This window comes from Sphaerisporangium sp. B11E5 (genome assembly GCF_039871875.1).
In the GTDB taxonomy this organism is placed as follows: domain Bacteria; phylum Actinomycetota; class Actinomycetes; order Streptosporangiales; family Streptosporangiaceae; genus Sphaerisporangium.
On the sequence record NZ_JBDPMD010000007.1, the window covers coordinates 1 to 230,686 of the forward strand.

Sequence of the window (230,686 nt, forward strand, 5' to 3'; positions counted from 1 at the left end):
AGGCCCTCGCCGAGCAGGACGACATAGCCGAGGTGCTGCTCGCGGCGTTCCGTGAACGGCGCGATGTTATCCGCTCGGCCGCCGGCGGCACCCTGGAGATCGTCGGTCAGCCCGACACCGCGGAGACCCTGGAGCTCCGCACCTACGTGACGCAGATGCTCCTGCCGCATTCCTGGCACGACGCGACCTCATCCCCCGGGCGATCCCTCATGGCGGCGGCCGGGCTCACAACGGACGACCTTCCGGCGGCGATCTTCCATCGTTCGGTGCTGCGGCGCGCGACGCCCGGAACGCTCGCGGAGGTCCTCGGCCTCACCTACCGGGCCGACGGACGTCCGGTCGACCTCGTCGTGGTGGGCGCCGGCCCAGCGGGTCTGGCCGCCGCCGTGTACGGGGCGTCCGAGGGCCTCGTCACCGTGCTGCTGGACCGAAGCGGGCTCGGCGGGCAGGCCGCCAGGAGTGCCCGCATCGAGAACTACCTGGGCTTCCCCGATGGGGTCAGCGGCGCGAACCTGACCCGCCTCGCGATGCTCCAGGCGCTCAAGTTCGGCGTACGGATCCACGCGCCCTGTGCGGTGGCCGGCCTCGATCTCTCCGACGGCCGACGGCCGGCCGTCCTGCTGGAGGACGGCGCGCGCATCCAGTGCCGCGCGGTGATCGCCGCTACCGGGGCGCGTTACCGGCGTCTCGACATCCCACGATGGGACACCTTCGAGAAAGCCGGCTGCATCAGGTACGCGGCGACCGAACTGGACGTCAGGGAGTACGGGAACCGGCCGGTGACGGTCGTCGGGGGCGCCAACTCGGCCGGGCAGGCGGCCCTGTCCCTGGCCGCCCGCGGCGCGACGGTCGATTTGATCATCCGCGGTCACGACCTCAGAGCCCGGATGTCGTCCTACCTGGCCGACCGTATCCGCGCGCATTCCCGGATCCGGGTCCTCACCCGCAGCACGGTCCGCGAACTGGCCGGTGGCGACACCCTCACGTCGATCGCCGTCGAGGAGGCAGGCGGACGTCAGGACCGGCTGGCCTGCCAGGCATTGTTCTGCTTCGTCGGCGCCGACCCGGTGTCGGGCTGGCTGACCGGTGTGGGCAAGGCCGACGACGGTTTCATCCTCACGGACAGCCGGCTGCCCGCTGGATCGTTCGGTGCCCCCCTGCCGTTCCAGACGAGCGCACCCCGGGTCTTCGCCGTCGGCGACCTCCGCTCGGGCTCGACGAAACGAGTGGCCACCGCTGTCGGCGATGGCGCGGGGGCGGTCTCGTCCGTCCACGCGGCACTCGCCGGTGACTGATGCGTACGCACGCGGCTTTCACGCGTTCTCGCTCGCCGCCTTTTCGATGAGCGCCACGGCCGGGCCCGGATGTGAGACGTACACCAGGTGCGAGGCGCCCTCGACCACCTGGGTGCTCGCGCCGGAGCGCTGGGCCATGAACTCCTGCGCCGCCGGCGGGATGATCCGGTCGGCGCCGCTGATCAGGTTGTAGCTCGGGATCGTGTGCCAGGCCTGCGGGCCGGCGGCGGGCTCGCCGAGGGCGGCGCCGGTGGCCGGGCGCTGGGTGATGGCGAAGAGCGCGGCTTCCTCGGCGGGCACATCCCCCGCGAAATGGGGATGGAACACCCGCGGGTCGATGTAGAGGTCGACCTGCCCGCCCGGCAGCGGCACGGGTTTGAGGGACTCTCCCACGGTGCTGCCCGGGAACTTCTCGACCAGCCCCTGGACGCTCTCGCCCGTCTCCGGCACGAACGCCGCCAGGTAGACCAGCGCCTTCACCTCGGGGTTCCCGGTGGCGGCGGTGGAGATGACGGCGCCGCCGTACGAGTGGCCGACCAGCACGATCGGTCCCTCGACGCTGTCCAGCAGCGCCTTGACCTGCTCCGCGTCGGAGGAGAGCCCCCGAAGCGGGTTCGGCGCGGCGACCACTGGATAACCGTCGGCGACAAGCTGCTTGACGATCCCGGTGAATCCACTGCTGTCCGCGAAGGCTCCGTGCACCAGCACGATCGTCGGTCTCTTGTGTGCCATTTCTCCACCTCTCACGACGTGACAGCGGAAAACTACGGCGGCGCACTGAACAGGAAATGGACGTGACGAGCGCCGTTCCGCTGGGGGATTCCCAGATCGTTCCGTCCGCGTCAAGTCGGCTCTGCCAACCTGCCCTCGGAGGACGGGCAAGTCAGGGGGCGTGGATGGCCGGGCACGAGGAAGCCGACGTCGCGTCGGCCGCGGTACTACTGGCCGTGATCCGCGCACAGGCCCAGAACGTCGTCGTCACCGCTGCGGGGAAGCTCGGCGAGCAAGGCGTCGGCGCGCGCCGCGAAAAGGTGGGCTCCGCGCTCCCGCGAAAGGGTGAGCGCTCGATGGGCGGCGCGCACGGCGGACCGGACGTCGCCACCGGCTCGGAGTGCCTTCGCGCGGATGAGAAGGACCAAGCCCTCCGCGTACCGTTCGCCGCACGTGTCGATGAACGTCTCGGCCCTGTCCAATGCGGTCGTGGCGGCGGAGACGTCGTCGGCGCGGAGCCGGACCTCGGCAAGAAGCGCGTACCAGGTGGCGAGGTTCGATCGAGGTGGGTCGACCAGTGTGGTCTCGATGATGCGCTCCATCTCCATGGCCGACGTGACCGGGTCACCGCCGGACATGGCCTTCGCCCAGTGCCTCGCGAGCCGCGGATAGCTGCCGGAGAACGTGAAGGTGAAGTCCGGATCGGCGTTGATCGCCGTCTCCGCCGCCTGCAGCACCCACGCGTGGTCACCCGCGGCGGCTGCCGCGGTGACGGCGAACGAGCCCCAGATGCTGATGGCATAGGGGTCGGCGCCGGCGTCGAACTCCACCACGTCGAAAAGCTGGCGCGCGGCGACCAGGTCGCCGTGCAGCGCGGTGTTCAGCGCCAGCATGACCGGCGTCATCATCTGCAGCCGGTGCCGCAGCGGCTCGGCGTCTCGCTCGGCACGGATGAGCGAATCGGACCGGCTCAGGTTCCGATAGGCCTCACCGATGTCGCCTGAACTCCACTGGTGGACTCCCCACGCGTGATGGCCGGAAGCCTGGACGACAGGGTCCGAGGAGCGCTGGCCATGGTGCAGCAGCCGGCGCGCGAGGCGCCCGGCGGCGTCGAGCTGGATGCCCTGGGCGTGAGCCAGGAACCGGGAGAAGAGAAAGCCGGTCGCCTCCCGTTCCCGGCCGAGCGACCGCGCGACCTCCTCGGCGCGGTCCAGATGGTCCAGGGTGGCTCCGACGAAGCCGGCATGGATACCCGCGACGGCGGTCAGCTCGGTGAGCGCGGTCAGCTCAAGGCCGAGGAGTCCGGCGCCGCGTGCGATCCGTGTCGAGGTGCTTCTCCGCGGTCTCGTAGGCGGATCGTCTGGCCGCGATGCGGGCCGCGGCGATGAGTGCTTGCGCCGTCTGCTCCGGCTCGGCGAGGGGGCCCGCCGAGCACAGGTGGTGGGCGAGTGCCTCACCATGACGCTCGGCCGGTTCCTGGGTCTGCGCGAGCGCGGCCGCGATGTGCAGATGGAAGTGGCTCGCGTCTGATCGGGACGTCGAGCGGGCCACTGACTCGCGGACGAGATCGTGGACGAACCGCCAGTCACCCGGGGAACCGGAGGTCACCTCGACCAGGCCGAGCGCTTCGAGAGCCTCCAGGCGAGTGAGGCACTGCGACGCGTCGAGGCCGGATGCGCTCGCCAACAGGCGGGCGTCGATGTCGCGGCCCATCAGGGCGGCGATTTCGATGAGGCGACGGTCCCCGTCGTCGAGCTTGCTCGTGCGGTCGCGGACGATGTCGCGCACCGTGGACGGGACGGCGGCTTGGGCTGCCGCCTGGTCGGACAGGTGGTCCTCTTCGGCCAGGAATCTCGCGAGCTCACGCACGAACAGGGGGTTGCCTTCGGTGCGGGCCTGGATGCTCCGTGCGACGCCGGGACTCGGGGACTGTCCGGTCTCTCGGTGGACCAACTCGGCCACATCAGACGGGCCGAGGGGACCAAGCGCGATGCGCCGGTGGCGGTCCTGGCGCGCGACCGCCGCCAACATGCGCTGTACGTGTTGGTTGGGCGTCGGCGCATGGCCGCGTAGGGTGCCCATCAATACGCTCCTGTCCGGGAGCGACTCGGCCAGGCGCGCGAACAGCTGAAGCGAGCCTGGTCCGCCCAGTGAAGGTCGTCCACGACCGCTGCAGCACCCCGCACGCGATGCCGAAGTCCTGGCGCGGCCGGATGCCGGAGCGCAGTTCCGTCTGTACAGCAACGTCGTCGCACTGGTCAGCGCAGCCGCCGCGCGCCGGCCCTTGGTCGTATCGGCTCCCTCCTCGAACCGGTGAGCGTCCAGTGCGGCGCGGGCGAGGCCGAGGAGCCGCCGGAACTCAGCCAGGTCGAGTGCCACGCGGCTGTCATCGAACTGGTAGCCGCTGCTGCGGCGGCGGAGGTAGGAGCCGGCCGCCCGCGCGGGCAGGTCCGGTTCGAGCAGCCGTCGCAACGCCCCGACATATTTCTGCACGAGGTTCAACGCCGACGTCGGCATGTTGTCGTCCCAGACGAGGTCGATGAGCTCGGAAGAGCTGACCGGTCGACCCGCACGCATCAGCAACAGGGCCAGCAGGTAGGTCTGCTGCCGCGGTCCGGTGTCGACCTCGACGCCGTCACGCCACACCCGTAAGGGACCGAGGACCTGGACGGTCAGCGAAGCCGCGCCGTCTCCCGGACGGGCCACGGGGACGGCGGCGGCGGGTACGACGCCCGCCGGTTCGGTTCCGACGCTTCGTCGGGAGGGGGAGGCGTCGGCCATCGAGCTCTTCCTCGGACTGGGAGGTGTCGAGGAAAGGCTACGCGCCGGCTTCGGCCACTCGACTCCGGCGTGGCGAGCCGTCGGTGCCGCCGGACGCCTCGACGACGCGGGACATGCCGTCGGACGGTCTCAGGAGCGGCCCTCGCGTGGCGCGGCCGTGCTCGCGCGCACGACCAGCGCGGTCGCCAGTTCCGTCCGGTGGTCGGTGGGTGCGGCGCCCGCGGCGGCGGCCATGACCATCTCGGCGGCGACGGCGCCCATTCTGGCCAGCGGCTGCCGCACGGTGGTCATCGGAGGGTCCGCCCACTGGGCCAGAGGCAGGTCGTCGAAACCGACGACGCTGAGGTCGTCGGGGACGCGGAGCCCGCGCCGGTGCGCCGCCTGATAGACGCCCAGCGCCTGGAGATCGTTGGCGGCGAACACGGCGGTGGGCGGGTCCGGCAGAGCGAGCAACGCCTCGGCCTGCGTCCGGCCGCCCTCGACGTAGAGCGGCGCCGTGCGCAGGAGCTCCGGATCGGCCGGGACGCCCGCCGCGTCCAGGGCCGCGCGGTGGCCGTCCATGCGGGCTCGGCAGCACATCAAGGTGTCCGGCCCGTTGACCATGGCGATCCTGCGGTGCCCGAGCTCCAGCAGGTGGCGCGTGGCCGTCAGGCCACCGTTCCAGTTCGTGGCCCCCACCGAGGGCACCCGGTGGTCGGGCTCACCGCGCGGGTCAAGGGCGATCAGCGGGATGGACCTGCTGGCGAGCCGTACCCGCTGGCGCTCGCTGAGGTCGGCGGAAACGGCGATCACGCCTGCCGGGCGCCGGGCGAGCACCTGGTCGATCCAGCCGCTGTGCGGGGAACGCCGTCCCCGCATGTCGATGAGCGCCACGACCATCCCGCGGGCCTGGACCACCTCGTCGATGCCGCGGATGATCTCCAGCGCCCACAGGCTGTCCAGGGACTGGAAGAGGACCTCCACCACCACGCCGGCCCCCGCGGGCTCCGGCCTGCGCCAGCCGTGCTCCCTGACGAGGTCCTCGATACGGCGCCGCGTATCCGTCGAGACCCCGGGGTGACCGTTGATCACCTTGGACACTGTGGGGGGAGACACACCCGCCAGCCTCGCGATGTGCGCGAGCGTCACCGCCTGCCGGGCGGACGGTCCCGGTAAAGGATTCTCGGGGGTACGGGTCACGCGAAGATTCTACGGACCGGTCAGAAACGTTCGTGAAAATTGCAGAATCTTTCTCTGACTTATCGCTTTTGAAGTGCGGAAATACCTTTCGGATCGTATCGGTGCTGGTTCTTTCGTGGTTCCAGGTTCACGATGGCGAGCCATGAAACGGCACCGGAGAAAGGATTCGCCGTGCAGAGATCACACCGGTCGGTACTGCCACGAGCCGCGTTGGCGGTGCTCCTCGGGGCGGTGTCGTTCGTCATGGTCACCGGGACGGGAATGGCGCGGGCCGCACGCCCGCCGCTCGGTCAGAACATCAAGGTCAACCAGGTCGCCTACGCACCTACCGGCGCCAAACAGGCCACCGTGGTCAGCAGCTCCGGCTCCCCTCTCACATGGAACCTCCTGAACGGTGCCGACCAGGTGGTGGCGAGCGGGACCACGACCGTCTTCGGCGCCGACTCACCGTCGGGGGACAACGCCCACAAGATCGATTTCTCCTCCTACGCCGGGTCGGGAAACAACTATGTGCTGACGGTGAACGGCGAGTCCAGCCACCCGTTCGACATCGGCACCGACTCCTGGCGCAGGCTGCCGTACGACGCGCTGGCGTTCTTCTACCACCAGCGCAGCGGCATCGCGATCGAAGCGCAGTACGCGGGCGGCAGTCAGTACGCGCGGGCGGCGGGCCACCTGAACGTCTCCCCCAACCAGGGTGACAACAACGTGCCCTGCCGCAGTAGCTGCGGCTACTCGCTCGACGTGCGCGGCGGCTGGTACGACGCGGGCGACCACGGCAAATACGTGATCAATGGCGGCATGTCGGCCTGGCAGCTCGTCAACATCTACGAGCGGGCCAGGAACATCCCGGGTGCCGACACCTCCGCCTTCGGCGACGGCACCATGTCGATCCCGGAGCGTGGCAACGGCGTGCCCGACATCCTCGACGAGGCCCGCTGGGAACTGGATTTCATGCTGAAGATGCAGGTCCCCGACGGGCGGCCGCTGGCCGGCATGGCCCATCACAAGATGCACGACCAGAACTGGACCGGGCTGCCGCTGTTGCCGTCCCAGGACCCGCAGGCCCGGGTGCTGTCGGCGCCCAGCACCGCCGCGACACTGAACCTCGCCGCCGCGGCCGCGCAGTGCGCGCGGGTGTGGACCGGCATCGACTCGGCTTTCGCCTCGCGCTGCCTGACGGCGGCGGAGAAGGCGTACGCCGCGGCCAAGGCCAACCCGTCGCGGTTCGCCCCCACCTCCGACGACGTCGGCGGCGGTTCCTATGCCGACAGCAAGGTGACCGACGAGTTCTACTGGGCCGCGGCCGAGCTGTACGCCACCACCGGGAAGCAGACCTACCGCACCGACCTGACCTCGTCCTCGCTGTACTACGGCAGGAGCTTCACCACCGAGGGCGCGCAGTGGGGCGAGGTCGGCACCTTGGGCGACATCACGTTGGCGCTGGTCCCGAACGGCCTGACGTCCTCCATCGGGCAGCAACTGCGCACCGCGTTCGTCTCCAACGCCGACGGCTTGCTGAACGTGATGCGCGGGCAGGCGTACCCGGTGCCGTTCCAGCCGCCGGGTGGCGGATACATCTGGGGCTCCAACAACCTGATCCTCAACAACGCCGTCCTGCTCGCGCTCGCCTACGACTTCACTCAGGCCGAGCGGTTCCGCACCGGTGTGTTCGAGACGATGGCGTACGAGCTCGGCCGCAACCCTCTCGGCTACTCCTATGTGACCCAGTACGGTGACAAGCCTTCGCGCAACGTCCACCACCGGTTCTGGGCCAACCAACTGAACTCCTCCCTGCCCATCGCACCTCCCGGCGCGCTGGCCGGCGGCCCCAACAGCGGCCTGCAGGACCCCGTGGCCCAGCAGCGGCTCAGCGGATGCCGTCCCCAGAAGTGCTACCTGGACGACATCGACGCCTGGTCGGTCAACGAGGTGGCCGTCAACTGGAACGCGGTGCTGGCGTGGGTGACCGCCTGGACGAGAGAGAAGGCAGGCGGCACCGGCCCCACACCCACGCCCACTCCTACTCCGACGCCCACCCCCACCCCCACTCCGACGCCGACACCTACTCCGACGCCCACCCCCACCCCCACACCGACACCGACACCGACACCGACACCGACACCAACACCAACACCAACACCAACGGCCGGTAAGTCGTGTTCCGCGACCTACAGCGTCACCAACCAGTGGCCGACCGGGTTCGGGGCCGGTGTCACGGTGCGGAACACCGGCACCACGGCCATCACCGGCTGGACCGTCACCTGGACGTTCCCGTCCGGTCAGAGGATCAGTGAGCTCTGGAGCGGCTCCCACAGCTCCTCCGGCGCCGACGTGACCGTCACCAACGTGTCCTGGAACGGAGCGCTCGCTCCGAACGCCACGACATCGTTCGGCTTCAACGCCTCCTGGTCGGGAACCAACGCCGTTCCCTCCCCGGTGACCTGCACGCCGGCCTGAGCCGGCCGGCCCCCATGCCACGGCCTCACGGTGGCGCGCCCCTGTGAGGCCGTGGGTGCCGGGCGCCTGACGCTGATCCGGCCGGCGCCCGCGGCCGCAGCGCTTGACGAACGGACCACGTCACCGCGAGGACCGACGCGTCTCGCGCAGGTGGAGGACGCCGGCATTCCTCAGGTCAGGTGCCGGCGGTTTCGGTGGAGGAGCCAGACGAAGTACGGGGCTCCGACGAGGGCTGTCATCAGGCCGGCGGGGAGCTGGCCCGGGGCGATCACGGTGCGGCCGAGGGTGTCGGCGGCGCACACCAGGATGCCGCCGAGCAGTGCTGTCACCGGGAGGGCCCGGGCGTGTCTGCGGCCGGTGAGGGCGCGGGCGGCGTGCGGGGCGACCAGGCCGACGAACGCGATCACGCCGACTCCGGCCACGGCCGCGCCGGTCAGCAGCACCGCGCAGGTCAGGAGCAGCAGGCGGGTCCGGGTGACGTCGACGCCGAGGACCCTCGGGGTCTCGTCGTCCAGGGACAGCAGGTCCAGTTCGCCGCGTGCGCGGATGAGGAAGGGGGTCACGATCAGGACGGCCAGGGCCATGGGTACCAGGTGCTCGAAGGATCGCCCGTAGGTCGAGCCGCCGAGCCAGGTGAGGGCCTTGGCCTGGTTCCAGGGGTCGGACAGGGTGATCAGCAGGGTGATCAGTGCCTGCGTGCCCGCTTGGACGCCGAAGCCGATCAGCACGAGACGTTCGCCGGCGAAGCCGCCCCGTGCGGCCATCGCGAACACCAGGGCGGTCGCCAGCGCCGCGCCGGCGCCGGCGGAGCCGGCCTGTGTCCAGAACCCCACCCCGGGGACCAGGGTGATCATGGTGACGGCACCCAGGCCGGCGCCCCCCGTGACGCCGATGATGCCGGGCTCGGCCAGGGGGTTGCGTGCCACCGCCTGGATCACCGTGCCGGCCAGCGCCAGCGACGCGCCCGCCAGGAACGCGGCCACGACGCGGGGTGCGCGGTTGTCCATGACGTTGGTGACGATCGGGCCCGCCTGGCCGGTCAGCCAGTTGAGCACGTCGCCCATCAGCAGCTTGGTGTCGCCGAGCAGCACCGAGCCGGCCAGCGTGCCTGTCGCGGCGACCACCAGCACACCGAGGATCAGGCGGTGACGGCTCGCGCGCGCACCGCCGCGGGTTCCCGCCGCCGGAGGCTCGGGCATCGCCGCCGTGGCTCGGATGCCGCGTGCCAGGACCATCAGGAAGGCCGCGCCGAGGATGGTCGTCACCACACCCGTCGGCACCTCCAGCGCACCCTGCGAGCCGATCAGCGCGCGCAGCAGTACGTCCGCGCCCAGCAGCAGTGCGACGCCTGCGGCGGCGGACACCGGGATGAGCGCCGCGTGCCGGTGCAGCCCGGGGACCGCACCGGCCAGCAGCCGGACCAGCGCCGGCGCGGCCAGCCCGACGAAGCCGATCGGGCCCGCGAGCGTCACCGCCGACGCCGCCAGCAGCACGGCGAGAGTGATCGCGGCGAAGCGGACGCGCGTCACGTGCACACCGAGCCGCTGCGCGTGGTCGTCGCCCAGATACATGAGGTCGAGCCGGCGCGCCATGGTGAGCAGCAGCACCAGCGCACCGGTCACGACCGGCGCGAGCGTCTGGACGCCGCCGAGCCCGTTCTGCCCGAGCGAACCCGCGCCCCACGCGAACAGGCCGCGGGTCTCATGCGCGAACAGCAGGAGCACCATGTGGGTCAGTGCGATCGTCGCCAGCGCGATCGCGGTGCCGGCGAGCACCAGGCGCACCACTCCGGTGCCTCCGGCGCCCGACAGCGCGAGCACCAGCGCCGCCGCGCCGAGCCCGCCGGCGAACGCGACACCCGCCGCGCCGAGCAGCGGCAGCGAGAGCCCGGACGCGGCGACCGCGACGATCGCGAAGTGCGCGCCGGCGTTGACGGCGAGGGTGTCCGGCGAGGCCACGATGTTGCGGGTCACCGACTGCAGCACCGCCCCCGCGACGCCGAGGGCGACGCCGACGACCATCGCGGCGAGCAGCCGGGGGAGTCGTGAGGCGATGACGACGGCCGCGGTGCCGCCGTCCGCGCCGCCGGACACCAGCCGCAGCACGTCCAGCGCGTCCAGGCTGGAGGTGCCCTGGGTGAGGTGGACCGCCGAGCCCAGCGCGATGAGCACGCCGAGGCCGGTGACCAGCAGCGTGAGCCTCCCGGCCCGCCGGGCCGGGGCCGCGGGCGGGGCAGGGCGCCGCGCGACCGCCGGTGTTTCTGTGGCCGTTTCCACTGTCGGTTTACTGCTTCAGCGCGTCGATCGCGGCGTCGACGTACTGCGCCATGGACTTCGGGCCGCCGAACGGCCACAGCGAGTCAGGGAGGCGGTGCACCTTGCCGCTCTTCACGAACGGCAGGTTCTTCCAGATGGCGTTGCCGGCCAGTTCCTTGGTGTAGGGGTCGCCGAACGCGTCGTTGGCCATGTACCAGAACCGCACGTCGGGCAGCTTCGTCAGGCCCTCGACGTCCGCCTGCGCGAGCCCGTACACCGGGTCGCCCGCCATCGGCCAGGCGTTCTGGAGACCGATGCGCCCCAGCACGTCCGACACCAGCGACCCCTTCGCGAACGGCCGGATGCTGACGGAACCGGAGTCCACGTAGGCGTCGGAGAACGCGACCTGTTCCCCCGCCGCGCCGAGCTTCTCCACCTCGGCCCTGCCCTGGGCGATCTTCGCGTCGAAGCCGGACTTCAGCTGTGCCGCCTTGTCCTCGGTGCCGGTCGCCTTGGCGATCATGTCCAGGCTGGTGAACATCGACGCGATGGCGTCCTTGGCGTCGCCCCCCTTGATGACGATCACCGGGATGCGCGACTCGACCTGCTGGAGCGCCCCCTCGACGAGGCTGTCGGTGACGATGACGAGGTCGAGGTCCAGTGACCCGAGGGTGTCGATGCTGGGCTCGCCTCGTGTGCCGATGTCCTTGGGTGTGCCGTCGAGCGGCGCCGCGCTCGTCCACTGCCCGTAGCCCTTGATGTCGGACACCGCGGTCGGCATGACGCCGAGCGACACCAGGAACTCGGCCCCGTTCCACTCGGTGGCGGCGACACGCTTCGCCGGGCCGTCCAGCTTCACCGTCTTGCCGCGCGAGTCGACGACCGTGATCGGGTCGCCCCCGGCGGTGGCCGCCTGACCGCCGCCGGGCTCCTCTGTGGTGCCGCAGCCGGCCAGTACCAGTGCGGCGGCCACGGACAGGCCGATGAACATGGGGGTGGTGCGCATGGTTCTCCTACGTGCTTACTTACTGTGGTGACCGGCGATGCCGGTCAGGCTGAGGGGCGCGGAACGGCGCCGTTGAAGCGGCCCACCGCGCGGGTGCGGACGCGGCCGCCGGCCGGGTCGGCGGCCACCTCGACCCGGATGCCGTACGCGCGGGTGAGGTTCGCGGTGGTCAGCACGTCGGCGGGTGTGCCCTCGGCGGTGACCCGGCCTTCCTCCAGCAGGTACATGTGGTCGGCGACGGCGGCGGCCTGGTCGAGGTCGTGCAGGACCACGCCGACCCCGACGCCGTGCTGGTCGGCGAGGTCCCGGACCAGGTCGAGGATCTCGACCTGGTACCGCAGGTCGAGGTAGGTCGTCGGTTCGTCCAGGAGCAGCAGGGCGGTGTCCTGGGCCAGGCAGCTCGCCAGCCACGCCCGCTGGGCCTGGCCGCCGGACAGCGCCTGCACCGGCCGGTCGGCGATGGCGGTGAGGCCGGTGAGCTCCATCGCCCGTTCGACCGCCGCCGGTCCCTCGGAGTCGTGGCCGCCCCACCGTGAGCGGTGCGGGTGCCGGCCGAACTCGACCAGTTCGCGCACCGACAGGCCGCCGGGGGTCGTCCTGTGCTGGGACAGCAAGGTGATACGGCGTGCGAGGTCCTTGCCCGACAGCGCACGCAGGTCGGCGCCGTCGGCGAACGTGACCTCCCCCGCGACCGGCGGGTGCAGCCGGGCCAGTGCCCGCAGCAACGTGGACTTCCCGCTGCCGTTGGGCCCGATCAGGGCCGTGACGGTGCCGGCGCCGAGACGGATCGACGCGGCACGCACGACGACGTCCCGCCCGTAGGCGACGTCGATCTCCCGCGCGGACACACCGGAGGCGGGGGGCGGGGTGGAGGACATGGCTTGCCTGACTTTCACACTGAGGAGCTTTCGAGGAACACCCGGGCGGGGGCGGTTGCGGGGGAGACGCGGGGAAAGGCAGGAGCTCAGCCCGTTTGGCCCGACTTCCAGGAGCCGCCGAAGTGGTGGGCCGCGGCGTTCCCGCCACCGTCGTCCACCAGGTGCCGCCGTGTGCCGCGGACCAGGTCCCTCTCACCCGCCACCCAGGCGTACGGCGCGCGGGAGGACGCGTACCGGTGCGCAGGCGACGGCTCCCCCTGGCCGGGACGGGGAAGGAGGATCTTGGTGCGCTGGTCGATGATCCCTCCCCCGGTCAACTTAGGTAAAGCTAACCTAACCGCAAGAGGGGTCGGTGCGGCAAGTCCGTGAGGCGAAGGTCACGTCGGCGTCCCGCTCGCGTCGTTCACGAGGGTGTCGCCGGCTGGGGGAGGACAAGCCGATGGTTGCCGGTGGTCAGCGCTCGGTTTGGGCGGCGGCCATGACACCGTGCACGGCCTGGCTGATGCGGTCGGCGGCCTGGCCGGGGTCGGGCCGGCCGGCGTCCAGCCAGGCGATGACGGCCTCCAGGGTGAAGGCGGGGATCAGGTTCGCGGCCCAGTCCAGCCAGGGGCCGGCGGGGATGTGGCGGGCGAGGTTGCGGTGGGCCACTTCCCTGGAGGCGGCGGTGATGGAATCGATCAGTTCGCGGAAGTCGGGCTCGCGGGCGGCGTAGCGGAACAGCAGCCGGAACCCGTCGGGGTCGGCGGCCGCGGCGCGCAGCAGGGCGGGGATGGCGTCGTCGCCGAAGTCGTCGGCGCCGGTGGACTCGTCCAGCCGTGCGCACGCGCGGTCCAGCACGGCCCGGTACAGGTCGGCCTTGGAGTCGAAGTGCCGGTACAGCATGGCGCGGGTGAGGGCGGCCTCGGCGGCGATGTCGTCCAGGCCGGTGGCGGTGTACCCGGCCCGGGCGAAGGCGCGGGTGGCGGCGTCCAGGATCTGCTCGCGGCGTTCGGCCCGGCGCAGCCGGCGCACCGGCGTCCCGTCGGCCGCCTGTGTGCTGGTCGCGTCGCCTTCGCCGGTGGCCGGTTCGCGCGTGGGGGTCCGGGGCATCGTCACCCTCCTCTTGTATACGTGGAAGTATATAAGTAGCTTGGTAGACAGGCGAGTATACAAACATGCGTCTACCTGGAGAGTGAGCGATGAGCACCCCCGTTCGGCTGCCCTTCGACCAGCCCGGACCGTTGCGGCCCGCGCCGCTGCTGCGCCAGATGCAGGCACGCGGCCCGGTCCACCCCATCCGCACCGCGGTCGGCGACCCGGCCTGGCTGGTCACCGGGTATGAGCAGGTGCGTGCGCTGCTGGACGACGATCGGCTCGGCCGGGCGCACCGCGACCCGGACCGCGCCTCGCGTACCGGGAACTCGGTGATGTTCGGCGGCCCGCAGGGCGACTTCGACACCGAGCAGGCCGACCACCGCCGGCTGCGCTCACTGCTGCGACCGCACTTCTCCCCGCGCCGCATGCGCGCGCTGCGCGCCCGCGTCGAGACGCTCACCGTGGGCCTGCTGGACGAGCTGGCCGCCGCCGGACCGCCCGCCGACCTGCACACCGCGCTGGCCCTGCCGCTCCCGATCGCGGTCATCTGCGAGCTGCTGGGCGTACCGTACGAGGACCGGGCGCGGTTTCGCGCCTGGACGCGGGCCGCCGCGGACACCTCCGACCGGGCGCGTTCGGAGCAGGGGCTGGCCGAGCTGTTCGTCTACGGCCGGCAGTTGGTGGCGCGCAAGCGCGCCGAGGGAGACTCCGACGCCGATGTGATCTCCCGCCTGGCCTTCACGGAGGGCGTCAGCGACGACGAGGCCGCCGCGATGGGGACGTTCCTGCTGTTCGCGGGGCACGAGACCACGGTGACCGCGATCGGCAAGGGCGTGTTGTGGCTGCTCACCGCTCCCGGGCAGTGGCAGGCGCTGGCGGCCGACCCTCAACGCGTCGAAGCGGCGGTGGAGGAGATCTTGCGTGCGCCGGGTCTGGGTGGGGACGGTATCCCTCGCTACGCGCGCACCGACCTGGAGATCGCCGGCGTCCAGGTCCGTGCCGGGGAGCTGGTGTTGCTGGACATCGGAGCGGCCAACCACGACGGCACCATGTTCGCCGACCCCGACCGTTTCGACATCGCACGGCCGCCCGTGCCGCATCTGGCCTTCGGCCACGGGGCGCGATACTGCGTCGGCGCGCCGCTGGCCCGCATCGAGCTACAGGCGGTGTTCTCCCAGCTCGCCTCGCGTTTCCCCGGCCTGCGCCTGGCGACGGCGGTGGAGGAACTGCGCTTCACCCACGACACGCTGACCGGCGGACCGGCCGAGGTGCCGGTCACCTGGTGACGGCAGATGACCGGCACGGGCATGAGCCGCCCGTTCCCCGCGGCGCGCACCCCGTGGTCGTTCTCCGTGCCGGGCTCACCCCCAGCGCAGCCGCTCCTCCAGCAGCGCCTGCTGGGCCGGGTTGGCGGTCAGCTCCAGCGCCCTCTCATCGGCCCGGCGCGCCTCGTCGAGGCGGCCCAGATCCCGCAGCAGCTCCGCCCGGGTGGCGTGGAGGAGCGGATAACGTTCCAGCGCCTGGTCCAGGCCCGTCAGCTCGGTGAGCGCTGCCTGCGGGCCCTGGGTGTAGCGCACGGCGACGGCCCGGTGGAGGCGGGTGACGGGTGAGGGCGCCAGGTGCAGCAGCATGTCGTACAGCACCAGGATCTGCGCCCAGTCGGTCCGCTCGAAGCCGGCCGCCTCGGCGTGACAGGCCACGATCGCGGCCTGCACCTGGTACGGCCCCGGCCGCCGGTGCGCCTTGGCCGCCCGCACCAGTACCGCGGAGGCTTCCTTGATGGCCGTGCGGTCCCACAGCGAGCGGTCCTGATCGGCCAGCAGCACCAGCCGGCCGCGGGTGTCGAAACGGGCCGCGCCGCGTGCCCGGTGCAACCGGATCAACGCCAGCAGCCCGGCCACCTCCGGCTCCTTCGGCATCAGCTCCGCAAGCAGGCGGGCCAGCCACTCGGCGTCGGCCACCAGGTCGCGCGCCTGGGCACGCTCCGGCGTGCTGGACAGGTAGCCCTCGTTGAACAGCAGATAGATGACCGCCAGCACCTCGCCCAGCCGCGCCGGCAGGTCCTCCTCCGCCGGGACGCGGTACGGGATGCCGGCCTCGCCGATCTTGCGCTTGGCGCGGGTGATGCGCTGCGCCACCGTGGTCTCGGGCACGACGAACGCCGCGGCGATCTGCGCGGTGGAAAGCCCGCACACCACCCGCAACGTCAGCGCGATCTGCGCCGGCCGCGACAGCGCCGGATGGCAGCAGGTGAAGATCAGCCTCAGCCGGTCGTCCGGCTCGGCCGGTGGTCCGGGCCAGGTGAGCCGGGCGAGCTTGGCACGGTGGTTCGACTCCCGGCGCAGCACGTCCAGCCCGCGCCGCCGTGCCACGGTGAACAACCAGGCGTCGGGCCGCTCGGGCACCCCCTCGGCCGGCCACCGCCTCAGCGCGGTCTCGACCGCGTCCTGCACCAGGTCCTCGGCGGCGGAGAAGTCGCCCAGCAGCGACACCAGGGACGCGGCCAGCCGGCCCGCGTGCTCGCGCACCACGCGGGCCAGCACCTCCTGGCCTGCGTCCCCGGGCACCGGCGCGTTCATGAAACGGGGCGGATCTCCACGATCGGGCAGGCCGGCCACGAGCGGGCCAGCTTCAGCGCCTCGTCCAGATCGGCCACCTCGACCTCGGCGAACCCGCTGACCACTTCCTTGCCCTCCATGAACGGCCCATCGGTGACCACCGGCTCCTCACCACCCAGCCGCACGGTGGTGGCGGTGTGCACCGGCGCCAGATGCGTGTGGTGGGTGATCTTGTCGGCGTGCTCGGCGAACCAGCGCCCCACCGCGGCGTAGGCGGCGTCGCGTTCCAGCTCGCCCATCGCCTCCAACTCCTTGGCGAACCGCTCGGTCTCGACGAACATCAGCACGTATTTCATGTGGCCCTCTTCCAGTCGTCTGGACGCCGGTCCCTGGGTCAGCTTGCCGGGAACGCGGCGTACAGGTCCACGCAGGCATGGGACGAGGCCCGGATCGGGCCTCCACTCCACAGACGATCGGCCGCGTCCCCGATACGACGACGGCGCGGAGAAATCTCCTCCGCGGTCACCGGTCCGCGATCGACCCGCACCGGTCGGAAATGCCATCGAAGTTGGAAATGTAATCGTGTATTGTCCTCGATCCAGTCCGAGGGGGGGCGATGGAGTTCCGTCTGCTCGGGCCGGTCGAGGCATGGCACGAGGGGCGCCGACTCGCACTGGGCGGGCCGAAGCCCCGGGCGCTGCTGGCGGCGCTGCTGCTGGAGCCCCGTCGTGTGGTGGCGGCCGACCGGCTGATCGATCTCCTGTGGAACGACCGGCCGCCGGTGTCGGCGCGCGCGCTCGTGCAGACCTATGTCTTCACGCTGCGTAAAGCGCTCTCGGTGGCGGGTGGTGAAGAGATCATCGAGACACGCCCTCCCGGCTACCTGCTGCGATTACGTGACGAGCAGGTGGACCGGCTGGTGTTCGACCGTTTGGTGGATGAGGGACGGCAGGCGGGTGCCGGCGGCGGGCACGCCGAGGCGGCGCGGGCGTTCGGGTCGGCGCTGGCGCTCTGGCACGGCGAGGCGCTCAGCGGCATCGGGGACGTCCTGCGCGCGGAGGCCACGGCGCTCGGCCAGAAAAGGCTGGACGTCATCGAGGAACGCGCCGCCGCGTACCTGACGCTGGGCCGCTACGGTGAATCGCTGCCGGAGCTGTCCGCGGCGGTGCGCGCGCATCCGCTGCGTGAGCGGTTCCGCGTCCAGCTCATGACGGCGCTGTACGGCCTTGGCCAGCAGAGCGAGGCCCTGGCCCTCTATCACGAGGGCAGGCGGATCCTCTCCGACGAGCTCGGTGTCGCTCCGGGCGCTGAACTGCAGGCCCTCTACGAGACGATTCTCCGCGGAGAGCCGCTCCCCTCACCCTCGCGGCCGGTCCCGGCCGTAAGCCCCCCCGCCGTCCTCTCGCCCGCCGCGTCCCTCCAGAACTCCGCGGACCCATCGGGTCCCGCCGAGTGGCGGCCCGAGGTGGCCCCGGCGCAGCTTCCTCCCTCCGTCCAGGACTTCGCCGGCCGCGCCGCCGTCGTGGACGAAATCGCTGGGCACCTGACCACGGCCGCGCACGGGCCGCCGGTGTCGGTCATCAGGGGGAAGGCGGGTGTGGGCAAGTCGGCGCTGGCGGTGTTCGTCGCCCATGCTGTCGCGGGCGCCTACCCCGACGGCCAGCTCTTCGCCGAACTGCACGGCTGCACCGACTCCCCGGCCGTCCCCGACGAAGTGCTCGCGCGGTTTCTCCGTGGCCTCGGCGTGGCGCCCGCCTCGATCCCGGAGTCGGCCGACGAGCGCCTCGATCTGTACCGCAGCATCCTGTCGCGACGGCACGTGCTCGTCGTGCTCGACGACGCACGCTCGGAACAGCAGGTCAGGCCGCTGCTGCCCGGCGGCAAGGGCTGCGCGGTGCTGGTGAGCACCCGCGGCCGCCTCGCCGGCCTGGACGGTGCCCAGGCCGTGGACCTCGACGTGCTCGAGGAGACCGCTGCCACCGAATTGCTCGCCGCCATCGCGGGGCCGGCGCGCATCGCCGCAGAACCGGAGGCGGCTCGCCAGATCGTGCGGCTGTGTGGCCGGTTGCCGCTCGCCATCCGCACGGCCGGCGGGCGGCTGACCGCGCGCCGGCACTGGCCGCTCACCAAGCTCGTGGAGCGGCTGAGCGACGAGCGCCGCCGCCTGGACGAGCTGTCTGCGGGCGACCTGGAAGTCCGGTCCAGTGTCGCGTTCAGCTACCGCCTGCTGGACGAGCAGGCCAGGACGGCGTTCCGCCGGCTCGGGGTGCTCGGTGTGTCCGGTTTCCCCGCCTGGATAGTGGCGCCGCTGCTCGACCTGCCGGTGCACGAGGCGGAGAACGTCGTGGAACGCCTGGTCGACGCCCAGCTCCTCGACCACGCCGCGGTGGACGCCGCGGGGGAGGCCCGCTACCGGTTGCACGACCTCCTGCGGGTGTACGCCCGCGAGCGCGCCGAGGCCGAGGAGCGGGCGGAGGACTCGCGCGCGGCGGTCAGCCGTGTGCTGGGCGAGTGGCTGTACCTGGTCAGGCACGTAGCCGAGTGCATGCCACCGGGTGAGATCCAGTTGCGCCGCGACTACACCACGATCCGCCCGGTGGACCCCGCGCTGGCCCGGCGCCTGCTGGCCGACCCGGTCACCTGGCTGGAGACCGAGATGCCCGCCCTCATCACGGCGGTCGAACGGGCCGCCGCCCTGGACCTGGACGTCGCCGCGTGCGACGTCGCGGTGGCGTTGTCCTTCTCGGTGTTCTTCGTCGGCAGCCGTCTGGACGAGTGGAGCAGGAGCCAGACCGCGGCGCTCGCCGCCGCGCGCCGCGTGGGGAACTGCCTGGGCGAGGCGACACTGCTCGCCGCCCATGGGCAGATCTGCTATGAGATGGACCGGTTCGAGTCGGCGATCGCCTCCTTCAGCCAGGCTCTGTCCCTGTTCGTCGAAGCCGGGGACGTGCGCGGGCAGGCCGTCGTCCTGGCCGGGCTGGGCGGCGCGTGCCGGGAGCCGGGCCGGCTGCGGGAGGCCGTCGGCCACCTCACCCGCTCGGCCGAGATCTTCCAGGCGCTGGGGGACGACGCCGGGATCGGGCAGACCGCCCGGCTCGCGGCCAGCGTCCACCTTGAGCTGGGGGACTACGAGGCGTTGCCGTCGATGCTGGCGAATGCGCTGGACGCCTACCGGCGGGCGGGCAGCCGACGCGGCGAGGCGCTGACTCTGAGAACGATCGGGCTGGTCCACCGCGCCACCGGTGACTACGCGAGGGCCGAGGAGCTCAGCCACCGTGCCCTGCTGCTGTTCCGCAAGATCGGTGATCCCTTCATGGCGGCGTACGCGACACAGGCCCTGGCCAAGGCCCGCATCCGCCTCGGCACGGGCGATACGACGTCCACGGGCCTGGAGGAGGCCCTGCGCGTCTGCCGTGCCCAGCGTGACCGGTGGGGTGAGGCGCTGGTACGGCGCACCATCGGCGAGCTCCATCTGGCGGGCGGGCGACTCGAACAGGCGCGCGACCACCTGGAGGCGGCACTCGCCGTGTCGTACGCGCTCGACGCCCCTCTGGCAGCGGCCCGGACCCGGCGCGACCTGGCGTCCCTCCGGGAGCTCACCGGTGACGTGGAGGTGGCGCGGCTGCTGCGCGAGCAGGCGATCGAGGTGTTCGCCCGGTGGGAGGCACGTGAGTACCGGGAACTGACCGGTGCCGGCGGGCCGCCACCGCGGCTCGACCTGCCGGAGTGAGCCACCCCGCACGGGGACGACCGGCTCCGGGAACCGGAGCCGGTCGTCAGGTGAGTACGTGTCAGAGGTACATCCCGCCGAGGACGAGGCGGTTGTCGGACCAGGAGAAGTTGGGGTTCTGGCCGTTGTTCCAGAACACGACCACGTCGCCGTTCGGGCGGATCTGCACCAGATCGCTCAGTCCGTCGTTGTTGAGGTCACCGGTCTTGATCCGCGTCTTGTCGGTGATGCCGGTCAGGACCAGGCGGTTGTCGGACCAGGAGAAGTTGGGGTTCTGCCCGTTGTTGTAGAACACCACCACGTCGCCGTTGGGGCGGATCTGCACCAGGTCGGACAGGCCGTCGCCGTCGAAATCACCGGTGTTGATCCGCGTCTTGTCGGTGATGCCGGTCAGGACCAGGCGGTTGTCGGACCAGGAGAAGTTGGGGTTCTGCCCGTTGTTGTAGAACACCACCACGTCGCCGTTGGGGCGGACCTGCACCAGGTCGGACAGGCCGTCGCCGTCGAAATCACCGGTGTTGATCTGCTGCTTGTCGGTGATCCCGGTCAGGACCAGGCGGTTGTTGGACCAGGAGAAGTTGGGGTTCTGGCCGTTGTTGTAGAACACCACCACATCACCGTTCGGCCGGATCTGCACCAGGTCGGACAGGCTGTCGCCGTCGAAGTCACCGACACGGATCTGGGAGGGATCGGTGATCCCGGTCAGCACCAGACGGTTGTTCGACCAGGCGTAGTTGGGGTTCTGGCCGTTGTTCCAGAACACCACCACGTCACCGTTGTCGCGGACCTGCACCAGGTCATCCAGACCGTCACCGTTCAGGTCCCCCATCTGCACCCGATGCCCGTCCGGACCGCCGGGTTGCTCCGACGTGGCGCCGACCGGCTCGGAGTAGCCCGCGATCTGGCCGTCGGACCTGCTGTAGCTGTTGGCCTTGACGCGGTTGGAGCTGTTGCCCTCGATGGTGTGCACGGTGCTCCCGTCGGCCGAGGTCACGATGCCGACGTGGTCGATGCCGCCGTCGCCGTCCCAGTCGAAGACGATGGAGTCCCCCGGTTGCGGCGCGTAGCCGCTGGACCGGGTGTGCCAGGTGCCGTACGTGGTGCCGTAGTCCTTGAACGAGGAGGCCCACCCGGTGAGGATGCCGCCGTTCGTCTCGGCCACGTCGGCGTACGTGACGCCCGCGGTCTTCCACACGTACTTGGAGAAGTCAGCGCACCACTCGCTCTCACGGAACTGGACGCCGTCGCCGCTGCCGCATCCGCTGGACGGCTTCCAGGTGCGGAACACCCCGGTGTAGTAGTTGCAGTTGCTCCCGGCCGGCTTCTCGACGTTGCGCGCCGAGTCGCCGAGCTCGGTCTGAGCGACGGCGACGATCTGTGCTCTGGTCGTCGCGGCGGTGGCGGACGGTGCGATGGTCGCCGCCAGGCCGGTCAAAAGGAAGGCGAGAGCGCCGGCGCCGGAGGCGAGACGCTTGAACAACGTATGCATCAGAGGAATTGCCTTTCGCTGACGAAACAGGGGATGGCGACGCCCCGAAGGAAGGGGCGGCGCTTTATCGCGAAGGTGTCAGAGGTACATTCCACCGAGGACGAGGCGGTTGTCGGACCAGGAGAAGTTGGGGTTCTGGCCGTTGTTCCAGTTGCGTCGCCATGGAGGAATCGGCGGACGTCGTCCGGCAGGGTCGAAGGGCGCGACCGCCCGCACGGCCGCGACGTCCCCGGCCCTTCGGTGTCGGAGAGGTGGGAGACACCCATGGGAAGTCCATATCTCGTGCAGTGGTGATCTGACACGAGACAAACTCCTGGACGGCGCTATAAATGCTCTACAAAGCACATCCAAATCCCGTTCAACAGCTCTCGGATATGGCCGCTGAGGGATGGATGAACCGGCTTGGTGCCGTCTGAGACGAAGCCGCCAGGTCGATGAATCGATCCGGATTTGTTGTGGTGTTCGAGTATGGTGGGTCGCGTTTTTGGAGTGTCATGCCACGGTGGACGCGATTTCGCACCGTATCGCGGTGAGTATGCGCAGGGTGCTGTTCCGTCGTTGCCGGCCTTATCCGATCCACGTGCCCCGCCTCGGCCAGGACCCGGCGGCTCAACGTCGCCGGGCGGTGTGGCTCGGGGCGTTCGGGCAGAGCGGGAACCGCGGCGTGTCCGGCAGGTAGCGATCCCAGTCCAGTTCCACCGGGCCGGCGCAGATGTCGTCGATCACGCGGGGCACGTCGGGGTCCAGCCGCCACAGCGCGCCTTTCTGGACGGTGATGAGGAGCAGTTCGCCGGTCTCGGGAAGGATCCGGGGGTTGATCAGGTCCAGGCCTTCGGTGCGGAGGGACATGACTTCCGCTCCCGAGGCGAGGTCCCACATGCGGATCGAGGCGTCGTCCACCATGGCGGCCGTCCGGCCCTGAGGGTCGAAGGCGACCCTGGCGGGAGACTTCACGCCGCCGGCTTCGACCACCGTGCGCGGGGAGCTCGGGTCGGTGGCCTTCAGCAGGGTCAGGTTCCCCGACTTCGTGCCGAGCACGGCCACCGTGCCGGCGGGGCCGGCGATCGGGTACACCACGTCCGGAGTGCGCATCAGGGTCGCGATCCGCACACCGTCGAGTGTCCACAGCTCGACGGTGTACGCCCCGCTGTCGCGGCGGGTCAGCACCGCCCCCGAACCATCCGGGACCATCGACGCGTTCTCCACGTCACCGGCCGAGAGCCGGCGGACCGATCCGCCGGCGACGTGCCACACCACGGCTCTACGGTCCGTTCCCGTGGCCATCACCAGGCTGCCGTCCCGGGCGATGTCCGTCACCATCGGGAGGCCGGCGGGAACGGCGATTTCGCGTGGATGGTCCGGCTCCGAGACGTCCCACAGGTAAAACCTGGAGGCCACCCAGTTCCACGTGATCACGTGGCTCCCGTCGGCGCTGGAGGTGTAGTAATAGGGACCGCTGGGCAGCACACCGGCGGGCCGCCAGCCGGTGCCGTCCCGACGCCACAGCTGATAGCCGGGGGAGTCCGCGGAGTCCGCGGACTCGGTGCCCCGTGTGGTGACGGCGATCCGGCCCGGCGAGTCGATGTAACCCTCGCCGAGGACGCTCGCCTGCGTCGCGGCATCGGCGAGGATCAGCGCCGCACGGGTCTCGGGCGTCGGGCTGATCCGGTAGGCGGCCAGGGCGAGCGCCGCCGCATCGCGCGGCTTGGTGAGCAGGAGGGTGCGGGCGGCATCCGCGGCGCGCAGGCCCAGGGCCTCGTTCCTCCGGTGGTCGGCTTCGCGTTTCGCCGCCACGGCCAGGCCGACGGCTCCCGCCAGCAGGACGACCAGCGCGGAAAGGGCCGCGATGAGCATCCTCATCCGTCGTCGCCGCCGGCGTCGCTTGGTCGCGCGGAGCACCTGCGCCCTCAGACCGGCGTCGAGGAAGTCCCGTTCGATCGGATTGAGCCGCCCCCGCAGCGAATCGATCATGGTCAGGTGCTCACCACGCCACAGCAGATCGGGGTCGCGTCCATGCGCCTGCCAGGCTGCGGCCGCCTCGGTGGCCCGGTGGTGCACCCGGAGGATGTCCCGGTCCTCGGCGATCCAGGCGGCCAGCCGCGGCCACGCGCGCAGCAGCGCCTCGTGGACCAGCTCGGCGCCGTGGTCGTCGAGGCTGACCAGCCGAGCCGCGGCGAACCGTTCGAGCGGGCCGTGCGGTTCCCCCAGTTCGTCGCGCCGGATCCGCCGTTTGCTGTCCTCGGTGCCGTCGCCGGGAGTGACCAGGCGCAGGAACATCAGCCGGGCGGCGTCCAGCTCCTCGCCCGCGAGCTGCTGGAAGGTCTGCTCGGCGGTGCGTGCCAGGGCGTGCTCGACGCCACCGACGTCCTCGTACCCCGCGAGGGTCAGCGTCATCCCGCGGCGACGCCGCCACGTCTCGGCGAGCACGTGCGACACCAGCGGCAACGCCGACGGATGCCCGCTGACATCGGACATCAGCCGGGCGAGCAGGGCACCCTCCACGGAGGCACCCGCTCGGGCCGCCGGCTCGGTGACGGCGCGGCGCAGGTCGTCGGCCGACATCGGGCCGACCAGCAGCTGGGCGCGGTAGAGGGCGGTGACCAGTTCGGGGTGGCGGCCGCAGTGGCCGTAGAAGTCGGCGCGCACACCCAGCACCACCCTGCTGCGCGGAGAGGCGGCGGCCGTCAGCGCCCGCACCAGCCACAGCCGGTCGTCGTCGGCGCAGAGAGTGAACACCTCCTCGAACTGGTCGACGATGAGGAGCAGCTCGCCCGGCACCTCGGACAGCCGGCCGCGCAGGGCATGCGGGTCGGCGGCGAGTCGTTCGCGCAGAGGCGCCAGCGGCTCGTCGACGAGCCCGGCCACGACCGTCGCCACCTCCGTCACAGGGTCGTGCCCGGGGGTGAGGACCAAGGGGGTGCGCTTGGACCTGGCGGCCAGCCCGGCGCGCAGCAGCGACGACTTACCGGCGCCGGACGCGCCGAAGACGCCCACGAACGGCCGCTCGTCGACCAGGCGCACCAAGGCCTCGGTCAGCGCCTCCCGGCCGAAGAACCGGTCGGCGTCCTCGACTTGGTAGGCCGCCAGCCCGACGTACGGCGACGGCGCCTGCTCGTCCGCCGTGGCGTCCGACGCGGCCAGGTCCCGCCACCGGTCCCGCCACGCGTCGACGTCGCCGTCGCAGGCCGCGACGAAGGCCAGCGTCACCGCGAGGCTCGGCAGCCTCCGCCCGGCCACGGCCTCCGACAGCGCGGCCGCCGAATAGCGGGCCCGCTTACCCAGCTCGCGGTACGACGGCTGCCCGGCCTGCTGCCGTAATCGCCGCAGGTCGCCGGCGAACCGGAGCAACGGCGTGTCCTCGGCGCCCAGCGGGCGTTCCTGACGTGGCATCGCCACCCCTTCCCACCCCGATATCGCTCTCGGGCGTTCTTCAGCGCACCCGACGAGACCTCGAAATCTCACCTTCCGTGCATCACGTGTGCACCAGAGCCGATGTTCATTGTTCGTGGTTTGTTGTTCAGGCGCCGAGGGCGAACCTGAACACCGCGTCCGACCCTAGTGTCGGGCACGCCTCGTTTCCCTCCGAACGGCCATGCCACCGGGGGCCGGGCTCCTCGTTCTGATGACGGGGCCGGCGCACGCCGACTCCGCCGCATCGGCACCGAGCCCGCCTCCCCCTGCGCCGGCGGTTCCGATCATCCACGTGTTGTTTTCGCGCAATGTTATCAACGATAACGGTGTGACCGTAACTTCGAAATTAGCGCCTATAACGTCAAACCGTTAGCGTCTTGCAATATCTGCGCTAATATGATTCTGTTATCGCCGTCAACGCAGGTCTGAGGGGTGCTCGACGTGCCGCCATCGTCACCGGCGGATCCTGCGGCCGCCCCCTCGCCGGGGAGTTGTCTTCGAGCACGAATGGACTTCAGGGATGGTGATCGCATGTATGAGATTCGCTTGTCCGGCCATGAGGTGGAGGTCATCGAGGAGTTGCTGGCGCGGCTGGCCGGGCGGTACCGGACCGCTGAGGACGACGAGTTCCTGCGGAACGTGCATGTGCACGCCCATGAATTACCGGTGACGGTGCGGCGAGGGCTCGCCGAATTCCGGATGAGTGAGCCCGCCGGTGTGTGTCTGGTGACCGGATTTCCGGTCGACGACACGACGATCGGCGCGACACCGCGCGACTGGGCCGGTGCCGAGGAGACAAAGCACGCCTCGGCCCGCGAGGAGTTCTATTTCACGCTGTGCGCGAGCCTGCTCGGCGACGTCTTCGGCTGGGCCAGCCAGCAAGGCGGCAGGCTGATGCACGAGGTCCTTCCCATCCGGGGCCATGAGAGCCGCCAGATCAACTCCAGCAGCGACGCCACGCTGCTGTGGCACACGGAGGACGCCTTCCATCCTTACCGGGCGGACTATGTCGCGCTGATGTGCCTTCGGAACCCGGGAGGTACCGAGACGACATTCGCGTGTCTCGACGACGTCGTCGTCCCTCGCGAAGTGCGGGAAATCCTCGCGCAGCCGAGGTTCGTCCTGCGGCCCGACGAGTCGCACCGGCCGGAGAACGCCGACCCCCGGCTGGTTCACGGCCCCGCCCTGGCGCCGATCGCGCGCCGCAGCTACGCCCGCATCGAGCGGCTCCTGCGGAACCCCGAGAAGACGCCGGTGCTCTTCGGCGACCTTTCGTCGCCCTACGTCCGGCTCGACTCCGACGCCGTGGACTGGGACATCGACGACCCTGAGGCGCTGTCGGCCCTGCGTGTCTTCGTCGAAGCGGTCGACAAGGCCATCGCCGGCCACAGCATGCGCCCCGGCGAGCTGCTCTTCGTCGACAACTACCGGGCCGTGCACGGTCGCAGGCCGTTCGTGGCCGCCTTCGACGGAAAGGATCGCTGGCTCAAACGACTCAACATCACCCGGGACCTGCGGCGATCGCGCGACGCGCGGAGCGCGCCCGATGCCCGGGTCGTCTACTGAGCGCCCCAACGACCATCGGGAGCCCGTCGATGACCATCAATGCGATCGGCCTGGGAACGCCAGGACAAGGACCTCGGGGGACGACACATGACTTCCCTTTGAGCCGACCCGGATCTGACGACCTCCACGCTCTGATCGGCACCGTTCTGCGCGCGCTGTCCGACGGCGCACGCCGGCGCGGCGGCCCGGTGCCCGCAGGCGAGCCGGCCGAGCTTGCCGGGAACGTGCGTGCCGCACTGGGCCCGTTGCTCCTGCGGGAAGGGCGAGGCACCGGCGTTCTGGCGTCCTTGACCGAGATCCTCGCGCGCGGCGCGGTCGACCTGTCCGACCCCGCCTGGTCGGCGCACCTGCTCAGCCCTCCGCTGGCGATCTCGGCGGCCGCGGACGTGGCCGCCGCCATCCTGAACGCCGATCTCACGTCGTGGGACCAGTCGCCGGCCGGAATCGTCATCGAGTCCGAGGTCGTCCGGGCGATGTGCGCGCTCGTGGGGTACGACCCGGACGCAGCCGCGGGTGTCGTCACGTCCGGGGGGACCGAGTCCAACCTCATCGGCCTCTTCCTGGCCCGTGACCGTCCCGGCGGCCCGGGACCCGCGCACGGCCGATCGGTGATCTACGCGTCGCGGTCGGCCCACTTCTCGATCCGCCGCAGCGCACGGCTGCTGGGTTTCCCCGCAGAGAACGTGATCCCGGTGGAGACGAACGCGCGAGACCAGATGGACCCGGACGCGCTGAGGACGGCGATGGAACGCGGTACGCGGGAGGGCCGGTGGCCCGCCTGCGTGGTGGCCACCACCGGGACCACCGATTTCGGCGCCATCGACCCGGTCGAGGACATCATCGCCATCGCCCGGGCCCACAGCGCGGCGGTGCACGTCGATGCCGCCTACGGTGGCGGCGCGCTGTTCTCCGGCAAGCTCGCGTCGCTGCTGACCGGCGTCGACGGGGCCGACAGCATCTCGTTGGACCTGCACAAGTTCGGCTGGCAGCCGATCGGAGCAGGTGTGCTGCTCACACGGCGCGCCGAGGCGTTCGCGCCCATGGCGTTCGAGGCGCCGTACGTGAACGCCGCCGACGACCTGCGGGCGGGCCATCTGAACCACACCGACAGGTCACTGCGCACCACCCGGCGGGCGGACTCCTTCAAGATCGCCGTCACGTTGCAGGCGGTCGGCATGGAACGCCTGGGCGAAATGGTGGATCACTGTCACGCGCTCGCCCGGCACGCCGCGCGTCGGATCGCCGTGACGCCGCATCTGGCGCTCGCGTCCGATCCGGTCCTGTCGACGGTCGTCTTCCGCTACGTCCCCCGGGCGGACGTGCCGGCCGTGTCCGACGCGGTGAACGCGTCCCTCCGCCGCAGGATCCTGGCCGAGGGCAAAGCCGTCGTCGGACGTACCGAGCTCCACGCCGGAAAGCCGTCCGTGTGGCTCAAGCTGACCCTGCTCAACCCCTTCATGACGGAGGACGACGTCGACAGGCTGCTGCACATGATCAGCGCGGCCGGGCGCCTCGAGGACGGCGGCGTCGCGGCTTCAGCTTCGAAGAAGGAGAGCCACCTGTGAAACACCGCTTGCATCACCCGGTCGCGGCTGAGGACGCCGCCCCCGCGGTCACCGACCCGGATTTCGTCGCTCTCGGCATGGGCGGCACGAACATGATGGCGATGCTCTGGACGGTCGCCATGGGACGGCGCGCGGTAGGCGTCGAGATGAGAGGGGATCCCTTCCTCGGCGTTCACTGGAACCTCCGAGTGGATCTCTTCCACCAGCTCGGCCTCATCGATCGCATGATGATGGACCGGTACGGCCAGGCGGGCGTGCCCCGCCACAAGGACGGGACCGTCTTCCGTCTCGCGGAACGGTTCTACAGCGCCGACACGGTCTCCGGCGACGTCACGCCCGACGAGGTCATCGACAAGTACGACAGCGACCTGCACCTGGTCGGCACCATCAAACACGTCGAGTTCATCGACGACCGGTGGAGGGACGGGCGACCGCACCGGGTGCTGACCGTGCTCGACCCACCGCTCGTGCCGCGCGCTCCGGACCCCGAGGCCATCCGGGCCGATCTGCGGGACGTGCTGGACGGCCCCTCCACGTTCCAGGCCGAAGCCGCTTCCATCCTGCGGCTGCTGCGCCGCTATCTCGAAGCCATCGCCGAGATGGACCTCGCCGCGGGGCTCACCCCGCCGCGCGTCACGCTGTTCACCCAGCACCGGGTGGTGGACGCGGAAGGCGAGGGTTTCGTCCGGCAACCGGATGGTCGGTACCGGATTCGCATCATGGAGTTGCAGGAATTCGACTTCAAGGGCCGATTCGTCCGGATGCCGATGCCGGGCCGGGAGCCCATCGACATCGGCGTCCCCGAGTTGTTCGCCATCGCCGAAGGCTTCCACAGCACCGACGCGGTGAGACTGGGTTTCGAGCAGCATGACGTGTCGGTCGACCATCGGGACGGACGAGGCCCGGTCGTCGCGCAGGCGGATTTCGTCGCCGGCCTGCTGGAGATCCTCATCGACGGGCGGCTGCGCCGGAGAATCTCCTCCCAGTTCGACGCCGACGGCCGCGAGTACTGGGTCCGGCAGATCGCGGTCGGGCACGAGAACGATCCCGAGGTCGGGTGGATCCTGGTCCAGGTCCCGGACTTCAAGTCGTTCGACCCGATCGCCGAGGGCCTGGTACCGCCCGGCACGGACCCGCAGTCGGCCGAGTACTTCGGCGCGTACCAGCACATGCTCTACGAGTTCTACATCGAGCAGGCGGCCGAGGTGCTGGACATCGACCAGTCGGCGCTGCGCCGCGTGCAGATGGCCTATGGCCCGAAGCTGTTCAGCCTGATCGAGAGGATGGGGGACGACGCCCTGGTCGCGAGGAACGGCGTCGTGGCGGGCGACTCGTTCGGCAACGGTCACTTCCTGACCAGCGGAGGCGCCATCACCGGCATGGTCGGGCACGGCTTACGGATCTTGCGCTACTGGCAGGCCCGCAACCTCGGCAGGACCCCCGAGGACGCCATCCGGGAACTGGCGGACAGCATACGCCAGGACACGAACGCGTGGCTTGAGGTGAGCGCGTCGGAGTACTCGGACGCGGTTCCCATCAACTTCGGCGCCGAACGCATCGAAGCCATCGTCGCGGCCGGCGGATATCCCGCCGGCGCACACGACACACGCATCGAAGCGGCCAGGAGGCACCGTCACACCCTTCTCCCGCTGGACGCCTCCGACTGGCGACGCCCCGTCTTCCGCAACGGAATCGTCATGACGGACCCGCTCCCTGAGGTGTCGAGGCACCCCCGGCCGGTGCCCGCGCAGACGAACATCAGTTCCTCCGCAGTCGAAAGGTAAGTGCGATGACGCTGCACACCCACCGCGCCGCCGAGACGGACGTCCCGGCCCCCGCTGAGTTCTTCGATGAGGTCGGCCGATCGCTGCAGGAATGCGAAGAAGCGGTGATGGCCTGTGCGTCCGTGGTGTTCACGACACCGCACCCCGCCGCGTCCTTGTTCGAGGTGCGCCGGGACATGGACAGCGCCGAGATCCTCGCGGTGACGAGGAGACTGCTGAAGAGGCAGCTCGGGTTGAACCGTGAACTCGCCATCGCGCAGCTCGACGCCTGTCTCATCGCGGTCGAGGCGAGCCATGAGTTCTGCGTGACCCACGCGGACGAAAGCGACGACGCACGCCGTTGCGCCGACGCCACCCAGGCCGTGATCCCCGTCCTGAAACGGGCCCTGGCCTACCTGCGGTGACCGGCCTCGCACCCGGTTCCGCGGCTCTGGTGTACAGGTCGGCGACCCGGCGGTTCGGCGAGCCCGTGAGGGGGAGCCGGTCCACCCGGTCAGCAACAGCCGCGCGCCTGCGACGCCGGTTCCGGGAAGAATTCTTTATTGCTCCTGGGATTTCGACAGGTCATGGTGGATAGCCTGGCCGGTGTGCAAATAGGGGTAAACGTCCCAAATTTCGGTCCCGGTACCAACCCGGACATGCTGCGGCAGTGGGCGCAGACCGTGGAGGGCCTGGGATTCCATCTGTTGATGCTTTCCGACCACGTCGCGGTGACCCCGGACGTCGCGGAGCAGTACCCGGCTCCGTTCTACGAGCCCTTCACCACCCTGGCGTGGCTGGCCGGGATCACCCACCGCGTCCGGATCGGCACCACGGTGCTCATCGTCCCGTACCGCCACCCTCTGCTGGTCGCCCGCATGGCCGCCAACCTCGACCGGCTCAGCGGCGGGCGGCTCGTACTCGGGACGGGGGTGGGCTGGGCGCGCCAGGAGTTCGCCGCCCTCGGCGTGCCTTTCGAACGGCGCGGCGCGCTGACCGACGAGTACCTGCTCGCGATCCGCGCCGCCTGGGAGGACGAGGGTGACTACGGCGCCGGGCACATCCCCTTCTGGATCGGCGGCTCCAGCGACGCCGCCCTGCGCCGGGCCGTGCGCCTCGGCGACGCGTGGCATCCCCTGGGTGTCACGCTGCCCTGGCTGCGCGAGGCGGTCGGGCGGCTGGGGGAGATCGCACGCGAGCAGGGACGTCCGGTGCCGGCCCTGGCGCCGCGCATCGCGCTGCGCTTCACCGACGAGCCCATATACGGGGACGAGCGGCTCGCCGGCGAGGGCTCGGCGGACCAGATCTTCGATGACCTGCGCGAACTACGGGCGCTCGGCGCCGCCACCGTCCTGCTCGACCCGTTCTCGGGCGATCCCGAGGAGACCCGCCATCCACAGCGAGCCTGGCGCGCGCTGGCGACCGTGGCGGACCGGTGGAACCTGAACGACGACGGCGGCACCTGGACGACCACCACGAAGGAGCGACAGTGACACCCGAGAACGACGCGGCGCCCTCCGAGCACGGGCCATCGGCGGCCCCGTCGGTGCCCGGTGAGGACGTGGCGCTGACGCCTGAGGACGAGGCGTTCCTGCGCCGGGCCATCGGCCTCGCCGCGAAGGCGCGCGCCGGCGGCGACCCGCCGTTCGGCTCGCTGCTGGCCGGCCCCGACGGGAACGTCCTGGCCGAGGACCACAACACCTCCCTCACCGACCGGGACATCACCGCCCACCCGGAACTCAAGCTGGCCCGCTGGGCGGCCCGCGAGCTCGACCCCGCGACCGCGGCCGCCACCACCCTGTACACGAGCTGCCAGCCCTGCGGCATGTGCGCGGGCGCGATCGCACGCTCGGGCCTCGGCCGGGTCGTGTACGCCCTGTCGAACGAGCAACTCGCGGCCCTCAAACCGCCCGGCAGCGGCTTCACCGACGCTCCCGCGCGTGGCCCCGCCCTGCCCGACGAGGCCCGCGTCCCCGTGGAGGGTTATTACCGCTGATTGAGGGATCACCTCACGAAGGCGGGGTGTGCTCACCGTGCCGGTGAGCACACCCCGCCACGACTCGGATCAGGCGGCGGTGGGCACTTGGCGGAAATCGGTACACGCCGATAAGGTCCGATCACATGGGCCGATCGAGGGCCAAGTCCGGGCCGGCTGAGGATCTGCTCATCGAGCTGAAGCGCGACGCCGGGGTGCCGTTGCACCGGCAGATCGAGGCGTCCATCCGCGCGGGCATCCGGGCCGGTCGGCTACGAGCCGGCGCGTCGCTGCCACCCACGCGTACCCTCGCGACGGGCCTCGGGGTTTCCCGCGGGGTGGTCGTGGAGGCCTACCAGCAGCTCGTGGCCGAGGGCTACCTTGCCAGCCGATCGGGCGGTTACACCCAGGTCGCCGCGTCGATGCCGCCGGCCGCCGCCGGTGCGGGCTCCGTGGCTTCCGTGGCGCGGCCGGCCGCGCGCGGAGCCGGCTTCCGGGTCGACTTCGGGTACGGGCGCACCGACGTGTCGCAGTTCCCGCGGGCCGCCTGGCTGCGGTCGGTCCGTACCGTGCTCACCACCACACCCAACGAGCGGTTCGCCTACCTCGACGGGCGGGGTGTGCCGGAACTGCACGAGGCCCTGTGCGACTACCTCAACCGGGTGCGCGGCACGTCGTGCGTCCCGGGCAACATGGTGATCTGCAGCGGTTATGGGCAGGGCATCTCGCTGCTGATCCAGGTGCTGGTGCGGCACGGCGCCAGGCGGATCGCGCTGGAGGACCCCTCGTCCAGCGACGACGCCCGGGTGCTGGCCGGCGCCGCCGGTCTGGACGTGGTCGGCATCCCGGTGGGCCCGGACGGTGTTCAGGTCGATGCGCTTCATCGGGCCGACGCCGACGCGGTCGTGCTCACGCCGTCGCACCAGTGGCCCACCGGGGGAGTGTTGTCGGCCGCGGCGAGGGCCGAGGTGATTCGCTGGGCCAAGCGCCGCGGCGCGCTCGTGGTCGAGGACGATTACGACGCGGAGTACCGCTACGACCGGTCGCCGGTGGGCGCCATGCAGGGCCTGGCGCCTGACCATGTCGTCTACTGCGGTACGGCCAGCAAGACGCTCGCGCCGGGGTTGCGGCTCGGCTGGCTGGTGGTGCCTGCCCGGCTGGTCGCCGACGTCGCCGCGGCGAAGGTGCTCGCCGACCGCGGTTCGCCGGTCATCGACCAGTTGACGTTCGCCGACTTCCTCGCGCGCGGCGAGTTCGACCGCCACCTGCGCCGGATGCGCCCGGTGTACCGCCGCCGCCGCGACGCGCTGCTGGAGGCACTGCGCACCCACCTGCCCGATCTGGAACCGGCCGGGGTCGCCGCCGGGCAGCATGTGGTCGCCTGGCTCCCGCCCGATCTCGACGAGGCGCAGGTGGTGGCCGCCGCCGCCCGGCACGGGCTCGGCATACACGGCGTCGGCCCGTACCGGATCGCCCGCACCGGACCGGGCGGCCTCATCTTCGGGTACGCCGTCCTCGGCGAGACCGCCATCGCCGAGGGGGTCGCGCTGCTGGCGACGGCCATCCGGGAGGTACGGAGACCCTGATCGCGCTCGGTCGCTGCGCCGGCGGCACCTCCAGGACGCGCGCATCAGTGTGCCGGGCGGATGTTCTGGTTCAGGTGGAACACGTTGGCCGGATCGTACGCGGTCTTCACCGCGGTCAGCCGGGCCAGCTTCGCGGCCGAGTACGCCCGCCCCACGCCGCGCTGCCCGTCGGCCAGCTCCTCGGCCGTCAGCGAGTTGACGTACACCCCACTCGCGTACGGCTCGAGCGCCGCACCGGCGGCGCGGGCGGCACCCATCCTGGCGTCGTCCTCGGCCGGGTCGGTCCAGCGAGTGCCGGCACCGAACTCGAACATCGTGCCGCGGTGGCTGAACGCCGCGTCCGCATCCGGGACATCGGCGATCGCCCCGCCGTGCGCCTGCAGGCCGACGCCTGGCAGGTACGGGTTCGCGCTCAGGTCGGTGCCGCCGCGCAGCAGGAACGCCTCGATCGCCGCGGTGGGGAACCGCCGCAGGTAGTGCGCCTTGGAGTAACGGCGGTAGGCGTGGCCGCCGGTGGAGTCGTCGCGTCGCTGAAGTTCGAGGTATGACGGTGCGGTGACGCGCGACGCCACGGGTCGCCCGAGCGCCCGCATGGCGGGGAGCAGCCGGCGGCCCTCGGCCGGGTCGCCGACCCACACGAACCCCACCGTGGCGATCGGACCGGCCGGACCGCTGCCGACACCGGCGGTGAACGTCGCCTGCCGGGGCGCGACCGCGTTCAGGTCGCGCCAGCCCTCGAGGACCGGCACGGCGTCCTCGGCGCGGAAGTCGAACTCGGCGACCAGCGTCCGCGTGCCGGTGCGATGCAACTGGAACTCGAACTCGGTGACGATGCCGAAGTTGCCGCCACCGCCGCGCAGGCCCCAGAACAGGTCGGGGTTCTCGGTGCGGCTCGCGGTCACCACGTCCCCCTCCGCGGTGACCATCGTGCAAGAGACGACGTTGTCGCAGGTCAGGCCGTACTGCCGGGCCAGCCACCCCATGCCGCCGCCGAGCGTGAGCCCGCCGACGCCGGTGTGCGAGACGTTGCCGGCGGTGGTGGCCAGGCCGTACGCCTGCGACGCCCGGTCCAGCGCGCCGAGCAGCGCGCCGCCCTGGACCCGAGCCCGGCGACGGACCGGGTCGATCCGCACACCGCCCATGGGCGTCAGGTCGATCATGAGACCACCGTCAGGCACGGCGAAGCCCGCGACGTTGTGGCCGCCGCAGCGCACGCCGATCTCCAGGTCCAGCTCCCTGGCCATCCGCACCGCGGCCACGACGTCGGCGACGCCCGCCGCGCGGACGATCACGCGTGGATACCGGTCCACCATGGCGTTCCAGACGGTACGGGCCGTGTCGTAGCCGACGTCGCCAGGGGTGAGGAGCCGGCCGTCGAAGCGGGGCGCTGTCGTTGTCATGTCCCTCACACTGGCAGGAATCGGTACACGAAATGAGGTCCGATCGTGCCGGCTTTTCGAGGACCAAATCCGCCGGGCCACGCAGAGGAGGCACCATGGTCGGCATGGAGCAGGGTCAGAGAAGCCTCGCGGAGCGGCTGCGCTGGGCGCGTGAGCGGGCGTTCGTCGGGCGCGACAGTGAGCTGTCGCTGTTCCGCCGGGCACTCGGCGGCGCACCGGGAGCCCCCGCCGTCATCTATGTTCACGGGCCGGGTGGGGTCGGCAAGTCGACGCTGCTGCGCAGGTTCGCCGACGAGAGCCGTGACGCCGGCCGCGTCGTGATCGAGATCAACGGCCGGCTGGCCGAGCCGTCGCCGGCCGGTTTCGAGGCGCAGGTCGCCCCGGCCCGCGACGTCGCCGACCCGGTGCTGATCGTGGACGCGTTCGAGCACTGTCAGGGCCTGGAGGGCTGGTTCTCCGAGCGCTTCCTGCCGAGCATGCCGTCCGGATCGCTGGTCGTGCTGGCCGGTCGTGAAGCGCCCAGCCCGGTGTGGGTCTCGGACGTGGCATGGAGCGAGATGCTGGCGGTGCGCCGGCTGGGTGACCTGACACCTCAGGAGGTCCGTGACCTGCTGCGGCTGCGCGGCCTGCCGCCGGCGGTGTGCGACCGGATCGAGGCGTTCGCGGGTGGGAATCCGCTCGCGCTGAACCTGGCGGCGTCCGTGGCCGCCGCCGTCGGCGGCGACGTGTGGGAACCGACACCGGACGTGCTGGCCGCGCTGCTCGGGCAGTTGGTGGGTGACGTGCCCGGTCCGGTGCACCGCCTCGCCCTCGAGGTCGCCGCGCATGCCATGACCACGACCGAAGGGCTGCTGCGGGCGGTCGTCGGCGCGGACGACGCGGCGGCCATGTTCACGTGGTTGCGCCGCCTGCCGGTCGCGGACTGGGGCCCGCAGGGCCTCTACCTGCACGACCTGGTCAGCGACGCCATCGACGCGGACCTGCGGTGGCGTGACCCGGACGGGTACGCGGAGATGCATCGACGGGTCGGGCACTGGTTGCTGGAGCAGGTGCGGACGGCGCCGGACGCCGAGGCGCTGGTGGCGATCCGGGAGCTGAGCTACCTCAAGCGGTACGGGCCGATGGGTGAGTACTTCCAGATGCGCCGCGAGGGCGACTTCCACGAGGACGTCATGCGGGCGGGCGATCGGGACGCGATCCGGGCGATGATCGCGACCGTGGAAGGGCCGCAGGCGGCCGCGGCGGTGGAACACTGGTTCGGCCGCCACCCTGAGGCGTTCTGGATGTACCGCGACGCGCGCACCGGCGAACCGGCCGCGTTCCTGCTGTCGCTGCGGCTGACCGCGCTGCCGGAGGAGGATGCGAGCGCCGATCCGGTCGCGGCCGCCGCGTGGCGCTGCGCGCAGGAGGTCGCGCCGTTGCGGCAGGGGGAGCACGTCCGGCTGGCCCGGATGCTGATCTACCCGCCGGCGTACGGCGAACTGTCACCGGTGCTGCACCTCATGCACATGCGCATCTGCGCGGAATGGATCCGCACCCCGGGCTTGGCGTGGTCGTTCGCGATCAGTCCCGACCCCGACCGGTTCGAGCCCCTGATGGCGCACCTGGGGCATCGGCGCCGCGTCACGCTGCCGCCGGCCGACGGGCGGACGCAGGCGCTGTTCGCCTGCGACTGGCGTACCACACCGTTGTCGATCTGGTTCGACCGGACGCAGCCCGGCAGCCTCACAGAAGAACGTCCCACCGGGCCGGCTGACGCGGTGCTGACCAGGTCCGCCTTCGACGCGGCGGTCCGCGAGGCGCTGCGCGAGTGGCACCGTCCCGACGCGTTGGCGGCGAACCCGCTCGCGGGCGCCCGGATCGTCCGCGCCGCCGCGGAACCGGCGGCGCGGATCGAGGCGTTGCGGGAGGCGATCACCGACGCCGTCGACGCCCTGCTGGAGGACCCGCGGGACAGCCGCCTGCACGCGGTGCTGGCGATGACGTTCTTCCACCGGCTGCCGAGCCAGGCGGTCGCGGCGGAGCGTCTCGGGCTGCCGTTCAGCACCTACCGCCGCCACCTGGACCGTGCTCAGCAGCGGGTGTGCGAGCTGTTGTGGCGCCAGGAGTCCGAGGTGAGGACGGCGCCGCAGCACAGCTGACCTCGTCCGGCGGCGGATGGGCACCCGGTGAGCATCGGGTGGTCTGTCGGATGAGCAACGGTTGGCCGCAGGGTGGTGACCGCACCGGGACGTCCCGGTCGGGCCGCCGGTAGCCCTCTTTTCCGGCTCCAAGCCGGAGGAGGCGCGATGGGGGCGGCGTCTGCCGTGGACGGTGCGGACACCGGCGAGCCGGCGCCGGGATCCGTGTCACCGGGGGCGGCGTCGGTGGTCCTGGCGGCCGCGCAGCTCCTGGTGGTGCTCGCGACGTCGATCGTCAACGTGGCCCTGCCCGCGATCGGCCGTGATCTGCGGCTGTCGGCGGTCGGGCTGGCCTGGGTGGTCAACGCGTACGTGCTGGCCTTCGGCGCGTTGCTCCTGCTCGGAGGGCGGCTGGGTGACGTCTTCGGCCGCCGCTCGGTCTTCCTCACCGGCACGGTCGTGTTCGCGGCCGGATCCCTCGCGGCCGGGCTGGCGGCCGGCCCTGCCATGCTCGTCGCGGCCCGGGCGGTGCAGGGCGTCGCGGCGGCGATGCTCGCGCCCACCGCCCTCGGCCTGGTTCTGACGATCTTCCCCGCCGGCCCGGCCCGCGGTCGGGCGTTGGGTCTGTGGGGCGCGGTCTCCGGTGCCGGTGGCGCCGCCGGCGTCCTGCTCGGTGGCGTGCTGACCGAGGTGTCCGGCTGGCGTTCGGTGTTCCTGGCTGTGGTGCCGATCGCGGTGGCGGTCCTCGCCGCGGCACGGTGGTGTGTGCCGGCCGACCCGGCGGACGGCGGACGGGTCGATCTCGCCGGCGCGCTCACCGTCACGGGCGGGCTGGTGGCCCTGAGTTCCGGTCTGTCGGGGGTGGCCGGCCGCGGTTGGGCCGCGTGGCCGACGCTGGGGCCGGTGCTGGCCGGGCTGGCGCTGCTGGCGCTGTTCGTCGTGCTGCAGCACCGGTCGCACACGCCTCTGGTGCGACCGGCCGTTCTCAGAACCGGTACCGTCGCCGCGGCGAACCTGCTCATGGCGTTGCTCGGCGCCGCGTGGCTGGCGCTGTTCTTCTTCCTGCCGCTGTACCAGCAGCACGTCCTCGGCTACGACCCGCTCGCCGCCGGCCTCACCCAGCTGCCCCTCGCCGTGACCATCACCGTCAGCTCGATGCTCGCACCCCGCCTGGTCCGGTGGGCGGGTGTCCGGACGGTGCTGGCCGTCGCGCTCACGACCGTGGCCGTGGGCCTGGCCTGGCTCTCCGCGACTCCGGTGCCGGCGACGTTCCTCGTCGCGATCGGTGCCCCGTCGGTGCTCATCGGCGCCGGGCTCGGCGTCTCGTTCGTCCTGCTGACCGGCCTGTCCGCCGCCGGCGTGCCCGGCGCGGACGCCGGCCTCGCCGGTGGCTTGATCAACACGAGCCGGCAGATCGGCGGTGGGGTCGGGCTCGCCGTCCTCACCACGGTCGCCGCCGTGGCCGGGTCCGCCGATCCCCGCGCGTCCGCGAGCGTCCTCGCCGCCGGCTACGGCGCGGCACTGGCCGGGGCGGCGGTCTTCGCCGCCGTCACGGCCGTACTGGCACCACTCCTGCTTCCCGCGACGCCTCGGAGAAAGGAACACCCATGACCGAACCGGCCAAGCCCTACCTCAGTGGCCACTACACGCCCGTGACCGACGAGAGGACCGCGACCCGGCTCGTCGTGCGCGGCGCCCTCCCGCCGGAGTTGGCGGGCCGATACATCCGCAACGGGCACAACCCGAAACCGGGTGTCGTGCCGACGCACTGGTTCCGCGGCAGCGGAATGCTCCACGGCATCCGCCTCAAGGACGGCCGGGCCGACTGGTACCGCAACCGCTGGGTGCACACCACCGCGTTCACCGAGGACGCCCCGCTGTTCCGCGCGGACGGCTCGATGGACCTCGCCGCGAGCGCCGCCGCGACCCACATCATCGAGTTCGGCGGGCGGTTGCTCGCCCTGCAGGAGGTCAACCTGCCCTGGCAGGTCACGCCCGAGCTGGAGACGATCGGCCCGTTCGACTTCAACGGCGGACTCCGCACACCCATGACGGCACACACCAAGGAAGACCCGATCACCGGCGAGCTGCACTTCCTGTGCTACTCGCCGTTCCCACCGCACGTCGTCTACTACACCGCCGCACCGGACGGCACGATCACCCGCGCGGACGTGATCGAGGGTGCCGGCCCGTCTCTGATGCACGACTTCGCCATCACGGCCGATCACGTCGTCCTCTTCGACCTGCCGGTCGTCTTCGACCCGGCCGAGCAGTCGGGCATCCCGTACCGCTGGAGCGACGACTACGCCCCCCGGCTGGGGGTCATGCCGCGTACCGGGCCGGCGAGGGTGCGGTGGTTCGACGTGGCGCCCAGCGCGTTGCTGCACAGCACGAACGCGTACGTCGACGACGCCGGCCGGATCGTCCTGGACGGACCGCGGTACGACCGCGCCTCGTGGGAGTCGACCTGGAAGTGGTGGGTCGGCGCCCCCGGCCACGCCACCGTGCCCGGCACCGGGATGACCGCCTACCGGTGGACCCTCGACCCGGCGACGGGCAAGGCGACCGAGGAGATCACCGACGACCTGGTCACCGAGTTCCCGGCGATCGACAACCGGCGCGTCGGGCTGCCCAACCGGCACTCCTACGCGCTGGCGTTCCCCGGCGGCGGCCGGACCGACTGGGCGGTGGTGAAGTACGACCACCACGCCGGCGGTCGCTCGGTCTTCGAACTCGGCGCCGACCGCCTGCCGGGGGAGCCCTGTTTCGTCCCGGCGGCGGGCAGCACGCAGGACGACCACGGATACCTGCTCACCATCGTCAGCGACCTGGCCTCCGACTCCTCCGAGCTGCTCGTCCTCGACGCCTCCACGCTGGCCCGGCTGGCCGTCGTCGAGCTGCCGCACCGGGTCCCGGCCGGCATCCACGGATCCTGGGTCCCCGACTCGGACCTCGGCTGAAGGCGGCCACCGCCATGACCTATCCGTCCCACATCGATCGGCACGCCGCCGTCGTGGTGCGGTCCGGCATCCGCATCGCCGCCCCGATCCAGCGGGTCTGGCGACTGCACACCGACGTCGGCGGCTGGCCGCAGTGGCAACCCGACATCGACGCGGCCCACCTCGGCGGACCCGTCCGAGCCGGCACGACCTTCCGCTGGGCCACCGCGGGCCTCTCGATCGTCTCGACCATCTACGCCGTCGACCCACCGCGCCGCATCCTCTGGGGAGGCCCGGCGAACGGCATCACAGGCATCCACGACTGGACCTTCGACGCGGACGACGACGCCACCCTCGTGCGCACCGAGGAGTCATGGAACGGCGCACCGGTCCGCAGCGACGCCGCCGATCTGCGCTCCGCGCTCACCGCCTCCCTCACCAGCTGGCTGGAGCACCTGCGACGGGCCGCCGAGCGCTGAGCCTCTGACTCCTCTCCCTGCCCGCTGCACCATCCATGCACATAGGAGGAACACCATGGGATTCGCACTCGACCCGCAGGTCGCCGAGGCGCTCGCCCCGATCGCCGAGGCCATGGCCGGCACCACCCCGCCACCGGTCGGCGACGTCGCCACCCGCCGGGCCGCGCTGGAAGGACTGATCGCGCACACCGACCAGGCCCAGCCGAGACCGGCCGACGTCACCAGTACCGACCACAAGCTCGTCACCGCCGACGGAGCCGCGATCAGGCTTCGCTGGTACGCCAAGCACGGCTCGACCGGCACGCCCGGCCCGGCGGCGGTGTACTTCCACGGCGGCGGCATGATCCTCGGACACATCGACCTGTTCGACGGCTCCCTCGCCCGGTACGTGTCCGCGTCCGGCACCCCGATCCTCTCGGTGGACTACCGGCGAGCACCCGAGCACCCGCACCCGGCCCCGGTGGAGGACGCCTACGCCGGCCTTGTCTGGCTGCACGAGCACGCCGCCGAGCTCGGCGCCGACCCGGCCCGGGTCGCGGTGTTCGGCGACAGCGCCGGCGGCGGGCTCGCCGCGGCCGTGTCGATTCTCGCCCGTGACCGGGGCGGGCCGGCGATCGCCCGGCAGATCCTGCTCATGCCGATGCTCGACGACCGCACCCTGACCCCCGACCCGCAGCTCGCGCCGTTCGTGCTGTGGTCGTGGGACGACAACCGCACCGGCTGGGGCGCCCTGCTCGGCGCCGCCGCCGGTGGCCCCGACGTCCCGGCCTCCGCGGCACCCGCCCGGGTCGCCGACCCGACGGGCCTGCCGCCGGCGTACATCGAGGTCGGGCAACTGGACATCTTCCGCGACGAAGCCCTCACCTACGCCCTGCGACTGTCCCGGTCAGGCGTCCCGGTGGAGTTCCACCTGCACCCCGGCGTGCCGCACGAGTTCGAATCCATCGCCTTCACCTCCGACGTCGCCAACCGCGTCATCACCGACCGCATCCGCGTCCTGGCCGCGCTCTGAGCACCGGCGGACCACCCACGAAGACGTGGGCCGCCCCGATTCCCTGACGACCGCCTGGCCGTGTTCCAGCCGGGTGCGCAGCCTCACCCTGCCATGACTAGTCACCGGTACCTAGTCGGACGGCGGCGTGGTTGCCCCGGAGGCCATCCAGGCCTACCTCGGCTCGGAGGAGTACCAGCCGTGGAAGGCCATCCGGCACTCCGCCTCGGCCGGACGCTCGGTCGCCGTCACCACCGTCTGATCCAGCACTTCCGAAGGACGCGAATATCATGACGACATCCCTGGGCGGCCAAGCCGTCGTGCTCGGCGACGTGGAGATCCGCCGGGTGGTGGAGTGGCAGGGGCCGATCGCGCCGCCCACGGCCATCCTGCCCGACAGCACGCGCCAACTGTGGCAGCGCCACCGCGACTGGCTCCACCCGCACTTCTGGGACGCCGACGAGGACCTCTACCGCGCCGCCATGAACACCTGGGTGCTGCGCAGCGCCGGGCGCACCATCCTCGTCGACACCGGCATCGGCAACGACAAGTACCGGCCGTACTTCCCGCTCATGAGCTACCTGCGGACCGATTTCCTGGACCGGCTCGCCGCGATCGGTGTCCGGCCCGGTGACGTCGACCTGGTGATCAACACGCACGTGCACGCCGACCACGTCGGCTGGAACACCGTGCTGGACAACGGCAACTGGGTGCCGACCTTCCCGAACGCCCGGTACCTCATCAACAAAGCCGACGCGGACTACTGGAATCCGCTCAACGGCACCCCGAAGAAGGCCGTCGTCGCCGGGCTCGCCGCCGGGTTCGGCAACCAGAACATGTACGAGGACAGCGTGACGCCGATCCTGGAGTCCGGCCAGGCCCTGCTGTGGGAGGACTCGTACGTCATCGACGAGGACCTGCGCCTGGACGTCGAACCCGGGCACACACCCGGCTCGGCGGTGCTGACCCTGCGCTCCGGCACCGACCACGCCGTCTTCGTGGGAGACATGCTGCACACGCCCGTACAACTGCTGCACCCGGACCTGCACTCGTGCTTCGACGAGGACCAGCGGATGGCAAGCACCACGCGACGGCGGATCCTGTCCTGGGCCGCCGACCACACCGCGCTGGTCCTGCCGGCCCACTTCCCCGGTGCCGGCGCGGTCGAGATCGCCCGGGACGGCGCCGGTTTCGCCGTCCGCGGCTGGGCCGGCTTCCAGGAGGACTGATGCCCACCGCACCGGCCCCAGAGGCCGAGACCCCGTACGGCCGGGTCCGCGGCGACCGGGACGACGCGATCGCCGTGTTCCGCGCCATCCCGCACACCGCCACCCCACGCGGCGCGGCGCGGTTCGCCGCGCCGGTCCCCCCGGCGCCGTGGCGGCAGGTCCGCGATCCGGTCATCCTCCCCGCCAAGGCGCCCGCGCCACCGCGCGACCGGATCGGCCCGCTGGACATGACCGCCTTCAGCGGCGCGCCCTGGCGTCCGGCGGACACCGGCGATCACCTCACCGCCACCGTGTGGACTCCGGCTGCCGACTCCCGCAGCCGGCTGCCGGTTCTGGTCTTCGTGCACGGCGGTGGCTTCCTCGCCGGCACGGGCGACGCCGCGGCCTACGACGGCGCGGCGCTGGCCCGCCGCGGCATCGTGGTCGTCACCCTCAACTACCGGCTCGGTGCCCCGGGCTGGCTGCACCTCGACGACGCGCCGGACAACCGCGGCCTGCTGGACGTGATCGCCGCCCTGCGGTGGGTACGGTCCGCGATCGGCGCCTTCGGCGGTGACCCTGGTCGCGTGACACTCATGGGGCAGTCGGCGGGCGCCACCGTCGTCGGGGCACTGCTCGCCACGCCGGCGGCCGCCGGGCTGTTCCGGCGGGCGATCGTGCAGAGCGGCAACGGCTTGGGCGCGCTGACTCCCGGCCAGGCCCGCCGGGTCACCGCGGCTTTGGCCGACGCGGCGGCGGTACCGCCGACGGTGGCCGGGCTCGCCGCGGTGAGCGACGCCGACTTGGTCACGTACACCGCGGCCCTGGCCGGCCTGGATCTCGATGTGGACGGCGCCCGTGACCCCCTGCTGGGTCTTGGGCCGTACGGGGTGGTGTCGGCGGTTCAGCCGGCAGCCGCGGTCGCGGCCGGGCACGGCCGGGACGTCGACCTGCTCCTCGGCATCAACGCCGACGAGGCCAATCTCTATCTCGTCCCGACGGCACGACACGACCGGGACGCCCGGCAGATGTCACAGGACCTGTTCGGCCGCGGCACCGAGGCCCTCGCCGTCGCGCACGCCGGAGCCGGGGGCCGCACCTTCCGGTACCGCTTCGACTGGCGCTCCGACGCCTTCGACGGCGCGCTCGGGGCGGCACACTGCATGGAACTGCCCTTCGTCTTCGGCACCACCGGCATCCCGTCGTTGCGTGGCCCGCAAGCCCTGCTCGGGACGGCCCCGGTGGCGCGGGAGCTCACCGACGCGATCCAGGCCGCGTGGGTCCGGTTCGTCACGTCGGGGGACCCGGGCTGGCCGCGGTTCACGGCCGACGACCCGCACATCGAGAAGCTGGGGACGGCACGGGCGGCCACCACCCCCGCCGGCTGGACCGACCACGGGTTTCCCCTGTCCGCCGCCGTGCGCACCGGCAACCTGGTGCACGTGTCCGGCCAGATCGCGGTCGATCCGGTCACCTTCACACCGGTCGGCAGGACGGTGACCGAGCAGGTCGAGCAGGTGTTCCGGAACATAGCGGCCGCGCTGGACGCCGCCGGCGCGACGCTGGACGACATCGTGTCCACGCGCGTGTACCTGCGCGATCCGGCGGCGTTCGCCGAGATGAACGCCGCCTACGCCAGACTGGCGCCACGCCCCTACCCGGCACGCACGACGGTGTACATGCAGCTTCCCGACGACTACCAGGTCGAGATCGAAGCGATCGCCGTCCGCACCGGACAACCATGACCAGCGTGCTCGCCTCACACTCATGCGACCAGCACCGCCGGCCCTGGCGGCGCTGATCAATCATGTGCTCGGCTGCCCCTTCAGCGCGCTTACCCTTCCGTCGCGTCCTCGACCCACTCTCACGGTTGCCCTGGTGGCCGTCGCAGACTCGCCCGAACTGCGCGCATGCGCCATCACGTCGGTGGCTGTGCGAGGAGAGGTGAGGGCGGGGCCGGCTGAGGGTGCGGGTCGGCGAGTTCGTGGGCGGAGCGGGCCAGCCAGATCAGTATCAGGGCGCCCGTGGCCGCTGTGGCGTCGACGTAGACGTTCCCCACGATCGCGAGCAGCGGACCCACCAGCATGAGGACGAACGGCATCACCAGGAACGCGACGCCGTACAGGACGGTGGCCCGCTGCCAGCGGCCGTCCTGCCCCTGCGCTCGCAGGACCAGTACCGTCCAGACCAGGCCCGCCAGGCCGAAGGCAAGGGCCAGTCCGTCGGGGACTCGCCGACCGAAGACATCCAGCACCTCGACGGTGGCGGAACCTCCGTAACCTCCGTACGCCAGCACACCCGCGATCCACGTGTGACCGGCACGACCCAGGTTGCGTCCCAGCACCGGCCGGAACAGCACCATGACCACGCCGATCGCCACAGCGTTGGGCACCGCCGTCCACCAGGGCCAGGACGGCACGAGTAAGGAAAGCAGCCCGGTTGCCGTCGCGGCGTACAGCGCCACCCGCAGCCGCCGCGCGTCCCGGTCGAGCTCGGGTGGCGGCCCTGCCAGCGGCCCACGAAGGGTCTGCCACAGCGCCCAGGCCCACAGCACGCCGGCCGTGACCAGGGCGAGCACGTTCGGCAACGTCACCGCGACGCCTTGCTCCACCTTCGTGAACAGCGTCAGGTACCACAACGCACCGAGGTCGCCGGCGGTCAACGCGATGACGACGGCAAGCGTCAGCGCGGCGACATACACAGCCGTGATGAGAAGGGCGGGAACGGCTGAACGGTAACGACGGGGCACGTGACACTTCCTGGGGGGATCGGGAGTGAACGCACCACCTTAGTGAGCATCCCTACGGCATCACCACCACCATCAGACAGGTCGCCGGCAGGCCGGGGTGGCCCGAGGAGGTCAAGGCGCGCAGGCTGCACCGGCGCTAGCCACCGGGCACCCATGTGCGCCTCAAGTGATCTGCCTCGCGGGAGATGAATCGTGCCCGCACAAGCAGGAGCTTTCCCGTTCCCCGGGGCGGCGCGGTCGTCATGGATCGGAGCTTCAATAATGATCCACAGCGAAATCACGCAGACAGGTATTCGAACGGAAAGATCGGCGCGGAAGTCGCAGTGAACCGCTTCTGACCTTATCGTCGAAACCATTCGACCAGTCTCACCCGCCGTCCGGACCCGTCTGCCGGAGGTGGTCATCCGTCTGGTCCGGCGACCTACGCCCTGATCCGCGGCGCCATTACCAAGTGAAACTTACATCCCGTGGCAGCAGCCCGACCGCGACCGGTTCCCTGGTCACGAACAGCGACGGTCGAATCGATTCGCTGCACACTGCCAGAGATGACCTTCGCTCCTTGACGAGGTCGCACCGCTTCGTATTTGCTCCCCTGCACCCGCTACCTCCGGCGACCCCGAAGAGAGGAGGTACTCGGCATCCTCCGCCAGGTCGGCGCTACACCCGCCCAGCTCGCTGAGCCAAGCGCCGGCGGTCCAGGCTCGACCGGCACAGCGCGACGCCGCCGCATTGACCTGTGTTCACCCGACAAGAAGCCAGTATGCCGGCAGACCAGGCGCCCCTGATGAGGAGAAATGGTTTCCCCTACCAACGTATGCCGATATCTGAAAGGCAGAGAAACCAAGTGATGTCACGGCATAAGTCCTTGTTTGGAGCAGTCGCGGCTGCGTTACTTCTCGTCTCAGCCACGGCCCACACGGCGCTCGGCGGAACCGCCTCGACCACGGGTAGCAGTGCCGCGGCCGCACCGACGGCGGGATGCGGCAAGACCCCGACGCTGAGAAGCGGCTCGCAGACGATTCAGAGCAATGGCAGGAACCGTACCTTCATCCTGAGACTCCCGGATAATTACCACAACACCACCCCGTACCGGTTGTTCTTCGGATTCCACTGGAACGGCGGCACCGCCAACGACGTCGACTCAGGCGGATCCAGTGGTTACCCTTGGTCCTACTACGGGCAGAGGGCGCTGTCGAACAGCGGCGCGATCTTCGTCGCGCCTCAGGGCACCAACAACGGCTGGGCCAACCCCGGGGGTGAGGACGTCACCTTCGTCGACGACATGCTCCGGCGCATCGAGGCGGACCTGTGCGTCGACACCTCCCAGCGTTTCGCCATGGGCTTCAGCTACGGCGGCGGCATGAGCTACGCGCTCGCGTGCGCTCGAGGGACGGTCTTCCGCGCGGTCGCGGTCTACTCCGGCGCGCAGCTCAGCGGGTGCAGCGGCGGGACCGACCCGGTCGCGTACATCGGGCTGCACGGCCTCAGGGACCCGGTGGTCAACATTTCCGCGGGCCGGTCGCTGCGTGACAGGTTCGTCAGGAACAACGGGTGCACCCCCCAGAACCCGCCGGAGCCGGCGAACGGCAGCCTCACGCACATCGTCACCTACTACTCAGGGTGCCGGGCCGGGTATCCGGTCGCGTGGGCCGCGTTCGACGCGGGTCACACCCCTGGCCCCTGGGACGGGTCCGCCGGCGACTACAACCCCCACGAGAGATCCTGGACAGGACCAGTCGTGTGGAACTTCTTCTCGCAGTTCGGGGGCGCCAACCCCACGCCGACGGCGACCCCCACGAGCACGCCCACGGGTAATCCGCCGGCGACGACCGCGTTGCGGGGTGTGGGGTCGAACCGATGCCTGGACGTCAGCGGCGTTTCCCAGGCGAACGGCGCGTTGGTGCACATCTGGGACTGCCACGGCGGCGTCAACCAGCAGTGGACCTCCACCAGCGCCGGCGAGCTACGCGTCTACGGCAACAAGTGCCTGGACGTCAACGGGGCCGGCACGGCCGACGGCACCGCGGTGCTCATCTGGGACTGCAACGGCCAGAACAACCAGAAGTGGCGCTTCAACGCCGACGGCAGCATCACCGCCGTGGGCGCGAACAAGTGCCTGGACGTCTCAGGCGCAGGCACGGCCAACGGAACCAGGGTGCACATCTGGTCCTGCACCGGCGACTCCAACCAGAAGTGGACGCGTGTCTGACCTGAACCGCAGGATGCCCGGATAACACCAGCGCGCACCTTCCGGAACCCTCGCCGAGGCGCCTGACCAGCCTCGGCGAGGGTCCCTCTGCAGTCAGGGCCACCCTCGCATGTACCGGCTATGACAACCCTGCGGGTCGATACAGCTAGGTGAGCCGCTCAGCGATCGGTGGAGGCTGATGTGCGGCGAATTTCGTGGAGTCGCGACACTGGAATCTCATGCCGGGGTCGTGGTCCACCATGAGATCGACCTCGGCACGCGGGTTGCGGCCGATCCAGCGCAGCCGGACCGAACCGACGGCGAGCACGCCGGGGGGCGCGGCGATTGACGAAGGTTCACAGGTAGGTGAGTGCTTCGCGGACGGTGAGTCTGGCGGCGCGGGTGGCGGCGGCTTCGGTGGCCAGGGCCGCGCCGAGGAGGGCCAGGAGGAGCCAGAGGAAAGTGCCGGGCAGGGAGATGCGGTAGGGGAGGGGTGCGGCGAAGAAGAGGTCGCCGAGACCTGCGCCGAGGACGGCGGTCAGGGCCAGGGCGGGGAGGGTCGCGAGGAGGCAGCTGGCGAGGGCGAGCAGGATGCCTTCGGTGACGACGATGCGGCGGACGGTTCTGGGGCCGGCGCCGATCGCGTGCATGACGCCGAATTCCCGGATGCGGTCGAGGACGTTGGCGCTCATGGTGCCGGCGAGGCCGATGACGCCGACCACGCCCAGGGGCAGGGCGACACCGAGCAGGATCAGGATGACCGGGCCCAGGTGACCGGCGGTGACGGCGTCGCCGCGTGTGACGGACGCTGCGGATCTCACGGCGATGCCCGTGCCGGTGAGGCCGGCGCGTACGGCCGCGGCGATCGCGTCACGGGCCGGTTCGTCGTGGCGGGTGGTGGTGACGCGCAGTTGGTTCACCTGGGCGGGCCGGCCGAGGGCTGCGGCGAGGCCGTCCGCTGTGGTGTACAGGCCGCCGCCTTCCCGTTCCTGGGCGAGGCCCACGACACGCCAGGTCGTGGGCTTGCCGTCGAGGAGGAGTTGTACCTGGTCTCCGGCGCGGACACCGGGAAGGGCGTTGCGGCGGATGACCTGGTTGAGGACGATCGCCCCGGTCTCGCCGGGGTTCAGCCAGCGGCCTTCCAGGAGCGGTGGTGTGGTGAACGACGTGGCGCCGGCGGGCAGGGCGATCACCGCGATGCGGCCGTGCCCCTGGTCGGGGTAGGTACGGGTGACGGGGATCTGTCCCACCGCGGCGACACTGGTCGGCATGACGCCGAAGGCGTCGGCCCGCTGGACTCCCGGCACTCGTGCCACCGCGGCGAGCGCCTCGCCGGGGGAGGCCGGCGCGGCCAGGTTGACGTCGACGTCCCAGGTGCGTCGCCGCTTCTGTTCGTCCGCGATGGCCTGGGTGCCGGACGTCAGCGACATCCCGGCGACGAACACCATGCCCGCGGCACCCATCAGCCCGGCCGAGAGCCAGAACCGGGTGGGACGCCGGACGGTGTTGCGCAGGGCGAGCACCAGCCCGCGGTTCAGGCGGCCCCCTGCGGTGAGCCGGGTCAGCAGGCCGGTCGTGCCGGGTGTGGCGGCGGTGCCGTGGTGGTCGATCGCCGCGCGTACCGTCGTGCGGGCGGCTTTGGCCACCGGGAGCAGGGCCATCAGCGGCGGCAGGACGAGCCCGGCGGTGAGCACGATCGGGTAGGTCCACCACGGCGCGGCCAGGCTGAGGGGTTCGATGCCGAGGAAGCCCAGGAAGGTCCTGGTGGTGACGCGGCCGAGCAGCACGGCGAGCGGCAGTGCCACCAGGGTCGCGGCGACCGCGATGAGCAGCGTCATCGCCAGGTAGAAGCGGGCGACGACCCCGGAGCGCGCGCCGACGGCCTTCATGATGCCGATCTGCGGGATCTGCCGGGTGAAGATGGTGTCGAGGATGGTGGCGACCAGGATGCTGCTGAGCAGCAGCGCGGCCGCCCCGCCGGCGAGCAGCGCCAGCAGCAGCGTGTCGGCCTGCCACTGGTGCGGGTGGGCGTAGGGGGTGGGCACCTGGATCTCGCGGATCGTGAGTCCGTGCCGGTCGCGCAGCCACCTGCCCACCTCCCCGGCGACGGCCACGATGGTGTCGCGGTCGCGGCTGGGTACCGCCTGACCTGGTCCGGCGACCTGGATCTTCACCTGGTCCATGCCGATCTGCCGCCCCGGGAGCGCCGCCGTGGACAGGTAGGCGTGGCCGGTCTGCTCCTGCGGGGACGGCGACAGGCTGGGGTCGTCCACGGTGCCGGCCACCCGCAGCCGCACCGGGCCGCCTCCCGGCGCCTCGATGGTCACCACGTCGCCGGTCCTGACGTCCAGCAGGCCGAGCGCGTCGCGTCCGATGAGGATCTCGCCGGGTGCGGGCGGCCAGGTGGTGTCGTTGACCCGGAACGTCGCCATCCGCATCGGGTCGTCCGGTGCCGCCGCGAACACCTGCAGCGGCACCGCCCGGGGGCGGCCGTTGACCTGGACGTCGCTGCTGAACTGGGTGCGGCCGGTCGCCTCCAGCACGCCGGGCCGGGTACGCAGTCCTGCCAGCACGGCGGCCATCCGCGCGGCGTCCACCGGGCGGTCGAGCAGGATGGTCGCCGAGGCCGGCCCGGTGCTCTGGTACGCGCCGCCGGTCTCCCGCCCGCCGGCGGCCCAGGCGAACAGCACCCCGCCGAACGCGGTGAGGCACACCGCGATCGCGATCGTCATCAGGACGAACCGCGACCAGCTCGCCCGCAGGTCACGGATCAGCTTGACGGCCAGCAGCGCGCTCACGACGACAGCTCCGAGACGCCCGCGTCGCTGACCACGCGACCGTCCACCAGGGTGATCTCCCGCCGGACGATCGACCTGATGTCCCGTTCGTGGGTGACCACCACGATGGTGCGTCCTTCGGCGTTGAGGTCGGCGAACAGCGTCAGGACGGCGTCGGCCGTGGCGGAGTCCAGGTTGCCGGTCGGCTCGTCGGCCAGCAGCAACGGCGGGTCGTTGGCCAGCGCCCGCGCGATCGCCGCTCGCTGCTGCTGGCCGCCCGACAGCGTGGCGGGCAGTTTGCCGGCCTGGTCCTGGATGCCGACCCGAGCCAGCAGTTCCAGTGCCCGGTCCCGGCGCCCGGCGGACGGGACCTTCCCGGCGAAGTCCATCGCAAGCATGACGTTCTCCGCCACGGTCAGCGTCGGCAGCAACTGGAAGAACTGGAACACCAGCCCGACGTGCTCCCCACGCCAGGCGGCCAGCCCCGACTCCGAGAGCCCGCCGAGGTCCGCCCCCGCGACGTGCACGGTCCCCGACGTGGCCCGGTCGATCCCGGCGAGCAGGTTCAGCAGCGTCGTCTTCCCGCTGCCCGACCGTCCCACCACCGCCGCGAACTCGCCGCGGGGGATGTCCAGACTGATGTGATCAAGGGCGACGACCTCGCCCGCGGCCAGCGGATACGTCTTGACGACGTCGCCGACCCGTATCGCGAAATCCACGGTTCCACCTCCAGAGCCGGGTTCGACAGGAAGGGGGTCCGACGACCTGGTCATCGGTGCCCGGCCGCGGGCGGCGTGTGCGCTTGCGCGGTGACGGGCGGCGTGGCGCCCATGCCTCCGTGGCGGCTGGGCCCGTGCCCGCCGAGGCCGCCGGTGAGCATCATCGCGACCGCCAGCACGACGGCGACGGCCACGACGACGCCGGTCACCTTCACCCAGCGGGGCACGCGGGCGTCGTCTCCGTACGGCCCTGGCCGGTGGGACGGATCGGTCATGTTCCTGCACTTTCCCGGGGTGGCGATCGGACGCCGCCCAGCGTCGCGGGTCCGTGGACGGCGGCGAAACGCCCCCTGGGGGGAACAACCGCCTCCCCAACGTGTGGAGGAGGATCCTCCGCCAGGGCGACGACCGGCGGGCACCCGCGGACTTACGCTTGCCGTGTCATGTCATCGACGGCCCCAGCCCCCCGGCTTTTCGCCCTCCGGTCCCTGCCGCGTGCGTTGCCGGACCTCGCCGTCGTGGCGGTCGTGCTCGCGGTCTCGTTGTCGCTGCTCACGCACGGTGGCCCGATCCCTTTCCGCCCGGGACTGCGCCCGCCCGACGTCCTCGGCGTGGTCCTCGTGCTGTGCTCCGCCGCCCCCCTGCCGGCCTGGCGGCGCTTCCCGCTCGCGGTGTTCGTGGTGACCGCGGCGGCGATCACCACGCTGGCGGGCCTGGACTACCGGGCCGACCTGATGCCGGGGCCGATGGTGGCGCTGTACCTCCTCGCCACCGGCCGCGACCGCCCCACCGCGTGGACGCGGCCGGGGTCGGCCGTGGTGACGGGCATGCTGGTGGCCTACCTGGGGGCCACCGCCGTGGCGCAGCGGACCTTCCCCGCTTACGAGCTCCTGCACACCGGGCTGCCCTGGGCACTGGCCTGGTCCGCGGGGGAGCGGACCCGCCTGCGCCGTGAGCAGATCGCCGACCTGCGCAGACGCGCACGGCACGCCGAGCGGGAAGCCGAACGTGACCGGCGGCTCGCCGTCGCAGAGGAACGCGCCCGCATCGCCCGCGACCTGCACGACTCGGCCGGTCACGCCGTCAGCCTGATCGCCGTCCGGGCCGGAGCGGCGCGGCTGCGGCGCGACCCGGACCGTGCACTGGCCACGCTGCGCGACATCGAGGAACTGGCCCGGCGCACCGTGCGGGACATCGACCAGATCATCGGCACGCTGCGCGAGCCCGCGGACGAGGACGTGCAGCCCCCGGCCGGGCTGGCCTCACTCGACACTCTGATCGCCCAGCACCGTGCCACCGGGCTGGAGGTCCTGCTCGACGTCACCGGCCCGCGGCGGTCCCTCAGCGGCGCCGCCGACCAGGCCGCCTACAGGATCCTGCAGGAAGCGCTGCGCAACGCGGCCCGCCACGGCACCGGGGGCGCACGGGCCGGGCTCCATTTCACCGGCGCCGCGCTCGAGATCACCGTCGTCAACCCCGTGCACGGGCCCGGCCTCTCGCGCTCAGGCGGAGGCCACGGCCTGATCGGGATGCGCGAACGTGTCACCCTGATCGGGGGCAGCCTCGACGCCGGGCGTGACGGCGCGACGTACCGCGTCCACGCCCGCGTCCCTTACGGAGATGACCGCCCATGCCCCGAGTGCTGATCGCGGACGACGACCACCTGATGCGCGCCGGGCTCATCGAGCTCCTCACCGCCGATCCCGCCATCGAGATCGCCGGGGAGGCCGCGACCGGCCGGGAAGCCGTCGACCGGGCCTGCCGCCTGTCACCCGACCTCGTGCTGATGGACGTGCGGATGCCCGGTCTGGACGGCATCGGCGCCACCAGGGAGCTCTCCCGCACCGCCCCGGAGGTCCGCGTCCTGGTGCTCACCACGTTCGAGCAGGACGACTACATCTTCGGCGCGCTGCGTGCCGGCGCCTCCGGTTTCCTGCTCAAGCGCACCCGCCCCGAGGAACTCATCGCCGCGGTGCACCTGGTCGCCGCCGGCGACGCCCTGCTGTCCCCCTCGGTCACCCGCCGCGTGATCGACCGCATGGCACGACAGCCCGCCCCCGACCTGACCGGCCAGACCGGACTGGACACCCTGACCCCACGAGAACGCGAGACCCTCGCCCTGGTCGCCCGCGGCCTGTCCAACCGCGAGATCGCCGCAGCACTGGTCGTCGAGGAGTCCACCGTCAGGACCCACGTCAAACACGTCCTGATGAAACTCGGCCTCCGCGACCGCATCCAGGCCGTGATCTTCGCCTACGAGAACGGCATCAACGAGAAGGGTCTTCCCCCGACCACTGTACGGTAGGGGGGTAGGGTGTAGACATCGAACGACAGCGGTGTCGAAAGTACGTGTGCGTTCGAACGGGGATGAGGTGAACCAGGTGCCGCTCGTGCCGGGGTGGTGGAGGCGATGAAGGTCGAGGGGTTCGTCGCGGACGGGTACGACGGGGTGCGTCAAGTCTTCCAGAAGCTGGTCGACGAGGGGCGTGAAACGGGAGCGGGGGTCTCGGTCTGGCGGGCGGGCCGCGAGGTTGTGCGGCTGAGTGGCGGGTGGGCCGATGCCGGGCGGAGTCGCCCGTGGCGTGCCGACACTCTCGTGCAGCCCTACTCGTTGTCGAAGACGTTCGTGACGATCGCCGCCTTGGTGGCGGTGCGGGATGGTGCGCTGACGCTCGACGAGCCGGTCGCCCGGTACTGGCCGGCGTACGGGGTGCAGGGCAAGGAGCGGACCACGTTGCGGCAGGTGCTCACTCACCGCGCGGGGCAGCCGCGTTTCCCTGCCGAGGCCGCGAGGCTGGACCTGCTGGACGACGCCGGGTTGCGGGAGAGCCTGGCGGGGGCGGCGCCGGAGTACATTCCCGGGACCTCGCTGGGGGAGCATGCGCTGACCTGTGGGCACCTGGTCGACGGCGTTCTGCGTGCGGCGGCCGGCACCACGCTGGGGGAGATGTACGACCAGGTGGTGCGGCCCGCGCTGGAATCGGACGCCTGGTTCGGGGTACCCGATCACGCGTTGGACCGTGTCGCCGATCTGGAGTACGCCGCCCCCGACTGGCCGAACAGCCTCCACGCGGCGCCGTGGTTGCAGATCCCGGCCGGCACCCTCGACATCGCCCGGGCGAACTCCACGGCCTGGCGGCAGGCGGTCTTCGGCGCGGTGAACCTGCACGCGAGCGCGACTTCGATCGCTGCGTTCTTCTCCCGTCTGACCGACGAGGAAGGGCCTGTACGCGCCCTGCTGGGCCGGGAGTTGCACGCCGAGCTCCTCGCTTCCCAGGTCACCGGCTTCGACGAGGTCTTCGGTACGAAGATCACCTGGACGTTGGGCTTCGTCCGCGACCGCGGGAAAATCGCCAAGGGGGGCATCGGCGGCTCGGCGGCCTGGTGGTCGCTCAAGCACCACCATGCCTGCGCTTATCTGACGCGGCGGCTGGACGATCACTCACGTGCCGCCGAGATCGCCGCCGCGCTCGGCGACGACCTCACCGTGGTGGGCGAGGACTGACGTCCGGCGGCCGTGCGAAGCGTAGTGAACCGGCGGGCAGTCCCGGAGCGCATTCATTCGAGCTGCTTGATGCCGGCAGGACTGCCCTGCCATCTCGATCACATGCTGTGCGGGGACCCTGTGACCGGGATGCGTGCCTACAGGCTGAGGAGCTCGTGACAGTGGTGGGCCAGGAAGGCGCTCACGCCTGGTATCAGCGCCACGGCGGCGGGGCCGGCGAGGAGCAGGCTCACGGCGGTCACGGTGGCGAATCGCTCGTGCCGGTTGAGCGGGTTCTCCGGGCCCAGCATGCGGCGCACGCGGGTCAACGCGGTGTCGCCGCCCATGCCCATGGAGAAGGCGGGCACCCGCCCCGTCGCGAGTCGTACCAGTGCACTGGCGATGTGGATGCGCGCGTGGCGGCGGGCGGCCACGTCGTCCGCCCGGAGCTCGATCAGCCGGGCGACTTCACTGCTGGCGTGCCGGAACAGCGGCACGCACGGGAAAGCCCGCGAAAGGATCTCCCCGGCCGCCACCACGAGGTCATGCCGGCCACGTAGATGAGCCCGCTCGTGGGCCAGAACGGCCGCCAACTCCTCCGGCGGCAGGGATCGCAACGCTCCTGTCGTGATGACCGTCTTACCTTCTCCACCCGGCAGGCAGTAGGCGATCGGCTCGACGTGGTCGAGCACGACCGCTCCCAATGCCCTGTCGTGCTTGCCGAGCAGGCACAGCATCTCCGTGTGCTCGTGCCGCTCGCGGCGGGTCCTCAGCAGCACGGCCGCGGCGCAGTACGCCAGACGGCCCCCGACCAGACCACCCGATGCGGCGACGATCATCAATTCCGTGGGAGTGACGGAGGCTCCGTGAGACAGGAGTGCGGCGCAGACCTCGAAGAGGTCGGCGATGCCGTGCCCGACCACGGAGGCCGGTATGGCGGCGGCCAGTATGGCGAGGACGGCGGACGTGAGCACCGAGACGCATGCCGCGTGCCACATCGCGATGGCGAGACGCGGTGCCCGCTCGGCCCAGTTGCCACGGCCCAGCAACCGCGGCAGGGTCACCGCCCCGAGCAGGGCGTACAGGCCCAGGACCATCGCGACGATCACGGACGACTGCCTTTGGGTGGGTACACCTTGAGCGCGGCCTCCAGCGCGTCCGCCTCCTCAGGGCTCAGCCGCTCCAGGAAGTGCACCAGCGTGGCGGCCTGATTGCCACCGTTGGCAAGCGTCGTGCGCATCAGCTCGGCGGTGTAGGCCTCCTTGCTGGCGACCGCCTCATAGACGTACGCCCGGCTGACCTGCTTACGGCGGAGCAGGCCCTTTTTGTGCAGGTTGTCCATCACGGTCATCACGGTCGTGTAGGCGATCTGCCGTTCCTGCTGGAGGTCTTCGAGCACGTCCCTGACCGACGCCGGTCGCCGGTAGGACCACATGCGGTCCATCACCACCGACTCAAGGTCTCCAAGGCCCCGCACCATCAGCCAACCTCTCCCGTGTGCCGTCCGGCCAATGCTATCGACCCTCGTAGACGGCCACAGGTCTGTGCGCGGTCACGGTGAGGTCGCAGATACGAGCCACATTAGCGGGCCGACCCGCCCATGTGGCGAATCTGACCTGCGGCGACGGTGCTCAATGTTCGTAGTTGCTGCTGCGACCCCTACGTACCTTAGTAGGATCGCGCGGCAGGTTCGGTAAAGCGAGAGCAATACAGGGATGGTGCTGCTTTGGTCGTGCGCCGCGTGAGACGGAGCGCCGTGTCGGTGACCGCCGTCATGATGGCGGTCCTGCTCGGGCAGGGAAGCGCGGTCGCCGAGCCGCGTCCGACGGTGGCCCAGGCCGAGGCGAGACTGGCCAAGCTGGAGGACAAGGCCGACCAGATGGTCGAGCGGTACAACACCGCGGCGGAGAGGTACAAGGCGTCGAAGAAGAAGTACGACCAGCTCAACGCGCAGCTCAGAACAGAACTGACCAGGGTGGCGGAGCTGCGCGAGAACCTGGTGGCGACCGCCGTGGGCACCTACCAGTCCGGTGACACACTGCTCTGGCTGGGGTTCACCGACCAGCGGGATCCGGCGGCGATGCTGTCCGGGCTGGCGGCAGGCAACCAGATCGCCGCCGGGCGCGACCGCGTTCTGCGCGAGTTCGACGTGGCGAACCGGGGGTTGCGCGACAAGCGCACCAAGGCCAAGGCGGCCTTCGACGAGGCCGGTGACGTCCTGGAAGAGGTTCGCGACGAGCGCGAGAAGGTCGAGAAACTCGTCGGCGAGCAGGAACGTCTGCTGCGCCGCCTCAACCGGTTCAACGCCGGCGACCCCAACAGCACAGGGGTCAAGTACACCGGCCCCGCCTCCGGCAACGCCCGTGTGGCCCTGCAGTTCGCCTTCGCCCAGATCGGCAAGCCCTACCGGTGGGGCGCCACCGGCCCCGGCTCCTATGACTGCTCGGGCCTCACCCAGGCGTCGTGGGCGAAGGCGGGGGTGAGCCTGCCCCGCACCACCTACACCCAGTGGTCCTGGGGTGCGAGTCGCCGCGTCTCCCTGGACGCGCTCCAGCCGGGTGATCTGCTGTTCAGCCGGGGGCTCGGCCACATGGGCATGTACGTCGGCAGCGGCAAGATGATCCATGCTCCCCGCACGGGCGACGTGGTCAAGGTCGTCCCGCTGGACGACTACTGGCGCGGACGCCTGCTCGGCGCCGTCCGTCCCTGAGGCAGGGGGGCGACTTCGGCCTGACGCTCCGGCCCGGGAGCACGGCGCTGTCGATGTCCGGCTCCCGCGTGATCGTCGCGGTCGGCGCGCTCATGCTGAAGCGCCTCCGCCGTCCGGGTCGTCCGGAGTAGTTTGCGGCGTATGCTGCATCAATCCCTGGACCCTCTCGTCGCCGATACGGTCGGCGCCTACCTGGAGGATGTCGACGCGCAGGCCCCCGGGCTGGTGGAAGGGCTGTACCTGGTCGGGTCGGTGGCGCTGGGCGACTTCCGGCCGCGAGTCAGCGATGTCGACTTCGTGGCGGTGACCTCGGTCCGGCTGGACGACCCCGCGCTCGCCACTCTGGCAGGAGTCCACGAACGGCTGAAGCGGCGCCGGCGCAGGCCGTACTTCGATGGCGGTTACATCACCTGGGACGACCTGGCCGGCGCACCCGCGAGCAGCGGTCCGGGTGCGAGCGTCCACGAGCACCGCTTCCGTTCCACACACGGGGGAAGTGACCCGGTGACCTGGCACACGCTCGCCCATCACGGCATCGCCTTGCGTGGCCCCGAACCGGGAGACGTCAAGGTCCGCGCCGACCGCGAGGAGTTGGTCGCCTGGACCGACGCCAACCTGGACGATTACTGGCGTCGGTTGCTGGAGCGCGCCTCCCGGCTTCACCGTCGCTGGGGGATGGCCATGCTCGTGCCCTACAGCGTGGTGTGGGTCGTGACCGGGATCTCTCGCATGCATCACACGATCGCCACCGGCCGCATCATCTCCAAGACCGGTGCCACGGCCCATGCGATCGAGGCGTTCCCCGAGCGGTGGCACCGGGTGGTGGCCGAGGCGGCGCGCGTGCGCCGCGGTGAGCCGGGCCGCTCGCTGTACCGGTCCCCGCTGTCCCGGCGCCGTGACGTCCTGGCGTTCGGTGACATGGCCATCAACGAGGCGCACCGCCTCCGAGCCGCCGGAACCTGAGCGCTTCCGCGTACGTCGGGAAGCGTCCTAGGGCGCATCCTGGATGCGCCCCAGGACGTGTGTGCTACTTGGACTGAAGCATCTGCTTCATGGTGCCGATCTCCGCCGTCTGGCTCGTCACGATGGTGGCGGCCAGCTCTCTGGCAGGTGCGTAGGCCCCGGAATCCCGCTCCTTCTCGGCCATGGCGACCGCTCCCTCGTGATGCTCGATCATCATCGTGAGGAATGCCTTGTCGAAGGCGCTGCCCGACAGGTCTTCGAGCTCCTTCATGTCGTCGGCCGACATCATGCCCTCCGTGCCGTGCCCCATTGAGGACATGTCGTCATCCGGGACCTTCATGTTCCAGGCGGTCAGCCAACCGCTCATGGTGGTGATCTCGGGCTCCTGGGCGGCCTCGATCTGCTCGGCCAACTGCTTGACGTCAGGGCTGGAGGCCCGCGAGTCGGCGAGCTTGGCCATGTCGATCGCCTGCCGATGATGAGGGATCATCATCTGGGCGAACATCACGTCCTGCTCGTTATGGTCCGCCACCGTAGTGCCGGTGGCGCCGCTGGTGGGAGGGGCGGACGGCGACGCCGTCGAGGACATGCCATGGGTGCCGCCGGCCTGCTGACCGTGGCCGCTGCCCGACGCCTGTCCACCGCAGCCGGTGGTGAGCAGGCCGGCCACAGCCAGAGCGGCGGAAGCGATGACGAGACGATTCATCTGAACAACTCCGTGGTTCGGCTGGGTGACTGATCTTTGGGCGGCCGCAGACCGCCGCGGAGGATGTCACCGCCGAAGGACGCAGAGTTGCGCGAGGGTCGGCCCCCGTGACAGGAGCATCGGCCCAGCTCTGGGAACGAGTCGGCTGTGGACGAGAGGAGTGATGCCCGAGCTCATGCCGAGCGCCCCGGTCATGAGGAAAGCCAACGCCGCCGTCAGAAGTAGGGCGAGGCAGACTTCCCCGCCACCGTGTCCGTCATGGGCGGGCATCTGCCGGCCGTGGTCGTCGGCGCCTGTGCCATGAGACGGCATGCCCTCCTGGGAGACATGCATGCTCCAGACGCTGGCCATCTGGGCCGGCCCCGGCGTGGGCTGAACGCCGTGCATGGCGAACACCCCAGCAACTAGTGCACATAGTAGAACCTGCCTGGCAATGACCAGGCCGATCACCTCGGATGTGCTGCCCCCGACCACGGAACCAGCCTAGCCGGTATCCCAGGAGCTACTATCCACCTCCGGAGAATTCGGCGAATCTCTGCTGGGTCGCTCCTGATGATCCTTGTTCCGTCGCCGACTATGCCAGGGGCCGCAGATCATGCCTTGACGGACGGGGCGGCGAGGGCGTTCATCCTGCCGCTGCGGGCGAGAGCCCGCACGCCTACGGCGCATGCTCCACCCAGGGCCACCAGGCCCCACCACGGGAGGCTTTGCGCCGAGTCCCCGCCCGCATCGAGCGCGGCGCCGGTGAGGACGTTGCCCGCTGCGATCCCGACCCCAGACACCGTGCTGTAGAAGCCGTAATAGGTGCCGACCATGCGGTCGCCCCCGAACATCGCGATGGTCGCCATCTCGAAGGGGTGGACCATCATCGTCGCGATGGTGAGCAGGGCCGTCGTCACCAGCACGGGAGTGAGCGCGAGGGCGTAAGTGACCGGCGAGGCATCGACGGCGGGGTTCCACGGCAGAGACGTGGTGATCGCGAGAGGAAGGAAGGACACCCCCATGAGCGCGAGCCCTCGTACGATGGCCTGCTGCGCGCTCCACCGCGATCTCATCCATTCGGTCAGGTGGACCTGGCCGAACATCGCCAAGGCGCCGGACAGCACGAAGAGAAGCGTGACACCCAGTTCGCCAGAGGTCAGGCGCCGAATCTCGATGGGCAGACCGAGGTAGATCTGGAAGTTGAGCACGTAGGACCCGATCATGGCGAGGGAGAAGAGCAGGAAGCCCTTGTTCGCCACCACCTGCCGCCAGTCGCCGAACATCGTGCCTCCCGCTTCCCGCCTGGCGCCTCCCCTGGCCGGGAGGGCGCGCGCTTGTGCCGCGGCGAGCACGGCGAAGAGAGCGGCTGCCACCAGACAGGTGACGCGGAATGCCAGCCCCTGGAGCAGCAACCCGATCAGCGGTCCGATCAGGATGCCCATCTGGTAGAAGACGTTGAACGCGGCGAAGGCCTCCACCTTGCGCTCCCCGGACTCCTCGGCCAGATACGCGCGTGCGGCAGGGTTGAAGAACGCGCCGGCGAGTCCCGTCAATGCGGAGGCCACGATGAGCATCGGTACGGAGTCGACCAGGCCCAGCATCGCGAAGCCGATCGTCCTCAGGGCCAGGCCGGTCAGGATCATCGGCTTGTAGCCGATCCGGTCGGCCAGGCTGCCTCCGATGAGGAACATGCCCTGCTGGCTCAGGTTGCGGACGCCGAGGATGAGACCGACCAGCCAGACGGCGAGCCCCAGATCACCGGACAAGTGGTTCGCGAGATAGGGCATCAGCATGTAGAAGCCGATGTTGATGGTGAGCTGGTTGACCAGGAGCAGCTGAACCGGCCGGTTGAAGGACCGGATCTGCGCGGCCGTCGTCTTCATCACCGGCCCCCCTGGCTCGGGTCGACGACATCGGTGCACCGAGTCCAGCGCAGCACTTCGATCTCGCCCGAATGCGCGATCTCGTCCGGTTCGGGTTCCGGCTTGGTGTCGAGCAGACCGCTCTTCGCGCAGTAGGCGTCGTTGAAGACGGTGTCGAAATAGCGTTCGGGCCCGTCGGGGAAGACCGCGGCGATACGGGTTCCCGAAGGCTCTGTCCTGGCGACCCAGGAGGCGACGAGCGCGACGGCGCCCACGCTCCACCCTCCCGTGGCGAAATTGGCCTTGGCGAGACGGCGGCTGCTCCAGATGGCCTCACCAGGGGCCACCCAGTGCACCTCGCTGAAGGCGTCGTAGGCCACGTTGCCCGGATAGATGCTGCTCCCGAGTCCGCGCATGAGGCGGGTCCGCGCCGGCTGTCCGAAGATCGTCGAACCGATGGTGTCGACCCCCACCAGTCGCACGCCGGGGCACAGGTGGCGAAGCACGGTGAAGACACCGGCACTGTGACCTCCCGTGCCCACACTGCACACCAGGACGTCGATCCGGCCGAGTTGGGCGGCGAGCTCGACGGCCAGACCTTCGTACGCGGTCACGTTGTCGGGGTTGTTGTACTGGTCGGGGCAGTAGGCACCCGGGTGACGCTTCAGGAGTTCGCGCACTCTCGCACAGCGCGCCGCCTGCCAGCCGCCCGTTCGATGAGGCGCGTCGACGAGCTCGATCCGTGCGCCGTACGCGCGCAGCAGGCGGTCCATCAGCGGTTCCATGCCAGGATCGCTGACAAGGATCACCGGATGGCGGTACAGGATGCCGGCCAGGGCGAGCCCCAGCCCGAACGTTCCGCTGGTCGACTCGATGACAGGTCTTCCCGGTGCGAGGTCTCCTCGCAGGCGGGCTTGCTCGATCATGTACTGGGCCGGGCGGTCCTTGATCCCGCCTGGGTTGTACCCCTCCAACTTCGCCCAGAAGCCGCGTTCTCCTCCGGACCAGAGTTCCGGGATCCAGAGCACGGGTGTGTTCGCGATCAGATCGCGCGGGGTGGGGCAGCGCGCGGCACGCGCCATGGCTTGCGTGACTTCCATGGGAGATTCCTCAACGTCGCATGAGAAGGGCGGGTGCGAGGGCGCGACCGTGCGACGTGGTACTGACAATCGTTCAGCGTGAGAGGGCACGGTCGACGCCGGCCCTCCTAGATGCGCGACTGGCAGAGCAGATTGAGGAGACTCGTCCCTGAATGGGCTGATGAGCCTGGCAGCGGATAGTAGGACGTACTGGGTGCGGCGTTGGGCCCCTCCGAGGCGGACGCCATCGAGAGCACAAGAACACCCGCGAGCGGGGGAGCGGGAGCGACAAGATCGTGGTGACCGTTACCTGCCTGGAGAGCGGGTGTATCACACGCCGCGTAAGGCTCGGGATGTGCCGGCTCGTGACGTGAATGACCATGATCGGTCAGCGTGACGCCCGTCTCCTGTGCGGAGAAGTGGTCCGCGTGGTCGTGGTGGACCATTACGCAGACGACGAGGGCTACCGCGATCAGCGCTGCGATCAAGCCGAACCACACCCCAGGCCGCCCAGGGCGCAGTGTGGAGAATGGCTTGACCCGTACGTTCACAGGCCACCCAGGCTACATAGCCAAACGTATATCACTACCCAACCGAAGGTAATATCGGTTCGCGATACTCCTGGTACCGCCCTTGGTTGCGCAAGGCCGGCGCCGTCGGCGATCGGCCGGGGCAGGGCTCCCGCATGCTCTACTACCTACCTTCGTAGCCAGAGTGAACACGGTGCGCCCGGCGTTCCGACTGCTGCGGGGTGCAGAGTGAACCGCGCATCCGCGTGTCCGCAGGCCGAGGAAAGGGACCTGTCTAACCGCCTCGGAGCAACTGCCTCATCTGGCTGATCTCGGCGGCTTGGCGTGATGCGATCGTGGCGGCCAACTCTTTGGCAGGATCGAACCTCCCGGAGTTCTGCTCCTGTTCGGCCATGCTGATGGCCCCCTGGTGATGCCTGACCATCATGGTGAGGAAGGCCCTGTCGAAAGCGGTCCCTGAGCGGCGTTCCAGGTTGTTCATCTCCTCCGGGGACATCATGCCGTACATGCCGCGCATGGCGTGGTCCATCGACGGCATGTCACCGCTGGGAGCCTTGCGCCCCCAATCGGCGAGCCAGCCGTTCATGGTCCGGATCTCGGACTCCTGCTCGGCCAGGATCTGCTTGGCGAGGTCCTTGACCTTGGAACTGGACGCGCGTTCGTCGGCCATCTCGGCCATGACGATCGCCTGGCGATGGTGGGGAATCATCATGGTCGCGAACATCACGTCCTGCTCGTTGCGTTCTTCGGATGTACTCCCCGGAGAACCGGCGGTGGTGGCGACGGAGATCGCCGGCAGGTTGAGGGCGGCCTCGCTCCCGCCGGCCGTGGCGAGCAACCCGGCGGTGGCGAAGGCGACTGAGGTAAGAATGAGACGGTTCATGGCGAAGATCTCCGTGCGGACAAAAACGGCGCCGTGGACGACCGTCACCGGAGCGGATGAGGTCACGAACATCACCTGCGGCGACGCCGTACAGAAGTCATACCCGCTCCCGGAGTTCTGTATTACACCTGTGTGACCGTTTTGTCCCCTTAGGTGGTTGTCGTATGGCGATTCCCACCGCCGTTGGCGATCGCCGGGGGTCGAGAATCCCATCATGAACGTCCGATCGGTCAGGCTCGGCGCCGTCCTCGGTGGCGAGGCGTCCCCTATGCACCGCTGGCAGGTGTTGCATCCACAGGTAGGGGGCGACGAGCGTGACGGTGATCACCGTGACGATCGGGCCGTACTTGGTGAACAGCCAGGCAGGACCAGGGAGATCGGAGCCGCCTCACATCCCGCGCATCCGGCCCGGTGCACCTGCTCGATTCTGGCGACAGCCGAGGCGACGCCGTCCTCGCAGGACAGCCGCTCGCTGAGCGCGCGTGCCGACGGCGCCGAAGCCGACACCGCTTCGGTGATGGCTTGGGCCACCGCGCCGGCTGTGGGACGGCGTCCCATGACGGGAGGAGCGATGGCCCCCGCACTGACGTCGATGATCAGGCCGGGGTGGTGAGGTTTCCGGATATCACTCATCACATCAGGTAGCGCAGCCACAGGTAGGGCGCCACCAGGGCGACGGTGACCACGGTGACGACCAGGCCGTACTTGGTGAACTGCCAGAAGCTGATCGGGGTACCGTTGCGAGCGGCGATGCCGAGCACGACGACGTTGGCGGCGGCGCCGACGGCGGTGGCGTTGCCGCCCAGGTCGGCGCCGAAGGCCAGCGCCCACCACAACACCTGCGCGCCCTCACCGCCCGCGTGCACGAGTTGCTCCACGATCGGGCTCATGGTGGCGACGTAGGGGATGTTGTCCACGATGGCCGACAGCATGGCCGAGGCGCCCAGCAACCCCATCGTGGTCAGCTCCAACCGTCCGCCGGTCACCTCGACGGCGGCCTTGGACAGTCCTCCGATGACGCCGGTCTCGACCAGGCCACCGACCATGACGAACAGCCCGGCGAAGAACACCAGCGTGGGCCACTCCACCTCACTGATGGCGTTCTCGGTGGTGACTTTGGTGACCGCCACCAGCACGCCGGCGCCCAGCAGCGCGACCACCGACGGCTCGTAGTGCAGCACCGGATGCAGCACGAACGCGGCCATCACCAGCGCCAGCACCGCCAGCGACTGCCACAGCAGCCGCCAGTCGGCGATGGCCTCCCGCTCGTCCAAGGCCATGACATCCGCGGCCCGTTCCGGGTCGTGGCGGAGCGATCGGCCGAACAGCAGCCAGCACAAGGCGACGAACACCGCCATCAAGACGACGACCATGGGCGCCATGTGGATGAGGAAGTCGTTGAAGCTCAAGCCTGCGCGGCTGGCGATGATGATGTTGGGTGGATCGCCGACCAGGGTGGCCGCGCCGCCGATGTTGGACGCCATCGCCTCGGCGATCAGGAACGGCACCGGGGAGACCGCCAGCCGCTCACACACCAGGAACGTCACCGGTGCGATCAGCAGCACGGTGGTGACGTTGTCCAGCAATGCCGAGGCTCCCGCGGTGATCAGCACCAGCAGCACCATCAGCCGGAACGGCCGGCCGCGGGCGCGTTTGGCGGCCCAGATCGCCAGGTACTCGAAGACGCCGGTCTCCTTCAGCACGCCGACGATGATCATCATGCCGAGCAGCAGGAAGATGACGTTCCAGTCGATGCCGGTGTGCTCGGAGAAGAACGCGGCCTCGGCGCCGGTGGCGTGGATCAGCAGCATGATCCCGGCCCCGCCCAGCGCGGCGGCGACCCGGTGGACCTTCTCGGTGGCGATCAGCGCGTAGGCGGCCACGAACACCGCCACGCTCGCCCAGGCGAGCACGCTCACGCGGCGAGCATCCGATCCAGCAGCGCCTGCAGCGTCACCGCCCCTACCAAGCGGCGGCCGTCGCCGAGGATGGCGACCAGTGGGCTGCGGGTGCGCGCCATCAGCGCTGCCAGCTCCAGCACCGTGGCGTCGGGGTCGGAGACCGGCAGCTCGCGCCGCTGCCGCGGCAGGGCCTCGCGTACGGTCCGCCCGGCGAGGCCGTCCAGGAAGCGGTCGGCGTGCGCCTCGTCCACCACCCGCGCCAGCGTCGGGTCGTCCTGGCAGTAGGTGGGCACGGCCAGGCGCAGCACCTCGGTGCCGGGCAGGATGGTGAACGGCGCACCGTCGTCACCGATCACGATGATGCCGGGCAGATCTTGGTCGGCCAGCATCCTGGCCGCGTCGATCACCGGGGAGTCGAGCCCGACCGTGGGGAAGTCGGCAAGCAGATCCAGAGCGCGCACAAGCACATCCTTGAGGTCAACGGGACAAGGACCTGCCGACCAGACTTCCCGGCGCACCTGCAGACAACGTATCAGGGCCCGTCAAGGTCACGGCCCCGCCCACACGAGGCAGGTCACGGCGCCGCCTCGCTCGGGGAGCCGGCGGGCATGCGCCTGGGCGAGCTGGGCCTGGAGTTCGGCCTCGGCGTCCTGATCGGGGTGGCGATCCCGTGCGCGGCGTTCAAGTCGGAGCAGACGCGCTGGTTTCGGCCTCCACCGCCTACGAGCCGCTCACCGTCCGCCCATCGACCTGCTCGTGCCGGCCGTGGGCACGGCCACGCACGGCAACCTGTTCCTGGCCGCCTTCTCCGCCGGCATCGCCGTGGCGACCTTCAGACAGCGGCAGCGCGCGTCGTTCGAGCACTTCCGCGAGCTGATCGCGGAAATCTACAAGCTGGCCGCGCTGCTGGTGTTCGGCGCGCTCATCACCCCGGCCCCGCTCGGCGCGGTGGGCCGGCAGGGCCGGCTGTTCGCGATCCTCGCGCTGGTGGTGGCCCGGCCGGTGGCCATCTGGCTGTCGTTCCTGCGCTCCGGCCTGACCATGCGCGAGCAGGCGGCGGGCCGCTCACCGAGCACCCGCAAGGCCCTCCCCTCAGCCCAGAGCAGTCACCGTTTCCCGGCGTCGACGAAGCGTTCGATTTCCATGATCGGCAACTCGCGGCCGGCCGGCTCCAGGTAACGCGCCCGGTATTCGGCGGCACCCACCTGCTCACGCTCCACCCAGCCGAAGCGTCCCAAAAGGGGGCCGACCTCGTCCGGCGCCAGGCCGAACCGCCACACCCGCCGCTTGCCCACGAACTCCTCATGCAGCGCCGCCGCGCCGTACCCACCGTTCTCGAGGAAGTCGGCCAGCACGTACGTGAACAGCAGCCGGCTCCCCGGAGCGGCCTGGGACAGGAACGCCAGGGTGGCGTGCACGGCCTCCTGGGTCAGGTACTGGGTGACCGCCTCCCACACGAAAACCGCCGGCCGATCGGCCTGGAACCCGTGCCCGGCCAGCACCGTGGCCAGTACGTCGGCCAGATCGGCGGTCTCGAAGTCCACCTCGATCAGCCGCACCCGCTCCGGCGCGCCGCCGGGCATCGCCCGCAGCCGCCGCCGCTTGCCGGCGACGTTCGCCGGCAAGTCCAGCTCGTAGGCGCGCCCGCCGGGCGGCGTCAGCCTGCACGCCCGCGTGTCCAGTCCCGCCCCGAGCACCACGAGTTGCTCGATCCCGGCGCCGAAGGCTTCGGCGACCTTGTCGTCGGCGTACCGCTTGCGGCACAGCACGCCGCCCCACACGCCCGGCGCACGCTTGTCCGACGCGTCGGCCATCCACGCGCGCACGGCCTTCCACCGGCACAACCGGACGGTCACGCGCGCGGCCGGCGGCAGGAACCCGGCCGCGAGACCGTCCTCGACCAGACGGCGGCCGGGCGGCTCGTACTGCTCGACAGCGGCGATCACCATCGGGCCGAGCGCCGTCCGCGCCGCCGCGGACCTTCGTGCCATGCCTCATCCCTCCGCTTGGCCGCACCCTGGCGGGGGCGGCGCGTCGTCGAACACTTTGGCCATCCACTCGAACGTGGCATGCGCCTGCCGCATCCGCACGTCACGGCCCTCCTCCGGCCCGGCCAGCGCGAGCCCATCCCGCGTGATGTCCAGAAACGCGGCGATCGAGGCGACCTGCCGCTGCACGACGACCGCCCAGGCGTCCTCCGCCATCCGGTAGTAGACGGTGCGATCACCCGGCCGGGTCCGCCAGGTGAGAAAGCCCATGCTCGTCAGCAGCCGCAGGTTCGAGGTCAGCGAAGCCCGGCTGGCACCGATCGCCGTACTGATCTGCCCGGCGGACTGCTCGGCCGGATCGCAGATCATCATCCATCCCAGCACCCGACCGGCGATCGGCGGTACCCCGTCGCGCGCCAGGTACATGGCGACGCGTTCCACCCACTCCAGCACCGGCTCCTCTCCGGTCACACCGATCCGCCTCCCCCTTTTGCAGTTATTTCAGTATGAGCTAAAACTCATGTATCGATCAAGAACGCCCCCGAAGCGGGGCGTGCCGCCGGAGAGCCGGGGAAGTCTGGCCGCCCCGCGACGCCCGCCGTCACACCGTCCGCTACCTGGCCGAGTACGGGCACGGCGTCCGCGGGGTCACCGACGTCATCGCTGAAGCGGCCCGGTGAAAGATCGTGGACTGTGATCGCAAGCCGGCTCAGCACCGAGCCGCCCTGGAAGCCGGTCACGGATCGGGCCGCGGCTGATCTACCGGCCCCAGAAACGACTAGTGGAGGCACGGATCTCTCCGGACCTCCACATGTGCAAAAAGGTACGTGTCCGAGGGGGGACTTGAACCCCCATGCCCCGTTAAGGGCACTAGCACCTCAAGCTAGCGCGTCTGCCTATTCCGCCACCCGGACTGGGGTGCTTGGACGAGGGGTGTCCTCGTCGGCTGGACCAGGTTAGCAAACTTCGGGGGGTGGTTGATACGGGGTGGGATGTGGAGGGGGGGTGGGTGGGTGGAGGATGGGGGGTGGTGTCTGTGGAAGGAGGGCTTCGGTGGGTGGGATCAGGGCTGAGGATGAGGTTGTTGGGCTTTGCCGGGATTTGATTCGGATTGATACGACGAACGCGGGGGACAACGCGGGGCCGGGGGAGAGGGTGGCCGCGGAGTATGTGGCGGAGAAGTTGGGGGAGGTGGGGGTTCGGGCTCAGGTGTTGGAGTCGGCCGGTAGGAGGGCCAATGTGGTGGCGCGGGTCGAGGGGGTGGATCCGGGGCGGGACGCGTTGGTGTTGCATGGGCATCTGGATGTGGTGCCGTTCGACGCGGGGGACTGGAAGTTGCATCCCTTGAGTGGGGAAGTGGCGGACGGGTGCGTCTGGGGGCGGGGGGCGGTGGACATGAAGGACATGGACGCCATGATCCTCGCGGTGATGCGGCAGCGGCTCAGTGAGGGGCGGCGGCCGCCTCGGGACGTGGTGTTGGTGTTCACGGCCGACGAGGAGGCGGGGGGCGAGTACGGGGCGCAGTGGCTCGCTCGGGAGCACAGGGAGCTGTTCGAGGGGTGTACCGAGGCGATCGGGGAGGTCGGGGGGTTCAGTGTCTCCGTCGAGGAGGGGCGGCGGCTGTATCTGATCGAGGCGGCGGAGAAGGGCATCGCGTGGATGCGGCTGACGGCGGCGGGGCGCGCGGGGCACGGGTCCATGCTGAACAGTGACAATGCCGTCACCGAGCTGGCCGAGGCGGTCGGGCGGATCGGGCGGTACGAGTGGCCGGTGCGGGTGACGCCGACGGTGCGGGCCTTCTTCAAGGACGCGTTTGACATCGAGATCGACGCGGTGGACGCGGCCGCCGCCGTCAGCAAGCTGGGGCCGCTGGCGCGCATGGTGGGGGCCACGCTGCGGAACACCGCGAACCCGACGATGCTGGCGGCGGGGTACAAGGCGAACGTCATCCCGCAGGTGGCGACGGCCCATGTGGACGGGCGGTTCCTGCCGGGGTACGAGGAGGAGTTCTTCGCGACGATCGACGAGCTGCTCGGGCCGAACGTGACCAGGGAGTTCCTGTACCACGACGTGGCGGTCGAGACGTCGTTCGAGGGGAACCTGGTACGTGCGATGTCGGACGCGCTGCGGGCCGAGGACCCCGAGGCGCGGCCGGTGCCGTACACCCTGTCGGGGGGCACGGACCTGAAGGCTTTCAGCCGGCTCGGTATCAGGGGGTTCGGCTTCGCGCCGCTGCGGCTGCCGGCGGACCTGGACTTCTCGGGGATGTTTCATGGCGTGGACGAGCGGGTTCCGGTGGATTCGCTGCGGTTCGGGGTGCGCGTCCTTGACCGTTTCCTCGACGCGTGCTGACTTGTTGCGGGAAAAGGCGTTGCCGTCACTCCAAGTGCTGCTAACGTGACTTTCCGTTGAGGGGTTGGTCCGAGATCGGCCCTGCGGAAGCTGGGCCGATCGAGGAGTTCGGGGAGGTCACGTGGCACGCATGCCGGATGGGCGGCGGACGGCGGAAGCGCCGTCCGTGGTCCGGCTCGTGCCCGTGACCGCTCCGGGCGATCAGATCCCGGCGGTCGTCACGCGGGTGGCCCGGATGGCGCGGTTCGCGGCCGGCGCCCGGTACGGTCGCTGGCTCGCCGTCGGCGGGCTGATCGCGGTGGGCTGGCTCCTGGCGCTGGTCTTCGGTCTCGGCGCCGGCCCCGCGGCCGCAGCGGTCGTGGAGGCTCACATTCCCGCGGGGCACGTGACCCCCGTCACGGTCGTCGAGGCGGGCGATACCGCCGACGCCGCCGATGCCGGGGGGCCGCGCTCCGCCATCTTCACAACCCCTCATGTCGCGACCGGGCCGGCTTCGGCCGGCGGTTTCCCCACGGTGAGCGACATCGTCCCGGCGGACGCCGGGGCCATCGCGGGGCGTACGGTGGACGGGCTGACCAGCCAATCCACGCCCGCCCCGTCCCCGCCCTCCACCGCCGAGCACTCGGCGGGGGTCTACGGCTTCGTGCCGCGCTACGGCGGGTCCGGCCTTTCGGGGCTCGGTCTGGGGGACGTCGCACGTTCTGTCGTCGTCCCGCGGCCGATGGTCGCCCGGGTCGGCCTGGCGCGTGCCGCCGTCCCGGTCGTCCGCACTGTCGCGGACGATCCTTCCTTCTCTCCTGACTGATCTCACCGCTGCGCCGGTCCGGGCCTGACGTGTGCCGGACGGCCGCCGCGGAGCGTGTCGGCGAACAGCCGGGCTCACTGGAGTCCATCTCGCCCTCTCCGCTCTGGTGAAGTCTCAGTCTCACGTCACAGCAGGTCACAGCGGGTCACGGTGACGACCCCGGAGGAGATCCGGGGGCGGGCCGGGTGAAAGAGTTCGGCGCGGCACGGTGTGAGGTGTGCGGCCGGTCTCGCCAGGCTGATCGCCGTACTGCTCACGATGCGGTCAACGTACCGCCCGTGCTGCGGGCAACCGTCCGCGAGGGCGGCAACCGTCCGCGAGGGCGGCAACCGTCCGCGAGGGCGGCAACCCTTGCGAGGGCGGCAACCCTCCGCGACGGCGGCGAGCGCCGAGGTGCGGTAGCCGTCCGAGGTCTGGGCTGCTTTCGCTCGTGGTGCGGGTGCTGCGTCGTCGTGGTGTGGTTCGCCGCGCTGCCGGCGGTGCGGGCGCCGATGTCGGTCGTGGGTGCGATGTCGTTCCGCTGAAGGTGTGGTCCCGGTCGCGGCGCGGATCCTCGTTCCGGTCGCGGTGCGGTCGTCGTGGGCTGTTCGCCGGGTTCGGGTGCACCGGATGGTTCGCGGCGGCGGTGTGATCGTGGCCCGCTCGTGGCTTGCACAATCTCCCCCCAAGATCAAGGAGCGTTCTGTTATGCGTATGTGGGCGAAAGCCACTGCCCCCGCCTTCCTGGCGGTCGGTGTCATGGCCCTCAGTGGTGGCACGGCTCTGGCCGACACCTCCGGTACCGGTTCGATCGGTGGTGGGAACCAGGTCAACCTGCCCATCAACCTGCCGGTGGACATCAGCGGCAACGCCGCGGCGGTGGCCGGTGAGTCCCGGGCCTCGTCGCAGGGCGGCGCGTCCGTCCAGGGCGGCTCGGGGAGCGTCCCGGGGAGCACCTCGGGGCGGGGCAGCGTGCTCGGCGGCAACCAGGTGAACGCCCCGATCAACGCGCCGATCAACGCGTGCGGCAACGCCGTCTCGCTGTTCGGGCGGTCGGACGCCCGCTGCCGGGGCGGTGCGGCGGTGAAGCGGTCCGGCGCCGGCGGCACGGGCGGCAACCGTACGGACGGGCGCAGCAGCGTGCTCGGCGGCAACCAGGTGAACGCGCCGATCAACGCGCCGATCAACCTGTGCGGGAACTCCGTCGCGGTGTTCGGCGAGGCCACCGCGGGCTGCGTCGGCGGTGCCGTCGTCAAGGGCGGCGGCGCGAGCGGGGCGGGTGGCAACCGGACGTCCGGGCGGTCGTCCGTGCTCGGTGGCAACCAGGTGGTCGCGCCGGTGACCGCGCCGATCAACATCTGCGGCAACTCGGTCGCGCTGCTCGGCGACGCGTTCTCGGCGTGCCGCGGCGGCGCCAAGGTCAAGGGCGGCAACGGCGGGTACGTCGGTGGCGCGGCCGGGCGCGGAGTGGGTGGCAACTCCACCGACGGGCGGCACAGCGTCGGGGGCGGCAACCAGGTCGTGGCGCCGATCACGGCGCCGGTGCTCGTGTGCGGCAACGTGATCGGTGGCGGGCGGCAGCGCTGCGAGGGCGGCGTGCACGTCCCGCCGGCGGGCAGCGGGAGCGGGGCCGGAGGCAACCGGACGTCCGGGCGGTCGTCCGTGCTGGGCGGCAACCAGGTCGTGGCGCCGATCGCCGCCCCGGTCAACGTCTGCGGCAACGCGGTCGCGGTGGTGGGCGACGCTTTCGCCTGGTGCCGCGGCGGGGCCTCGGTGCGGCGGGGCGGCGGGGCGAACGCCGGCGGGAACAGCACCTCCGGGCGGTCGTCGGTGCTCGGGGGCAACCAGGTCGTGGCGCCGATCGCCGCGCCGGTCAACGTGTGCGGCAACGCGGTGGCGGTGCTCGGGGACGCGGCCGCCGGATGCCTCGGCGGCGCGAGCGTCGGCCACAACGGCGGCGGGCACGGGTACGCGCGGAGCTCGGGGGCGGTGACGGAGAGGCAGGCCGGGGAAGGGCTGCTGCCTGTGCTGCCGCTGGCGCCCGAGCGGCGTGCCTCGGCCACTCACCAGCAGGCGGGGAACCCTCTGCCGCCCGGCGGGGAGAAGCCGGTTCTGCCGGAGCTTCCCGTCGTTCCCGGCCAGAAGGCCGGGGTCCCGGTGGGCGGGGATCCGCTGGCTCCCGTCAAGAACGTCGTCGACGGCACTCCGGTGGGAGGGCTGGTCAAGAACGACTCCCTGGGCGATCTGCCGGTGGGGAAGGCCGGGCTGATGAGCGCCGAGCAGCCGCTCGGGGTCGTGGGCATGAACGCTGCCTCGCTGGCCGCGCTGCTCGGGGGTGCCGTGTTCGCCGCGGCGGCCATGGTGTTCGCGGCCGGTCGGCGGCTGCGCCTGCGCCGCAGGTGAGCTGAGGCGGTCCCTCGGACCGGGAACTCCCGGTCCCCATGGACGCTCCGCCGTCGCGGGTCCTGGTGCCTGGTGATGCTGGGCTCACCTTGAGCCGGGGCTCGCACGGCGGAGCACAAGAGCTTTGCCCGCTTCCGGGGGCGCGGCCCGGGGCGGGCAAAGCCATGTCCGGGTTTGTTCATGAGCGGCCGGTCTTCCGTACGGTGCCGGGTTCGCCGTGCCGCGGCGCGCTGTCTGCGGCTGGACCGGGTGACGCCGTCGCGGCGCCGGGGGTCTGTCTCGGCCCAAGCGGGCCGGCGCGGGCGGGCGGTGGCCGGTTTCTCGCCGTATGGAGGCGCCGGGTTCGCCGTGCCACGTCTCGCCGTCGCGGCGCCGATCGAGGGAAGTGGAGAGGCGGGTCGAACGGCCCGTCGGTTGGTGCGGCCCGTCAGTCGGTGTGGCCCCGTCAGTCGGTGTGGCCCCGTCGGCCGGTGTGGCCCCGTCGGCCGGTGTGGCATGTCGGCCGGTGCGGTCTCTCGGCCGGTGTGGCCCGTCGGCCGGTGCGGTCTCTCGGCCGGTGTGGCCCGTCGGCCGGTGCGGTCTCTCGGCCGGTGTGGCATGTCGGTCGGTGTGGTGGGTTGGCGTTGTGGAGTGGGGTGGGGAAGAAAGTGGGGGCGGTGGGGGTTGGAAGGGGGGGAGCGTGCGGGGTGGGGTGGGGTTACAGTGGGGGCGGTGCGGGTCAGAGGGTGCTGGCTACTCTGAGGATCTTTCGGCGTAGTCGGACGTGCCTGCGGCCGTCGGGGTACAGGCGCAGGCGGTCGAGCTCCCAATGTCCGTATTCGGCATGCTCGGTGAGGACCCGCCGAGCGGTTTCCCGGGTGGTCCCGCGCGGGAGATACAGGTCCAAATAGGAGTATTCGAGCACTGCGATTAGTCTCCGGAAGGGTATGCAAGGGGACGCTGGCACTGTCTGGGCTCTATTCTGCGTCCTCGTGGGTATCGGGTCCAGGTAGGTGGAACGCCGGCAAGTGACCTGGTAGTCCGACGGGGTGAGGAATCCGGCGACGGGTTACCTTCATGCCTGTGCGGGATCGCCGGCAACGCGCGGACCGCGCAAGCGGGCCGGGCCGATCCGGCTCGGGAACGACAGCGAACAGCGAGGTAGGAAGCAGCGTGCCAGCCAACAACGGCAACGCCGGCGGAACCCGCCTGGTGATCGTGGAGTCGCCTGCCAAGGCGAAGACCATCGCCGGGTACCTCGGGCGCGGCTACATCGTGGAGTCCAGCATCGGTCACATCCGTGACTTGCCGGAGCGGGCCGATGACATTCCCGAGAAGTTCAAGAGCGAGGCATGGGCCCGCCTCGGGGTGAACGTGGACCATGAGTTCGAGCCGCTTTATGTCGTCAACCCGGACAAGAAGTCCCAGGTGTCCAAGCTCAAGCAACTCCTCAAGGACGCCGACGAGCTTTACCTGGCCACTGACGAGGACCGGGAGGGCGAGGCCATCGCCTGGCACCTCCAGGAGGTCCTGAAGCCGAAGGTGCCGGTGCACCGCATGGTGTTCCACGAGATCACCCCTCAGGCGATCCAGGACGCCGTGTCCAACCCCCGTTCGCTGAACCTCCGCCTGGTGGACGCCCAGGAGACCCGCCGCATCCTCGACCGTCTGTACGGCTACGAGGTCAGCCCGGTGCTCTGGAAGAAGGTCAAGCCCCGCCTGTCCGCCGGCCGCGTGCAGTCGGTGGCCACCAGGCTGGTGGTGGAGCGGGAGCGCGAGCGCATCGCGTTCACCTCGGCCGCCTACTGGGACCTCGCGGCCCTGTTCGACGTGGGCCGCGACGAGGACCCGCGCAGCTTCAACGCCACCCTGACCGGCGTGGACGGCCGGCGGGTGGCCCAAGGCCGCGACTTCGCCACCACGGGTGCCCTGAAGTCCGCCGACGTCCTCCACCTGGACGAGCAGGCCGCCCGCGCCCTGGCCACGCGCCTTGAGGGCGCGGCCTACAGCGTGACGTCGGTCGAGAGCAAGCCGTACACCCGCCGTCCGTACGCCCCGTTCCGCACCACCACGCTGCAGCAGGAGGCCAGCCGCAAGCTCGGTTTCTCCGCCAAGTACACGATGCAGGTGGCGCAGAAGCTGTACGAGAACGGCTACATCACCTACATGCGTACCGACAGCACCACCCTGTCGGAGACCGCCCTGGCCGCCGCCAGGAGCCAGGCTGTGCGGCTCTACGGTGCCGAGTACGTCCCGGACAAGCCCCGGGTGTACGCGAGCAAGGTGAAGAACGCCCAGGAGGCCCACGAGGCGATCAGGCCCTCTGGGGACGAGTTCCGCACGCCGGGCGAGACCGGCCTGTCCGGCGACATGGTGCGGCTGTACGAGCTGATCTGGCAGCGCACGGTGGCGTCCCAGATGAAGGACGCCACCGGCGAGTCGGTGAGCGTGCGCATCGCCGGCACGTCCAGCACCGGCGAGCGGGTGGAGTTCGGCGCGTCGGGCCGCACGATCACCTTCTACGGCTTCCTCAAGGCGTACGTCGAGGCCACCGACGACCCGTCGACCGACCGGGACGACTCGGTGAGCCGTCTGCCGAACCTCGCCGAGGGCGACCCGCTGACGGCGCTGGAGCTGTCCGCCGAGGGCCACTCCACCCGGCCGCCGTCGAGGTTCACCGAGGCGTCGCTGGTCAAGGAGCTGGAGGACCGCGAGATCGGCCGGCCGTCGACGTACGCGTCGATCATCGGAACGATCCTCGACCGCGGCTACGTCTTCAAGAAGGGCACCGCGCTGGTGCCGTCCTTCCTGGCGTTCGCGGTGGTCAACCTGCTGGAGCGCCACTTCGGCCACCTGGTGGACTACGACTTCACCGCCGAGATGGAGAAGGTCCTCGACGACATCGCCAACGCCCGCGCGGAACGGGTGCCCGAGCTGCGCCGTTTCTATTACGGCGAGCAGGGGGACGGCCTGAAGGAGCTGGTCAGCGACCTCGGCGAGATCGACGCCCGCGAGATCAGCTCTTTCGCGATCAAGGACACGGACATCGTGATCCGGGTCGGCCGCTACGGCCCGTACCTCGATCGCGACGGGGCCCGGGTGAACGTTCCCGAGGACCTCGCGCCGGACGAGCTGACCGCCGAGAAGGCGGAGGAGCTGTTCAACCAGCCCAGCGGGGAGCGTCTGCTCGGCCCGGACCCGGTGAGCGGGCGTACGGTCGTGGCCAAGACCGGGCGTTTCGGGCCGTACGTCACCGAGGTGGTGCCCGACGACGAAGCCCCTGCGGACGGCAAGAAGCGTGCCAAGAAGGACGCCAAGCCGCGCACCAGTTCGTTGCTCAAGTCGATGTCCCTGGACACCGTCACCCTTGAGGACGCGCTGAAGCTGCTGTCGCTGCCGCGTGTGCTGGGCGAGATCGACGGCGAGGAGGTCACCGCGCACAACGGCAAGTTCGGGCCGTACATCAAGAAGGGCACGGACTCGCGGTCGCTGGCCTCGGAGGACGAGCTGTTCACGATGACGGTCGAGCAGGCCAAGGAGCTGTTCGCCCAGCCCAAGCAGCGCGGCCGCCGGGCCGCCGCCGCGCCGCCGCTGCGGGAGCTCGGCGCCGACCCGGTCTCCGGCAAGCCCGTGGTGGTCAAGGAGGGCCGGTTCGGGCCGTACGTGACCGACGGGGAGACCAACGCGTCGCTCCGCAAGGACGACTCGGTGGAGCAGATCACCATCGAGCGGGCCGCCGAGCTGCTCGCCGATCGTCGTGCCCGCGGGACCACGACCAAGCGTCCCCCGGCCAAGACGGCGGCCGCCAAGGGCGGTGCCAAGGCGGGCACGAAGACGAGCACGAAGACCGGTGCCAGGGCAGGCACCAAGTAACCAAGAAACAACGAAACGGCCATTACCGAAATTTCGGTAATGGCCGTTTCGTTGGCGTGGCCCTCAGGGGCCCGAAAAGGCTCAGGCGAACAGCGTGCGCCCCCAATAGTCCCCCGCGTCCCGCAGCCCCGGCGGGCAGGCGAACAATCCGCTGGAGACATGCTTGATGTACTCGTTGAGCACGTCCTTGCGCGCCAGTTCCCGCTGGATCGGCACGAAATGGGTACGCGGGTCGCGCTGGTAGGCGATGAAGAACAGCCCGGCGTCCAGGCGCCCGAGCCCGTCCGAGCCGTCCACGAAGTTGTAGCCGCGCCGCAGCAGCCGCGCCCCGCCGTGGGTGGTCGGGTGGGCCAGCCTGATGTGCGCCTCCATCGCGATCACCGGCTCGCCGTCCGGTCGCTTGGCGGCGAAGTCGGGCTCGTCGAACTCGCCCTTCTTGCCGAGCGGCGCTCCGGCGCCCTTGTCCCTGCCGAAGATCAGTTCCTGCTCGCTGAGCGAGGTGCGGTCCCAGGTCTCGATGTTCATGCGGATCTTGCGGGTGACCAGGTAGCTGCCGCCGGCCATCCAGGCGGGCCCGTCGCCGGGCGCCACCCACACGTGGTCCCGGAGCATCGCGGTGTCCTCCAGCTTGACGTTGGAGGTGCCGTCCTTGAACCCCATGAGGTTGCGCGGGGTCGCCTGGGCGCGTGAGGTGGACGAGGTGCGGCCGAAGCCGAGCTGCGACCACCGCACCGACACCTTGCCGAAGCCGATGCGGGCGAGGTTGCGTACGGCGTGCACGGCGACCTGGGGGTCGTGGGCGCAGGCCTGGACACAGATGTCGCCGCCGGAGATCTCCGGCAGCAGGGCGTCGCCGGGGAAGTGCGGCAGGTCGGCCAGCGCGGCGGGTTTCTTGGCGGCGAGGCCGAACCGGTCGTCGAACAGCGAGGCCCCGAAGCCGATGGTGAGCGTCAGCCCGGACGCGGGCAGGTCGAGGGCCTCGCCGGTGTCGTCCGGCGGGGCCTCGGGGTGGCCGCCGACCGCGCCGAACGTGCCGGCGTCCTTGCCCTGGGTCATGCGGGCCGCGGCGGCCGTCCACTCCTGGAGCATCTCGACCAGTTCGGCGCGGTCCTTGGTGATCACGTCGAAGGTGATGAAGTGGAGACGGTCCTGGGCGGGCGTGACGATGCCCGCCTGGTGGTCGCCGTAGAAGCTCACCGGGTCGGACGTGGACGCCGCCGCGGCGGGCGGCGGCCCTTCGAGGACGCTGCGGGCCGCCAGGGCACCGGCCCCGGCGGCGGCCACGCCGGCCGCGCCGAGGCCGAACAGCTTGCGGCGGTTGATCCCGGTCATGGGGCACCCACCTCCACGGTCACTGGGCCACCACCGCGGCCACCTTGCTGATCGGCTCGGCGAGCGCGTTGATGGCGTCGGACAGTTCCTTCAGGTCGGTCTTGGACAGCTCGGTGTGGAGCTTCCAGCCGTCACCCTTCTGGTGCTTGCCGAGGGTCGCCTCGGCGGCGGCGAACTTCTCGTTCAGCGTCTTGGCCAGGGCCGGGTCCCGCTCGTCCAGCACGGGGCGCAGCGCGGCGACGGCCGCCTGCGAGCCCTCCAGGTTGGCGGCGAAGTCCCACAGGTCGGTGTGGGAGTAGCGGTCCTCCTCACCGGTGATCTTGCCGGTGGCGACCTCGTCCAGCAGCTCCTTGGCGCCGGTGGCGAGCTTGAGCGGCGAGAGCTCCTCGCTGTTGGCCAGCTCGACGATCTTCTTGACGTCGGCCATCAGCTTGTCGGCGAGCGGGCCGTCCTTGCTGATGTCCTTCTCCACCCACAGATCCTTCTCGATCTTGTGGAAGCCGGTCCACTCGGCGCCGGGCTCGACGCCGTCCTCGCGGGCGTCGATGGCCGGGTCGAGGTCGCCGAACGTCTCGGCCACCGGCTCGATGCGCTCCCAGTAGGTGCGCGACACCGGGTACAGGGCCTTGGCCTTGTCGATGTCGCCCGCCTTGACGGCGTCCACGAACTCCTGGGTCTTGACCAGCAGCGCGTCAGTCTGGCTCTTGACGTAGCGGCCGTAGTCCTTGGCCGCCTGGGCGAGCTTGGCGTCGTCGGACAGCTTCACGGCGGTGCCGCTGACCTTCAGCGGGCCGCGGATGCCCTTGCCGATCATGCCGGGCTTGCACGCGGTCTCGTACGTCCCCGCGGGCAGCTCGATGATCACCTCGCGGGTGAGGCCGGGCACGATGTTCTCCACCTCGCCCATCACCCGCTCGCCCGCGGCGTAGACGTAGAACTCGGTGACCTTGGTGCCGTTGTTGGTGACCGCGAACGTCGAGGTGCCGGCGGGCAGCGACGTGGAGCCGACCTCGCAGGTGGTGTCGGTGGCGGCCACGGCGATCTTGCCGGGCTTGCCTCCCGCCTGAGCGGCCGTACCGCCCTCGCCTCCCGGCGACGAGCAAGCGGCGAGTCCGGCCAGGGCCAGGGCGCCCGCGGTGAGTGCAAGGGGCGTACGCATGGTTCTCCAGTTCACGGTGTTCGCGGTGGCCGCGCCCGTCTGCTGCGGCCGGTGGTGGGAGGTTCGAGGTTCAGGACGAGGCGGCGGCCGGCGCCTTGGCGGGTGTGGCGCCGGGCCTGTTGCGCGCCGGGAGCAGGAAGAGCGTCAGGACCGGCACCAGGTAGGCGACCCACGCGATCATCTCGAGGATCGTCGGCTGGGGAGTGAAGTTGAACATGCCGCTGAGCAGCGTCGTGTACCAGGCGTCCGGGGGCAGCACGCCGCTCAGGTCGAACGCCGGGGAGGTGAACACGGTGATCACGCCGGCCTCGAACAGGTCGTGCACGCCGTACTTGAAGATGCCCGCGGCGACCAGGATCAGCAGCAGGCCGGTCCAGGTGAAGAACTTGGCGAGGTCGATGCGCACGGCGCTGGCGTACAGGGCCCAGCCGAGCACCACCGAGGTGGCGAGGCCGAGCAGGATGCCGGTGAGCGGTGCCGCGCTGGTGGTGGCGCCCTGGGCGGCGGCGAAGAACAGCAGGGCCGTCTCCAGGCCCTCGCGGGCGACGGCGAGGAAGGCCATGACCACCACGGCGGTGGAGCCGAGCTTGATCGCGTCGCTCAGCTTGGCCTTCAGCTCCCCGGACAGGCGGCGGGCCGCCGAGCGCATCCAGAAGATCATGAAGGTGACGAAGACGGTGGCGGCGATGGAGGCGACGGCGTCGAACAGCTCCTGCTGGCGGTAGTCGAGCTGGGCGGCGGTGAACGTGAGCAGCGCGCCGAAGCCGACCGAGAGGGCGACCGCGGCCGCGACACCGGCCCAGACCAGGGGGAGCCGGTCGCGGCGGTCGCTCTTGACCAGGAATGCGATGAGGATGGAAACGACGAGGGTCGCCTCCAGGCCCTCCCGCAACCCGATGAGATAGCTGGCGAACACCCGGTCCCCCTACGACATGCTTAGCCTTACCTTAATTAGGGCAGGTTAACCTTAGCGTGGCAAGGGCTTTGACCTCAGGCGGGGGGCTTGATCAGCGTCGGGACCGCTCCGGAGCTATGACTTTCCGGTGCATAGTGTCTCCACCGTCGGGTCAACTGGTAATACCCTCGGGGGTGGAACAGGTGGACGATTCCGACCTGTGCTGACTCCCTCCCCGCCCGGCGAGCACCTGGATACGCTGACATCATGACCACGTCCGGCCGGTCCGCTCCGCGGCGCAAACCCCCCCACGTGCTGGCGAACGCCCCCTTCCGCCGGTTGTGGACGGCCATGATGGTGTGCAGCCTGGGAGACTGGCTCAACATCATCGCGATCACCGCGTTCGCGGCCTACCTCACCCGCGGGTCCGGCTACCAGGCGCAGAGCCTCGCCATCGGCGGCGTCTTCGTCGTCAAGATGCTCCCGGCCATCGTGCTCGGGCCGCTCGCGGGCGCGTTCGCCGACCGGTTCGACCGCCGCCTCACGATGTTCGCCAGCGACCTGCTGCGGTTCGCGCTGGTGCTGTCCATCCCGGTGGTCGGCAGCTACCAGTGGATCATCATCGCGACGTTCCTCGTCGAGTGCGTGAACCTCTTCTGGGTGCCCGCCAAGGACGCCACCGTGCCGAACCTCGTGCCGAAGGAGCGGCTGGAGGAGGCCAACCAGCTCAACCTGCTGGTGACGTACGGCACCGCGCCCGTCGCCGCGGCCCTGTTCGCCGTGCTGTCGCTGATCGTCGAGCTCACCGGGCAGGCCGTGCCCAGCCTCACGTGGGAGCCCGCGCGGCTGGCGCTGATCGTCAACGCCGTGGCGTACCTCGTGTCCGCGTTCCTGATCTTCACGCTGACGGGCATCCCCAAGGGGCACGCCGAGCGGGTCGCCGCGCCGTCGGTGCTGCGGCAGATCATCGACGGCTGGCGGTACGTCGGCGCCAACCGCATGGTCCGCGGCCTGGTCATCGGCATGCTGGGGGCCTTCGCGGCGGGCGGCGCCGTCATCGGCGTGGCCAAGGTGTACGTCGTCTCGCTCGGCGGGGGCGACGCCGCGTACGGCACGGTGTTCGCCGCCGTCTTCGTCGGCATGGGGCTCGGCATCTTCTTCGGGCCGCGGGTGCTCAGCGAGCTGTCGCGGCGGCGGCTGTTCGGTCTGGCGATCGTCACGGCCGGCGTGGTGCTGGCCGGCATCGCGCTCATCCACAACCTCGTCATCCTGGTGCTGCTGACGGTGGTGCTCGGGGCCTGCGCGGGCATCGCGTGGATCATCGGGTACACCATGATCGGCCTGGAGGTCGAGGACGCCATCCGCGGCCGCACCTTCTCGTTCCTGCAGTCCCTGGCCCGGGTCACGCTGCTGCTGGTCGTCGCCATCGCGCCGGCCCTCGCGGGCCTGTTCGGCGAGCACATGTTCTCGGTCGGGGCGGGCATCGTCTACCGGTTCGACGGGCCCAACCTGGTCATGCTGGTGGGCGGGCTGCTCGCCGTGATCGTCGGGGTGCTGGCGCTGCGCCACATGGACGACCGGCGGCACGTCCCGCTGCGGGCCGACCTGCTTGCCGCGCTGCGCGGCGAGCGGTTCGTGCCCGAGACGGCCGAGCAGGCGCGCGGCATGTTCATCGCCTTCGAGGGCGGCGAGGGGTCGGGCAAGACCACGCAGTCGCGGCTGCTCGCCATCTGGCTGCGCGACCAGGGGTTCGACGTCGTGCAGACCCGCGAGCCCGGGTCCACCAAGGTCGGCATGCGGCTGCGCGCCATCCTGCTCGACTCCGCGCACCAGGGGCTGTCCGCGCGGGCCGAGACCCTGCTGTACGCGGCGGACCGGGCCGAGCACGTCGAGAAGGTCATCCGCCCGGCGCTGTACCGGGGGGCGATGGTGGTCTCCGACCGGTACGTCGACTCCTCGCTGGCCTACCAGGGGGCGGGGCGGGAGCTGGAGCCGCAGGACGTCGCCAAGGTGAACTCCTGGGCCACCGGCGGGCTGGTGCCCGACCTGACGGTGCTGATCGACGTGCCGCCGCCGGTGGGGTTGTCGCGGTTCGCCTCGCCGGCCGACCGCATCGAGTCCGAGCCGCTGGACTTCCACGAGCGGGTGCGGCGGGAGTTCCGGGCGCTGGCCGCGGCCGACCCCGACCGGTACTTCGTGGTGGACGGGCTGCGCACCCAGGAGGAGATCGCGGTGCTGATCCAGGACCGGGTGCGCGACATCCTGCCGGACCCCGTGCCGCAGGAGACCGAGGCGATCACCGGCACCATGCCCATCATCCGCGACTGACGGTTGTCCACAGGCGGGGCCCGCGGCCTCGCGCCTGGGGCTAACCTGGCGTGCGTGACAGTCTTCGACGACCTCGTGGGGCAGGACCGCGCGGTGGACGTGCTCCGGCAGGCCGCCGCCGCGGGCGCCGAGGTCCTCGCCGGGGGGCGCGGCGCGGGCATGACGCACGCGTGGCTGTTCACCGGGCCGCCGGGGTCCGGGCGCACCGAGGCCGCGCAGGCGTTCGCGGCGGCGTTGCTGTGCTCGTCCGGGGGGTGCGGGCACTGCGAGCTGTGCCATCAGGTGGCCGTCGGGTCCCATCCCGATGTCGAGACCGTGCGGCCGCAGGGGTTGTCGTACGGCGTGAAGGAGACCCGTGAGCTGGTGCTGCGGGCGGCCGGGGCACCGACGCTCGGGCGGTGGCGGGTCATCCTGTTCGAGGACGCGCAGCGGGCCACCGAGGCCGCGGCCAACGCGCTGCTGAAGGCCATCGAGGAGCCGCCGCCGCGCACGGTCTGGCTGCTGTGCTCGCCGTCGCCGGACGACATGATGATCACCATCAGGTCCCGGTGCCGCGTGGTCACCCTGCGCACGCCCTCCACCGAGGCCGTGGCCCACGTGCTCGCCACCCGCGAGAACGTCACGCCGGAGCTGGCCGCGTTCGCCGCGCGCGCCGCGCAGGGGAACGTGAGCCGTGCCCGCCGTCTCGCGCTGGACGACGAGGTGCGGCGGCGGCGCGAGGCCGTGTTGTCCCTGCCGCGCTCCCTCACCGGTCTCGGGGCGTGCGTTGACGCGGCGGAGCGGCTGGTCAAGACGTCCGCCGAGGACGCCGAGGAGGCCACGACCCGGCTCAACGAGGCCGAGACCACGGAGCTGCGCAAGATCTACGGCGAGGGTTCCTCCGGCAAGGGGCTCAACAAGGGGCTGGTCCGGGGCGGTGCCGGCGCCGTCAAGGAGCTGGAGGACCGGCAGAAGTCCCGCGCCACCCGCGTACGCCGCGACTCCCTGGACCTCGCGCTGCTCGACCTCGCCGCGTTCTACCGCGACGTCCTGGCCGTACAGCTCGGCGCCGTGGTCGAGCTGTCCACCGAGGACCGCCGGGCCGACCTCGACGCCCTGGCCCGGGCGTCCATTCCGGAGGACACACTGCGGCGCATCGACGCCATCATGGTGTGCCGCGAGCGCCTTGAGGCCAACGTCAACCCGCAGATGGCGCTGGAGTCCATGACGATCAGCCTGTGGAAGCCCCGCCTCTGACGCCGAGGCGTTCCATCGGCTCGCCGGCCACGTGTGGCCCGTCGCCCCTCTATGAGTTGGTCCCGTGCGCCACGGGCGGCCGGCCCGGTGGCGGACCTGAATGCCCGGCCCTGTGGCGCACCTGGGCGTCCGGCCCGATGGTGAACCCGGACGCCGCCCTGTGCCTTACACGCCCGCCTCCCCTAGCGACGACGGTCGTTTTATGGGCCGATGCCGCCTCTGCGCGTAGGGTGGGCGGCAACGCATCGGCATGGGCCGTATCGGCAAGGAGCGGAGGCGTTCGCGTGGGCATGATGATGGCGGTGAGCTTCACCCGATATGGGCGGCTCTACTATCTCGATCCCGGCGGACACAGCCCCAAGGTCGGCGACAAGGTCCTGGTGCCCACCGACGCCGGTCCCGAGGTCGCCGAGTGCGTCTGGGCGCCGCAATGGGTCAGCGACGACGTCGAGGGCCTGCCCGTCTGCGCCGGGATCGCCGCCGAGGAGCAACTGGAGCGCGACGAGACCAACCGCCGCCGCCGCGCCGAGGCCCGCAGTGTGTCCAAACGCCTCATCCGGCGGCACGAGCTACCCATGAAAGTCGTCGGCGTCGACTACCTGGACGCCGACAACGTCTACACCGTCTACTTCTCCGCTCCCCACCGCGTCGACTTCCGCGCTCTGGTCCGCGACCTCGCCCGCAACCTGCGTGCCCGGGTGGAGCTGCGGCAGATCGGCCCCCGCGACGAGGCCCGCCTGCAGGGCGGCATCGGCCCCTGCGGGCGGGATCTGTGCTGCGCCACGTTCCTCAAGGACTTCGAGCCGGTGTCCGTCCGCATGGCCAAGGACCAGGACCTCCCCGTCAATCCCCTGCGCATCGCCGGGGCGTGCGGCCGCCTGATGTGCTGCCTGAAGTACGAACACCCCCTGTACCAAGAGTTCCGCGCCGGCGCCCCCCGCGTCGGCGTCACCGTCGACACCCCCGAGGGCCAGGGCACCGTCGTCGGCCACAACGTGCCGTCCGACTCGGTCGTCGTCCGCCTGGAGGACGGCGGCCGCCGCTGCGCCTGCTCGCGGGCGGACGTCTGCGCGCCGCGTAAGCAGCATGACGAAAGATATGGAGGACAGACGGCCGCCGAGGAGTGAAAGCGCACGTCGGAGGGGTACTACCTAAGAGCCGTGGCGTTGATCTGGGCCACGGTTACACCGAATCGGGGGATAAGGTGGTCGGCGCATGACGCGCTGGACAAGTGTGGGCCGGACCAGACATACGGCCGCCGCTCTCACAGCGGCGGCACTGCTCGTCCCGGCGTGCTCGGCACAGGGCGACGCGAACCCGCCGGGCGATCCTCCCGCCGCCACCGCCCGGAACGACGCCCCCTCAGCCGCCCTGGCGACGTACTACTCCCAGAAGATCAACTGGACGTCCTGCCGCGAAGGCTTCCAGTGCGGCAAGGTCAACGTCCCCCTCGACTACGCGGACCCCGGCGGCGAACGCATCCAGATCAGCGTGATCCGCCTGCCCGCCACAGGCCGGCGGATCGGCTCCATCCTCCTCAACCCCGGCGGCCCCGGCGGCTCCGGCATCGAATACGCCCGCGCCGCCAAAACCGTGCTGACCCCCGCCATCCTGTCCCGCTTCGACGCCGTGGGCTTCGACCCCCGCGGCGTAGGCGAGTCGGCCCCCGTCCACTGCCTGACCGGCCCCCAGCTCGACCGTTTCATCGGCCTCGACGGCACCCCCGACACCTCGGCCGAGGTCGACGCCCTGGCCGCGGGCGCCAAGGAGTTCGCCGAAGGTTGCCAGGCGAAATCCGCGAAACTCCTCCCGCACGTCAGCACCGCCGACGCCGCCCGCGACATGGACATCCTCCGCGCCACCCTGGGCGACGCGGGCCTGACCTACTTGGGCAAGTCCTACGGCACCTACCTGGGCGCCGTCTACGCCGACCTGTTCCCCAAGAAGGTCCGCGCCCTGGTCCTGGACGGCGCCGTGGACCCCGCACTCCCCCCCGTCCCCGACGTCAACGCCGCCCAGGCGAGAGGCTTCCAGACGGCCCTGCGCTCCTTCCTGGCCAACTGCTTCACCCACACCTCCTGCCCCTTCCCGTCCAAGGACATGGACGAATCCCAGTCCCGCATCGCCGCCATGCTCAAGAAAGCCGACCAGACCCCCCTGCGCAACAGCACCGGCGACACCCGCACGATCGACGAATCCTGGGCCACCCTGGGCGTGGTCACCGCCCTCTACGACAAACGCTCCTGGCCGATCCTGCGAGTAGCCCTCTCCCAAGCCTTCCAAGGCGACGGCACCACGCTCCTCCGCCTCGCCGACATCCTGGTGGACCGCCGCCAAGACGGCACCTACAGCAACCAGACCGAAGCCAACATGGCCATCAACTGCGTGGACCACCCCTACCCCACGACCATCGAGGCGTACGAGCAAGCGGCCGCCACCGCCCAGAAGGAATCCCCGTTGTTCGGCGCCTACGTGATGTGGGGCTCCCTCCCCTGCAAGTACTGGCCCGTCCCCTCAGAAGGCACCGACAAGCCCCTGAAAGCCGAAGGCGCCCCACCCATCCTGGTAGTAGGCACCCAACGCGACCCCGCAACCCCATACCAATGGGCCCAGGCCCTGGCCACCCAGCTCTCCTCCGGCGTCCTCCTGAGCTACGACGGCGACGGCCACACCGCCTACCGCACCAACAGCTCCTGCATCGACAAGGCCGTAGACACCTACCTGATCAACCAAACTCCCCCAAAACCCAACACCCTCTGCCCCAAAGTAACCTAACCAAGATCCACAGTCCCGCCACCCGACCAGAACCTGTAGACTTCCACACGCTACGGCCTAGCCGCAGCCCGCCGCCTTAGCTCAGTCGGCCAGAGCGACGCACTCGTAATGCGTAGGTCAAGGGTTCGATTCCCTTAGGCGGCTCCACTCCGACCAGCGCGCCCCTTGATCACAGAGGCGCGCTGTCGTCGTTTCACGGCCTTCCAGGCGGTGTGAGCGTCGGCCGCGTCCTCGGGCGCAGGCTCGGGGCCTGGAGGCATGCGGAGGTAGGCGCACAGCACGTCGATGCACATCTGCCGACCGCCCACCCAATCGTCGGCCAGCGCGGCCAGGGCGTGTATCCCGGCCGGACGCACGGCGGTCCTCACGTAGAGCATCGGTACCGGCGCGTCGGGTGATCGTCCTCGGTGGCCTGCGCGCGGAGTATCCACCGATCGAGAGGACAGGACCCCCATGACCCTCACCTCCGGGTGGCCCCGCTGATCTAGTGTGAGCGGATGCGGCGTAGCGAGTGGCCTGACCTGCCCCAGCAGGTGCGTGCCGCCGTCCAGGACCACACCGGCCCGGTCGCGGGCAGCGTGCCGGTGGAGCGTGGCGAGCACGCCGACTTCCGGGCCGTGCTGGACGCCGAGGGCGGCCGGGTGTTCGTCAAGGGCATGCGGACCGCCGACCGCACGGCGGACCTGGTGGCGCTACGCCGCGAAGCACGCATCAACCCGCACGTGACCCACCTGGCGCCGTACGTGCTGTGGGAGGTGGAGGCCGGCGGCTGGCTGCTGGCCGGGTTCGAGTACGTCGCCGGCCGCCACCTCGAATACGCTCCCGGGTCGCCCGACCTTGAGCACCTGGCGCTCGTGGTCGAGCGCCTGGGCGCGACCCCCACCCCTGCGGGGATGACGCTGCAGGTGGAGCAGCGGTGGCCGGACGAGCCGGACCTGTCCCCGCTCGCCGGCGAGCGGCATCTGCTGCACACCGATCTGAACCCGGGGAACCTGCTCGCTACCGAGGCCGGCCGGGTGTACGTGGTCGACTGGGGTCACGTGACCCGGGGCGCGGCGTGGCTGGAGCAGGGCCTGCTGATCCCGTGGCTGATCCAGGCCGGGCATGCCCCGGTGCAGGCGGATGAGTGGCTGAGCCGCTTCCGGGCCTGGCGCACGGCCGACTCGGCCGCGGTGGATCTGTTCAGCAAGGTGAACGCGGACCGCTGGGCCCGCCTGGCCGAGGAAGGGCCGGCGCGGTGGAGGACGGCGATGGCCGAGGCGACCCGGGCGTGGGCCGAGTACCGCACGTCCGGGTGACGCGCCCGCAGCCCGCGCCGTACCGTGGAGGCATGACCGCCCAGCCCGTCCACCACGAGGACCCCACCGACCCCGAGGTCATCCTCCGCGACCTCCCCCAGCGTGAACGGGACGAGTTTCTGCGCCAGTACCATGCCGCCGTCGAGGCCGCCCACGAGCTGACGGGGTACCGCGCGCTGCGGCAACTGCCGCACCGCTGGAGCCTGGTCGTGGTCGCCGCCAACCAGCCGGGGTACTACGAGGCGATCGAGGACGCCAAGAACGGCGTCGGTGATTACGTGCCCCTGGAGGACGCCCTGGCGGCTGAGTTCGCTCGCCGGCCGTGAGCTACCGCCTGTACCTGTCGGAGCGGGCGCTGTGGAGGCTTCCCCTCCGACGCGCTCAGCGCACTGGGCGAGACGATGGCACTGGTGTGCCGTGACCCCTATGACCCGTTCATCACCATGGCTACGGCCGAGGGCGCCCAGCTACGGCGCGCGGACTTCGGCAAGGGCCGCGGGTTCGTAGACGTTCCTGATCCTGGACGCGGTGGGGGTGGTTCGCGTCGTCGACATCACCTGGGTCGGCTGACGCAGCTGCGGCGGCGGGCTGCGCGGCGGGCATAGGGTGGCGGCGAGGGCCCCGGGCGTGGGGAAGCGCACCGGGGCTCTCGTACGTCCGCCGGTCATTCGGCGAAGCTGTACTGGTCCGTCATGCCGCAAGTGATCACAAGCGCTTGCATCGTGATGTGCAGGGTCGCCGTCGCCGACTGCTGGATGAGTGGATCGGGGCCGGCCGCGAGGTAGTCGCTGATCGTCTCGCGAGTGTTCTTGAGGAGATCCGCACCTAGCCCGTCACGTCCACCAAAGGCGTCCTCCGCCCATCCGTCCACGTCCTCCCCTGGGGTCTGGAAGGCGACCGGCACACTGCGACACCGGCACCATGCCTGAGAACGTCACGACGGGCAGGAGCGCCTGCCGGCAACCGACGATTTGGAGAGCACTCATGAGCGTCTACGATGCCGCCCGCCGCCCCCGCCTATGGCCCTTACGGCCCCTACACCTGTAAGAACAGCCTCGTCTGGCGGGAGGCCACGCCGGGGGATCTCGTCTGCGTGACCCTGGGGAGACGGTCACTCACCTGGCAGGAGAACGCCGACGCCTGGAGGTAACGTCCAGCCCGGCGGCGGCCCTTATGGCCCCGACACGTGTGTGCAGGGGTACGTGTGGCGCGAGACCCGGCCCAGCGACCACGTCTGCGTCCTCCCCGAAATCCGAATGTGGGCCAGACAGGACAACCAGAATGCCGCACTGGGCTACGCGAACCTCGCCGAGATTCCCGCCAACGGCACCTCCGGCGGTTGGGATGGGCAGCGCATGTGGGTGGCGGGCTCGGGGTTCACGCCCAACGGCTCCATCGCCGTCTACGGCTGGTCCAGAAACACCGGCTACATGATCAGAACAGGCCGACCGCTGACCCTCCAGCGCAGCGGCGGCTACCTGCCCACCACCTACTTCACTCCCTCCGGTTGCTTGCTCGACTACCAGCGGACGATGCTGGTCATCACCGTCGACGAGGCGACGGGTCTCGTCCGCAACGCCGGAACGCAGTACATTCCCTGCAGTTGGGCCTGATGCAGACGGTTCCGCTCGGCCGTCGGCCGTCCCACAAGGCCAGGAGGAGGCACTCAGGGGTTGTCCAAGCACGGAATTCCCCTTGTGCTACCAAGCCGCCAGGTTGATCACTTCCGCCTCGCGATCGAGCAAGGTTGCCGTATGGCGTGCGGCTTCCCAAAGATCGTGATTTTTCTTTACAATGGCGAGTTCACCTTCGTGACTGCCCTCGGCGATGACGTCCGGTTGGGCGATCTTGAGGTCAACGTATGCGAGGTAACCTTAGGTGTCCCGCTCACCATGCTCCCTGCCCCCGGGTATCGTGCTCTTGCCATAGAGGCGCCATGTCTAAAGATCAGCACTCCCCGAACCGGAGAACCTTTTTTCAGATCGACCGGCAGAGCGCCACCGCGGCAACCGTCTTAACGGTACGCGGCGATCTGGATCATGGCAGCTTCGCGGCGTTCCAACAGCACATCAACGACCTGTTCACCGAGCCGTCGCCATCGGCCGTGATCATTGATGTGTCCGGGGTGGATTTCTGCGACTCTTCGGGGGTGGCGGCCTTGCTTGCCTGCCACCGGCATCTCGCCCGACAGGGCGGCGAACTGGTGCTGGTCGGCGCCGATGGCAGAGTCGCCCGCTTGCTGGAAATCACCAATCTGGTCCAGCTTTTTCGTCTGTACCCCACGCTGGAACAGGCTCAGGTCTTCCTGGCCGATCAGTGCCGCTTCCCGCAGCCGCCGACCGCTGAGGAGTTCCGCCCTTATAGGGCCTGACCTGGACAGTTGGAGGCGCGGCACGGGCAACTTGTAGAAATGCCCACATCAAGGAGATGGGTGGGTGTGTTGTGCATAAAACCTCATTGGGCATGGGTAAACCACACCGAGGGAGCTACCGTCTCCAGGCCGACGATGGCGAGGGCCGTGATAAGCACGAGCGCGTCGCGGCGGTGAAGTCGGACATCTTCCCAACTTTCCGTTGGTGGTGTGTCACGGGGTCGGCCGAGCAGGAGGTCGTCCCAGAGTCGGCGTGCGTCCCGTTCCCCATGGCCTCGGTGAGGCTTACGGAGCTGCGTCCCCGGGCCAGAGTCATCTGACGGCGTGGGAGCGTGCTCCGGGGCCGGTGGCCCGGACGGCGGCCCAGTCGATGTCCTGCCGGGCGGCCAGTTCGTCCAGGTCGCCTGAGCGGAACAGCGGGACCGCCAGCCGGTGGCTCCGTGGCTGCCACTGACTGTGCACGTGTGTGGACGACGGGCGTGAGCAGTCCGGCCCGCACCAGGTGGGCCAGATCCACGCGGCGGATGCCCAGGTGCGCCGCCGCGGCGTCCGGCGACCTCCGCGGTGGGCAGGGCGCCCCGTCGTCGAACGCTTCGATCGCCCGGCCGCAGTACAGGGCGCATCCCTTGTACTAGCCCACCTGCGGGATCAGTTCCTGGCGGGCGAGCTCGGAGACGGCGTCCGGAGTGCGAGTGGTCAGTTCTTGGGCCATCCGTCGTCGATGTGACCGGTCTTGGTAAGGGTGCGCCAGTCGGCGATCAGGGTTTCAGCCGCATCGATGCGGTGGACGGTGTAGTGGTCGCCGCGGTACCAGACGCACAGGGCGACGCGTTTGCCGTCGTTCTTGAAGTCGCGGCTGATGGTGACCTTCTTCCACTGTTCCTTGATCTGTTCGGAGGTGGTGGTGACCTTCAACTCGTGCTCATAAGCCGAGCTGACCGCGGCGGAGAATCCCTTGTAGGAGAACGCGAGGTCGAGGCTGACGCGGATGTTGGTGGTGTCCTCGACGACCTTCTCGTTGCGGGTGGTCAGCCCGACGTAGGTGTCTTCGGTCTTGGTGTAGTTGTTGTTGCCGGCGTGCTCGTAGTACAGAACTTGCTGCCAGTAGCCGTAGCGCCGCACGATGTAGTAGGGGCTGTGCTTGGCCTGCCAGGTGGTGTCCATGCCGGGATCGTTGATCGCCAGGTAGGGGATGGCGACTTGGCCGATGAGGACCTCTTTGGTGCGCGTATTGGGCCGCTGGAAGCCCTTGAGCCGGTCGACGTCACCGATCTGGGAGGGGTCGGTGTCGATGTGCGCGAGGTTTTCGATCTTGGCCAGGCTCTTGACCTTCTGGAAGGTGAAGCGGGCCAGGGTTTCGTCGTCGTCGCCGACGATCAGGGGCGGGTCGCCTGCCTTCTTGCGACGGACGTTCAGGCTGGTGCCGGCATTGGTGATTTCATAACCGGCGCCGTTGCCGACGATGCTCCAGTGGGTGAGGGTGTTGGCGGCCCAGGCGCGCTGCTGGCCGGAGGTCTCGATTACCAGGTTGGTGTCCGCGACGCCGCTGAGGTTTTCGGGCATCACCAACTCGCCCCGGTCGGCGTTGACGATCCAGTAGGTAGTGCGCGCGCTGTTGATCGGCATCAGGTGGAAGTAGTTGGCGGCCTCGGGCTTGGCGGCCAGGTCGAGCAGGCACTTGGGCAACTCGGGCCGGTACACCCGCACGTTGTGCCCGTCGGCCTGCTTGATCAGGTAAATACCACCCGGCTTGAGCGTGCTGCCGGAGGTTGGGGAGGCGGTGTAGGTCTCGTCGGCTGTCGTCACAGCGCTCTCCTTCAGAGGGATGGAATCACAGGGGGATCTGTCGAGGCCGCTGCCCAGGCCAGTCCCCGAAGAAAGGTTCACCTCCCGTGGGGGTCTGACCTGGCCAGCAAGATGCTCCAGAACAGGCTGGGCGTGGATCGCCGCGTCGGGGGCCAGAGCGGGGAACCCGCTGGGGTGAGAGCCGATGGGGCCGGCGGGTCAGGCGGGTGCCGAGACCGTCGCGGTCACGGAGGCGTTGTTGCCGTTACCGCCGGTGTAGTTGGTGTCGAAGACCGGGTCGGTCTGCTGCCAGTCGTAGCTGTTGCGATCCACATAGGGGTTGTTCCAGTGGAAGCGGACCTGCTTGCCGGACTGGGTGCAGTTGCTGGCCAGGTATTTCACCGCGGCCTCGGTGCCGGTCATGAACCCGTCGGACTCGGTCCTGAAGTTGTCGCTGGCGCCGGGCTGGATCGTCTGGACGGGGTGAGTCGTCCAGATCCCGTGGTCGAGTTCCTTGGTGCGCAGCGTCAACACGCAACTGGTCTTGTTCTCGAAAGTGACGGCGACGCTGCGCGCCGCGGCCTGCTGCCGAGCCTCCGCGTCGGGGGCCGGCGCGGCATGGGCGGCCTTGGTGGTCTGAGAGGACGTGGGAGCCGCGGCCGTGGCGGCCGCCGCCGATGCCGTCAGGGCCGCACCGGCGGCCAGCCCGGCAAGGCCCAGGGCCGCCACACGGCCCGACGAGCGAGTTGCAGTGCGCATGGGAATCCTTCCGTGGGGGAGTGCACCGAACACCTCCTCTACTAACCGATTGTCATCGACCTACTACTCTAAGTAGGTAGATCTTTGGCGGACCCTCGGCACCCGCTCTGGCAGTCCAACTGGGCGACGGCGCCTGAGACCGTGCGAGGTGGCAACGGCCGCTACGACCGAGATCCCGCCGTAGGAGCCCGTACCTCGTCGTGGCCGGTTTCGGCGGCGTGGTGACGGGCGTCGGTTCGGGATGGTCGATGTCGGAGGCGCCGCGTCGGTACTTCAAGGGTTCGATTCCCTCAGGCGGCTCCACTCCGACCAGCGCGACCCTTGATCGCAAAGGGTGCGCTGTCGCCGTTCCGGGGGTTGTCCGCACGGGAGCGGAGGGCACACGCCCGTGCCATCCATGACCGTCTGGGATGCTGGCATGATGCGGCAAGTGACCGTCCTCGGCAGTTGCGGTGCGTTTCCCGAGCCGGGCCGGGCCTGCAGCGGGTTCGCGGTGGACTGGGATGGTTACCGCCTGGTGCTCGATCTGGGCTACGCCACGTTGCCGCGGTTGCTTGCGCACTGGCCGGATGGGGCGGTGGATGCCGTCGTCGTCACCCATGAGCACCCTGACCACTGCGTCGACCTGCACGGGCTGTTCCGGATGCGGTTCTACGGTGATCCTGGTGGCCCGCGGCTGCCGTTGTACTGCCCGCCGGGTGTGCTCGAACGGATCAGTGGGCTGGAGCCCGACGTCGACCTCCGCGCGGTCTTCGACGTGCATTCGCTGCCTGGTAGTCACCAGGTGGGGCCGTTCGCCCTCACGGGGGTGTCGCTGCCGCACTACGTGCCCAACGCCGGCATCCGGGTGGAGGCCGACGGGGTTGCTCTGGCTTACACCGGCGACACCGGCCCGACCTCCGTGCTCGCCGAGCTCGGGCGTGACGCCGATCTGTTCATTGTTGAGGCCACCGACCGTGACGGCGAGGCCGACCGGCCCATCCGCAATCTGCTGGGCTCCACGGAGGCCGGTCAGTGGGCCCGCCGGGCGGGGGCGCGCCGGTTGATGCTCACCCACTTCTGGCCGGGCAACGACAGGGGTGCCTCTGTGGCCGCCGCCCAGGAGGAGTTCGGTGGTGAGGTGTCGGCGGCCGAGGAAGGACTCACTGTCGCGCTCGGGGGGAACTCAGGAGTCGGGTGATGGCGATTGTTCAGGGGGACGGGTCGGAGACCGATCCGGAGCGTGCGGTGGCCCGGCTCTGACGGGTGATCGTCAGGGCATGGTGGCGCAGTACGGGCCCGCCGGTACCCCGGGGGCGTACAACGTCACACAGATCCGGTCGCCGGAGGTCAGGGGTGGGTTCGGCTGGTACCAGCCCTGGAAGTAGGTGCCGGTGGAGAAGCCGGACATGGCTCCGCTGGTGGGTGCGCCGTTGACGGTGGCGCTGACGGAGAGCCAGCTGGGCGGCGGTTTGATGATGAAGACGAAACGGCTGCCTTCGAGGCCGGCGCACACGGGGGCCTCGGGGATGCAGTACGGGCCGGCCGCCTGGGCGGGGGCGGCCATGGTGAGGAGGGCGGCGGACAGGGAGAGGATCATGACGATCCGGGTGATCAGTCTGCTGATCATTACTCACCCCGTGGGTTCGTGGTGACGAGGGGCACGAGAAAGGCCCGGTATGGCCGTGAGCTGACCCGACGATAACCCGGCCTGCCGGAGGGGATCTATTACCCGAAGGGTTATCTCGTGTCCGGGGGGCGGGGTGAGGTGTGCGGCGGTGTTGATCGTGGGTTCGCCGGCACTCGTGAGCGCGTAGGTCCAGGGTTCGGTTTCCTTGGGCGGCTCCATGGCGAAACCCCAGGTCACAGTTTTCGGACCTGGGGTTTCTCGCCTTCGGAGGCCGGCTGCTTCTTGCTGGGGCCGTCCTTGTTCCGTGTCATGGAATCCGGCCGACTCCGTGGCTGCGGTTTCGTTCAGGGGGTGGTATCGCTCATGGGGTGGGCGGGCAGCGGGGGGTTTCGAAGACGACGCCGTCCAGGTGGTTGCCGGTGGCTGGGTTGCCGCCGGCTGTTGTTACGGATTCGAAGGAGAAGCGGGTTACGGTTTGGCCTGGTGGGACGGTGTAGGTGCCGGTGTAGTGGCGCCAGGTGGTGTTGTCGGTGATGTCGGGGGTGGTGGCGCCGGTGGGGGTTTGGGCGGTGGTGGCGCCTGGTGGGCCGATGAGGACGTGCATCGTGTCGGTGCCGGCTACGCCTCGGTGGTACAGGGACCAGGTCATGGTGGTGCCGGGGACGGTGGGGAGGTCCTGGTACAGGGTGGAGAACTGGGTGGCGTTGAGTTCGGCGAACTGTTGGCCGTCGGCGGCTGGGACGCCGTTGTAGCCGGTGCGCCAGAGTTCGACCAGGCGGTCGGTGGCGGTGGTGCGCCAGCCTATGGCGGGGTTGGTGGAGGCGTCGGGCAGCAGTTGGTAGCCGGTTACGGGGGGCGCTTCGAAGCTGCCGTTGGCCAGGGTGACGGGGGTGTCGGTGCAGGGGACGGTCACGGTGACCTTGGCGGTGGCGGTGCCGCAGGCGGTGGTGACGGTGTAGGTGAAGGTGTCGGTGCCGACGAAGCCGGGGGCGGGTGTGTAGGTCACGGTGGTGCCGGAGACGGTCGCGGTGCCGCGGCCGGGTGCGGTGACGTTGGTGATCACCGGGGCGGTCGCGGTGTCGTTGGACAGGACGGGCACGTTGACGGGTCTGCCCTGGGCGGTGGCGGTGTCGTCGGTGGCCCGGGTCGGTGAGATCGACTGGCCGTTGACGATCTGGATCGGCGGGGCGGGGGTGTTGTTGCCGAGCTGGCCCGGTGCGGCGATGACGCTGCTGATCCCGCTCGGGCGGATGGTCATGCTGCTCCCGGCCGTGCCCTGGCGGACCCGGAAGGTGATGACTTTGGCGGGTGGGTCGGTCTTGGTGCCGGGTGACGTGATGGACAGGGTGGTGCCGCTGACGGTGCCGGTGCCGGACTGGCTGACAATGTCGGCGTTGGCCAGCAGGGACGACAGGTCCCAGGTGGTGGTGTAGGTGCGCACCAGCAGTGGCCACTGGGCCGTGCGGTGGGTCAGGGTGATAGTGAAGGTGCCACCTGGTGCGATCTGGCCGCCCCACAGGGACGGCGAGGTGTCGACCGAGACCGACCCGCTGCCGAGCCGCATGCCGAAGGCGTTCTTCCAGTAGTAGCTGACGGGGTACGTCGTCTGCCCCGGCCGGACACATGGTGCGGCGGCGGCCTGTTGTGCGGTGGTGCGTGTGTGCGCGCCGGCGCCGGCCACCGCCGGGGGTGCGGACACGGCCAGCAGCGCGGTCAGGGCGCAGGTGAGCATGGTGAGGGCTGACCTGTGCCGTTGTGCTATCGCCATGGAACTCCCGATCTGTGGGGAACAGGTGCAAGATCAAAATCCCTGGCGATACTACTGAGAGTGATCGACAGATTGCCGAGGGCGCCGTCATGGGAGATTCGTGTCGTGGGCCGGATGCCCCACAGAGAGGCGGTCGCCGGGCGGCCGGGAAGCGCGGTGCGATCGTGCGGCTTGTGCTCTCGCTCTCGCGCGGCCGGTCCGCGGGGTTGTGTGATTCGATCGTGGTGCACCGGATGCCGGTGACGTGCCGGCGGGCGCCGCAGTGGGAGGACGGACATGGACGTCATGGAGATGCTGGAGAAGGCAAGGGACGCCGTCACGGTCCGGCGGGCTTTCGGCGAGCCGATCACGTGCGATGGCGTGACGGTCATTCCCGTGGCCCGGGTCGGCGGGGGCGGCGGGGGCGGGGGCGGTCACCGGGACGGTGATCAGTCCGGAGGGGGGTCGGGGGGCGGCTTCGGGGTGGGGGTGGAACCGGCCGGGGTGTTCGTCGTCAAGGACGGTGTCGTCACGTGGCAGCCGGCGATGGACTACAACAAGATCATCCTGGGGGGTCAGCTCGTCGCCGTCGTCGCGCTTCTCACCGTGCGCGCCATCGTGCGCCGCCGTGCCCGGCGGCCGTGATCTCGGTCGCCACCAGGGGCTCAGGCCGTATCGCGCCGGTCCTCGATCCAGCGGACGCATAGGCGTACGGACGCCGAACCTCTACAAATTCACTCGCGGAATCTGCACATCGGGCCGGTAGGTTCGCGGGCCATGACGGTCGATACGGGTGATTTCACGACCTGGCTGCGGGACTTCGAGGGGGCGGCGCTGCTCCGGGACGTGTGGGGTGATCCCGACTGGCGGCTGGGCGCGCGGCTGGATGCCGCGCTGGTGCGGAGCATCCAGCGGTTCCAGGTGGGGGAGGAGGGTGACGGGGCGGCTCTCACCGCCAAGGCCGAGCAGGCGGGTGACCCTGTGTACGCGGACGCGGTGCGTCTGTTCGTGGCGGAGGAGCAGGAGCACGCCCGTCTGCTGCGCCGTCTGCTGGAGGCCGCGGGTGCGGAGACGATCCCGGGGCACTGGTCGGACGCCGTCTTCGCCCGGCTGCGGCGGCTTCTCGGCCTGCGGACGGAGCTGATGGTCCTGATGGTCGCCGAGGTGGTCGCGCTCGCCTACTACCGGGCGTTGCGCGACGGCGCCCGCGACCTCCTCGCTTCGGAGGTCGCGGGGCGGATCCTCGCCGACGAGCTCCGGCACGTGCCGTTCCACTGCGAGCGGTTGTGGCGGGCCTTCCTGGGGTTCTCCGGCCCGTCGCGGACGGTGGTCGCGGCCCTGTGGTGGCTCGTGCTGGCCGGTGCGGTGACCGTGGTCGTGATCGGTCACGGTCACGCCCTGCGTGGCGTCGGGGTCTCCCGTAGCGCTTTCGCCTGCGACGCCATGGAGCGCTTCCGCGCCGTCGTCACCGACGTGATGTCAAGGTGAGCTTGCGTGGTGCCTCGGTGAGGGGGGCCGGGAGGGTGAGTGGTCGTGAGCCGGGGGTGAGGGTGCCGAGGACGCGGGCGGCGTGTGCGCCGGTGGCGCCGGGGACGGTCGCGGGTAGGCCGTGAAGGGTGTGCCAGCCGATCAGGGCGAAGGCGATGGCCTCCTTGGTGTCGGTGGGGGCGCCGTACTCGTCGCTGTACGTCAGGGTCACGCCGGGGAGGGCGCGGCGCAGGGCGTTCATGAGGGTGGGGTTGTGGCAGCCGCCGCCTGAGGCGACGACGAGGTTCACGTGGCTCGCCGTCACCTCTTGGGCGACCGTGCGGACGGTGAGTTCGGTGAGGGTCGCCACGAGGTCGGCGGCGCCGGGGCGGGTGCCGGCCTTCGCCATCGCGGCCTCGACGTGGCCGAGGTGGAACAGTTCCTTGCCGGTGCTTTTCGGGGCGGGGAGCCGGTAGTAGGGCTCCTGGAGCAGCACAGCGAGAAGGGGTTCGTCGACCGTGCCGGAGGCGGCGATGCGGCCGTTCTCGTCGTAGCCCCGCGGGTCGAGGGCCTGGCTCGACACCACCGCGTCGATGAGCGTGTTCGCGGGGCCGGTGTCGTAGGCGACGACGTCGTCGTGGGCCCGTACCACGGTGATGTTGGCGATGCCGCCCAGGTTGAGTGCGGCGGCGCCGCCGGGGTGGCCGGCGAGCAGCAGGGCGTCGAGCAGGGAGACGAGGGGGGCGCCCTGGCCGCCGGCCGTGATGTCGCGGACGCGGAGGTCGGAGAGGACGGGGGTGCCGGTGCGTTCGGCGATCCAGGCGGGCTGGCCGATCTGCAGGGTGCCGAGGGCGCGTGGGCCGTCGACCCAGTGGAACACGGTCTGGCCGTGGGAGGCGATCAGGTCGGCCGGGCCGGTGTGGTCGATCGCGGTGGCGGCGGCTTCGGCGAAGCTCTGGCCGATGAGGGTGTCGAGTTCGCACACTTCGGCGAGGGTGGTGGTCGCCGGGGGGAGCGCCTTGGCGAGGCGGGCACGGAGTGCGGCGGGGTAGGGCGTGGAGGTGGTGAACTCGACGGTTCCGCGGAGCGTGCCGCCGCTGTAGGTGGGGTCGAAGCCGACCAGGGCCACGTCGATGCCGTCGTGGGAGGTGCCGGAAATCATGCCGAGGATCCTCATGACGCCTCTCCGTGCGCGCGTCACCGCCTCCCGTCGAGGGGCGGCCCGTCCGTGATCGTTTTGAAAGAGGGTATTGCATGGTCATGCATAGTTGTGAATATACTTCTGCTCATGTCCAAGGTGCTCACCTCCTTGCCCGTCGGTGAACGTGTCGGGATCGCCTTCTCAGGTGGTCTCGACACCTCGGTTGCGGTCGCGTGGATGCGCGAGAAGGGTGCCGTGCCGTGCACCTATACCGCTGACATCGGTCAGTACGACGAGCCTGACATCGGGTCGGTGCCGGGGCGGGCCACGGCCTACGGGGCCGAGATCGCTCGGCTGGTGGACTGCCGGTCGGCGCTCGTCGAGGAAGGGCTCGCGGCGCTGGCGTGCGGGGCGTTCCACATCCGGACGGGAGGGCGGACGTACTTCAACACGACGCCGCTCGGCCGGGCCGTCACGGGGACCCTGCTGGTGCGGGCGATGCTTGAGGACGGGGTGCAGATCTGGGGGGACGGGTCCACCTTCAAGGGGAACGACATCGAGCGGTTCTACCGGTACGGGCTGCTCGCCAACCCCTCGCTCCGGATCTACAAGCCGTGGCTGGACGCCGAGTTCGTCAGTGAGCTCGGCGGGCGCAAGGAGATGTCCGAGTGGCTGGGGGCGCGTGCCCTGCCGTATCGGGACAGCACCGAGAAGGCTTACTCGACGGACGCCAACATCTGGGGGGCGACGCACGAGGCCAAGTCGCTGGAGCACCTCAACACGGGCATCGAGATCGTGCAGCCGATCATGGGGGTGCGGTCCTGGGACCCGGACGTCGAGGTCCTGGCGGAGGACGTCACGGTCGGGTTCGAGCAGGGACGGCCGGTGACGATCAACGGCAAGGAGTTCGAGTCCGCCGTCGATCTGGTGCTGGAGGCCAACGCCATCGGCGGGCGGCACGGGCTCGGGATGTCCGACCAGATCGAGAACCGGATCATCGAGGCGAAGAGCCGCGGCATCTACGAGGCGCCGGGCATGGCGCTGCTGCACGCGGCGTACGAGCGGCTGGTCAACGCGATCCACAACGAGGACACGCTGGCCGGGTACCACACCGAGGGACGCAAGCTGGGGCGGCTGCTGTACGAGGGGCGGTGGCTGGACCCGCAGGCGCTGATGCTGCGTGAGTCGCTGCAGCGGTGGGTCGGGATGGCGGTGACCGGTGAGGTGACGCTGCGGCTGCGGCGGGGTGAGGACTACTCGATCCTGGACACCCAGGGGCCGGCGTTCAGCTACCACCCGGACAAGCTGTCCATGGAGCGGGTCGAGGACTCGGCCTTCGGGCCGATCGACCGCATCGGCCAGCTGACCATGCGCAACCTCGACATCGCCGACACCCGCGCCAAGCTGGAGCAGTACGCCGGGCTCGGCATGATCGGCAGCCAGCAGCCGGCGCTGATCGGCGCCGCCCAGGCCGCCGCGACGGGGCTGATCGGCGCGATGCGCGAGGGCGGCGCCGAGGCGATCGCCGACCGCGGTGTGGTCGCCCCGGTGCCCTCGGACGACGAACTGCTCGACCACGCCGCGATCGAGTCCGGTACCGACTGACCGCCGCGCCAGGGCCGGGATCGGTCAGTGGGCGGCGGGCTGGAACAGTTCGACGAGGTTCCCGGCGGGGTCGGTGAGGAGGATCTGGCGCCCGCCGGGGCCGGCGACCACGTCGCTGCTGAAGGGCAGGCCGGTGGTGCGCAGCCGGTCGATCTCGGCGTCGAGGTCGTCGACGATCAGGTGGATGCGGTTGCGGCCCGCGGTGGCGGAGTCGGCCGGGGTGGCGCGGGCGCCTGAGCTGGCCGGGCCAGACAGCAGCAGGCGCAGCGGGCCGCGGACCACGTCGGCGAACGCGGGGGCGGCGCTCATGCGCAGGGTGAAGCCGAGCTGGGTGGTGTAGAAGTCGACGGCCGCCTCGACGTCGTCGACGAGGTAGCGGACAGCGGCGTACTGGTCGGGTGCCGTCATGGCGGGATCTCCTTCACGAGGGGGCGGAGGACAGGACGGGCAGCAGATGCCTGACGCGGGTGTCGATGGCGGCCGCGGTGCGCCGGAAGGCGGGGTAGCCGTCCGTGTCGGGGTCGGGGATGCTCCAGTGCGCCCGCCGGGGCCGGCCGGGGAACTCGGGACAGGCTTCACGGGCCTTGTCGCACAGGCTGATCACGTAGTCGAAGCGGCGGGTGGCGACGGTGTCGACGTGCTGGGGACGCCGGCCGCTGACATCGATGCCGAAATCGTCGCGCAGCACCCGTACGGCGTCCGGGTGAAGGCGCGGCTTGGGCCGGGTGCCGGCGCTGCCCGCCTCGACCTGACCGCCGGTACGGTGGCGCAGCAGGGCTTCGGCGATGGGTGACCTGGCGCTGTTGCCGGTGCACACGAACAGCACGCCGGCGTGTGGTGTGTGCCGCGGGTCCGGCGCGGGCTCTCGCCTCAGGGCCGGGTGGAGGGCGGCGCCCGTGCCGGCCAGCGCGTCCGCGCAGCGCTCCAGATCCAGGTGGTAGTAGGTGTCGCGGCCGTCGAAGCTGCTGCGTGAGGCGGTGACCAGGCCGCTGTCGCGGAGCAGCCGCAGGTGGTAGGAGACCAGGTTCTGGGGTTCCCCCACCAGCGCCACCAGTTCCCTGACCCGGTGGTCGCCGGCCGCGAGCTCGCTCAGCAGCCGCCACCGCAGCGGGTGGGCGGCCATGCGCAGGAACGCCGGGACGGCTTCGGTCGGCGGTGCCACGAGCAGTACATTACATCAAAATGATTTGATGCATCCCGTCGGTGTGCGGCCGGGTCTCCGGGAGCGGGCCCCCGTCCGTTCCCTGAGACCCGGCCGTTTCCGGGATCAGTAGCTGAAGGTGGTGGCGTTCTCCGGGCCGATCCATTCCCACATGGGGATGGTGCCGGCGAGTTCGGCGCCCTCGACGAGCTGGTGCTTGTCGAGTTTGCGTGCGTCGAAGCAGATGGGGCAGACGTAGAAGCGGCCGCCGGCCTTGGTGTAGCGGGCGAGCAGGTCGGACAGTGGGGGGCAGCCGTCGCAGGCCACGGCGGTGGCGATGCCGTCGAGGGCCAGGCGGGTGGCTTCCTTGGTGAGGAACATGAGGGTGGGGCGGCCTTGTTCCGCGGCGCCCACGGCGACGAGGAACGCCACGGTGACGCGTTCGGTGTCCTCCAGGCCGGTGGTCAGGCTGATTACCGCTTTTCCAGACATGAGGGTTCTCCCCGTTCGGGTGTCGATGGGACTTCCCGAACGATGGGGCACCGGCGTGTGACGGGGCGTGTGACGTTCAGCGGTGGGCGGGGGTGCCGGCCAGGAGGGGGCGCAGGGCGGGGTTGTCGATGCCGGCGGCCAGGAGGCGGGCGGAGGCGAGGGCCGTGGGGTCGCCCAGGTGGCCGCGGTGCACATGGGCGCGGACGATCAGTTCGCGCATGTCGCAGCGGGCGGCGAGGGAGGACAGGGTGGCGACCAGCGGCCGGGCCGCTTCCGGGTCGCCCTGCTTGAGCAGCGCGGTGATCACGGTGTCGAGGACGTGGGCGTGCAGCCATTGGTAGCGGTCGGTGACCCGGGTGGCGCGCGACAGGGCTTCGGTGTGCCAGCGGGAGGCGGTGTCGTCGTCGCCGAGGGTGGTGTGGAGCAGGGCGAGGACGCGGGCCGCCATGCCCTCCCAGCACGGGTCGCCGAGCTGGCAGCCGAGCGTCCACGACCGTTCCAGGGCCTCGGCGGCGGAGTCGGCGTCGCCGGCGGTCAGGTCGAGTTCCGCGCGCAGGGCCAGCGGCCAGGGCAGGAAGGCCATCCAGCGCTGGCGGCGTACCAGGTCCAGGCTGAGGGCCAGGGCGGCGGCGGCCGCGTCGTGCTCGCCGCGCAGGATGTGGGCTCGGGCCAGCAGGGACAACGACCACGCCTGCTGCCGCTCGTCGCCGCAGGCCCGGGAGTGCTCGATCGACTTCTCGAAGTGGGCGAAGGCGGCGGGGTAGTCGCCGCGGTCGGAGGCGTTCTGGCCCTGGACGCCGCGGATCGGGGCGAGTTCCTCGTCGGTCTCGGCCAGGGCCTGGGCCTTGAGCAGCCAGGCGCCGGCCGTTTCGCGTCGGCCGGCGAGCACCTCGGCGAAGCCGAGTTTCCGGCTGGCCCGGACGACGGTGGCGCGGTCGCCGGCCTCGGTGGCCACGAGCAGCGCCTCCTGCAGGACGATCGCGCCTTCCTCGTCGCGGCCCCGTACGGCGTTGACGAGCGCGCCGCCGAGGGAGGCCAACGCCCGGCCTCGCAGCGTGTCGTCGCCGCAGCGGGCCGCTCCCGCGACGGCCAGGCGCAGGTAGTCCAGGCCGGCGTCGACGGCGCCGGCGTCGATGGCCGCGTCGCCGGCCTCCAACTGGCCGGCGACGGCCGCCCTGCCCCCGAACTGCTGCCGCATCGGGGGGTGCGGGGTCGCGGTCGCCGCCGCCCGGAGCGCCGGGGAGGCCTCGACGCCGAGCTCGCGGCGCAGGACGTCCTCGCACACCGTGACCTGGCGCAGGGCGGCGGCGCGGTCGCCGGCCTGCACGAGCACCCGGACGAGCAGCTCGTGGTTGCCCTCCTCCAAGGGATTGCGGGTCACCGCGCGAGAGGCGTACGGGATCGCCTCACGCGGGTGCCCCGCCGCGAGTAAGGTGACGGCCGCCTGGCGCAGCCGGGCCTCCGCCATGGCGGACACGCGGTGCCGTTCCACCAGGAGCCATGACTCGAACTCCGGGCCTGCGGCCACGTCCACCCCTTCGAGCAGCTCGCCGCCGAGGCCGAGCAGCGCGGCGGCCTCGGCGTGGTCGCCGGTGAGCAGGTGGACGTCGAGCGTCACGCCGTCCGGGAGCGTGGTGACGACGGGGTCGCCGTCGAGCAGCACCGGCAGGGCGCGGCGCAACTCGGCGAGGGTCCACCGCAGCGCGCCCAGCGGGTCGTTGGCGTCCGCGAACAGCAGTTCGGCCAGACGCCTGCGGCTCGGCGGCCGCTCCGCCAGCAGCAGGTACCCGAGCAACGCCCACGCCTTACGGCCGCGCGGAGCACGGCCGGGCCGTCCGTCCCGCTCGACGCACGGGGGCCCGAGCAGCCGTATCGTCACCATGGCGCCGACCCCTCTCCGCGTGTGCGCGTCCAGCTTCACATTGCCAAGCGGAGCCCGCAGGTCAAGCGTCGACGTCCTCCGTGCCGGCCGGGGGATGCTCGGCGAGCAGATCGACCAGCGCCTGCTGGACCGTCACGGCGTCGTGGGTGAGGTTGTGGCTGCCGAGCTGGGCGGCGAGTTGGTTCAGGTCGCGGGCGACGCGCATGATGTCGGCACCCGGCAGGGCGACGTACTGCCGGTAGCTCGCCAGTGTGATCGACACCAGGGTGGCGGCCTTCTCGGGCTGGCGGTCGGCGAGGAGGCGGGCGATCAGGTTGTGGCGGGCCTCGGCGAGCATGATGTGGTATTCGAGCAACTGGTCGGCGGAGACTGCGGCTGCGGCGTGATCGGTCAAGTGGTCCACCAAGGTCTGCTGGGCCGTGACGGCCTCGTGGGTGAGGTTGTGGTTGCCGAGCTGGGCGGCGAGTTGGTTCAGGTCGCGGGCGACGCGCATGATGTCGGCGCCGGGGGCGGCGGAGGCGGCGTCGTAGGCGGTGAGGGTCTCGGGGGTGTGGGCGGCGGCTTGGGGAAGCCTGCCGTCGGTGAGGAGCCGGGTGATCCGGCTGTGCAGGAGCTCGGCGGCGAAGACGGTGTATTCGGCGGCGGCCTGGACGGGTGGGGTGAAGGCGCGGACGGTGTCGATGGCGTCGGTGAGGCGGGGCGGGGTGAGGGTCGTGAGGTGGCGGGCGAAGGCGATGACGGCTCTGGCGCGGTCGATGTGGGGGGCGGGCCAGGTGTCGGCGTTGTCGGCCCTGGTGGGGGCGAGGTTCTGGCGGTGGTCGAGGACCAGTGGCGGGGTGGCGGGGTCCTGGCCGGGGGCGCGGATCTCCAGGAGGCCCTCGTGTCCTGAGGAGCGCAGGAAGGGGCCGTCGACCAGGGGGAGGCTGGTGAAGCCGCCGGGGAGGACGGGCTGGTTGTCCACCATGAAGATCCGGGGGACGTGTTTGAACTGGTCGGGGCGCATCCAGAAGTCGAAGACGCGCGCCGGCTCCTCGGGGGTGGTGAACTTGTACTTCGCGTCCCAGTCGAGCTTGGCGGGGAAGCTGTTGCGGCGCCTGATCCGTTCGCTGAACGTCTCGAAGGACATGGCGGTGGCTTCCATGGCGTACAACCAGCCGAAGTTGTGCGGCACGGTGCCGTAGTTGACCTTCAGGCGCTCGGGGTCGGCGACCGGGGTGCGGTACACGGCGACGTAGAAACCGAGCCGCCGCTCGGGCTGGTGGTGGGTGGCGGCCAGGGACTGGCTGTCGAGGTCGAGCAGCAGCCAGGGGCCGTCCCAGGACGCGACGGCCAGGCGCTGCCACCGGTCCGGGACCTCCAGGTTGGCGCCGCAGGCGAAGCCGAGGTGGACGCCGGTGTTGACGGCGTCGCGCTGCAACTGCTCGTCGCCGTCGGCGTCCCGGTCGCCGGGGTAGGGGTCGAAGCGGATCAGCTCGCCGAATGTGGCGTCGGCCCGCACGGGGATGAGCGTGGTCGACTGGGCGACCGAGACCTGCTTGTAGCCCTGGAGCTCGTCCTGGCCGTAGCCGCTGTTGAGGAACATGCCGCCGGCGCTGAGCAGGAAGGACGGCGATTTGTAGTACAGCTCGACGCCGCCCTCGGCCCGCTCGTCCGCCTCGGTCATCTCCGGCCGGTTGCCGTGGTAGAAGCGGTGTTGCGCCGGTTCGTGCGCGGTGAGGGCGATGATGTACGCCGCGGGGGGCGGCCGGTACGCGGCGAGTCCCGCGATGACGCCGGGGAAGCACCAGCCGTTCAGGAACCACGGCCACGGCTTCCCGTCGGGGACGGTCGGGCCCACGTACGTGAGGAAGAGGTTCGCCACCTGGTCCACGTTGCCGCCGATCAGGTGGTCGGTCTCCTTGCCCGGCCTGTTGGCGTTCTCCTTCATCCGCCGCAACGGCGGGACCCGGCGGCCGCGGCTGCTGGAGAGCGCGAACTTGGTCATGATGTAGTCGAGGACGATGTGCGCGGCCGTCCTGATCTCGGTGTCGCCGAACTCGTGCAGGTTCAGCATCACGTGCAGCGACAGCCGCTGGTACGGGCGGGAGTTGAACTCCATGAAGTCGTGCCGGGCGAAGTTCGCCATGAAGTTCAGCAGCCAGGCGCGCACGCCGTTGGTGGTGTTGTCGTACTTCGGGTCCCCGGTGCGCTCGAAAAGGATCTCGTTGACCAGGTACTTGCTGCTGTTCATCATCAGCAGGTGGTTCTCGGTCTCCGGCGCCTTCTCGGTCAGCAGCCAGTACCACTCGAACCCGGGGTCGATCGGGCCGGGCAGCCTCGCCGGGATCAGGTCGCGCAGCAGGAAGTCGATCTGTTCGGTGGTGAGCAGATCGCGGTAGCGGTGCAGGACGACCATCAGGCCCTTGAGTGCCATGTCGTAGTCACCCTGACGGGAACCGATGGGGAACCCCTCGTTGTAGCTGGTGCCCATGGCCCCGTTGCCCTGGCCCGAGGTGCGCAGCAGCGTGTGCGCCACCACCTTGTTGGGCGGCTCCCCGGGGACGCGGAACTCCGGGTCGACCCTCAGCATGTGCAGGTGGGCGATCAACTGGATGCTGCTGTCCTCGGTGGCGACGCCGGTGCCCCGGTCCATGCGGCGGGTCGCCACGAAGTGCCGGGCGATGGCCCGCGCGCGTACGGTGTGGCTCGCGAACGCCTGGGCCGGTGAGCCGTCGAGCGGCGGCGGGTCGAGCGGGGCGTCCGGGAGGGGCTGGACGTACCTGAGGGTCACGGGCGCGGTGGCGGTGAAGAGCGGGTCACCCGGCGGGATGACGCCGATCCCGGGCTTGACCACGAAGGAGTAGGTGGCGTCGCCGAACGGCGGCTCGAAGCGGAAGCGGCCGCTGCCGCGCCCCCGCCGGGCCCACTCCAGGCCGATGTCCTCGACGACCGTCTCCTGGAAGAGCGCGCCGTCCTTGGTGACCACCACCCGGAACTTGTCGAACGGCGTGGTGAAACCCCCCCAGTTCACCTCGATGACGTCACCCACCTGGTGCGCGGACATCATGAAGTCGGAGCCGAGCGCGAAGTGCGTGACGGTCTGCCCGTGCTCGAAGTTCTGTCTCCACGCCGTGGATCCGGGCACGGCGAACTGCTCCGACGCGCCCGTCGGCAGGCCGAACGGCCCGTTGCCGGCGTGGAACTCGTGCCAGCGTTCGGAGAAGGGGTGGTTCACCGGGAACGGCGGCGGCGCGAGCCCGGGGTCCGCGCCCAGACGGATGCGTACGGGAACGGTCCAGCCGCGGACGGTGTGATCGTCGTCGTCGTAGGCCGCGACGTGGAAGTCGTAGTCGCCGAACCCCTGCATGCGTAACCAGAGCTGCAGGTCCGAGACATGACCCACGGGCTGGATCGTGGTGTTCTCGTGCAGGCCCTGGGGCTGCCCGTTGAAGAAGGCGTTGCACCGGAAGTACTCGTGCTCGAAGTGCGGTATCGACCACTGCAGGCACACGTCGCTCCGCAGGCGGAACGCGCTGAGCAGCATGTCCTGCTCGGGTGCCCACACCATCTCGCCGCGTTCGAACCGTTGCCGTTTCCCCGCGGTCCCCGGGACGGGGTCCTCCCCGCTGAGCGCCGCTCCGAACGGCCCGTCCGCGCCGCCCCATTCCCGCCAGCGGATCCCGATCAGCCCGCCCACCGGAAAGACATCAGCCATAACGACCCCCTGCGCCGACCGTAACCGGAGTATCCGTTTCTGTCAGCACATGGCAACGATCTGTCAGGAAAGTGAACTCGCTGGGATTGAGGACAGGAACTGGCCGCTATGCCCCCTAGCGTGGTGTTCAGAACAAGGGCGGTGACCACGGAAGGTAGAGAACATGACCATGAGCGACCAGATCCTCGACGCGGGACGGACCGACGCCGGTGGGGAGCGGGCCGATCTGCTGGAGGTGCTGACCAAGGCCCGGCACTTCCTGCGGTTCACCACGCGGGAGCTCACGGACGACCAGGCGCGGCAGCGGACCACCGCCAGCGAGCTGACCCTCGGCGGGCTGATCAAGCACGTCACGGGCGTCGAGCGAGGGTGGACGGACTTCATCGTGCGCGGGCCGGTGGGGATGCCGGACTTCTCGGCGATGACCGAGGAGGACTTCGCGCACTGGGGCGAGCAGTTCCAGTTGCTGCCGCACGACACGCTGGCCGGGGTGCTGGAGGAGTACGCGCGGGTGGCGGAGCGGACGGACGAACTGCTCCTCTCGCTGCCCGACCTGGACGTGGCGCACCCGCTGCCGAAGGCGCCGTGGTTCGAGGGGGACCAGCGGTGGTCGGCCCGGCGGGTGTTCATGCACATCATCGCCGAGACCTCGCAGCACGCCGGCCACGCCGACATCATCCGCGAGTCCCTGGACGGCGCGAAGTCCATGGGCTGAGACGTCCATGCGCTGAGACGGAAAGGCCACCGGCCGTGCCCCTGGGGGCGGGCCGGTGGCCTTCCGCGTTCCTGCCGGGCGGCAGGTCTGCCTGGTGGGCAGGCTGCGGAGGCGCGATCGTAGGATCGTCCAGGTGCTTCGACGGTTCGACCATTGTCTGACGCTCTTAGCTGGGCTCATAGTTGGCTCACTTCAGGCGTGTAAGCCTTGGTGAAGTCCAGTCCCATCCATGGAGTGCGTGATGAGCGATGTAGTGGCCCGTGTGGGCGCGGTGGGTGCCCGGGTGCGGGTCGCGGCGCCGGGGGTGTGGCTGGTGGTCGAGCACGGCGGCGAGGTCGTGCTGGACGGGGTGCGGCTCGGGGTCGTGGTGGACGGCGTGGAGCTCGGGCGGTCCGCCGAGCTCGTGCGGGTGACGGAGCGGGCCGTCGAGGACCGGTTCCTGGCCCGGTCGGGGAAGGCCGTGGGGGAGCACCGGTACGAGCACCGGGAGGTCGTGTACGGGTTCCGGGAAGAGGGTGTCGAGTGGCAGGCCGTCGTGCGGGTGGGCCGCGACGGGGTGGCGGTCCGTTATGTGCTGCCCGCGCTGGACGGGACGGCGCCGGTCACCGGGGACCGGACGGCGGTCGCGCTGCCCGAGGGGGCGCGGGCGTGGGTGCTGGACTACCAGACCTGGTACGAGACGCCCCGGTACGGGGTCGAGGTGCGGGAGATGGCACCGGGGGCGTACGGCTTCCCGTTCCTCACCAGGCTCGACGACGAGCGGTACCTGCTGATCAGCGAGTCGGGGATCGACGGCCGGTTCTCGGGGGCGCACGCCGAGTTCGGCGAGGACCGGACGCTCCGGTTCGCGTTCGCGGACGCGGCGGTGGAGGTCGCCCGCGGGCCGGTCACGCCGTGGCGGGTGTTCATGGTGGGGGCGGCGGACGCGCTGGTGGCGTCGATGTTCGTGGACGAGCTGGCGCCCGCGGCGGCCCCGGAGCTGGAGAACGCCGCGTGGGTGCGCCCCGGGCGGGCGGCCTGGTCGTGGTGGTCGGACTTCTACTCGGGCGCGCAACTGGAGAAGCAGAAGCACTTCGTGGACGTCGCGGCCGGGCTCGGGTGGGAGCACCTGCTGATCGACTGCGGGTGGGAGGAGACCTGGGTCCCGGAGATCGTGGCGTACGCGAGCCGGCGCGGCATCCAGGTGCACCTGTGGACGATCTGGCGGGACCTCAACAGCCCCGAGGACCTGCGCAAGCTCGCCCTGTGGCGCTCGTGGGGCGTCGCCGGGATCAAGGTCGACTTCATGGAGTCCGAGTCCAAGGACCGGTACCGCTGGTACGACACGATCCTCGGCGAGACGGCCCGGCTCGGGCTGATGGTGAACTTCCACGGCTCGGTGATCCCGCGCGGCTGGGCCCGGACGTACCCGCAGGTCATCGGGTACGAGGCGATCCGCGGCGCCGAGTACTACGTGTTCTTCGAGAACCAGGCGCTCACCGCGGCGCACAACGTGATCCAGCCGTTCACCCGCAACGTCGTGGGCGCGATGGACGCCACGCCGGTCGCGTTCGGCGCGGCGAACCGGACCACGAGCGACGGGCACGAGCTCGGGTTGTCGGTGGCGTTCGAGTGCGGCGTCACCCACTTCGCCGGCCATGTGGACGCCTACGCCGGACGGCCGCTCGCGGCGCGGTTCCTCGCGGAGCTCGCGCCGTCCTTCGAGGAGACGGTCCTGCTGTCGGGCGACCCGGACAGCCACGCGGTGGTCGCGCGCCGGGCGGGGGACCGCTGGTTCCTCGGGTGCGTCGCCACCGGGCAGGCGCGGACGGTCCGCCTGGAACTTGACCGGCTCGGCGCGGGCCCGGACGTCCAGGTGTGGATCGTGGGCGACGCGGCGCCCCGGGACGGCGCGGTGCCGGCCACCGGGCTCACGGAGACCACGACCACGGCCGGCGACGGCGTCGACGTCGAGGTCGCCCGGGACGGCGGCTTCGTCGCCGTCGTCGCCCCCGCGGGCACCGACCTGTTCCGGGCGCGGCCCCGGCCGCTGCTGCCCGCCCCCGAGGTCCGCCCCGCGGTCACCGAGGCCGGGCCGGACGGCACCGCGGCGCTGACCACCGCCCCGGACGCGCGGCTGCGCCTCCCCCCGGGGTGGACGGCCGAGCGCACCGGGGAGACCGGGTGGGCCGTGCGGCCCGCCGCGCTCGGACCCGGGCGGCTCGGGGTGGTGACCGTCGAGCGGGACGGGGACGGCACGGTGCCCGTGGTCGCGCACGCGCGGGTCGTCGCGCCGCTGACCCCGGGGAGCCACGCGTTGTCCGACCTGCCGATGATCGCGTTCGTCAACGAGGACGGGCCCGTGGAGCGCGACCAGTCCAACGGCGGCGGCAACCCCGGCGACGGGCGCCCCATGCGGGTGGCGGGCGAGGAGTTCGAGCGCGGCCTCGGCATGGCGCCGTACTCGGAGGCGCACTTCCACCTCGGCGGCCACGCCGAGTCGTTCACCGGCGCCGTCGGCGTGGACGACGAGTCCACCGGCGACGCCCGGGTGGCCGTGCTCGCCGACGGCCGCGAGATCTTCACCGCCGTCGTCCAGGCGGGCGAACCCGTCACGGCCTTCGGCCTCGACGTCCGGGGCGTGCACCGCCTGTGCCTGCGCGGCGAGGCGGCGACGCCGGACGACACCGGTGTGCACGTCGACTGGGCCGGCCCGGCCGTCCACGTCACCCCTGCCGGCCGGTAGGACCGCGCCGGTCCGCGAGGGCCGGCACCCAGGGATCAGCACAGCACGTTTCAGCACAGCACGATCAGAGGAACACCATGAAAAGCAAGTGGACGCTCGCGGTGACCGCCGCGGCGGCGGCGCTCCTCACGGCCTGCTCGGGCGGTGGGTCCGGTACCGCGGCCCCGGAGAAGGTCACGCTCACCTACGCCAACTGGAGCGAGGACCAGTCCCCGGCGATGAAGCAGATCGCCGCGGAGTTCGAGAAGGCCAATCCGAACATCACCGTCAAGGTCCAGACGTTGCCGTGGACCGAGTACTGGTCGACGCTGCAGGTCGGCGCCGCGGGCGGCACCGCGCCCGACGCGTTCTGGATGCTCGCCGACCACTTCCGCGAGTACGCCAGGGGCGGCCAGTTGCTCGACCTGTCGGACACCGTGAAGTCCGAGGGCATCGACATGGCCGTGTACCCCAAGGCGGTGTCCGACTCCTACACCTACGAGGGCAAGATCTTCGCGCTGCCCAAGGACTTCGACACCAACGGCGTCTGGTACAACAAGGCGCTGTTCGACGCGGCGAAGGTCGCCTACCCCGACGATTCCTGGACCTGGGAGGACGTGAAGACGGCGGCGGAGAAGCTGACCGACAAGGGCAAGGGCGTGTGGGGCGTCGCGGCGCCGATCGACGCGCAGGGCGGCTTCTACAACACGATTTTGCAGGCCGGCGGGCAGATCATCGACCCCGGGGGCACCGCGTCGGACTTCGCGAGCCCGGCGGGCGTCGCGGGCCTGAAGTTCTGGACCGACCTGCAGGCCGCGGGCGTGTCGCCGACGCTGAAGCAGCTCTCCGACACCGAGGCCGTCTCGATGTTCGAGAACCAGAAGGTCGCCATGTACTTCTCCGGCGCGTACTGGGCGTTCCGCTTCCACAACAACGCCGCGCTGAAGGGCAAGGTGGACGTCGCGCCGCTGCCGCAGGGCGTCAAGCGCGCCACCGTCACCAGCGGCATCGGCAACGCCGGGTACGCGGGCACCAAGCACCCCGAGGAGCTGAAGAAGTTCCTGGCCTTCCTCGGCGGCACCCGGGCCGCGGAGATCCAGGCGGCGACCGGTACGGTGCTGCCCGCCTACCAGGGCACCCAGCAGCCGTGGCTGGACGCCATGCCCGAGTTCGACCTGAAGGTGTTCATCGACGCCATCGAGTACAGCGTCCCCTACCCGGTCGCGGGCAACGCGTCCGAGTGGCAGGGGCTGGCCGCGCAGTACCTCGCCCCCGCGTGGGACGGCCAGAAGCCCGTGGAGCAGGCGGCGAAGGAGTACCAGGACGCCGTCGACAAGGTGCTCGCGAAGCAATGACGTCCGCGACGACGAAGCCCGTGCGGCGGCCGGCCGGCCGCCGCACCGGCGTGAGCGAGCCCGGCGGGTGGTGGGCGGCCGTGTTCATAGCGCCGGCCGTGCTCGGCCTGGCCGCGCTGTACGTGTGGCCGTTCCTCTCGACGTTCGTGAAGAGCTTCCAGGACGTCCCGGCGTTCGGGCCCGCGACGTTCGTCGGGGCGGGCAACTACACGTCCCTGCTCACCGACCCGGAGTTCTGGAAGGCGTTCGGCAACTCGGCGCTGTACACGGGGATCATCCTGCTCGGCGTGCCGATCGCCGTCGTGCTGGCGGCGCTGGTGGAGCAGGCCGGCCGGGGGCGCGCGGTGTACCGGGTGTTGTTCTTCCTGCCGGTGGTCACGCTGCCCGTCGCCATCGGCATGGTGTGGCGGTTCATCTACAACGGCGACTTCGGGCTGCTCAACACGGTGTTGTCGTGGTTCGGCGTCTCCGGGCAGTACTGGGTGGCCGACCCGCGGTTCACGATCTACGCGTTCGGTGTGGCCGGCATCTGGATGAGCCTCGGCATCAACATGATCATCCTCGGGGCGGGGCTGCAGGCCGTCCCCAAGGCCCTCTACGAGGCGTCCGCGCTCGACGGGGCCGGGCGGGTACGGCAGTTCGTGCACATCACGGTGCCGTTGCTCACGCCGAGCATCTTCTTCGTGACGATCCTCAGCGTGATCGCGGCCCTGCAGATGTTCGACCTGATCTTCGTCATGCTGCGCGGCGTGAACAACACGGCGCTCACCGACTCCAAGACCATCGTGTACCTGTTCTACGAGAAGGCGTTCGTGCAGTTCGACCAGGGCTACGGCGCCGCGATCGCCATCGTGCTCCTGCTGGTCATCATGGCCGCCACGGCCCTGCAGTTCCGCCTCCAGCGATCGTGGGTGTTCTATGGCTGAGCGCGCCTCCCGCCGGCGGCCCGTGGCCGCGTGGCCCGTGCACGCCGTGCTGATCGTCGCCGCGGCCGTCATGGTGACGCCGTTCGTCTGGCAGATCCTCACCATGTTCAAGTCGACGGCCGAGGCCACGCGGGTGCCGCCGACGGCCTGGCCGGAGAGCTTCACCCCGCACGCGTTCGCGACGTTCTTCTCGACCACGCCGTTCTGGTCGATGTTCGCGGTCTCGGCCGGCGCGCTGGTGCTCCGGGTCGCCGGGCAGCTCGCGGTGGCGTCCCTCGCCGGGTACGCCTTCGCCCGCATCAGCTTCCGGGGCAGGGAGGCGCTGTTCGGCCTGTTCGTCGTCATGCTGATGGTGCCGAGCCAGCTCTTCCTGATCGGCCAGTACCAGCTCATTCGCGGTCTCGACCTGCTGGACACGTTGCCCGCGCTCGCGATCCCCGGGTTGTTCTCGGCGTTCGGCACGTTCCTGATGCGCCAGGCGTTCCTCGCGATGCCCAAGGACTACGAGGAGGCGGCCCGCCTCGACGGCGCCAACACGCTGCAGGTGTTCTGGTACGTCATGCTGCCCATGGCGAGGCCCATGCTGGCCGCGCTCGCCGTGCTGACCGGGCTGTACTCGTGGAACGACCTGCTGTGGCCGCTGATCGTCTCGCCGTCCGGGGAGAACCGGCCGCTGCCGGTGGGCCTCGCCGGGTTGCAGGGACAGTTCGGCACCGACTACCCGACCCTCATGGCGGGCGCGTTCGTGTGCTCGATCCCGCTGGTGATCGTGTTCCTGCTGCTGCAACGGCAGTTCTTCGCGGGCATCGCGAGCAGCGGACTCAAAGGATAGAGATGACCACAGAAGACCTCACCGCGCCGGTCCACCTGCGGGCCGGCGGCACCGGCCTCGTCGTCGCCGTGGACGGCGGGCGCCTGCCGCGCGTGCTGCACTGGGGCGAGGACCTCGGGCCGCTCGGCGACGACGCGCTGAGCGACCTGCGGCGGGCCGCGCTGCCCGCCGTCGGGGACAGCGCGGTCACCTACCCGCAGCCCGTGCCGGTGCTGCCGCAGCTCGCCGAGGGCTGGCTCGGCCGTCCCGGCCTCACCGGGGACTCCGATGCCCGCCGCTGGGCGCCGAAGTTCCGGGACGCCGTCCACCACCTCGACGGGGACGCGCCGGGCGGGCCCGTGCTGCGCTGCGAGGCGCGGGACCCGGAGTACGCGCTGGCCCTGGTGATCGAGATCCAGGTGCTCGCGGCGAGCGGGCTGGTGCGCCAGCGGGCCACCGTCACGAACCTGGCCGCGGAGCCGTACGCCGTGCGGGGCCTCGAACTGGCCCTTCCTGTGCCCGCCGACGCCGCCGAGGTGCTCGACCTGACCGGACGCTGGGCGCTCGAACGGGTGCCGCAGCGGCGGCCGTTCCACGTCGGGGAGTGGGTGCGGGCCTCCAGGGGCGGCAAACCAGGGCTGGAGCACACCATGCTGCTGGTCGCGGGCGAGCAGGGATTCGGGTTCCGGCGCGGGCGGGTGTGGGCGACGCACCTGGCGTGGAGCGGCGGCCAGGTGCTCGCCGCCGAGCGCACCCCGGCGGGCACCCGGCACCTCGCGGCGGGGGAACTCCTGCTCGCCGGCGAGGTGGTGCTCGGGGAGGGCGGGTCCCACACGAGCCCATGGCAGTACGGCGCGTGGGGCGACGGTCTCGACGACCTCGCCGCGCGGTTCCACCGGCACCTGCGGGCCCGGCCGGAGCACCCCGGCGCGCCGCGTCCCGTCGTGCTGAACACCTGGGAGGCGGTCTACTTCCGGCACGACCTCGGGGTGCTGGCCGAGCTCGCCGAACACGGCGCGCGGATCGGCGCCGAGCGGTTCGTGCTGGACGACGGGTGGTTCCTCGGCCGCAGGGACGACACCACGTCACTCGGGGACTGGACGGTCGACCCGGCGGTCTGGCCGGACGGGCTGGAGCCGCTCGCCGCGCGGGTGCGTGAGCTCGGCATGGACTTCGGGGTGTGGTTCGAGCCGGAGATGGTCAATCTGGACTCCGAGCTGGCCCGCGCGCACCCCGAGTGGGTGTTCGACGCCGGGCACGGCCCCGGGCTTCCCTCCCGCTACCAGCACGTGCTCGACCTCGGCCATCCCGAGGCGTACGCGTACCTGTTCGAGCGCATGAGCACCCTGATCGGGCGGCTCGGCGTCGCGTACGTCAAGTGGGACCACAACCGGTACCTGCTGGACGCCGGGCACACCCCGGACGGGCGGCCAGGGGTGCGGCGGCAGGTGGAGCAGGTGTACCGGCTGATGGCGGCGCTCAAGGCCGCGCACCCCGGGCTGGAGATCGAGTCGTGCGCCAGCGGCGGCGGGCGTATCGATCTCGGCGTGCTGGAGTACGCCGACCGGGTGTGGCCGAGCGACTGCAACGACCCGCACGAGCGGCTGGAGATCCAGCGCTGGACCGGGCTGCTGGTGCCGCCGGAGATGCAGGGCACGCACATCGGCGCCGAGGAGTCGCACACCACCCACCGCGTGCACCCGCTGGACTACCGGGCGGAGAAGGCGCTGTGGGGGCACCTCGGCGTCGAGGTGAACCTGCTCACCGCCGACGACGAGACCCGCGCGGCGCTCGCCCGCTGGGTCGCGTTCCACAAGAAGCACCGGGCCCTGCTGCACTCGGGCGACGTGGTGCGCGCCGACCTCGCCGACCCGGCCCTGCGGCTCGAAGGCGTCGTGGCGGGCGACCGCGGCGAGGCGCTGTACGCGTTCAGCGTCGTCGGACGGCCCGCGGGCTGGCCGCCGGGGCGGATCACGCTGCCCGGGCTCGACGACGCGCGCGTCTACCGGGTGCGGGCGGTGTACCCGGGGTCGCCGCCGGGCGGCGTGCTGCCGCCGTGGCAGCGCGACGGCGTCACCCTGCCGGGACGGGTGCTGCGCCTGGCCGGCGTCGAGGCGCCTTCGCTGGACGTGGACCGCTCGGTGCTGCTGCACGTCACCGCGGCGCCGTGAGTCACCCCTTGGCGCGGTTGCGGTACTCGGTGGGGCTGGTCTCGTGCAGGCGCTTGAAGTGACGGGAGAAGTAGAACGGGTCGTGGTAGCCGACCTCGCGGGCGATGCTCGCCACGGTCGCGTCCGTCGTGTCCAGCAGGTTGCGCGCGTGCGCCATGCGCAGCGCCGTGTGGTGGGCCAGCACCCCGCCGCCGGTGGCGCGGCGGAACAGCGCGCTCAGGTGGGACGGTGAGACGCCGACCAGCGCCGCGAGGTCGGCGACCCGCACGTTGCCGTCGAGCCGCTCGGCGAGGTACGTCATGGCGCGCTGCAGCGGGTCGCCGGGGGCCGGCATCGCGCGGTCCACGATGAACTGGGTGAGGAGCTTCCACGCCGCCCCCGCCGCGCCCATCAGGCTGGCCGGGGAGTGATCGCGTTCGAGCAGGGTGACGATCTCGTCGAGCAACGCGATCGCCCGGTCCGGCCGCCGCACGGGGACCACCGGGCGGGACGCGCTCGCGCCGATCTCCTCCACCAGCTCCGGCAGGTCGCCCCCGCGTAGGTGACACCACCAGATCGTCCAGGGTGCGTCGCTGGACGCGCCGTAGGAGTGCGGGGCGCGGCGCGGGATCACCAGGGCCGCGCCCGGCCCGACGCGGTGCTGCGCGCCGCCGACGTCCGCCCAGCCCGAGCCTGCGGCGCACACGATGAGTATGGTCTCCTCGGTGCCGTTCGGCCTGCTCATCAGATGGTCCGCCGCGTCGGGGTAGTGGCCGCAGTCGGTGACGACCAGGCGCCTGGTCACCGGGCGGGCCTGCGCCTCGGCGAGCACGCGTCGGGGCACGACGGTCAGCCGCTGGTTGAGGAACCCCTCCTGGATCGGCATCGGGCCAGTATGGCAACACACCATCGGATCGTCCAGGTGATGCCCAGCTTCCGACATTCCGCCGCGGCGGCCCGCGGCTGTTGACTGGTCGGGACGAACGCCGGACACACGAGCCCGGCCGGTCACGGCAAGGCCGTCACGCGGCCGCGTACCACCGGGGAGACAGGGATCAATGGGACGGGGATTGCTCGCGGAGAAGGTCGCCGTGGTCACCGGCGCCGCCTCCGGCATCGGGGCGGCCGTGGTGGAGCGCTTCCTGCGTGAGGACGCGCGGGTCATCGCGGTGGACATGGCGGAACAACCCGAGCGGCCGGGTGTGCTGGCCGTCACCGGGGACGTCGCCGACGCCGCGACCTGGCGGGCTGTCGCCGCCGCCGCGCGTGAGGGCTTCGGGCGGCTGGACGTGCTGCACAGCAACGCCAGCGTGGTGGTGCGGGCGCCCGCGCACGAGCTGGCCGAGAGCGACTGGAACCGGCAGATCGCGGTCAACCTCACCGCGGCGTACCTCGCGGTCAACGCCTGCGTCGGGCTGCTGCGGGACAGCAGGGGCACCGTCGTGCTCAGCTCCTCGGTGCACGCGCTCGCGGGCCTGCCCGCGCACCCCGCGTACGCCGCGGCCAAGGGCGGGCTGGTGTCGCTCGGCCGGCAGCTCGCCGTGGAGTACGGGCCCGAGGTTCGGGTCAACACCGTGCTGCCCGGGCCGATCCTCACGCCCGCGTGGGACGGCATCGGCGAGGACGACCGCCGCCGCAGCGTGGCGGGCACCGCCGCCGCCCGCTTCGGCCGTCCCGACGAGGTGGCCGCCGCGGTGACGTTCCTGGCCTGTGAGGAGAGCTCCTACGTCACCGGGGCGTGCCTGGTGGTGGACGGCGGCTGGACCGCGATGAAGGACTCCGCGTGACGCGCCCGGACGGCACGGCGGGCACCGCCACCGTCCCCGGCGGCGGAATCGGCGTGGCGGGGACCGGCCCGCGGGGCGCGCGGTGAGGATCACCAAGGTGGAGACGTTCCTCGTGCCGCCGCGGTGGCTGTTCTGCCGGGTGGAGACCGACGAAGGGGTGACCGGCTGGGGCGAGCCCGTCGTCGAGGGCCGGGCGGAGGTGGTGCGGGCGGCCGTGCACGTGTTCGCCGAGCACCTCGTCGGGCGGGACCCGCTGCGGATCGAGGACCACTGGCAGGTCATGGCCAGGGGCGGGTTCTACCGGGGCGGGCCGGTGCTCTCCAGCGCCCTCGCCGGGCTGGACCAGGCGCTGTGGGACATCGCGGGCAAGGTGCACGGTGTCCCGGTGCACGTGCTGCTCGGCGGGCCGGTGCGTGACCGGGTCCGCATGTACGCCTGGGTGGGCGGCGACGAGCCGTCCGAACTGGCCGACGGCATCGCCGCCCGCCTGGAGGCCGGGTTCACCGCCGTCAAGATGAACGCCGCCGGGCGGGTGCCCCCGCTCACGCCGGCCGCCGGGGTCGCGCGGGTCGTGGAGCGGGTGGCCCTGGCCAGGGACCTGCTCGGGCCGGAGCGGGACGTCGCCGTCGATTTCCACGGCCGCTTCACGGCGGCGGACGCGCGGCGGGTGCTGCCGCTGATCGCCGGGTTCCACCCGATGTTCGCCGAGGAGCCCGTGCTGCCCGACCGGCCGCACGTGCTGCGCGACGTGGTGACCGCGAGCAGTGTGCCGGTCGCCACCGGGGAACGGCTGTACTCGCGGTGGGACTTCCGGCCGGTGCTGGAGGCGGGCGTCGCGGTCGTGCAGCCCGACCTGTCGCACGCGGGCGGCATCTCCGAGACGCGCAGGATCGCCGCCCTCGCCGAGGTGTGGGACGCGTGGCTCGCGCCGCACTGCCCCCTCGGGCCCCTCGCGCTCGCCGCGAGCCTCCAGGTGGCGTTCGCCACCCCCAACTTCCTGATCCAGGAGCATTCCATCGGCATCCACTACCACCAGGGCGACGACCTGCTCGGCTACGTCCTCGACCCCGAGGTGTTCCGCTTCACCGGCGGCCACGCGGCCCGTCCCGCCGGGCCGGGCCTCGGGGTGGACATCGACGAGGCGGCCGTGCGGCGCGCGGACGAACGCGGGCACGCCTGGCGCAACCCGGTCTGGCGGCACGACGACGGAGGTCTGGCCGAATGGTGACCATGGTGCGGGTGCCGCTGCGCCCCCGGCTGGACCTGGCGCACGGCGGCCGGTGGACGTCCCTGTCCGGCGGGGGACGCGAGTGGTTGTGGACGCGCCCCGACCCGGCACGCGGGACCGTCGCGCCGGGTGCGGGCTTCGTGGACGCGGGCGGTCTGGAGGAGTGCCTGCCCACGGTGCGGGGCCTGCCCGACCACGGCGACGTCTGGAGCCGCCCCTGGTCGGCCGACGGCCGGGTGCGTGCCGGCGGGTTCGAGCTGCTGCGCCGGGTCACCGAGGAGGCGGGAGCGGTGGTGGCCGAGTACCGGCTCCTCGCCGACCCGGGGTACACGTTCGTGTGGGCCGCCCACGCGCTGCTCGACGTCGGCGAGGACGCGCGCCTCGTCGCCCCCGCGGGGACCGTGACCCGGGTGTTCCCCGAGGCCGCGCCGATGCTCGGCCGCCCCTGGCCCGCCGGGGCCCCGTACCTTGAGGGGAGCTGGCCGTCGCCGCTCGGCCTGCCGCTCGACCGGCTGGGGCCCGCCGACGGCACGATGGCGGGGGCCGTGCTGCGGTGTGCCGCCGTGCGGGTGGCGGACGGTCCGGACGTGCTCGGTCTGCGGGTGGAGGCACCGCCCGGGGTGCCGGTGTCCACCGCGCTGTGGCGCAACCTCGGCGGCTTCCCCGCCGGGGCGCCGTACCGCAGCGTCGGCGTGGAGCCCATGCTCGGCGCGGTGTTCGACCTGGCCGAGGCGGGGCCGGGGGACGCGGCGGTCGTGCCGGCGTCCGGTGAGGTGACGTGGCGGCTGGTCCTGGCCGCGGAACGGATGAGCGATGGATGACGGCGACTTCCTTACGGCGCTGGCGGCGCGGCGGCTGCTGGCCATCGTGCGGGGACGGGACGCGGGTGCGGCGCTGCGCACGGTGATCACGCTGGTGGAGGCCGGCGTCGGCCTGGTGGAGGTGTCGCTCGTCACGGCGGACGCGCTGGACGTCATCAGGCGGGCCCGCGCGGCCCTCGGCGACGCGGCCGGGCTCGGCGCGGGCACGGTGCTCACCGCCGACGACGCGCGGGCGGCGGCCGAGGCGGGCGCGTCCTACCTGGTCACCCCCGCCGTCACCGAGGCGGTCGCGGAGGGCCGGCGGCTCGGGCTGCCCGTGCTCGCGGGCGCGTTCACCCCCACCGAGGTGGTGGCCGCGCTCGGCGCCGGGGCCGCGGCGATCAAGCTGTTCCCGGCCTTCCTCGGCGGGGAGAGGTACCTGCGGGCGCTGCGCGACCCGTTCCCCGGGGTCGCGTTCGTGCCGGTCGGCGGGGTCGGCGCGGCCGAGGCGGCGGCCTACCTGCGGGCCGGGGCGGTCGCGGTCGGCGCCGGGTCCCCGCTGGTGGGCGACGCCGCCGACGGGGGGAGCCTCGACGCCCTGAGAGAACGGGCCCGTGCCTTCGAGGAGGCCCTGTGATCGACGTCGCCACGTTCGGGGAGACCATGGCGGCGCTGCGGGCGGACGGCCCGGTGCGGCTCGGCGGCACGATGCGGCTGTCGGTCGCCGGCGCCGAGTCCAACGTCGCGATCGGCCTGGCCAGGCTCGGCCACCGGGTGCGCTGGACCGGTCTGGTCGGCGAGGACGAGACCGGTGAACTCGTGCTGCGCACCCTGCGCGCCGAGGGGGTGGACGTGACGCACGCCCGCGCCGTCGCCACCGGCCCCACCGGCCTGATGCTGCTCGAACAGCGGGCCGACGAGCTGACCCGCGTCATCTACCACCGCGCCGGTTCCGCCGGCTCCCACCTCTCCCCGGCGGACGTCCTGCCCGCCCTGGATCCGCCGCCGAGGCTCCTCCACGTCACCGGCATCACCCCCGCCCTGGGCCCCGCCCCCGCCGCCGCCGTCCGCGCCGCGGTGAAGTGCGGTGCCCGCGTGACCCTGGACGTCAACCACCGCAGCCGCCTCTGGGGCCGCCCCGAGGCCGCCGCCGCCCTGCGCCCGTTGGTCCCGCACTGCGCGGTGGTCGTCGCCTCCGAGGACGAACTCGACCTCGTCGCCCCGCCGGGCGCGCTCACCGAGGAGGAACAGGTGGCCGCCCTCCTCGCTTCAGGCGTGACAGAGGTCGTCGTCAAACGCGGCGCCGCCGGCGCCGCCACGTACACCGCCACCGAGTCCGCGCACCGGCCCGCCCGCCGCGTCCGCGTCGCCGACACTGTGGGAGCCGGCGACGCCTTCGTCGCGGGCTACCTGTCCGCCGTCCTGGACGACCTGGACCTGGCCGCCCGTCTCGACCGCGCCGTGACCACGGCGGCCTTCGCCGTGGCGTCCCCCGGCGACTGGGAGGGCCTGCCCGCGCGCCACGAACTGCACCTCCTCGACTCCCTCCCCGGTACCACGCTGCGCTGAGCCGATACCGTAGACGCCGTGGGAGTGGACGGTGTGGAGATCGTCGTGGACGACCTGTCCGGGCCGCGGATCGCCGCGTTCCTCGGCGAGCACCTGGAGGAGATGCGGGCCCTGTCGCCGCCCGAGAGCGTGCACGCCCTCGACCTGGACGATCTGCGCCGCCCGGAGGTCACGTTCTGGTCCGTCCTCGACGGGGACACCCTGGTGGGGTGCGGGGCGCTCATGCGGATCGACGCGGGACACGCCGAGGTGAAGTCGATGCGCACCAGCGCGGCCCGCAAGCGCGGCGGCGTCGCGTCGCTGCTCCTGGAGCACATCATCGCCGAGGCCAGGCGCATGGGCTTCGCCCGGCTGAGCCTGGAGACGGGGTCGGCCGAGCCTTTCCTGCCCGCTCGGCGGCTGTACGAGAAGTACGGGTTCGAGTACTGCGAGCCGTTCGGCGACTACCGGCTCGACCCGCACAGCGTGTACATGACGCGGTTCCTCTGACACGCCGACGCGGCCGGGGGCGGACCCCCGGCCGCGAGGACGGTCCTCAGTGCACCATCACGTAGGCGTTGAAGGCCAGCGCGACGTCCCAGACCCGGGAGAAGACGATCACTCGTCCTCCGTCGAGCCCGCCGCAGTACACCTTGCTGCCGACGGCGGAGGTGATGCCCTGCGCCGCGATCTCGTCGAACCAGTTGGTGTAGGAGAACACCGGCCCTCCGCTGTCCCCGTGCGCGACGGCGCAGCCGCCCTCGACGCTCTTGGCGCGGACCATGTGCTTGACGTACTGCCCGTTGGTGTAGGTGCCGCTCCAGGCGGTCTCGGTCACCTTGATGAGGCAGTACTCACCCCGCGTGGCCCCGGAGTTGCACACGAAGTTGCCGACGTGCGCCTTCCACAACGCCACCACCCGGTTGCTGCTGGAGGACGCGGGGCCGCCGTCGAACATGTCGGCGGTGGCGTTCGCCCGCACGATGGCGGCGTCCCGGTAGGAGATGCGCCACGACACCGGGCCCATGTAGTTGGCCGAGGTGAAGCCACCGCCGTCGTAGAACAGGTCCCAGAGGTTGCCGCAGTGCGCGGCGGTGAGGAACCCGGGGTTGTCGTACTGGTCCCAGACCGCGAAGCCCGAACTGCAGCCGGCGCCGGTCGTGAGGTTCAAGGTGCGACCGCCCGCGTAGTAGCTCGGCACGTCGTTCTGCCTGCTGTAGGCGGGCTCGAACGTCTCCCCGCGCTCCAGCGTGATCGGCGCCGTGGCCCCCGCGGGCCGCTGGAGCTCGCCCGGCTCGGTGTCCTGCCCGGCGACCGACAGGCGCACGCCGCTGCCGTCCGCCAGCGGAGCCGCCCCCGTGACCTGCCCGGACGCGACCCACCTGTCCACCTCCTCCAGCAACTGCGCGCGGCTGCGCGCCGCGGGCAGCACCGCCACCGGCGCCGCCAGCCGCCCCTCGTCCACGACGTCCTGCACGGCCCGCGGCAAGGTTCCCCGCCAGTAGAGCCGCACCTCGTGGTTCTCGGGATCGGCGACGATCCCCGCGTACCCCTCGGCCTCCTCGGCCACCGCGAGCAGCCGGTCCGCCACCCCGTTCAGCCGCGCCTGCTCGGTGAACAACGCCCGCCAGTCCGCGAACCCCCCAGGCACCGCCCCCCGCGGCCCCGAGTCGTCCCCGACCGGCGTCTTGCCCTCCCCGGCGGCCACCCGCCGCGTGAGCTCAGGATCGTCGGCCACCTGCGCCGCGGCGGCTCCCACCCCCAGAGCCGGCACGAGCGCACAGACGACACCCAGCACCGCCAGGCATAAACGAACTCTCTTCCGCATTTCTTGTCTCCCCCGTTCGTTGAAACCGGAGGCGATTACAGCAGGGGGTTCACGAGGCGTTCCGCGTTGAAATACGTGCACGTACTGTGCCGTCTGTCCTTGCGGCGGCGGCAGAACGCGTCGCGGCCGAGGGGCGCGCCCCCGGCCGCGACGTCATGGCCATCCTCAGTGTTGTGGCTTGATCCTCACTTTGGCGGTGGTGGTGTAGGCGGAGCCGGCGCCGGTGGCGGTCAGGGTGGTGAAGCCGGTGGTGGTGACGGGGATGGTGGGGGTGAGGGACACCGTGCCGGTGTGGTCGGCCAGGGTGCGGCCCAGGGAGGTGGTGTCGAGGAGGAATTCCACGCTTTCCCCGGGGCGGTAGCCCGTGGCGCGGAGGGTGGGGGTGGAGCCGGGGGTGGTGGGGCCGAGGACGAGGAGGCGGCCGGGGGACTCGGTGGCGGCTTGCTCGGCGCACACGTCGCCGGGGGTGCCGTACTCGGGGGCGGGGGTGCCGCCGGTGAGGCCGTCGTCCTCGCGGACGGTGAGGGTGCTGAAGGCCCTGTCGCCCATCACGGCGCCGGAGGTGTTGGTGGCGGAGACCTTGAACGACGTGGACGGGGTGGCGCTGGGGAGGGTGTCGCCGAAGGTGTTCACCGTGACGGGGGCGCAGGTCTGGCCGGGGAGGAAGGTGACCTTGCGCATGGTCACGCCGGCCCTGCCGGTGGCGGAGCCGAAGACGCTGACGTAGGCGGTGATCGGGTGGTGGGCGCGCTCGGAGAGGACGGCGGCGATCTTGGTGGTGCCGGGGGCGGCGCCTTCCTCGGTCCTGGCCGGGACCATGTTCACGGTCACCTGCTGGGCGGGGTGGCGGGATCCCACGGCGCGGTTCTCGGCCGACAGGTCGGAGATGTAGACGCCGCCGGTGCCGGTCGCGGCGGTGAAGCGGACCTCGCGGATGTCGGACCTGTCGAGGCCGGTGAGGGACGAGGTGGGGATGTTCACCTGCTGGAGGATGATCTTGCGGAGCCAGGCGGAGGTGACGCCGGGCAGGCGGGTGACGGCCAGGGGGTTGAGCTTGGACACCGGGGCGGACCACGTGCGGCGGGAGCCGTCGGTGACCGTGACGGTGAGGTCGGTGGCGGTGGCCACGGACGCGTCGGCGGCGACCTTCACCGAGAGCTGCTGGTAGCGGCGCACGTCGCGGGCGGCGGCCGGCACGTTCACCCGCACCTGGCCGCTCGGGGACGTCCACGTCATGTGGAGCATGGGGGAGGACGGGATGTTGAACGCCCACAGCGCCGGGGACCAGTGCGGCAGGGCCGCCTGGTTGAGGGTGGTGGCGCAGAAAGGCGCCGTCTGCGGCAGCGTCACGCCGCCGTCGCCCCCCATGCTGGCGCAGACTTCCGCGGTGGCGTCGCCCGAGACGCGGACGGACGGGTCGGGGCGTTCGAATGTCGCGATGTCCACGCGGGACCGGGCCGGCTGGGTCGCCGCCGAGGTGACCCGGGCGAACGTCGTCGCGGGCGCGGCGGTGGCGGAGCCGTCGAACAGCGGCAGGAACCGCTTCTCGCCGCCGAGCACCAGCCGGAAGAAGCCCGCCATGTAGGTGGCGCCCACCTGCACCTGCTGCGCCGGGGTGAGGCGGGTCGTGGTCGCGGACGCCGGGTCGCACACCGGGTCGTCGGCGCCGGACGCCAGGGACGACCAGTCGTCGGCGGTGCTCGCGGGCCAGCCGCCCGGCGTCCAGATGGTGTTGAAGTAGTTGTGGTTGGCGCCCATCACGAGCACCGCCGAGCGCAGCACGTCGTCGGCGAAGTTGTGCCGCGAGTCGTCCACGATGTGCTGGCCCATGAGGTTCTCCACGTCGCCGTCGCAGTACGGCAGGATCGTCGCGAGTGCCGCGTTCGGCACGGAGATCCGGTCGTAGTCCACGGGCGCCAGCGGCAGCACCGCCTTGATGCCGAACTGATCCCGCACCGGCAGGGCGTCGTTGAGGGTGGACGCGGCCGTCACGCCCTCGCCACCCCGGGAGTGCCCCATGATGCCGACGTCGCCGAGGTCGAGCCGCCGCACCAGGTCGCGCGGCGTGACGTCGCCGGTGAGTGCCTGGTCGAGTGCGACGTCCCTGCCGGTGAACGCGTCGCGGTACACGACCCGCCGGCCCGCGTCGGCCTGGCGCAGCATGTCCAGGGTGTCGAGGACGAGTTGTCCCCGGGCCTGGGCGCCGTGGTCGGCGGAGAGCTGGTTGTCGTTGGCGTTGATCGCGTTGGCGGAGATCGACACGACGGCGTACCCGTTGCTCGCGAGCGCGCGGGCGGGGGCGTCGTAGCCGAGGTAGCTCGGGATGGTGAAACGCTGCGCCGTGCTGTCCGGCGTGGCGCGGCAGGGCCAGCGGGCCGGGTTGGCCGCGCCGGAGCCGTAGCAGGACGCGTGCCGGCCGTGCAGGAAGATCACGACGGGCTTCTCGCCGCGGCCGTCCGGCAGGTAGATCTTGCCGGTGAGCTCGCCGCGGATGCCGCCGATGTTGAGCAGCGGGATCGCCTGGTCGCCGAAGTCGTACACCGCCTCGGAGACCCGGTACGGCCCGGGCGTCGAGGGGTCGGCCGGCAGCACGGGAGGCACGACGTCGGGGATGGCCGGCCGGGGCGAGCGGGCCGCCGAGGCGCCGCCGGCCGTCGCGGTGGCGAGGGCGTCGGTGGTGACCGAGGTGGCGTCCGCCACCGCGGGGTCGGTCGTGACGAGGGACAGGGACGTGCCGTCGGCGGACTCCGCGGCCGGGCCGAGCACCTTGCCGTCCACCGACAGGGTGGGGGCGCTCGCGGTGACGGGCAGTTCCCTGCCGAGCTCCAGGGTGACCTGGAAGCCGCCGGCGACGCGGGTGACGTGCCATCCGGGGCCGGAGGCGACCTCGCCGGCGGGTGGTTCGGCGGAGGCGGTCGCGGGGATCAGGGTGGCGGGCAGGCAGGCGAGGACGAGGACCGCGGCGAGGTTCCGCGCGCGGCGGGGCAGATCGAACAAGGGGGCGCCTTACTCACAGGGACCGAATCGCCCGCCGCGGTACATTCGTGACGGGCGATTCGCACCGTATGCCCGGCTTGTGAACATCAGCGGGCGATCTTGTTACCGGCCTGTTCCGTGCCGCCCGTGCCGATTGTCAGAACAGCGACAACGCCGATGTCAGAACGGTGAGCCCTTCCGGCCGCCCGGCGCCGGCACCTCACTCCTCGTCTGACGTCAGCTCGACCTCGGCCTCCACCTCGACCGGGTCGGCGACCTTCAGCATGCCGAGGAACGCCGTGTACGGCTTGATCCCGTAGTCGGACTGCCGCACCGTGCCCGTGCCCCGGTAGCGGCCCCCGCCGAGCGGGGTGACGGTGAGCGTGAACGGCCCGCTCCGGCCGCGCAGGGTGAGCGTGCCGGGGTCGCCACCGCCCATCGTGAACACCGCCTCGGGATGGCGGTCGCAGTCGAGCAGGCGGCGCGCGTTGCGCTCGATCTCGCGGCGATCGGAATCGGTCAGCGTCGTGACCCCGCCTGTCCCCGACAGGACGCGCAACGATGCCGTCTCGGCGGTGACCCGCAGCTCGGCCGTGCCGCCGTCCTCGATGACCTCGCCGGACCAGCGGGTCACCTCGATCGTGAGGTCGTGCCCCGCCTGCGCGGCCACGCCCTGCCGGGACGTGCGCAGCAGGAGCGTGCCGCGATCGGGGCCGACGCGATGACGCCTCGCCATACCGGCACGGTAACCCACGGCGGGGACAGGTCGCTGGCCCCTCCATGCTCCCGCGCGCCTCCAGGCGCCGGCCCCCTCCCTGATCCGCGCACCTCGCGGGTCCCGCTTCAGGCGGGCGAGTCGCCGCGCGACGTGACGTCCCGCGCGCCTTCAGGCCGCCGGCCCCCTCCCTGATCCGCGCATCTCGCGGGTCCCGCGCTTCAGGTGGGGGAGTCGCCGCGCGACGTGACGTCCCGCGCGGCGGCGACCACGGCCTGCCCGAGGCTGATCCCCCCGTCGTTCGCGGGGACCCGGCTGTGGGTGAGCACCCGGAAGCCGGCGGCGCGCAGCCCGTCCACCGTGCGGCCGAGCAGCAGCAGGTTCTGGAACACCCCGCCGGACAACGCGGCCGTGGTGAGGCCGTGGGCGTCCCTGAGCGCCACGCACCGCTCCACGACGAGGCGCGCGACGCCGTTGTGGAACCGCGCGGCGATCACCCCCGGGGCGACGCCCGCCAGCAGGTCGTCCGCCGCGGCACGCACCAGGTCGGCGCCGCGGACGCCCTCGGCGGAGACCGACGCCGGGTAGGCGCCCCGTTCGGCGGGGTCGGCGTGCTGCTCGAGCTCGATCGCGGCCTGGCCCTCGTAGGTGATCGTGCCCCGGACGCCGATCAGGGCGGACACCGCGTCGAACAGGCGCCCGGCGCTTGAGGTGAGCGGGGACCCCACGCCCGAGCGCGCCAGGGCCAGCACGTCGTGCCAGCGGTCGCGCCGCGCCACCTCCAGCCCCTCGGGCGGCCTGCCGTCGTACGCGAGGTCGAGGTAGGCGGCGGCCATGCGCCACGGCTGCCGGATCGCGGCGGTGCCGCCGGGCATCGGCACCGGGACGAGGCGCGCGGCCCGCTCGGCGGCGGCGAGGTCGGCGAGCAGGAACTCGCCGCCCCAGAGGGTGCCGTCCGTGCCGTGGCCGAGCCCGTCGAACGCCACGCCGATGACCGGCCCCGGCTCGCCGTTGTCCGCGAGGCACGAGGCGATGTGCGCGTGGTGGTGCTGCACACCGACCAGTTCGACGCCGTCCAGCTCGGCGGCGTGCTTGGTGGAGAGGTACTCGGGGTGCAGGTCGTGCGCGACCACCTCCGGCACGATGCCGAACAGCCGGGAGAAGTGCGCGATGCCCTCGGTGTACGACCGCAGGGTCTCGTAGTTCTCCAGATCGCCTATGTGGTGCGAGAGGAAGGCGCGCCGTCCCTTGGCCAGGCAGAACGTGTTCTTCAGCTCCGCGCCGCAGGCCAGCACGGGACGCGGCACGTCCCAGGCCAGCGTGACCGGCTCGGGCACGTGCCCCCGTGATCGCCGCAGGAGCATGCCCCGGCCGCCGAAAGGCCGCACCACCGAGTCGTCGGTGCGGACGTGGATGGGCCGGTCGTGGGTGAGGAACACGTCCGCGATGCCGGCCAGCCTGGTGAACGCGTCGGCGTCCTCGTAGGCGATCGGCTCGTCCGAGACGTTCCCGCTGGTCAGCACGATCGGTTCACCCGTGGCGGCGAGCAGCAGATGGTGCGGGGGTGCGTAGGGCAACATGAGCCCGAGATGCCGGTTGCCCGGGGCCACCGACGGGGCCACCGGGCCGCCGTCGAGCCTCGGCAGCAGCACGATCGGCCGCGCCCCGTCGCTCAGCAGCGCGGCGGCGAGATCGTCCACCTCGCACAGCAGCGCGGCCTGGCGCACGTCGGCCACCATCACCGCGAACGGCTTGTCCTCGCGGTGCTTGCGCCGCCGCAGGGCCGACGCCGCCGCCTCGTCGGAGGCGAGGACCGCCAGGTGGTAGCCGCCGAGCCCCTTGACCGCCACCACGCCGCCGTCCCGCAGCAGCGCCGCGCACCCGGCGACCGGGTCGCCCGGCAGGTCGTCCCCCCGCGCGGACACCAGCCGCAGCCGCGGGCCGCAGTCGGGGCAGCACGTGGGCTGGGCGTGGAAGCGCCGGTCCGCCGGGTCGTGGTACTCGGCGGCGCAGGCCGCGCACATGGCGAACCCCGCCATCGTGGTGAGGGGCCGGTCGTACGGCACGCCTCGCACGATGGTGAACCTCGGCCCGCAGTTGGTGCAGTTGACGAACGGATACCCGAACCGCCGATTCCCCGGATCGGCCAGCTCACGCAGGCAGTCGCCGCAGGTGGCCGTGTCCGGCGACACTAGCGCACGCCGCGGCCCCGACGCGTCGCTGCGCACGATGGCGAACCCCCGGGCCCCGCGCGGCGCCCCCTCCACCACGCCGACCCGCTCCACGCGCGCCAGCGTGGGCGCGTCCCGGCGCAGTGCCACCAGGAACTCCGCCACCCGCTCCCGCGGCCCCTCGGCCTCGACGAAGACCCCGTCCGCGTCGTTGCCCACCACCCCCGCGAGCCCGAGCCCGGTGGCCAGCCCGTACACGAAGGGCCGGAACCCGACCCCCTGCACGGCCCCCTCCACCCGCACCTCGACGCGTATCACGCGCCCAGTGTGCGCACGGCCCCCGCCGATCCCGTAGCGGCCGCCCCGGCGCGCCTCCCGAAAGCTTGTGACGCAGTTCACAAAGACCGCGGAAATAGCCGGAGCACGACGCCGGTTGACGCCTGTGTCTCGCAAACGGGGAATTTCTCCCCGTTTACGGGACAGATGGGAAGGGGGATCACCGTGAGCACCGTGCACACGATCACCGAGCGGGGCCGGGCTCCGCGGCTGCGGGCGGACGCGTCGCGCAACCGCGAGCGTATCGTGGCCGCCGCACGTGAGGCGTTCGTGGAGTACGGGGCCGAGGCGACCCTCGACCAGATCGCGCGGCGGGCGGGTGTCGGGAACGCCACGATGTACCGGCACTTCGCCGACCGCGCGGAGCTGAGCCGTCAGGTGATGCTGGAGGTCATGAACCGGGTCGTGCGCCTGGCCGAGTCGGCGCTCGACGAGGCGGACGCGTTCGAGGCGCTGCGGCGCTTCGTGCACGGCGCCGCGGCCGAGCAAGTCGGGGCCCTGTGCCCGGTGGTGTCCGGCGAGTGGGAGGCGATCGCGGCGGAGCTCGCCGAGAACCGCGCCAGGCTCCAGCGGGCCGTGCAGGCCCTCATGGACCGGGCGCGGGACGAAGGCCTGCTGCGTGAGGACGTCGCCCCCGGTGACATCATGATCGCGATTTGCCAGCTCACCCGCCCGCTGCCCAGCACCGGGTGCCTGAGGCTCGGCAGGTTCGCCGAGCGCCATCTGGACATCTTCCTCGACGGTCTGCGCGCTCCGGCGCGCTCGGTCCTGCCCGGACCCGGGGCGACCTTCGAGGACCTTCAGCCGCACCCTTGACCCTGACCGCGCCGGCCGCCTGACCGCCCCGTCGACCCACCCCCCGCGTCGTCCCCGGACCGCACGTTCGGCAGGTCATCGCCACCTGCCGATCTCCTCTCCAGACCGTTAGTGAGTTGACGCATGCCTGAAACGGCCCAGGTCCTCCCGGACCCCCGCCGCTGGAAAGCACTCCTCTTCATCGCCATAGCCCAGTTGATGGTCGTGCTCGACGCGACGATCGTGAACATCGCCCTGCCGTCCGCCCAGACGGACCTCGGCATATCCGACGCCAACCGCCAGTGGGTCATCACCGCCTACGCGCTGGCGTTCGGCGGACTTCTGCTGTTCGGCGGCCGCATCGCCGACATGTGGGGCCGCAAGCGCGCCTTCACCGCCGGGCTCATCGGCTTCGCCGCGGCGTCCGCGATCGGCGGCGTCGCGGCCAACGAGGCGATGCTGCTCGGCGCCCGCGCGCTCCAGGGCGCGTTCGGCGCGCTGCTGGCACCCGCCGCGTTGTCCCTGCTCGCCGTGATGTTCACCGAGGCCCACGAGCGGGCCAAGGCGTTCGGCGTCTACGGCGCCATCGCGGGCGGCGGCAGCGCCGTCGGCCTGATCCTCGGCGGGTTCCTCACCGAGTACCTCGATTGGCGCTGGACCTTCTACGTCAACATCCCCTTCGCCGCGGTCGCCGTCGCGGGCGCGCTTCTCGTGATCCGCGAGCCGGCCGGCACCCGCAACCGCAGCGGCCTCGACATCCCCGGCGTCGTGCTGGCCACCCTCGGCCTGGTCTCCCTGGTCTACGCCTTCACCCGCGCCGAGTCCGACGGCTGGACCGCGGGCGCGACCATCGGCCTGTTCGTCGCGGCCGTCGTGCTGCTCGGCGCGTTCGTGCTGGTCGAGAGCAGGGTGCGGCACCCGCTGCTGCCGCTGCGCGTGATCACCGACCGTGCCAGGGGCGGCGTGTACCTGGCGCTCGGCCTCGCGATCATCGCGATGTTCGGCCTGTTCCTGTTCCTCACCTACTACCTGCAGGTCATCAAGGGGTACACCCCCGTGCAGACCGGCTTCGCGTTCATGCCGATGGTCGCCGGCATGATCATCGGCTCCACGCAGATCGGCGCCCGCCTGATGACGCGCGTCCCCGCGTGGTGGCTGATGACCCCCGGCTTCCTGGTCGCCGCCGCCGGCATGCTGATCCTCACCCAGATGGAGACCGGCAGCTCGTACGTGGGACTGGTGCTGCCCGCGCAGATCCTGCTCGGCCTCGGCATGGGCACGGCGTTCATGCCGGCGATGAGCCTCGCCACCGCCGGTGTGCAGCCCCGCGACGCGGGCGTGGCCTCCGCGATGGTGAACACCTCCCAGCAGGTCGGCGGCGCCATCGGCACCGCGCTCCTCAACACCATCGCCGCCGACGCCGCCACCTCCTGGGCCACCGCCCACACGTCCCAGCTCCGCACCCTCGGCCAGGCCGCCTTCACCAACGAGTCCGCGGTCCACGGCTACGCCACCGCCATCTGGTGGGCGGTCGGCATCCTGCTCCTGTCCGCCACCATCGTGGTCACCTTCATCGCCACCCACAAACCGGGCGACGCCGCCGCGTCCCCCGAGGACGGCGTGGAGGACACCCCACCGGTCCCGGTGCTCGCGCACTGACCCTCTTCTCCTGGCCCGCGTCCCCGCTGCGGGGCGCGGGCCTTCCATGTCCGATTCCCGCCGGTGTCCGAGGGGTCGACAGGGCTAGGGTCGGAGGATGGACTGGGCGGCTTATGGAGCGTTCGTCACTTTCGCGGTGGTCGTGGTGCTGCTACCGGGTGCCGACTTCGCGGTGGTCGTCGGCAACACCCTGGCCGGCGGGCGTCGCCGGGGGAGCTGGTGCGCGGCCGGTGTGACCACGTCCAACACGGTGCAGGGCGCGGCGGGGGCCGCGGGGCTCGGGGCGCTGATCGCGGGGGCGCAGCCGGTGATGCAGGCCGTGAAATGGGCCGGTGTGCTGTACCTGCTCTACCTCGGCGTGCGTACGGTGCGCTCGGCCGTCCGGGGGCGTTACGCGCCGCTGTCCGCGCAGGACGGCGACGGCGCCGCGCTCGGCGGATGGCGGCAGGGCTTCCTTTCCAACATCACCAACCCCAAGGTGCTGATGTTCTACCTCGCGGTGCTCCCGCAGTTCCTCGCCCCGGACGCGGGCCTGGCGGTCCTGCTGCTGTACGCCGTCACGCACGCGGCGTTGTCCCTGGCGTACCTGCTGCTGCTCACCGCCTTCCTGCACCGCCTGCGACACGTACTGACCCGGCGGCCGATCCGCCGCGCGCTCGACGCCCTCACCGGGCTGGCCCTGCTCGCCTTCGGGGCCCGGCTGGCCGCCGAGCGCGTCTGACCGGTCAGCCCCGCTTCACCTCCAGCGTGACCACAGGGGACCCGAAACGGTGCGGCCCGAGGACGGCCCGCCGGGCGAAGCACGCCGTGGCGATCTCCGGCAGGTAGTCGGCGACCAGCTCCGGGGACAGCCCCCGCCGCAACCACACCACCAGGACCACGGACCCCGGCATGGGCGTGGCCGCGAGCACGCGCGGGAGACCGCCTCCTCCGTCGAACTCGTCCTGAAGGTGCTCCGCCGCCCCCTGCCGCACGCGGCCGGCTCGACGAGGCCGTCCTGCTACGCAGGTACGGTGACGAACTGGTGATGCGGGCTCAGTTGCACCATTTGCTCAAGCTCACCGAGTCGCCGACCATCACGATCCGTGTGTTGAAAGGTCGATGCCGGTAGTGGCCGGGAATCAGCGGGACGGCAACAGATGTAAATGGTCCTTCCGGCCATCTGGCGTGAAACAGCTACAGTGCCGCGGGATTACGCCGGCCTGAACCTGTCTCGGCCGTTACCTCTTGCGTACACCGAGGGCCTCGGCGGCGGTGGTCAGGGCGGTGAGGTGGTCGTCCGCGGTGCGGAGGTTCGCGTTCATGGTGTTGACGGCCAGGTGGGTGGCGCCGGAGGATCTCCAGTGGTCGGCCAGGTCGCGTAGGGCGTCGGGGTCGCCGGTCCAGTTGGCGCGGCCTTCCATGCCGAGGGTGGCGGGGTCGCGGCCGGATTCGAAGGCGGACTGGTGGACGATGGCTTTGGCCTCTTCCAGGTCGTGGCCGGGGGGGAGCTGGGGGAACCAGCCGTCGGCGAGGCGGCCGATGCGGCGGTAGGCCTTCTCCGACTGGCCGCCGAACCAGACGGGGATGGGGCGCTGGACGGGCATGGGGGCGAGGCCCGCGGCGGTGACGCGGTGATAGGTGCCTTCGTAGGTGACGGACTGTTCGGTCCACAGGCGGCGCATGAGGTCCACCTGTTCCTCTATGCGCTTGCCCCGGGTGGTGAAGTCCTCGCCGAGGGCCTCGTACTCGACCTTGTTCCAGCCGACGCCGACGCCTAGGCGGAAGTTGCCGCGGGTGAGCAGGTCCACCTCGGCGGCCTGTTTGGCCACCAGCGTGGTCTGGCGCTGGGGGAGGATGATGATGCCGGTGACGAACTCCAGGGAGGTCAGGGCGGCGAGGTAGCCGAACATGACCATCGGCTCGTGGAAGGTCGTGTACAGGTCGTAGGGGCCGCTCCAGTTCTTGTGCACCGCGGGGTCGGCGCCGACCACGTGGTCGTAGGCCATGATGTGCCGGTAGCCGAGTTCCTCGGCGCCCTGGGCGTAGGCGCGTACGGCACCGGCGTCGCCGCCGAGCTCGGTCTGCGGGAAGACGACACCGATCCGCATCATCGCTCCTCGGAACTTTCAGACGATCTCGTCGATCATCATTCCGTGTACGGCGCTGCTCAACCATGCATCGAGGTGCGGGCTCGCGCCGGCCACCGGGGCCGGGGCCGCGCCGGCTGTTGGCGGGGGAAGGCATCGGTGCTTTGATACTTTCGCTGACCGGCCGTAAATTTTCGGAGTTCGGACGGCGGCGGCGTTTTTCCGGTATCGGCGCGATGGGCGGAGGAAGCGGCGTGCCACGATCTGACCCGAGGGAGAACACTGGTTCGCCGGGCGTGTCCCGCCGCGGCTTCATGGGGACGGTGGCCGCCGGGGTCACCGTCACCTCGCTCGGCATCACGGGCGCCGCGGAGGCGCAGGCGGCGGACGACGCGCTCGTCGAGGTCGTGCTCGACGTCAACGGCACCAGTTCCACACTGCGTCTCGACCCCCGGGTGACGCTGCTCGACGCGCTGCGGGAGCGGCTCGCGGTCACCGGGCCGAAGAAGGGCTGCGACCGCGGGCAGTGCGGGGCGTGCACGGTGCACGTGGACGGCCGGCCGGTGCTGGCGTGCCTCACACTGGCCGCGTCGGTGCGGCGCGAGGTCACCACGGTCGAGGGTGTCGGCAGGGGCGGCGGCCTGCACCCGGTGCAGCAGGCGTTCATCGACCAGGACGCCTTCCAGTGCGGCTTCTGCACCTCGGGGCAGATCATGTCGGCGATCGCGTGCGCCAGGGACCGGGGCATCAGGAGCGACGACGAGATCCGCGAGTTCATGTCCGGCAACATCTGCCGCTGCGGGGCTTACTCCAGCATCACGGCCGCGGTGCGGCAGGCCAAGGGCGGAGGCGTCTGATGCGCGCGTTCACCTTCGCCGCGCCCGCGTCCGTCGAGGCGGCCGTCGGCGGCGACGCCACCACGGCGTTCCTGGCCGGCGGCACGACGCTCGTCGACCTGATGAAGCTCGAAGTGCTCACCCCGTCGCGGGTGCTGGACATCAACGCGCTGCCGCTGCGGGGCATCGAGACCGGGCGGGACGGCCTGCGCCTCGGGGCGCTGGAGCGGATGAGCGACATCGCGGCCCACCCCGCGGTGGCCGAACGGTATCCCGTCATCGCGCAGGCGCTGCTGGCGAGCGCGTCCCAGCAGATCCGCAACATGGCGAGCATCGGCGGCAACCTGATGCAACGCACCCGCTGCGGCTACTACCGCGACGTCACCGTGCCGTGCAACAGGCGCGAGCCGGGCTCCGGCTGCCCCGCCGCCGAGGGCACCAATCGTCCGCACGCCGTGCTCGGCACCAGCGACGCCTGCGTGGCGACCCACCCGAGCGACGTCGCGGTCGCGCTTGTCGCCCTGGACGCCACGGTCCGGCTGCGCGACGCCGCCGGCACCCGCACGGTGCGGCTGGCCGACTTCTACCGGCAGCCCGGCACCACCCCGCACGTGGAGAACGTCCTGCGCCCGGGCGAACTCGTCACCGACGTGCTGGTGCCCGCGCTGCCGTGGGCCCGCCGGTCCGTGTACCTGAAGATCAGGGATCGGCAGTCGTACGAGTTCGCGCTCTGCTCGGCCGCCGTCGCGCTGGACGTCAGGGGCGGCCGGGTGGCCGGCGCCCGGGTCGCGGCCGGCGGGGTGGGCACCGTCCCGTGGCGGCTGCCCGCGGTGGAGGCCGCGCTGCGCGGCAGGCCGGCCCGGCAGGAGACCTACGAGGCCGCGGCGCGGCAGGCCGTGCGGGGCGCGCGGCCGCTGACGCACAACGCCTTCAAGACGACGCTGCTGCGGCGCACGATCGTCCGCGCGCTGCTGAGCCTGGAGGCCGGGGCATGAGCACCTCCCCGCTCGGCGCCTCGCTGAACCGCATCGACGGCCGCCTGAAGGTCACCGGGGCCGCCACGTACGCCGCGGACGTCCACCCCGGGCGCGTCGCGTACGGCTACATGGTGAGCAGCACCGTCGCCAGTGCCACCCTCGAATCCATGGACGTCGCCGCGGCGCGGAGCGCGCCCGGGGTGCTCGCCGTCTACACGCCGTTCGAGCCCTTGAAGATCAACGTGCCGTACGGCCCGTTCCGCACCTCCTGGGCGCCGCTGCAGGACCGTGAGGTGCACTACATGGGCCAGCCCATCGGGTTCGTGGTGGCCGAGACGTTCGAGCAGGCACGCGACGCCGCCATGCTCGTCACCGCGCGCTACCAGGAGCGGACGCCGAAGACCTCCCTGGAGGACGGCATCCCGGGCGCCACGACGCCGCCGCAGGTGGACGGCGAGCCCGCCACGCTCGCGTTCCTCAAGGACGGCGTGGCGTCCATCGACGAGGCGCTGGCCGCGGCGGAGCGCGTCGTCACGGCCACCTACTCCACCGCGGCCCAGGGCCACTCGGCGATGGAGCCCCACTCGGCCGTCGCCGACTGGAAGGACGGCGCGCTCACCATCTACAGCGGCAACCAGGGCGCGGGTCTCCAGGCCGCCGACGTCGCGGGCGCGCTCGGCGTCGAGCCGGCGAAGGTGCGTGCCATCAACCCGTTCGTCGGCGGCGCCTTCGGCGGGAAGGTCTACACCTACCCGCCGACGCTGCTGGCCGCCGTCGCGTCCCGCGCGCTCGGCCGCCCGGTCAAGGCCGTGCTCAGCCGGGAGCAGAACTTCCGGATGACGGCCACCCGGCCCGCCACGGTGCAGAAGGTGTCGCTCGGCGCCCGCCCCGACGGCACGCTCACCGCCATGAAGCACGAGGCGTGGTCGTCGTCCAGCGTGATCCTGCCCGGCACCGAAGCGTCCGCCCACCACAGCTCCCGTAGCTGGTACGCCTCGGAGAACATCGGCGTCAGCCAGAGGACCGTCCCGCTGAACGTGCCGCCGACCACCATCATGCGGGCCCCGGGCGAGGCCACCGGCGGGTGGGCGCTCGAGACGGCCATGGACGAGCTGGCCGTCGAGCTCGGCGTCGACCCGATCGCGCTGCGCCAGAAGAACTACCAGACCCGCTACCCCGGGCGCGACGTCCCCTACTCCAGCAAGCACCTCGACGAGTGCTACACCCTCGGCGCCCGCAGGTTCGGCTGGGACCGGCGGCCCGCCACGCCGGGGTCCCGGCTGGACGGCGACTGGTACACCGGCATGGGCATGGCCACCGCCATCTACCCGGCGTTCCGCTTCCCCGCCTCGATGCTGGTGCGGCTGCACGCCGACGGCCAGGCCACCGTCTCCGGCAGCACCGGCGACCCGGGCACCGGCATGTGGACCGTGCTGTCCATCATGGGGGCCGAGACGCTGGGCCTGCCGGTCCACCGGGTGCGCGGCAACCTCGGCGACTCCACCCTCACCCCGGGCGGCTTCGTCGCGGCGTCGTCCAGCACGGCGAGCGTCGGCTCGGCGATCGTGGCCGCCGCCGAGGAGGTCAAGCGCAAGCTGATCGAGCTGGCCGTCACCGACACCCGGTCGCCGTTCCACGGCCGCCCCGCCGAGGACGTCCGCTACCAGAACGGCGACCTCGTCTCCGGCGGCCGCCGTCTCGGTTTCGGCGCGCTGCTGCGCACGGTGGAGCTGACCGGCGTCGAGGCGGTCGGCTCGTCCGCGCCTGGCCCCGAGGCGCGCGCCCACGCGTTCGCGTCGTTCGGCGCGCAGTTCTGCGAGGTGCGGGTCAACCGGTGGACGATGGAGCCCCGGGTGACGCGCATGCTGAGCGTCATGGACGCCGGCCGCGTCGTCAACGCCAAGACCGCCCGCAGCCAGATCGTCGGCGGCATGGTCTGGGGCCTGTCCGCCGCGCTGCACGAGGGCCTGCACGTCGAGCCGGACGGCCGCATCGCCAACGGCGACCTCGCCGGGTACCTGCTCCCGGTGAACGCCGACGTCCGCGAGATCGACGCCGTGTTCGTGGACCATCCCGACCTGACGTTCAACCCCGTCGGCGCACGCGGCATCGGCGAGATCGGCGTGGTCGGCATGGCGGCGGCCGTCGGCAACGCGATCTTCAACGCGACCGGCAAACGCCTGCGCGCCCTGCCGATGACCATCGAGGCACTGCTCGGCTGACCCGCCCGTGCCCGCGGGGTTCGCCGTCCGCGCACCCCCGGGCCCGGGGCGGCACGGGCCTCGGCGGGGGCACCGGCGTGCCGTCCGGCCCGATCCGCACGACGACCGGCGGCGACGCGCTCGGGGCGAACGTGGCGGTCCCTCCGTAGCGCGCGACGAACCTGAGCCGTCCCTGGGGCAGGTTCCCGACGGTGATCACCGCCCTGCCGTACGCGTCGAGGTCCGCCGCGCCGAGGCCGATGCCGTCGTACTCGAAGTGCACCCGGCCGGACGTCACCGGCAGGCCGCCGGCGTGGGTGACGGCCGCGGTGAGGACCGTCCGCCCGGTGCCGCCCGGCTCGGCCGTCACGGTGAGCGTGGTCGCGGTGGGGATCCGCGGCGGGTTCCTGCGCGCGATGGCGATGCCCATGGGGGCCGGCCCGACCGGGATGGTGGCGATGACGGTGCCGTGCACGAGGTCGATCGCTGTGACGGTCCCCTGGTAGTAGCTCGTCACATAGGCCCGTGTGCCCGTCCGGTCGACGGCGACGTCGAAGGGGGCGGGGGTGGGGATGGTGCCGACGACCCTGGCGGAGGCCGTGTCGATCACGGCGAGGTTGCCGGAGAGGCGGTCGGTGACGTAGGCGCGCCGGCCGTCGGGCGCGAACGCGACCTGGGTGGGCTGCCCGGCCACGCCGATCGACCCGGTCACGGTGTCGGTCGCCGTGTCGATCACGTAGACGGAACGTGCCTCGTCGTTGGTCACGTAGGCGCGGGGCGCGCCCGGCATGATCGCCACGTCCTGGGGACGGGGCTGGGCGGGGATCGAGCCCGTGGTGCTCAACGGCGTGACGCGGACGACGCCCACCGAGTTCGACTCCTGGTTGACGACGTAGGCCTTGGCGCCGTCAGGCGTGACCGCCAGTTGCCCGGGACCCAGCCCGACCTGGGTGGACGCGGTGACGGCACCGCCGGCGGTGTCCACCGCGCGCACGGTGTGCAGGCTGTTGAGCGAGATGAGAGCTTGGGCGCCGTCCGGGGTGAACGCCACCCCGGTCGGGGTCGGGCCGACGTCGAGCTTCCGGACGACCGTGTCGGTCGCCGTGTCGATCACGAGGACGGTGCCCTCCGCGGCGACGGTGCCGTAGGCGGTCACGTACACCTGGGTCTGGTCCGGGCTGACCGCCGGCCAGGCCGGCGCGCTGTCCACCGGGATGGTGGTGACGACGGAGTTGGTCTCCAGGTCGATCACCGTGACGCGGCCCGGTTCGCCGCGCAGGCTGTTGCCGGCCACGTAGGCGACGTCCCGCGGCGCCTGCCGCGCGGCCGCCGGGGCGGTCACGGAAGCCGGCGCCGGGGCCGCCACGGAAGCCGACGCCGGGACGGCCGTGCAGGTCGCCAGCCCGGCCGCGGCGGTCACCATCGCAAGGACACGCCGGCGGCGCCACCCCTCGGGGTGCGCTCGTCCGGACCTGCTTCTCCACACGCCTGGCACCGGGACCCTCCCATCGACGACGGCAGGGCTTTTCTACGGTCGCCCGCCCGGCCGCCAGGCGTCGGCGCGCGGGGCGGTGAATTTCTTGGCCGGTCGTTTGGCCGCCGGTGAGCGCACCCGGGTAATTCGCTCGACGGCGCGGGCCGGGCGGCGGCAGTATGGGCCGCGATGTCACGAGCGTAGAGGCGAGTCGATCAGCGGGGACGGCCCCCGGAGCCCAGCGGGCCCGGTGCGGCGGCCGTCGCCCGCCTCTTGTCGCGCGTCGATGGCGGCGCGGTCCCGTGACCGCCGGCCGCCCCCCTTCATCTTTGACGACACTGGGTTCCGCGAACCGGAACCCGATCGATGCGCGCGTGCCGGAGAGCCCGCGCGGAAAAGAGCCTCACGCATGGAACTTCACGAGTACGCGGAACATGACGCTCTCGGCCTCGCCGAGCTGATGGCCTCCGGCGCCGTGAGCGCGAAAGAGGTCGAGACGGTCGCGCGGGAGGCGCTGGCCGAGGCGGACGCCGCCGTCAACGGGCTCGCGGCACCGCTGTTCGACGAGCCGCTGTGGCACGCCGACGGCGGGCCGTTCGCCGGGGTGCCGTTCCTCATCAAGGACCACGGGCCGGTGGCGGCCGGGGTGCCGTTCGGCATCGGCAGCCGGGCCCTCAGGGGCGCGGTCGCGCAGCGGGACACCGAGCTGATGTCCCGGTTCCGCATGGCGGGGCTGTCCACCCTGGGCGTCACCACGGTGCCCGAGATGGCGGTCAGCTTCGCGACCGAGTCGGTCAGGCACGGTCTCACCCGCAACCCCTGGGACCTCACGCGGGGCGTCGGCGGGTCGAGCGGCGGCGCCGCGGCGCTGGTCGCCGCGGGGGCGGTGCCGGTGGCGCACGGCGGCGACGGCGCCGGGTCCATCCGGGTGCCCGCCGCCTGCTGCGGGCTGGTCGGGCTCAAGCCGAGCCGGGCCCGGGTGCCCTGCGGGCCGGACGCGGGGGAGGCGGTGCTCGGCATGTCGTACGAGTTCGCGCTCACCCGGACCGTCCGCGACGCCGCGCACCTGCTGGACGCCGTGCACGGCCCCGCCACCGGGGACAAGTACACCGCACCGCCCCCGCGCGGGCCGTACGCCCGCGAGCTCGGCCGCGAACCCGGGCCGCTGCGGGTGGCGGTGACCACCGCCGCCTGGTCCGGTGTGCCGGTGGACCCGGAGGTGGCCGCGGCGGCGGCGCACACCGGGCGCGTGCTGGAGCGGGCGGGCCACCACGTCACCGAGGCGAGCCCGGACGTCGCCTGGGACGCCGTGACACGCAGCATGGTGGCCGGGCTGGCGCACATCGGCTCGCTGTTCCTGCTGGCTCCCCGGCAGCCCGACCCCGCCGAGATGGAGGCGGTCTCCCGGCGCGTGCTGGAGTTCGCCCGAGGCTACGGCGTGGTCGACATGACGGCCGCCGCGGGCGCGCAGAACGAGGTCACCCGGGCGGTGGGGGCGTTCTTCACCGGGTACGACCTGCTGGTCACGCCGGTGCTCGCCCGGTCGCCCGCGCCGCACGGCACCCTGAACTACGACGACCCCGGCCACACCGTGACGAGCTGGGTGGAGGCGCTGTGCGCCTACGCCCCGTTCACCGCGGTGTTCAACATCTCCGGCCAGCCCGCCGTCAGCCTGCCCCTCGGGCACGGCGCGGACGGGCTGCCGATCGGCGTGCAGATCGTCGCGCCGTACGGCCGTGAGGACCTGTTGTTCCAGGTCGCCGCGTGGCTGGAGCGTGCGATGCCGTGGCGGGACAGGATACCGCCCGTTCATGTCGGTGGTCACTGATAGGGATTGCTTCGCGGGCCCGCTGTAGCGCGAAGGCGGGCCCTCGGGCGATATTTCTATCTCGGGCCCGCAGCCCCCCCACGAGCCACCAGGAGGACGGTCATGACCGACGCAGCAGAGCCGCCCGTGATCGAGGTCACCGTCGCGGCACCCGCCGAGACCGTCTGGCGAGCGCTGCGTGAGCCGGACCTGATCCGCCGCTGGCACGGCTGGGACTTCGACGGGCTGGACGAGGAGGTCGAGAGCATCTACGCCACCGGGGTCACCGCGGACGACGCGGCGCACGTGCTCGCCATCCAGGGCGGCGACCGGTTCACCCTGCACCCCGCCGAGGGCGGCACGCTGGTGCGGCTCAGCCGCGGGCCGATCGGCGCCGACCCCGAGTGGGACGCCTACTACGACGAGATCACCGAGGGCTGGTACACCTTCCTCCAGCAGCTCCGGTTCGCCGTGGAGCACCACGACCTCGCCGAGCGCCGCACCCTGATCCTGGAGGGCACGCTGGAGCAGCCCGGCATCCTGGTGGACGCCCTCGGCCTGCACGGGGTGGCCGAGCTGGCGCCAGGCACGCCGTACAAGGCCGAGACCCCGGCGGGCCGGCTGAGCGGCGAGGTCTGGGCGGTGTCCCCCGGCCAGCTCCTGCTCACCGCCGAGGAACTCGGCGACGGCCTGGCCGTGTTCGCCCAGCAGGAGCACACCTCGTACCGCCCCGACGGCGGCGTGCTCATCCTGCTCACCACGTACGGCATGGACCCCGCCGCGTTCGCCGCCCTGGAGAAGCGCTGGAGCTCGTGGTGGGACCGGCACCGCGTCGCGCCGGAATGAGCGCCTGGATGAGCGCCCGGATGTGCGCGGAATGCCGCCCGGCGGCAGGGCGGGGCCGTGACTGAGACCGGCTACGCGCACCGTCTCACCGGCCCCGCGGCGGACTACGAGCTGGTCTTCGAGGACACCTTCGACGGCGCCGTCCTCGACCCCGGCCGCTGGCTGCCGCACTACCTGCCGCAGTGGAGCTCACGCGAACGGTCGGCCGCGCGGTACACCACCGGTGGGGGAGAGCTGCGGCTGCGCATCGAGGAGGACCAGCCGCCGTGGTGCCCCGAGCTCGACGGCGAGGTCCGGGTGTCGTCCCTGCAGACCGGCGTGTTCGCCGGCCCGGTGGGGAGCACCGTGGGCCAGCACCGCTTCCACCCGGACGCGGTGGTGCGGGAGGCGCAGCCCGAGCGGCGGCTCTACACCCCGATGTACGGCCTGTTCGAGCTGCGCGCCAGGGCGACCGACGACCCCCGGTGCATGGTGGCACTCTGGATGATCGGGTTCGAGGACGTACCGGAGCGGTCGGCGGAGATCTGCGTGTGCGAGATCTTCGGCCGCGACGTGCGTCCCGGCTGCGCCGCCGTCGGCATGGGTGTGCACCCGTTCGGCGACCCGGGGATCACCGACGAGTTCTCCGCCGAGGTGCTGCCCGTCGACGTGACGGAGTTCCACACGTACGCCGCCGAGTGGACCCCCGACCACGTGGCCTTCTACGTGGACGGGCGGCGGGTCAAGGTGGTGCGCCAGTCGCCCGCGTACCCCATGCAGCTCATGCTCGGCATCTACGAGTTCCCCGGTGAGGGGCCGCGCCGCCCCTACCCGAAGGAGTTCGCCGTCGGCCACGTCCGCGGGTACCGGCCGGTGAGCCGGTGATCAGGTCTGGGCGTCCAGCAGCACGCGGGCCGCGGTGACCGCGCTCTCGGGTACGGCGGCGGCGCGCACCAGGGAGTACGACATGGCGCCGTCGAACAGCATGAGGAGCTGGTCGGCGAGCGCCTCGGGGTCGGCGGCGCCCATCGCCGTGACCTGGCGGGCGAAGAAGGCGCGGACGCGGAGCTTGTGGTCCAGGGCGACCGCGCGGGCGGGGTGGGCGGGGTCGGGCAGTTCGGCTGCGGCGTTCAGCACGAGGCAGCCGCGGAAGCCGGGCCTGCGGGAGCCGTCGCGCAGGGTCTCGAAGACCGCGAGCACGCGGTCGCGCGGGGCGGCGCCGTCGTCCTCGGGGGGCAGGAGCCTGTCGGCGACGGCGGTGCCGTCGATGGTGAGGTACTCGGTGACCAGCTCGTCCTTGCTGCCGAACCGCTGGTACAGGCTGCGCTTGGACACCCCGGCGGCCTCGCTGATGCGGTCCACGCCGGTCGCGCCGATGCCGCCGGCGTAGAACAGCTCGCCCGCGGTCTTCAGGATGCGCTCGCGGACCATGTCCGTGCCGGTGTCCTTGCTTCCCACCCGACGAGTCTACCCGCTGGAAACAGACCGGTGTCCGCACGGTCGCGGCGCATGACCGTGCGGACGCGCACCGTCAGAGAGGCTACAGTTTCGGCGGACCTGCCCCTTTCCGCGACGCGAAAGGACCCTCACAGTGGCCACAGCAGTGGATCCCGGCCGATGGCACGCCCGCCTCGGTGAGCTGATCGCCGAGTACGGCGTGCCCGGCGCGACCCTGGCGTACCTGCACGAGGGCGAGGTGCACGAGTACGCCGCGGGTGTGCTCAACGTGGCCACCGGGGTCGAGGCGACCCCCGACTCGCTCTTCCAGATCGGCTCGGTCACCAAGGTGTGGACCGCCACCCAGGTCATGCGGCTGGTGGAGGCGGGCAAGCTCACGCTGGACACCCCGGTGTCCGCCGTCCTGCCGGACTTCCGGGTCGCCGACCCGGAGGTCTCCAAGACGGTGACCCTGTGGCACCTGCTCACGCACACGTCGGGCATCGACGGCGACCTGTTCCTCGACACGGGCCGCGGCGACGACTGCGTGGCCCGGTACGTCGCGGCCTGCGCGGAACTGCGGCAGAACCACCCGCTCGGCGCCACCCACTCGTACTGCAACTCCGGGTTCATCATCGCGGGGCACGTCGTCGAACGCGTCACCGGCAAGGTGTGGGACGCCGCGCTGCGCGAGCAGATCGTCGAACCGCTCGGCCTGACCCACACCTGGACCCTGCCGGAGGACGTGCTGCGCTTCCGCGGCGCCATGGGCCACCACAACGGCGCGCCCGCCCCCACCTGGGGCCTGATGCGTTCCTGCGGCCCCGCCGGGCTGATCTGCGCCCGGGCCGCCGACGTGGTGGCGTTCGCCCGCGCGCACCTCGGCGACGGGCTGCTGGCGGCGCCCCGCGTGATGTGGGAACCCCAGGTGGACGTGCCGAACCCGCACGCCCTCGGCAAGCAGTGGGGCATCGGCTGGGTGGTGGACGACTGGGAGGGGCGGCTGGTCCTCTCGCACGGCGGCAACACCATCGGCCAGTCGGCGATGTTGTGGATGGTGCCGGACGCCGGCGCGATCGTGTGCGTGCTCGCCAACGGCGGGTACACCTCGGCGTTCCAGCACGCCGTGGCCACCGAGCTGTTCGGCGAGCTGATCGGCGTGACCGTGCCCCCCATGCTGGCCCCGCCCGCCGAGCCGTACGAGACCGACGTGGAGCGGTACGCCGGGGTGTACGAACGGGAGGGCAACCGCCTGACGCTGACCGTGCGCGACGGACGGCTCCACCTGCACGACGAGATCACCGGCGCGCTCGCGGGCACCGAGGAGCCGACGGAGATGGACCTCGTCCCGGTGAACGACACCACTTTCGTCGGGCGCCTGGAGGGCCGGCCCAACTGGATGTCCGCCGTTTTCTACGAGCTGCCCGGCGGCCGGCCGTACCTGCACCTGGCCGCGCGGGCCACCCCGAAGGTCAGCGGCTGATCCACTCCGTGGCGACCGTCACCTCGTCCAGGGCCGCCGGGATCGGCGCCACACCGATCCCGGGCCCGGTGGGCACGTCCAGGTGGCCGTCACGCAGCTCGAACGGCTCGGTGATGTCGGCCGTGTAGTAGCGCCGCGAGGCCGAGGTGTCGCCGGGCAGCGTGAAGCCCGGCAGCGCCGCCAGGGCGACGTTCGCGGCACGGCCGATCCCCGTCTCCAGCATGCCGCCGCACCAGACGGCGATCCCGTGCGCGCGGCACAGGTCGTGCACCCGTTTCGCCTCCAGGTAACCGCCCATGCGCCCCGGCTTGATGTTGATCACCGAACAGGCGCCGAGGGAGATGGCCGCCGCGGCGTGCGCGGCGGACTCGATGGACTCGTCCAGGCAGACCGGCGTGGAGATGCGGGCCGCGAGCCTGGCGTGCTGCACGATGTCGTCGTCGGCCAGCGGTTGCTCGACGAGCAACAACCCGAAGTCGTCCAGCCTGGCCAGATGGGGTGCATCGGTGAGGGTGTACGCGGCGTTGGCGTCCACCTGCAGCGGCACGTCCGGCCCGAAACGCTCACGTACGGCACGCACCGGCTCGATGTCCCACCCCGGCTCGATCTTGAGCTTGATCCTGATGTACCCCTCGTCCAGATACCCCGCCACCGCGTCGAGCAGCTCCGGGATCGAGTCCATGATCCCGACCGAGACCCCCGCCGGCACCCGGGTGACCGCCGCACCGAGAAACGCGCCGAGGGACTGCCCGCTCCCACGCAACCAGGCGTCGAGCACCGCCGCCTCCAGCGCGGTCTTGGCCATCCGGTGCCCCTTGAACGGCCGCAGGGCACGCTCGACGGCGTAGGGGTCGGCGTCGTCGGGCAGCGCCGGGATCAGGAACCGGCGCAACACGTCGGCGGCACCGTCGACGTACTCGGAGGAGTACAGCGGCGCCGACATGGCGACACACTCACCCCACCCCTCGGCGTCCGGGGTGACCACACGCAACAGCAGCACTTCACGCATCGTCTCGGTCCCGAAGGACGTGCGGAACGGCGCCACCAGCGGCATCGCGATCCTGCGCATCTCGATCCCAGTGATCTTCATGCCCGTGGTGGATGTGCCCGTGGTGGATGTGCCCGTGGTGGATGTGCCCGTGGTGGATGTGCCCGTGGTCGGCGTGTCCATGGCCGGTGTTCCTGTGGTTGACGTGCCCCTGGTGGTCATCGTGGTGTGCGGCGTCCGCGCCGCGTCTCCCTTCCGCTCGTCCCGGCGCCGCGCCTCATGCGCGCACCGCCTCGATCAGGCCCCTGAGCAGCGCGGCCCGGCCCGGCATCTCCGCCACGATCACGTGCTCGCCCTCGGCGTGGGCGCCGCCGCCGACCGCGCCGAGACCGTCCAGGGTGGGGCAGCCCACGCCGGCGGTGAAGTTGCCGTCCGAGGCGCCACCCACCCCGGCCCCTTCGAGCGGCCCGAGGCTGAGATCGGCGGCGACCCGCTGGGCGAGGGCGAACAACTCAGCCGAGGAATCCGGCTCCAGGGGCGGCCGGTTGGGCCCGCCGAGCACCTCCAGCCGCGTGCCGGCGATCCGCGGAGTCAGCGCGCGGATCAGTTCGTCCACCCGATGCTGCGCCGCCACGGTGGGCACCCGCACGTCCACCGCCACCCGGGCCTGCGCGGGCACGGTGTTGGTCGTCGTCCCGGCGGACGAGAGCGTCGGGGTGACGGTGACCGGCCCCAGTTCCCCCGGCCGGCCGGTCCGCGCCGGGTTCGCCCCGTTGACCCGCGCGGCGAGGCCGTCCAGCGCGAGCACCTGATGAGCCAGCTCCACCCCCGCGTTCAATCCCTTACCCGGGTCCAGCCCCGCATGGGAACTCCGCCCGTGCACGACCAACTCGTAGTTGGAGGTCCCCTTCCGCGCGATCTTCAGCGCTCCTCCGTCCGCGCTCGCCTCCATCACGAACGCCGCCGCGCACCCCCGCGCCGACTCCTCGATCAGCCCCCGAGACGTCGGCGACCCCAGCTCCTCGTCCCCCGTGACCAGCACACAGACCCCCTCTAATGACGACAGCCCGGCCAGCGCGTGGAACATCTGCACCAGCCCCGCCTTCATGTCGAACACCCCAGGCCCCCGCGCCACCCCGTCCACCACCGACCACGGAATCCTCCCCAACGTCCCCATCGGCCAGACGGTGTCGTGATGCCCGAGCAGCAACACCCTCGGCTCCCCGAAGCTCCACCGCAGATGCGAGACCCCCTCGATCACCACGGTCTCCGCCGCCACCCCCAGCAATCGCTCCCCGAACTCCCCCACCACCCCGGCGCTCCGCGCCACCGCCCGATGATCGGCCGAGAAGGATTCACACTCCACCAGCACAGCGAGATCCCCGAGCATGACATCCAGATCCACCGGCGTCCTCCGATCCACAACTACCGACGACCGTATGCCAGCCCTCCACCCCACCCCCGCCCGGGGTCCGCACCTTCCGGCCCGCGCCACTGCGGCATCGGGCGATATTTCCCTGAAGAACGCGACATACCAGAGCGATCCCGCGGAGTACATTTGCCCCGTGGCGGAGCCCGGCACCACTTCAGACGCGGCACCCGCCGAGGCGTCCGCGCGGGGGGTGCTGCTGACCGCCCATCTCCTGGTGACCACGCTCGTGGCCGTGTTCTCGCTGGTGATGGTCGTGCTGCTGGTGATCGGGGCCGGCTCCCCCTTGTGGCGCGTGGTGATGTTGCTGGCCGCCGGCGCGGGTGTGGCGGTGGTCGTCGTGCGGATCCCGGCCTCGTGGCGGGCACGCAGCGGGCTGCTGGTCACGGCGTTCGTCGCCACCGTGGGGCTGATCCCGGTCCTCATCGTGAAGGGCGACAGGGCGGGGCGGGTGAACGTCTCCTACATGGCCGACCTGGTGCGGCGGGGGCCGTTCACCGAGCAGTTGCCGCGGCCGCTCACGATGAACGGCTTCAAGGACGTCCTGGTGTCCGACTCGCTGGACAAGGTGGACGCCGTCGCGCTGGAGTTGTCCTGGCCGGACGAGTACGACCCCTTCGAGGGCTTCGACGGCCCGAACGTGCACATCGAGATCTACGACACCCCGGAGCGGGCGGCCGAGCGGGCCCGCGAGCGGTTCGTGGCGATCAAGAAGCAGTACCCCGACTCCGGACCGGCCGAGGAGCGCGCCGGGGGGTACTTCGTCTTCACCGACTCCGAGCTGTGGGCGGGCGGCGCCAAGGGACACGCGTACGTGGAGGCCTACTCGTTCCAGCCGAGCAACGCCGACCTGGCCCTCGCCGGCGGCACCGTCACCGCGGTGCTTCGCTACACCGACCGCATGGCGGCACAGGCCGGCGGCTGATCACGAGCGCCATGACCGCACCCCGGTCAGCTTCGCCGGGTTCACGACGAAGTCGAGTACGGTGATCCGGCCGCCGGACATCTCGATGCCCACCACGCCGAGCACCGTACCGTCCAGGTGCAGCACGAACCCCGGCCCTCCGGCCAGCACGACAGGGGACGGCAGGAAGCCGCCGTAGCGGCGGGTGAGGCCGGACAGCAGCGTCATCACCCGGTCGCGGCCGTGGACGTCCACCCGCGCGGCGGGCACGGCGCCGCCGCCGTCCGAGCGCAGCACGACGCCGGGGTCCAGCAGGGCCACCAGCTCGGTGAGGTCGCCGTCGGCAGCGGCCCTGAGGAAGACCTCGCTGACCCGGCGGTGTTCCTCGGCGGACACCGGCGCCCGCGGCGGCGCCTCGGCCCGTACCCGGCGGCGGGCCCGGGACGCGAGCTGGCGGCACGCCTGCGGGGTGCGGCCCGTCACGGTGGCGACCCGGTCGAAGTCCATGCCGAACACGTCGTGCAGCACGAACGCGACCCGCTCGGCGGGAGTGAGGCTCTCCAGTACCAGCAGCACGGCTGTGCGCACCGATTCCCGCAGCGCGGCGATGTCCCCGAGGTCGGTGTCGTCGTACCCGGCCAGCGGCTCGGGCAGCCACGTGCCGGCGTAGGTCTCCCGGCGGGCGCGGGCGGAGCCGAGCATGTCGAGGCAGACGCGGGACGTCACGGTCGTCAGCCAGGCCCGCGGGTTCGACAGGCCGGCGGGTGCGGCGCGCAGCCGGGTGAACGCCTCCTGCACCGCGTCCTCGGCGTCGGCGGCGGTGCCCAGCAGGCGGTAGGCGACGGCGAACAGGTACCGGCGGTGCTCGGCCCACTGCTCGGGCACGCTGTCGTCACCGGCGTCGTGCGGGGCCCCGTCCTCCATGTCACACGATTGTGGTCTACGTCGTCTTCGGGGCATGACGCACATCACCGTTGTCGGGGGCGGGTTCGCCGGCCTGGTCGCCGCGATCACCTGTGCCGAGGCCGGCGCCCGGGTCACCCTGCTGGAGGCGCACCGCACGCTCGGCGGCCGGGCCCGCGCCACCCGCCCGCCGTACGTCGCGCACGACGGCCCGCACGTGCTGTACCGCGACGGGCCCTGGTGGCGCTGGCTGGCGGCCCGCGACCTGCTGGGGCCGTACGCCGGGTTGTCGCCGCGCGCCGTGGCCGGGTTTCGTTTCCGGTACGGCGGCCGGTTCCGCCGCACTCCGCCGGCTGTGCTGCTGCGGGTGCTGGCGGACCGCCGCGCGACCGCCCCGGTGGACCGGTCGTTCTCCGACTGGGTGAGGTCCCGGCACGGCGAGCGGGCCGCGCTCGCGGCGTCCGGCCTCATGGGTGTCGCGACCTTCGACGCCGCACCGGGCCGGTTGTCGGCCGCGTTCGTCTGGCCGCGGCTGCTGCGGGTGTTCGCGCCGAACCCGCCCGCCCGCTACCTGACCGGCGGCTGGAACGGCCTGGTGGACCGCCTCGCCGCGCACGCCCGCGCACGAGGCGTCGCCATCGAGACCGGCGCCCGCGTCACGGCCCTGCCCGAGCCGCCCGTCGTCGTGGCCACCACGCTGGACGCCGCAGGACCACTGATCGGCACCGGCTTGCCCCACGTGGAGAGCGGCCGCACGGTGCTGCTCGACCTCGCCGTACGGTCCCGGCGCGGCGACGCGTTCGCCGTGTCCGACCTGGACGCCGCCGGCTGGCTCGAACGCTACACGCTGCCCGACCCGGGCCTCGCCCCACCAGGGGAGTCGCTGGTGCAGGCCCAGATGCCGATCAGGGACGGCGAGAGCCACGCCGGCGCCAGAGCCCGGCTGGAGGTGCTGGCCGACCGCGCGCTGCCCGGCTGGCGCGACCGGGTCACCTGGCGCCGCGACGGGGTCGCCCACCGCCGCACCGGCGCGCTCGACCTCCCCGGCACGACCTGGCGCGACCGCCCGGCCGTGCCCCAGGGGGACGGGGTGTTCCTGGCCGGGGACATGGTGGCCGCGCCGGGGCTGCTCAGCGAGGTGTCGTTCCACAGCGCGGTCGCCGCCGCCGAGGGCGCGCTGGCCGGAGCGCGGCGGCGGGAAAATCGTTTCTGATCTCCCTGCGGGGGCCGGTACCCTCGGCGCCGTGCGCGATCAGCCGATGGACGTGGACGAGGGCGCGTTACTCGACGCCCTGAAGGCATGGGGGATCGCCCCCGAGGCGGTGGCGTACGCGCCCGTGGGTTTCGGCGACCACCACTGGATCGCCGGGGCCGCGGGCACCGCGGAGGCCGGCGGTGCGCGATGGTTCGTGACCGTGGCCGACCTGCCGCACAAGCCCTACTGCGGCGACGGGGCGGACGCCGCCTTCGCCGGGCTGCGCCGGGCCATGGACACCGCCTGGTCCCTGCGGCACGAGGCGGGCCTGCCGTTCGTCACGGCGCCGCTGCGCACGGCGGCAGGGGAGACGACCCTGCGGTTCGGGCAGCGGTACGCCGTCAGCGTCTTCCCCTACGCGGACGGCGTGGCGGGCGACTTCGGCCAGAAGCTCACCCCCGGGGAACGCGCCCCCCTCATCGACATGCTCGCGGCCCTGCACGGCAGCCCGCCACCCGCGGCGATCCCCGCCCGGCCGCTCGCGCTGCCGGGCCGGGCCCGCCTGGAGAAGACCCTCGCCGAGGTGGGCCACCCGTGGGAGGGCGGCCCGTACGCCGAGCCGGCCCGCGACCTGCTGGCCGGGCACCTCACCGCCTTCCTGCGCCGCCTGGAGGAGTTCGACCGCCGGAGCGCGGAGGTGCGCGGCGAGCCCGTCGTCACCCACGGCGAGCCGCACCCCGGCAACCTGCTGCGCTCGCCCGGCGGTCTCCTGCTGGTCGACTGGGACACCGTGGGTCTCGCCCCGCCGGAGCGCGACCTGTGGCTGGCCGCCGCGGACCCCGCCGACCTCGACCGGTACACCGAGGCCACCGGCCGCCGTCCCGACCCGTCGGTCCTCGCGCTGTACCGCCTCCGCTGGAGCCTGGAGGACGTCTCGCTCTTCCTGGAGTATTTCCGCTCCCCGCACGGGCGGACGGCGGACGCCGAGCAGTCGTGGTCGGCGCTGACCGGCACCATGGAATGGCTGGCAACGACCTAATAGCATTGTTTCGGACGCATTCCACCCGAAAAAACGTTTCGCCTCCACGAACCAGTGGGAATTCCATGGCGCCCGGCGATTCTTGTCCAGGCCGCCGCAGGTCCCCGGCGGGAGCGGAATGCCGGAACTTCCCGGAGAAACACCCCGCGCAATTCCCGCCGGGGGTGAATGCTCGGAGGGTGGATACTTTTTTCGTGTGGATGCACGGTCCTTCCGCCGGGCCGTCGACATGGGTGCCGGTCGCTGAGAAGTCGCGGACGCGAGGACACGGCAACGCCGGCTTGTTCGTCCCCCTGCCGGCGGCCGGGCACGGTGACCGGGTGTCGGCCTGCTTGTTCGTGGACGCCACGCCGCCGCCCGGCGGGGTGGCGAGAGCCGCGCAGTTCCCGCCTTTTCCGCGGGACCTCGCCGACCCGGCCGGCGTGTTGCCGAGTTGCACCCGCCGGTGGGACGCGGTGGCGTCCCGCGGCAGGCCCGTGCACCACGTGGCGGGCGAGCGCCTGCACCGGGTCGTCGCACCTGGTGCCGTGGCGGACCGGCTGACGGCCGCGGTCCTCCGCTGACCCGTCAGGCGAGGGTGAGGGGCGGTGACCGTCGAAGCGGACGGGGCGCCCGCGATACTGCGTCCCCGGGTGAAACCAGAGCATCGCCCGCACCGCTACCCGGACGGCACGGTGCGCGTGGGCGGCGAGATCTACGGCCTGGCGGCCGAGATCAGCGACCCGCGTGGCTGGGTGTGGGCGGCGCTGACGCTGATGGACGGCACCCTGCCGGTGCCGGAGATCGTGGCGCGGCTCCGGCGGCGGTTCCCCGAGCTGTCGGCGCGGCAGGCGGAGGCGGTGGTGGGGCAGCTCATCGACTCCGGCTACGTCGAGGACGCCGCGGCGCAACCGCCGGCGGAGCTGACCGCGCGCGAGCTGGAGCGCTACAGCAGGAACCACGCCTTCTTCCGGCGTGCCGACCTGATACCGCGGGCGCACGGCTGGGAGGCGCAGCTCGCGTTGAAACGTGCCCATGTCGTGGTGGTCGGGCTCGGCGGCACCGGCAGCCACGTGGCGTGGGCGCTCGCCGCGGCCGGGGTCGGGCGGCTGCACTGCGTGGACCCGGACGTCGTCGAGCTGTCCAACCTGAGCCGCCAGGTGCTGTACGTCGAGGCGGACGTCGGGCTGTTCAAGGTGGACGTCGCGCTGCGCCGGCTGCGCGAGGTCAACTCCGACGTGGCCGTCAGCGGCGACCGTACCCGGGTGGCGAGCGCGGCCCGGCTCTGGCGGCTGGTGCGCGGCGCCGACATGCTCGCGCTGTGCGCCGACGAGCCGGGCGGCCACCGCCTGCGCGTCTGGGCCAACCGCGTGTGCGGGCGGGCCGGCATCCCGTGGGCCGGCGGCGGGTACAGCGGCCCGCTGGTGACGGCCGGCGTGTACGGGCCGGGCGGGGCGTGCTACGAGTGCGTCAGCGCCGGCGAGGGTGCCCGGCGCCGTCCGGGCACGCCGGTGGACCTCGGCGGGCCCGGCGTGCTCTCCACCTCGGCCGGCCTGTCGGGGCACCTGATGGCCCACCTGGTGATCGCCAGGATCACCGGGGTGCCGCCCATGCCGCCGGGGCGGTTGATCGGGATGAACCTGATCGCGCCGGACCAGCACGTCGACATCCGGCACCCGCCGCGGGAGGACTGCCCTATCTGCGGTGATTCATGAGGCCGAATCGCTTGACCGGCGGGGGCCGGTGCTCGGAGGATCGAGCCACACCGCCGGGGCCGTCCGAGCCGACGGGGTGATCGGACTTCCGCCGGCACCGGCTTCAGTAAGGGGAGTGTGGCGCCATGCCGTTCGCGGAACACGAGATCCAGCCCGGCGAGCTGGAAGGGGAGGTGCGGGCGACGATCGTCATCCGCAGGCTCGACCAGTCAGAGACCACCGCCGACAGCTCCGGCAACTCCAACTGACCACCCATCGCCCATAGCACGGAAGGCCCCTGGCCGCGGTTCAGCCGGGGGCCTGCGCGAGAAGCGCTTCGACGCCGGGGAGCACCAGCGCCAGGAAGGCGTCGTTCATCACCTCGGGGGTCTCGGTGAGGTCGCCCTCCACCCATTCGCGGACCAGGGCCATGAACGCGCCGACGATGCCGGTGACCATCAGGTCCAGCGGCCGGGGCGGGTGCCCGCCGTCCGGCAGGTACGCCAGCAGTTCCCCCCGCACGATGCCGGCCAGCACCTTCTCACTGTGTGCGACCACAGGTGAGCCGCTCCTGCGGCCGATGAGCGCGCGCAGCAGGGTCCGCTGCTCCTGGATGTGCTGGAACATCGGCAGACTGAACGCGAACAGCTTGCCGGGGGAGGCTTCGGACTCGGCGCGCAGGAACTCGGTGAAGCGGTCGAGGTTGCCGAACAGCACCTCCTGCTTGCTGGTGTAGTGCGCGTAGAAGGTGGAACGGCCGATGTCGGCGCGGTCGATGACGTCGGTGACGGTCACCGCGTCGTAGCCCTTCTCCAGGATCAGCTCGACCAGCGCACGCTGGATGGCTTGCCGGGTGCGCCGGACGCGGCGGTCGGGGGTGTTCAGGCAGTCGTATTCGTACACTTTCCGGCTCCTGTCCGGTACGGCACACCTGCGCTGATCTGCTGATTGACCCTTCGAGGGTAACGAACGGAGCATACATAAACGAACACCTTGTTCCGGAACTCAGTCTGAGGAGTGACCATGGGCCACAGCCACGACCACGGCGCCGGCACGATCGACCACCCCCGCGCGTACGAGGCGTTCGTCGCGCTGGTCCTGGCCGGGCGGCGCCGCCGCCTGTACACCCGGATGGCCGAACGGGCCGGGATCCAGCCGGGGGACCGGGTGCTCGACGTGGGGTGCGGCACCGGGTACCTGACCCGGCTGGTCGCGTCGAAGGTCCGCCCCGGAGGACGCGTGACCGGCCTGGACGCGTCGGCGGCGATGATCGAGTACTCCCGGCGGCGGGCCCCGGAGAACTGCGCCTACGTCGCCGGCGTGGGGGAGGACATGCCGCTGCAGGACGCGACGTTCGACGTGGTGCTGTCGAGCTTCGCCCTGCACCACATCGCGCCCGGGGCCCGCGCCGCCACCCTGCGGGAGATGTTCCGCGTGCTGCGTCCCGGCGGGCGGCTGCTCATCGCCGACTTCCGCCCGGCGGAGGGGCACCCCGTCGAACACCTGCTGAACGCGTTCTTCGGGCACGCGATGCGCACCGGCCTGCGGGAGACGCTGCCCGGCCTCGCCGCCGAGGCCGGGTTCCGGGTGGACGGCGTCGTGAAGACCCAGCCCGCGGCGTTCCACCTGGTGGCGGTGCGGCCCGCCGCGGACCGGTCGTCCGCCGTGTGAGGGGTCAGCGGGCCTTCTGGAACGCGCGGCCCGCGAGGGTCGGGGTGCCGTCCTTCCTGAACAGCCCGCTGTTCGGCTTGCCGTCCTCCGCCGGGAGGCCGAACCAGGCGTACCGCTGCACGTACGGCAAGGTGGCCAGCATGCGGGTGGAGGCGGTGACGAACGCGGCCTGCTGCGCGTCGGTGGGGTGACGGACGCCGTTGGAGAAATCGATGAGCGCGTACTCGGTGAGCCAGATGGGTTTGCGGTACCGCTGGTACACCTTCCGCAGGTAGTCCCTGAGCTGCCCCGCCGCCGCCTGCGCGCGGAAGTCGCCGCCGTACCAGTGCAGGGCGACGAAGTCGACCCGGTACCCCTTCTTCCTCGCCCCGGACATGAACCGGTCGAGCCACCCGCCCGGCGTGTCCCCGCCGAACGCCACCGCCGGGCTGCCGAGCACCCGCCCCGCCTTCATGAGCTTCGGCCACAGGGCGAGCGCCTGCTCCACACTCATGTCGGACTGCGCCGCCATGTCCGGCTCGTTGAACCCCAGCAGGTACGGCCCCGCGGCCCGCGCCTCGGCGAGGCTGCGCGCGTCCGTGCTCTTCGCGCCCCAGATCATCGGCACGAACGCCGCGCCCTTGGGTGTGGTGACGCCGTCGTGCCGGGTGGACCAGGTGTAGTACCACTTCGCCCCTGACCGGGCGAGGGCCGTGCTGACGCCTGGCATCTGCCACACGCCGACGCCCTTCTTCACCGGCGCCGGAGGCGTGGCAGAGGGCTTGACGGTGGCGCTGGGTGTGGGGCTCGGGGTGCGCTTGCGGGCGGCGGCCCGCTTGACGGGGGTGCGGGACGGCGTGGCGGCGGCCACCACGGCCGGGGCCGCCGCCTGCGCGGGGGGCGGCGGCGTGTCGAGCCGCCCGGCCACCAGCACCGTCGCCGCGACGACCACCGCGCCGGTGAACGCCGCCGCCCCCGCCACCGGCCCGTGGGACAGCGCCGCCGACACCCCCCGCGGCCGCGCCGCCGTGAGAACCTCCACGGCCCGGTGCGCCCCACCGTCCGGCATCACGGTGGTGACGGTGACGTTCGCGCCGCCGTCGCCGGGGAGGAGGGCCGGCAGATACTGCGCGATCAGCGACGCCGGGACCGGAATGAGAGGAAGCCCGCTCAGCAGCCGTTCGACGGGCAGCAGCCCCGCCGTGCGGCGGCCACAGTCGGCGCACGACCGGATGTGGCGGGCGAACCGCTTACGCCACAACGAACTCGGCACCCCATCCCAGCTCCACGCCAACTCCCGCAACTCACCACACCCCGGCCCCCCATCAAGACGCCGCGCATGCCGCCCGCCCCGCTCCCGCGACGTCCCCACCCCCGGCCCAAGGGCTCGCACGACCGTGCGGGCCGTCTGCACCTGCTCCTTCATCCGCTGCACCCGCACCGCCGCGTGCCGCCCCGACAAGCCCAGGGACGCCGCCAGCTCCGCCCGTCCGAGCTCCCCCGTCTCCTCCAGCCACCACAGCGCCAGCAGCGCCCGGTCGTCGTTGTCCAGCCACCGGGTCGCCTCGGCCACCTCACGCCGCTGGTCGGTCAGCCCCAGCCGCAGGATCGTCACCCCCGCGAAGTCCGCCTCCGGATCCGGGACCTCCTCCGCGCTCTCCAGCGCCACCCGCCGGCGCCCCGCCGACCTCCGGCTCCGCTCGTGGTCGCGCACCTGCCGCACCGCGATCGCCACCAGCCACGAGCGGTACGCCCCCGTGTCCCGCAGCCCCGGCAGCCCGTTCACCACCCGCAGCAGCGTCTCCTGCACCACGTCGTCGACGTCGCCGTGCCCGTCCAGCGCCCGGCCGACGATGTTGTACACAAGGGGCAGCGAGTCGGCCACCAGCACGTCCAGCGCCCGCCGATCGCCGTCACGCGCCGCCGCCACCATCGCCGCGTCCGGCCCGCTCCTGCCTGTTCCGGGCATCGCACTCCGCTCCCTGCGTTGTACGTCCCGGCGCCGCGCCGCGCACACCGGACCGGGACGATTCTCCACCACGGCCTGACCGAAAAGTCCGTCTTCCTGGGAGACGGGGAGAGGGACGCCGGACAACGGAAATCCCCCGCCGACTTTTCGTTGTCCACGGGCCCCTTCCCCCTGGGCCTCCGCGTGGTGGCAGGCAACGCCAAGGCCACCGCCCCCGACAGCACCAGCAGCGCCCGCTGGTCCTGCCTCCACGCCGGCCATGTAGGAGCCAGCAAGAACTTCGTGACGTGCCCCGCCGGTACCAAACTGGAGACCTACCTCGACTTCCCCCACTGCTGGGACGGCAAGAACCTCGACTCCTCCGACCACAAGAGCCACATGTCCTACCCGGTAGGAAACGCCTGCCCCGCGACCCACCCCGTCATCGTCCCCAAACTCCGCATGGTCCTCCGCTACTCGATCAACGGCGACCCCAGCGACTTCCGCCTGGCCTCCGGCCCCGCCTACACGATGCACGGCGACTTCTTCAACGCCTGGCCCGAAGCCGAACTGGAACGCCGCCTCCGCAACTGCATCCGCCCCAAGGTCAAGTGCGGCCCCGACGGCACCCCCTGACCTGCCTGCTCCCGGTGCCTATTCGCCGCCCCACCGCGCCGGCCCGCCTTTCCCCGGCGCCGGCGCGGTGGGCACCCGGCGTGGCTCGAAGACTTGGCCACAGGTGACCGCCGTTCTACTGTCATTGACGTGCCGGGGGCCGAAGCATGAAGTGGCTGGCCGAGTGCTCCGCCGAGGCGCTCGACGAGGCGCTGCGCGTCGTGGCGCCGCAGCTCGCCGGGTGCTCCATCACGATCGCCGGGCGGGCGGACGAGGAGGACCCGCTGTGGCAGTTGTCCACCGCCATCGTGGGTGAGCGGTTCATCGCCAAATTCGCATGGTCGCGCCCTGCCGCCCTGCGCCTCGCACGCGAGATCGGCATCATGACCGCGCTCACACGCGGACCGCGGGTGCCGTTCGTCCCTGAGGTCGTCGTCCATGGCGTGGACCCGCTGCTGCTGGTCACCAGGCGAGTGCCGGGAAGCTCCCTGTTCAAGGTCGTCAACTCGATCGACCGGGACCACGCCGGCAGGCAACTCGCACGCTTCCTCGCGGCCCTGCACGCCCCGACAGCGCTCAAACACGTCGAGGACGCGCTCGGCAACCTCACCGGCCCTCATCTGCCACCCGCCACGGCCACAGCCGTACGCGACCGGTTCGGAAAATGGATCCGCCCGGACCAGCGTGACACCGTGACGCGCTGGTGCGACTGGTCCGAAGCCGTACTGGCCCACCCCGTCGCCCCCACGGTGCTGGTGCACGGCGACCTGCACGGTGACAACCAGGTGTGGGACGGCGGCGACCTGCGGCTGGTGGTGGACTTCGAGACCGCCGGAACCGCCGAGCCGGAGTACGACCTGCGCGCCTTCCCGGGCCCCGCGATGGGTCCTGGCCTTGAGCTGCTGACGGCGATCATGCGCCACTACCGCCGGCTCACCGGCCGCCCACTGTCCGCCGACCGCGTCATGGCCTGGCACCTGCGCAACGCTCTCGGCGACGCCCTGTGGCGCGCCGAAGCCGGCATCCCACTGCCGGACCACCGCACCCCGGCGGAGTGGACCGACGACATGGCCGCGCGCTTCAGCACACTCGGCATCACCCCCTGAGACCACCCGGCTCAGTACGCGGCCTCGGTTGCCCTACGCCAAGAACGCGCTGATCAGCGCGGCAGCCCCGCCACTGATCCGCGTCATGGGCCAACTCTCGGCTCCAAGGAGTACGACAGATGAAAGCGTCGACCATAGGCACCCCCCTGCTCGCCCTGCTCACCACCGTCCTCATAACCCGCTGCGTCGCCGCCACCCCACCCCCACACCGAACAAGAGCTGCCAGGGCTCGAAGTGCAACAAGACCCGGTCGGAGAAGGAAACCGACAAAATCGGCCAGTTCTGCAAGAAGCGCTCGAACGCCAAGAAGCCCCAGTGCGCCGGCAACGCCAACCACGAATACGGCGGCAACAAGCCCAAGAAGTCAAAGCCCCAGGAACACGACGTCAACAACCTCCCCGACCTCTGCAAGACCTCAGCCTGCCGCAACGCCGTAACCCCGATCAGCCCCAAGAGCAAGTTCCGCGACGTCCTGGACGAGCTCGAAGACCTCGTAGACCTGGCCCCCTCCCCCGACGAGGTCATCGACCAACTCACCGACGACGCCGCCCCCGACCTCCCCCCGTCCATTCCTCCCGGCATGGACGGCGGAAGCTGCCTGCCCAACAGCTTCGTCGCCGGCACCCCCGTCCTGATGGCCGACGGCACCCACAAGCCCATCGAGCAGATCAGAGTAGGCGACCTCGTCCGCGCCGCCGACCCACTGTCAGGCCACACCGCCGCCCGCCCCGTAGTAACCCTGATCAGCGGCGAAGGCACCAAAACCCTCGTAGAACTCACCATCGACCTCGACGGCCCCCACGGCACCACCACCGACCAGATCACCGCCACCGACGCCCACCCCTTCTGGCTCCCCCAACTCCGCCGCTGGCTCCCCGCCTCCGCCATCCAACCCGGCACCTGGCTCCAAACCAGCGCCGGCACCTGGGTCCAGGTAACCGCCGTACGAACCCGGACCGTCCAGCAGCATGTCTATAACCTCACCGTCAGCGGGCTCCACACCTACTTCGTGGGGGCCGGGACTCATGCGATCCTTACCCATAACGATGGCCCGGGGTTACCGGACGGACACTTGGAACTGGACGCTGACCGTGGCGATCGGATGTTCCCGACCGAACGTCAGGCGCGTCGTGAAATGTTCCGGAGATTCCGTATTCCAACGTCACGCGCCAACAACTACACGAGGAATCCGCAGTACGGAAACAACTCTAATTTGACGGGCCCCAACGGCGAACCCTGGGAGATGATAGAAGCCAAGGACGTCAATAATGGCGACGTGGTTATACAGCATCACAGCAACGGCCATGTTTTCAAAGACGTGAATCCGAACCAGTGGTCCAGGCCGCACTACCATGGCCCAGCTGGAGAACACGGCTACTATGGGGACTCTATGTGCTATGATTAATAATGCTATGGCTGCAGGAATGATTTGCGTCGCGGACTCGCGGGCAAGTGCCACGTATCCGTACCTGTCGGCGGCGCCGGCTGTGCTCTGCGTGGCTGCGCCGCCATCCGATGAGGCCATGCTCTGGCGGACAGTGGCCTCTCTGCTCGGAAACCTCTGTTGGCTCGGGTGGAAATCCACGACTGGCGGCCATAAGTCTGCTGCGCTTGCCAGGAGGCTGAGGGCGTTCGGCGAGTATCGAGGTCTCGTACTACGTGTTCTCGCCGAAGAGACACGGCCGGCTGACACCGGTGATGTCTACTCGGACATCGTTCTGCTGGATCCGCAGGCGGAGCAATTGTTCCAGTTCGTATCGGATATCCGTCGCGGTGGTCGCGGCGGGGCTCTCGCCATCGCGGGCGACGAGACCGATGCCGAGTCGTGGAGCAGGTCTCTGGCCAGTCTTGAGAAGTCGTCGGAACTGCGGAGGTTTCGAGGCAAGGTTGGCCCTGAAACTGATCGCCGCGCCGACGAGATGCTGGGCGGTTATGTGGAAAGCAGCGTGGCCGCCGGGCTGGGCCCGATCTTGCCGCTGAATCTTTTGCCTTTTGGTGGATTCCTGCTGGCGGCGGACAAGGTTCGCGTCGATGACGTGTATTCGAGACTTGTGAGCCATATGGAAGAATTGACCTGGGAAGAGTTGGTCGGCCGTGGCCGAGGTGAGCTTTCCACTGTTTATGGATAACGTGTAGCCGGTCTGAAGTTCAGATAAATGAGTTCCGTGAGGACGTCAGCGAGTGAATGGGAAGCCGCCCACGTCGGGCGTGAGCCTGCCCTTTCCGGCCGGCTCCCCGGCTCGCACCAGTGTGATCCCTTGCGCGTCGTCGGCCCTTGACGGCCTTGGTGGGTTCTCAGCGGGTGGTCAGCTCTGGTGCGGTGACCGCGGCCCTTCGCCGGATCGCCGCACGCGATCGGCAATGATCTCCGCGCACGCCAGGGAAGCGGTCCGTGTGGTGTCGACCTCCACGTCGTAGACGACACCTTCGTGCACCACTTCCGCCTGCGCCGCAGCCATGCCCGGGACCCGGTCTCCCCGCGACCGAACCGCACCGAGTTTCGTAGAGGCGGTGATGTACCCCGAGTTCCGTGGAGTCGGTTTGTTTGACTCTCATGCCAGATGGGCTTTCGGGTAGAGCATCTCGTATTCGATCGGGGTGTGCATTTTCAGGGCGCTGTGGCGTCGTTGTCGCTCAGCTTCTCGCTGATCACCACCGGTACAGCATCTACTGGTCGTCGTTCAAGCGGCGGCTCGAACCCGTGCTGGCCGCATTCGAGCGCCCAGACCGGCTGGCGGAGGTGACGGAGCTGTCCACACGCCTGCTGCTGGAGCTGGTGCGATGGCCGGGACGGATTCTGCACAGTAGCGATCTGCTCGCCCGAGGGGAACGGTCACAGCGGCTGGCGGACCTCGCCTGGCTGACCGGTGCGACGACCTACCTCTGCGGGACGGGGGGCATCCGGTACCTGAACTCGGCGGCGTTCCGGGTGCACTCGATCGAGGTCCTTCCATTCCGGACACCGCCTCGGGTATTTGGGCTTCGCCCGAGAGACGAGCGCCGTACATGGCCTCATGCTCGCCGGATCGCATGGCCTGCAGCAGGGGTTGCGGCGCTGAGAGCACGTGTCATCGTCAGAGAGCTATTCGAGGCTTGTGAGCCATGTGGAAGAATTGACCTGGGGCGAGATGGTCAGCCGCGGCCGGGGTGAGCTTTCCACTGTTATGGGTGGGCTGGGTCCTTCGCGGCGTCGCACTCCCTCGTGAACCGTGGTCAGAATGTGGCGATCGGGTTGACCGGGCTGCCGGACGTGCCGGCGAAGCGGACCGGGGCGACCGCGAGGTGGAAGTCCCACTGGCCGAGTTCGGCGGCCGTTGTCGCGCACGTCTCCAGGTCGCAGTTGTCGAGCAGCCACAGGCCCATCGCGACGAGGCTCACGGCGTGAACCGGCATCAGCACGTCTTCGTATCCGGACGGCTGAACGTCCTGGGGGGTGTCGGCGCCGATCAGCGCGACTTCCCGTTCGTGCAGCCACGGCAGGCAGGACGCGTGCCAGCCGGCCTGGGTGAAGCCGCCGGCCTTACCGGTCTCGTGCCGGACGCGGCCGTAGCCGGTGCGCAGGAGTACCGCGTCGCCGGGGCGCACCCGCACACCCTGGCGGCGCTCGGCCTCCTCCAGGTCGTCGGGGAACACGCCCTGGCCCGGTTCCAGCCACGGCACATCGCGGACTCTCGCGATGTCCAGCAGGACACCGCGTGTGACGATCCCGTTCGCCGCCGCCGTGACGGCGGCCCATGCCGATCCTGTCGCGGCGTCGACCAGCGAGTGCGGCCGCCCGTTGTACATCGTGCCGTCCCAGAAGATGTGGCACGGTGAGTCGACGTGGGTGAGGGTGTTGCCGTGGAACGTGATGCCGAGCCGCTCGGACGAAAAGCCCCAGCGCCGGTCGTTGCGGAACGTGGACAACGGCATGTTCTCGGCACCGGGCATGTCGGCGGCGCACGGGCACGTCGTCGTCGACCGCTCCATGTCGTCCGGTACGGCGACCTCCCACGCGCACGACACGCTCCTGCCGTGCCGCACGGCCCGCGCCGCCGCCAGCCGGACGTCGTCGGTGATGTGGTTCAGCGTGCCGAGCTGGTCGTCGTCGCCCCACCGTCCCCAGTTCGACAGCGTGTCGAAGTACCCGAGCACGTCGTCCTGTGTGGGCATCGCTCGCTCAGCCGTCATACCGGCATCGGCCCCTCCGGTCACGTGGGCGGAGGCAGGAGTCGTCGAGGCCGCACTCCTGCTCCCCGCCGCCGTCGGTTCTCTCGTCTTGGTCAGTGCGGCGTGAGCCTACCCTTTCCGGCTCGCACGAGCATGATCCCTTTATGCGCCTCTTCCCGGTGATTCTCGGCTGGGCGGGAACGGTCAGATCTGGTGCGGCGACCGGGAATCATCGCCGGATCGTCGCACGTGATCGGCGATGATCTGTGCGCATGCCGGGGAAGTGGTCCGTGTGGTGTCGACCTCCACGTCGTAGACGACACCTTCGTGCACCACTTGCGCCTGCGCCGCAGCCATGCCCGGGACCCGGTCTCCCCGCGACCGCTCACGCTCGGCGGCGACCGCGCTGTCGCACCTGACGCCGACCCACAGGACGTCCAGGCCGTCGAGGACTCTCCGCCAGCGCTGCTGTGTCCCGGCTCCACCGAGGAAGACGTCGTCGATGATGACGCCGGCGCCGGCGCGGGCCATCGTGGCGATGCCCTCCATCCACGCCGATTGCAGCGCCATGAACTCCGGCCCGACGTTCACTCCGCCGTCCGGGGCGAACTCGATCCCTGTGTCCGACGCCTGCATCGACCGGGGCATCGCCTCGATGAGCGAGTCGACCCCGAAGGCGAGCCACGGTCGTGGCAGGACAGCCTGCAGGTGCCGGACGATCTCGGACTTGCCGGCGCTGGACCCGCCGTTGACCACGATCACCTGAGTCGTCACGATGCACACAGTAGAGATTCAGCGTCCACGACACGGATCCTTTTCCGGCCGTCACGGCCCGCCGCGGGTCCGGCTCGCGGGTGTGGGACATGTGCTGGGTGTATCGCTTTCCTGGTGGTCACCGCAGGAACCCTTGTGGCGATCCTCAACCGGACCTCGAATGAGGCTCCGCCGGACGTACGGCCGCTGAGTCGCCGGGCAGGACGACGTCCCGCGCCGGGCTTCCGTACCTCACCTCGCACCACACGGATTGCCAGGACCAGTCGCGGGAGAAGCCCCAGCGGTGCGCGATCAGCTCCACGAGCAGCAGGCCGCGTCCCCCTTCGCCGAGAGGGTTGTCGCGGATCTCAGGTGCCGTCTCGCCGCCCTCGTCGGTGACCTCGATGTGGACGTGCCCCACCCGGTCGACGATCATCACCGTCACCGTCCCGCCGTCCCGCGACTTCGAGTGGACCACGCCGTTCGTCACCAGCTCCGACACCAGGAGCGTCACGTCGTCGACGGCCGGATGCCGCTCGCCGAGCGTCTCACGCACGAACACCCGGGCCGCCGCGACCGACTCGGCACGCCCCGGCAGCTCGACGGCGTTCGCGAGCACGTCCGGGGTGGGTGATTTCTCACCACGCGGCAGCATTGCGGGATCTGCCATTTGTCGCACCCTTTCATGGAGGAGTGCCCATTTGGCGAAAACCGCCTCGTGGACTTCGCCTGACCTCACACCCGGCCTTTCCGTGAAAAGCCATCGCCAGGGTCGTTGACCTGGCATCGTGTGGGGCAGGCACATCCGGACCGCGTGCGATTCGAAACCTCTCTTCGTCCCGCTGAAACGAGGTGCGACGGCAGATGACGACACTCAACGGCGGCACGCCGCGTATGTTCCTTGCCCGGGAATTGCGCCGCGCCCGCGAAGGAAAAGGAATGTCCCGGGCGGCGCTCGCCAAAGAGTTCTACGTGAGCGAAGTCCTGGTCCGCCAATGGGAGACCGGCCACCGGGTCCCGGTGATGGACCACGTGACCAAGCTGGACGAGATGTTCGACATGCGCGGCATCCTCGTCCGCATCCGCGAGGACCTGGTGAAGGCGTCCGTGCCGCTGGAGTGGTTCGGACGCTGGACGGAGATCGAGGGGAGGGCGTCTTCGCTGTGGTCGTTCGAGCCCATGGTGGTGCCCGGCCTCCTGCAGACCGAGGACTATGCCCGAGGAATCCTCGTGGCGGCCAACCGTCTCGCGGACGTCGAGGAGATGGTCGGTGCTCGCATGGAGCGGCAGAAGATCCTGCACCGGGAGGAGGAACCGCCGATGTTCATCGCGTTGATCGCGGAAGGCGTGCTGTCGCAGAACGTCGGAGGTCCCGATGTCATGGCCGGCCAGCTCACGTATCTCGCGGAGGTCTCGCAGCGCGAAAACGTGATCATCCAGATCGTTCCGGCTCGCGCGAAAGCGTGCGCCGGTTTCACAGGTCCCTTCGTGATCGCCAAATTCGGCGGCGGGACCGATATCGCCTATGTGGACAACGCCATAAATGGAGACGTGGCCGAGGATCCAGAGGATTTGGTACGATTGCGCCGAATGTTCGATGTTTCCGCGCTGACGCCATGTCACAGCGGGATTCTGTGGCCCTCATGACAAGGATGGCCGGACAGTGGAAGAGCTGAACTGGAAAAAATCCTCCCACAGCTCCGCGAACGGTGGAAATTGCGTGGAGGTTGCCGTGATCCCCGCCAAGGTGGCCATCCGCGATAGTAAGGACCCATCGAAAGGTCACCTGACGGTGTCGGCACCCGAGTTCAACACGTTCATCGCCACTCTCAAATCCACCTGACGACGCCCTACGCCTTCACCGGGGACGACGCCTGGAACCGGCCCAACTCGCACGCGGACGGCCTCGTCCCCGCGAAGCCTCCGTACATCTGTCTTCTGAACCCCCCAGTCCCAGCCGCCTCGGCCGGCCCGATGTGCGCCGCCCTAGCCCCTCCCCGCCCATGTCCGGCTTTGGCGGGAAGTCTTCCCCATCTGTCGGCTGAGTGCTCGGGCAGTTACGGAAACGGTGTCAGGCGGGGACGGAGATGCCGATGCCGCCGGGGGTGTCGGCGCCGTAGCGGGTGATTTCCTGCTGGATGTCCAGGGGGCGGATCTGGGAGCGGCCGGCGAGGGTGTCGTCGGTGAGGAGGTGGGCGGGGACGAGCCAGGAGACCTCGAATTCCAGGCCGTCGGGGTCCTTGGCGTAGAGGGCCTTGGTGGTGGAGTGGTCGGAGGCGCCAACAAGGGCGTCCAGTTCGGTGAGTTTGGCGGCGGTCTGCTGGAGGTCGGCCAGGGTTTCGACCTCCCAGGCGAGGTGGTAGAGGCCCACGGTGGCGCGGCCGGCCTGGGACGCGGTGGCCTGGGGGCCGATCTGGAAGAGGCCCAGGTCGTGGTCGTTCTGGGAGGCGGGGGCCTGGAGGAAGGCGGCGCCGGGCATGGACATGACCATGCGGAAGCCCAGTGCCTCTTGGTAGAAGGTGACGCTGCGGTCCACGTCGCGGACGTACAGGACGGCGTGGTTGAGGCGGCGGACGGACATGAGGTCCTCCAGGGTTGATTCAATTCTCAACTGAATCTAACCGATGGCCTCCTGAGTCGTGGGGAGGTGGGTGATGGGGTCGGCGATGATGCGCTGGATGACGGAGCCGGCGGCGCCGAGGGGGGCGGCGTTGGTGCCGGCGGCGGAGATGACCAGGGTGGGGACTCTGGGGTGCATCTGGGAGAGGCGGCTGCGCAGGGTCCGGGTGGCGGGGGTGGAGATCCAGGGGAACAGGGGGGCGTAGATGCCGCCGAGGACGATGGTGTCGGGGTCCAGGAGGTTGACGGCGGTGGTGAGGGCTATGCCCAGGGCGGTGCCGGCTTGGGTGCAGGAGTCCAGGGCGCCGGGGTCGCCGGAGCGGAGGCGGGTGAGCAGGTCGGGGAGGGTCTCGCCGTCGGAGAGCAGGGCGTCCTGGCCGGCGTAGCGTTCCAGGCAGCCGGAGCCGCCGCAGCGGCAGGGGGGGCCGTCGGGGATGACGACGACGTGGCCGAGTTCGCCGGCGAAGCCGTGGGCGCCGCGGAACAGTTCGCCGTTGACGACCAGGCCGGCGCCGATGCCGATCTCGCCGGAGACGTGGAGGAAGTCGCCCAGGGCGGGGCCGGAGCCGAACCACAGCTCGCCCAGGGCGGCGAGGTTGGCTTCGTTGTCGACGACCACCGGCAGGGGGAGGGCGAGGGTGTCGGTGACGGCGACGTCGCGCCAGCCGAGGTTGGGGGCGCGGTGGACGGTGCCGGTGGACGGGTCGACGGGGCCGGGGAGGGCGACGACGGCGCCGGGGATGGTCAGGCCCAGGGTCGTGGCTTCGCCGAGGACGGCGGTGGCGAGGGCGCGCAGGTGGGCGATGACGTCGGCCGGCGGGGCGGAGCGGTTGTCCACAGGCTGTGTACGGATGACGCGGATCTCGCGGGTGAGATCCACCACACAGGCGGCGAGGTAGTCGACGTTGATCTCCAGGCCCAGGGCCGCCACGCGGTGGCCGCTGAGGCGGACGGCGGTGCCGGGGCGGCCTCGTTCGCCGTCGCGGACGGTGCCGGACTCGACGGCGAGGCCGGCCTCGATCAGGTCCGCCACCAGCTTCGATACGGTGGTCTTGGTCAGACCGGTGGCGTCGGCGAGGGCGGCGCGGGTCAGGGGGCCGCGGCGGTCGAGTTCGCCGAGGACGACGGCGAGGTTGCCCGCGCGCATCGTGCCGTGGCGTAACGCCTGTGCCATCAGGGGTGCTCCCCGGCCTCGATCACAACCAGTCTCCCTTCCCCGTGAAGTCACGGGCCGTCGCCTCTTGACCTGTCGCTCCCCGCGTCCGATATTTAGTCCACAACATAGACTAATTAACCTCACATCGGGAGAGACCAGACAGTGGACGCGTACACCCCCAAGAAAGAAGACAAGTTCACCTTCGGTCTGTGGACGGTCGGCTGGCAGGCGCGCGACCCCTTCGGCGACGCCACCCGCCCCGCGCTGGACCCGGTGGAGTCGGTCAACCGGCTCGCCGAGCTCGGCGCCTACGGCGTCACCTTCCACGACGACGACCTGCTGGCCACCGAGCCCGACCGGGACAAGGCCGTGGCGGCGTTCAAGAAGGCCCTGGCCGGCACCGACCTCAAGGTCCCCATGGCGACCACCAACCTGTTCACCCACCCGGTGTTCAAGGACGGCGCCTTCACCAGCAACGACCGCGACGTGCGGCGGTACGCGCTGCGCAAGGTGATCCGCAACCTGGACCTCGCCGCCGAGCTCGGCGCCACCACGTACGTCTGCTGGGGCGGCCGTGAGGGCTCGGAGTCGGACGCCGCCAAGGACGTCAAGGCGGCGCTCGACCGGTACAAGGAAGGTCTTGACCTGCTCTGCCAGTACGTCATCGACAAGGGCTACAACATCCGCTTCGCCCTGGAGCCCAAGCCGAACGAGCCGCGCGGTGACATCCTGCTGCCCACCATCGGGCACGCCCTCGCGCTGATCAACGAGCTGGAGCACCCCGAGATGGTCGGCCTCAACCCCGAGGTCGGGCACGAGCAGATGGCGGGCCTCAACTTCGTGCACGGCATCGCGCAGGCCCTGTGGCACGGCAAGCTGTTCCACATCGACCTGAACGGCCAGCACGGCCCCCGGTACGACCAGGACTTCATCTTCGGGCACGGCGACACCAAGAGCGCGTTCTTCCTGGTGGACCTGCTGGAGAACGGCGGCTACGAGGGCCCGCGCCACTTCGACTACAAGCCGCTGCGCACCGAGGACTCCGAGGACGTGTGGGTGTCCGCCGCCGCCAACATGCGCACCTACCTCATCCTGAAGGCCCGCTCGGCGGCGTTCCGCGCCGACCCCGAGGTGCAGCAGGCCCTCGCCGACTCCCGGGTCACCGAGCTGGCGCAGCCGACCCTCGCCCCCGGTGAGACGTACGCGGACCTGGAGAAGGACGACTTCGACCTCGACAAGGCGTCCGAGCGGGGGTTCCACTTCACCCGGCTCAACCAGCTCGCGATCGAGCACCTCACCGGAGTGCGGGGATGACACTCGTCGCCGGGATCGACTCCTCGACGCAGAGTTGCAAGGTGGTCGTCCGGGACGCGGAGACGGGGGCGCTGGTCCGTGAGGGCCGCGCCCCCCACCCCCCGGGGACCGAGGTGCATCCCGACCACTGGTGGGCGGCGCTGAGGCAGGCCGTCGCCGAGGCGGGCGGGCTCGCCGACGTGACGGCCCTGTCGGTCGGCGCGCAGCAGCACGGCATGGTGGCCCTGGACGAGGACGGCGGGGTCGTCCGCGACGCGTTGTTGTGGAACGACACCCGTTCGGCCCGCGCCGCCGAGGAACTGGTCGCCGAGCTCGGCGGGCCGCAGGCCTGGGCGGACGCGGTGAGCAGCGTGCCGGTGGCGTCGTTCACCGTGACCAAGCTGCGGTGGCTGGCGGAGCACGAGCCGGAGAACGCCCGCCGTACGGCCGCCGTGGGCCTGCCGCACGACTGGCTGACGTGGCGGCTCGGCGGTGCGAAGGGGCTCGGCGCGCTGACCACGGACCGGGGGGACGCCTCCGGGACGGGGTACTGGTCGCCGGCCGCCGGCACGTACCGGGCGGACCTGCTCAAGCTGGCGCTGGGGCACACGCCGCTGGTGCCCAAGGTGCTGGAGCCGGTGGGGCAGGCGGGGGTGCTCGACACCTCGCTGTTCCCTGACGCCGGGGCCGTACGGCTGGCGCCGGGCACCGGGGACAACATGGCGGCGGCGCTCGGGGTCGGGCTGCGTCCCGGGGACGTGGTGGTGTCCATCGGGACGTCCGGGACGGTGTTCGCGTGCTCGGACTCGCCGAGCCATGACGCGTCCGGGGCGATCGCGGGGTTCGCGGACGCGACCGGGCGGTTCCTGCCGCTGGTGTGCACGCTGAACGCCGCCCGGGTGCTCGACGCGGCTGCCGCGATGCTGGGTGTCCCGGTCGGTGGGCTTTCCGACCTGGCGTTGCAGGCCCCGCCCGGGGCGGACGGGCTGGTGCTCGTGCCGTACCTGGAGGGGGAGCGTACGCCGAACAAGCCGGACGCCACCGGCTCGGTGCACGGGCTGACGTTGTCCAACGCGACGCCGGCGCACTTCGCGCGGGCCGCCGTCGAGGGCATGCTGTGCGGTCTCGCCGACGGCCTGGACGCGATGGGGCTTGAGCCCAGCCGTCTGCTCCTCATCGGTGGCGGCGCCCGGTCCGAGGCCGTACGCCGCATCGCTCCGTCTGTGTTCGGGCGTCCGGTCCTGGTCCCTGAGCCCGGCGAGTACGTGGCCGACGGCGCCGCCCGTCAGGCGGCCTGGCTCCTGGCCGGCACCGCCGAGCCTCCCGTGTGGGAGTCCGGCGCGCCGGAGTCCTACGAGGCCGACCCCGTCCCGGGCCTGCGTGCCCGTTACACCGAGGCGGCCGCCACGGCCTGACCACCGGACGTGCGACCCGGGACCGGCGAGGGGGGTCCCGGGTCGCATTCGTCCCTGGAGGGTGGGATCCGTGAGGGGGAACCCCTGAGGGGTGGGATCAGGGTTGGGTCAGGGATTAAACGGATGTCTTAGATGGCCTTCATGGGGGAATCTTTAGGCATGCTTCCGTTGAGAAGGCTTTATCCCCTGGTCGCCGGGGTGGGTGTGCTTGGTGCTTCTATGACGTTGGTCGCCGGGCGGGTCGGTGGGCCTGCTGGGATGGCCGATATGACGGTCGCGCGGTATGCGGCGGTTGACGGTGAGCATGCGGCGGCGGCGCTCGGGTTGCTCGGGGTGTCGTCGTTGGTGCTGGTGCTCGGCATGTGGGCGGTGCGGGGGCCCATGGGCGGGTGGACGCAGTGGCTGATGCCTGTTTTCGGGGTGGGGGCCGTGGTGGCCGCGCTGGTGCCGGGGACGGCGGTGGCGGAGGGCGCGTTGCTGGTGGCCATGGTCGCGATGGCGGGGGCGGCGGCGTTGATGTCGCGGCGGTTCGCCGAGGACGAGCGGTGGCGGGCCATCGCGCGGCCCATGGAGTGGCTGGCCCTCGGGGCGGGTGCCGCGCTCGCGGTGCTCACCTATGTGTCGTTGCCGGGGCACGGGGTGCTCGTCGGGTTGGTCGAGTGGACGTTGCTCGGGGTGGAGACGGCGGTGCTGGCGCTCGTCGCGGCGCATCTGACGCGGGTCGCCTGGGAGGACGCGGGGCGGCAGGGCGGCGTCGAGGAAGTCGCGTACGGCGCGGCCCGGCGGGTCGGTGTGAGGTAGGACGCGCACGGTGCGGGCCGGTACTGGGGAAGGTGGGGACGACGCGACTGGGGCGGGGAGTCTTGAACAAGCGGCCAGGGGTGATTCTGGGCTGTTTTCCTGACACGGATGACGGATAGGTGTATTTGGCGCAATATCACAAATGCATCACTTGAACCATCACACACAATGCTAGTCTCATCGGCGATCTTCACCCTCGGATAACCGGTCTCCGGCCGAACCCGCGAACCGATGAGGTGTCATGGCGACGAGCAGATCCATCCGGTTCAAGATCACCGCACTGCTCGTGATCCCGCTCCTGTCCCTGGCGGCCCTCTGGGCCTTCGGGGCCAGCGTGACCACGAGGGAGTCGGCCAGCATGCTCGCCGTCGCCTCCCTGTACACCAACATCGGCAAACCGGGGGACGACCTGGCCATCGCCATGCAGCGCGAGCACGTCGTCACCGCGGAGTGGCTCGGCAGCAGGTCGCCCGAGCGCAAGGCGGCGATGACGCGGCAGCGCGAGGTCGTGGACGGCATGCGGGACAGGTTCCGTGAGCTGGCGCTGAGCGACGCGGCCCAGTCGGACCTCACCACCCCGGCGATGCGGACGCGGTTCGACGAGATGATCGTCATGATGGGACGCCTGGACGCCGCCCGCTCCGCCGTGGACGCCGGTGTGCTGGACCAGGCGGCGCTGACCGTCGAGTTCAGCCGGTTCCCCGACGCCATGCAGCGGCTCGTCTCCGGCATGACCGTCGCCACCGACCTGCCTCTCTACCGCCAGTCGCGCGCCATCACCGCGCTCGGCTACTCCAAGGACTTCCTGTCGCGCGAACGCGGGCTGGCCTCCGGGGTGCTGATCGGCTCGCGCGCCCTCTCGCCGGACGAGTACCGCTCGTTCGCGCAGCTCGCCACCACGCGCCGCTTCCTGTTCGCCCAGGGCATGTCCGACCTGGACCCGGCGTTGCGCGTGCCCTTCGACGAGCTGGAACGTTCGCAGGCCTACCAGCGCTTCCTCACCATGGAGGAGCAGATCCTCGCCGACCAGGGCCGCACGTTCTCGCACACGGTCTGGCGCCAGGCCACCGACGACATCGAGGCCTACTACCAGGCCACGCTCACCAAGGCCGGCGACGCGCTGGCCGCGAGCGCCGAGCCGGCCGCGATCGCCACGTTCGTGCGGGCCGGTCTCGCGGGCGTGCTCGGCCTGGTGGCCGTCGTCGCCTCGCTCATCGTGGCGTTCCGGGTGGGCCGCGGCCTGACCAGGGAGATCGGCGAGCTGCGGGACGCCGCCGCCGAGCTGGCCGACGTGCGGCTGCCGCGCATGATCCAGCGTCTGCGCCGGGGCGAGCAGGTGGACGTGGACGCGGAGGCCCCGCCGCTCGCCGTCACCGGCACCACCACCGAGCTGCGCGACCTCGGAGCGGCGTTCGCGGGGGTGCGGCGCACCGCGGTGGAGGCCGCCGTCGAGCAGGCCACGCTGCGCGACTCGGTCGGCACGGCCCTGCGCAACCTCGCGCGGCGCAGCCAGACGTTGCTCCAGCGCCAGCTCAAGCTCCTGGACGGCATGCAGCGGCGCATCGAGGACCCCGAGACGCTGCGTGAGCTGTTCCGCGCCGACCACCTCACCACCCGCATGCGGCGGCAGGCCGAGGGGCTGGTCATCGTGTCCGGCGGCACGCCGGGCCGCACCTTCGCCCGTGAGGTGCCCATCGCCGACGTGGTGCGCGCCGCGGTCGCGGAGGTCGAGGACTACACCCGGGTGCACGTGCTCCCCATGCCCGAGGTGGCGGTGAAGGGCGGCGCGGCGGCCGACGTCATCCATCTGTGCGCGGAGCTCATCGAGAACGCTACCGTGTTCTCCCCGCCGACCACCGAGGTGTCGGTGCGGGCCGAGATGGCGGCCCGGGGCATCGCCGTCGAGGTGGAGGACCGCGGGCTCGGCATGACCCCCGAGGAGCGGGACGCGATCAACGAGAAGTTGTCCAGGCCCCCGGAGTTCGAGGCGACCGTCACCGAGCGGCTCGGCCTGTTCGTCACGGGACGGCTCGCCGCGCGGCACGGCATCAGGGTCGAGCTGCGCGGCTCACCCTACGGCGGCACGACCGCCATCGTGCTCATCCCGGACACGCTGATCGCCGTGCCCACGGCGCGGGAGGCCATCCCTTCCGCGCCGGCGGCGCAGTGGGCCGCGGCCCAGCCGGAGCCGCGGCAGATCACCGGGGCGGGCGGCACGGGCAAGGGCCTGCCCCGGCGCGTGCGCCAGACGAACCTGGCGCCGCAGCTCAAGCAGCCGCCGGACGCCCCGCCCCCGGGGCCGGAGGAATCCTCTGACGCCGAGCGGTCCAGGGCGATGATGAACTCGCTGCGGACCGGGGGGCGGCGCGGCGGGACCGACAACGAACGAGACGGTGAGGAGGTGTGACGATGTCGACCGAGCTGAACTGGCTCCTCGACGATTTCGTGGCGAGGGTGACGGACGTCCGTCATGCGATCATCCTGTCCAACGACGGGTTGCGTGTGGCCGCGTCCGGCAGCCTCAGCCGGGAGGACTCCGAACACCTCTCGGCGGTCGCGGCGGGCTTCCAGAGCCTCGCCAAGGGCGCCAGCATGCGGTTCGGTGGCGGCGCGGTGCGCCAGACCATCGTGGAGATGGAGGCGGCGCTGTTGTTCGTGACGGCCGCCGGCAACGGGAGCTGCCTCGCGGTGATGAGCATGATGCAGGCGGACGCGGGACTGATCGCTTACGAGATGGCGCGGCTGGTCGGGCGGGTGGGTCAGCATCTGACCACCCATCCACGAGGTGCCGTGTGATGGACGGCGAGTGGATCGACGACGTTCCGGTGGTACGGCCGTTCGCGCTGGCGCGCGGCAGGACGCCGCCGCCGGCGTCGTCGTTCGACCTGCTGTCGCTCATCGTGGCCACCGGCGCCGGCGCGCCGGAGGACGCCGGCCTCGGGCCGGAGCACCGGCGCCTGCTCACCCTGGTGCGCCGGTCCCGCCCCCTGGTGGAGGTGGCCGCGGACCTCGACCTGCCGCTCGGCGTGCTGCGCCTGCTGCTCGCCGACCTGCGCGACGAGGGCCTGATCCAGGCCAGGCCCCCGGAACCCCCCGGCCCGGTGCCCCGCGCCGACCTGCTGCGCGAGGTCATCCAGGGGCTGCGAGCGCTCTAGGTCACAACGGCTCGTGCGGCACGTCGAAGTGCTCGTAGTAGAAGGCGAACCGTTCACGCAGCTCGTCGGGGTCCAAGGCCAGGTCGGCGGCGTCGTAGACGTGCTCGCCGTGCTTGCCGCGCGCGTTCTGCGGCAGCCATTCCTTCAGGCGCCGTTCGGCCTCAGGGGTCAGTTCCGCGCCCGCCCGCGCGTGGATGCGGCGGACCGTCCCGATCGGGTCGGCGTTCAGCTCGGCGAACTTCACGTCCACGAACCGCTCGTCGGCGGGGTCGCGGTCGCGCACGGCGGCGCGCAGCAGCCGTTCTGTCATGATGACGGCCTGGCGCCCCACCAGGTGGGGGTTCGGGTGGGCGTAGCTCTGCCGGTACGAGTACGCCAGCAGGCTGCCGGTGGACAGCACGCTGCGCACCGGGTCGCGGTGGGTCTGCACCACCGTGGCGTCGGGGAACACCGTGGTGAGGGGCCCGAACTGCTCCATGTGCTGCGGCGACTTCAGCAGCCAGCGGTTGCCCGTGGGGCGGATCCAGGCCATCGCCTGCAGCACGCGCCGCAGGTAGGCGTACCCGGCGGTGTGGTCGGTGCCGGTGTACCACGGCATGTAGCCCGGCACCATCGGAGCCGTGGCCTCGAACACCATCGAGCAGAAGCCCATGGCGAGGATCCCGAGCTCCTCCTCCGGTGCCTCGTTCTCCATCTCGTGCATCTTGACCATCTCGGGGGACGACCGGTGCACGTAGCTGATCATCCGGGCACCCGCCTTGACCCGCGGGTCGGGGTCGGGCACCGGCGCCGCCGCGTCCCCGAAGGGCAGCGGGTTCACCATCTCCCAGAACGGGATCGAGCGCAGCCCCGGGTCCCGCGCCATGAGGCGTTGCAGGAAGCTCGTGCCGCTGCGCACGAGCCCGGCGATGATGATCGGGGCCTCCACCGGCTTCTCGAACGCCTCGGGCCGCCGCTTGGCGAGGTCCTCCAGCCGCAGACGGTTCACGAGGGCGCTCAGGAGCATCCTGTGCATCGCCAGCCGGCCGAAGGGATGGAACTGCGTCACCTCGTTCATCCCCCGGCACAGCAGCCCCAGAGGCTCGTCCAGAGGTGCCAGGTCCCCGAAGTCGGTCAGCCCGGTGCGTTTGCGCGCCTTGGCCTTCAGGTCGTCGGCGTCGAACGGCCACAGGCGGGTGGCGAACGGCGCGAGTACGCGGTTGGCCACCCGCAGTTCCAGCGGCAGCCACGGGTTCTGCCACTCCCGGGCACGCTCGGTCAGCTCGTCGGTACGCGGCTGGGGGACGCCCTTGTGCATGGCGACTCCGATCGGGTGAGGAGGTCGCCGGTGCGGGCGGCGAGAGGGGGTGAAGAGGGTGGTGCTGTGGCTGCGGTGCTCCCTATCCGGCGGCGGGGGTGAGCGTGCGCAGCGCGTGCTCCACCAGAGTGACGAGGACGACCTTGGCCGAGGCGCGGCGGCGCACGTCGCACATGATGACCGGCACCTCGGGGTCGAGGTCCAGCGCGATGCGGACGTCCTCGGCCTCGTGGCGCTCGGCGCCGTCGAAGCAGTTGACGGCGACGATGAACGGCGTGCCGCGCTGCTCGAAGTAGTCGATCGAGGGGAAGCAGTCGGTGAGACGCCGGGTGTCGGCGAGCACGACGGCGCCGAGCGCGCCGTAGGACAGCTCGTCCCACATGAACCAGAAGCGCTCCTGCCCGGGGGTGCCGAACAGGTACACCACGAGGCCCTCGCGGATGGTGATGCGGCCGAAGTCCATCGCCACGGTGGTGGTCGTCTTGGTCTCGACACCGTCGGTGTCGTCGACGCCGATGCCGCGGTCGGACAGCACTTCCTCGGTGCGCAGGGGACGGATCTCGCTGATCGCTCCGACCAGCGTGGTCTTCCCCACGCCGAAGCCGCCCGCCACCAGGATCTTGAGAGCGACGGGCTCCTCAGAGTGCTCGTAAGCCATTGATCACTTCCTTGAGAATGCGCTCGTTCGGGCGCGGTCCCCGCTGGGCGGGCGCCCGTACGCTGATCATGCCCTGGTCATGGAGATCGCCGAGGAGCACGCGGACCACGCCGAGCGGCAGGTCGAGCTCGGAGGCGATGTCCGCGACCGACATCGGCTGGTCACACAGGCCGAGGATGCGGTGTTCCTCGGGCCCGAGACCAGCCTCGCCAGTGTACGGAGCACCGGTCGCCGTGACCATAGCGATCAGGTCGAGATCGTCGGCGGATGACCGGGTGCGGCCACGGATCAACGCGTAGGGACGGACGACCGGGCCCGCTTCCTCGTCCAGCCACTGCTCCCCGTGGACGGTCATGGCGATGTCCGGGGATTCGTTGAGATGTGCTGGCCCACCCGCTTGACGAGCATGGCCATCTCGTAGGCGATGTGGCCCACGTCGGCGTCCGCGCTGCTGAGCACCGCGAGGCACGTGCCGGTGCCCGCCGCGGTGACGAACAGGAAGGCGTTCTCCATCTCGACGATGGTCTGCCGCACCTCCCCGCCGCCGAAGTGCCGCCCGGCGCCGCGGGCGAGGCTCTGGAAGCCCGACGCCACGGCCGACAGGTGCTCGGCGTCCTCACGCAGGAAACCCTTGGACGCGCCGACGACCAGGCCGTCGGTGGACAGGATGACGGCTTGGCGCACCGCTGCGACCCTGGTGATCAGATCGTCGAGGAGCCAGTTGAGTTCGCCGTTGGACGAGACTTTGCCAGTCATTCGTCACCCTTCTCGCCGGTCGCCTGATGTACGTAGCCCTCACTATGGTCGCGCAGCCCGTGCTGTGGGTCACGCCGGTCCGCGCGCCCGGAGGGCTCGTCGCCCTCGTCGCGCCCGGTGCCCGGCGGCGGCTGCCCGCCGTCGTGCCTGCTCAGGTGCTCATTCGTCCGGTCGTGCTGTGCCGCGGACTTTTCCCCCGAATCCTGCTCGGACTCCAGCCGCCCGCGGCGCCCGCCCTGCTGGAAGGCAGAGAACATGGCACGCGCCTCGTCGGGGGAACGGTTCGGCCCGGCAGGGGCCGCGTCGTCGGCCGGGGTGGGGGCGGCGAGAGGCGTGGAGCCCTCCCGGGTCCGCGTGTCCTGCTGCTTGTTGTCCCGCAGTTGCGGGGCCATGTTGGCCTGCCGCACCCGGCGGGGAAGGCCCGCGTGGGTGCCGCCGGCGGTGGTTCCTGCCGCCTTGGGTCTCGGCGCCGGAGTCCTCGGCGGTGGCACCGTGGACGGCGGCTCCGTGGCGTCGGTGATCGGTGTGATCCCGGGGTCGGTGTCCGGGCCGTTGTCCACGTAGCCCGGCACGACGGTCAGCGACGGGCTGTCGGTGGCCCGCGCGGGGGTGAAGTACGGCGAGGGGGCGGCGGGCGGCTCGTCGGCCGGTGCGCCGGACCTGTCCGAGGTGTCCGACGTGTCCGGTGTGCCGTCCGCCGTGCTCGTCTCCGGCGCGGCGGGCACGGGGAGCGGGCCGCGCGCGTGGCGCGGGCCGCTGTCGGCGAGCGAGCCGGGCAGGGGCGTGGGGGTGCCGTCGTCGGCGATCATCTGCCGCGGGATGAGCACGATGGCCGTCGTGCCGCCGTACGGCGACGCGCGCAGCACGACGTTCACGTTGTTGCGCGCGGCGAGCTGGCCCACCACGAACAGGCCGAGGCGGTCGCTGTCGGCGAGGTCGAACTCCGGCGGGTGCGCGAGCCGCTCGTTGATGGAGGCGTACTCCTCCGGGCTGAGCCCGAGCCCGCGGTCCTCGATCTCCACGACGAAGCCGTTGGCCACCGACTCGCCGCGCACCTGCACCCGGGTGCGCGGCGGCGAGAACACGGTGGCGTTCTCGATCAGCTCGGCGATGAGGTGGATGAGGTCGGCGACGGTCGCGCCGGCGACGAAGGCGTTCGGCAGCGGGAACACGTTGACCCGCGTGTAGCCCTCCACCTCGGCGACCGCGGCCCGCACCACGTCCACCATCGGCACGGGCTTGCGCCACGCCCGGCCGGGGGCGGCCCCGGACAGGATGATCAGGCTCTCGGCGTGGCGGCGCATGCGGGTGGTGAGGTGGTCGAGCTGGAACAGGTCCTCCAGCGCCTCGGGGTCGGACGCCCGGCGCTGCATGGTGTCGAGCAGCCGCAACTGCTTGTGCAGCAGCCCTTGCTTGCGGCGCGCCAGGTTGAGGAACACCTGGCTGACGCCCCGGCGCAGGTCCGCCTGCTCCACGGCGGCCTGCACGGCGGTGTGCTGCACCGAGCCGAACGCCTCGGCGACGTCGTGCACCTCGGCGGAGTCGCCGCCGGGGATCGGCGGCGCCTCGGCCTCGACGTCCACCTCCTCGCCCTTGCGCAGCCGCTCGACGACCCGCGGCAGCCGCACGCCGGCCAGCTCGCGGGCGGAGTTGCGCAGGTCGGCGAGCTCGTGGATGAGGCGGCGGCCGAAGCGCACCGAGATGATGATGGACGTGACCACGGCGACCAGGCCGAGGCCGCCGGCGAGGCCGATGCGCAGCAGGATGCCGGTGGCGACGCTCATGGCGCGGTCGGCGAGGGCGTTGGACGCCTTGATGCCCACCTGGTCGAGCATCGCGGACAGGTTGTCGGCGATGGCCTGCCAGCGGCTCACCGACGGGGGCAGCGGGCCGGTGGCCCTGGCCCGGTCGATGATGTCCTGCTCCATCGTGATGAAGCGCTTGAACGTCGGGGAGGCGAAGACCTCCTCGTACGGCTTGCGCAGGTCCGGCTCCAGCATCGCCATGCCCTTGGCGTACTGGAAGCGCCGGTTGGCCACCCACTCGGAGAACGCCTCGTACTCGGAGTCGGAGAGGCCGTCGCGGGCGATGGCCGCGCTGACCAGGGCGTTCTCCCGGGAGATGATCTCGCGGGCCTGGCCCATGGCCTGCATCGCGCCGGCCTGCTCGAAGATGGACAGGTCCGGCACCGAGACCATGCGGTCGTACAGGCGGAAGACGCCGTCCATGATCTGGTTGTACGCCTGGATGTTCGCGAGGCGGGTGGACTGCCCGGTGTCCACGTTGGCCCGGATGCCCGGGAGGTGCTCCAGCTCGTTGAGCAGGGCGGTCGTCGCGACCTTGGTGGCGTCGTTCAGTGCGCCCTGCGTGTCGTCGGAGAGTGCGGCGGCGCGGAACTTGGCGAGGGAGACGTCGGTGGCGCGGCGCTGGCCGAGCAGGCGGTCCTGGTCGCGGGGGACGGCGCCGAACGTGGTGGCGGAGATGGAACGTTCGGCCTGAATCTGGAGTCCCAGGTCTGTGGAGGTGACACCGAGGCTTTGGTAGATGGTGTTGGCCCGCATCAGCGAAAGGCCGTCGCCCACCGTCAGGTTCAGGACGAATCCCCATAGGGCACTCAGCGAAAGCAGTGGTAGGAGTAGCAACGAAAAGATCTTGAAGCGGATCGACCGCTTGCCAGAACCCATGGTCACTCCTGCGCGCCGGGAGGCTCTTGCCGCATTTGGGGGGGAATGCACCTCCGGAAGATCGCTCAGAAGGCTAGCACCGATAGGGTTCCGGCGTACTGGAGGACGAATGATTACTGTAATAACAGGCGCCACAGCCGGAATCGGCGCGGCAGCCGCCGAAGAGATCGCCCGCGCCGGGCACGACGTCGTCCTGATCGGTCGTTCCCGTGCCAGGCTCGACTCCGTCGCCGCGCGTATCGAGAACCTCACCGGTCGCCGCCCGGACACGCACGCCGCGGACCTCGCCTCGTTCACCGAGGTGCGGACGCTCGCCGGCGAGCTGCTCGACCGGTACGAGCGGATCGACGTGCTCGCCAACAACGCCGGGGTGATGACCCCCAAGCGTGAGACGACGGCGGACGGCCACGAGACGATGATGCAGGTCAACCACCTGTCCGGTTTCCTGCTCACCAATCTGCTGCGCGAGCGCCTCGTGGCCTCGGGCGGCCGGGTCGTGACGACGTCGTCGCGGGCCGCCAAGTCGGGCCGTCTCGACCCCACCGACCTCGACCGCAAGGCGCGGCGCTGGAACGGGTGGCTGCAGTACAGCGACACCAAGCAGGCCAACGCGCTGTTCACCGTCGAGCTCGCCCGGCGCGGGGTGACGGCCACCTGCTTCCACCCCGGCGTGATCCGCACCGGGTTCGCCGCCGGCACGCTGCTCATGAAGATCTACGGACTCATCCCCGGCTACTTCAAGACGCCGGAGCAGGGCGCCTCGACACTGGTCCGCCTGGCGACCACGTCCGACGGCGCCGACCACTCGGGCCGCTACTTCAGCGAACAGGGCGTGCCGTCGCCCGTCCCGGAGAAGATGGAGGACCCCGCCCTCGCCGCGGCCCTGTGGACCGCCAGCCTCGCCGCCACCGGCCTCCCCGCCGAGACCGCCGTCTGACCCGCTGACGACCCGCCGCCGGCCCGCCGGCGACGCATCGCCGGCCCCGGCCCGTGCGGCGCCTGACCCGCCGCCGGCCGGACCACCCGGGTCGCCGTGCCGCGCCACGCACCTGACCGCCGCCGGCGGACCGCCCGGTTTCGCCATGCTTCGCGGCCCGCCGTAACCAAGGGGCCCGCCACCCGTCGTGCGGTGTTCGCCGGGGAGCCGCCGCGCGTTCGCCCGGCCCGCGATCCGCGGCGCTAGGGTCGGTGGCTCGTGACGACCCCCGACGCCCCGGCGGCCCCCGGCTCGGTGCCTCCGTCGCGGCCTTCGGTGCCCACCCCGGCCGCACCCGACAGGCCGTCCGGTCTCCTGGCCTTCACCGAGGCCGTGCCCGCCGCCCCGCCCCCCACGCGCCGGTCCCGCGAACGCGACCCGTTCCTGGACAACGCCAAGTATCTCGCGATCATCCTGGTGGTCGTCGGCCACCTCATCGAGGACCTCCGGGACGTCCCGGAGGCGCACGCGATCTACTTCTTCCTCTACACCTTCCACATGCCGCTGTTCATCGCGCTCAGCGGCTACCTGTCGCGCAACTTCACGTTCTCCGCGGGCAAGGCGCGCAAGCTCATCAGCGGGCTCGCGGTGCCGTACGTCATCTTCGAGGTGGCGTACTCGCTGCCGCGGCTGTTCCTGGACGGCGACCTGGAGATCAGCCTGCTCGACCCGTACTACCTCACCTGGTTCCTCATGTCGCTGTTCCTGTGGCGCCTGTCGACCCCGGTGTGGCAGCAGCTCCGGTGGCCGCTCGTCATCGCGGTGGGCCTGTCGCTGCTGTCGGGCATGAGCGAGCTGCCGGACGAGCTGTCGATGAACCGCACGTTCGGCCTGCTGCCGTTCTACGTGCTCGGCCTGATGCTGACCCCCGCCCACCTGGAGCTCCTCAAGCGGCCGGCCGTGCGCGTGGCCGGCGCCGTCGTGCTGGCCGGAGGGCTGGCGCTGGCGTTCGCGCTGCACGCCGACATCGCGACCGAGTGGATCAGGTGGCGCGACAGCAACGCCAAGATCGGCGTGGACAACCTCACCGGCAGCGCGATGCGGCTCGCCATGCTGACGGCGGGCGCGGCGCTGCTCGCCGCGTTCCTCGCGGTCACCCCGTCGCGGCGCACATGGTTCTCCGGCCTCGGCGCGGCCACCATGTACGCCTACCTGCTGCACGGCTTCTTCGTGAAGGTCTTCCAGGTGTACGCCAAGGAGATGAGCACCCCGGCCGGCGTGGTGCTGGCCGTCCTGCTCGGCGTGGCCATCGCCACCCTGCTCTGCACGCCGCCGGTGCGCCGCCTCACCCACTGGGCCGTCGAGCCGGACACCTCGTGGGCCTTCACGGCGCTGCGCAGGCCGTCCAAGCCCGGGGCACGCGGCTGAGCCGGCCATGCCGGGGCGCCACGTGGGTGGGCGTCACACCGGGTCCGCGCCCTCCAGGTCGCGCACGGCGCGGAAGGCGGCGCTGACGGCGGCGTCGGCGTCGCCGCCGGGGACGGCGTCGGAGCCGGCCATGGCGACGCGGCCGAAACGGCGGCGCGCGGTCTCCGCGGGGGACGGGCCGTCGGGGTGGAAGGCGTCCCAGGGCCGCGCGTACGCGGGGGAGTACCCGTGGCCCCAGCGGTTCACGGTCAGGCCCTCGATGTCGCGCGCCGGGTCGAACCCCCACGGGCCGAGCAGCCGGGCGAGCTGCTCGCGCACGCCGAACTCCAGCGCGGCGTACGGCGTGCCCGCGAGCGCCCGCCGCCCGGCCACGGCGGCGGCCCCCGGCGCGGTGCCCGGCGTGGCGGGTGTGTGCACCAGGTGCGCGGTGACCGGCTCCTCGGGGGTGACCGGGCAGCGGTACGCGCCGACGCTCACCGGCGGGGCCAGCTCGGCGCCCGCCCAGTACGCCCCGGTGAACCGCACCCGGTGCACCCCGGCGTCGCGCCAGGCCCGCCAGTCCCGTAGCTGCGCCGTCGCGTGCACCACCGGCAGGCGCACGGCGCGCCGCATCGCCTCCTTCTGCGCGGGCGGCAGGTCGTCCACGAGGTAGGGGATGACGCTGTGCCAGCAGGCCATGATCACCCCGTCGGCCCGCACCGTGCGCACCCGCGTGCCGTCGTAGTAGCCCACGGTCGCGCCGGACGCCGTCTCCGGCGGCCCGTCGTTGCGCACCAGCACGACAGGGCTGGACAGGCGCACCCGCACCCGGTTGCCCGCACGGTCCAGCGCGGAGTTGTCGAACGACGTGGTGGTGACGTGCTCCGCCGAGACGTCGGCGGCGAAGCCCGGCACCATGCGCCCGGTCATCATGCGCACGAGGGCCTGGTTGCCCTCGGGGAAACAGTGCGCGTCGGCCTGCCCGGCGGCCCGCCCGCGGGCCACGCACGGCGAGTTGTACGGCGACGGCTCGGGCTTGAGGCCGAGGCCGGCGAACCCCGGGTAGGAGAACGGCCCTGACAGCGCCCACGCGTCCAGCGCGCCGAGCGCGTCGGCGCCGTACGCCCAGGTGGCGCTCGGCATGGTCTGGCAGAACCGCACCGCGTCGGGGTGCACGCGGCAGACGTCCCGCAGGAAGCCCTGGTAGGTCAGCCCGGCGAGCAGCCGCTTCTTGTGGCCGTCGGGCAGGCCGGGGAACCAGTCCGGCGGGTGGTCGAACAGCATGACGAGGTCCTGCCTGGCCCGCTCGGCGACGGGCAGCTCGGCCACCCACTCGGCGGCAGGACGGCCGGGCCGCAGCACCACCAGCCGGTCCCGGCCGAAGCTCTCCCGGTCGCAGAACACGCCCTCGTGCATGCCGAGCCCCGGGTAGAGACCCGTGTCGCAGTCACGTCCCGGGACGACGCCGAGGTCGGACAGCAGCTCCCGCCCCTCGGGGGACCACGCGCGCGGGCCGTACAGCGCGCCTGAGCCGCCGTGGGCGACGAGCGGGCCCAGGCGGCCCGCGGGGTGGAACTCGTTGCGGCGGGCCTGGCCGCCGATGTCGTCATGGTTGTCCAGCACCAGCACCCGCGCGCCGGGGTGACGCCTGGTCCAGGTGTAGGCGGCGGTGACGCCGCTGATGCCCGCGCCGACCACGACGAGGTCGTAGTGCTCCCCGGTGGGCTCCGGCGTCCCGGCGTGCCGCCAGAAACGCCCGTCGCGCAGCGCGTGCGGCACCGCGATGGCGTCCGGGGTGTCGCCGCGCAGCCCCTGCGCGCGGGCCGGGTGGCGCTGCTCCCGGCGCGCGGCCGGGTGGCCGGCGAGCCGGGCCCGCGGGACGGGACGTGCGGGCGGCGCGGCGGGCGGCGCGGCGGCGGGCCGGGCGGCCGGGGTGGCCGCGGGCAGGGCGGCGCAGGTGACCGCGGTCGCGACCCCGTCCAGGAAGTCCCGCCGGCTGATCGGCCGGTCCATCCCCAGCTCGTGGGCCCGCGTTCCCGGAAGATCATCGCCAAGCGGGAAATGAGCCGTCATTCCGCGATCATCACCTCCGCCGGAAAACCGAAAGCGGCGGGGCGCGGCGGCGGGAAGAACTCTTTCTCCGTTTATTGCGCCCGCTGTACGCCTGTTTTCGGCACGAGCCCGAAAAGCCGCTGGTCGGGTGCTCTGTGCATCCGGCGCGGTCGGTGAGTGATCGGTGGAGGTCGCCGAGGGCGATGTGCGGAAAATGGGTGTGAGGGGATGTTTGCGATTTGTGATTTTTGTCGGCTGGCGCGGGGAACGCGGGGGTTCGCTGGGCCGTTGGGCGAGGTGAAGGCAGTGCGCGCGGGTGGCCCGAGCAACGGGGATGGGGCCGCCGGCTTCGTTCTCCCTGGTGTTGAAACGGGGCGAACGGAGTAATGTTCGCGTGCGGTGATGCGTTCGATGACGGGGTGACACACGGGTGGTCGGCAGACAGGGCAGGGTGACCGGCAGGATCGGGCCGGGCCTTGTGGGTGAGGTGCTGGTGCCGATACGCGGGGGCGTCGAGGCGTTCTATGCCCACCCGGCGATTCCTGATGAGGAGATCCCGCCGGGGACGATCGTCGTCATCGTCGAGTACTCGCCACCGCGGACGGTCTACGTGGCCCGCGCCATCGTCTGAACTTCTCCCACACCCCCTGTACATCCGGAGGTCCCATGACCACCACCGAGCTGGCCTTCTGGGCCGGCGGCGTCATCGTCGTGCTGCTGGTTGCCGCGTTCCTTTTCAAGGCCGTTTGGCGGGTCGCCGAGCCCAACGAGGCGCTGATCATCTCGGGCCTCGGCGCCCGCGGCAAGAACGAGCTCGCCGAGAGCCTGGGCTTCAAGATCATCACCGGGAAGGGCACCGCGGTGCTGCCCGGGTTCCAGACGGCGCGGCGGCTGCGGCTGGACAGCCGGGCCACCAACCTCCAGGTGAACTGCGTGACCCAGCAGGGCATCCCGGTGCAGGTCCGCGGCGTGATCATCTACAAGGTCGGTGACGACTTCACCTCGATCGCCAACGCGGCCCGGCGTTTCCTCGACCAGCAGGACAGCATGAGCGGCGCCATCCACGAGCTGTTCACCGGTCACCTGCGCTCCATCATCGGCAACCTCACCGTCGAGGACCTCATCCTCAACCGCGAGCGGCTGACCGGTGAGACCCGCAGCAGCGCCGCCGACGAGATGAGCAAGCTCGGCCTGGTGGTGGACTCCCTGCAGATCCAGGAGATCGACGACGAGACCGGGTACATCACCAACCTCGGCAAGCCGCACGCCGCCCGCATCGCCGCCGCGGCCCGCATCGCCGAGGCCCAGCGCGACCAGGAGGCCACCGAGGCCGAGCAGGCCGCCGCCGCCAAGAAGGCCGCCGCGGTCCGCGAGTCCCAGATCCAGCAGGCCGGGTACCAGGCCGAGATCGACCAGGCCGCGGCCAAGGCCCGGCAGGCGGGCCCGCTGTCGGAGGCCACCGCCCGGCAGGAGGTCGTGGTCCAGGAGACCCGGGCCGCCGAGCTGGAGGCCAACCTCTCCGAGCAGCGGCTCCAGTCGCAGGTGCGCAAGCCCGCCGACGCCAAGGCGTACGAGACGGTCACGCTCTCGCAGGCCGAGCGGGACGCCCGCATCGCGCAGGCCGAGGCCGAGGCCAGGGAGACCGAGCTGCGCGCCGTGGCCCAGGCCTCGCAGGTGAAGCAGGCCGCCGCCGCGGACGCCGAGTCGGTGCGGCTGCGCGCCGAGGCCGCCGCCGGCGCCGCCCGGGCCACCGGTGAGGGCGAGGCGGCCGCGGCCAAGGCCCGCGCCCTGGCCGACGCCGAGGGCGCCAAGGCCAAGGGCCTCGCCGAGGCGGAGGCCGCCCGGGCGCGCGGTCTCGCCGACGCCGAGGCGGCCAAGGCCAAGGGCCTCGCGGAGGCCGAGGCCATCCAGGCCCGCGCGCAGGCCCTGGCGCAGAACCAGGAGGCCGTCATCGCGCAGCAGCTCGCGGAGAACTGGCCGCAGATCGTGGAGGCGGGCTCCAAGGCGTTCGGCAACATCGACCACATGGTCGTGCTGAACGGCGCGCAGGGCGTCGAGGAGATGCTCGCCAAGGCCCTCACCCTGGGCGGCGCCGGCCTCGGCCTGGCCCGCTCGCTGTTCGCGAACGCCACCCCGCCGAGCCTCAACGGCACCGAGCCCCCGGCCAAGCACCCGGCCGACACCGTCTGATCCACGGTTCCACCGGCTGGTTCACCGTGCCCGGCACGAGCGCGTCGGCGGAGCGCTCGTGCCGGGCCCACCCGCGTGCCGGACGGTGGCAGGGGCGCTCCTAAAGTGGGGGGATGAGCACCTCAACGACGGATGACACCACCACGAAGGACCTGCCACGGGTAGATCTCAACCGGGTGACTCCGGAGATATACAAGGCCATGCTCCATCTCAACGCCGCCGTCGAGCGGAGCGGCCTGGAGAAGCCGCTGCTCGAACTGATCAAGGTTCGTGCCTCGCAGATCAACCGCTGCGCCTACTGCCTCGACATGCACACCGTCGACGCCAGGGCGGGCGGCGAGACCGAGCAGCGGCTGTACACGCTGCCGGCCTGGCGTGAGACGCCGTTCTTCACCGCGCGTGAACGGGCCGCGCTGGAGGTCACCGAGGCCGTCACGCTGATCGCGGAGGAGGGGCTGCCCGACGACGTGTACGCGCGGGCCGCCGAGCAGTTCACCGAGGACGAGCTGGCCAAGCTGCTCTGGGCCGTGATCGTCATCAACGCGTGGAACCGCGTCGCCATCCCCACCCGCATGGAGCCCGGGCACTACCACCCGCGCGCCCGATGACCGCCGCCCCGGACGCCGCGGCGCGGTTGCGGGCCCTGCACGTGCCGGGGCGGCCGCTCGTGCTGCCCAACGCGTGGGACGCCGCGTCGGCCCGTGCCGTGGTGGCCGCCGGGTTCCCTGTGGTGGCGACGGGCAGCGCCGCCGTGGCGCGGTCGCTCGGCTACGACGACGGCGAGGACACGCCGGTCGCCGAGATGCTGGCCGCCGTGGCGAGGATCTCGCGCGTGGTCGCGGTGCCCGTCACCGCGGACATGGAGCGCGGGTACCGCCTGCCGCCGGCCGAGCTGGCCGAGCGGGTGGCCGAGGCGGGAGCGGCCGGCGTCAACCTGGAGGACTCCGACCCGCGCACCGGCGCGTTGATCGACCCGGCCGAGCAGGAGGACTTCCTCGCCGCCGTCCGCGCCGCCGCGCCCGACCTCGTGATCAACGCCCGCGCCGACACGTTCCTCCACGGCTCCGGCTCGCCGGAGCAGTGCCTCGCCGAGGCGGTCGAGCGGGGCCGCCGCTACCTGCGCGCGGGCGCCGACTGCGTGTACCCCATCCTCGCCGCCGACCCCGCCGTCATCTCCACGCTGGTCACCGAGATCGGCGGCCCGGTCAACGTGTACCTGCGTCCCGGCATGCCCTCGATCGCCGACCTCGCCGCCCTCGGTGTGGCGCGCGTCAGCTTCGGCGGCGGCCTGCACACCGCCACCCAGACGTACCTGAGCGGTCTGCTGGCCGACATCGCCGCCGGGCGGTCCCCGGACGGTTGGGGCGGCCCGCGCGAGGGGTAGGAGACGCTTGCGCCCCCTGACGTCACGTTTGCGACAGGGGGCGGGATGGGCCGGACGGGTCGAACGGGCGAGCCGGGCGGGACCGGCGGTGCAGGCGGGTCCGGCATCCGGCGGTGGCCGGTGGTGCGGCAGGTGCTCGGCCGGGACCGGCTGGGCCTCGGCGCCGCCGTGCGGTCGCCGCAGACCGAGACGCTGCGCTCACGGGTGACCGCGGCGGACCGTGTGGTGAAGTCCGTCTGCCCCTACTGCGCCGTGGGCTGCGCGCAGAACGTCTACGTCACCGGTGACGAGGTCGTGCAGATCGAGGGCGACCCGGACTCGCCGATCAGCAGAGGCCGGCTGTGCCCCAAGGGCTCGGCGACCCTGCAGCTCACCACCGGGAGCGCCCGCGAGTCGACGGTGCTGTACCGCGCGCCGTACGGCACCCGCTGGCAGCCCCTGGACCTGGACACCGCGATGGCGATGGTCGCCGAGCGCGTGGTGCGCACCCGCGCCACCACCTGGCAGGAGGAGTGCGAGGGCAGACGCGTGGCCCGCACGCTCGGCATCGCCTCCCTCGGCGGGGCGACGCTGGACAACGAGGAGAACTACCTCATCAAGAAGCTGATGACCGGCCTCGGCGTGGTGCAGGTGGAGAACCAGGCCCGGGTCTGCCACAGCTCGACGGTCACCGGCCTCGGCACGTCGTTCGGCCGCGGCGGCTCGACCACGTTCATGCAGGACCTGCAGCACTCCGACTGCGTCGTCATCGAGGGCTCCAACTTCGCCGAGGCGCACCCGGTCGGCTTCCAGTGGGTGATGGAGGCCAAGCTGCGCGGCGCGAAGATCATCCACGTGGACCCGCGCTTCAGCCGCACCAGCGCCATGGCCGACCTGTACGTGCCGATCCGCGCGGGCAGCGACATCGCGTTCCTCGGCGGGATCATCAACCACGTGTTGTCGGAGGGCAAGGACTTCCGTGAGTACGTGCTGGCGTACACCAACGCCGCCGCGATCGTCCGCGACGACTTCAGGGACACCGAGGACCTCGACGGCGTGTTCTCCGGCTTCGACCCGGTGAACCGGCGCTACGACCCGTCGAGCTGGCACTACAAGTGCCCGCCGGTGCAGGCGGCCTCCGGGCGCCGGACGCGGCTGCCGGAGTACCACACCCCCGGCAGGAGCGAGGCGCACGGCTCGGGCGGGGCGCCGGTCGAGCCGGACATGCTCCGCGACGAGACGCTCGGCGACCCGCGCTGTGTCTACCAGATCCTCAAGCGGCACTACGCCAGGTACACCCCGGAGATGGTCGAACGCGTCTGCGGTGTGCCGCCGGAGCTGTTCCGCCAGGTCTGCGACGCGCTGACCGAGAACTCCGGGCGCGAGCGCACCAGCGCGTTCGCGTACGCCGTCGGATGGACGCAGCACACCGTGGGCACCCAGTACATCCGCGCCGCGAGCATCCTGCAGCTCCTGCTCGGCAACATCGGCCGCCCCGGCGGCGGCATCATGGCGCTGCGCGGCCACGCCAGCATCCAGGGATCGAGCGACATCCCGACCCTCTACAACCTGCTGCCCGGCTACATCCCGATGCCGCACGCGCACACCGACGAGGACCTGGAGACGTTCCTCGGCATCATCTCCACGCAGAAAGGCTTCTGGGCCGAGGCCCGCTCGTACGTGGTGAGCCTGCTCAAGGCGTACTACGGCAACGCGGCCACACAGGACAACGACTTCTGCTTCGGCCACCTGCCGCGGCTGACCGGCTCGCACAGCACCTACGACACGGTGATGGCGCAGCTCGACGGCGCGAGCAAGGGGTACTTCCTGTTCGGCGAGAACCCGGCGGTCGGCTCGGCCGGCGCCCGCATGCAGCGGCTCGGCATGGCGAAGCTGGACTGGCTGGTGGTGCGGGACTTCTCGCTCATCGAGTCGGCCACCTGGTGGCAGGACGGCCCGGAGATCGAGAGCGGCGAGCTGCGCACGCGGGACATCCCCACCGAGGTGTTCTTCTTCCCCGCCGCCGCGCACACCGAGAAGAACGGCACGTTCACCAACACCAACCGGGTGCTGCAGTGGCACGACGCGGCCGTCGAGCCGGCCGGCGACCGGCGCAGCGACCTGTGGTTCGTCCACCACCTGCACCGCCTGATCCGGCAGCGCCTCGAAGGCTCCACGGAGCCGCGGGACCGGGCGTTCCTCGACCTCGCCTGGCACTACCCCGAGGAGGGGGAGCTGCGGGAGCCGAGCGCCGCCGCGGTGCTCAGGGAGATCAACGGGTACGGGCCTGACGGCCGCCTGCTCGACGGGTACGCCGGGCTGCGCGGGGACGGCTCCACGTCCTGCGGCTGCTGGATCTACTGCGGGGTGTACGCCGGCGGGGTCAACCAGGCGGCCCGCCGCACCCCGCACACCGAGCAGAGCTGGGTGTCGGCCGACTGGGGCTGGGCCTGGCCGCTGAACCGCCGCGCGCTGTACAACCGCGCCTCGGCCGACCCGACCGGTGTGCCGTGGAGCGAGCGCAAGGCGTACGTCTGGTGGGACGCGGCGCGCCGCCGGTGGACCGGCCACGACGTGCCGGACTTCGTGGAGGACCTGCCGCCCGGCCACCGGCCGGACCCCGACGCGGTGGGCGTGGCCGCGTTGTCGGGCATCGACGCGTTCATCATGCAGGGCGACGGCAAGGGCTGGCTGTTCGCACCCGCCGGGCTGCTCGACGGGCCGCTGCCCACGCACTACGAGCCGCAGGACTCCCCGATGGGCAACCCGCTGTACCCCACGCAGCCGCACAACCCGGCGCGGCTGCTGTACGACCGGCCGGGCAACCGTTACCACCCGGCGGGCAGCGAGGTGTACCCGTACGTCGTCACGACCTACCGGCTCACCGAGCACTTCACCGCGGGCGGCATGAGCCGCTGGCTGCCCTACCTGTCGGAGCTGCAGCCGGAGATGTTCTGCGAGGTCTCGCCGGAACTGGCCGAGGAGCGGCTGCTCCAGCACGGCGGCTGGGCCACGGTGATCACGGCGCGCGGGGCCATCGAGGCCCGGGTGCTCGTCACCGACCGCATGCCGCCGCTGCGGCTGGACGGCATGGTGGTGCACCAGATCGGGCTGCCGTTCCACTTCGGCCCGAACGGCCGCGCCGCCGGCGACGCGGCCAACGAGCTGAGCGCCATCGTGCTCGACCCGAACGCCGACATCCAGGAGGTCAAGGCGTACACCGCCGACATCCAGCCGGGACGGCGCCCGCGCGGGCCGGGGCGGCTGCGCCTGACGCAGACGTTCCGCCGCAGGGCGGGGCTGCCCGAGGATCCCGTCGAGACCACCACGGCCAGGCGCGCGGTACGGACCGAGTCGGAGGTGCCGCGATGACCACGACGGGTCTGCCGGAGGTGCAGGGGGAGACCGGGTACACCGCGCACCCTCCGCGCATGGGGTTCTTCACCGACACCTCTGTCTGCATCGGCTGCAAGGCGTGCGAGGTCGCCTGCAAGGAGTGGAACCGGCTCCCGGCGGACCAGCCGTCCGGGTTCACCGGCATGTCGTTCGACAACACCGTGGAGCTGTCGGCGTCCACCTGGCGGCACGTGGCGTTCGTCGAGCAGCGGGCCGACGGGGACCTGCGCTGGCTGATGGCGTCGGACGTCTGCAAGCACTGCACCGACGCGGCCTGCCTGAACGTCTGCCCCACCGGGTCGCTGCTGCGCACCGAGTTCGGCAGCGTGGTCGTGCAGCCCGACGTGTGCAACGGCTGCGGCTACTGCGTGTCCGCCTGCCCGTACGGCGTGATCGGCAAGCGGGAGGACGACGGCCTGGCCTGGAAGTGCACGCTGTGCCACGACCGCCAGGTGGACGGCCTCACCCCGGCGTGCGCCAAGGCGTGTCCCACCGAGTCCATCCAGTTCGGCCCGCTGGACGAGCTGCTGGAACGCGCCGAGGCCCGGGTGCGGCGCCTGCGCGAGGACGGCGTCACCGAGGCCCGCCTGTACGGCCACGACCCCGCCGACGGGGTGCGCGGCAACGGCGCCTTCTTCCTGCTGCTCGACGACCCCGAGGTGTACGGCCTGCCGCCCGCGCCGAAGGACACCACCCGCGACCTGCCCCGCATGTGGCGGTGCATGGCGGCGGCCACGCTCACGCTGGCCGCCGGCGTCGCCGCGTCCTTCGCCGCCGGCGCCCTGCCCGCCCTCCGAGCCCGCCGCCCCGTCCGGGGCGGCCTGCTCGACCACCGTCTCCTCCGGGCCCGCCGCCCGGTGCTGGACGGCATCCCTGCACGTCGCCTCGTCCTGAGCGGCCTCCGTGCCCTCCGGCGGCCGGCGGACCACTGACAGACCGCGCGAGGGAACGTCACATGAGCACGATGAGGACGGCCGGTACGGCCATGGGCGCGACGGGCACGCGGCCGGAGGGGTTCGCGTCCTACTACGGGCGGCCGGTGCTGAAGGCGCCGACGTGGCGTCCGCTGAACATCGGCGGCTACCTGTACCTCGGGGGGCTCGCCGGCGCCTCGTCGGTGTTCGCCGCCGGGGGCCAGGCCACCGGCCGGCCGGGGCTGGCCCGCGCGGGGAAGGTCGCGGCGCTCACCGGGATCACCCTGTCGTTGGCCGCGCTGGTGGAGGACCTCGGCCGTCCCGGCCGTTTCCTGCACATGCTGCGGGTGTTCAAGCCGACCTCGCCGATGAGCGTCGGGTCCTGGCTACTCGCCGGGTACGCCCCCCTGGTGGCCCTGAGCGCGTACGCCGACCTCACCGGCCGTCTCCCGCTGCTCGGCAAGGCCGCCTGCTACGGCTCGGCCGCGCTCGGCCCCGCCGTGACGACGTACACGGCCGTCCTGATCAGCGACACCGCCGTGCCCGCCTGGCACGAGGGCCACCGTGAGATGCCGTTCCTGTTCGCGGGTTCCGCCGCCACCACCGCGGCCGGCGCCGCCCTGATCGCCGCACCACCGGCGGAGACCGCCCCCGCCCGCCGCGCCGCCGTCTTCGGCGCCGCACTGGAAGTGCTCGCGGGCCGCCTGATGCGCCACCGCATGGGCATGGTCGCCGAGCCCTACCACCGAGGCCGCGCCGGCATGCTCATCCGCGCCGGCGAGATCCTCGCCGTCACCGGCGCCGCGGCCGCCGTCCTGTCCACCCGCAGCCGCCCCGCCACCGCCCTGTCCGGCGCCGCCCTGATGGCCGCCGCGGCCTGCACCCGCTTCGGCATCTTCGCCGCCGGCAGCGCCTCCGCCACCGACCCGAAGTACACCGTGGTCCCGCAACGCGCCCGCCTGGCTCGCGCCGGTGGGTGATGTCGCGTCCTCCGGCAGATCGGTGTGTCAGTCACGCACCTGTCTCAGCAACATGTCTCGATCGAATTCACTCATAAGTGTGAGGTTGTAAAGATGTTCGATGGCGGCATGACGGCTTACCCGCAACCGTCCCGCGAAAGTGGTGATGCCCTCAAGATCGTGTATGGGATCCGGGCTGTCCGCGCGTGCCGCCTGCACCAGCCTTGTAGGCATCAAGAACATCGCCGCGAATGCGTTCGCCCGGCGTTCGATGATCTTGGGTGCCCACGGGCCGCTGGCGATGGCTAGTCTCCGGCCCCGTGATCTGTCGAACAACAGATGGCACAACTCGTGAGCCATGCTGAACCGCTTGGCGGTAGCGGTCTGATAGGGCGACGCCTCGTTGTGGATCACGGTCGGTCGGTGATGCGGGCCGACGAGGGAGCAGGCCCTGATGTTGTCGTCGTGCAGTCTTGCCGAAAGAAGGGTGACCTGTAGCTCCTCAAGGACCCCCGCCACATCTACCCAGCCCTCCGCGAACCTGTCTCCGAGTTGCGAGTGCACTTGTTCTGCCAGTTCGTAACCCTGTTCCCAAGCCGGCAGCGATGGGTCGGGAACGGTCTGCTCACTCAGCTCCTCCAAGGCTGCGGTGACGATGTTCTTCGTATATTGGGAGACGAGAATCGCTGCCAGTGTGTGCACGTCATCTCTGGTGACCGTAGGGGACGTGGAGCTGAAGAGCAGGGCCGCCTGGCAGGAGCCTGAGATCACCAGGCTTGATTGCTCCACCGCCAATGCCGCGTCAGCGCCCTCGCTGTTCCCCTGGTTTCTCAGCTCTGAGACGATCTCCTCCCAGCGTGAACGCATCTCGGCCTCGGGAAGATTTCCTTGGAGTCGGCTCCGCAAAGGAGGAAGTGCCCGGAGTCCGGCAAGCCAGTCCAGCCGGGTGTTGTGCTGGCCGGGAAGAGTGAGTTCGTCGACCTGCTGGCTCAGCTTCACCAGTCGTTTGCTCTCCGGACACAGTGAGAGCAGGAATCGCGCCGCCTCGCGCAGGACCTCGTAGAGGGGGGAAGCGACGACCTCGGGGGAGAAATAAGCCACGCCTCTGGCGGAACTGTGCCGGTAACCCGGGGGTGAGCCTGCAAGAGGTTCATCATCCCAACTCACCTCCACCAAATCTCTGAATCGGCGAACGACCACATGCGGGAAGAGTCCGCCGTCACGCGCCGAGCGGAGAGCGTGACGTTGGTACCACTCGAACCACTCCTCCTCCCACGCGACGGTTTCCGCCTCGCCGATGAGTGCTGGGGCGTTACGCGTATAGATCAGCGCCGTGGCGGCAGGCTCGTCCTGATTTCGATTGGGAAGCCGCTCTTCGTGGAACAGAGGATTCCAGTTCTCCGCCAGCCATTCCAGGAGCGGTAGGAGATACCAGTGGGTCGCGGGTACGTACTCACCCTGGCTGACGTGGGCGGACAGGTTCTGACCATACGTCCATATCTGGAACGAACCCCAAGATGCCGACTCCTCCGGAGTCGCCCCTGCACCCGCGTCCGGATCGGGCATGAAGGTCATCTTGAAAGCGAAGGCGTCGGTTCTCCCGGAGAACCTTTCCCAGATGATGGTCATAGCTCACGACGCTTTCTGGCTCGACGCACCGTTCTACGATCGACCTGTTCACCGGCCACCCACGCGGAGATCACATGCGCCGGCACCTCTTCCCAGCCGATCGGATACCCGTGCCACCTGCCCTCCGCGTGTTGCTGGGCGCAGAAAGGCCTGCTGCCCATCTGTCGCGTAGCGCTTCCTTCCGTCAAGAGTCCTTTGGGCGAGTAAGGCGGGGCCGTTCGCGTTCGCCGGGCAAATCGAGCCATGTCGTCCGGGGCTGGGCATTGGCTTGTGCTTAGGGTTCGGCTCGTAGTGCAGGGGTGTCACGACCTCCGGGCCGGATGGCTCCAGATTGCTCTCGGTCATGTCGTCCCTCCATCCGTCCAGCAGCGTAAGGCGATCGTGCCGATCGTGACGCGAACGGTGCAACGCAACGTGCCGTACACCGAGCCGTTGTCCGCCTTCGGACGCGGAGGAGCTCCGCGCTCAGTCGAAGGTCAGTTCCTCGGTGCGGCGGGGCATGAGGAGGAGGGCGACGACCGCGAGGGCGGCGACCACCAGCAGGGACAGGAAGACGTGGTGGGTGGCGTCGGAGAGGGCTCTGCGGATGTAGGCGGCGGTGGGGCTCTGGGCGGCGGAGCCCTGGGTGCCGAGGACGAGGCTGGTGGCGTCCAGTGAGGAGGGGAGCTTGCCGGCGAGGGCCGCGGGCGGGTGGAGGAAGCGGTCGGAGAGGGTGGCGTTGGAGATGGCGCCCATGACGGCGGCGCCGACGGCGCTGCCGAGGGAGCGGCAGAACATGTTGGTGGCGGTGACCACGCCGCGGCGGTCCCAGCCCACGACCGACTGGATGGCGACCATGGTGGGGCTGGAGGACAGGCCGAGGCCCACCCCGACCACGAAGCACGCGGCGGCGACCTGCCACACCAGCGCGCGCTCGGTGAGCAGGGTGCACAGGACGGCGCCCGCGACGACGACACCCGAGCCGATCAGGGCGGTGTCGCGGAAGCCGATGCGCATGTAGATCCGGCCGGACAGGGTGGCGGCGAGCGGCCAGCCGACGGTCAGCGCGGCCAGGGCGAAGCCCGCGAGCAGCGCGCCGGTGCCGAGCACGCCCTCGGTGTAGGTGGGCACGTACGAGCTCAGGCCGATCATCAGGGCACCCACGCTCAGCGCGACCAGGTTGCCGCCGACGAGGACGCGGCGGCGGAACACCCACAGCGGCAGGATCGGCTCGGTGGCCCGGCGTTCCACCTGCACGAACGCCGTGACCAGCACCAGCCCGGCGGCGAAGATCAGCAGGCTCGGCGCCGAGAGCCAGTCCCAGGCCACGCCGCCTTCGAGCAGGCCGAGGATGAGCAGGGACGAGCCGGAGACGAGCAGCGCCGCCCCCAGGTAGTCGATCTTGTGGGTGCTCTGGCCCACCTTCTCCTTGAACCGCCGGGCGAGCACCCAGGCCGCGAGCGCGCCGAGCGGCACGTTGATGAAGAAGATCCAGCGCCAGGTCAGGAAGTCGGAGAACAGCCCGCCGAGCGCGGGCCCGACGACGGCCGAGATCCCCCAGACGCTGGCGACGTACCCCTGCACCCTGGCCCGCTCCTCGACGGAGTACATGTCCCCGATGATGGTGATGCTCATCGGCTGCACGGCCCCCGCGCCGATGCCCTGCAGCGCCCGGAACACGATGAGCGCCGGCATGCTCCACGCGAGCCCGCACAACACCGAGCCGAGCAGGAACACCGCGATCCCGAAGAACATCACCGGCTTGCGCCCGAACAGGTCGGCGAGCTTGCCGTACAGCGGCACGGTGACCGCCTGGGTGAGCAGGTAGATCGAGAACAGCCAGGGGAACTGCGAGAACCCCCCGAGATCGGTCACCACCGACGGCACCGCCGTCGCGATGATCGTGCTGTCCAGGGCGACCAGCCCGGTACAGAGCATCACGGCGGCGAGCACCGGACCCCGTTCCGATCGCAGCCCGACACTTTTCGATGTGGCTGTCGTCGTCACGTGGCGATCTCCTCAATGTGCACGCATTCCCGGACCCAGCAACCAGCATCTATCGGCATAGATTCCCATTCATCCCTGATTGATACTGTCTGTACCTAGATAGGCAACAGACGGTGACAACATGCCTGTTCAGGGTGAACGTGGGGCTACCGGTCGGTGATGGGTGCCAGACGCGGGATGTGGCCACTGGTCGGTGTGCGCCACTCTTGATCGGGTGTCCGTAATAGGGATGAGAGGTATTTCGGGTTTAAGGATGCTTCCCAAAGGGCTTGATTTTGTCATTCCATGGATCTGAGGGCCTGAACTGGCTTGAGGTGATGTGGTTGCGCCCGTAATCTTTACGGCGACGGAAGCATCCCTTGCCTCAAGAGAGCCAGATGAGTAGTGATGCGTTCAATCGGCTCAGAAGTATCCTGGACCCTGTTGATCAACATATCGATCCGGCAGTGGTGGCAGAACTTGGCAGTCGCGGATCACTAGCCGGCATAGTGAAGTCGCTGAGTAAGGATCGGACTTTGGTCGAGGCGGTTGCCGCGCGTTCCTATGCTCACCCCAATGGGTTCGACCGAATATCGCTCTATCGGGATCCAGCGGGCCCTGAGGTACGGATTCATCTCTGGTGGGAGGGAGTGCCGTCCGACGAGAGCATCCATAACCACGCATGGGACTTCAGTTCGCGAGTTATCGTGGGCTCGCTGCGGTTCCAGATGCTAAGCTCGCTGCCCTGCGGAGAGGATTATGATCGCTACAGTTCTAGCATGCCTGCCGGAGGGAAATTCGGTGACTACCAATTTGCTCACACGGGTGCCGATCGGCTCGACGTCGTCTTCGATGGCACCGTGATGGCTGGGTCGTCGTATAGCTTGAACCACGAGGCATGCCACCGGGTACTAGCCTCGCCTGAGGGGGCTCCGCTAGTGGCGACCATCGTGGTCCGCGGCCTGGTGCGACGCACGTTCTCCAGCGTATTTGTCCCGAAGGGGATGGCAATGCCTAGCCGTAGATCTCTGCGGCACCTCGAGGGCGCTGAAATCGTGGATAAGCTTCAGGCTTTAGTGCGGTGCGTCGGATAGCTCAAATGATGTTCCGAGGTTCGGAATGCGAGGAACTTGAGTCACTTCCAGCCGCCTCATTACATGCTGAACTGCCGGAAAACTCTATTAGCTCCTCTTGATCAGCCGTCCACGGTGGCGTTGAGGTCAATAGCATGCGAAGCGTTCCGCCATAGGTGAAGCGCGATCCTGCTGGCACTGTGACGAGATCGCCTTGCACGCAGCGTTCTGTTCGCCCTTCGACAGCGAATATTCCTGTACCCTCAAGGATATAGTAGACGAAATCGCACTCGTGCTGCCTGAGCACGGTTGGAAGATGTCCGTCTATCTCTACGATGAGGTAACTGCTGCGCACCACGCTCGAGTTAGCGTGAAAAAGCTTCCCGCGATGACCGAGTTTGTCAAAATTCCAGTCACTGGGCTCCGAAAATACGTAGTGACTCACGGCTCACCTTTCCGGCTCTTCGCGGTGTGTGCTCTTTGTTGTCTCATCGAGCACACCGGGATGCGGGTGGCGCAGCACTACGACGCACCAGCTCCTCATGCTGGCTCCATGGCCATCTCGACGTGTCGGGCCGTAACTAAGGGATGTTGCTACGTTGCTACGTCGATTCTTGCAGACCCGGGCCGATTAACCAAGGGCATCCCCATTTGAGGACGGTGATGATGGGCGATTAGATGCACACCGAAATGGAGAAGTTTGTGATATTTACGCCTTTTTGTCGTTCGAACGACCCGTGGAGTGGGAGATGCGTTTCACTACCCAGCCGGCGAGCAGCACCAGACCTGACCAGATCACGGTACTTACTAGATTGGTCCAGATGCCGGCGCCATCCAGGTGGAGGAAGCTGGTCACCTCTGTTAAGGCTGACCTGATGTGATCCCAGAACTGAGCGACCGCCAGGCCTCCGACGGCTAGGTACAGAAAGGAGTCACGTGTCCAGGATGCGATATCGCGTACGATTCGCCCGGCGGCACCACGTACGTCAGTCCCCGTTGCGGTGCCCAGACTGGCTCTTCGCACCTTGTTCCACTCGACCAAGGCAACCATGACCTGAGTGGTGCACCAGACGAACTCTACGGGATCGTATTCCTCGAACAACCACGCGCCCGACGTCTGCTGGCGGCGGAGAAGGTAGCGTACAGCTCTTTCTGCTGCTGCTTGACACTCGGTGTCTTCGGCGAACCGAGTCAGTGCGAGTAGAGCCCAAGCAGTGCCATAGTGAATACAACGAGACGGGATGCGGGGACGCTCTACTGGGAACCACTCGTCGTGGCTGTTCCCCCAGTCACCGTCAGGTTTTTGGCGTTCGAGAAGGTAGGCCGCTCCGGCCCGTACCCAGTCGGCGTCGGAACGTCCCTGAGCCACGCTAAGGGCATACAGGACCTGCGCAGTTGTCGCGGCATTGGGCGCTGCCCCAAAGCTTACTCCCCATCCCCGGGTCTCTGGATCTTGCATCTTGTGTAGGCGAGAGATCATTTTCGCGCACATGTGTTCGGTGTCCGGCTGTAGTGCGAAGGCCCACAGTGCCAGGGCGGTGGGAAAGGTTCTGGGACGTCCCACGTCCGCCGGGGTGGTGGCCGCCGCACCTTCCTGATCCACGCACTGGTGTAGGTAAGCCACAGCTCGACGTACGCATGTGTCGTTGCTCGTGTTCCATCCCATGCCGTGGAAGGCGATCACTACCCATGCTGTCGCTTCGCTGGCCGAGTACTCGAGCTCGCGCGCGGGGAACCCTCCGTCTGGCCTTTGTCTACTCTTCAGCCATTTCGCAGCGTCCGCCAAGTCGGAGGAGTTGGCGGGCTCCCCAATAGCGGTCATCCCTCGGATGCCGTCAAGTGTCCCGCCCCACTCCGTGGGATCCTCGTTCTCGTGATGTCCCCACCCCATTGCGCCGTCCGAGGTGCGTTTGTAGACCGAGCGAAGCCATTTCTCGGCATTCCGCAGACTGACTGCGGGGTCTAGGGGCTCGATCGGGCGCTTCTGGGGCATGTCACCTCACAGTAGGCGATTGGACATCACGTACCTTCCGGTATCGTGTGCCGCCTGCGTAACGTCACAGCGCCGGATGACCCTCGCCTTGCCTTGAGCGGAGCTTCGGCCAAGACATGCGCATCCGCTTCGACCTCGGCGCGCGGGTTGTCATGCATCAAAGGACGGTCCTTGGGTAGTCGGGGGCGGTCACAGCAGGGGTGCTCCACGCAGCACTGGGGGAAGCGGGCCTACATCGTCATGAAGTTGGTGGAGCGTGCCGAAACTGATCGCGTGGTCGTCCCGGCGCATGTCCGGATCGGAACCTGGAACGTCAACGAAGCGATCGCGCTCGGCTCCGGCGAAGACACTCTCCCGGAGATAGTCCGCATCGTGCGGGAACAAAGGCTCGACATGCTTGCTTTGCAGGAGGTTCCGTTCCTGGGTAGATCTGAGGTTTCGCCTCTGTTCGGACCCCTGCTTAGCGAGACCCAGCTCTCACACGTGGCAGGACACAGCTTGTCGCCGTCCTACGTGCGGCCGGGCGGACGATCCGGTGTGGTCGTCGCAAGTCGGTTCCCCCTCGGGGAGATAACGCGAGCCGTGCTCCCCAACCCTGGGCTGGTCTCCGACGAAATGCACAGCTTCGATAAGGGCACCGTGATGGCGAGGATCACCCTGGGTGGTTGCGGAATCACTCTAGCTTCGGTGCACATGTTTCCCTTTCACCGGTTTCAGCGGTGCGCGGAGGAACCCGAATTTTCGGTCGTGTGGGATCACCTGGCAGACGAGGTGAGCCGGTGCAAGGATGATGTTGTAGTCGTCGCTGGAGACTTCAACACTGACCAACGCAGCCTCGTTCTCGGACGCCTTGCGGTTCCCATGGAGTCGGCCATAACCGAAGGTCAAGTGGATGATGTCCTGTTCGGAGGAGCGCGACTAGTGACTGTCGCCACGGTTCCCACGTCCTCTGATCACCCGCTGTGTGTAGCTGAACTGGATCTGACGAGGGAGCAGGTCGCTGCTGCTTGACACGCCTTCCGTCGGTATTTCTATGACGTGTCGTTCGATCAGATCATCACGTGCTGCTCGGGGTGGCCGACGAAGCTGAACTGGGCGTTGCGGGTGAGCTTGTAGTCCTGGGCCTTCCAGGTGTGGGCGGAGGCGTCGGCGCCGCGCATGTAGACGAAGTTGAAGCGGTCGGCCGAGTAGATGCGCACGCCGTCCTCCTTGCAGCGGCGCACCAGGCGGGTGTCCTCGCCTGCGTTGACCGGGTCGAACGCGTACGCGCGCAGCAGGTCGGCCTTGGCGAGGATGGTGGCGCCCTGCACCAGGTGGGCGTAGCGGTGCTCGAGGCCGGGCAGGCGGATCACCGTGGTGTCGGCGGCGGGGAAGTACGTGTAGTGGGCGCCCTTGCCGGTCATCTCGGCCTCGGAGTAGTCGAAGGCGCGCAGCAGGTCCGACAGGTAGTGCTCGCCGTAGAGGTTGTCGTCGTCCATCTTGGCGATGTAGTCGCCCTCCGCGCGGGCGATGCCGAGGTTCAGCACCTCGCCGAGCGTCAGCGCCGGATCGGCGGTCAGCACGGTGACCGCCGGGATGCCGGCGGCGAGGGCCTTGTCGCGCACGACGGCCGGGTCGATGTCCAGGCCGTGCAGCACGAGGACGAGTTCGAGGTCGCGGTGCCGCTGCCGGGCGACCTGGGCGATGGCGTGTTCGAGCTGGCCCGCCCGGTTGGTGGGCAGCACGATCGACACGCTCTTGGACCGCACGGTGACCGGGCGGCCGAGGTCGGTGAGGATCTGGTCCACCCGGTGCGTGAACAGGTGCTTGTCGAACACCTCGCGCATGGCGAGGTGCCCCTGCCTGGCCCGCAGCTCCGGGCTGTTGATGAGGTAGAGGGCCTGGTTGTAGGCCTCCTCCTGCGTGTGCGCGACCGGGATGAGCGGCCCGAAGGTCTCCTCGATGGCCCGCGACCAGCCCGAGAGCACGGTGGTGGAACAGGCCGACAGCTCGAACACCCGCCTGGCGCACATGGTGGGCGAGTCGATGACCGAGTTCACGTTGAGGAAGACCTTGTACATCTTGTACGCGGCCAGCATCTGCTCGTACGGCAGCTCGCCCACGATGTGCGGGCGGTACTCGGCGGGCCAGGCGTACTTGTCGCCCGCCTTGTCGTTGCGGGCGAAGATGTGCAGGCCGAGCTCCCGGGCGGGCGCGATGACCGTCTCCATCTGCTCGCGCCGCTCGGGGTGCTTGTCGCGGAAGTACATGCCCGCGAAAACCACGTCGTAGGTGCGGCCCTGCTTGGTCTGCACGGGGTTGTGCACCCGGGGCTGCGCCGCGAACTGCAGCACGCCGACGCGGTCGTGCCCGAGGATCTCGCGGTACTTCGGCACCATGTCGCCGTCGCACGTGTAGACGTGGTCGAACAGCTTGGCGGTGTCGATGAAGAAGTCGAAGTTGGGCGGGTCCTCCTTGTTCCAGAAGACCGTGGGGATGCCCTCCTCGCGGCACCAGGCCACGAGGTCGCGCAGTTCCTGCTTGGGGGCGTTGGTGCCGGTCATCTGGTAGCGCCAGCGGCCCTGGTTGCCGTGCCAGGCCGACTCGCAGAACAGCACGTCCGGTCGCGTGGCCGCGAAGATCTCCCGCCAGTCGGTGAGCCCGAACTCGATCTGCTCCCACTCGTAGCGGAACGCCAGCCGCGAGAAGTCGTCCAGGATGACCGCGACCTTCAGGTCCGGCCGGTTCACCGGGCCGGACGGCCACTGCAGGTGCGGGATCCGCACCTCGGGGGCGTGCGCGAGCGTGGCGTCGATGGTCAGGCTGCTTGCGGCGACGGTCGGCGGGGCCTTCGGGGCCTTGCCGGGCTTGATGGCCCGGGACAGGTCGCGCGGCAGGCGCACCAGCCCGGCCGGGCGGCGGGCGCCGGCGAGCACGGTGCTGAGGCGGTAGGGGCGCTGCGCCTTGGTGGCGGCGAGCTGCCACTGGGCGTAGTCGGCCCGGGCCTCGGCGGTGGCGAGGCGGCGCTCCAGCTCGCGGATGCGGTCCTCGTAGCGCTCGACGGCCTTGCGCTCCTCGGGGAGCCAGTTGGCCGCGCCGAGCCGCTGGAAGCGTGGTTCGTCCGGCTTGTTCTGGTCACTTGGGGCCATGGTGCGCCTTGCTCCCTCAGCGTCGGACTGCCTGTCGCGGGATGTCCGATCGTACGACTATCACCGGGTGAAAGTGGTGGTTTCCGGCTAAATGCCCAGATCGTAGCCCCGGGCGGGAGGTCAGGAGTCCTCGGGGGGCACACCCTGCGACGCGGGCGAGAGGTTGTCGCCCCGCAGCCACGCCTCGATGACGCGGGCGATGCGCGGCCCGGCCTTGCCGTCCCACAGCGGCGGCAGCTCCCCGGTCGGGGTGGCCGCGCCGTCGGCCAGCGCCTTGGACGCCTCGGCGGGCAGGGTGCGCGGGGTGACCAGGCGGTTGGTCCCGTGCGTGATGGTGATCGGGCGCTCGGTGTTGGGCCGCACGGTCAGGCACGGCACGCCGAGCATGGTGGTCTCCTCCTGCACGCCGCCGGAGTCGGTGACGACCAGCGCGGCGCCGCGCACCAGGGAGAGGAACTCGACGTACCCGAGCGGGTCGATGATGCTCAGGTTGCCGCCGGTCACCAGGCCCGCCTCGGCCAGGCGGGTGCGGCCCCGGGGGTGCAGCGGCACGACGACGGGCACCTGCTCGGCCACCGCCAGCACGCCGTCCACCAGCTCACGGGCCGACGCGGGGTCGTCCACGTTGGCCGGGCGGTGCAGGGTGGCGACGGCGTACCGCTCGGGCAGGCCGAGGCGCTCGCGCACCGGGGCCGGGTCCAGCTTGGGCAACGCGGAGAACAGGCTGTCGATCATGGGGTTGCCCACCAGGTGGACCTTGCCGGGCGCGACGCCCTCGGAGGCGAGGTGGGACAGGCCGTCCGGGCTGGTCACCAGCAGGATGTCGGCGAGCGCGTCGGTGACGACGCGGTTGACCTCCTCGGGCATCTCGCGGTCGAAGGACCGCAGGCCCGCCTCGACGTGGGCGGTCGGCACGTGCATCTTGGCGCAGACCAGGATCGCCGCGAGCGTGGAGTTGACGTCGCCGTACACCACCACGAGGTCCGGGCGGTGCTCGGAGACCACGTCCTCGAGGCCGGTGAGCAGGGCGGCCGTCTGGCGGGCGTGCGTGCCGGAGCCCACACCGAGGTTGGCGACGGGCTCGGGCAGGCCGAGGTCGGCGAAGAAGACGTCGGACATGAGGGCGTCGTAGTGCTGTCCGGTGTGCACGATGCCCTGACGGATCCCGAGCTCGCCGAGACCGCGCACGACAGGGGCCGCCTTGACGAAGTTCGGCCGGGCGCCGAGCACGTGCAGGACGAGGGGGTTTTCCCTCATTGACCTTGCCTTTCCCCCAGGAACCGACATGAGATGGGTAACTTAGCTCAAGCGGAGCCTATGGTACGGTCGCCGCGTGGTTTCCGAGGCCAGGCGGCCCGATCAGGTCACCCCGAAGTCGGCGCGCGCCGGCGTCGGAGGTTTCCTGAAGGGCTTCATCCAGCATCCGGTCATCGTCTCCAGGGTCTTCGTCACCAAGGTCAAGTCAGATCCGATGCGGGTGGCGCAGGCGGCCGCCGAGGCCATGCCGGCCCGGCTGCGGCCCGCCGTCGGCAAGGTGGCCTGGCCGGTGGCCCGCGTCGCGCGGGTGACGGCACGCAAGATCGCCCGCCGCATGGCGAACGGGCCGCTGGAGTCGGCCAAGAACGAGTTCGAGCGCGGGCACATGACCCGGGCCGTCGAGATCCTCCGGCCGCACTCGCGCTGGCCGTTCATCCGCCGCAGGATCGCCTATTACGAGGGCGAGAAGGCCGCGGTGAGCCCGGTGCCGATCCCGCCGAAGTCCAAGGTGATCGTGGGCGGGCGGATCGAGGGCCGGGTGCTGCACTGCGTCACCAACGCCCTGCCGTACACCCAGGCCGGGTACACCGTGCGCACCCACCGCATCGTGACCGCCCAGCGCGCCGCGGGGCTCGACCCGCACGTGGTGACGAGCTGGGGCTGGCCGATGCTGCAGGGGCACGCGGACGCCGAGCCGTACGACGAGATCGACGGCGTGCCCTACCACCGGCTGCTGCCGAGCGGCGAGGTGCCGTTCGAGAGCCGCGGCCGCATGGTGCGCGGGGCAGGCGAGGTCACCGAGCTGGTGCGCACGCTGCGCCCGCAGGTGCTGCACGCCGCCACCGACCACCGCAACGGCTCGGTCGCCCTCGCGGTGCGTGAGCGCACCGGCACCCCGGTGGTGTACGAGGTGCGCGGCTTCCTGGAGGAGACCTGGGCCTCCCGCGACCCCGCGCGGGTCGGCAGCGAGCGGCACCTGCTCCAGCGGGAGCGCGAGGCGCACATCATGCGCTCCGCCGACGCCGTGGTCACGCTGGCCGAGACGATGGCCACCGAGATCGCCGAGCGCGGGGTGCCCCGGGAGAAGATCTTCCTCGCGCCGAACGCCGTTGACGACACGCTGCTCACCGCCGACTACGACGGCGCCGCGTTCCGCGCCGCGTACGGCATCGCGCCGGGCGAGATCGTGGTCGGCTCGGTGTCCAGCATCGTCGGGTACGAGGGCTTCGCCACGCTGCTGTCCGCTGCCGCGCTGCTGCGCGACTCCGGCACGCCGGTGCGGGTGCTGATCGTCGGGGACGGCGCCGAGCGGCCCGCCCTGCTGGCCCAGGCCGAGAAGCTCGGCCTCGGCGACCTCGCGCTGCTGCCCGGCCGCGTGGGGCCCGAGGAGGCGCTCCAGGCTCAGGCCGCCCTCGACATCTTCGCCTGTCCCCGCGAGGACCTGCGCGTCTGCCGCCTGGTCACGCCGCTCAAACCGGTGGAGGCCATGGCGCTCGGCAAGCCCGTCGTGCTCAGCGACCTGCCGGCCCTCGCCGAGCTGGTCGGCTCGGACGGCGCGGGCCTGCTGGTGCCGCCGGGGGACCCGGCGGCGCTGGCCAAGGCTCTCGCCGGGCTGCGCGACGACCCGGCGCGCCGGGCCGAGATGGGCGAGGCCGGGCGGGCGGTGGTCGCCGCCAAGCGGACCTGGAGCCGGATCGCCGAGGGATATCGTGCGATCTACCAGTCCTTGCACCGGTGATTGTCGTAGCATGACCGGTTGGAACTTGTCGTGTCGTAACCCGTTCAATCGCATTAGACGTGAGCTGTGCGGACTTGAGATAGCCTTTGCCACCATGCAGTGTTCTTTCGGACTTCCTCAGGTCGCGGCGTGAGCGGATACGATCTCGCGGTCATCGGCCTCGGATACGTGGGCATGCCCCTGGCGAAAGAAGCCACGGGGGCGGGCCTTCGTGTCGTCGGTGTCGACGTCGACCCGCGCAAGGTCGATGCCCTGAACTCCGGCCGGTCCTACATCGACGATCTGAGCGACGCCGACCTGGACTCCATGCTGGGCAACGACTTCACGGCCACTCTCGACCAGTCCGTGCTCGCCTCCAGCTCCACCATCGTGATCTGCGTGCCGACGCCGCTCGATGAGGACCACCGCCCCGACCTGTCCGCCGTCCGCGGCGCCGTCGCGTCGGTGGGGCGCCACCTCCAGCGGGGCGCCCTGGTCGTGCTGGAGTCCACGACGTACCCCGGCACCACCGACGAGGTCGTGCGGCCGATCCTGGAGGAAGCCTCCGGGCTGACCGCGGGGGCCGACTTCCATCTCGCGTTCTCGCCCGAGCGCATCGACCCGGGCAACGCCAAGTACGGCCTGCGCAACACGCCGAAGGTCGTCGGCGGTTACACCGAGACCTGCCGCGACCGCGCCGCCGCGTTCTACGCCCGCTTCATCGAGCAGGTCGTGACGGTCAGCGGCACCCGCGAGGCCGAGATGGCCAAGCTCCTGGAGAACACCTACCGCCACGTCAACATCGCCCTCGTCAACGAGATGGCGATCTTCTGCGACGAGCTCGGCGTGAACCTCTGGGAGTCCATCGAGGCGGCCTCCACCAAGCCCTTCGGGTTCCAGAAGTTCCTGCCGGGCCCCGGCGTCGGCGGCCACTGCATCCCGGTCGACCCGTCCTACCTCTCCTACTCGGTGCGCAAGCTCGGCTACCCGTTCCGGTTCGTCGAGCTCGCCCAGGAGATCAACGAGCGCATGCCGGCCTACGTCGTGGCCCGGGTGCAGCGCCTGCTCAACCGGGCGCGCAAGCCGGTCAACGGGTCGCGGGTGCTGCTCATGGGCGTCACCTACAAGCCCGACATCGCCGACGAGCGCGAGACGCCGGCCGTGCCCATCGCACGGGCCCTCCTCGAGTTCGGCGCCGAACTGTCGTTCGCCGACCCGTACGTCAAGGACTGGAGGGTCGACGGGGCCGAGATCCCCCGTGAGGACGACCTGCGGCGGGCGGTGGAGCTGGCCGACGTGACCGTGCTCCTCCAGCAGCACTCGGCGTTCGACCTGGAGATGGTCGAGAAGCACGCGATACTCCTGCTCGACACCCGTGGCGTCCTCTCCGAGGGCGAACGCGTCGAGCGGCTCTGAAGGCGGGGTCGCTGCGTGCACGTGCTCGTCATGACGGTGGTCCACCACCCCGAGGACGCCCGGATCCTGCACCGGCAGATCCGCGCGCTCGTGGACGCCGGTCATGCCGTGACGTACGCGGCGCCGTTCACCGCGCGCGGCGTGGTGCCGCGCCCGTGGGTGACCGGGGTGGACCTGCCGCGGGCCGCCGAGCGTAAGCGGATCACGGCGGTCCGTGCGGCGCGGCGGCTGTTCAAGAGCCTGCGCGGCCAGGTGGATCTCGTGATCGTGCACGACCCCGAGCTGCTGCTCGCGGTGGCCGGGGTGCGGCGGCGCCCCCCGGTGGTGTGGGACGTGCACGAGGACACCCCGGCCACGTTGTCGCTCAAGCCGTGGCTGCCGTCGTTCCTGCGCCCGCCGACGCGGTTCCTCGCGCGGATGCTCGAAGGCACCGCCGAGCGTCACCTGCACCTGCTGCTCGCCGAGACCGCGTACGCCGGGCGGTTCCGCCAGGCGCACCTGGTGGTGCCCAACGAGACCTGGGTGCCCGACCACGTCAGCGAGCCGTCCGACGACCGCGTGGTGTACCTCGGGTGGCTCTCGGAGGCCCGCGGAGTGCGCGAGGCCGTCGAGGTGAGCAGGCTGCTGCAGCCGCACCGCGTGGCCGTCGAGCTCATCGGGTACGCCGACCCGCAGAGCAGGCCCATGCTCAACCAGGCGGTCGCCGAGGGCGTGCTGGAGTGGCGGGACTTCATGCCCAACGACGAGGCGCTCAAGCGGCTGGACGGCGCCCTCGCGGGGTTGTCGCTGCTGCACGACGAGCCGAACTACCGGCACTCCATGCCCACCAAGATCGTGGAGTACATGGCGCACGGCATCCCGGTCATCACCACGCCGTCGCCGCGGGCCGTCGAGCTGGTGGAGCGCTACCAGAGCGGCGTCGTGGTGCCCTGGAAGGACCCGCAGGCCGTGGTGAGCGCCGTGCTGCGGCTGCGCGACGACCCGCGTGCGCGGCGCGCCGCCGGGGCGCGCGGGTACGCGGCGGCCCGGGCCAACCACCACTGGCCGAACTCCGCCCGCAGGTTCGTGGCCCAGTTAGAGGCGTGGGCGGGAGAACGACGCTGACCTTCGCCCGCTGATCATGATTTATCCGGACATCAATACCTGCGTGAGGCCTGCGATCCCCCGTTCCCCCGAACCGCCGATCATGCTTTATCCGGACCACAACCCAAGAACGGTAGTCTCCTGAAGGTGCGCGGGCTCACTCTGTTGTTCGGAGCGGCTCTGCTGGCCGCCGTCGCGGCGATCGTGATCGTCCTCCCCGATTCCCCAGGGTCGCCCTCGGCGACCACACCGCCCGCCCGGCCCGCCGCGCAGGGCACCCCCACCGGCCCCACACCCACCGCCCCCGCGTTCAGCGACCCGTGCGGCACCTTCGACACCACCACGCCGACGCCGTACGCCGTCACCGGGTACTGGCTGGTGCCGACCACCGACCACTGCACGTGGCGCAGCCAGCTCCAGGCCATCCACCGCGTCGGCGGCGACACCGTGGTGCGCCTCGGCTTCGGGTTGCAGGCCCGCCCGGTGGACGACGACGGCCGCGTTCTCGACATGACCGGCGAGGAGCCCGACCCGCGGTACGAGAAGTGCCGGGAGAACGGCATGACCTGCGTGCAGGCCGCCGAGTCCGCGCTCAAGGCCGCCAACCCCGGCAACCGCATCACCTGGACGTACGTCTACCGCACCGACGAGGCGTTCGGCCCCGGGGTGTTCCGCTGCCCGCAGATGGAGCACACCGTCACCGTCGGCGAGGACGTCTTCTACCGCATCCTCGCCCCCGACGACGGCACCGACGACCCGACCTGCGACTTCACGTCCAAGGGCAAGGGCTACCACCTGATCCTCGTGGACGGTGCCCGCGAGGACTCCCTCAGCGAGATCCTCGGGCTCGCCGACCGCTTCGCGATGAAGGTCTTCCCCGCGCTGCCCGTGGCCCCGCGCGACCGCGTGGAGCCCACCAAGGCCGACCCCCGGCACATCGGCACCCTCACCACGCTCACCCGGCGGGTGCTGCAGGACTACGGCGACCGCTTCAAGGACCGCGCGTCCTTGGGCGGGGTGTACCAGCCGTTCGAGCTGCAGATCCGCGACTGGCCCGACCCGTCGGTGGTGGCGACCCTGCGGGTGTACGCCGAGCAGCACGACATCGTGCAGCAGGAGCTGCCCGGCAAGCCGATCATGGTCAGCCCCTACCTGGACGCGCGCAGGAAGAAGGAGTTCACCTCCACCCCCGAGCAGGTGAGGAAGGGCTTCATGGCCCTGGCCCGCACCGGCGTCGGCATCGTGGCCCCCCAGGACAGCCGCGGCACCGGCAAGGTCGGCCTGTTCTGGCCCAACCTCAACAGCCTGCCCGTGGACGAGCGCCTGAGGCCCGTCGTGGGCGACACCACGTACCGTGACGCGTACTACGGCTCCACCCGCGACTACTACCGCGCCATGGCCGAGGCGCTGGCCGAGCTGCGCGCCGAAGGCGAGGACCTGCAGCTCTGGGCCAACGTCGAGGCCTTCGAGCCCGAGGGCGACGGCGCCTGCGAGCCCGGCGGCAAGCGCGGCGCCACCACCAAGGAACGCCTGGACGAGGCCGTGGCCTTCGTCGGCCCCTACGTCTCCAAGATCATCAGCTACAAGTGGAGCAGCTTCTTCACCTGCGGCACTCCCACCCTGGCCGACCAGGTCGCCGCCGACTGGGACCGCCCCATCCCCATCCAGGCCCTGGCGGCCGGCCGCGGCATCCAGCAGGGCGTGGAGGTGCGCGGCTACAACCTCGCCGACGGCGTCGTCAGCCTGACCTGGCACGGCAACGACACCCCCCGCACCGTCGACTCCGCCACCGTGGGCTGGACCGACCGCACCCCCATCGCCGGCCTCCCGCCCGCCGTCCAGAAGGTCTGGGTCCCCGTCGACTGGTCCACCGTCCCCCAGGACGCCTGGATCAAGATCGAGGTGACCTCCAAGGACGGCCGCAAGAGCAACGCCCCCGTCTACCTGCACCGCGCGTCGTGAGCCCGGGCTAGCCGGCCAGGCGGAGCATCGGGGGGTGGAGGAGCTCGGCGGGGCCGCGGCGGTAGAGCATGGCGGGGCGGCCGCCGTCGCGGGTGGTGGTGTGGCCGGTGGGCACGAGGAAGCCGTCGGCCTTGGTGACCTTGCGGTGGAAGTTGCGGGGGTCCAGGGCGCGGCCCCAGACGATCTCGTAGACGCGGCGGAGGTCGGCCACGGTGAACTCCGCCGGGCAGAACGCGGCGCCGAGGGAGGTGTACTCCAGTTTGGCGCCCGCGCGCTCGATGCCGTCGAGCATGATGCGGCGGTGGTCGAACGCCATGGCGGTCAGGGAGGACACCGCCTGCCAGCTCATGTGCGCCTCGCTCGGGGCGGGCAGGTCGGGCGCGAGGCCCAGGTAGGCGACGCTCAGCACCCGCTGGCGGGGGTCGCGGTCGGGGTAGCCGTAGGTGCGGAGCTGCTCCAGGTGCACCGGGGCGCCGGGCAGGCCGGCACGCTCGGCGAGCACCCGGGCGGCCGCGGCCGGGAGGTCCTCCTCCAACTGGATGAAGCCCCCGGACAACGCCCAGCGCCCCTCGTAGGGCGGGCGGTCACGTTTCCAGACGAGCGCGCAGAGCTGCTGACTGCGCACAGTGAGGACGACGAGATCCACGCTGACGGGAATGCGCGGAACCATGGCAGGCACGTTACACCGCGCGACCCTCCACCATGTGAACACCCGCCAGACAGCGCCGCCCGGGCCGGCCCGCGGCTTACCGGGTGCGCGCGGGCGCGGTCGGCATAAGGTTGGGGCATGCCGCGATTTCGAGGGATTCTGGATGAGCTGCCGGTGTACCGGCCGGGGAAGACCGTGGTCGCTCCTGACGGGCGGTCGTTCAAGTTGTCGTCGAACGAGTGCCCCTATGACCCTCTGCCCGCTGTCGTCGACGCGGTGGCCGCGGCGGCGCGGGAGATGCACCGGTATCCGGATCCGGCGTGCGTGCGGCTCACCGAGGCGCTGGCCGAGCGGTACGGGGTGCCGTACGAGCACGTGGCACTCGGGGCGGGGTCGGTCACGGTGGCGCAGCAACTGCTGGAGACCGTGGGCGAGCCCGGGGCCGAGGTCGTGTACGCGTGGCGGTCGTTCGAGGCGTACCCGATCCTCTCCGGCCTGGCGGGGGTGACGTCGGTCCGGGTGCCGCTCGTCGACGAGACGCACGACCTCGAGGCGATGGCGGAGGCGATCACGCCGCGCACCCGGCTGGTGTTCGTGTGCAACCCCAACAACCCGACGGGCACGGTGAACCACGCCGACGAGCTGGTGGCGTTCCTCGACCGGGTGCCGCAGGACGTGCTGGTCGTGCTGGACGAGGCCTACCACGAGTACGTCAGGGACGCCGACGTGCCCGACGGAGTGCGGCTGTACGCGGACCGGCCGAACGTCGCGGTGCTGCGCACCTTCTCCAAGGCGTACGGGCTGGCGGGGCTGCGGGTCGGGTACCTGATCGGGCACGCGCCGGTGGCCGAGGCGGTGCGCAAGACCATGGTGCCGTTCGCGGTGAACGCCCTGGCGCAGGCGGCGGCGGTCGCGTCGCTCGCCGCCGAGGAGGAACTGCTCGACCGCGTGGAGGCCGTGGTCAAGGAGCGCACCCGGGTGCGGGACGGCCTGCTGGCCCAGGGGTGGGCGGTGCCGCCCAGCGAGGCCAACTTCGTGTGGCTGCGCCTCGGGGAGCGCACCATGGCGTTCGCCGAGCGTTGCGCCGCGTACGGCATCGCGGTCCGGCCGTTCGCCGGTGAGGGCGCCCGGGTGTCCATCGGCTCGCCGGAGGCCAACGACGTGCTGCTGGCCGCCGCGGAGGACTTCAGGACCGGCTGAGCTCCGCCTCGCCGGGTTCGGCGGCCGGTGCGTGTCCGTCCGGCCGTCTGCGGCGTTCCGTGGACACCACGAGGGCGACCCCGATGACGATCACCAGGCCGCCGGCGAGCATCTGCGGGGTGACGGTCTCGTGCAGGATCACGAGGCCGAGCAGCACCGCGACCACCGGGTTGACGTAGGCGTACGTGGACACCAGCGAGATGGGCGCGTTGCCGAGCAGCCAGGTGTAGGACGTGAAGCCCACCAGCGAGCCGAGGAACACGAGGTAGGCCAGGGCGAGCCAGGACGCGGTGGTCACCTCGGTGACGTGCAGCCGTTCGCCGATGACGGGTCCTGCCAGGAGCATCCCGACGCCGCCGACGGTCATCTCCACGGTGTTGGCGGCGAACTGGTCCTTCGGCATGGGCAGGCGGCCCGCGAGGAACGAGCCGACGGACCAGGACAGGGACCCGGCCAGCACGATGACGATCCCGGTGGTGCCGCCCGGGCCGCCGCCGTCCAGGGACAGGCCCGCGACGCCGCAGAAGCCGACGAGCACGCCGGCGAGGGTGAGCAGGTGCGGCCGGTCGCGGGCGAGCACGCGGAACACGACCAGCCACAGCGGCACCGACGCGACGAGCAGCGCGGCGAGGCCGGAGCTGATGTGCTTCTCGGCCAGGGCCACCATGCCGTTGCCTGTGGCGAGGAGCAGCACTCCGACCAGCCCCGCGCTGAGGAACTCCTTGCGGGTCATCCGGAAGGCCCGGCGGCCCCTGACCACGGCGAGCACCGCCCCGAGCACGAGGGCGGCCGCGGTGAACCGCAGGCCCCCGCTGATGAGCGGCGGGATGCTCTCGATCGCGACCATGATGCCGAGGTACGTGGAGCCCCAGACCACGTACACGGCTGCCAGCGCGGCCCAGACCTTGATGTCATGAGTGTTCTGCCCCATGACTAATGACACTATCGGGGCGCGTTTAAGAGACCTGTGGTGATTTCACCCCTTGAGACGGGTCTGTCCCGACCGGTGGAAACGGACATTATCCGCAGCTATCGAAGCCCTGCTTGTAGCACAGTTTTTTCCACATCGTGTGGATAACCAGTCGGTCAGGGGTGCCCGTACATCACATTTCCGCATCTGAACCGGCCCTCGGGCGGCCCCCCACAGGCCGCCGGTTATCCACAGGCTGTGGACGGACCGGGCTCCGGGTCGGACCGGGCGGACCGCCGGAGCGGCCGCGCCCGGTCCCGGAGTCAGCGCGGGCCGAGCTTCTCCACGATCAGCCGGTAGAGCTGGCGTGGGCGGCCCGGTTGCGGGGTTCGATTCGGCGGAAGCGGCCACGCGAGTCCCTCGTCAACCAGCGTGCGCAGCAGCCGCCGAGCCGTGCGCGGAGTGACCCCGAGCATGCGCCCGGCACTCTCCGCGTCCACGATCGTGTCCCCACCTTCCAGCTTCGCCGCCAGCCGCGCGAGCACCTCGACACCCTTCGGCCTGCCCTGTCCCGGGGCCTGCGGAGGCATCCGGGGCGCCGGCACCAGAGTGCGGCCCTCCCGGTCCACGGCGAAGCCCTGAGGCTGCTTGCCCGCCTGCGTCCGCGCGAGCGCGGCACGGGCGTGCGTCTCGGCGTCGTGCGTGGTACGGCCCATGCCGACCCCCACCTCGACCGCCAGGCCCAGGTCGTCGCGGATGCGCGCCGCGAACGGCAGCACCCGGAAACCGTCGGTCGCCGCGGACATGGAGCCCCGCGTCGCCGTCACCAGGTAGCTGTGATCATCGATCGCCCATACGGCGGCGTTCATCCGATTGGCTTCTTGAACCAGCAGGCGGTGCAACGACAACCGCAGCTCGTCACGCCAATACCTCGGAGCCGCCCGCCGTACGGGCTCACGTAACGTCGGCACCTCGATCAGCACCACCGTGAGCTGCGACTCCTCCAACCTGTGGTGCGCGCCGAGCAGCGCGGCCGTGTGCAGCGCCGTGCGCACGGCTGCCGATGTCGGACGGATCCGCACGGTCGGCACACCCGCCGCGGTCAGCCGGTCGGCCACCGCGGGCAGGCACGTGAGGGCGCCGGTCGTCGCCCCCTGCCTGATCAATCTCTCGTGGTACCCGGCCACCGTGCCGGTGGCCCCGGACTCCTCCCTTGTCTGCACTCCGGTGGCCGGCAGGCCGAGGTCGGCATAAGCCTCCTCCACCTCCGGCCTGGTCAGCACGTCAATGCTCACCCGCCGCGGGTCGATGCGCTCATCCAGCGCGGCCCGTGCCAGCGCCGCCGTCAGCGCGGGCCCGCCGAGCTGGACGTACGTCGCCGGGATCGTGAGCACCCCTGAGCGTCGTGCAAGCTCATAGGGAACCGGGCTGGCGAACAGGCACGCGTCCACCCCCGGGCCGAGGCGTACGACCTTGTCGGCCGCCTCCTGCTCATCACGATACGCAGCGGCCACCAACCGGCACGGGACCGGAGCCGCCGCGTGACCCATGAGCATCACTCGTTCGACGAGGTCGTGTGGTCCCACCACCCCGATCGTGAGGTCCGGGGCCGACGTGCCCACCCGCGACCCTCGCGAACTGTCTTCGGTCCGCTCGACCAATGTTCGTCCCATCCCGCCATACCTCTGTTCGAGGCCGCCACACCGCGCGGGCCGGGGGGTCGTGCGTGCTCCCGCCCGGGCCTCGTCCGGCCTGGCCGCCTCTCCAATCAACTGGCCGATTCGCCCTCGCCGGAGACCGCCGCGCGGCCACCGGAAAGGCGAACGACGGCGCTCCCGGCTCGGGTTCGTCGCCCATCCGGTCTAGTCCTCTTTGGAACGATCGCTCGCCAAGGCACTAATGTCACGCCCGGATTTGCCGGAATACCATCCGGCCATGCCGACAAGGTATGGCCGGATCGGTCATATGAACAGGTCAGAGGCGGTTTACGGGCTGAGTCACGTCGTAGGGGAAATCTCTCTTACCACATCCGCACCCAGGGCCTTCATGCGCGCCGCGAGGTCATGGTGGCCCCGGTCGATGAGATAACCGGGGGCGATGACGGTCTCGCCCTCGGCCGCGAGGCCCGCGAGCACGAGCGCGATTCCGGATCGCAGATCGTGCGCCGTTACCTCCGTTCCGGTCAGCGGAGTGGGGCCGTGCACGACCGCGCGGCTGCCTTCCACCTGGATCCGGGCGCCCATTTTGTTGAGCTCCCCGGCGAGCGCGAAACGGCCGTCGAAGATGCGTTCGTGGATATAGCTCGCGCCGTCCGCGAGGCACCCCACCGTCATGATCGGCGACTGCAGGTCGGTGGCGAAGCCGGGGTAGGTGTCGGTGATGACGTTGATCGGGCGCAGCGGCCGGAGGCGGCGCACGGTGAGCACGGCGCCGTCGGTGGAGAACTCCACGCCCATCTGCTCCAGCTTCCACCGGACCACCCCGAGGTGCTCCAGTGACGTGCCGACCAGGTTGACCTCACCGCCGGTGATGGCCGCCGCCATGGCGAACACGCCGGCGTCCAGCCGGTCGGGCATCACCCGGTGCTCCACCGCGGTGAGCTCGTCCACACCCTCCACCGTGATGAAGCCGGTGCCGCCGCCGCTGATCTTGGCGCCCATGCGGGTGAGCATGCCGATGACGTCCAGGACCTCGGGCTCGAGCGCGGCGTTCTCGATGACGGTGGTGCCCTTGGCCAGGGCCGCCGCCATGATGAGGTTCTCGGTGCCGGTGTGCGAGGGGGTGTCCAGGTAGAGCTGGGCGCCGGTCAGGCCCGCGGCCTTGACGTGGATGACGCTCTCGCCCTCGTCGACGATCGCGCCGAGGCGCTTGTAGCCGAGGTAGTGGAAGTCGAGGTTGCGGCTGCCGAGGTTGCAGCCGCCGATGCCCTCGATGACCGCCTCGCCGAGACGGTGGAGCAGCGCGGGGACGAACAGCACCGACCCGCGGAAACGGCGGGCGATCTCGGCGGGCAGCACCGGGCTTGTCAGCTTGGACGCGTCGATCACCAGCGTGCGCTCGGCCTCGTGCAACTGCACCTTGGCTCCCACCGCCTCGGCCAGCTCGACGGCCCGCCGCACGTCTTCGATGATCGGGACGTTGCGCAGGACCGTGCGTCCGTCGGTGGCGAGCAGCGCCGCCCCGATCATCGGGAGCACGGCGTTCTTGGCTCCCTGGATGAAGGCGGTTCCGCGCAGGGCGTTGCCACCGCGCACGCGGTAACGAACCATGTGATGGGGCTCCTCGAAATCGGAGGCGGCGCGGCCACGCGGGACCCGCCGGCGAGCGGACGGCGGCCGAGTTATCCGCCCACAGTAGTGCTTTCCAGATGAGGCTCTGGCCACTTTGACCGCACTGTTCACACGGTCCAGAACCGTTGCAGGGCCGCCCGCCCGGCCGTACCGCTCATCGGGGCGCTTCGCTCGCGGGAACGTTCGGAGACGCGGCCTGCAGCAGCGAGTTGGCCCGCTGGTCGACGAACCGCGTCACGACCTGCTGGGCGTACCCGAACACCATGGCCCACACGAGGATCGCGGTCTGCGAGCTCAGCCCCGTGAACCCCGGCACGAACCCCGAGTTCAGGATGAGCAGGCCGAGGATCGCGGTGGCCACGCCCGCCGGGGCCTTCAGCAGGTTCTGCGCGACCGCCAGGGAGTACCGGGTGGCCAGCTCCGACCGGGTGGACAGGGAGGCCGCGGTCGCCAGCGCGGCGCCGAGCATGCCGAGCAGCGCCACCAGGGGGACGTCGCCGTGGCTCGGCATGCCGGTGCCGGTCGGGCAGACCTGCTGCATCGCGGGGCTCGCCCCGAGCGTGGCGAGCAGCGTGCCGTTCCCGCACATCGGGATCCACGAGGGGAAGGCGGCCCCCAGCGCCACCAGCCCGCCCACGATCAGCGTGAGGATGAGCACCCCGCCGAGCAGCATGTTGCGGAAACTCCGCACCCGCCCGCTCTCCACGGCGGCCGCCTGATAGGCCGCACGTAACACCGACTGCAACAACGGCCGGTCCCGCTCCCCGACGTCCCCCGCCGCCACCCGCGCCGCCAGCCGTTGCACCCGCACGTCGTCCGCCGGGAGATAAGCCCTCCCGGTCGCCAGCACCTCCGGCGCCCGCCCCTCCAGCTCCTCCACCGGCAAGATCCCGTACAACAGCACCGTCGCGCTGTGGGTGTTGGACCAGGCCCCCTCGACGGCCTGCCCCGTCAACCACCGCCGCCACCCCGGCCGCCCGTTCGCGTACCCCACCGCCGCGTCCACATGCCCCCCCAGCGCCCCCCGCACCCCAGCGACCCCCGGCTCGCCACCCCGTAACGTCCCCACCCGCTCCGCCTCCGCCCGGAGCTCCGCCCCCCGCGCCCAGATGTAGACCCGCCACACCCCGGCCCACCGGGACATCCCCTTCACACTGACGTCCCCGCCGCCCGGAACGGCGTCCACGCCCGCCCCGGCACCCACCGTCGGTTCGGCTGTCATCCCACTCCTCCAGGGTTCGCCTACGCCCCGGCATATCGCGCCCGCCCCACCCGGCGCTACCACGTACGGCGTTTCGGTTCCCCGGCGCACGCCGGCGGGGCGGGGCTCAGTGGCGGGCGGCGCGGGCGGCGATGTCGGTGCGGTGGTGGGAGCCTCTGAGGTGGACACCGCTCAGGGCGTTGTAGGCGGCGGTGCGGGCCTCGTCCAGGGTGGTGCCGGTGCCGACGATGTCGAGGACGCGGCCGCCGGCGCTGACCACGTCGCCGCTGGAGGTCGACCTGGTGCCGGCGTGGAGGATGTAGGCGTCCTTCAGGGGGAGGTCCAGGCCCTCGATGACGTCGCCGGTCACGGGGGAGGCGGGGTAGTTCTCGGCGGCGAGCACGACGGTGACGGCGGCGCCTTCCCGGTGACGCAGCGGAGGGTGGGCCGCCAGGGTGCCGGTGGCGCAGGCGTTCAGGAGGGTCGCGAGCGGGGTCTCCAGCCGGTCGAGGACGACCTGGGTCTCGGGGTCGCCGAACCGGGCGTTGAACTCGATGACCTTGGGGCCGTCCTCGGTGAGCGCCAGGCCGGCGTAGAGGACGCCGGTGTAGGGCGTGCCGCGGCGGGCCAGCTCCTGGACGGTGGGGAGGACGATCTCGCTCATGACCTGGCCGGTCAGGCCCTCGGGAGCCCACGGGAGGGGCGTGTAGGCGCCCATGCCGCCGGTGTTGGGGCCCTGGTCGCCGTCCAGGGCGCGCTTGAAGTCCTGCGCGGCCTGCAGGGGGACGGCGGTGGTGCCGTCGCAGAGGGCGAACAGGGAGACCTCGGGGCCGTCGAGGTACTCCTCGATCACCACACGCTCGCAGGCGGCGGCGTGGGCGAGGGCCTCGTCCAGGTCGGAGGTGACGACGACGCCCTTGCCGGCCGCCAGCCCGTCGTCCTTCACGACGTACGGCGCGCCGAACTCCTCCAGCGCCGCACGGGCCTCCTCGGGGGTGGCGCACACCCGGGACCCGGCGGTCGGCACCCCGGCCGCCGTCATGATCTCCTTGGCGAACGCCTTGGACCCCTCGATCCGCGCCGCCTCGGCGGACGGCCCGAAACACGCGACCCCCGCCGCCCGCACCGCGTCCGCCACTCCGGCCACCAGCGGCGCCTCCGGCCCGACCACCACCAGATCGGCCCCGAGCCGCCCGGTGAGCGCCACCACCTGCCCGGGATCGGTCGCCACCACCGGGTGAACGGCGGCGACCGACGCGATGCCGGCGTTACCGGGGGCGCAGTGAAGCTCGGACACCTCGGGATCCGACGCGAGGGCACGGCACAGAGCGTGCTCCCGCCCACCGGATCCAATCACAAGTACGCGCACGCACGGAGTCTACGGCCCGCCCGTCCCCACGCCGCCCGACCTGTGGACGACCCGCACACCCCCGGGCGACCTGCGGAAGCGCCACTCGTGTCCCGCAGGCCGCCCGGGGGCCTGTGGAGGAGGAGGTGCCCCGGCCGGGGCCACTTCTGCTGTCCGAGGGCCGTGGAGGGTTACTCCGGCTGGTCGGCGCCGGTGTACATCGCGAGGACACGGGCGGCGGCGGCGCGGGCCTCGGCCTCGTCGGTGCCGGCGGCGATGCTGGCGTCGGCCCAGCGGTCGCTGCTGAGGGCCATGAACCGCTTGCCGTCGTCGGACGCCGCCCATTCCTCGGCGCTCTTGCCGGGCGGTATCGAGGCGCCGGTGCCGAGGTGGCCGGCCAGGCCGAGTATGCCCATGTCCCAGCCGATGCCGACCGCGCCGGGGCCGAACTGGGTCCACATGCCGTCGTCGACGCTGGCGATGTGCTCCAGGCGGAACGTCGTGCCGCCGGCCGGGGCAGAGGTCAGCGTGACCTCGATCCAGCTCACCTGACCGCCGAACTCCCAGGTCGCGGCGAAGCTCGACGGCGGGTCGCAGCGCTCGATCGTGCCGCCGGCGTTGCCCTCGAACTGGTAGCTGCCGCCGACCTTCAGCTCGCCGGTGACGGGCAGGAACCAGCGCGGGATGCGCTCGATGTTGGTGAGCGCGTCCCACACGTCCTCGATGGGCGCGTCGTAGGTCTGGGTCGCCGTCAGCACCCGTGCCTCCCCGGCCTCCAGCACACGGCTGCCGATGGTGCGCTGGACGGCGCTGATCTGCTCGGACGTATCGATCATGGGGTACTCCCTGAGTTTTCGTCGTGGTCTTCCGTGCCGTTCCCGGCTTCGGATTCGCTCAGCCGCCGCTCCCGCCTGCCCCGCGCGATCTCGGTGCCGAGGGCCATCAGCGGCGGTGTCCAGAAGCGGCGGAAGTTGTCCAGCCACACGTCCACCTCGCGCAGGGCCTCGGTGTTCACCGTGTACAGGCGGCGGGTGCCTGCGGCGCGGACGTTCGCGAAGCCCGCGTCACGCAGCACCCGCAGGTGCTGGGACACGGCCGGCTGTGAGATGCCGAACTCGTGCCGGATGACCTCGGACACCGCCCCTGAGGCCATCTCGCCGCCGGCCAGCAGCTCAAGGATCCTGCGGCGCACCGGGTCGCCGAGGATATCGAACGCGTGCACGAGTCCATGAATATCACAGGTCACTTATATAAGCCAAGCCTGAAATAGATCGCATCGCAGGCGTCCCATGATCGGGGGGCGTAAGAGCGAGGTAAGCTAGGCCAGGAGTCGTGCCCATGGTAGGTTGGGGCGGCTTTGGTCTGTCTTCGGCTGATTGGAGGTGGAATCGGGATGACATCTGGTGATCCCAGCAGTACGTGCTCGCGCACGTACGTCGTGCGCAAACCCGACCACTCCAATTCGGTGCCCGGCTGAGCTCCACGCGTCCTTTTCCTGTGACGTCGGCCGCGTCTTCGTGCGCGGCTCCCGCTGTGCCGGGCGGGAAGGGACCATCATGCGCTCGTCCACGCTTTTCCAGCGGATCAACCGTCACCCCCGCACCACGCACGTACGGATCGGCGCGGCCGTCGCGCCCGCTTTGCGGCGTCCGGTGACGGACGCCAGGTGTGTGCCGCCGCGTGACTCGCTGGTGGAGTTCGGCGCTTACATCGGTGGCAAGCGGGTCGACGTGCCGGGCATCCCGGAGGCCGTGAGCCTGGTCAGGGAGCACAACAACGCCGCGGGGGCCGCCGAGGCGTACGTCTGGGTCGGGCTGCACGAGCCGGAGGCGCCCGAGGTCGAGTGGCTGGCCGAGGTCTTCGGCCTGCACCCCCTGGCGGTCGAGGACGCCGTCAAGGCCCATCAGCGGCCCAAGGTCGAGCGGTACGGCGACTCGCTGTTCGTGGTGCTGAAGACCGTGGCCTTCCTGGAGCACGACGAGCTGACCGCGTCCAGCGAGATCATCGGCGTCGGCGAGATCATGGTGTTCGTTGGCCCCGACTTCGTGGTGACCGTGCGCCACGGGCGGCACTGCTCCCTGGCCGAGGTGCGCAGCCGGCTGGAGGCCAAGCCCAAGCTGCTGTCCCGCGGGCCCTCGGGCGTGCTGCACGCCATCGCCGACCACGTGGTGGACCGCTACCTGAACGTCGCGGACATGATGCAGGCCGAGCTGGAGGAGGTCGAGGCGGCGGTCTTCGCGGACGTCAGCTCCCGGGACATCGGCCGCATCTACCAGCTCAAGCGCGAGATGATCGAGATGAAGCGCGCGGTCACGCCGCTGCGGACGCCGCTCGGCGCCCTGCCGCAGCGCCGCATGATCCCCTCCGACATGCGCGACTACTTCCGCGACGTCGGCGACCACCTGGCGCGGGTGTGCGAGCAGGTGGAGTCGTCCAACGAACTGTGCAACTCGATCCTGCAGGCCGCGCTGGCCAGGTCGAACGCCCTGGCCAACGAGGACATGCGCAAGATCTCGGCGTGGGTCGCCATCATCTCGGTGCCGACCATGATCGCGGGCATCTACGGCATGAACTTCACCCACATGCCGGAGTTGTCGGCCCTGTGGGGATATCCCGTGGTGATCGGCACCATGCTGGTCATCTGCTCGCTGCTGTACCGGGGGTTCCGGCGCAACAGCTGGTTGTGAGTCTGGTTGCGCGTCACACCGGCCAGGTCTCGCGGCGCCAGGCGGCGTCCCAGAACATCCACTCGTACCGCGACGTGGTGACGAAGTGCTCCAGCGCCCTGGCGCGCTGCGCGTCCGTGGCCTCGGCGCCCACGTGGTCGGTGAGGGCGACCACGCGGCGCACCACGGCCTGGAAGGTCTCGTCCCCGTAGGCGGCGATCCAGCGGCGGTACAGCGGGTCGGGGGACGAGCGCTCAAGCAGCGCCTCGCCGACGCGGGCGTAGATCCAGTAGCAGGGCAGGACGGCGGCGAGCCCGTCAAGGAACGAGCCGCCGTACACCGTGGCGAGCAGGTAGCTGGTGTACGCCCGCGTGGTCGGCGCCACCGGCGCGTCGTGCTCCGTGGCGCCGCCGAGGTCGGCCATGAACGCCCCGTGCATCTCCTGCTCGGCCGCCACCGCCCCCACCGCGTCCCCGGCGAACGCCCGGATGTCGTCCTCGTCGGGCGCCTTGGCCGCGCACACCGACAGCGCGCGGGCGTAGTCCCGCAGGTAGTGCGAGTCCTGCACGACGAAGTGCCCGAACGCCTCCTTCGGCAGCGTCCCGTCCGCCAGTCCGGTGATGAACGGATGAGCGAGGATCGCGGCGTACACAGGCTCGATCGCCTGCCACAGCTCCGCGCTGAACGAGGTCTCCGACGCCTTCACAGAGATTGGTGCGGACTCATCGACGGTCATGGGTCCACCGTATTGACCTACAGACTGTCCACGAACAACCGGGCCTCGTGTTCCTCCATGCCGGTCTCCCCCCGCACGAGGAAGATCGCCTGCTCCTCCCGGCCCGCGGCCTTGAGCTGCCGCACCCGTGTCGCGAGGTCGGGAGGCAGGTCCTGCGGGGTGGACGGCAGAGGCGTGCGCTGGACCGGCCGGAACCTGGCCATGATCGGGTGGCTGTGCAGCGGCTGCCCCGCCGCCACCCCGTCCACGACCGCCTTGGCGTCCGCCAGCCCGAGCCCGGTCCGCTGCCGCAGCTCCTTGATCGCCTGGATCTGCCGCCGCTCCCGCACGAGCCCCCCGACGAGCTGTTCGAGGTCCTGCGGCACAGGCGCCGGCACGGCGACGGTCGTCCCGTCCCTTCTGCGGGAACGTCCCGTGACGCCGACGACAAGGCCGATGATCACCACGATAAGGAGGATCAGGACGATGAGCTCCGCGGGCCCGAGGGACGGCATGCGCCGCATCGTTTCACGGTTCCCCTGAGGAGGTACAGATCGGGCGGATCGCCGTCAGGGCACGAGGCGGAGCTCGGGGCGGTGGTCGGGGAGGCCGAGGAGGGCGCGGACCCTGGGGGGATGCCAGGCAAGGCGGGTGGCCAGGCGGGGGAGGGTGAGGGGGGTCTCGGCGCAGGCGAGGTCGAAGGCCTTGCGGAGCATCGTGGGATGTTCGCCGGGGTAGGTGGTGATGGGTTCGGCGGTGAAGCCGGGCTGGTCGCGCAGGGCCGCGAGGCGCTGGTAGGCGCGGCCGGTGGAGGAGTCGGACAGCAGGCCCACCTCGCGGCAGCGGTACAGCAGGGAGTCGACCGAGACGCCCCAGATCTGGCGCAGGGCGGCCAGGCGGCGCAGGTCCAGGCGGCGGGGCAGCTCGGGGAGGATGCTGTCGCGGGGGGTGAGGAACTCGGCGGCGAAGGCGTCGGCCTCGCGCTCCTGCTGGGGGTCGCCGGCGGCGGTGTCGCCGTGGAGCACGAGGTGGCCGAGCTCGTGGGCGGCGGTGAAGCGGTGGCGGTGGATGTCGTCGAAGCGGTTGGCGGTCAGCACGACGATGGGGCGGGGGAGTTGCGACGTGGAGAAGGCGTCCACGGTGGTGGCGTCCTCGTCCGGCGGGGGGAAGACCACGACGATGCCGTGCGCCTCCATGTGGCGCACCAGGTGGGCGACGGGGCCGGTGCCGAGCCCCCAGTGGGCGCGCAGGGCGCGGGCGGCGGCGGCGGGCTCGCGGGGCAGCTCCACCCCGGAGTGCACCTCGCCGCCGGAGAAACCGGGGAGGTCGACGGGCGGCAGCCGGACCAGCAGTTCCAGGGCGTGGGTCAGCTCCCACACCTGCTCCACGAACGCCACCGCCTTGGCCCGCTGATGGGCCCGGGTGGAGCGCAGGCTGCGGAAGTGGGCCATCGAGCCGTCCAGCTTGCCGTGCGGCCTGCCGGTCAGGAAGAACGCCATCGGGACGCCGAGCACGTCGGCCAGCCGCGGGATCAGGTCCGGCCGGGGGTGGGTGGTGCCGGTCTCGTACTGCCCCACCGCGGCCGGCGTGACGCCGATGCGCTCGGCGAGGTCCTTCTTGGTCAGCCCGGCGAGCCGCCGCGCCTGGGTGAGCCTGGCCTGGTCGAAGGCGTCCGCGACCGCCTGCGGGGACGGCTCCCGGTCACGACCGGTCATCTGCGGCGGCGATGGGCGTGACCTCGCCCGAGCCGGTCACCGGGAACAGGGACCGCTCCCCGGCGGGCCGCCGGGTGAGGTCCAGGCCGGGCTCGTCGCCCTCGTCGAACCGCTGCGCCGAGGAGGCGGCGGGCGTGACCCACGGCAGCGCGCTGAGCAGCGGGATCTGCTCGCAGTGCACCCAGTGCACCCGCCCCATGTCGTCGATCAGCTCCGCCTCGCCCCAGTACAGCCGCAGCAGCCCCGCCTGGGCGTTGGCGGCGTAAGCCACCGGGATCAGCCGGGTGTCGCCGGGCAACTGGGCCAGCACCGGCCGCGCCGCCGCGAGCTCGGCCAGCTCGGCCTCCTCCGCCTCGGCCTCCTGGGGCAGGCCCGCCGTGAGGTCCAGGGCCTCCTGGTAGTAGGAGGGCGCGGGCCCGAACCGGTTGAACAGCTCCCGCACCAGCGCCGACACCCGGCCGTCGCCCACGCGGGCTTCGCTGATGGGCGTGGTGTCGTCCTCGGCGTAGCGGAACGGCAGGAACAGATTGCCGTCCAGCACGACCAGGTGGTGCGGCGAGCCGTGCGGCCGCACGGCCTGGAAGCCGGGGACGCCACGGAAACCGTCCAGGAGGGCCTCGTAGCGCCGGGCCATCAGCGTGGAGCCGTAGGCGTACCGCTTGCCGCTGCGGGACGACTCCTGGGCGTCCCTGGCGTTGCCCGCGGCCTCGAGCAGGGACGCCGCGAGCTGCCCGCGCACCTGGGCCGCGCGCTCGCCGAAGCGCTCGGTGGCCCACGACGACATCTGCGACACCTGTGTTCCCCGCATGAGCGACCTCCGATCCGGCGGCGCGGCCGGGTGCCCCTCTCCGCGGGGCACCCGCACTTCAGTTCTCCGCACGATACTCCCGCGGGCACTCCAGTTGATGTTGTGACGCGCGCGTTTCGCGAATTCGTTCGAGAAACGCTAGGCGCGGGCCGGTGAACGGCGGAGGAAGGGCACCGGATCGGGCAGGGGCAGCCCGCGCGCCGCCCACAGGGCGCGCATGCGGTCGGGATAGTCGGTGACGACGCCCGCGACGCCGAGCCCGATCAGGCGGGACGCCTCCTCGGGGTCGTTGACCGTCCACACCACCGTCGGCAGCCCGGCCCTGCGCGCCCCCTCCATCAGCTCGGCGTCCACCAGCACACGGTCCGGGGACAGCGTGGTGGCCCCGATCGACGCCGCGGCCGCCGCGACGTCCCCGCCGAAGTCGGCCACGTGGTCGAGGCCGAGCCACTCCGGCCGCAGCGTCGCCTTCTCGACCAGGGCGTACCGCGTGGACACGAGGTCGCGCGCGGCGCGCAGCACCCGCCAGTCGAAGCTGAGGAGGGCGGCGCCGCCGAGCCGCCCGTGCCGCTCCAGCTCCGCCACGACCAGCTCGGTGAACTCCACCGGGTCGGCCGACAGGTCCGGCCGGGTGGGGTCGGACTTGAGCTCGACGTTCAGCCGTACGCCGTCGGCCTCGTAGGCGGCCATCAGGCCGAGCACCGCGCCGAGGGTGGGCATGCGGGCCCCCGGCACCGGCGTCTGGGTGCGCGCGTAGGGGTCGTCGGGCCGGCGGGGGTGCCGGGTGCCCACGTCCAGCGTGCGTAGCTGTTGCAGCGTGAGCGACCGGATGGGCTTGCCGACATAGGGGTACGCGGCGTCGCCGGGCGTGGCGGGGCCGGTGTCCGCGCTGGTGACCTCCGAGACCGTGAGGTCATGCGTCAGCACGAGCTGACGGTCGGCGCTCAGCGCGACGTCGAGCTCGATGGCGTGGACGCCGAGCTCCAGCGTGTAGGCCATGCCGGGAAGGGTGTTCTCCGGGCGCAGGCCCCGTGCCCCCCGGTGGCCGTGTATCTCAACCTGCACAACGGCGCACTCTATCGGTCACCCGTCCCCGCCTCGTCCAGGCGGGGCCGGGGTGGCCGGTGGAGACGCCCATCCGAGCGCCGAGCGGGCCGGATCGACGCCCCGCCGTGCGCACGGCGGGGCGGGCCGGGGTGCCGGAGTCGCCGGAAGGGCGGGGCAGGTCAGACGAGCGGCCGCAGCGAGAGGGTCTGGTCGCGGCCGGGGCCGACGCCGATGGCGGAGATGGGCGCGCCGCTCATCTCCTCCAGGGCACGCACGTAGTCCTGCGCGTTCTTCGGCAGGTCCTCGAACGTCTTGGCGCCGGTGATGTCCTCGTCCCAGCCGGGCAGCTCCTCGTAGATCGGCTTGGCGTGGTGGAACTCGGTCTGGGTCATCGGGATCTCGTCGTGGCGGGTGCCCTCGACGTCGTACGCCACGCAGACCGGGATGCGCTCCAGCCCGGTCAGCACGTCCAGCTTGGTGAGGAAGAAGTCGGTGAGGCCGTTCACGCGGGTGGCGTACCTGGCGATGATCGCGTCGAACCAGCCGCAGCGGCGGTCGCGGCCGGTGGTGGTGCCGTACTCGTGGCCGGTGCTGCGCAGCCACTCGCCCATGTCGTCGGTCAGCTCGGTCGGGAACGGGCCGGAGCCGACACGGGTGGTGTACGCCTTGAGGATGCCGATCACCCGGGTGAGCCGGGTCGGCGGGATGCCCGAGCCCGCGCACGCCCCGCCCGAGGTGGGCGAGGAGGACGTGACGAACGGGTAGGTGCCGTGGTCGATGTCGAGCAGCGTGCCCTGGCCGCCCTCCAGCAGCACCACCTTGTGCTCGTCGAGCGCCTTGCTCAGGATCAGCGAGGTGTCGGCGATGAACGGCTTCAGCCGCTCGGCGTAGGCGAGGTACTCCTCAAGGACCTTGCCGAGGTCGATGCCCCGGCGGTTGTAGACCTTGGTCAGCACCTGGTTCTTCTCGTTCAGCGCGACCTCGATCTTCTGGCGCAGGATGCCCGGGTCCAGGAGGTCCTGCACCCGCACGCCCATCCGCGCGATCTTGTCGCCGTACGCGGGGCCGATGCCGCGGCCCGTGGTGCCGATGCGGGCCTTGCCGAGGTAGCGCTCGGTGACCTTGTCCAGCGCCTTGTGGTGGGGCATGATCAAGTGGGCGCTGGCGGAGATCAGCAGGCGGTCGCACGTGATGCCGCGCTTCCTCAGCCCGTCGATCTCCGACAGGAGCACCCCGGGGTCGATCACGACGCCGTTGCCGATCACCGGCACCACGTCGGGCGAGAGCACGCCGGTGGGTAGCAGATGCAGGGCGTATTTCTGGTCGCCGATGACGACGGTGTGGCCGGCGTTGTTGCCGCCCTGGTAGCGGACGACGAAGTCGACCTCGCCGCCCAGAAGGTCGGTGGCCTTACCCTTGCCCTCATCGCCCCATTGGGCGCCTACGAGAACGACAGCCGGCATCGTTGGACTCCCACGAAAAATACGAAACCCCTGACGCAAGCGCGACAGGGGCTCTTGCGTAGTGAGACTACCCGAGTGGGCCGATGTCACCCAAGCGCGGCGTCATGACGCGGCCAGGGCTCTGGCGGCCGCGGGGCTGCTCTCCCGGAGGAACTGGGCGCACCGCTCGGCCTCGTCCTTCTCGCCGATCGCCTGGGCGGCGCGGCTCAGGGCGTGCAGGCAGCGCAGGAAGCCCTGGTTGGGCTCGTGCTCCCACGGGATCGGGCCGTGCCCGCGCCACCCGGCGCGGCGCAACTGGTCGAGGCCCCTGTGGTAGCCGGTGCGGGCGAAGGCATATGAGGTGACGGCGTGACCCGCGGCGAAGGACTCGTCGGCGAGGGCCGCCCAGGCCGCGGAGTAGGCGGGGAAACGGGCGGCGACGTCACTGGCCTGGGCGCCGGACTCCAGGGCCTCCCGCGCGTCCGGGGTGTCCGGAAGGTGGGTGGGCGGTGGGCCGGCCATAAGGTTCTCGGGTTCCATGAACCCAGTCTTACCTGAGTTCCGGTCGTCTGGTCATACCACCTCACGCCGTGGCGGGGACGACCCGCGAAGCCCGGCCTGGCCGGGCCGCCGTCGCGATCAGCGCCGCGAGGTGCGGAACCACCGCCCCCGGGGTGAGGGGATCGTGGGCTCCACGGCGGCCGGGGCACCGGAACCGCCGCGCGCGGCGAGGGTTTCGGTCAGCCGGGCGTTGTCCGCGCGCAGCCGGGCCATCTCTCTGGTGAGCGCCGGGTCGTCGGTCCTGCCGCGTTTGGGCGGCTCGGCCTCGGCGGCGGGCAGGAAGCCCAGCGACGCGCCGTCCATCCAGTGGGTCCCTGACACGTCGTGCACGGCGGTGTCCAGCGGCTCGCCCGGCTCGCGGACCAGGGCGGCGCGGGCGAACGCGCCGGTGTGTTCGAGGCGTGCCGCGAGCACCGCGTCCTCCCCCTCGTCCAGCGCCACCGACACCAGGCCGTGGCCGTGCTGGGCGGCGTGCTCCACCAGGCGCCGCAGCGTCTCGGGGCCCGGCACCCAGCCGGGCGGGCAGACCAGCCGGTACGGCGCGGGCGCGGCGGTGGGCGGCACGGTGGCGGCGAACCGCACCCGGGGCTCGCCCCGGTAGAGGCCGCGCAGCAGCAGCAGGTCCAGGTGGGTGCTGTGCAGCGGGTTGCGCCGGTCCTCGCGCGCGGCGTCCCACGGCCCGACCAGCGTGACCACGAGGTCGTGCAGGGACCCGGCGAGCACGCCGTCCACGGTGGCGCGCACGTCCTCGTAGGACGCCCCGGCGGCCTCCACCACGACCTCGGCGTACGGCACCGGCCACTGGCGGCGCGGGTGGGCGCGCAGCCACCGCATGTGCGGGATGAAGCCGGGCACGTAGGCGTGGTTGTACCGCCGGATGCGCTCCTTGTCGCGCATCATCATGGACAGCCCGAGGTGGCGGCTGCGGGCGCCGGGGGCGAGCACGAACGCCGCCCCTGCCTGGGCGAGCCGGTAGCCGAGCTCGGTGTCCTCGCCGAGCACCAGGGCGGTGTCCAGGGGCCCCGCCTCGCGCAGCAGCCGCGCGTTGACCGACGCGGCGTTGGTGACGTGCACCCGGAACGCCGTGTCGCCGGCCGTGCGCAGGCCGTCGGTGCGTTCGGCCAGCTCGACGATCCAGGCGTGCGGCTCGCTGCGCTCCTCGTCGAAGAGCTTGTCCGCCGCGCCCGCCGACACCGCGGCGTGCACCTCGGCGGGGGTGGGGCTGCCCGGGCGGTGCTCGACGTAGCGGACGTATCCCATCACCACCAGGTGGTCGGCGAGGTGGTGCCAGCGCATGTGCTCCTCCACCTCGTCGTGGAAGGTCACCATGTCGGCGTCCAGCCAGTGCACGACGTCGCCGGTCGCGTGGGCGAGGCCCGTGTTGCGCGCGTCGGAGCGGCCGCGGCGGCCCGGCTCGGTGGTCAGCAGCACGGTGTTCTCCGGCACGATGTCCGGCAGGCGCAGCGCGGGCTCGGTGCCGTCGTCCACGACGATCACCTCGGTCAGGTGGGACGGGTAACTCTGGGCGGCGAGCGCGGCGAGGGTCAGGTCGAGCTTGTCCTGGTGGCCGTAGGCGGCGATCACCACGCTCACCGACAGCCTGGGGCGCCAGGTGCCCGGCTCGGGCGGCGCGAGCACCCCGTAGTCGTTGTGCCTGATCCTCGGTGGCCGCCCGGACGCCCCCGATGCTCCCGGCCCGTCCGTTGTCCCAGGTGTCCCCGGTGTCCCCGTCGGCACTGTCACCGTTCCCCCTCCGCCGGCCGGCCTCCGTCGCCCGGTCGTCGTGTCGCGCCGGTCACGCCCCGGCGTCCATCAAGCCGCTCGGCCGGAAACCCGGCCACTGGTCCCTGGCGCGGGCCAGGAAGTAGCCGACCGGCTCCTGCCAGGTGTGCCGCCCGCGGGCGGCGCGCCTGGCCACGAAGCCGAGGCCGTGGGTGCGGTAGATCGCGCCGCCCGCGCGCAGCAGGGCCTGGAAGAACTGCACGTCCACCGCGCGGGGCACCGGGCGGAAGCCGCCGAGCGCCTCGAACGCCGAGCGGGACACGATGAACGCCCCGCCGGCCACGTGGTCGGACATGGTCTCGCTGGTCCAGTTGCGCCGCACCGTCACGTCGATCTGCTGCAGGTAGAAGAACTCCGAGGCGACGCCCACCAGCTCGGCGCCCGAGTAGCCCTGGGCCAGCACCAGGTCGGCCAGGTGGTCGGGTCCGTACCAGTCGTCGTCGTCCCACTTGCTGATGAACGAGCCGCTCGCGCGTGCGGCGGCCCGGTTGAGCACGACGCCGAACGGCGCCTCCGGTTCGGCCTCGACCACGGTGACCCGGCCGTCGAACCCGGCCACCGCGTCGCGCACCTCCGGCGCGGTGGCGGCTACCCCGTGCAGGCCGAGGATCACCTCGACGTCCACCCCGCGCTGGCGGGCGATCTGCCCGAGGGCGAACGGCACCAGGCCGGCGCGGCGGGTGCACATGACGACCGACACCGTGGGGTCCGGGGGCAGCGGCACCCCCGACCCGGCGGCCAGGGAGCGCCAGCGGGCGGTGGTGCCGTGGGTGCCGAGGGCGGTGCGGCGCAGCCGCACGCTGTGCTCCTCGCGGCGCAGGTCGTCGGCGAGCTCCCGCTCGGTGGCCCCGGTGAGGAGGACGGTGAGGCCGGGGCCGAGCCCCCGGGCCGCCCAGTCCGGCACCGGGTCGCACAGCATCGGGACGCCGGCGGCGGCCAGGGACGCCACGGTGCGGGCGGCGGCGATGGGGCCGCCGTGGGTGTGGCGCCAGGTCACGCGCACCCCCCGCAGGCGGCGCAGCCTGCCGATGTCGGCGTCGGTCACGGCGCCCGATCCGGGAAGGCGGGTGAGGGTGCGGTCCTCCAGGCGGACCACCGTGGCGCCGTCGTGGCGTTCCAGGGTGCCGTAGCCCTTGGCAGGAGTCTTGAGGAAGCCGCGGGGGTTGACGGAGCGCTCGTCCACCGGAGGCACGGCGTCCGGCTCGATCGTGACGTCCCGCAGGACGCCGTAGCCGCCCGGGGCGCCGATGCGTGCCCAGGACGGGTCGGCGTCCCGGTCCACGATCGTGACCCGCTCGTCGTTCCACTCCGCGGCGGCCCCTGGGGCCACGGCGGCGCGGACGGCCAGGTCGGCGGCGGGGACGTCGGCGCGGTCGGGCGCGGGGCCGTGGGTGTCGCTGAAGCGGGCACCCGGGTCGCCGGGGCGCCAGGCGGCGAGGCCGCTCCCGGCGAGGCCCGCGGCGGGCAGGGCGTAGCCGCCGAGCTGGTGCGCCCCGAAGCCCCGGGCCACGGCGGCGGCGACCTCCCCGGCCGGGCGGGGGTGCGAGAAGCGGGTCCTGACCCGCCAGCCGCTCTTGCCGTGCCGGGAGACGGCGAGGTCCCGCAGGAACTTCCTGCCGAGCCCCGGGGACAGGCGCACTCCCGGGGCGTCGCACCACTGCGGGCTCTCCAGCACGATCACCGCGACCACGTGGGCGTCCGGCAGCGCGTCCCCGAGTGCCACGGCACGCCGCAGGTCCGTGGGGGTCCTGGCGACCACGGCCACGGCCGACGGCTCGTCCACGGCCCAGGGCGCCGGGCCCATGACGTCGACGTCCGCCGCCTCGTACGCCACGCCGGGCAGCAGCTCGTCCAGATCCGCGGCCGCGACGCCGGCCGTGGCGACCGCGACCTTCCCGCCCTTCCGGAGCTCCGCGGCGACCTCGGGGGGCACGGGGGTGACGGCCATCAGTCGCCCCGCCGCAGCACGACCGCGCCCTTCTCGGCCCTGTGGCTGACGGCGGTCAGCTCGGGGTACTCCGCGAGCCAGCGCTCCACGATCTCCTTCTCCGCCGGCCGGTCCGCGTCGTCCAGCACGATCCACGCG

General features: G+C 71.2%; 190 protein-coding genes, 2 tRNA genes and 1 pseudogene (1 of these 193 cut by a window edge). 99 read left to right on the forward strand and 94 right to left on the reverse strand.

Annotated elements, in window-relative coordinates; translation table 11 throughout:
• A partial coding sequence (locus ABGB17_RS09190) for an FAD-dependent oxidoreductase (protein WP_347627417.1) occupies positions 1 to 1,295 on the forward strand: 1,295 nt, incomplete at its 5' end.
• Positions 1,296 to 1,313: 18 nt separating this feature from the next.
• Here ABGB17_RS09190 and ABGB17_RS09195 read toward each other — a convergent pair.
• From ABGB17_RS09195 to ABGB17_RS09210, 4 genes are all read right to left on the reverse strand, one after another.
• Positions 1,314 to 2,027, reverse strand: coding sequence for an alpha/beta hydrolase (locus tag ABGB17_RS09195; RefSeq protein ID WP_347627419.1), 714 nt, complete (start codon positions 2,025 to 2,027; stop codon positions 1,314 to 1,316).
• A 206-nt stretch (positions 2,028 to 2,233) separates the two neighbouring features.
• On the reverse strand, positions 2,234 to 2,899 hold the full coding sequence (locus ABGB17_RS09200; RefSeq protein ID WP_347627421.1) for a hypothetical protein: 666 nt from the start codon (positions 2,897 to 2,899) through the stop codon (positions 2,234 to 2,236).
• Positions 2,900 to 3,293: 394 nt separating this feature from the next.
• The gene (locus ABGB17_RS09205; protein ID WP_347627423.1) at positions 3,294 to 4,787 is read right to left on the reverse strand and encodes a winged helix-turn-helix domain-containing protein; all 1,494 of its coding nucleotides are present in this window, start codon (positions 4,785 to 4,787) and stop codon (positions 3,294 to 3,296) included.
• A 129-nt stretch (positions 4,788 to 4,916) separates the two neighbouring features.
• Positions 4,917 to 5,966, reverse strand: coding sequence for a LacI family DNA-binding transcriptional regulator (locus ABGB17_RS09210; RefSeq protein WP_347627425.1), 1,050 nt, complete (start codon positions 5,964 to 5,966; stop codon positions 4,917 to 4,919).
• 171 nt (positions 5,967 to 6,137) lie between these two features.
• Between ABGB17_RS09210 and ABGB17_RS09215 the strand changes: the two genes are divergently transcribed.
• Positions 6,138 to 8,426 (forward strand): glycoside hydrolase family 9 protein, encoded by a 2,289-nt coding sequence (locus ABGB17_RS09215; RefSeq protein ID WP_347627427.1) that lies wholly within the window; start codon positions 6,138 to 6,140, stop codon positions 8,424 to 8,426.
• Between the two features lie 170 nt (positions 8,427 to 8,596).
• Here the strand turns inward: ABGB17_RS09215 and ABGB17_RS09220 are convergent, their stop codons facing one another.
• The 5 genes from ABGB17_RS09220 to ABGB17_RS09240 form a co-directional block, all read right to left on the reverse strand.
• A complete protein-coding gene (locus ABGB17_RS09220; RefSeq protein WP_347627429.1) occupies positions 8,597 to 10,702 on the reverse strand; it encodes an iron ABC transporter permease in 2,106 nt (701 codons plus the stop codon).
• 7 nt (positions 10,703 to 10,709) lie between these two features.
• Positions 10,710 to 11,687: an iron-siderophore ABC transporter substrate-binding protein gene (locus ABGB17_RS09225; RefSeq protein ID WP_347627431.1), complete on the reverse strand. Its 978-nt coding sequence runs from the start codon at positions 11,685 to 11,687 to the stop codon at positions 10,710 to 10,712.
• A 44-nt stretch (positions 11,688 to 11,731) separates the two neighbouring features.
• Positions 11,732 to 12,583 carry an ABC transporter ATP-binding protein gene (locus ABGB17_RS09230; RefSeq protein ID WP_347627433.1) on the reverse strand — a complete coding sequence of 284 codons (852 nt, stop codon included), beginning with the start codon at positions 12,581 to 12,583 and terminating at the stop codon, positions 11,732 to 11,734.
• 68 nt (positions 12,584 to 12,651) lie between these two features.
• A complete protein-coding gene (locus ABGB17_RS09235; RefSeq protein WP_347627435.1) occupies positions 12,652 to 12,882 on the reverse strand; it encodes an SIP domain-containing protein in 231 nt (76 codons plus the stop codon).
• 136 nt (positions 12,883 to 13,018) lie between these two features.
• A complete protein-coding gene (locus ABGB17_RS09240) occupies positions 13,019 to 13,654 on the reverse strand; it encodes a helix-turn-helix domain-containing protein (RefSeq protein WP_347627437.1) in 636 nt (211 codons plus the stop codon).
• Positions 13,655 to 13,743: 89 nt separating this feature from the next.
• Here ABGB17_RS09240 and ABGB17_RS09245 point away from each other — a divergent pair, with 89 nt between their 5' ends.
• Positions 13,744 to 14,925: a cytochrome P450 gene (locus ABGB17_RS09245; RefSeq protein ID WP_347627439.1), complete on the forward strand. Its 1,182-nt coding sequence runs from the start codon at positions 13,744 to 13,746 to the stop codon at positions 14,923 to 14,925.
• Positions 14,926 to 15,000: 75 nt separating this feature from the next.
• On the opposite strand, the gene ABGB17_RS09250 is transcribed toward ABGB17_RS09245, so the two are convergent.
• Positions 15,001 to 16,218, reverse strand: coding sequence for a DUF6596 domain-containing protein (locus ABGB17_RS09250; RefSeq protein ID WP_347627441.1), 1,218 nt, complete (start codon positions 16,216 to 16,218; stop codon positions 15,001 to 15,003).
• Positions 16,215 to 16,553, reverse strand: coding sequence for a YciI family protein (locus ABGB17_RS09255; protein ID WP_347627443.1), 339 nt, complete (start codon positions 16,551 to 16,553; stop codon positions 16,215 to 16,217). The genes ABGB17_RS09250 and ABGB17_RS09255 overlap by 4 nt, the downstream gene beginning before the upstream one ends.
• 260 nt (positions 16,554 to 16,813) lie before the next feature.
• Here ABGB17_RS09255 and ABGB17_RS09260 point away from each other — a divergent pair, with 260 nt between their 5' ends.
• Complete coding sequence (locus ABGB17_RS09260) at positions 16,814 to 19,927, forward strand: BTAD domain-containing putative transcriptional regulator (protein ID WP_347627444.1); 3,114 nt, start codon at positions 16,814 to 16,816, stop codon at positions 19,925 to 19,927.
• Positions 19,928 to 19,988: 61 nt separating this feature from the next.
• Here the strand turns inward: ABGB17_RS09260 and ABGB17_RS09265 are convergent, their stop codons facing one another.
• From ABGB17_RS09265 to ABGB17_RS09275, 3 genes and pseudogenes are all read right to left on the reverse strand, one after another.
• A complete protein-coding gene (locus ABGB17_RS09265) occupies positions 19,989 to 20,756 on the reverse strand; it encodes a VCBS repeat-containing protein (protein WP_347627855.1) in 768 nt (255 codons plus the stop codon).
• Positions 20,757 to 20,867: 111 nt separating this feature from the next.
• A pseudogene (locus ABGB17_RS09270) lies at positions 20,868 to 21,416 on the reverse strand (CHAP domain-containing protein); the annotation flags it as partial.
• 609 nt (positions 21,417 to 22,025) lie between these two features.
• Positions 22,026 to 24,806: a hypothetical protein gene (locus ABGB17_RS09275; protein WP_347627446.1), complete on the reverse strand. Its 2,781-nt coding sequence runs from the start codon at positions 24,804 to 24,806 to the stop codon at positions 22,026 to 22,028.
• A gap of 528 nt (positions 24,807 to 25,334) precedes the next feature.
• On the opposite strand from ABGB17_RS09275, the gene gntD reads away from it, so the two are divergent.
• From gntD to ABGB17_RS09310, 7 genes are all read left to right on the forward strand, one after another.
• Positions 25,335 to 26,393, forward strand: a complete 1,059-nt coding sequence (gene gntD, locus ABGB17_RS09280; protein ID WP_347627448.1) for a guanitoxin biosynthesis L-enduracididine beta-hydroxylase GntD — start codon at positions 25,335 to 25,337, stop codon at positions 26,391 to 26,393.
• A 98-nt stretch (positions 26,394 to 26,491) separates the two neighbouring features.
• The gene (locus ABGB17_RS09285) at positions 26,492 to 27,958 is read left to right on the forward strand and encodes an aminotransferase class V-fold PLP-dependent enzyme (protein WP_347627450.1); all 1,467 of its coding nucleotides are present in this window, start codon (positions 26,492 to 26,494) and stop codon (positions 27,956 to 27,958) included.
• Positions 27,955 to 29,742: a hypothetical protein gene (locus ABGB17_RS09290; RefSeq protein ID WP_347627452.1), complete on the forward strand. Its 1,788-nt coding sequence runs from the start codon at positions 27,955 to 27,957 to the stop codon at positions 29,740 to 29,742. Before ABGB17_RS09285 ends, ABGB17_RS09290 begins: the two co-directional genes overlap by 4 nt.
• A 5-nt stretch (positions 29,743 to 29,747) precedes the next feature.
• A complete protein-coding gene (locus tag ABGB17_RS09295; RefSeq protein ID WP_347627454.1) occupies positions 29,748 to 30,146 on the forward strand; it encodes a hypothetical protein in 399 nt (132 codons plus the stop codon).
• Positions 30,147 to 30,380: 234 nt separating this feature from the next.
• Positions 30,381 to 31,214, forward strand: a complete 834-nt coding sequence (locus ABGB17_RS09300) for an LLM class flavin-dependent oxidoreductase (protein WP_347627456.1) — start codon at positions 30,381 to 30,383, stop codon at positions 31,212 to 31,214.
• Positions 31,211 to 31,717 carry a nucleoside deaminase gene (locus ABGB17_RS09305; RefSeq protein ID WP_347627458.1) on the forward strand — a complete coding sequence of 169 codons (507 nt, stop codon included), beginning with the start codon at positions 31,211 to 31,213 and terminating at the stop codon, positions 31,715 to 31,717. Before ABGB17_RS09300 ends, ABGB17_RS09305 begins: the two co-directional genes overlap by 4 nt.
• A gap of 125 nt (positions 31,718 to 31,842) precedes the next feature.
• Entirely contained in the window at positions 31,843 to 33,282 is a 1,440-nt protein-coding gene (locus ABGB17_RS09310; protein WP_347627460.1) for a PLP-dependent aminotransferase family protein, read from the forward strand.
• Between the two features lie 44 nt (positions 33,283 to 33,326).
• On the opposite strand, the gene ABGB17_RS09315 is transcribed toward ABGB17_RS09310, so the two are convergent.
• Positions 33,327 to 34,682: an FAD-binding oxidoreductase gene (locus ABGB17_RS09315; RefSeq protein WP_347627462.1), complete on the reverse strand. Its 1,356-nt coding sequence runs from the start codon at positions 34,680 to 34,682 to the stop codon at positions 33,327 to 33,329.
• A 104-nt stretch (positions 34,683 to 34,786) separates the two neighbouring features.
• Between ABGB17_RS09315 and ABGB17_RS09320 the strand changes: the two genes are divergently transcribed.
• The 7 genes from ABGB17_RS09320 to ABGB17_RS09350 all read left to right on the forward strand — a co-directional run bounded on the left by ABGB17_RS09320 (position 34,787) and on the right by ABGB17_RS09350 (position 44,164).
• Complete coding sequence (locus ABGB17_RS09320) at positions 34,787 to 36,823, forward strand: ATP-binding protein (RefSeq protein WP_347627464.1); 2,037 nt, start codon at positions 34,787 to 34,789, stop codon at positions 36,821 to 36,823.
• A 147-nt stretch (positions 36,824 to 36,970) separates the two neighbouring features.
• Positions 36,971 to 38,413, forward strand: a complete 1,443-nt coding sequence (locus ABGB17_RS09325) for an MFS transporter (protein ID WP_347627466.1) — start codon at positions 36,971 to 36,973, stop codon at positions 38,411 to 38,413.
• On the forward strand, positions 38,410 to 39,762 hold the full coding sequence (locus ABGB17_RS09330; RefSeq protein ID WP_347627468.1) for a carotenoid oxygenase family protein: 1,353 nt from the start codon (positions 38,410 to 38,412) through the stop codon (positions 39,760 to 39,762). Before ABGB17_RS09325 ends, ABGB17_RS09330 begins: the two co-directional genes overlap by 4 nt.
• Positions 39,763 to 39,776: 14 nt before the next feature.
• Positions 39,777 to 40,220, forward strand: coding sequence for an SRPBCC family protein (locus ABGB17_RS09335; protein WP_347627470.1), 444 nt, complete (start codon positions 39,777 to 39,779; stop codon positions 40,218 to 40,220).
• Positions 40,221 to 40,275: 55 nt separating this feature from the next.
• Positions 40,276 to 41,232, forward strand: coding sequence for an alpha/beta hydrolase (locus ABGB17_RS09340; protein ID WP_347627472.1), 957 nt, complete (start codon positions 40,276 to 40,278; stop codon positions 41,230 to 41,232).
• Between the two features lie 269 nt (positions 41,233 to 41,501).
• Positions 41,502 to 42,440, forward strand: coding sequence for an MBL fold metallo-hydrolase (locus tag ABGB17_RS09345; RefSeq protein ID WP_347627474.1), 939 nt, complete (start codon positions 41,502 to 41,504; stop codon positions 42,438 to 42,440).
• Positions 42,440 to 44,164 carry a carboxylesterase family protein gene (locus tag ABGB17_RS09350; RefSeq protein WP_347627476.1) on the forward strand — a complete coding sequence of 575 codons (1,725 nt, stop codon included), beginning with the start codon at positions 42,440 to 42,442 and terminating at the stop codon, positions 44,162 to 44,164. The genes ABGB17_RS09345 and ABGB17_RS09350 overlap by 1 nt, the downstream gene beginning before the upstream one ends.
• Positions 44,165 to 44,337: 173 nt before the next feature.
• Here ABGB17_RS09350 and ABGB17_RS09355 read toward each other — a convergent pair whose 3' ends face one another.
• Positions 44,338 to 45,120 carry a hypothetical protein gene (locus ABGB17_RS09355; protein ID WP_347627478.1) on the reverse strand — a complete coding sequence of 261 codons (783 nt, stop codon included), beginning with the start codon at positions 45,118 to 45,120 and terminating at the stop codon, positions 44,338 to 44,340.
• Between the two features lie 1,141 nt (positions 45,121 to 46,261).
• On the opposite strand from ABGB17_RS09355, the gene ABGB17_RS09360 reads away from it, so the two are divergent.
• Positions 46,262 to 47,377, forward strand: a complete 1,116-nt coding sequence (locus tag ABGB17_RS09360) for a lectin (RefSeq protein ID WP_347627480.1) — start codon at positions 46,262 to 46,264, stop codon at positions 47,375 to 47,377.
• A 335-nt stretch (positions 47,378 to 47,712) separates the two neighbouring features.
• On the opposite strand, the gene ABGB17_RS09365 is transcribed toward ABGB17_RS09360, so the two are convergent.
• From ABGB17_RS09365 to ABGB17_RS09375, 3 genes are read right to left on the reverse strand one after another with little or no spacing between them, the layout of a single operon-like run.
• Positions 47,713 to 50,154: an ABC transporter permease gene (locus ABGB17_RS09365; protein ID WP_347627482.1), complete on the reverse strand. Its 2,442-nt coding sequence runs from the start codon at positions 50,152 to 50,154 to the stop codon at positions 47,713 to 47,715.
• Positions 50,151 to 50,852, reverse strand: a complete 702-nt coding sequence (locus tag ABGB17_RS09370) for an ABC transporter ATP-binding protein (RefSeq protein WP_347627484.1) — start codon at positions 50,850 to 50,852, stop codon at positions 50,151 to 50,153. The genes ABGB17_RS09365 and ABGB17_RS09370 overlap by 4 nt, the downstream gene beginning before the upstream one ends.
• Positions 50,853 to 50,902: 50 nt before the next feature.
• Positions 50,903 to 51,127, reverse strand: coding sequence for a hypothetical protein (locus tag ABGB17_RS09375; protein ID WP_347627486.1), 225 nt, complete (start codon positions 51,125 to 51,127; stop codon positions 50,903 to 50,905).
• 168 nt (positions 51,128 to 51,295) lie between these two features.
• Here ABGB17_RS09375 and ABGB17_RS09380 point away from each other — a divergent pair, with 168 nt between their 5' ends.
• The 3 genes from ABGB17_RS09380 (at position 51,296) to ABGB17_RS09390 (ending at position 54,357) form a co-directional block, all read left to right on the forward strand.
• Positions 51,296 to 52,498: a histidine kinase gene (locus tag ABGB17_RS09380; RefSeq protein ID WP_347627488.1), complete on the forward strand. Its 1,203-nt coding sequence runs from the start codon at positions 51,296 to 51,298 to the stop codon at positions 52,496 to 52,498.
• Positions 52,483 to 53,157: a response regulator transcription factor gene (locus ABGB17_RS09385; protein ID WP_347627490.1), complete on the forward strand. Its 675-nt coding sequence runs from the start codon at positions 52,483 to 52,485 to the stop codon at positions 53,155 to 53,157. The genes ABGB17_RS09380 and ABGB17_RS09385 overlap by 16 nt, the downstream gene beginning before the upstream one ends.
• Positions 53,158 to 53,262: 105 nt before the next feature.
• Positions 53,263 to 54,357 carry a serine hydrolase domain-containing protein gene (locus tag ABGB17_RS09390; RefSeq protein WP_347627492.1) on the forward strand — a complete coding sequence of 365 codons (1,095 nt, stop codon included), beginning with the start codon at positions 53,263 to 53,265 and terminating at the stop codon, positions 54,355 to 54,357.
• Positions 54,358 to 54,494: 137 nt separating this feature from the next.
• Here ABGB17_RS09390 and ABGB17_RS09395 read toward each other — a convergent pair whose 3' ends face one another.
• Together ABGB17_RS09395 and ABGB17_RS09400 are read right to left on the reverse strand one after the other, a co-directional pair.
• On the reverse strand, positions 54,495 to 55,445 hold the full coding sequence (locus tag ABGB17_RS09395) for a M56 family metallopeptidase (RefSeq protein ID WP_347627494.1): 951 nt from the start codon (positions 55,443 to 55,445) through the stop codon (positions 54,495 to 54,497).
• Positions 55,442 to 55,816: a BlaI/MecI/CopY family transcriptional regulator gene (locus tag ABGB17_RS09400; protein ID WP_347627496.1), complete on the reverse strand. Its 375-nt coding sequence runs from the start codon at positions 55,814 to 55,816 to the stop codon at positions 55,442 to 55,444. Before ABGB17_RS09400 ends, ABGB17_RS09395 begins: the two co-directional genes overlap by 4 nt.
• Before the next feature lie 282 nt (positions 55,817 to 56,098).
• Between ABGB17_RS09400 and ABGB17_RS09405 the strand changes: the two genes are divergently transcribed.
• Positions 56,099 to 57,046, forward strand: a complete 948-nt coding sequence (locus ABGB17_RS09405; protein ID WP_347627498.1) for an NlpC/P60 family protein — start codon at positions 56,099 to 56,101, stop codon at positions 57,044 to 57,046.
• Positions 57,047 to 57,187: 141 nt separating this feature from the next.
• Positions 57,188 to 58,009 (forward strand): aminoglycoside adenylyltransferase domain-containing protein, encoded by an 822-nt coding sequence (locus ABGB17_RS09410; protein WP_347627500.1) that lies wholly within the window; start codon positions 57,188 to 57,190, stop codon positions 58,007 to 58,009.
• A 64-nt stretch (positions 58,010 to 58,073) separates the two neighbouring features.
• Here the strand turns inward: ABGB17_RS09410 and ABGB17_RS09415 are convergent, their stop codons facing one another.
• The 6 genes from ABGB17_RS09415 to ABGB17_RS09440 form a co-directional block, all read right to left on the reverse strand.
• On the reverse strand, positions 58,074 to 58,715 hold the full coding sequence (locus tag ABGB17_RS09415; protein WP_347627502.1) for a DUF305 domain-containing protein: 642 nt from the start codon (positions 58,713 to 58,715) through the stop codon (positions 58,074 to 58,076).
• Positions 58,716 to 59,308: 593 nt separating this feature from the next.
• Positions 59,309 to 60,580: an MFS transporter gene (locus ABGB17_RS09420; protein WP_347627857.1), complete on the reverse strand. Its 1,272-nt coding sequence runs from the start codon at positions 60,578 to 60,580 to the stop codon at positions 59,309 to 59,311.
• Positions 60,580 to 61,659, reverse strand: coding sequence for a PLP-dependent cysteine synthase family protein (locus ABGB17_RS09425; protein WP_347627504.1), 1,080 nt, complete (start codon positions 61,657 to 61,659; stop codon positions 60,580 to 60,582). Before ABGB17_RS09425 ends, ABGB17_RS09420 begins: the two co-directional genes overlap by 1 nt.
• A gap of 783 nt (positions 61,660 to 62,442) precedes the next feature.
• Positions 62,443 to 63,123 (reverse strand): DUF305 domain-containing protein, encoded by a 681-nt coding sequence (locus ABGB17_RS09430; protein ID WP_347627859.1) that lies wholly within the window; start codon positions 63,121 to 63,123, stop codon positions 62,443 to 62,445.
• 560 nt (positions 63,124 to 63,683) lie between these two features.
• The gene (locus tag ABGB17_RS09435; RefSeq protein ID WP_347627506.1) at positions 63,684 to 64,970 is read right to left on the reverse strand and encodes an ArsB/NhaD family transporter; all 1,287 of its coding nucleotides are present in this window, start codon (positions 64,968 to 64,970) and stop codon (positions 63,684 to 63,686) included.
• Entirely contained in the window at positions 64,967 to 65,413 is a 447-nt protein-coding gene (locus tag ABGB17_RS09440) for a CBS domain-containing protein (RefSeq protein WP_347627508.1), read from the reverse strand. Before ABGB17_RS09440 ends, ABGB17_RS09435 begins: the two co-directional genes overlap by 4 nt.
• A 304-nt stretch (positions 65,414 to 65,717) precedes the next feature.
• On the opposite strand from ABGB17_RS09440, the gene ABGB17_RS09445 reads away from it, so the two are divergent.
• Positions 65,718 to 66,131 carry a hypothetical protein gene (locus ABGB17_RS09445; RefSeq protein WP_347627510.1) on the forward strand — a complete coding sequence of 138 codons (414 nt, stop codon included), beginning with the start codon at positions 65,718 to 65,720 and terminating at the stop codon, positions 66,129 to 66,131.
• On the opposite strand, the gene ABGB17_RS09450 is transcribed toward ABGB17_RS09445, so the two are convergent.
• The 3 genes from ABGB17_RS09450 to ABGB17_RS09460 all read right to left on the reverse strand — a co-directional run bounded on the left by ABGB17_RS09450 (position 66,059) and on the right by ABGB17_RS09460 (position 67,854).
• Positions 66,059 to 66,943, reverse strand: a complete 885-nt coding sequence (locus tag ABGB17_RS09450) for an SAM-dependent methyltransferase (protein ID WP_347627512.1) — start codon at positions 66,941 to 66,943, stop codon at positions 66,059 to 66,061. The genes ABGB17_RS09445 and ABGB17_RS09450 overlap by 73 nt on opposite strands.
• 3 nt (positions 66,944 to 66,946) lie before the next feature.
• On the reverse strand, positions 66,947 to 67,411 hold the full coding sequence (locus ABGB17_RS09455; RefSeq protein ID WP_347627513.1) for a transcriptional regulator: 465 nt from the start codon (positions 67,409 to 67,411) through the stop codon (positions 66,947 to 66,949).
• A gap of 357 nt (positions 67,412 to 67,768) precedes the next feature.
• Positions 67,769 to 67,854: transfer RNA gene (locus tag ABGB17_RS09460), tRNA-Leu, on the reverse strand.
• A gap of 106 nt (positions 67,855 to 67,960) precedes the next feature.
• Between ABGB17_RS09460 and ABGB17_RS09465 the strand changes: the two genes are divergently transcribed.
• The 3 genes from ABGB17_RS09465 (at position 67,961) to ABGB17_RS09475 (ending at position 72,479) form a co-directional block, all read left to right on the forward strand.
• Positions 67,961 to 69,292 carry a M20/M25/M40 family metallo-hydrolase gene (locus tag ABGB17_RS09465; RefSeq protein ID WP_347627515.1) on the forward strand — a complete coding sequence of 444 codons (1,332 nt, stop codon included), beginning with the start codon at positions 67,961 to 67,963 and terminating at the stop codon, positions 69,290 to 69,292.
• Between the two features lie 130 nt (positions 69,293 to 69,422).
• Positions 69,423 to 70,097: a hypothetical protein gene (locus tag ABGB17_RS09470; RefSeq protein WP_347627861.1), complete on the forward strand. Its 675-nt coding sequence runs from the start codon at positions 69,423 to 69,425 to the stop codon at positions 70,095 to 70,097.
• 687 nt (positions 70,098 to 70,784) lie between these two features.
• Positions 70,785 to 72,479, forward strand: coding sequence for a chaplin family protein (locus ABGB17_RS09475; protein WP_347627517.1), 1,695 nt, complete (start codon positions 70,785 to 70,787; stop codon positions 72,477 to 72,479).
• 718 nt (positions 72,480 to 73,197) lie between these two features.
• Here ABGB17_RS09475 and ABGB17_RS09480 read toward each other — a convergent pair.
• Entirely contained in the window at positions 73,198 to 73,383 is a 186-nt protein-coding gene (locus ABGB17_RS09480; protein ID WP_248959961.1) for a DUF5703 family protein, read from the reverse strand.
• 248 nt (positions 73,384 to 73,631) lie between these two features.
• Here ABGB17_RS09480 and topA point away from each other — a divergent pair, with 248 nt between their 5' ends.
• Positions 73,632 to 76,331: a type I DNA topoisomerase gene (gene topA / locus ABGB17_RS09485; RefSeq protein WP_347627519.1), complete on the forward strand. Its 2,700-nt coding sequence runs from the start codon at positions 73,632 to 73,634 to the stop codon at positions 76,329 to 76,331.
• Between the two features lie 81 nt (positions 76,332 to 76,412).
• On the opposite strand, the gene efeB is transcribed toward topA, so the two are convergent.
• From efeB to efeU, 3 genes are all read right to left on the reverse strand, one after another.
• Positions 76,413 to 77,663, reverse strand: a complete 1,251-nt coding sequence (gene efeB / locus ABGB17_RS09490) for an iron uptake transporter deferrochelatase/peroxidase subunit (RefSeq protein ID WP_347627521.1) — start codon at positions 77,661 to 77,663, stop codon at positions 76,413 to 76,415.
• A gap of 19 nt (positions 77,664 to 77,682) precedes the next feature.
• Entirely contained in the window at positions 77,683 to 78,822 is a 1,140-nt protein-coding gene (efeO, locus tag ABGB17_RS09495; protein WP_347627523.1) for an iron uptake system protein EfeO, read from the reverse strand.
• A 70-nt stretch (positions 78,823 to 78,892) separates the two neighbouring features.
• Positions 78,893 to 79,738, reverse strand: a complete 846-nt coding sequence (efeU, locus tag ABGB17_RS09500; protein WP_347627525.1) for an iron uptake transporter permease EfeU — start codon at positions 79,736 to 79,738, stop codon at positions 78,893 to 78,895.
• Positions 79,739 to 79,984: 246 nt separating this feature from the next.
• On the opposite strand from efeU, the gene tmk reads away from it, so the two are divergent.
• The 7 genes from tmk to ABGB17_RS09535 all read left to right on the forward strand — a co-directional run bounded on the left by tmk (position 79,985) and on the right by ABGB17_RS09535 (position 87,680).
• A complete protein-coding gene (gene tmk / locus ABGB17_RS09505; RefSeq protein ID WP_347627527.1) occupies positions 79,985 to 82,045 on the forward strand; it encodes a dTMP kinase in 2,061 nt (686 codons plus the stop codon).
• 54 nt (positions 82,046 to 82,099) lie between these two features.
• Entirely contained in the window at positions 82,100 to 83,281 is a 1,182-nt protein-coding gene (locus ABGB17_RS09510) for a DNA polymerase III subunit delta' (RefSeq protein WP_347627529.1), read from the forward strand.
• A 290-nt stretch (positions 83,282 to 83,571) separates the two neighbouring features.
• Positions 83,572 to 84,408, forward strand: a complete 837-nt coding sequence (gene ricT, locus ABGB17_RS09515; RefSeq protein ID WP_347627863.1) for a regulatory iron-sulfur-containing complex subunit RicT — start codon at positions 83,572 to 83,574, stop codon at positions 84,406 to 84,408.
• Positions 84,409 to 84,496: 88 nt separating this feature from the next.
• The gene (locus ABGB17_RS09520; protein ID WP_347627531.1) at positions 84,497 to 86,056 is read left to right on the forward strand and encodes an alpha/beta hydrolase; all 1,560 of its coding nucleotides are present in this window, start codon (positions 84,497 to 84,499) and stop codon (positions 86,054 to 86,056) included.
• Between the two features lie 70 nt (positions 86,057 to 86,126).
• Positions 86,127 to 86,203, forward strand: a tRNA-Thr gene (locus ABGB17_RS09525).
• Positions 86,204 to 86,553: 350 nt separating this feature from the next.
• Positions 86,554 to 87,354: a phosphotransferase gene (locus ABGB17_RS09530; RefSeq protein ID WP_347627533.1), complete on the forward strand. Its 801-nt coding sequence runs from the start codon at positions 86,554 to 86,556 to the stop codon at positions 87,352 to 87,354.
• A 32-nt stretch (positions 87,355 to 87,386) separates the two neighbouring features.
• Complete coding sequence (locus ABGB17_RS09535; RefSeq protein WP_347627535.1) at positions 87,387 to 87,680, forward strand: DUF6247 family protein; 294 nt, start codon at positions 87,387 to 87,389, stop codon at positions 87,678 to 87,680.
• A 338-nt stretch (positions 87,681 to 88,018) separates the two neighbouring features.
• On the opposite strand, the gene ABGB17_RS09540 is transcribed toward ABGB17_RS09535, so the two are convergent.
• Positions 88,019 to 88,225: a hypothetical protein gene (locus ABGB17_RS09540; RefSeq protein WP_347627537.1), complete on the reverse strand. Its 207-nt coding sequence runs from the start codon at positions 88,223 to 88,225 to the stop codon at positions 88,019 to 88,021.
• Positions 88,226 to 88,556: 331 nt separating this feature from the next.
• On the opposite strand from ABGB17_RS09540, the gene ABGB17_RS09545 reads away from it, so the two are divergent.
• A complete protein-coding gene (locus tag ABGB17_RS09545; RefSeq protein WP_347627539.1) occupies positions 88,557 to 88,967 on the forward strand; it encodes a hypothetical protein in 411 nt (136 codons plus the stop codon).
• A 323-nt stretch (positions 88,968 to 89,290) separates the two neighbouring features.
• Positions 89,291 to 89,725, forward strand: coding sequence for an STAS domain-containing protein (locus ABGB17_RS09550; protein ID WP_347627541.1), 435 nt, complete (start codon positions 89,291 to 89,293; stop codon positions 89,723 to 89,725).
• Positions 89,726 to 90,037: 312 nt separating this feature from the next.
• On the opposite strand, the gene ABGB17_RS09555 is transcribed toward ABGB17_RS09550, so the two are convergent.
• The 3 genes from ABGB17_RS09555 to ABGB17_RS09565 form a co-directional block, all read right to left on the reverse strand.
• A complete protein-coding gene (locus ABGB17_RS09555) occupies positions 90,038 to 90,187 on the reverse strand; it encodes a hypothetical protein (protein WP_347627543.1) in 150 nt (49 codons plus the stop codon).
• Positions 90,188 to 90,421: 234 nt separating this feature from the next.
• The gene (locus ABGB17_RS09560; protein ID WP_347627545.1) at positions 90,422 to 91,531 is read right to left on the reverse strand and encodes a hypothetical protein; all 1,110 of its coding nucleotides are present in this window, start codon (positions 91,529 to 91,531) and stop codon (positions 90,422 to 90,424) included.
• Between the two features lie 198 nt (positions 91,532 to 91,729).
• Complete coding sequence (locus ABGB17_RS09565) at positions 91,730 to 92,269, reverse strand: hypothetical protein (RefSeq protein WP_347627547.1); 540 nt, start codon at positions 92,267 to 92,269, stop codon at positions 91,730 to 91,732.
• Positions 92,270 to 92,687: 418 nt separating this feature from the next.
• On the opposite strand from ABGB17_RS09565, the gene ABGB17_RS09570 reads away from it, so the two are divergent.
• Positions 92,688 to 93,449 carry an MBL fold metallo-hydrolase gene (locus ABGB17_RS09570; RefSeq protein WP_347627549.1) on the forward strand — a complete coding sequence of 254 codons (762 nt, stop codon included), beginning with the start codon at positions 92,688 to 92,690 and terminating at the stop codon, positions 93,447 to 93,449.
• Between the two features lie 72 nt (positions 93,450 to 93,521).
• On the opposite strand, the gene ABGB17_RS09575 is transcribed toward ABGB17_RS09570, so the two are convergent.
• A complete protein-coding gene (locus ABGB17_RS09575) occupies positions 93,522 to 93,878 on the reverse strand; it encodes a hypothetical protein (RefSeq protein WP_347627551.1) in 357 nt (118 codons plus the stop codon).
• Between the two features lie 361 nt (positions 93,879 to 94,239).
• A complete protein-coding gene (locus ABGB17_RS09580) occupies positions 94,240 to 95,646 on the reverse strand; it encodes an Ig-like domain-containing protein (RefSeq protein WP_347627553.1) in 1,407 nt (468 codons plus the stop codon).
• 276 nt (positions 95,647 to 95,922) lie between these two features.
• On the opposite strand from ABGB17_RS09580, the gene ABGB17_RS09585 reads away from it, so the two are divergent.
• Together ABGB17_RS09585 and ABGB17_RS09590 are read left to right on the forward strand one after the other, a co-directional pair.
• Positions 95,923 to 96,270, forward strand: a complete 348-nt coding sequence (locus ABGB17_RS09585; protein ID WP_347627555.1) for a spore germination protein GerW family protein — start codon at positions 95,923 to 95,925, stop codon at positions 96,268 to 96,270.
• Positions 96,271 to 96,402: 132 nt separating this feature from the next.
• Entirely contained in the window at positions 96,403 to 97,113 is a 711-nt protein-coding gene (locus ABGB17_RS09590; protein WP_347627557.1) for a ferritin-like domain-containing protein, read from the forward strand.
• On the opposite strand, the gene ABGB17_RS09595 is transcribed toward ABGB17_RS09590, so the two are convergent.
• On the reverse strand, positions 97,091 to 98,269 hold the full coding sequence (locus tag ABGB17_RS09595) for an anhydro-N-acetylmuramic acid kinase (protein ID WP_347627559.1): 1,179 nt from the start codon (positions 98,267 to 98,269) through the stop codon (positions 97,091 to 97,093). The genes ABGB17_RS09590 and ABGB17_RS09595 overlap by 23 nt on opposite strands.
• Before the next feature lie 111 nt (positions 98,270 to 98,380).
• Between ABGB17_RS09595 and argG the strand changes: the two genes are divergently transcribed.
• Positions 98,381 to 99,838, forward strand: coding sequence for an argininosuccinate synthase (gene argG, locus ABGB17_RS09600; RefSeq protein WP_347627561.1), 1,458 nt, complete (start codon positions 98,381 to 98,383; stop codon positions 99,836 to 99,838).
• Between the two features lie 24 nt (positions 99,839 to 99,862).
• Here argG and ABGB17_RS09605 read toward each other — a convergent pair whose 3' ends face one another.
• From ABGB17_RS09605 to ABGB17_RS09625, 5 genes are all read right to left on the reverse strand, one after another.
• Positions 99,863 to 100,246, reverse strand: a complete 384-nt coding sequence (locus ABGB17_RS09605; RefSeq protein ID WP_347627563.1) for a VOC family protein — start codon at positions 100,244 to 100,246, stop codon at positions 99,863 to 99,865.
• A 13-nt stretch (positions 100,247 to 100,259) separates the two neighbouring features.
• On the reverse strand, positions 100,260 to 101,000 hold the full coding sequence (locus ABGB17_RS09610) for an ArsR family transcriptional regulator (RefSeq protein WP_347627565.1): 741 nt from the start codon (positions 100,998 to 101,000) through the stop codon (positions 100,260 to 100,262).
• Positions 101,001 to 101,105: 105 nt separating this feature from the next.
• On the reverse strand, positions 101,106 to 101,471 hold the full coding sequence (locus tag ABGB17_RS09615) for a DsrE family protein (protein WP_347627567.1): 366 nt from the start codon (positions 101,469 to 101,471) through the stop codon (positions 101,106 to 101,108).
• A 76-nt stretch (positions 101,472 to 101,547) separates the two neighbouring features.
• Positions 101,548 to 103,353 (reverse strand): BTAD domain-containing putative transcriptional regulator, encoded by a 1,806-nt coding sequence (locus ABGB17_RS09620; RefSeq protein ID WP_347627569.1) that lies wholly within the window; start codon positions 103,351 to 103,353, stop codon positions 101,548 to 101,550.
• A 61-nt stretch (positions 103,354 to 103,414) separates the two neighbouring features.
• Complete coding sequence (locus ABGB17_RS09625; protein WP_347627571.1) at positions 103,415 to 107,047, reverse strand: hypothetical protein; 3,633 nt, start codon at positions 107,045 to 107,047, stop codon at positions 103,415 to 103,417.
• Positions 107,048 to 107,210: 163 nt separating this feature from the next.
• Between ABGB17_RS09625 and ABGB17_RS09630 the strand changes: the two genes are divergently transcribed.
• From ABGB17_RS09630 to ABGB17_RS09655, 6 genes are all read left to right on the forward strand, one after another.
• Complete coding sequence (locus ABGB17_RS09630) at positions 107,211 to 107,762, forward strand: DinB family protein (protein ID WP_347627573.1); 552 nt, start codon at positions 107,211 to 107,213, stop codon at positions 107,760 to 107,762.
• Positions 107,763 to 108,003: 241 nt separating this feature from the next.
• Entirely contained in the window at positions 108,004 to 110,487 is a 2,484-nt protein-coding gene (locus ABGB17_RS09635; RefSeq protein ID WP_347627575.1) for a glycoside hydrolase family 97 catalytic domain-containing protein, read from the forward strand.
• A 77-nt stretch (positions 110,488 to 110,564) separates the two neighbouring features.
• Entirely contained in the window at positions 110,565 to 111,821 is a 1,257-nt protein-coding gene (locus tag ABGB17_RS09640) for a sugar ABC transporter substrate-binding protein (RefSeq protein ID WP_347627577.1), read from the forward strand.
• On the forward strand, positions 111,818 to 112,747 hold the full coding sequence (locus tag ABGB17_RS09645) for a sugar ABC transporter permease (RefSeq protein WP_347627579.1): 930 nt from the start codon (positions 111,818 to 111,820) through the stop codon (positions 112,745 to 112,747). The genes ABGB17_RS09640 and ABGB17_RS09645 overlap by 4 nt, the downstream gene beginning before the upstream one ends.
• Positions 112,740 to 113,579 (forward strand): carbohydrate ABC transporter permease, encoded by an 840-nt coding sequence (locus ABGB17_RS09650; RefSeq protein WP_347627581.1) that lies wholly within the window; start codon positions 112,740 to 112,742, stop codon positions 113,577 to 113,579. The genes ABGB17_RS09645 and ABGB17_RS09650 overlap by 8 nt, the downstream gene beginning before the upstream one ends.
• A gap of 2 nt (positions 113,580 to 113,581) precedes the next feature.
• Positions 113,582 to 115,729 (forward strand): alpha-galactosidase, encoded by a 2,148-nt coding sequence (locus ABGB17_RS09655; RefSeq protein WP_347627583.1) that lies wholly within the window; start codon positions 113,582 to 113,584, stop codon positions 115,727 to 115,729.
• A 1-nt stretch (position 115,730) separates the two neighbouring features.
• On the opposite strand, the gene ABGB17_RS09660 is transcribed toward ABGB17_RS09655, so the two are convergent.
• The gene (locus tag ABGB17_RS09660; protein WP_347627585.1) at positions 115,731 to 116,594 is read right to left on the reverse strand and encodes a helix-turn-helix domain-containing protein; all 864 of its coding nucleotides are present in this window, start codon (positions 116,592 to 116,594) and stop codon (positions 115,731 to 115,733) included.
• A 172-nt stretch (positions 116,595 to 116,766) separates the two neighbouring features.
• On the opposite strand from ABGB17_RS09660, the gene ABGB17_RS09665 reads away from it, so the two are divergent.
• From ABGB17_RS09665 to ABGB17_RS09690, 6 genes are all read left to right on the forward strand, one after another.
• Positions 116,767 to 117,495: an SDR family oxidoreductase gene (locus tag ABGB17_RS09665; RefSeq protein ID WP_347627587.1), complete on the forward strand. Its 729-nt coding sequence runs from the start codon at positions 116,767 to 116,769 to the stop codon at positions 117,493 to 117,495.
• An 82-nt stretch (positions 117,496 to 117,577) separates the two neighbouring features.
• Positions 117,578 to 118,723: a galactonate dehydratase gene (dgoD, locus tag ABGB17_RS09670; protein WP_347627589.1), complete on the forward strand. Its 1,146-nt coding sequence runs from the start codon at positions 117,578 to 117,580 to the stop codon at positions 118,721 to 118,723.
• A complete protein-coding gene (locus ABGB17_RS09675; protein ID WP_347627591.1) occupies positions 118,717 to 119,544 on the forward strand; it encodes a hypothetical protein in 828 nt (275 codons plus the stop codon). Before dgoD ends, ABGB17_RS09675 begins: the two co-directional genes overlap by 7 nt.
• Positions 119,537 to 120,160: a bifunctional 4-hydroxy-2-oxoglutarate aldolase/2-dehydro-3-deoxy-phosphogluconate aldolase gene (locus ABGB17_RS09680; RefSeq protein WP_347627593.1), complete on the forward strand. Its 624-nt coding sequence runs from the start codon at positions 119,537 to 119,539 to the stop codon at positions 120,158 to 120,160. Before ABGB17_RS09675 ends, ABGB17_RS09680 begins: the two co-directional genes overlap by 8 nt.
• Positions 120,157 to 121,092: a sugar kinase gene (locus ABGB17_RS09685; RefSeq protein WP_347627595.1), complete on the forward strand. Its 936-nt coding sequence runs from the start codon at positions 120,157 to 120,159 to the stop codon at positions 121,090 to 121,092. Before ABGB17_RS09680 ends, ABGB17_RS09685 begins: the two co-directional genes overlap by 4 nt.
• Before the next feature lie 18 nt (positions 121,093 to 121,110).
• Positions 121,111 to 121,581, forward strand: a complete 471-nt coding sequence (locus ABGB17_RS09690) for a GNAT family N-acetyltransferase (RefSeq protein ID WP_347627597.1) — start codon at positions 121,111 to 121,113, stop codon at positions 121,579 to 121,581.
• A gap of 46 nt (positions 121,582 to 121,627) precedes the next feature.
• On the opposite strand, the gene ABGB17_RS09695 is transcribed toward ABGB17_RS09690, so the two are convergent.
• The 4 genes from ABGB17_RS09695 to hypF all read right to left on the reverse strand — a co-directional run bounded on the left by ABGB17_RS09695 (position 121,628) and on the right by hypF (position 129,079).
• Positions 121,628 to 122,899 carry a S1 family peptidase gene (locus ABGB17_RS09695; RefSeq protein ID WP_347627599.1) on the reverse strand — a complete coding sequence of 424 codons (1,272 nt, stop codon included), beginning with the start codon at positions 122,897 to 122,899 and terminating at the stop codon, positions 121,628 to 121,630.
• Positions 122,900 to 123,064: 165 nt separating this feature from the next.
• On the reverse strand, positions 123,065 to 125,896 hold the full coding sequence (locus ABGB17_RS09700; protein ID WP_347627601.1) for a hypothetical protein: 2,832 nt from the start codon (positions 125,894 to 125,896) through the stop codon (positions 123,065 to 123,067).
• Positions 125,897 to 126,095: 199 nt separating this feature from the next.
• Positions 126,096 to 126,611, reverse strand: a complete 516-nt coding sequence (locus ABGB17_RS09705) for a YceI family protein (protein ID WP_347627603.1) — start codon at positions 126,609 to 126,611, stop codon at positions 126,096 to 126,098.
• Between the two features lie 200 nt (positions 126,612 to 126,811).
• Positions 126,812 to 129,079 (reverse strand): carbamoyltransferase HypF, encoded by a 2,268-nt coding sequence (gene hypF / locus ABGB17_RS09710; protein ID WP_347627605.1) that lies wholly within the window; start codon positions 129,077 to 129,079, stop codon positions 126,812 to 126,814.
• Between the two features lie 183 nt (positions 129,080 to 129,262).
• On the opposite strand from hypF, the gene ABGB17_RS09715 reads away from it, so the two are divergent.
• The 3 genes from ABGB17_RS09715 (at position 129,263) to ABGB17_RS09725 (ending at position 132,272) form a co-directional block, all read left to right on the forward strand.
• The gene (locus tag ABGB17_RS09715; protein WP_347627607.1) at positions 129,263 to 129,913 is read left to right on the forward strand and encodes a helix-turn-helix domain-containing protein; all 651 of its coding nucleotides are present in this window, start codon (positions 129,263 to 129,265) and stop codon (positions 129,911 to 129,913) included.
• Between the two features lie 123 nt (positions 129,914 to 130,036).
• Positions 130,037 to 131,551, forward strand: coding sequence for an MFS transporter (locus ABGB17_RS09720; RefSeq protein ID WP_347627609.1), 1,515 nt, complete (start codon positions 130,037 to 130,039; stop codon positions 131,549 to 131,551).
• A gap of 97 nt (positions 131,552 to 131,648) precedes the next feature.
• On the forward strand, positions 131,649 to 132,272 hold the full coding sequence (locus ABGB17_RS09725) for a LysE family translocator (RefSeq protein WP_347627611.1): 624 nt from the start codon (positions 131,649 to 131,651) through the stop codon (positions 132,270 to 132,272).
• 4 nt (positions 132,273 to 132,276) lie between these two features.
• Here the strand turns inward: ABGB17_RS09725 and ABGB17_RS09730 are convergent, their stop codons facing one another.
• Together ABGB17_RS09730 and ABGB17_RS09735 are read right to left on the reverse strand one after the other, a co-directional pair.
• The gene (locus tag ABGB17_RS09730; protein WP_347627613.1) at positions 132,277 to 132,462 is read right to left on the reverse strand and encodes a hypothetical protein; all 186 of its coding nucleotides are present in this window, start codon (positions 132,460 to 132,462) and stop codon (positions 132,277 to 132,279) included.
• A gap of 309 nt (positions 132,463 to 132,771) precedes the next feature.
• The gene (locus ABGB17_RS09735; RefSeq protein ID WP_347627615.1) at positions 132,772 to 133,644 is read right to left on the reverse strand and encodes an LLM class F420-dependent oxidoreductase; all 873 of its coding nucleotides are present in this window, start codon (positions 133,642 to 133,644) and stop codon (positions 132,772 to 132,774) included.
• 383 nt (positions 133,645 to 134,027) lie between these two features.
• Between ABGB17_RS09735 and ABGB17_RS09740 the strand changes: the two genes are divergently transcribed.
• The 3 genes from ABGB17_RS09740 to ABGB17_RS09750 are packed head-to-tail and all read left to right on the forward strand — an operon-like array spanning position 134,028 to position 137,655.
• Positions 134,028 to 134,477 (forward strand): (2Fe-2S)-binding protein, encoded by a 450-nt coding sequence (locus tag ABGB17_RS09740; RefSeq protein ID WP_347627865.1) that lies wholly within the window; start codon positions 134,028 to 134,030, stop codon positions 134,475 to 134,477.
• A complete protein-coding gene (locus tag ABGB17_RS09745) occupies positions 134,477 to 135,451 on the forward strand; it encodes a xanthine dehydrogenase family protein subunit M (RefSeq protein WP_347627617.1) in 975 nt (324 codons plus the stop codon). The genes ABGB17_RS09740 and ABGB17_RS09745 overlap by 1 nt, the downstream gene beginning before the upstream one ends.
• The gene (locus ABGB17_RS09750; RefSeq protein ID WP_347627619.1) at positions 135,448 to 137,655 is read left to right on the forward strand and encodes a xanthine dehydrogenase family protein molybdopterin-binding subunit; all 2,208 of its coding nucleotides are present in this window, start codon (positions 135,448 to 135,450) and stop codon (positions 137,653 to 137,655) included. Before ABGB17_RS09745 ends, ABGB17_RS09750 begins: the two co-directional genes overlap by 4 nt.
• Here ABGB17_RS09750 and ABGB17_RS09755 read toward each other — a convergent pair.
• A complete protein-coding gene (locus tag ABGB17_RS09755) occupies positions 137,594 to 139,057 on the reverse strand; it encodes an Ig-like domain repeat protein (protein WP_347627621.1) in 1,464 nt (487 codons plus the stop codon). The genes ABGB17_RS09750 and ABGB17_RS09755 overlap by 62 nt on opposite strands.
• Before the next feature lie 460 nt (positions 139,058 to 139,517).
• On the opposite strand from ABGB17_RS09755, the gene ABGB17_RS09760 reads away from it, so the two are divergent.
• The 3 genes from ABGB17_RS09760 to ABGB17_RS09770 all read left to right on the forward strand — a co-directional run bounded on the left by ABGB17_RS09760 (position 139,518) and on the right by ABGB17_RS09770 (position 142,625).
• Positions 139,518 to 140,936 (forward strand): amidase, encoded by a 1,419-nt coding sequence (locus ABGB17_RS09760; protein ID WP_347627623.1) that lies wholly within the window; start codon positions 139,518 to 139,520, stop codon positions 140,934 to 140,936.
• Between the two features lie 102 nt (positions 140,937 to 141,038).
• Positions 141,039 to 141,761, forward strand: coding sequence for an SRPBCC domain-containing protein (locus ABGB17_RS09765; protein WP_347627625.1), 723 nt, complete (start codon positions 141,039 to 141,041; stop codon positions 141,759 to 141,761).
• A 57-nt stretch (positions 141,762 to 141,818) separates the two neighbouring features.
• Positions 141,819 to 142,625: a glycoside hydrolase family 16 protein gene (locus ABGB17_RS09770; RefSeq protein ID WP_347627627.1), complete on the forward strand. Its 807-nt coding sequence runs from the start codon at positions 141,819 to 141,821 to the stop codon at positions 142,623 to 142,625.
• Here the strand turns inward: ABGB17_RS09770 and ABGB17_RS09775 are convergent, their stop codons facing one another.
• A complete protein-coding gene (locus tag ABGB17_RS09775; RefSeq protein WP_347627629.1) occupies positions 142,626 to 143,198 on the reverse strand; it encodes a TetR/AcrR family transcriptional regulator in 573 nt (190 codons plus the stop codon).
• A 133-nt stretch (positions 143,199 to 143,331) separates the two neighbouring features.
• On the opposite strand from ABGB17_RS09775, the gene ABGB17_RS09780 reads away from it, so the two are divergent.
• Positions 143,332 to 144,660, forward strand: coding sequence for a serine hydrolase (locus ABGB17_RS09780; protein WP_347627631.1), 1,329 nt, complete (start codon positions 143,332 to 143,334; stop codon positions 144,658 to 144,660).
• Here ABGB17_RS09780 and menC read toward each other — a convergent pair.
• Together menC and ABGB17_RS09790 are read right to left on the reverse strand one after the other, a co-directional pair.
• Positions 144,650 to 145,750: an o-succinylbenzoate synthase gene (gene menC, locus ABGB17_RS09785; RefSeq protein ID WP_347627633.1), complete on the reverse strand. Its 1,101-nt coding sequence runs from the start codon at positions 145,748 to 145,750 to the stop codon at positions 144,650 to 144,652. The genes ABGB17_RS09780 and menC overlap by 11 nt on opposite strands.
• Before the next feature lie 175 nt (positions 145,751 to 145,925).
• On the reverse strand, positions 145,926 to 147,053 hold the full coding sequence (locus tag ABGB17_RS09790) for a M20 family metallopeptidase (protein ID WP_347627635.1): 1,128 nt from the start codon (positions 147,051 to 147,053) through the stop codon (positions 145,926 to 145,928).
• A gap of 160 nt (positions 147,054 to 147,213) precedes the next feature.
• Between ABGB17_RS09790 and ABGB17_RS09795 the strand changes: the two genes are divergently transcribed.
• A complete protein-coding gene (locus ABGB17_RS09795) occupies positions 147,214 to 148,002 on the forward strand; it encodes a hypothetical protein (RefSeq protein WP_347627637.1) in 789 nt (262 codons plus the stop codon).
• Here ABGB17_RS09795 and sigJ read toward each other — a convergent pair whose 3' ends face one another.
• Complete coding sequence (gene sigJ / locus ABGB17_RS09800) at positions 148,003 to 148,905, reverse strand: RNA polymerase sigma factor SigJ (protein WP_347627639.1); 903 nt, start codon at positions 148,903 to 148,905, stop codon at positions 148,003 to 148,005.
• Between the two features lie 34 nt (positions 148,906 to 148,939).
• Here sigJ and ABGB17_RS09805 point away from each other — a divergent pair, with 34 nt between their 5' ends.
• The 5 genes from ABGB17_RS09805 to ABGB17_RS09825 all read left to right on the forward strand — a co-directional run bounded on the left by ABGB17_RS09805 (position 148,940) and on the right by ABGB17_RS09825 (position 153,060).
• Positions 148,940 to 150,097, forward strand: a complete 1,158-nt coding sequence (locus ABGB17_RS09805; protein WP_347627641.1) for an FAD-dependent oxidoreductase — start codon at positions 148,940 to 148,942, stop codon at positions 150,095 to 150,097.
• A 31-nt stretch (positions 150,098 to 150,128) separates the two neighbouring features.
• Positions 150,129 to 151,118, forward strand: coding sequence for a phosphotransferase (locus tag ABGB17_RS09810; RefSeq protein ID WP_347627643.1), 990 nt, complete (start codon positions 150,129 to 150,131; stop codon positions 151,116 to 151,118).
• Positions 151,119 to 151,318: 200 nt separating this feature from the next.
• A complete protein-coding gene (locus ABGB17_RS09815) occupies positions 151,319 to 151,681 on the forward strand; it encodes a hypothetical protein (RefSeq protein ID WP_347627645.1) in 363 nt (120 codons plus the stop codon).
• 24 nt (positions 151,682 to 151,705) lie between these two features.
• Positions 151,706 to 152,812, forward strand: a complete 1,107-nt coding sequence (locus ABGB17_RS09820) for a ThiF family adenylyltransferase (protein WP_347627647.1) — start codon at positions 151,706 to 151,708, stop codon at positions 152,810 to 152,812.
• Between the two features lie 125 nt (positions 152,813 to 152,937).
• On the forward strand, positions 152,938 to 153,060 hold the full coding sequence (locus ABGB17_RS09825) for a hypothetical protein (RefSeq protein ID WP_347627649.1): 123 nt from the start codon (positions 152,938 to 152,940) through the stop codon (positions 153,058 to 153,060).
• 40 nt (positions 153,061 to 153,100) lie between these two features.
• Here ABGB17_RS09825 and ABGB17_RS09830 read toward each other — a convergent pair whose 3' ends face one another.
• Positions 153,101 to 153,694: a TetR/AcrR family transcriptional regulator gene (locus ABGB17_RS09830; protein WP_347627651.1), complete on the reverse strand. Its 594-nt coding sequence runs from the start codon at positions 153,692 to 153,694 to the stop codon at positions 153,101 to 153,103.
• Positions 153,695 to 153,814: 120 nt separating this feature from the next.
• Here ABGB17_RS09830 and ABGB17_RS09835 point away from each other — a divergent pair, with 120 nt between their 5' ends.
• The gene (locus ABGB17_RS09835; RefSeq protein ID WP_347627653.1) at positions 153,815 to 154,462 is read left to right on the forward strand and encodes a methyltransferase domain-containing protein; all 648 of its coding nucleotides are present in this window, start codon (positions 153,815 to 153,817) and stop codon (positions 154,460 to 154,462) included.
• Positions 154,463 to 154,466: 4 nt separating this feature from the next.
• On the opposite strand, the gene ABGB17_RS09840 is transcribed toward ABGB17_RS09835, so the two are convergent.
• The gene (locus tag ABGB17_RS09840; RefSeq protein ID WP_347627655.1) at positions 154,467 to 156,410 is read right to left on the reverse strand and encodes a sigma-70 family RNA polymerase sigma factor; all 1,944 of its coding nucleotides are present in this window, start codon (positions 156,408 to 156,410) and stop codon (positions 154,467 to 154,469) included.
• A 150-nt stretch (positions 156,411 to 156,560) separates the two neighbouring features.
• On the opposite strand from ABGB17_RS09840, the gene ABGB17_RS09845 reads away from it, so the two are divergent.
• From ABGB17_RS09845 to ABGB17_RS09860, 4 genes are all read left to right on the forward strand, one after another.
• On the forward strand, positions 156,561 to 157,025 hold the full coding sequence (locus ABGB17_RS09845; protein ID WP_347627657.1) for a DUF1996 domain-containing protein: 465 nt from the start codon (positions 156,561 to 156,563) through the stop codon (positions 157,023 to 157,025).
• A 146-nt stretch (positions 157,026 to 157,171) separates the two neighbouring features.
• Positions 157,172 to 158,110, forward strand: a complete 939-nt coding sequence (locus ABGB17_RS09850; protein ID WP_347627659.1) for an aminoglycoside phosphotransferase family protein — start codon at positions 157,172 to 157,174, stop codon at positions 158,108 to 158,110.
• 28 nt (positions 158,111 to 158,138) lie between these two features.
• Positions 158,139 to 159,515: a Hint domain-containing protein gene (locus tag ABGB17_RS09855; RefSeq protein WP_347627661.1), complete on the forward strand. Its 1,377-nt coding sequence runs from the start codon at positions 158,139 to 158,141 to the stop codon at positions 159,513 to 159,515.
• Between the two features lie 7 nt (positions 159,516 to 159,522).
• On the forward strand, positions 159,523 to 160,239 hold the full coding sequence (locus ABGB17_RS09860; protein ID WP_347627663.1) for a hypothetical protein: 717 nt from the start codon (positions 159,523 to 159,525) through the stop codon (positions 160,237 to 160,239).
• Positions 160,240 to 160,416: 177 nt separating this feature from the next.
• Here the strand turns inward: ABGB17_RS09860 and ABGB17_RS09865 are convergent, their stop codons facing one another.
• The 4 genes from ABGB17_RS09865 to ABGB17_RS09880 form a co-directional block, all read right to left on the reverse strand.
• Positions 160,417 to 160,626: a hypothetical protein gene (locus ABGB17_RS09865; RefSeq protein ID WP_347627867.1), complete on the reverse strand. Its 210-nt coding sequence runs from the start codon at positions 160,624 to 160,626 to the stop codon at positions 160,417 to 160,419.
• A 697-nt stretch (positions 160,627 to 161,323) separates the two neighbouring features.
• Positions 161,324 to 162,280 carry a cyclase family protein gene (locus ABGB17_RS09870; protein ID WP_347627665.1) on the reverse strand — a complete coding sequence of 319 codons (957 nt, stop codon included), beginning with the start codon at positions 162,278 to 162,280 and terminating at the stop codon, positions 161,324 to 161,326.
• 183 nt (positions 162,281 to 162,463) lie between these two features.
• Entirely contained in the window at positions 162,464 to 163,033 is a 570-nt protein-coding gene (gene cpt, locus ABGB17_RS09875; protein ID WP_347627667.1) for a chloramphenicol phosphotransferase CPT, read from the reverse strand.
• Between the two features lie 145 nt (positions 163,034 to 163,178).
• Complete coding sequence (locus ABGB17_RS09880) at positions 163,179 to 163,682, reverse strand: ATP-binding protein (RefSeq protein WP_347627669.1); 504 nt, start codon at positions 163,680 to 163,682, stop codon at positions 163,179 to 163,181.
• A 194-nt stretch (positions 163,683 to 163,876) separates the two neighbouring features.
• Here ABGB17_RS09880 and ABGB17_RS09885 point away from each other — a divergent pair, with 194 nt between their 5' ends.
• Positions 163,877 to 164,659 (forward strand): helix-turn-helix transcriptional regulator, encoded by a 783-nt coding sequence (locus tag ABGB17_RS09885; protein WP_347627671.1) that lies wholly within the window; start codon positions 163,877 to 163,879, stop codon positions 164,657 to 164,659.
• Between the two features lie 16 nt (positions 164,660 to 164,675).
• Positions 164,676 to 164,855: a DUF397 domain-containing protein gene (locus tag ABGB17_RS09890; RefSeq protein ID WP_347627673.1), complete on the forward strand. Its 180-nt coding sequence runs from the start codon at positions 164,676 to 164,678 to the stop codon at positions 164,853 to 164,855.
• 228 nt (positions 164,856 to 165,083) lie between these two features.
• Here the strand turns inward: ABGB17_RS09890 and ABGB17_RS09895 are convergent, their stop codons facing one another.
• Together ABGB17_RS09895 and ABGB17_RS09900 are read right to left on the reverse strand one after the other, a co-directional pair.
• A complete protein-coding gene (locus ABGB17_RS09895; protein ID WP_347627675.1) occupies positions 165,084 to 165,593 on the reverse strand; it encodes a VOC family protein in 510 nt (169 codons plus the stop codon).
• A gap of 36 nt (positions 165,594 to 165,629) precedes the next feature.
• Complete coding sequence (locus tag ABGB17_RS09900) at positions 165,630 to 166,805, reverse strand: ROK family transcriptional regulator (RefSeq protein ID WP_347627677.1); 1,176 nt, start codon at positions 166,803 to 166,805, stop codon at positions 165,630 to 165,632.
• Positions 166,806 to 166,949: 144 nt separating this feature from the next.
• Between ABGB17_RS09900 and xylA the strand changes: the two genes are divergently transcribed.
• From xylA to ABGB17_RS09930, 6 genes are all read left to right on the forward strand, one after another.
• Positions 166,950 to 168,101 carry a xylose isomerase gene (gene xylA / locus ABGB17_RS09905; RefSeq protein WP_347627679.1) on the forward strand — a complete coding sequence of 384 codons (1,152 nt, stop codon included), beginning with the start codon at positions 166,950 to 166,952 and terminating at the stop codon, positions 168,099 to 168,101.
• Positions 168,098 to 169,495, forward strand: a complete 1,398-nt coding sequence (gene xylB / locus ABGB17_RS09910; RefSeq protein WP_347627681.1) for a xylulokinase — start codon at positions 168,098 to 168,100, stop codon at positions 169,493 to 169,495. Before xylA ends, xylB begins: the two co-directional genes overlap by 4 nt.
• Before the next feature lie 159 nt (positions 169,496 to 169,654).
• Positions 169,655 to 170,296 carry a DUF998 domain-containing protein gene (locus ABGB17_RS09915; RefSeq protein ID WP_347627683.1) on the forward strand — a complete coding sequence of 214 codons (642 nt, stop codon included), beginning with the start codon at positions 169,655 to 169,657 and terminating at the stop codon, positions 170,294 to 170,296.
• 241 nt (positions 170,297 to 170,537) lie between these two features.
• Positions 170,538 to 172,703 (forward strand): nitrate- and nitrite sensing domain-containing protein, encoded by a 2,166-nt coding sequence (locus ABGB17_RS09920; protein ID WP_347627685.1) that lies wholly within the window; start codon positions 170,538 to 170,540, stop codon positions 172,701 to 172,703.
• A gap of 2 nt (positions 172,704 to 172,705) precedes the next feature.
• Complete coding sequence (locus tag ABGB17_RS09925; RefSeq protein WP_347627687.1) at positions 172,706 to 173,092, forward strand: roadblock/LC7 domain-containing protein; 387 nt, start codon at positions 172,706 to 172,708, stop codon at positions 173,090 to 173,092.
• Entirely contained in the window at positions 173,092 to 173,451 is a 360-nt protein-coding gene (locus ABGB17_RS09930; protein ID WP_347627689.1) for a DUF742 domain-containing protein, read from the forward strand. The genes ABGB17_RS09925 and ABGB17_RS09930 overlap by 1 nt, the downstream gene beginning before the upstream one ends.
• Position 173,452: 1 nt before the next feature.
• Here the strand turns inward: ABGB17_RS09930 and ABGB17_RS09935 are convergent, their stop codons facing one another.
• From ABGB17_RS09935 to ABGB17_RS09955, 5 genes are all read right to left on the reverse strand, one after another.
• Positions 173,453 to 174,748 (reverse strand): sulfotransferase, encoded by a 1,296-nt coding sequence (locus tag ABGB17_RS09935; protein ID WP_347627691.1) that lies wholly within the window; start codon positions 174,746 to 174,748, stop codon positions 173,453 to 173,455.
• 82 nt (positions 174,749 to 174,830) lie between these two features.
• Complete coding sequence (locus ABGB17_RS09940) at positions 174,831 to 175,406, reverse strand: ATP/GTP-binding protein (protein WP_347627693.1); 576 nt, start codon at positions 175,404 to 175,406, stop codon at positions 174,831 to 174,833.
• Complete coding sequence (locus tag ABGB17_RS09945; protein WP_347627695.1) at positions 175,387 to 175,761, reverse strand: DUF742 domain-containing protein; 375 nt, start codon at positions 175,759 to 175,761, stop codon at positions 175,387 to 175,389. Before ABGB17_RS09945 ends, ABGB17_RS09940 begins: the two co-directional genes overlap by 20 nt.
• Positions 175,758 to 176,162 carry a roadblock/LC7 domain-containing protein gene (locus ABGB17_RS09950; RefSeq protein ID WP_347627697.1) on the reverse strand — a complete coding sequence of 135 codons (405 nt, stop codon included), beginning with the start codon at positions 176,160 to 176,162 and terminating at the stop codon, positions 175,758 to 175,760. Before ABGB17_RS09950 ends, ABGB17_RS09945 begins: the two co-directional genes overlap by 4 nt.
• Positions 176,159 to 178,846, reverse strand: a complete 2,688-nt coding sequence (locus ABGB17_RS09955) for a nitrate- and nitrite sensing domain-containing protein (protein WP_347627699.1) — start codon at positions 178,844 to 178,846, stop codon at positions 176,159 to 176,161. Before ABGB17_RS09955 ends, ABGB17_RS09950 begins: the two co-directional genes overlap by 4 nt.
• A gap of 109 nt (positions 178,847 to 178,955) precedes the next feature.
• On the opposite strand from ABGB17_RS09955, the gene ABGB17_RS09960 reads away from it, so the two are divergent.
• A complete protein-coding gene (locus tag ABGB17_RS09960) occupies positions 178,956 to 179,783 on the forward strand; it encodes an SDR family NAD(P)-dependent oxidoreductase (protein WP_347627701.1) in 828 nt (275 codons plus the stop codon).
• 258 nt (positions 179,784 to 180,041) lie between these two features.
• Entirely contained in the window at positions 180,042 to 181,190 is a 1,149-nt protein-coding gene (locus ABGB17_RS09965) for an acyltransferase family protein (RefSeq protein WP_347627703.1), read from the forward strand.
• 33 nt (positions 181,191 to 181,223) lie between these two features.
• Here ABGB17_RS09965 and ABGB17_RS09970 read toward each other — a convergent pair whose 3' ends face one another.
• A complete protein-coding gene (locus ABGB17_RS09970) occupies positions 181,224 to 183,182 on the reverse strand; it encodes an NAD(P)-binding protein (protein WP_347627705.1) in 1,959 nt (652 codons plus the stop codon).
• Positions 183,183 to 183,651: 469 nt separating this feature from the next.
• Here ABGB17_RS09970 and ABGB17_RS09975 point away from each other — a divergent pair, with 469 nt between their 5' ends.
• The 7 genes from ABGB17_RS09975 to nrfD all read left to right on the forward strand — a co-directional run bounded on the left by ABGB17_RS09975 (position 183,652) and on the right by nrfD (position 192,064).
• On the forward strand, positions 183,652 to 183,852 hold the full coding sequence (locus tag ABGB17_RS09975; RefSeq protein ID WP_347627707.1) for a hypothetical protein: 201 nt from the start codon (positions 183,652 to 183,654) through the stop codon (positions 183,850 to 183,852).
• 35 nt (positions 183,853 to 183,887) lie between these two features.
• Positions 183,888 to 185,411, forward strand: coding sequence for an SPFH domain-containing protein (locus ABGB17_RS09980; RefSeq protein ID WP_347627709.1), 1,524 nt, complete (start codon positions 183,888 to 183,890; stop codon positions 185,409 to 185,411).
• 113 nt (positions 185,412 to 185,524) lie between these two features.
• Positions 185,525 to 186,019: a carboxymuconolactone decarboxylase family protein gene (locus tag ABGB17_RS09985; protein ID WP_347627711.1), complete on the forward strand. Its 495-nt coding sequence runs from the start codon at positions 185,525 to 185,527 to the stop codon at positions 186,017 to 186,019.
• Positions 186,016 to 186,795, forward strand: a complete 780-nt coding sequence (locus tag ABGB17_RS09990) for an isocitrate lyase/phosphoenolpyruvate mutase family protein (protein ID WP_347627713.1) — start codon at positions 186,016 to 186,018, stop codon at positions 186,793 to 186,795. Before ABGB17_RS09985 ends, ABGB17_RS09990 begins: the two co-directional genes overlap by 4 nt.
• Positions 186,796 to 186,840: 45 nt before the next feature.
• Positions 186,841 to 190,146, forward strand: a complete 3,306-nt coding sequence (gene fdh, locus ABGB17_RS09995) for a formate dehydrogenase (RefSeq protein WP_347627715.1) — start codon at positions 186,841 to 186,843, stop codon at positions 190,144 to 190,146.
• On the forward strand, positions 190,143 to 191,102 hold the full coding sequence (locus ABGB17_RS10000) for a 4Fe-4S dicluster domain-containing protein (RefSeq protein WP_347627718.1): 960 nt from the start codon (positions 190,143 to 190,145) through the stop codon (positions 191,100 to 191,102). Before fdh ends, ABGB17_RS10000 begins: the two co-directional genes overlap by 4 nt.
• 23 nt (positions 191,103 to 191,125) lie before the next feature.
• Positions 191,126 to 192,064: an NrfD/PsrC family molybdoenzyme membrane anchor subunit gene (gene nrfD / locus ABGB17_RS10005; RefSeq protein ID WP_347627720.1), complete on the forward strand. Its 939-nt coding sequence runs from the start codon at positions 191,126 to 191,128 to the stop codon at positions 192,062 to 192,064.
• A gap of 27 nt (positions 192,065 to 192,091) precedes the next feature.
• Here the strand turns inward: nrfD and ABGB17_RS10010 are convergent, their stop codons facing one another.
• A complete protein-coding gene (locus tag ABGB17_RS10010) occupies positions 192,092 to 193,672 on the reverse strand; it encodes an ImmA/IrrE family metallo-endopeptidase (protein WP_347627722.1) in 1,581 nt (526 codons plus the stop codon).
• 465 nt (positions 193,673 to 194,137) lie between these two features.
• A complete protein-coding gene (locus ABGB17_RS10015) occupies positions 194,138 to 195,658 on the reverse strand; it encodes an MDR family MFS transporter (RefSeq protein ID WP_347627724.1) in 1,521 nt (506 codons plus the stop codon).
• 3,285 nt (positions 195,659 to 198,943) lie between these two features.
• On the opposite strand from ABGB17_RS10015, the gene ABGB17_RS10020 reads away from it, so the two are divergent.
• Positions 198,944 to 199,714: an endonuclease/exonuclease/phosphatase family protein gene (locus ABGB17_RS10020; protein WP_347627726.1), complete on the forward strand. Its 771-nt coding sequence runs from the start codon at positions 198,944 to 198,946 to the stop codon at positions 199,712 to 199,714.
• 38 nt (positions 199,715 to 199,752) lie between these two features.
• Here ABGB17_RS10020 and ABGB17_RS10025 read toward each other — a convergent pair whose 3' ends face one another.
• The gene (locus ABGB17_RS10025) at positions 199,753 to 201,831 is read right to left on the reverse strand and encodes a glycosyltransferase (RefSeq protein WP_347627728.1); all 2,079 of its coding nucleotides are present in this window, start codon (positions 201,829 to 201,831) and stop codon (positions 199,753 to 199,755) included.
• Between the two features lie 120 nt (positions 201,832 to 201,951).
• A complete protein-coding gene (wecB, locus tag ABGB17_RS10030) occupies positions 201,952 to 203,088 on the reverse strand; it encodes a UDP-N-acetylglucosamine 2-epimerase (non-hydrolyzing) (protein ID WP_347627730.1) in 1,137 nt (378 codons plus the stop codon).
• 76 nt (positions 203,089 to 203,164) lie between these two features.
• Between wecB and ABGB17_RS10035 the strand changes: the two genes are divergently transcribed.
• The 4 genes from ABGB17_RS10035 (at position 203,165) to ABGB17_RS10050 (ending at position 209,266) form a co-directional block, all read left to right on the forward strand.
• Complete coding sequence (locus ABGB17_RS10035) at positions 203,165 to 204,826, forward strand: glycosyltransferase family 4 protein (protein WP_347627732.1); 1,662 nt, start codon at positions 203,165 to 203,167, stop codon at positions 204,824 to 204,826.
• A 129-nt stretch (positions 204,827 to 204,955) separates the two neighbouring features.
• The gene (locus ABGB17_RS10040; protein WP_347627734.1) at positions 204,956 to 206,221 is read left to right on the forward strand and encodes a nucleotide sugar dehydrogenase; all 1,266 of its coding nucleotides are present in this window, start codon (positions 204,956 to 204,958) and stop codon (positions 206,219 to 206,221) included.
• 15 nt (positions 206,222 to 206,236) lie between these two features.
• A complete protein-coding gene (locus ABGB17_RS10045; RefSeq protein ID WP_347627736.1) occupies positions 206,237 to 207,325 on the forward strand; it encodes a glycosyltransferase in 1,089 nt (362 codons plus the stop codon).
• A 126-nt stretch (positions 207,326 to 207,451) separates the two neighbouring features.
• Complete coding sequence (locus ABGB17_RS10050; protein WP_347627739.1) at positions 207,452 to 209,266, forward strand: DUF4434 domain-containing protein; 1,815 nt, start codon at positions 207,452 to 207,454, stop codon at positions 209,264 to 209,266.
• Between the two features lie 7 nt (positions 209,267 to 209,273).
• On the opposite strand, the gene ABGB17_RS10055 is transcribed toward ABGB17_RS10050, so the two are convergent.
• Positions 209,274 to 209,936, reverse strand: coding sequence for an NUDIX domain-containing protein (locus tag ABGB17_RS10055; protein ID WP_347627741.1), 663 nt, complete (start codon positions 209,934 to 209,936; stop codon positions 209,274 to 209,276).
• Between the two features lie 117 nt (positions 209,937 to 210,053).
• On the opposite strand from ABGB17_RS10055, the gene hisC reads away from it, so the two are divergent.
• Positions 210,054 to 211,115, forward strand: a complete 1,062-nt coding sequence (gene hisC, locus ABGB17_RS10060) for a histidinol-phosphate transaminase (RefSeq protein WP_347627743.1) — start codon at positions 210,054 to 210,056, stop codon at positions 211,113 to 211,115.
• Here the strand turns inward: hisC and ABGB17_RS10065 are convergent.
• The 7 genes from ABGB17_RS10065 to ABGB17_RS10095 form a co-directional block, all read right to left on the reverse strand.
• A complete protein-coding gene (locus ABGB17_RS10065) occupies positions 211,102 to 212,046 on the reverse strand; it encodes an EamA family transporter (protein WP_347627745.1) in 945 nt (314 codons plus the stop codon). The genes hisC and ABGB17_RS10065 overlap by 14 nt on opposite strands.
• A gap of 302 nt (positions 212,047 to 212,348) precedes the next feature.
• Positions 212,349 to 213,581: a transcriptional regulator gene (locus ABGB17_RS10070; RefSeq protein WP_347627869.1), complete on the reverse strand. Its 1,233-nt coding sequence runs from the start codon at positions 213,579 to 213,581 to the stop codon at positions 212,349 to 212,351.
• Between the two features lie 441 nt (positions 213,582 to 214,022).
• Entirely contained in the window at positions 214,023 to 215,294 is a 1,272-nt protein-coding gene (gene murA / locus ABGB17_RS10075) for a UDP-N-acetylglucosamine 1-carboxyvinyltransferase (RefSeq protein WP_347627747.1), read from the reverse strand.
• Positions 215,295 to 215,469: 175 nt separating this feature from the next.
• Entirely contained in the window at positions 215,470 to 216,537 is a 1,068-nt protein-coding gene (locus ABGB17_RS10080; protein WP_347627749.1) for a hypothetical protein, read from the reverse strand.
• 106 nt (positions 216,538 to 216,643) lie between these two features.
• Complete coding sequence (gene purD, locus ABGB17_RS10085; protein ID WP_347627750.1) at positions 216,644 to 217,885, reverse strand: phosphoribosylamine--glycine ligase; 1,242 nt, start codon at positions 217,883 to 217,885, stop codon at positions 216,644 to 216,646.
• Between the two features lie 170 nt (positions 217,886 to 218,055).
• A complete protein-coding gene (locus tag ABGB17_RS10090; RefSeq protein WP_347627752.1) occupies positions 218,056 to 218,700 on the reverse strand; it encodes an SRPBCC family protein in 645 nt (214 codons plus the stop codon).
• Positions 218,697 to 219,086, reverse strand: coding sequence for a metalloregulator ArsR/SmtB family transcription factor (locus tag ABGB17_RS10095; RefSeq protein WP_347627754.1), 390 nt, complete (start codon positions 219,084 to 219,086; stop codon positions 218,697 to 218,699). The genes ABGB17_RS10090 and ABGB17_RS10095 overlap by 4 nt, the downstream gene beginning before the upstream one ends.
• A gap of 334 nt (positions 219,087 to 219,420) precedes the next feature.
• Between ABGB17_RS10095 and corA the strand changes: the two genes are divergently transcribed.
• Entirely contained in the window at positions 219,421 to 220,551 is a 1,131-nt protein-coding gene (gene corA / locus ABGB17_RS10100; protein WP_347627756.1) for a magnesium/cobalt transporter CorA, read from the forward strand.
• A 13-nt stretch (positions 220,552 to 220,564) separates the two neighbouring features.
• Here corA and tenA read toward each other — a convergent pair whose 3' ends face one another.
• The 10 genes from tenA to ABGB17_RS10150 form a co-directional block, all read right to left on the reverse strand.
• Complete coding sequence (gene tenA, locus ABGB17_RS10105; RefSeq protein ID WP_347627758.1) at positions 220,565 to 221,266, reverse strand: thiaminase II; 702 nt, start codon at positions 221,264 to 221,266, stop codon at positions 220,565 to 220,567.
• Positions 221,267 to 221,283: 17 nt separating this feature from the next.
• Positions 221,284 to 221,760 carry a hypothetical protein gene (locus tag ABGB17_RS10110; RefSeq protein ID WP_347627760.1) on the reverse strand — a complete coding sequence of 159 codons (477 nt, stop codon included), beginning with the start codon at positions 221,758 to 221,760 and terminating at the stop codon, positions 221,284 to 221,286.
• Positions 221,761 to 221,814: 54 nt separating this feature from the next.
• Positions 221,815 to 222,960: an XRE family transcriptional regulator gene (locus ABGB17_RS10115; RefSeq protein WP_347627762.1), complete on the reverse strand. Its 1,146-nt coding sequence runs from the start codon at positions 222,958 to 222,960 to the stop codon at positions 221,815 to 221,817.
• Positions 222,947 to 223,768 carry a hypothetical protein gene (locus ABGB17_RS10120; RefSeq protein ID WP_347627764.1) on the reverse strand — a complete coding sequence of 274 codons (822 nt, stop codon included), beginning with the start codon at positions 223,766 to 223,768 and terminating at the stop codon, positions 222,947 to 222,949. The genes ABGB17_RS10115 and ABGB17_RS10120 overlap by 14 nt, the downstream gene beginning before the upstream one ends.
• Before the next feature lie 138 nt (positions 223,769 to 223,906).
• Positions 223,907 to 224,833: a glycerophosphodiester phosphodiesterase family protein gene (locus tag ABGB17_RS10125; protein WP_347627766.1), complete on the reverse strand. Its 927-nt coding sequence runs from the start codon at positions 224,831 to 224,833 to the stop codon at positions 223,907 to 223,909.
• Between the two features lie 161 nt (positions 224,834 to 224,994).
• Positions 224,995 to 226,278: an adenylosuccinate synthase gene (locus tag ABGB17_RS10130; protein ID WP_347627768.1), complete on the reverse strand. Its 1,284-nt coding sequence runs from the start codon at positions 226,276 to 226,278 to the stop codon at positions 224,995 to 224,997.
• 102 nt (positions 226,279 to 226,380) lie between these two features.
• Positions 226,381 to 226,797 (reverse strand): DUF3151 domain-containing protein, encoded by a 417-nt coding sequence (locus ABGB17_RS10135; protein WP_347627770.1) that lies wholly within the window; start codon positions 226,795 to 226,797, stop codon positions 226,381 to 226,383.
• Between the two features lie 99 nt (positions 226,798 to 226,896).
• A complete protein-coding gene (locus tag ABGB17_RS10140) occupies positions 226,897 to 228,561 on the reverse strand; it encodes a glycosyltransferase (RefSeq protein ID WP_347627772.1) in 1,665 nt (554 codons plus the stop codon).
• 52 nt (positions 228,562 to 228,613) lie between these two features.
• On the reverse strand, positions 228,614 to 230,548 hold the full coding sequence (locus ABGB17_RS10145; RefSeq protein ID WP_347627774.1) for a glycosyltransferase family A protein: 1,935 nt from the start codon (positions 230,546 to 230,548) through the stop codon (positions 228,614 to 228,616).
• Positions 230,548 to 230,686: the end of a class I SAM-dependent methyltransferase gene (locus tag ABGB17_RS10150; RefSeq protein ID WP_347627776.1), read on the reverse strand. The gene runs 1,055 nt beyond the window's last position; only the last 139 of its 1,194 coding nucleotides appear in the window; its start codon lies off the right edge, out of view — the gene reads right to left on this strand; it ends in the stop codon at positions 230,548 to 230,550. Before ABGB17_RS10150 ends, ABGB17_RS10145 begins: the two co-directional genes overlap by 1 nt.

Bases quoted from the DNA above. Each gene is read 5' to 3' on its own strand.
- ABGB17_RS09195 (WP_347627419.1), bottom strand. From the start codon at position 2,027: ATGGCACACAAGAGACCGACGATCGTGCTGGTGCACGGAGCCTTCGCG.
- ABGB17_RS09200 (WP_347627421.1), bottom strand. From the start codon at position 2,899: ATGCTGGCGCTGAACACCGCGCTGCACGGCGACCTGGTCGCCGCGCGC.
- ABGB17_RS09205 (WP_347627423.1), bottom strand. From the start codon at position 4,787: ATGGCCGACGCCTCCCCCTCCCGACGAAGCGTCGGAACCGAACCGGCG.
- ABGB17_RS09225 (WP_347627431.1), bottom strand. From the start codon at position 11,687: ATGCGCACCACCCCCATGTTCATCGGCCTGTCCGTGGCCGCCGCACTG.
- ABGB17_RS09240 (WP_347627437.1), bottom strand. From the start codon at position 13,654: ATGCCCCGGACCCCCACGCGCGAACCGGCCACCGGCGAAGGCGACGCG.
- ABGB17_RS09245 (WP_347627439.1), top strand. From the start codon at position 13,744: ATGAGCACCCCCGTTCGGCTGCCCTTCGACCAGCCCGGACCGTTGCGG.
- ABGB17_RS09250 (WP_347627441.1), bottom strand. From the start codon at position 16,218: ATGAACGCGCCGGTGCCCGGGGACGCAGGCCAGGAGGTGCTGGCCCGC.
- ABGB17_RS09255 (WP_347627443.1), bottom strand. From the start codon at position 16,553: ATGAAATACGTGCTGATGTTCGTCGAGACCGAGCGGTTCGCCAAGGAG.
- ABGB17_RS09260 (WP_347627444.1), top strand. From the start codon at position 16,814: ATGGAGTTCCGTCTGCTCGGGCCGGTCGAGGCATGGCACGAGGGGCGC.
- ABGB17_RS09265 (WP_347627855.1), bottom strand. From the start codon at position 20,756: ATGGGGGACCTGAACGGTGACGGTCTGGATGACCTGGTGCAGGTCCGC.
- ABGB17_RS09275 (WP_347627446.1), bottom strand. From the start codon at position 24,806: ATGCCACGTCAGGAACGCCCGCTGGGCGCCGAGGACACGCCGTTGCTC.
- gntD (WP_347627448.1), top strand. From the start codon at position 25,335: ATGGACTTCAGGGATGGTGATCGCATGTATGAGATTCGCTTGTCCGGC.
- ABGB17_RS09295 (WP_347627454.1), top strand. From the start codon at position 29,748: ATGACGCTGCACACCCACCGCGCCGCCGAGACGGACGTCCCGGCCCCC.
- ABGB17_RS09300 (WP_347627456.1), top strand. From the start codon at position 30,381: ATGCTGCGGCAGTGGGCGCAGACCGTGGAGGGCCTGGGATTCCATCTG.
- ABGB17_RS09310 (WP_347627460.1), top strand. From the start codon at position 31,843: ATGGGCCGATCGAGGGCCAAGTCCGGGCCGGCTGAGGATCTGCTCATC.
- ABGB17_RS09315 (WP_347627462.1), bottom strand. From the start codon at position 34,682: ATGACAACGACAGCGCCCCGCTTCGACGGCCGGCTCCTCACCCCTGGC.
- ABGB17_RS09320 (WP_347627464.1), top strand. From the start codon at position 34,787: ATGGAGCAGGGTCAGAGAAGCCTCGCGGAGCGGCTGCGCTGGGCGCGT.
- ABGB17_RS09325 (WP_347627466.1), top strand. From the start codon at position 36,971: ATGGGGGCGGCGTCTGCCGTGGACGGTGCGGACACCGGCGAGCCGGCG.
- ABGB17_RS09330 (WP_347627468.1), top strand. From the start codon at position 38,410: ATGACCGAACCGGCCAAGCCCTACCTCAGTGGCCACTACACGCCCGTG.
- ABGB17_RS09335 (WP_347627470.1), top strand. From the start codon at position 39,777: ATGACCTATCCGTCCCACATCGATCGGCACGCCGCCGTCGTGGTGCGG.
- ABGB17_RS09340 (WP_347627472.1), top strand. From the start codon at position 40,276: ATGGGATTCGCACTCGACCCGCAGGTCGCCGAGGCGCTCGCCCCGATC.
- ABGB17_RS09345 (WP_347627474.1), top strand. From the start codon at position 41,502: ATGACGACATCCCTGGGCGGCCAAGCCGTCGTGCTCGGCGACGTGGAG.
- ABGB17_RS09350 (WP_347627476.1), top strand. From the start codon at position 42,440: ATGCCCACCGCACCGGCCCCAGAGGCCGAGACCCCGTACGGCCGGGTC.
- ABGB17_RS09375 (WP_347627486.1), bottom strand. From the start codon at position 51,127: ATGACCGATCCGTCCCACCGGCCAGGGCCGTACGGAGACGACGCCCGC.
- ABGB17_RS09380 (WP_347627488.1), top strand. From the start codon at position 51,296: ATGTCATCGACGGCCCCAGCCCCCCGGCTTTTCGCCCTCCGGTCCCTG.
- ABGB17_RS09385 (WP_347627490.1), top strand. From the start codon at position 52,483: ATGCCCCGAGTGCTGATCGCGGACGACGACCACCTGATGCGCGCCGGG.
- ABGB17_RS09390 (WP_347627492.1), top strand. From the start codon at position 53,263: ATGAAGGTCGAGGGGTTCGTCGCGGACGGGTACGACGGGGTGCGTCAA.
- ABGB17_RS09400 (WP_347627496.1), bottom strand. From the start codon at position 55,816: ATGGTGCGGGGCCTTGGAGACCTTGAGTCGGTGGTGATGGACCGCATG.
- ABGB17_RS09410 (WP_347627500.1), top strand. From the start codon at position 57,188: ATGCTGCATCAATCCCTGGACCCTCTCGTCGCCGATACGGTCGGCGCC.
- ABGB17_RS09415 (WP_347627502.1), bottom strand. From the start codon at position 58,715: ATGAATCGTCTCGTCATCGCTTCCGCCGCTCTGGCTGTGGCCGGCCTG.
- ABGB17_RS09420 (WP_347627857.1), bottom strand. From the start codon at position 60,580: ATGAAGACGACGGCCGCGCAGATCCGGTCCTTCAACCGGCCGGTTCAG.
- ABGB17_RS09425 (WP_347627504.1), bottom strand. From the start codon at position 61,659: ATGGAAGTCACGCAAGCCATGGCGCGTGCCGCGCGCTGCCCCACCCCG.
- ABGB17_RS09430 (WP_347627859.1), bottom strand. From the start codon at position 63,123: ATGTTCGTGACCTCATCCGCTCCGGTGACGGTCGTCCACGGCGCCGTT.
- ABGB17_RS09450 (WP_347627512.1), bottom strand. From the start codon at position 66,943: ATGGCACGAAGGTCCGCGGCGGCGCGGACGGCGCTCGGCCCGATGGTG.
- ABGB17_RS09465 (WP_347627515.1), top strand. From the start codon at position 67,961: ATGGGGGGTGGTGTCTGTGGAAGGAGGGCTTCGGTGGGTGGGATCAGG.
- ABGB17_RS09470 (WP_347627861.1), top strand. From the start codon at position 69,423: ATGCCGGATGGGCGGCGGACGGCGGAAGCGCCGTCCGTGGTCCGGCTC.
- ABGB17_RS09475 (WP_347627517.1), top strand. From the start codon at position 70,785: ATGCGTATGTGGGCGAAAGCCACTGCCCCCGCCTTCCTGGCGGTCGGT.
- efeB (WP_347627521.1), bottom strand. From the start codon at position 77,663: ATGACCGGGATCAACCGCCGCAAGCTGTTCGGCCTCGGCGCGGCCGGC.
- efeO (WP_347627523.1), bottom strand. From the start codon at position 78,822: ATGCGTACGCCCCTTGCACTCACCGCGGGCGCCCTGGCCCTGGCCGGA.
- tmk (WP_347627527.1), top strand. From the start codon at position 79,985: ATGACCACGTCCGGCCGGTCCGCTCCGCGGCGCAAACCCCCCCACGTG.
- ricT (WP_347627863.1), top strand. From the start codon at position 83,572: ATGATGATGGCGGTGAGCTTCACCCGATATGGGCGGCTCTACTATCTC.
- ABGB17_RS09520 (WP_347627531.1), top strand. From the start codon at position 84,497: ATGACGCGCTGGACAAGTGTGGGCCGGACCAGACATACGGCCGCCGCT.
- ABGB17_RS09530 (WP_347627533.1), top strand. From the start codon at position 86,554: ATGCGGCGTAGCGAGTGGCCTGACCTGCCCCAGCAGGTGCGTGCCGCC.
- ABGB17_RS09535 (WP_347627535.1), top strand. From the start codon at position 87,387: ATGACCGCCCAGCCCGTCCACCACGAGGACCCCACCGACCCCGAGGTC.
- ABGB17_RS09550 (WP_347627541.1), top strand. From the start codon at position 89,291: ATGTCTAAAGATCAGCACTCCCCGAACCGGAGAACCTTTTTTCAGATC.
- ABGB17_RS09565 (WP_347627547.1), bottom strand. From the start codon at position 92,269: ATGCGCACTGCAACTCGCTCGTCGGGCCGTGTGGCGGCCCTGGGCCTT.
- ABGB17_RS09570 (WP_347627549.1), top strand. From the start codon at position 92,688: ATGATGCGGCAAGTGACCGTCCTCGGCAGTTGCGGTGCGTTTCCCGAG.
- ABGB17_RS09575 (WP_347627551.1), bottom strand. From the start codon at position 93,878: ATGATCAGCAGACTGATCACCCGGATCGTCATGATCCTCTCCCTGTCC.
- ABGB17_RS09580 (WP_347627553.1), bottom strand. From the start codon at position 95,646: ATGGCGATAGCACAACGGCACAGGTCAGCCCTCACCATGCTCACCTGC.
- ABGB17_RS09585 (WP_347627555.1), top strand. From the start codon at position 95,923: ATGGACGTCATGGAGATGCTGGAGAAGGCAAGGGACGCCGTCACGGTC.
- ABGB17_RS09590 (WP_347627557.1), top strand. From the start codon at position 96,403: ATGACGGTCGATACGGGTGATTTCACGACCTGGCTGCGGGACTTCGAG.
- ABGB17_RS09595 (WP_347627559.1), bottom strand. From the start codon at position 98,269: ATGAGGATCCTCGGCATGATTTCCGGCACCTCCCACGACGGCATCGAC.
- argG (WP_347627561.1), top strand. From the start codon at position 98,381: ATGTCCAAGGTGCTCACCTCCTTGCCCGTCGGTGAACGTGTCGGGATC.
- ABGB17_RS09605 (WP_347627563.1), bottom strand. From the start codon at position 100,246: ATGACGGCACCCGACCAGTACGCCGCTGTCCGCTACCTCGTCGACGAC.
- ABGB17_RS09615 (WP_347627567.1), bottom strand. From the start codon at position 101,471: ATGTCTGGAAAAGCGGTAATCAGCCTGACCACCGGCCTGGAGGACACC.
- ABGB17_RS09620 (WP_347627569.1), bottom strand. From the start codon at position 103,353: ATGGTGACGATACGGCTGCTCGGGCCCCCGTGCGTCGAGCGGGACGGA.
- ABGB17_RS09625 (WP_347627571.1), bottom strand. From the start codon at position 107,047: ATGGCTGATGTCTTTCCGGTGGGCGGGCTGATCGGGATCCGCTGGCGG.
- ABGB17_RS09630 (WP_347627573.1), top strand. From the start codon at position 107,211: ATGACCATGAGCGACCAGATCCTCGACGCGGGACGGACCGACGCCGGT.
- ABGB17_RS09635 (WP_347627575.1), top strand. From the start codon at position 108,004: ATGAGCGATGTAGTGGCCCGTGTGGGCGCGGTGGGTGCCCGGGTGCGG.
- ABGB17_RS09640 (WP_347627577.1), top strand. From the start codon at position 110,565: ATGAAAAGCAAGTGGACGCTCGCGGTGACCGCCGCGGCGGCGGCGCTC.
- ABGB17_RS09645 (WP_347627579.1), top strand. From the start codon at position 111,818: ATGACGTCCGCGACGACGAAGCCCGTGCGGCGGCCGGCCGGCCGCCGC.
- ABGB17_RS09650 (WP_347627581.1), top strand. From the start codon at position 112,740: ATGGCTGAGCGCGCCTCCCGCCGGCGGCCCGTGGCCGCGTGGCCCGTG.
- ABGB17_RS09655 (WP_347627583.1), top strand. From the start codon at position 113,582: ATGACCACAGAAGACCTCACCGCGCCGGTCCACCTGCGGGCCGGCGGC.
- ABGB17_RS09660 (WP_347627585.1), bottom strand. From the start codon at position 116,594: ATGCCGATCCAGGAGGGGTTCCTCAACCAGCGGCTGACCGTCGTGCCC.
- ABGB17_RS09665 (WP_347627587.1), top strand. From the start codon at position 116,767: ATGGGACGGGGATTGCTCGCGGAGAAGGTCGCCGTGGTCACCGGCGCC.
- ABGB17_RS09675 (WP_347627591.1), top strand. From the start codon at position 118,717: ATGGTGACCATGGTGCGGGTGCCGCTGCGCCCCCGGCTGGACCTGGCG.
- ABGB17_RS09680 (WP_347627593.1), top strand. From the start codon at position 119,537: ATGGATGACGGCGACTTCCTTACGGCGCTGGCGGCGCGGCGGCTGCTG.
- ABGB17_RS09695 (WP_347627599.1), bottom strand. From the start codon at position 122,899: ATGCGGAAGAGAGTTCGTTTATGCCTGGCGGTGCTGGGTGTCGTCTGT.
- ABGB17_RS09705 (WP_347627603.1), bottom strand. From the start codon at position 126,611: ATGGCGAGGCGTCATCGCGTCGGCCCCGATCGCGGCACGCTCCTGCTG.
- ABGB17_RS09720 (WP_347627609.1), top strand. From the start codon at position 130,037: ATGCCTGAAACGGCCCAGGTCCTCCCGGACCCCCGCCGCTGGAAAGCA.
- ABGB17_RS09725 (WP_347627611.1), top strand. From the start codon at position 131,649: ATGGACTGGGCGGCTTATGGAGCGTTCGTCACTTTCGCGGTGGTCGTG.
- ABGB17_RS09735 (WP_347627615.1), bottom strand. From the start codon at position 133,644: ATGATGCGGATCGGTGTCGTCTTCCCGCAGACCGAGCTCGGCGGCGAC.
- ABGB17_RS09745 (WP_347627617.1), top strand. From the start codon at position 134,477: ATGCGCGCGTTCACCTTCGCCGCGCCCGCGTCCGTCGAGGCGGCCGTC.
- ABGB17_RS09750 (WP_347627619.1), top strand. From the start codon at position 135,448: ATGAGCACCTCCCCGCTCGGCGCCTCGCTGAACCGCATCGACGGCCGC.
- ABGB17_RS09755 (WP_347627621.1), bottom strand. From the start codon at position 139,057: ATGGTGACCGCCGCGGCCGGGCTGGCGACCTGCACGGCCGTCCCGGCG.
- ABGB17_RS09760 (WP_347627623.1), top strand. From the start codon at position 139,518: ATGGAACTTCACGAGTACGCGGAACATGACGCTCTCGGCCTCGCCGAG.
- ABGB17_RS09765 (WP_347627625.1), top strand. From the start codon at position 141,039: ATGACCGACGCAGCAGAGCCGCCCGTGATCGAGGTCACCGTCGCGGCA.
- menC (WP_347627633.1), bottom strand. From the start codon at position 145,750: ATGAAGATCACTGGGATCGAGATGCGCAGGATCGCGATGCCGCTGGTG.
- sigJ (WP_347627639.1), bottom strand. From the start codon at position 148,905: ATGGAGGACGGGGCCCCGCACGACGCCGGTGACGACAGCGTGCCCGAG.
- ABGB17_RS09805 (WP_347627641.1), top strand. From the start codon at position 148,940: ATGACGCACATCACCGTTGTCGGGGGCGGGTTCGCCGGCCTGGTCGCC.
- ABGB17_RS09815 (WP_347627645.1), top strand. From the start codon at position 151,319: ATGCACGGTCCTTCCGCCGGGCCGTCGACATGGGTGCCGGTCGCTGAG.
- ABGB17_RS09825 (WP_347627649.1), top strand. From the start codon at position 152,938: ATGCCGTTCGCGGAACACGAGATCCAGCCCGGCGAGCTGGAAGGGGAG.
- ABGB17_RS09835 (WP_347627653.1), top strand. From the start codon at position 153,815: ATGGGCCACAGCCACGACCACGGCGCCGGCACGATCGACCACCCCCGC.
- ABGB17_RS09840 (WP_347627655.1), bottom strand. From the start codon at position 156,410: ATGCCCGGAACAGGCAGGAGCGGGCCGGACGCGGCGATGGTGGCGGCG.
- ABGB17_RS09850 (WP_347627659.1), top strand. From the start codon at position 157,172: ATGAAGTGGCTGGCCGAGTGCTCCGCCGAGGCGCTCGACGAGGCGCTG.
- ABGB17_RS09860 (WP_347627663.1), top strand. From the start codon at position 159,523: ATGGCTGCAGGAATGATTTGCGTCGCGGACTCGCGGGCAAGTGCCACG.
- ABGB17_RS09870 (WP_347627665.1), bottom strand. From the start codon at position 162,280: ATGACGGCTGAGCGAGCGATGCCCACACAGGACGACGTGCTCGGGTAC.
- ABGB17_RS09880 (WP_347627669.1), bottom strand. From the start codon at position 163,682: ATGGCAGATCCCGCAATGCTGCCGCGTGGTGAGAAATCACCCACCCCG.
- ABGB17_RS09885 (WP_347627671.1), top strand. From the start codon at position 163,877: ATGACGACACTCAACGGCGGCACGCCGCGTATGTTCCTTGCCCGGGAA.
- ABGB17_RS09895 (WP_347627675.1), bottom strand. From the start codon at position 165,593: ATGTCCGTCCGCCGCCTCAACCACGCCGTCCTGTACGTCCGCGACGTG.
- ABGB17_RS09900 (WP_347627677.1), bottom strand. From the start codon at position 166,805: ATGGCACAGGCGTTACGCCACGGCACGATGCGCGCGGGCAACCTCGCC.
- xylB (WP_347627681.1), top strand. From the start codon at position 168,098: ATGACACTCGTCGCCGGGATCGACTCCTCGACGCAGAGTTGCAAGGTG.
- ABGB17_RS09915 (WP_347627683.1), top strand. From the start codon at position 169,655: ATGCTTCCGTTGAGAAGGCTTTATCCCCTGGTCGCCGGGGTGGGTGTG.
- ABGB17_RS09920 (WP_347627685.1), top strand. From the start codon at position 170,538: ATGGCGACGAGCAGATCCATCCGGTTCAAGATCACCGCACTGCTCGTG.
- ABGB17_RS09925 (WP_347627687.1), top strand. From the start codon at position 172,706: ATGTCGACCGAGCTGAACTGGCTCCTCGACGATTTCGTGGCGAGGGTG.
- ABGB17_RS09930 (WP_347627689.1), top strand. From the start codon at position 173,092: ATGGACGGCGAGTGGATCGACGACGTTCCGGTGGTACGGCCGTTCGCG.
- ABGB17_RS09935 (WP_347627691.1), bottom strand. From the start codon at position 174,748: ATGCACAAGGGCGTCCCCCAGCCGCGTACCGACGAGCTGACCGAGCGT.
- ABGB17_RS09940 (WP_347627693.1), bottom strand. From the start codon at position 175,406: ATGGCTTACGAGCACTCTGAGGAGCCCGTCGCTCTCAAGATCCTGGTG.
- ABGB17_RS09945 (WP_347627695.1), bottom strand. From the start codon at position 175,761: ATGACCGTCCACGGGGAGCAGTGGCTGGACGAGGAAGCGGGCCCGGTC.
- ABGB17_RS09950 (WP_347627697.1), bottom strand. From the start codon at position 176,162: ATGACTGGCAAAGTCTCGTCCAACGGCGAACTCAACTGGCTCCTCGAC.
- ABGB17_RS09955 (WP_347627699.1), bottom strand. From the start codon at position 178,846: ATGGGTTCTGGCAAGCGGTCGATCCGCTTCAAGATCTTTTCGTTGCTA.
- ABGB17_RS09960 (WP_347627701.1), top strand. From the start codon at position 178,956: ATGATTACTGTAATAACAGGCGCCACAGCCGGAATCGGCGCGGCAGCC.
- ABGB17_RS09970 (WP_347627705.1), bottom strand. From the start codon at position 183,182: ATGGACCGGCCGATCAGCCGGCGGGACTTCCTGGACGGGGTCGCGACC.
- ABGB17_RS09980 (WP_347627709.1), top strand. From the start codon at position 183,888: ATGACCACCACCGAGCTGGCCTTCTGGGCCGGCGGCGTCATCGTCGTG.
- ABGB17_RS09985 (WP_347627711.1), top strand. From the start codon at position 185,525: ATGAGCACCTCAACGACGGATGACACCACCACGAAGGACCTGCCACGG.
- ABGB17_RS09990 (WP_347627713.1), top strand. From the start codon at position 186,016: ATGACCGCCGCCCCGGACGCCGCGGCGCGGTTGCGGGCCCTGCACGTG.
- fdh (WP_347627715.1), top strand. From the start codon at position 186,841: ATGGGCCGGACGGGTCGAACGGGCGAGCCGGGCGGGACCGGCGGTGCA.
- ABGB17_RS10000 (WP_347627718.1), top strand. From the start codon at position 190,143: ATGACCACGACGGGTCTGCCGGAGGTGCAGGGGGAGACCGGGTACACC.
- nrfD (WP_347627720.1), top strand. From the start codon at position 191,126: ATGAGCACGATGAGGACGGCCGGTACGGCCATGGGCGCGACGGGCACG.
- ABGB17_RS10010 (WP_347627722.1), bottom strand. From the start codon at position 193,672: ATGACCATCATCTGGGAAAGGTTCTCCGGGAGAACCGACGCCTTCGCT.
- ABGB17_RS10020 (WP_347627726.1), top strand. From the start codon at position 198,944: ATGAAGTTGGTGGAGCGTGCCGAAACTGATCGCGTGGTCGTCCCGGCG.
- ABGB17_RS10025 (WP_347627728.1), bottom strand. From the start codon at position 201,831: ATGGCCCCAAGTGACCAGAACAAGCCGGACGAACCACGCTTCCAGCGG.
- wecB (WP_347627730.1), bottom strand. From the start codon at position 203,088: ATGAGGGAAAACCCCCTCGTCCTGCACGTGCTCGGCGCCCGGCCGAAC.
- ABGB17_RS10055 (WP_347627741.1), bottom strand. From the start codon at position 209,936: ATGGTTCCGCGCATTCCCGTCAGCGTGGATCTCGTCGTCCTCACTGTG.
- hisC (WP_347627743.1), top strand. From the start codon at position 210,054: ATGCCGCGATTTCGAGGGATTCTGGATGAGCTGCCGGTGTACCGGCCG.
- ABGB17_RS10065 (WP_347627745.1), bottom strand. From the start codon at position 212,046: ATGGGGCAGAACACTCATGACATCAAGGTCTGGGCCGCGCTGGCAGCC.
- ABGB17_RS10070 (WP_347627869.1), bottom strand. From the start codon at position 213,581: ATGCTCATGGGTCACGCGGCGGCTCCGGTCCCGTGCCGGTTGGTGGCC.
- murA (WP_347627747.1), bottom strand. From the start codon at position 215,294: ATGGTTCGTTACCGCGTGCGCGGTGGCAACGCCCTGCGCGGAACCGCC.
- ABGB17_RS10080 (WP_347627749.1), bottom strand. From the start codon at position 216,537: ATGACAGCCGAACCGACGGTGGGTGCCGGGGCGGGCGTGGACGCCGTT.
- ABGB17_RS10090 (WP_347627752.1), bottom strand. From the start codon at position 218,700: ATGATCGATACGTCCGAGCAGATCAGCGCCGTCCAGCGCACCATCGGC.
- corA (WP_347627756.1), top strand. From the start codon at position 219,421: ATGCGCTCGTCCACGCTTTTCCAGCGGATCAACCGTCACCCCCGCACC.
- tenA (WP_347627758.1), bottom strand. From the start codon at position 221,266: ATGACCGTCGATGAGTCCGCACCAATCTCTGTGAAGGCGTCGGAGACC.
- ABGB17_RS10110 (WP_347627760.1), bottom strand. From the start codon at position 221,760: ATGCCGTCCCTCGGGCCCGCGGAGCTCATCGTCCTGATCCTCCTTATC.
- ABGB17_RS10115 (WP_347627762.1), bottom strand. From the start codon at position 222,960: ATGACCGGTCGTGACCGGGAGCCGTCCCCGCAGGCGGTCGCGGACGCC.
- ABGB17_RS10120 (WP_347627764.1), bottom strand. From the start codon at position 223,768: ATGCGGGGAACACAGGTGTCGCAGATGTCGTCGTGGGCCACCGAGCGC.
- ABGB17_RS10130 (WP_347627768.1), bottom strand. From the start codon at position 226,278: ATGCCGGCTGTCGTTCTCGTAGGCGCCCAATGGGGCGATGAGGGCAAG.
- ABGB17_RS10135 (WP_347627770.1), bottom strand. From the start codon at position 226,797: ATGGAACCCGAGAACCTTATGGCCGGCCCACCGCCCACCCACCTTCCG.
- ABGB17_RS10145 (WP_347627774.1), bottom strand. From the start codon at position 230,548: ATGGCCGTCACCCCCGTGCCCCCCGAGGTCGCCGCGGAGCTCCGGAAG.